The following is a 181,805-nucleotide window of genomic DNA, read 5'->3' as shown; positions in this document are numbered from 1 at the left end:
TACCGCGCCCCCGATCATTCAGAACACCCGCCACAAGAGTTATCACCGACGAACGCCCTTCGAGAGGCCATATCCAGGGACGACTTCTCTCGCCTCGCGAAGCTGGACTTCGCAAGCGGGGTCGTACTCACAGACAGACATCTCGCACCAAGGGAAACCATTGATTTCCCTCGTCTTCATCCAGAAAGGACGGAAGTGCGTTACCCCTTCAACTTACCCCCGGCGCGGCGGAGATCAACGCTGATTCGAGTCGAGATTCGCACTTAAATTGATTGACTCCAGCAAACCTCGGCAGGGCTTGGGAAAATGGCGATTTCGCCTCAATCGAGAACCAGAATCCGTAAGCGTGACTTAGGAGCAGACAGCAAGACGGCGAGGGAGCTTGCGCTTCCTCGCCGTTGAATTTCTTGCATTCTTTTACGAAACGCCCGTTACAGGCCCTCCGTAGCCGTCACATTGCGCCGTTTGACGAAGCCGTGAAGACCCGTCCGAGCGCCGTGCGAAATCAGGCGGCCGACAGCTTCTTCAGCTGGGCGGCCAGACGGCTGACCTTGCGCGAGCCGGTGTTCTTGTGAACGACGCCCTTGGACACGGCGCGCATCAGTTCCGACTGGGCGGTGATGAAGGCGGCCTTGGCGCTTTCCACGTCGCCGCCCGTGACGGCTTCCTGGAACTTGCGCAGGTAGGTACGGACGCGGGTACGGCGGGCCTTGTTCACTTCGGTCCGCGCTTCGATCTTGCGGATCGCCTTGCGGGCGCCTGCATTGTTGGCCATCGGGTAAAAACCTTCGAACGAAAACGCCGTAAACCACACGTCCACGGCGAGAAAATCTCAAGAGCGGGCGGCTATAGCGGAAAGCCCTCGGACGGTCAACGCGATCCCGCTGGAATTGAGTCGGGACCGGGGTTTGCGCCCCATATCATCCGGCCCCGACATGGATTCAGCGGCCGGTGAAGGCGGGTTTGCGCTTCTCGACGAAGGCGGCCATGCCTTCCTTCTGATCGTCGAAGGCGAACAGGGAGTGGAACAGGCGGCGCTCGAACACCACCCCTTGCGCCAGGGTCGTCTCGAAGGCGGCGTTGACCAGCTCCTTATTGGCCATGACGGCCAGGATCGACTGGCCGGCGATCTTGGCGGCGGCCGCGCGCGCCTCGTCCAGCAGGGCGTCGGCCGCCACAACGCGCGAAACCAGGCCCGAACGCTCGGCCTCGGCCGCGTCCATCATCCGGCCGGTCAGGCACATGTCCATCGCCTTGGCCTTGCCCACGGCGCGGGTCAGGCGCTGCGAGCCGCCGATGCCGGGCGCCACGCCCAGGTTGATCTCGGGTTGCCCGAACTTGGCCGTGTCCGAGGCGATGATGAAGTCGCACAGCATGGCCAGTTCGCAGCCGCCGCCCAGGGCATAGCCCGACACCGCCGCGATGATCGGCTTGCGGAAGCTCGCCACCCGGTCATGGGCGCGGGCGAAGAAGTTGCCGCGATACATGTCGGCATAGGCCTGATCCGCCATCTCCTTGATGTCGGCGCCGGCGGCGAAGGCCTTCACCGAGCCGGTCAGGACGATGCACCTGACGGAGTCATCGTCGGCCACGCTCTCCAGGAAGTCGCCCAGTTCGCCGGTCAGGGTGGTGTTCAGCGCATTCAGCGCCTCGGGCCGGTTCAGGGTGACGACCGCATAGCCGTCGGCGTGGCGTTCGATCAGCAGGGTGGAATAGGCGTCGGCCATCAGGCGCTCCTCTACATCGTTGAGCGGAGGTCTAGCGCCTCAGCCCTCCCACTGGAACACCTCGCCGATCTCGACGCCGAAGACCTGGGCGATGCGGAAGGCGGCCTCCAGGCTGGGCGAGTACTTGCCCTGCTCCATGGCCACGATGGTCTGGCGCGTCATGCCGATGCGCGCGGCCAGATCGGCCTGGGTCATCTCGTTGGCGTGAAAGCGCAGTTCGCGGATGCGGTTCTTTATAGGAGGCGGCGCCTTGCCCATCACCGCCCCCGCTTCAGCAGGGCCAGCGACAAGGCCCAGCGCGCCAGTTCCGACAGCATGATGCAGCCCAGCACCGCATTGGCCAGCACCACCAGTCCATTGCCCGGGATCATCCACCGCGCCAGCCCCTCGGGCTTCACGCTGCCCCAGAAGCCGACGCCGTAGGCGACCGCCGAGACCGTCACCAGCAGGCCGATCAGCAGCATCAGCGAGACATGGCTGGCCTGCAGCGTCGCCACGCCCTCGCGCTCGTCGCGCGCCCGGCGCTCGGCCTTGGAGGTGGTCAGCATGGCCAGGGCCGTCAGCCCGCTTTCCAGCACCACCACGGCGATCAGGCCGAGCACGAACAGCCCGCCCATGTCAGCGGCGAAGTCCGTCTGCTTCAGTCCTCCGGCCAGCATGCGCTCGCCGAATCGCCAGGCGTAGGCGCCCCAGACCACCAGGCCGGCGACAATGGCGACCCACAGGTGTTTTTCGCGAAAGGTCATGACGCGCTCCTGACTGCTGTCACGGAGAAAAGTCACATCATACTGACACGATGTCTATTATTTTTTACATTAAGTCGAAATTTTACGACAAATCACCGCTTCTGACAGACGGAGCAGAAGAAGGTCGAGCGGCCGCCCTGGACGATGCGGCCGACCACGCCGGAGCAGCCTTCAGTGCGGCACGGCTCGCCCTCGCGGCCGTAGACGTCGAAGCGATGCTGGAAATAGCCCTGACCACCCTCGACATTGGCGAAGTCCTTCAGGGTCGAGCCGCCCGCCGCGATGGCGTCGGCCAACACGTTGCGCACCTCGACCGCCAGCCGCTCCAGCCGGGGGCGGCTGACCTTGCCCGCCGCCGTCAGGGGCGAGATGCGCGCCCGGTACAGCGCCTCGCACACATAGATGTTGCCCAGCCCCGCCACGATGCTCTGATCCAGCAACGACACCTTGATGTTCTGGGCCTTCCCCGCGAAGGCCTCGACCAGATGCGCGCCCGAGAAGGCGTTGCCCAGCGGTTCCGGCCCCAGCTTGGCGAACCAGGCGTGATCCGCCACCCCTTCGGTCGGAATCAGGCCCATGAAGCCGAAACGCCGCGCATCGGCATAGCCCAGCCGCGTCAACACCCCGCTCCGGTCCGCCGTCAGGCTCATATGCTCATGCTTGCCCACGAGCGGCGCCTCGGTCTCGAACACGCCCGGCGCGACGCCTTCCAGCGTGAACCGCCCCGTCATGCCCAGATGCGTCACCCAGGTCTCGCCGGTCGACAGGGGGAACAGCAGATACTTGGCCCGTCGGTCCAGCCGCAGCACCGTCGCCCCGTCCAGGCGCTCGATAAAGCGCTCCGGGAAAGGAAAGCGCAGGTCCGCCCGATTCTGGCGCGGCGCGGTCAGACGCGCGCCTTCCAGCACAGGCTCCAGGCCGCGACGGACAGTTTCGACTTCGGGCAATTCGGGCATGGATGCAGAGGTAGCGGCTGAAAGGACGTCAGAGAAGAGGCGCGCCCCGTTGTCACGGCCCGGCTTTCAGGCTTAGCCTCCCGGCAAATTCACGAGGCTACCGCATGACGGACAAACCCGCCGGAACCGGCAAACGCATCGAACTGACGATCCGCGCCCTGATCCTGGGCTGCGTGCTGGCGGCGGTCTTCACGGCGGCCAACACCTATCTGGGCCTGAAGGTCGGCCTGACCTTCGCCTCGGCCATTCCGGCGGCGGTCATTTCGATGGCCCTGCTGCGGGCGTTCCGCGGCTCGACTATCTGGGAGAACATGACCGTCCAGACCGTCGCCTCGGTCGGCGGCTCGATGAGCGCCATCATCTTCGTCCTGCCCGGTCTGGTGATGATCGGCTGGTGGATGAACTTCCCCTTCTGGGAGTCGGTGATGATCTGCGTGCTGGGCGGGGTGCTGGGGGTGACCTTCTCCATTCCCCTGCGCCGCACCCTGGTCGTCCAGGGCGGCCTGCCCTACCCGGAGGGCGTCGCCGCCGCCGAGGTGCTGAAGGTCGGCTCGCCCGGCGCGGAGCAGACCGAGGAGGCCGTGCGCGAGAACAAGTCCGGCCTGTTCGTGGTCATGGGCGGGGCGATCACTTCAGCCTTCTTCGGCTTCCTGGCCGCCGCCCGCGTCTTCGCCCATGAAACCACCGCCTTCCTGCGCCTTCCGGCCGCGATGGGCGGCGGGGCGACCGGCGTCGGCTTCTCCATGCAGTTCGCTCTGCTGGGCGCCGGCCACCTGATCGGCCTGGCGGTCGGCCTGACCCAGCTGTTCGGCCTGATCCTGGCCTGGCTGATCTTCGTGCCCATCCTGACCTCGCCCGAATTCGTCGCCTGGGCCGCCGCCAACGGCGTGCCGTCCATCGCGGCCGGGGTTCCCGCCGAAGCCGGCGCCGAGGGCCTGGCCATGAGCGTCTGGGCCCAGGAGGTCCGCTTCATCGGCGCCGGGGTCATCGGCGTCGCCGCCCTGTGGACCCTGGCCAAGCTGGCCAAGCCCCTGGTCGCGGGCCTGGCCTCGGCCATCTCCGCCCAGGCGCGCCGCGCCCACGGCGAGACGCTGGAACTGGCCGAGCAGGACATTCCCATCAAGCTGGTCGGCCTGATCTCCGTCGCCGCCCTGGTCGGCATCGCCGTCCTGCTGGCCGTCGTGGCCCAGGGCACCAGCCTGGCCGGATCGGCCCCGCTGCTGGTGATCGGCGGCCTGGTCTATGTCGTGGTCATCGGCTTCGCCGTGGCGGCCATCTGCGGCTACATGGCCGGGCTGATCGGCTCGTCCAACAGCCCGGTGTCCGGCGTCGGCATCCTGGCCATCATCATCGCCTCCCTGCTGATGCTGGGCGTGCTGGCCATCGCCGGGGTGCCCGCCGATCCGTCGATCGTCGCCTTCGCCCTGATCGTCACCGCCGTGGTCTTCGCCGTGGCCGTGATCGCCAACGACAACCTGCAGGACCTCAAGACCGGCCAGCTGGTCGAGGCCACGCCCTGGCGTCAGCAGACAGCCCTGCTGGTCGGCGTCGTCGCCGGCGCCCTGGTTATCCCCTTCGTGCTGGACATGATGAACCAGGCCTTCGGCTTCGAAGGCGGCCCGCCCGCCATCGTCCAGGGCTCGCAGACCCTGGCTGCGCCACAGGCGACCCTGATCTCGGCCCTGGCCAAGGGCGTCATCAGCGGCGACCTGCGCTGGGACCTGATCGGCATCGGCGCCGTGGTCGGCGTTCTGGTCATCATCCTCGACGTCATCCTGCGCCGCACGACCAATGATAAGATCAAGCTGCCGCCGCTGGCTGCGGGCATCGGCGTCTATCTGCCGGCCGCCGTCACCACCATGCTGGTCATCGGCGCGGTCTGCGGCTGGCTGTACGACCGGGCGGTCAAGTCGACCCGCTACGCCGATGTGGCCCGCCGCATGGGCGTGCTGCTGGCGTCCGGCCTGATCGTGGGCGAAAGCCTGTTCGGCGTCTTCACCGCCGCCGTCATCGTCGGCACCAAGAAGGAGGCGCCCTTCGCCCTGCTGCCCGCCGACAGCGGCTGGCCCGCCATGTGGGCCGGTCTGATCGCCTTCGCCGTCCTGACCTACGCCCTTTACGCCTGGGTGCGCCGCCGCTCGGCGCAGGTCTAAGCCGAACTAGAGGGCGGCGGCGAAGGCTTCCGCCGCCCGACTGGCGCTGCGCTCGCGGTGGCGCAGCCGATAGAAGGGCCGCTCGGGCAGATCCAGCGGCAGACGAACCAGCCGCCCCGCCTCGATCAGGGGTCGGGCGGCCAGTTCCGAAATCGCTGTCACCAGCCCGCCGCCTTCTCCTGTGCTGGCCGCCACCGCCGTCAGGATCGCCTCATTGGACGGCAGCACCAGCGCCGTCTTCAGGTCCGATGCGGCCATACCGCGCGGCAGGGCCGCCTCGAACTCGCTGCGGGTGCCCGAGCCCGCCTCACGCAGGGCCCAGTCCAGCGCCTTAAGGTCCGACGCCGCCAGAGGCCCGTCCCGATCCGCCAGCGGATGACCCGGCGCCGCCACCACGATCAGCCGGTCGGCGGCGATGCGCGTCCGCTCCAGCCGGGGCGCGTCCTCGGCGCCCTCGATCAGGCCCAGTTCCGCCTCGCCCGCCAGCACCGCCTCGACCACCTGATGGGTGTTGCCGATCGACAGGCGCAGTTCGATGCCCGGATGGCTCTGGGCGAAGGCGGCCATGCGCGGCGGAAGCCAATAGGCGGCGATGGTCTGGCTGGCGAACAGCCGCACCGAACCGCGCTTCAACCCCGCCAGTTCGTCCAGCAGCCGCTCGGCCGCCTCGGCCCGCGCCAGCACGGCCCGCGCCTCGGGCAGGAACGCCGTTCCCGCCGCGTTCAGCGCCAGGCCGCGCCCGACCCGGTCGAACAACCGCGCCCCGTGCCGCGTCTCCAGCGCATTGACCGCCGCGCTGACCGCCGACTGCGTCAGGTGCAAAGCCTCGGCCGCTCGCGTCATATGCAGACGCTCGGCCACGGCGACGAAGATGCGGAGTTGTTCCAGCGTCATACGTCATTGATCGATTAAATCGATCATTAAGTCCATAACTACGCGTTGGATCGATCAGATGGCGGAGCGGATAAGAACCGCATGACCGCCGCTCTCGACCATGCCGCTTCCTCTCGCCGCCTGACGGGCCTGGCGCGCCTGCTGCCTGGCGTCGCCCTATCGGCCGTGATCGGCGCCGTCGCCTATGGGCTGCAGATCGTCGAGACCCGGCTGTTCGCGCATCCATGGGTCGAGGGCCTGGTGCTGGCCATATTGATCGGGGCGGGACTGCGCCTGGTCTGGACGCCGTCGTCGCTGTGGACGCCGGGCGTGACCTTCAGCGCCAAGACCCTGCTGGAGGTCGCCGTGGCGCTGCTGGGCGCCACCGTCTCGGGCGCGGCCGTGGCGGCGCTGGGGCCTTGGCTGCTGCTGGCGATCGTCGGCGTAGTCGCCGTGGCCATCGTCGGCGGCTATGCGCTGGGGCGGGCGTTCAGCTTGCCGCACGCCATGGCCCTGCTGGTCGCGTGCGGCAACGCCATCTGCGGCAACTCGGCCATCGCCGCCGTCGCCCCCGTCATCGAAGCGGAGGGAGAAGACGTGGCCGCCGCCATCGGCTTCACCGCCGTGCTGGGTATCGCCGTGGTGCTGCTGGTCCCGGCCGTCGGGGCCATGATGGGCTATGACGCCACGCGGGTCGGGGTGCTGGCGGGCCTGACCGTCTACGCCGTGCCCCAGGTGCTGGCCGCCGCCGCCCCCGCCGGGATGGCCGCCGTCCAGACGGGCGCCGTGGTCAAGCTGGTGCGCGTGCTGATGCTGGGGCCGGTCTGCCTGATCCTGGGCCTCATGCGTTCAAAGCAGAGCGAAGCCGGGCGCGGACCCAAGCTGCATCAGATGGCGCCCTGGTTCATCCTGGTCTTCCTGGCCCTGATGGCCGCGCGCTCGCTGGGCTGGCTGCCCGAGGCGATCCTGCCGCCGCTGCAGGTCTCCGTCTCGGCGCTGACGCTGATCGCCATGGCGGCGCTGGGGCTGATGGTCGATCCGCGCGCCGTGGTCCGCGCCGGGCCGCGCGTGGCCGCCGTCGCCGCCTTGTCGGCCCTGCTGATCGGGCTGCTGGCGCTGGCGGTGATCGCCTTCCTGCCGCTGGGCTGACCCCTGGGGTCGCCCGCCTGCTGAACGCGATTACGCACTGGACTGGCGTTTTGGCCCGCATCCCTGTAAGAGGCGCCCCGAACCCTTCCCTTCTCTGCAACCTTCTTGCAGCGGCGCGGCCCATCCGTGACCGAACACAGTCCGCCCGAGCCCGAAATGAACCTGCGCAACATCGCCATCATCGCCCACGTCGACCATGGCAAGACGACCATGGTTGACGCCCTTCTCGCCCAGTCGGGCCTGTTCCGCGCCAATGAGGCGACCACGGAACGCGCCATGGACTCCAACGACCAGGAGCGCGAGCGCGGCATCACCATTCTGGCCAAATGCACCTCGGTGCTGTGGAACGGCAAGGCGGGCGAGACCCGCATCAACATCATCGACACCCCTGGCCACGCCGACTTCGGCGGCGAGGTCGAGCGCATCCTGGGCATGGTGGACGGCTGCGTTCTGCTGGTCGACGCCGAAGAGGGCGTCATGCCCCAGACCAAGTTCGTGCTGACCAAGGCCCTGCGCATGGGCCTGCGTCCCATCCTGTGCATCAACAAGGTCGACCGCGCCCACGCCGATCCGGACCGCGTTCTGAACGAGACCTTCGACCTGTTCGCCGCCCTGGGCGCGACGGACGAGCAGTTGGACTTCCCGGTCATCTACGCCTCGGGCCGTTCGGGCTGGGCCACGCTGGACCTGAACCAGCCGAGCGAGAACCTGCACCCGCTGTACGACCTGATCGTGGACCACGTTCCGGCTCCGGTCGCCCAGGCGCGCGTCAACGAGCCGTTCCAGATCCTGAACGTGCTGATCGAAAGCGATCCCTTCCTGGGCCGTCTGCTGACCGGCCGCATCCACTCGGGCAAGGCGGTTCCCGGCATGGCCATCAAGGCCCTGTCGCGCGACGGCAAGACCATCGAGCAAGGCCGCATCACCAAGGTGCTGGCCTTCCGCGGCCTGAAGCGTCAGCCGATCGATGACGGCGTCGAGGCCGGGGACATCGTGGCCATCGCCGGCATGTCGAAAGCCACCGTGGCCGACACCCTGTGCGCCCTGGAAGTGACCGAGGCCCTGCCGTCGCTGCCGATCGACCCGCCGACCATCTCGATGACCGTGGGCGTGAACGACAGCCCGCTGGCCGGCCGCGAAGGCGACAAGGTCCAGTCGCGCGTGATCCGCGACCGCCTGCTGAAGGAAGCCGAAGCCAACGTCGCCATCCGCATCACCCAGACGCCCGACTCCGACGCCTATGAAGTCGCCGGCCGCGGCGAACTGCAACTGGGCGTGCTGATCGAGAACATGCGCCGCGAGGGCTTCGAACTGTCGATCTCGCGTCCCCGCGTGGTCTATCAAACCAACGAGAACGGCCAGAAGCTTGAGCCGATCGAAGACGTCATGATCGACGTCGACGACGAATTCTCGGGCGTGGTTATCGAGAAGCTGTCGGCCCGCAAGGCCGAACTGACCGACATGGGCCCGTCGGGCGCCGGCAAGACCCGCATCCAGCTGAAGTGCCCGTCGCGCTCGCTGATCGGCTATCAGGGCGAATTCCTGACCGACACGCGCGGCTCGGGCGTGCTGAACCGCGTGTTCTCGCACTATGAAGAGCACAAGGGTGCCATCGAAGGCCGCCTGAAGGGCGTTCTGGTGTCGAACTCGGACGGCGACACCGCCGCCTTCGCCCTGTGGAACCTCGAAGACCGGGGCGTCATGTTCGTGAACGCCGGCGAGAAGACCTATCAGGGCATGATCATCGGCGAGAACAGCCGCTGGGACGACCTGGACGTCAACCCGATCAAGGGCAAGCAGCTGACCAACGTCCGCGCCTCGGGCAAGGACGAGGCCGTGCGCCTGACCCCGCCGCGCAAGATGAGCCTGGAACAGGCCATCGCCTATATCGAGGAAGACGAACTGGTCGAGGTCACGCCCAAGTCGATCCGCCTGCGCAAGGAAATCCTGAACCCCTCCTTCCGCAAGAAGCGCGTCCGCGCCGACTGATCCCGGCGACCAGCCGAAACGAAGAAGGCGGCCCCTGCGGGCCGCCTTTTTTGTGCGCGGTCGCTACTTCTTCAGCCCCAGCAGACCCAGCCAGCCGCCGCTGGTCAGCAAGGCCACGTCCAGCAGGGCCAGCGCCAGGGGCGTGGTCGTGGGAGCGGCGATGAATTTCGGCCGCCAGGCGGGACCGAACTTGGCCTTGTAGGCGCGCAGGCCCTGGAAGCCGTAGACGGCGCCCCCCTCCTCGAACACCAGGGCGCCGACGCGCGCGAAGACCGGCGCCATGCGGCGATCCTCCAGACCCGACAGGGGCGCCATGCCCAGGTCCAGCCGGTCCATGCCCTGCTCGCGCGCCCACTGGGCCGTGCGGGTGAACAGATAGTCCATGACCCCATGCGGCCCCTCGGGATCATGACGCATCAGGTCGATCATCGCCTCGCGCCCGCCGGCCCCGACCAGAAGATTGGCGAAGGCGACGATGCGGCCGTTCTCGCGCACCACGGCCAGGGGCTGGCGATCCAGGTAGTCGATGTCGAACCGGCCCAGGGAGAAGGCCTTCTCCGAGCCGTTGTGGTGCTTGAGCCAAGCGTCGGACACGGCGCGCAACTCGGCCTCCAGCGCCCGCGCCGCGCCCGGCGGCGCCACCTCGAAGCTTGCCCCCTCACGCTCGGCCCGGTTCACGGCGGTGCGCAGGTTCTGCTTGCCCTTGCCCTCGGTCGTGAAATGGGCGGCGTCGATCACCGCCGCCTCGCCCACCTTGCGCATGGCCAGGCCCAGGGTCGCCAGGTCGGCCAGAAGCCCCTCGCTCACCGAATAGAAGACCGCCGCCCCGCCATAGCTGTCGGCCATCTCGGCGAAGGCCCATAAAAGCTCCAGCCGCTCTTCCTTCAGCCCGGCCGGTTCGCTCATGGCGATCCAGCGGCGGCCGCGCACGCGATAGGCGATGAAGCTGCGGCCCGAGGGGCTGAACAACAGGGCCTTGTCGCCCAGCAGGGCCAGGCTCGCCTCGGGCGTGGCGATCTCGGCCGTCTCCAGCGCCTGCCGGGCGCGATCGACGTCGGCGGGGGCCGCCGGGCCGTGGCTGCGGGCGCCCGGCGCCGTCAGCAGGGAGCGCACCCCGACCGCCAGGGTCAGCAGGGCCAGCACAGCCCCGGCGCGCAGGAAGCCCGAGGCCTGCTTGTCGACCAGGAAGGTCCACCACAGCTCGTCCGTATAGGCCGTGTCGCGATAGGCGAAGAGGCCCAGCCACAGCATGGCGGCCACCGCCGCCGCCAGCATCAGCAGCCAACCGGGCCGCAGCGGCTCGCCCAGACGCGAGCGCCGGTTGAAGGCCGACCGGCACGGCGTCAACAGGGCCGCCGCCAGGGTCAGCTCGATCGCCTCCTCCCAGTCCAGCCCCTTCATCAGCGAGAAGACCGCCCCGACCAGCAGGACGCCCAGCGCCGCGTAATAGGCCCCGCGCCGACGCCGCCACAGCCCCGCCGAGATCAGCAGCAGGACGAAGCCGGTCACGCTCGCCGCGAAGTGGGACAGGTCGATCAGCAGCGGCGGATAGAAACGCCCGAGCGCGCTGAGCCGATCGCTGAAGGCGGGCGTCACCGCCGACAGCAGCATCACCCCGCCCAGCAGGAAGGTGGCGACCGCGAACATCTGCGGCGTCAGCTCATAGGCCAGCCCCGCCAGTCGACGCGTGATCCGCCAAGGGTCGTGTTTTGCGCTCGGTTTGGTCAATCAACCTCCGAAGAGCAAGAATCGGTCGTTTGGGGCAAGTAGAAGGTCATTTCGGGGCAGGTGAAACCATCAGAGATCACGGGGGTTCATTTTTTCGCGAGCGCCGGGCTCGCCCTTTCAGGAGTTTCTCATGATCCGCAAGACCGCCCTGCTGACCGGCATCGCCGGCGCCTTCCTCATCGCCGCCCCTGCTTTCGCCCAGGACGCCACGACGCCGCAGACGCCCGAACCGGCTCCCGCTGAGGCGGCCGCGGCTCCCCAGAGCCTGACCCTCACGCCGGGCTCGACCGTCAAGGGCAGCGACGGCGCCGAGATCGGCAAACTGGTCGGCGTCCAGAACGGCGCCAACGGTCAGGAACTGACCGTCCGCACCGCCGATGGCCAGGTTCGCCCGGTGCCGCTGGCCGGCATCCGTCAGGACGGCGCCGACATCGTCGTCGACGCCAGCGCCTCGGACATTCAGTCGGCCGCTCCGATCGCCTCGGACACGGCTGAGCCGACCCCGGACGCCGCGGCTGACGCCCCCCCGGCCGACGCGCCGCTGGCCGATGAGCCGACCAGCGACGAACCGAACGGCGACGAACCTCACTAAATCGTCTGGTTCGACGGCAAAAGGGGCGGCCCGAGGGGCCGCCCCTTTTTTCTTGTTCGATAAGGCGCCGATCAGCTCCGCCGCTTCACCAGGCCGAGCAGGAACAACAGAACCACCGCGCCGATGGTGGCGACGATGACGCCGACGATCCAGTTACCCGCCGCGTCCACCCCCAGCAGATTGTTGGCCAGGAACCCGCCAATCAGGGCGCCGACGACGCCGACGATCAGATTGGTGAGCAGGCCGTGATCCCGCTTCATGATCTTCTCCGCCAGCCATCCGGCGACGATGCCGATGATGATCCAGGCGATAAATCCAAATCCACCCATGCTTCTCTTCCCTTCCTGAAAAGCTGACTGCCTTGGCCGTAATGCGCGGGCGGGCGTCGGGTTGCGCCTTCGCCTCAGCCTCTCGCCTTTGGGGCGAAAACGGCACGCCGCTTGCGACGCGCCTTGGCGTCCGTGCCGATCCGGCACAGGCCGAGGAAGACAGGAGAGTCGTCATGCCCGCCGAGATCGACCTTCACCTGGGTCGTCGCCTGCGCCGCCGTCGCCGCCTGCTGGGCCTGACCCAGCAGCAGTTGGGCGACCGCATCGGCATACGGTTCCAGCAGATTCAGAAGTACGAGTGCGGCGCCAACCGCATCTCGGCCGCCCGCCTGTGGGAACTGGCCGAGGCGCTGCAGACGCCGGTCAGCTATTTCTACGACGGCGCCGGCGAAAGCCCGGACAGCGGTCAGCCCCGCCCCGACGCGCCGCTGGCCGCCGCCGCCTGATCGCCTTCCCGGCTCAATGAGCCCTTGATTCAATGAATTTTGGGCCATCGCGCTCCGGGCGGTGTATGGCCGGGGCATGACCGAGCTGGAAACCTTCGCCGTCGAACTGTCGCATGAGGCCGCGCGCGTCGCCCTGCCCTTCTTTCGGGGCGACTTCCTGCAGGAAGACAAGGGCGGCCCCGGCGCCTTCGACCCTGTCACCGAGGCCGACCGCGCCGCCGAGGCGGCCATCCGCCGCCTGATCGCCGCCCGCTATCCCGACCACGGCGTCATCGGCGAGGAATACGGCGAGGACCGGCCCGACGCCGACCACGTCTGGGTGCTGGATCCGATCGACGGCACCCGCGCCTTCATCGCCGGCCTGCCCCTGTGGACCACGCTGATCGCTCTACGCCAGGACGGCGTTCCCGTGATCGGCGCTGTCGGCCAGCCCTATCTGGGCGAGGTCTTCCTCGGCGGCCCCTCGGGCGCGCGGTTGTTAAAGGACGGCGCGGAAACCCCGCTGAGAACCCGCGCCTGCCCCGATCTGGGCCAGGCCGTGATCGCCACCACCGATCCCGAGGTCTTCGTCGGCGACGACCGCGCCGCCTGGGACCGCCTGCGCGCCGCCGCCCGCCTGGCCCGATTAGGCTGCGACGGCTACGCCTACGCCATGGTCGCGGCCGGACGCATCGACCTGGTGGCCGAAAGCGAGCTGAAGGTCTGGGACTGGTCGGCGCACAAGCCTCTGGTCGAGGCGGCGGGCGGCCGCTTCACCGACTGGCGAGGCGGGTCGCCGCACGCCGCCGACGGCCGCGTCCTGGCGACCGGCGACGCGCGCCTGACGATCCAGGCCCTGCCCCTGCTCGGCGTCGTCTGAGCGATCAGGTCGGTTCGGCGGTCCGCGCGGCCGGAGAGGCCGACGGCGCGGCGGCGCCCGGCGCCACATAGTCGGCCAGGGCGTCGAACTCGTGCAGGAAGACGCCGCGCAGGTCGTCGACCTCCATGATGACCTCATGCCTGGCCGCCGGAACCTCGACGTAGCGGCCTCGGCCCATGCGCCGGGCGGCCCAGCGGTTGGTCTGCTTCCAGACCTTGTCGTCCTCAGCCGCCTGAACCACGCAGACGGGGATCTTGACCCCCTTCAGCGCGCGCGGCTTCAGCGCCCGCTCGCCCGCGTCCAGGGCGAAGGCCAGCCAGCCCCAGGTCGGGCCGCCGATGGCCAGGTGCGGGCAGGCGTAGAGCTGTTGCCGCCACAGATCGTAGCGCGCCTGGTCCGACGTCAGGCCGTCCGTCTCGAAGGTGTGGTCGAAGGGATCGTCCGGGTCGTCCAGCACATAGTCCCCGGCCTTGCCGTGGCGCAGCGCCCAGCGCACCGCCAGCTTGACCGTCCACATCGACCGCTTGCCGGTCTTGATCCGCAGCATGGGGCTGGACAGGACGGCGCCGGCGAAACGCGTTTCGTCGCCTTCCAGCGTCAACAGGTTCAGGGCGCCGCCCATCGAATGGCCGACCATGATCCACGGCTTGGGCGCGCGCGCCTCATAGGCGTCCAGCAGGCGGGCGTAGTCATCGAGGAATTCCTCGACCGCGCGGGCGTGGCCGCGCAGGCGGTCGGGCAGCAGCCGCGCCGACAGCCCCTGGCCGCGCCAGTCGTGCGCCAGAACGCAGAAGCCGCGCGCCAGGAAGTTGCCGATCAGCTCGAAATACTTCTCGATCGGCTCGGTGCGGCCGGGGCTGAGAATGACCGTCCCGCGCGGCGTCTTGGCCTGCAGGGTCGAGGGCGTCCAGAAACCGGCGCGCAGGCGCAGACCCCCGGCGCCGCGGAACCAGTCGCCCTCGCCCCCCGGCGGGCTGGCGGCGCCGGGCACCCCCATCAGGGGCGCATGGGCGGCGAAGGCGGCGGTGCGGTTCACTCGGGCTTCCTGAACTTCAGCGTCATGCGGTCGCTCTCGCCGATGGCGTCATACTTCGCCCCGTCGAACTCGGGGTCGGCCGGCTGGCCCAGCGGCGCCGTCAGGCGACGCGGCGGCAGGGTCTCGACGCCGAAGGGGTGATCCTTGGTGTCGGCCGGATTGGCGTTGATCTCGGACGCCTCGACAAAGACGAAGCCGGCCTCCTGGGCCAGCTGTTTGACGAAGGCTTCCTGCACATAGCCGTTGGCGGCGGCCGGATCCTGATCCTCGTCCGGCTGCAGGCGATGCTGCTCGATCCCCAGGATGCCGCCGGGACGCAGGGCGGCGAAGGCGTCGGCGAACGCCTTTTCCGCAATGCCCGCCGCCATCCAGGCCTGAATATAGCGCATGAACAGCACCATGTCGGCCGTCCCCGCTGGCGCCACGGGCGGCGAGCCGGGACCGAAGGCGGGGAACTGCACCGGGCCGTACAGCTTCTTGTCGGCCAGGATGCGGGCCTTCAGGGCGTTGTTGATGGCGACCTGGGCCGGATCGGCGTTCGGCCCCTCGACGAAGCCCGCCAGATAGAGGGCGCCGCCGCCCTTGTTCAGATAGGGGGCCAGAATCTCCGCATACCAACCGCTGCCGGGCCAGAAGTCGATCACCGTCATCTTCGGCTGAAGCCCGAAGAAGCGCAGGGTCTCGACCGGATGACGCCAGACGTCGCGCGCCTTGTCTTCCGCCGTGCGCCACGAACCGGCGACGGCCCACTCCAGCGAGCCTTCGGGCGGGCCCTTCGGCGCTTCGGGGGCAGCGGGCGTCGGCGCCTCTTCCTTGCGGCCGCAGGCGGCCAGGCCGAACAGCGGCGTGATCAGGGCCAGGGCGCTCGCGCCGGTCAGGACGGATCGCCGTGTCGATCGTTCTGTCATGCGCGTTTCCTCTCGCCGCCGGATGTCTTCGCTTGGGGCTTAAGGCGCTTCTGCGCCAGCGTCAAAACCACGCACTGCATTGTCATCGCGGCCGTCAATCCGCAGCGTGAGGCTTGCGGAAACGCAGGGTCATGCGATCGCTTTCGCCAATGGCGTCCAGCGCCGTCCGCTCATCCGCCGTCAAGGTCCGGCCGTCGCGTTCCGAGGTGCGCGTGGGCTTCAACGTCCACACGCCGAACGGGTGGTCGCGGTCATCCTTGGGGTTGGCGTTCAGCTCGCTGCGGGCCTCCAGCTCGAAGCCGGCGCGGCGGGCGGCGTGGATGACCCAGCTCTCGGGCACATAACCGTTCGGCGCGGTCTCCGTCACGTTCAGCCCCTCGGCCGCGCGATGCTGTTCGACCGCCAGCACGCCGCCGGGTTTCAGCGCCGTGAAGAAGGCCGCCAGATAGGGCTCGGCTCGGCCGTCGCGCGACCAGTTGTGGAAGGCGCGGGCCACCACGACCATGTCCGCCGTCCCGTCCTCGACGCCCATGCCCTCGGTCGGGCGGTTGACCGGGACGTAGCGCCCGCCGGTCGCCGCCGCATAGGGCTCCAGAATGTTGCGCCACCAGCCGGCGCGGCCCGGCTCGATCTCCACCACCGTCAGACCCGGCTGCAGCCCCCAGAAGGTCAGGGTCTCGAACGGGTGGCGCTCGCCGTCACGGGCGCGGTCGGCCTCGGGCCGGGTCGTCGCGGCCACGGCCGCCTGCAGCGCCGCATCCTCGGAGAAGCTCGGCATCTCCATCGACAGGCCCTGCCGATGCGGCAGCGGCGCGGCGTCCGGAGGCCCCGACTGCGCCAGAACCGGCGAGGCGAGAACAAGCGCGGCGACGGCGCTGAGGGCGAAGGTTCGCATGACGGGCTCCGGTCGATCCAGGACGACGAAGGTAAAACCCATACGGCGCTTCGCGGCGACGGCAAGGCGCCGATGCGGCGAGCGACGATTTCGCGCGCCCCTTGCGCCGGAAAAACGACCTCCTACCTCTTCATCCGAGAGCGCCGATCCCGGGCTCTCCAGACCCGACGGGGCCGATTTCGGACCGGCGGGACTGAAACCCTCCGTCGTCCGGGGCCAAATCGCCGGACGGCTCAACCTTGCTGAATGTCAGAAGGATGACCCATGCGTACCTATGATTTCTCGCCGCTGTACCGTTCCGCCGTCGGCTTCGACCGCCTGGCCCGCCAGCTGGAAAGCGCCGCGCGCTCCAGCCAGGAGAACGGCTGGCCTCCCTACAACATCGAGACGACCGGCGAGGACGCCTATCGCATCGAGATCGCCGTCGCCGGTTTCTCGGCCGACGAGCTGAACATCGAGGCGAAGGAGAACCTTCTGACCGTCACCGGCAAGAAGGCGGCCAACGACGACGGCGCCCCCCAGAAGACCTATCTGCATCGCGGCCTGGCCGAGCGCGACTTCGAGCGCCGCTTCCAGCTGGCTGACTATGTGGTGGTCAAGGGCGCGGCCCTGGCCAACGGCCTTTTGACCATCGAGCTGAAGCGTGAACTGCCCGAGGCCCTCAAGCCCCGCAGCATCGAGATCGCCACCAACTCGCCCCTGATGGAAGGCAAGGTCGAGACCAAGGCCAAGAAGGCGGCCTAAAGGCCTTTTGCTTGACTGAAAAGTCGAAGGGGCGGCGTTCGCGTCGCCCCTTTTTCGTGCGCTGTTCCTAGGCCGCGTGCAGATCCACCGGGTCCAGCCCGCGCGCGCCGTTCGTCTGGGCGCCGGTGAAGTCGGTCTGCTTGGTCTGGGCCCCGTGCAGGGTCGCCCGGCTCAGGTCGGCGTCGACCATCACGGCGCGGCGCAGGTCCGCGCCCGTCAGGTCCGCGCCGCGCAGGATCGCCCCCGTCAGATCGGCGGGCAGCAAGCGATCCGCCGCCAGCATCAGCGGCCCCAGTTGAGCCTCGCGCAGGTCCGACCCGTTCAGCCGCGCCCGCGTCAACCGCGCGCCGCGCAGATCAGCCCGGCGCAGATTGGCCGAGCGCAGGTCCGCGCCCTCCAGTTGCGCGCCCTGAAGCTGCACCCCCTCCATGTCCAGGCCATAGAAGACCGCCCCCTTGGCCGACAAGGCCGTCAGGTTCAGCCCGCGAATGGTCACCAGCGGCCGCAGATCGACCCCGTCGAACACCGAGGGCTGGCCCTCGGCTCCGCCCGTCTCGCACCATTGGGCGTGGTCGCGCAGCATCTCGGCGGCGGGCATCTGGCTGACCGGCTCGCCCGCCGGGCGATTGTCCACCAGGGCGCCGTCCATATTGGCCCCGTCCGTCCGCCACATGGCGGCCTTGACCCCCACCAGGATGGCGTCGCTGAGATCCGCCCCCGACAGGTCGGCGCCCGACAGGTCCGCCCCGGCCAGATCGGCGCCGCGGAAGCTGGCCTGTTTCAGATTGGCCCGGACCAGCTTGCAGTCCTTCATGATGGCGTCGGTGAAATCGGCGGCCACGGCGACGACGCCGGTCATGCGCGAGCGTTGCAGATTGGCGCCCGCCAGCACGGCGCCCTGCGCCTGGGTGTCGGCGCGCTTCCTCGCCTCGACGACGCGGAAGCCCAGCTTGGCGTCCTTGGCGGCGATGGTGCCTTCGCGCAGGTCGGCCTCGAACAGGTCGGCCCCCGACAGGTCCGCGCCGCGCAGGCAGGCCCCGCGCAGGTCCGCCCGGCGCATGCTGGCGTCGATCAGGGTCACGTCCTGCATGTCCGCGCCGAAGAAGTTGGCGTTGTCCAGCTTGGCGCCCGTCAGGTCGCAGCCGATCAGACAAGCCGCCGTGAAGTCGGCGTCCGCCAGGTTGCGGCCGCGCAAGGAGACGCCCGACAGGTCCATCCAGGCGAAGACCGCCCGCGCCCCGCCCGGCCGCGCCTGCCACAGGCGGTCGTGCTTCAGGCAAACGGCGTCGACCTCTTCCTGAGTCAGCTTTCTGCGGACGGGTTCGACGGCCTCGCTCATGGCGCCGATCATGGCTTACGTCGGATTAAGGAAGCTTTGCGGAAACAACCGTTTTCGCGTCGTTTCCGCCCGCCGGACCCTCGACCTATTCCGTCAGCAGGCCCTGCGCGCGCAGGGCCTCGGCCAGTTCGCCTTCCTGGGCCCACAGGCGGGTGTAGCCCGCCTCGCCCAGCCGGTTCAGCTCGGTCGTCAGATCGGCGCGCGGAGAGGCGGCGAACCGCCCGTCGAAGCCCGCCCCGTCAGCGCTGACGCGCACCATCGGGCGGCCCGTCTCCAGCCGGTGCAGGAAGCCCTCGCTCAGAACCGAGGCCGCTTCGCACAACAGACCCGTCTCGACCATCAGGCCCGACTGGCGCAGCCGCTCCGTGCCCCGGCCCGAGGCGAAGGGCGAGGGGTCCAGCGCGGCGATCACCACCCGCTCGATCCCGGCCTCGGCCAGGAAGTGGGCGCAGGACTTGCGTCCCGACGAGCGGGCGCCGCACGGCTCCAGCGTCACATAGGCGGTCGCGCCCTTCACGGCCTCGCCCGCCTCGGGCACGGCCTGCTCCTCGGCGTGAGGGCGTCCGCCCGGCGCCGTCGCCGCCTCGGCCAGCACGACCCCGTCCTTGACCAGGACGCAGCCGACCGCCGGATTGGGCCAGGTCTCGCCCATGCGGCTGAGGGCCAGATCGATGGCCCGCCGCATGAAGACGGCGTCGTCCGCCGCGCCGCTCACGCGATTTGCGGCAGGGGCTGCGCCCGCCCCTCATCCAGATAGCGGGCGGCGACCGGCTTCAGCGCCGCGTCCAGATCGATCTCCAGCGGGTTGCCGGTCGGGATCTCGACATCGACGATCCGGTCGTCCGGCACGGCGAACAGCAGTTTGACGATGGCGCGCAGGGAGTTGCCGTGGGCGGCGATCAGCACGTCCTCGCCCGCCTTCAGGCGCGGGGCGATCTCGGCGTCCCAATAGGGCTGCACCCGGTCCAGGGTGGTCTTCAGGCTCTCGGTGTCCGGGATTTCCTTGCCGGCGTAGCGAGGGTCGGCGTCGAAATCGAACTCGCCGCCCGGCGCCATAGGCGGCGGCGGCACGTCATAGCTGCGGCGCCAGACCTTGACCTGGTCCTCGCCGTGCTTGGCGGCCGTCTCGGCCTTGTCCAGCCCGGTCAGGCCGCCGTAATGGCGCTCGTTCAGGCGCCAGTCCTCGATCACCGGCACGTCCTTGAGGCCCGCCGTGTCCAGCGCCAAAGCGCCCGTGCGCTTGGCCCGCTTCAGCACCGAGGTGAACATGACCGCAGGCTTGAAGCCCGCCTCGGCGATCAGCTCGCCGCCGCGCCGCGCCTGAGCCTCGCCCTCCGCCGTCAGGTCGACGTCGACCCAGCCGGTGAAGCGGTTTTCAAGGTTCCATTGGCTCTGGCCGTGGCGCAGCAGGATCAGGCGGGTCATCAGGGTCTCCGGGAACATCCGTATCTGGGTTTCTCGCTAGGCCCCCGACGCAGGGGCGGTCAAGGTTTCGCCGCTCGATGAAATCATCCAATGACGCGGCGCAGCGATAACAAGGGTCGCGCGTTGTGGCCTCTCGAGCAGGGTGAGGCTATAGGCCGAGGACGCACTGCGGCCCATCTAGGAAGACTTATGCAAAAGCCCCGTCAGGACATCCGCCCCAACACCGCGGAGTATGAAACCCTGCCTCTGGTCAAGCCGACCGGCTTTCGCGAATACGACGCCCGCTGGATTCTGGAAAAAGAAATCAACCTGCTGGGCATTCAGGCTTTGGGCCTGGGCCTGGCCACCTATGTCCACGAGATCGGCCAGACGCCGAAGATCGCCGTGGGCCATGACTTCCGCGGCTATTCCCTGTCGGTGAAGCAGGCGCTGATCCTGGGCCTGCTGGAAGGCGGCATGGAGGTGCTGGATATCGGCCTGGCCCTATCGCCCATGGCCTACTACGCCCAGTTCGCGCTGGACTGCCCCTGCGTCGCCATGGTCACCGCCAGCCACAATGAGAACGGCTGGACCGGCGTGAAGATGGGCGCTCAGGCCCCCCTGACCTTCGGCCCCGACGAGATGGGCCGCCTGAAGGAGATCGTCCTGAACGGCCAGGGCGTCGCCCGCCCCGGCGGCAGGCTGGAGCGCGTCGAAGGCTTCCGCGAGACCTACATCAAGGACGTGGCGTCCAAGCTGAAGCTGTCCCGCCCGCTCAAGGTCGTGGCCGCCTGCGGCAACGGCACGGCCGGCGCCTTCGCCCCTGAGGTGCTGCGCCTGATGGGCGCCGAGGTGATCGAAATGGACACCGACCTCGACTACACCTTCCCCAAATACAATCCGAACCCCGAAGACCACGTCATGCTGGTGGCGATGGCGGAAAAGGTGAAGGAGACGGGCGCCGACCTGGCCCTGGGCTTCGACGGCGACGGCGACCGCTGCGGCGTGGTTGATGACACGGGCGAGGAGATCTTCGCCGACAAGATCGGCCTGATGCTGGCCCGCGACCTGTCGGCCATCCACCCGAACGCCACCTTCGTCGTCGATGTAAAGTCGACCGGCCTCTATAAGACCGACGCGGTGCTCAAGGCCAACGGCGCCACCACCGTCTACTGGAAGACCGGCCACTCCTACATTAAGCGCAAGACCGCCGAGCTGGGCGCCCTGGCCGGGTTCGAGAAGTCGGGCCACTTCTTCCTGTCGGGCGATCTGGGCCACGGCTATGACGACGGCCTGGTCGCCGCTGGCGCCGTGCTGGCCATGCTGGACCGCAACCCCGGCAAGTCGCTGTCGGAACTGAAGTCCGCTTTGCCCGACGCCTGGACCAGCCTGACCATGTCGCCGCACTGCGACGACGAGTTGAAGTACGACGTGCTGGCCAAGATCGTGAAGGAATACGAGGAACTGGCGGCCTCCGGCGGCTCGATCCTCGGCCGCAAGATCGTCGAGGCCATCACCGTCAACGGCGTGCGCGTCCATCTGGAAGACGGCTCCTGGGTGCTGGTCCGCGCCTCGAGCAACAAGCCTGAGCTGGTGGTCGTGGTCGAGAGCATGAGGTCCGCCGACGACATGCGCGACCTATTCCGCAAGGAAGTGAAGCCTCGCCTGGCCGCCCACCCGGAAATCGGCGCCTTCAACCAGGAAATCTGATTCCGGTTTGACCGGCGGCGGCGTCGTGGACGATGCTCGCCCCATGAACGACGCCGCCGCCTCCCTCCCCGTGGTCATCGTCGGCGGCGGGTTCTCCGGCGCCATGCTGGCCGCGCGACTGGCCGAGGCGGGCCAGGCCTCAGTCCTGATCGAGCGCGGCGAACAGGTCGGTCTCGGCGTCGCCTATTCCACGCCGCTGGACGACCACCGGCTGAACGTCCGCGCCGAGCGGATGAGCGCCCGCGCCGACCGGCCCGCCGACTTCGCCGACTGGTTAGCGGTCCACGCGCCCGCCTTCGCCGATCCGAACGGCTTCGCCCCGCGCCGCCTCTACGGCCTCTATATACTGGCCCGTCTGGCCGAGACCGACGCGGCCCATCCCGGCCTGATGCGCCGCGTGAGGGGCGAGGCTGCGCGCATCGAGGGTGAGAGCGTCATCCTCGCCGACGGCGCCCGCATCCCCGGTCGCGCCGTGGTGCTGGCCACCGGCAACCCGCCCCCGCGTCCCGCCGTTGCGGGCGAAGACCCCCGCCGCATCGCCGATCCGTGGCGTCCCGACGCCCTGACCGCCGTCGCGCCTGAGGACGACGTGCTGATCCTCGGCTCGGGCCTGACCATGGTCGACGTCGTCCTGGCGCTTCAGGCCCAGGGCTGGCGCGGTCGGGCGACGGTCGTGTCGCGGCGCGGCCTGCTGCCTCTCGCCCACGGCACCCATCACGACGCTCCGATCGACCTGCCGCCCGAGGCGCTGGAGGGCGCCCTGTCGCGCCGTCTGGCCGTCGCGAGGACGCTGGCGAATGCGCACAGCTGGCGACGGGTCATGGAAGGCTATCGCCCCATCACCACCGAACTGTGGCGCGCGGCGACGACCGCCCAGCGCGGCCGCTTCCTGCGCCATCTGCGCCCCTGGTGGGACGTGCGCCGTCATCGCATCGCCCCCGAAATCGCCGCCGTGCTGGAAGGGCTGGAAGCGGCGAACCGCCTGACCGTCGTCGCCGGCCGCGCCCAGGCGACCGCGACCGGCGATCGAAACGCGCGCCTTACCGTCCGTACACGGAATGGCGAGACTCAAGCGCTCTGCGCCGCTTGGCTGATCGACTGCACCGGCCCCGGTCACGACGCCGCCCGCGCGCCCCTGACGGCCGCCCTGATCGCCGAAGGCCGCGCTCGCATCGATGCGGTCGATCTCGGCCTCGACCTCGACGCGGAAAGCCGCGTCATCCACGCCGACGGCGCCGCCGACCCCAGCCTGTTCGTACTCGGCCCGCCCGCCCGCGCGGCCTTCTGGGAGACCATCGCCGTGCCGGACATCCGCCAGCGCATCGAGGCCCTGGCCCGCATCCTCGTCGGTTGACGCGAGCCGCTCAGACGAACGGAACTTCCAAGGCTTGGCGCCTTCCTCTCCGAGACTTAGCGTCTGGCGGGCCCTTCCTGGGTCGGCTATCACCGAGACAGGAGAGGAAACACAAAAATGAACCGTCACCGCATCCGCGTACTTGGGGATCGCACCCTCGCGCCTGAAACCCTGATGATGGGCTACGGCTATGATCCGACCCTGTCTGAGGGCGCGATCAAGGCGCCGCTGTTCCAGGCCTCGACCTTCGTCTTCAAATCGGCCGAGGACGGCAAACGCTTCTTCGAAGTCGCCTATGGCCTGCGCCAGCGCGACCCGGACGAAGCCCTGGGCCTGATCTATTCGCGCATCAACAATCCGAACCTTGAGATTCTGGAAGACCGTCTCGCCGTCTGGGACAAGGCCGACAAGGCCCTGGTCTTCTCCAGCGGCATGGCCGCCATCTCGACCGCCATGCTGGCGCTGGTGCGGCCCGGCGACGTCATCGTCTATACGGCCCCGGCCTATGGCGGCACCGAATACCTGTTCGACCGCATCCTGCCCCGCTATGGCGTCAAGGCGATCAGCGTCCCCGCCGCCGAGGGCGCCGACGCCCTGGACGCGGCCATGATCTCCGCCGCCGCCGAGGCGAAGGCGACGGGCGGGCGCCTGGCCGCCGTCTATCTGGAGACCCCCGCCAACCCGACGAACCAGCTGGTCGATATCGCCCGCGCCGTCGCCGGCGCCCAGGCCTTGGGTCAGGCCGAAGCGCCTGTCATCGCCGTCGACAACACCTTCCTCGGCCCCCTGTGGCAGAGCCCGCTGGAGCTGGGCGCCGACCTCGTCCTCTATTCCCTGACCAAATACGTCGGCGGCCATTCGGACCTGATCGCGGGCGGCTGCATGGGCGGGGCGGACATCATGGCCCGCGTCGGCGAGATGCGGACCATCTGCGGCACGACCGCCGATCCGCACACCGCCTGGCTGCTGCTGCGCAGCCTGGAGACCCTGCACATCCGCATGGAGCGGGCGCAGGACAACGCCCTGATCTTGGCCGAACGCCTGCGCGCCGATCCGCGCGTCAGCGCCGTCCTGACCGCCGGCGGGCCGGACGCCTCGCCCGAACAGCAGGCGATCTTCGAGGCCCAGTGCAAGGGCTCCGGCTCGACCTTCTCGCTAGAGCTTCCCGGCGGCGAGGCCGAAGCCTTCCGCATGCTGAACGCGCTTCGCCTGTTCAAGCTGGCGGTCAGCCTGGGCGGCGCCGAGAGCCTGGCGTCCCACCCCTCCAGCATGACCCACTCGGACTATACGCCCGAAGCCAAGGCGCGCAGCGGCATCGGCGACAATCTGGTGCGCCTGTCGGTCGGCATCGAGAACGTCGACGACCTGTGGGCAGATCTGGATCAGGCCCTGTCCGCGACCTGAGGTCCTTTGCGGCGGGCGATCAGCCCGCCGCCTTCACCGCCTCGGCGACGTCATTGACCACCCGCTTGACCAGGGCCTCGTCGTCGCCCTCGGCCATGACGCGGATCAGCTTCTCCGTGCCCGACGGGCGGACCAGCAGACGGCCCGAGCCGTTCAGCGCCGCCTCGGCCTCGGCCATGGCGGCCTTGACCTTGGCGTCCTCCAGCGGCTTGCCCGCGGTGTAGCGAACGTTCTGCAGCAGTTGCGGCACCGGCTCGAACTGACGGGCCAGCTCGCTCATCGGGGCCCCGGCCTCGACCAGGACGGCCAGCACCTGCAGCGCCGCCATCAGGCCGTCGCCGGTCGTGGCGTGGTCCTTCAGGATGATGTGGCCCGACTGTTCGCCGCCGATGTTGAAGCCGCCTTCGCGCATCCGCTCCATGACGTAGCGGTCGCCGACCTTGGTGCGCTCTAGCGTCAGGCCCTCGGCTTTCAGGCGGCGCTCCAGCCCCAGGTTGGACATGACGGTGGCGACCACGCCGCCACCGGCCAGCCGTCCCTTGCGCGCCCAGGCCAGACCAACAAGGGCCATAATCTGGTCACCGTCGACCACTTGCCCCTTTTCGTCGCAAATGATGACCCGGTCGGCGTCGCCGTCCAGCGCAATGCCGATGTCGCAGCGATAGCGCTTCACCGCCTCCGACACCGTGGCCGGATAGGTCGATCCGCACTCGGCGTTGATATTCAGACCGTTCGGCTCCACCCCGACCGGGAAGACCTCGGCGCCCAGTTCATAGAGGGTGGTCGGCGCCACGCGGTAGCCCGCGCCGTTGGCGCAGTCGATGGCGATCCGCAGGCCCTTCAGGCTCAGCCGCTTGGGGAAGGCCTGTTTGGCGATCTCGATGTAGCGCGGCGGGGCGTCGTCGATGCGCTTGACCCGGCCCAGCTTGTACGACGGCGCCAGATCCCGATCCAGGGCCCCGTCCATCATGGCCTCAATCTGAAGCTCGATCGCGTCCGACAGCTTGTAGCCGTCCGGCCCGAACAGCTTGATGCCGTTGTCGGCATAGTCGTTGTGCGAGGCCGAGATCATGATGCCCAGATCGGCGCGCATCGAGCGCGTCATCATGGCCACGCCCGGCGTCGGCAGAGGGCCGAAGGTGCGCACGTCCATGCCGACCGAGGCCAGGCCCGCCACCAGGGCCGGCTCGATCATGTAGCCGGACAGGCGCGTGTCCTTGCCGATCACCACCAGGTGGCGGCGGTCGTCGTCGGTACGAAACAGCTTGCCCGCCGCCAGCCCAACCCGCAATGCGACCTCGGCCGTCATTGGATAGGTGTTGGCCCGGCCGCGAATGCCGTCGGTGCCGAAGTATTTTCTCTCGCCCAAGAGGCCGTCCTTCGCTGGCGGCCCCGGAATTGCAAAGAAACCTTCCGAAACCCATTTTTTGATGTCGTCCCCCTCGCGATTGCCTAGATGCGATCACCAAGGGCGGAGGCTGATGCTTCCCGCTTACCCCAATTTCGCAGCCCGGCGCAAAATGCGGGCGTAACGTTCCGATCGGAGAGACCTCATGTGCGGCATTATCGGCGTCACTGGAACCGGCCCAGTCGTCCCTCGTCTGATCGACAGTCTGAAGCGGCTGGAATACCGTGGCTATGACTCAGCGGGCATCGCCGTGCAGAACGCAAACGGCGTCGAGCGACGTCGCGCCAAGGGCAAGATTCGCGAACTGGAGGTCGTTCTGGCCGCCGATCCGATCGCCGGGACGGTCGGCATCGGCCATACCCGCTGGGCTACCCACGGCGCGCCGACCACGACCAACGCCCACCCGCACAAGGCCGGACGCGTCTGCCTGGTTCATAACGGCATCATCGAAAACTTCGCCGAGCTGAAAGCCGAGATGGAGGCCGAGGGCCGCGTCTTCGAAAGCCAGACCGACACCGAGGTCGTCGCCCACCTGCTGGATCACAAGCTGGCGGCGGGCCTCTCCCCGCTAGACGCCTTCAAGGCGACGCTGGATCGCCTCACCGGCGCCTATGCCCTCGCCGTGCTGATCGAGGGCGAGGACGAGCTGATCCTGGGCGCGCGACGCGGCAGCCCCCTGGTCGTCGGCTGGGGCGAGGGCGAGATGTATCTGGGCTCGGACGCCCTGGCTGTCGGCCCCTTCACCCAGAAGATCTCCTACCTCGAGGAAGGCGATTTCGTCGCCGTGACCCGCACCGGCGCGCGCATGTTCGACGTCTCGGGCCGTCCGGCCGACCGCGCCGTGGTCCAGGTCTCCGCCTCCTCGGCCCTGGTCGAGAAGGGCGAGTACCGCCACTTCATGGAGAAGGAGATCCACGAGCAGCCCGACAGCGTCCAGCACACCCTGTCGGAATACCTCGACCTGGTCTCCGGCAAGGCCAAGGTCCAGGCCGTCGACTTCGCCGCTGTCGAGCGCATCCAGATCGTCGCCTGCGGCACCGCCTTCTACGCCGGTCAGATCGGCAAATACGCCTTCGAGCGCTATGCGGGCCTCCCCTGCGACATCGAGATCGCCTCGGAGTTCCGCTATCGCCATCCGGCCGTGACCAAGGGCACCCTGGCCGTCGCCGTCAGCCAGTCGGGCGAGACCGCCGACACCTTGGCCAGCCTGACGTGGTGCAAGGCCCAGGGGCTGAAGACAGCCGCTGTGGTCAACGTCCACACCTCCTCGATGGCGCGCGAGGCTGAAATCCTGTGGCCGACCCATGCGGGCCCCGAAATCGGCGTCGCCTCGACCAAGGCCTTCACCGCCCAGGTCGCCGCCCTGTTGTCGCTGGCCGTCGCGGCGGGCGTGGCGCGCGGCAAGATCGACGCCGCCCAGGAGGCCGAGTTGATCAAGGCCCTGTTCGAGGCCCCGCGCCTGATCTCCGAGGCCCTGCAGATGGACGCGGGCATCCACGCCCTGACCGTCGACCTGGCCAAGGCCCGCGACGTCCTGTTCCTGGGGCGCGGTCCGATGTTCCCGCTCGCCATGGAAGGCGCGCTGAAGCTGAAGGAGATCAGCTACATCCACGCCGAGGGCTATGCGGCCGGCGAGCTGAAGCACGGCCCCATCGCCCTGATCGACGAGGCGACCCCGACCGTGGCCCTGGCCCCGCTGGACGACCTGTTCGAGAAGACCGCCTCCAACCTTCAGGAAGTCGCCGCGCGAGGCGGCCCGGTCATCATGATCGCCCCGGAAAAGGCGCCCGACCCGCACGGCGCCGGCATCCGCCGCGTCCATGCGCCGGACTGCCCAGCCCTGATCGCGCCGCTGGTCTACGCCGTGCCGATGCAGTTGCTGGCCTATTACACCGCCGTCCAGAAGGGCACGGACGTCGATCAGCCCCGCAACCTGGCCAAGTCGGTGACGGTCGAATAGGGCGAACGCGATCAGCCAGGGGCGTTTGGAAGCTTCACGAATTACGCCTATGACAGGCGCCCCAAGGCTGATCAGGACGATCCATGACGACCTCCCCCGCCCGCCTGCGTAAGGCGGTCCTGCCCGTGGCCGGTCTCGGCACGCGCGTTCTGCCCGGCACCAAGACCACGCCGAAAGAGCTGCTGAACGTCGTTGACCGACCGATCCTCTCCTACATCGTGGAAGAGGCGCGCGAGGCGGGGATCGAGCACATCGTCTTCGTCACCGGCCGCGCCAAACAGGCGATCGAGGACTATTTCGACCACCAGATCGAGCTTGAGGCCCAGCTCCTGGCCAAGGGCAAGACCGAGATACTCGAGATCATGAACGCCGAGCTGGCCCAGGCCGGCGAGATGAGCTTCACGCGCCAGATGCAGCCCAAGGGGCTGGGCCACGCCGTCTGGTGCGCCCGCGACATCATCGGCGACGAGCCCTTCGCCGTCATCTTGCCGGACGTCATCGTGGATTCTCAGCCGGGCGCCCTGAAGCAGCTGGCCGAGGTCTACGCCGAGGTCGGCGGCAACGTCATCGGCGTCGAGGCCGTGCCCGAAGCCGACACCCACAAATACGGCATCATCGACCCCGCCTCCCACGACGGCCGCCGCTACGGCATGAAGGGCATGGTCGAAAAGCCCAAGCAGGGCACGGCGCCCTCGAACATGTCGATCTCGGGCCGCTACATCCTTCAGCCGGAAATCTTCGACCTGCTGGAGACGCAGGAGCGCGGCGCCGGCGGCGAGATCCAGCTGACTGACGCCATGGACCGGCTGATGAAGACGCAGGTCTTCACCGCCTATGAGTATGAGGGCGTGACCCACGACTGCGGCGACAAGATCGGCCTGCTGCGCGCCAACGTCGCCCTGGCCCTGAAACGCCCGGACCTCGGCGACGCCGCCCGCAAGGCGATCGAAAGCCTGCTTTAATTCCCTTCTCCCCTTGTGGGAGAAGGTGGGCGCCGAAGGCGCTCGGGTGAGGGGTGTGAGCGCGACCTTTAGACGACGAGGCGGGACAGTAGCGGCAGGTTTGCAAACGCGCCGTCGCCACCCCTCATCCGTCAGGCTTCGCCTGCCACCTTCTCCCACAAGGGGAGAAGGACGAACGGCGCCTGCACGTCAGGCTTTGAAAACCTCTTTTATTTCAACCTTCGGCCTTCTGCGCACCCTGTTCAGCCCGCCTTACCGCCCCATCACCGCATCATCGCCGTTTAAGCCCGATCAACCTCTCCGCATTCAGACGATTCAGACGAATTGGACTCTGTTTTTTTGCCCTGCGTCGCTTTCGCCGCAGCCAAGCGCCACGCTTTCGTCCCCTCGCGCGTTCGGCTAGGCAGGTTAGAGTGCTGAAAACGAGGTTCGACTGATGCGCGTGATGATTCTGGGCGGCGACGGCTTCTGCGGCTGGCCCACGGCCCTGCACCTCTCGGCGCGCGGCTGGGACGTACTGGTCGTCGACAACCTCAGCCGCCGCAACATCGACAATGAGCTGGAGATCCGCTCCCTGACCCCGATCCGCACCATGGGCGAGCGTATCGCCGCATGGAAGGAGGTCTCGGGCCGCACCATCGACTTCGTCAATCTGACCGTCGGCAAGGAATTCGACCGCTTGGTCGCCCTGATCAAGGACTGGGCGCCCGACAGCGTCGTCCACTTCGCCGAGCAGCGCGCCGCCCCCTATTCGATGAAGTCGGCGCGGCACAAGCTCTACACCGTCGACAACAATCTGAACGCCACCAACCACCTGCTGGCCGCCATCGTCGAGAGCGGGCGGGACGTGCACCTGGCCCATCTGGGGACCATGGGGGTCTATGGCTACACCACCGCGGGTCTGCGCATCCCCGAGGGCTATCTGAAGGTCACGGTCGACACAGATCACGGCCCGACCGAGCAGGAGATCCTGTTCCCGCCGAACCCCGGCAGCATCTATCACATGACCAAAACGCAGGACGCGCTGCTGTTCCAGTTCTACGCCAAGAACGACGGCCTGCGGATCACCGACCTGCACCAGGGCATCGTCTGGGGCGCCCAGACCGAAGAGACGAAGCAGGACGAGCGCCTGATCAACCGCTTCGACTACGACGGCGACTACGGCACGGTGCTGAACCGCTTCCTGATGCAGGCGGCGGTCGGCTATCCGCTGACCGTGCACGGCTCGGGCGGCCAGACGCGGGCCTTCATCCACATCCAGGACACGGTGCGCTGCGTCGAACTGGCGCTGAAGAACCCGCCCAAGCGCGGCGATCGGGTCAAGATCCTCAACCAGATGACCGAGAGCCGCCGTGTTCGCGACCTGGCGCAGATGGTGGCGGAGATGACGGGCGCCGAGGTCCACAACGTCGCCAATCCGCGTCAGGAGGCCGACGAGAACGAGCTGGTCGTCGCCAACGACCAGTTCCGCGAACTGGGGCTGAAGCCGATCACCCTGGCCGAGGGGCTGATGGCCGATGTGACCGAGATCGCCCGCCGCTACGCCGACCGCGCCGACCGGACCAAGATCCCTTGCGTCACCGCCTGGAACTCGGGCCGCGCCGAAGCCCTGCGCGACGAGGCGGAAACGACCGCCGCCCCGTCCCCCGTCCGCGTCCTGTCCGCCTGAAAGACCGAAGCCCGATGACCGAACCCGCCGCCGCCCCGTCCCTGCTGGTGTTCGGCGGCGGCTATCTGGGGCAGGCGGCGGCGCGCGAAGCCCTGCGGCGCGGCGGCCGCGCCTTCGCCACCTCGCGCGACCCCGAAACCCGCCAGGCGCTGGCGGGGCAGGGGATCACGCCGGTCGATCCCTCCGACGCCAAGGGTTTGAGCGAGGCTCTGGCCGCCGCCCAAGCCGTCCTCATCACCACCCCGCCGGACGCCCACGGCTGCCCCGCCCTGCGCGCCCTGACGCCGCTGGCGGGCGACGCCTGGCCCGACTGGATCGGCTATGTCTCCTCCACCGCCGTCTATGGCGACCGGGCGGGCGGCTGGGCGTTCGAAGGCGACCCGCTGAACGCCGCCACGCTGGAGGGCGCGCGTCGCGCCAGGGTCGAGCGCGACTGGCTGGACGGGGCGCAGGGCATGGGGCTGACGCTGCAGGTCTTCCGCCTGCCCGCCTTCTACGGCCCCGGCCGCAGCGTGATCGACCGCCTGCGCGCCGGAACCGCCCGACTGGTGAAAAAGCCCGGTCAGGTGTTCAACCGCATCCATGTAGACGACGTCGTTTCGGGCCTGTTCGCCTCGATGGCCCGGCCCCGGCCCGGCGGCGTCTACAATCTGACCGACGACGAGCCGACGCCTGCCGATGTCGTCACCGCCTGGGCCGCCGAGCGCCTGAAGCTGCCGCGCCCGCCCGAAGTCGACTGGACCGATCCCGAGGTCAGCGACGCCATGCGCCGCTTCTATCTGGACTCCAAGCGCGTCTCCAACGCCCGCGCCAAGGCCGAACTGGGCTGGCGCCCCGCATACCCCTCCTATCGCGAGGGGCTGGAGGCGATACTGGCGCCTGAACGCTGACGTCAGCCCGGCTTGCGCGCGATCAGGTCGATCAGGGCCGATACGCCGGAATGTCCGGGGCCTTCGCTGAGTTCTGCGTCATAGGCGTCGATCCGCTCGATATCGAAGTCGGCGAAGGCCTCGTACAGCAGGGCTTCGGTATAGAGGTTCTCCTCCACGCCCGGCCCGCCGGTGCCATAAGCCAGTTGTTCAGGCCGATAGCCTTCCAGCAGCAGCAGGCCGCCGGGTTTCAGCGCCGCCTTCATGCGAGCGAACATGCGCGCACGCGGCGCCGGTCCGACAAACTGGATGAAGACGCCCGCAACCACGTCCATCGTCCCTTCGGGCCAGGCCCAGTCGTCTAGCCCGCCGATCTGGGCGTCCAGCGTAACGCCGCGTTTCCTCGCCAGCGCCTGCGCCTTCTCGACTGCGCGCGGCGAGATGTCGAAGGTCAGAACGTCCAGCCCCTGCTGGGCCAGCCAAACGCCGTTCCGGCCCTCGCCGTCCGCCACGGAAAGGGCCTTCAGCCCCGGCTGCAGCCTATCCGTCTGCCGCGCCAGAAAGGCGTTGGGCGCCTCGCCGAAACGATAGACGTCATCCGCATAGCGCGCGTCCCAAAAGGCGCGCGTATCGGGCGTGGCGGTCATCGGCGGTCTCCCTTGAAGCTCAAGGGGATATGGCAACGCCAGCCCCATCCGCAACCGGCGGATGCTGGCTGCAGACGCGATCCTCGGGTCAAGCCCGAGGATGACGGCGTGGAAGAAACACCGCGCGCCAACAATCGACGTTAGCGCCCTTTTCGCTCAAGCCGCGAGGGTCCGCGACCCGAGCATAGCGAACTTAGAATGGCAGGATGTTGCGCTGGCGGCTGTAGCTCATGGTGCCGACGTTGGCGCCCAGGCGCACGCCGACGCCAGTGCGGATCGGGGCCAGGACGATGCCGTCCGCGCGCTGGTAGTTCACGCCCAGGCCGGCGACCAGATAGGCCGAGCCCTCGACGCCGGGATAGCGGCGATAAAGCATGTCGGGGTGGAACAGGCCGTAGACCAGGGTGAAGACCCGGCTGGCGTTGCCGCCCCAGTCCCAACCGATGGAAGCGCCCTGCCAGTACACCTCCTGCGAGGCCGACAGGTCCTTCATGTGCAGGGCGCCGCGGCCATAACGCAGGCCGGCGACGACCGCGCCCGCGCCTTCTTCGCCGGCGATATAGGCGGTCGGGCGGTCGCCCTGTTCGGCGAAGATGCGTTCGATGGCGCCGCCCACGGTCTCGGCGGCGATGCCCAACTCGCGAGAGCCGGCAGCAACCAGTTCGTCGAAGGTGTAGGCCTGGGCGTTGCTGTCCGAGGCGATCGGATAGTTGGGATCGGCGGGCGGGCGGCTGGCGCAGGCGCCGAGACCGGCGGGCAGGGCGCCGGCGGCGGCGAGACCGAGGCTGGTGCGGATCAGTTGGCGGCGGTGCATGGTCGAGGCTCCCGGCAAAGAACGGTGCGCCCGTCGTCGCGGGCTTGGCCTACCGTCCGTGCCTTTTACGGCAGCCTTGGGGCTTTAAGGTTAACCGAAGATTGCTTGGCCGTGGAAGTTCCGGCGGCCCAGGCTCTGGACCGCCGGATTTTCCTGCATTCAGGCGCGCAGGGTTCCCCCCGCCTTGGCGGCGGCGGCCTTGACTTTGGCTGTCAGGGCTTCGATCTCGGCCTCGGCAAGTGTGGCGGCGCGGGGCTGAACCTCAACCTCGATCGCCACCGACTTCTGCCCCTCGGGAACGCCCTGGCCGCGATAGACGTCGAAGACGCGGACGTCGGCGATCAGGGCCTTGTCGGCGCCCGCCACCGCGCGGGTCAGATCGCCCACCGCCTTGGCCTCGTCCATCAGGAAGGCGAAGTCGCGGGTCAGCGGCATCAGGTTCGGCAGGTCCGCCGCGCCGCGCGCCTTGCCGCCCTTGCCGCGAGGCTCGGGCACGGAATCGAGCACGATCTCGAAGGCCAGCATGGGGCCGTCGGCGTCCAGCGCCTTCAGCACGCGCGGGTGCAGGGCGCCGAACTCGACGATGACGTTCTTCGGTCCCAGCTGCAGCCGAGCCGAACGGCCGGGGTGCCACCAGTCGCGGTTCGAGCCTTGCGCCAGTTGCAGGGAGGCGACCGGGGCGCCGATCTCTTCCAGCAGCGCCAGCAGGTCGCCCTTCAGCGCGAACAGGGGGTCTTCCCCCGCCCCGCCCCAGTGGCGGTCGGCGTGCGGCGCGACGAGGCCGGCGATAACGGTGCGCTGGCCGGTCGGCTGATCGTCCAGATAGATGGGGCCGATCTCGAACAGGGCGACGTCGGCATGACCGCGCGCAGCGTTGCGCGCCGCCGCCTGGATCAGGTTCGGCAGGACCGAAGGCCGCATGCAGTCCAGATCGGCCGCGATGGGGTTCTCCAGCACCAGACGCTCATCGCCGCCGCCGAACAGGGCGGCGACCGACTGCTTGGTGAAGGACCAGGTGACGGCCTCGGCATAGCCCAGCGCCGCCAGCGCGCGCCGCGCCGTGCGCACGCGCGCCTGACGCGGGCTCAGCACCCCGCCGGGGGCCGGAGCGACGGGCGGCAGGGGCGCGTCGGGCAGGGCGGCGTAGCCCTCGATGCGGGCGACCTCCTCGACCAGATCGGCCGGGCCTTCGACATCGCGGCGCCACGACGGCGGCGTCACCGACCAGGGCGAGCCGCGCATGACGGTGAAGCCCAGGGCGAACAGGATCTCGAAGATCCGGTCCTCGCCCAGGTCCATGCCCGACAGACGCTTCACATAGGTCGGGTCGAACGCGAAGGCGGCAGGGGCGGCCGGGGCCTGGCCCGCCACCGTGATCGTAGACGGCTCGCCGCCGCACAGGTCGAGGATCAGCTGCGTCGCCAGTTCCAGCCCCGGAACGACCGAGGCCGTGTCGACGCCGCGCGCAAAACGATACTGAGCGTCCGAGTTGATCCCCAGCGCGCGGCCCGTCTGGGCGATGGCGATAGAGTCGAACCAGGCGCTCTCGACGAAGACGTCGACCGTTTCGTCCGAGCATCCCGTGGAGACGCCGCCCATGACGCCGCCCAGGCCGATGGCGCGCTGGCCCCCGGCGTCGGAGATGACGCAGTCGGCGGCGCCCGGCGCATAGGTCTTGCCGTCCAGGGCCTCAATCTGATCGGCGTCGCCGCGACCCGCGCGAACGACGATCCCGTCGCCCGAAAGGCTCGCCAGATCATAGACGTGCAGCGGCCGCGCGCGATCGTAGGAAATCAGGTTGGTGATGTCGACGAGACGGTTGATCGGACGCAGGCCGATCGCCGTCAGCCGCTGTTGCAGCCACTCCGGCGACGGGCCGTTCTTCACGCCCCGGATCACGCGACCGGCGAAGACCGGGCACAGCTCGGGCGCCTCAAGCGCCACCGAAACGGGCGAGTCGAACGCGCCGGCGACGGGAACGATCTCCGGCGTCGTCAGCTTGCCCAGGCCGGCGGCGGCCAGATCGCGGGCGATGCCCGCCACGCCCAGCCAGTCGGGACGGTTCGGCGTCACCTCGAAGTCGATGACCGGCTCGGCGCCGAAGACGCCGGCGGCGGGCTGGCCGACCTGCAGATCGTCCGACAGCTCCAGGATGCCGTCGCTCTCGTCGGGCAGTTCAAGCTCCGCGCCCGAGCACAGCATGCCGTTGGACACCACGCCGCGCACCGGCTTCTCGACCAAGGTCACGCCCAGACCGGGCACATAGGCGCCGATAGGAGCGTAGATGGTGGTCAGGCTCGCCCGCGCGTTCGGGGCGCCGCAGACGATCTCCTTCAGGCCGTCCACCGTCTCGACCTGGCAGACCTGCAGCCGGTCGGCGTTCGGATGACGCTCGGCCGAGATGATCTTGGCCACGGTGAAGGGCGCCAGGGCGGCGATGGGATCGTGGACCTCCTCGACCTCCAGCCCGGCCATGGTCATGGCCTCCGCGACCTGATCGACCTCGGCCTCAGTGTCGAGGTGGGCTTTCAGCCAGGAAAGCGTGAACTTCATTGGGTCGCACTGTCCTGAGGCTGCGCCAGGGCCTTGGCCATGTTGTCGAGGAAGGCGGACGAGCCGGTGAAGCCGACGCCCAGGAAGTTGCAGTTGATGAACTGGCAGTTCTTGAACGGGATCGGGCCGGTGACGCGCTGCGGGCCCTGCGGGCTCAGCATCAGGTTGCGCGGGTCGCCATGGGCGTCGCCCATGTTGCAGCCGTCAAAATTGCAGCCCTCCAGCGGCAGCAGGACGGCCGGACCCTCGATCAGGCAGTTCTCGAAGCGGCGGCCTTCAATGACCATGGTCCCGGCGCGCGCCGTCTCCATGAACAGCTGGGGCAGCCAGACCGTCTTGTTCGCATAGTCGGGGCCAGGGCCCAGCAGCTCCAGGACGATCGGTTCAGCGGCGGCGGTGTTGGTCGCGTCAGTCATGGGATCGCTCTTTTCAATATCAGCTGAGGCCCGACGCCGGGTTCGGCGCGGCGAAGGCGGAGAAGCCGTAGTGCGCCAGCCAGCGCATATCGGCCTCGAACATTGGGCGCAGGTCCGGCACGCCGTACTTCAGCATGGCCAAACGGTCGACGCCCATGCCGAAGGCGAAGCCCTGGTACTCGTCCGGGTCGATGCCTGCGTTGCGCAGCACATTGGGGTGCACCATCCCGCAGCCCAGAATCTCCAGCCAGTCCTCGCCCTCGTTCAGGGTCAACTTGCCGCCCGAGCGGTCGCAGCGGATGTCCATCTCGGCCGAGGGTTCGGTGAAGGGGAAGTGGTGCGGGCGGAAACGGGCGTGAACATCATCCAGCTCGAAGAAGCGGGCGATGAAGGTTTCCAGCGTCGTTTTCAGGTGCCCCATGTGGATGTCGCGATCGATCACCAGACCCTCGATCTGGTGGAACATCGGCGTGTGGGTGGCGTCGGAATCCTTACGGAAGGTGCGGCCGGGCGCGATGATGCGGATCGGCGGCTTCTGCGACATCATGGTGCGGACCTGCACCGGGCTGGTGTGGGTGCGCAGCACCTTGCGCTCGCCCGTTTCCGGGTCGGGCTTCAGGAAGAAGGTGTCGTGCATCTCCCGCGCCGGATGCTTGGGCGGGAAGTTCAGGGCGGTGAAGTTGTGGAAGTCGTCCTCGATGTCCGGCCCCTCGGCGACCGAGAAGCCCATGTCGGCGAAGACGGCGATCATCTCGTCCATGACCTGCATGGTCGGGTGCACCCCGCCCTTGCGGCGCGGGCGGCTGGGCAGGGTCAGATCGACGCGCTCGGCCAGCAGGCGGGCGTCCAGCTCGGCAGCCTCCAGCTCGGCCTTCTTGGCGGTCAGGGCCGACGACACCCGGTCGCGCAAGCCGTTGATGACGGGGCCGCGCTCGCGGCGCTCATCAGGGCTCAACGCCCCCATGCCTTTCAGCAGGCCCGAGATCGAGCCGGACTTGCCGAGGGCGGCGACGCGGATGTCCTCCAGACCCGCCACGCTCTCGGCCGAGCCGATGGCGTTGATGAGGTCCAGTTCCAGTTGAGCGAGATCGGTCATGGGCTTCGTCTAGCCGTTAGGATCGAAAGCAAAAAGCCCCCCGGCGCGAACCGGAGGGCTTTTGCTTCATCCCGGATGGGAGAAAGGCTTAGGCCAGGGCCGCGCGAACCTTGTCGGCGATGCCCTTGAAGCTGGCTTCGTCGGCGGCGATCGTCGACAGAACCTTGCGGTCCAGCTCGATGCCGGCCTTGGCCAGGCCGTGCATGAACTGCGAATAGGTGAAGCCTTCCAGGCGGGCGGCGGCGTTGATGCGCTGGATCCACAGGGCGCGGAACGAGCGCTTCTTGTTGCGACGGTCGCGGTAGGCGTACTGACCGGCGCGATCCACCGCAGCCTTGGCGGTGCGGATGGTGTTCTTGCGGCGGCCGTAGAAGCCCTTGGCCTGCTTCAGAACTTTCTTGTGCTTGGCGTGGGACGTAACGCCCCGAGTGACGCGAGCCATTTTGGTTTTCCCTTCGGGAAGCCTCTAACGTTCGCCGCGCGGCGGCTCACTGCATGAGAGGCTTTAGTTCAAATTCGATTATGCGGAGAGGATCAGAGTTGCAGCGCGCCGATCAGGCGTACGGCATGTAGGACTTGATCTTCTTGGCGTCGGCGTCGGCCATGACCGAAGTGCCGCGGTTCTGGCGGATGTACTTCGAGTTGTGGCTGATCAGGCGGTGGCGCTTGCCGGCCACGCCAGCCTTGACCTTGCCCGTCGCGGTGAATTTGAAGCGCTTCTTGGCGCCCGACTTCGTCTTCAGCTTCGGCATTTTCACTCTCTTTATTGAGGGGTCTACCGCCCTTCGGGCTACTTGAGCCCCAAGGTCAGACGACCGATTTAAGACCGCCCAGGCATGCCTGTTCGCCCGGCGGTCCGGTACGCGAAGGCGCGGCTTCTACGCCAAACGGGGACCGGAGGCAAGAAGAGTCCGCGTGAGCGAACTCAGACCTGAGCCGCCCGGCGGCGCGCAGCGCGCCCGGCGTTGATCGCCATCATCGCCGCCGGAACCGTCAGCACCGCTCCGACCAGGAAGGGCCAGTCCGGCCCAACGGCCGAATAGAGGACGCCCGCAACCATGGGGCCGACGATGCGCGCCATCGATCCGGCCGCCATGTTCAACCCCAGCATAGCCCCCTGCCGATCCGGCGGCGACGAGCGACTGATCAGGGCCGAGATGTTGGGCATGGCCAGGGACATGCCGCAGGCGCCGATCCCCATGACGATGGGAATGATCCACCCGGCCGACACCGGAATGACGAACAGCCCCAGGTCGATCTGCGTCGCGGGGAACCAGGCCGGGGGAGCCGCCACCTGCAGAATGAGCGACGTCCCGAACAACAGCATCCCCGCCGCCAGCACCCGCGCCTCGCCGAACCGCCGCGCCAGCCGACCGGCCAGCAACCCCTGGTTCACCGCCGAGACCAGGCCCACGATCATGAAGCTGAGCCCCACCTCGCGCGCGGTCCAGGCGTAGCGGTTCTCGGCCCACAGGCCGAAAGCGGCCTCCATCGCCGAAAAGCCCGCCAGATAGATCAGGCTGACCACCAGGACGCGCGACACCACCTCATCCGTGCGGGCGAACCGAATGCCCGCCAGGAAGGCCGGACGCGGCGCCGCCGGATCGGCCTTGGCCCGGCTCTCGCGCAGGAAGAACATCACCCCCAGCGCCGCCAGCACCGCCGCGCCCGAAGCGGCGAAGATCGGCAACTGATAGCCGACATGGCCCATCTGCGGCTGGGCCAGCAGACCGCCCATGCCCGGTCCGACGATGAAGCCCAGGCCGAAGGCGGCGCCGATCAACCCCATGCGCCCGGCCCGGCGCTCGGGCGGGGTGACGTCGGCGATATAGCCCTGAACGGTCGAGATATTGCCCGCGCCCAGCCCCGTGAACATCCGCACCAGGATCGCCGCCCAGATGTTGGGCGCGAAGGCCAGTAACAGATAGCCCACGGCGTTGGCGGCCAGGGTGATCAGCAGAACCGGCTTGCGCCCGATCCTGTCCGACAGCCGCCCCCAGAAGGGCTCGGCGAAGAACTGCCCCAGGGAATAGGCCGAGAACATCAGGGTGATCTGCCACGGCTCAGCCTGAAGGCTCTGCGCGAAGAAAGGCAGCAGCGGCACCACCAAGCCGAACCCGACCAGGTTGATGAAGACCACGGCGAACAGCACCGCCAGGGTCGGAGCCTGGGCCTGAGGAGAGACAGAAGCGGACATGACCACGCCTTAGCGCGGCGCCTGCCGATCGAAAAGCGCAGCGATGCTGACCCCCGCCTCAATTAGCCGGATTGTGCGCCGCCAGGAAACGTACGGTCTCACTCAGCATTTTCTGACGCGTTTCCGGAGCCGACAACCAATGGTCCTCATCGTCAAGCGGCACCAGTTCGACCGGCTTCCCAGCCCTTCGCAAGGCATTATAGAGCCGAACAGACTGATCATAAGGCACCACAGTATCGTCGCGACCGTGAATCAGCAGCATCGGCGCATCCGCCCGATCGGCCAACAGAGCAGGTGACAGGCCGTCCAGAGCCGGGTCGCCAAGCCGCTGCGCCCCCATAAATCGCATCCAGTAACGCACCACGGGACTTGAACGCCCGCTGGCTCCGCCGCCCGACCACTTGATCATTTCATTTAGGTCAGACACCCCCGCCACAGACACCGCACAACGATAAACGCCCTGGTCGATCGTTGGCCCAGCCATAGCCGCGTAGCCGCCATAGCTTGCACCTACAATGCATACGCGCTTGGGGTCGATGATCCCCTCCGAAGCCAACCATCGAACGCCATCCGACAGATCGGTCTGCATCTTGCGCCCCCACTGCCCGTATCCAGCGGTCAGATGCGCCTCGCCCAACCCGTCCGACCCACGGAAATTGGGTTGCAAAACGGCATAGCCCTGGGCCGCCAGCGCCTGAGACCACCAGTCGAACCCGAAGTGGTCGCGCGCCGCAGGTCCGCCATGAGGCAAAAGCACCAACGGCAAGCCGCGCGGCTCATGAACCCCCGGCGGCAACGTGAGATATCCGGGGATCACCATGCCATCCGCCGCAGGATATGAGATCGAGCGAATATGACCCACCTGCTCAGCAGTGATGCCCGGATAGGATTCACCAATGATTTCAGCAACGCCTCGATCAAGATCGACCAGATTATAGGTGCCAGGATCGCCGTTGCCGTCAGTCTGCACGATGAGCGACCTCATACTCGAGGTCCAGCTCTGAATCGAAGGGTGACGCCCCTTGAACGCTCCACTAACAGCTCGCCAAACCGCAGCTGCGGCGGGATCCGCAATCTCATAAACTGGCCCCTCGTCACCATCCTTGACCGTGCCGATAAGCAACTTGGTGACTGGATGATAGACTAGACTGCCTGGCTGATCCTCAAAACTCAGATCCGTCCATTCGCCAGTTTCAAGAGAGAGCTCGCGATATTTGGGCTCATCGTCGCCTTCCAGCTTGGCCTGAACAATGACCGAGCCAGCAGTGCGTCCGAAGCCGATCAGCGAAGGCTGATCCAGCAAGGCGGTCGTCGTCCAGACACGTGGCCAAGCCCCGCCACGCTTTACGTCAACGCTCCAAGAGCCGGTTTCCGCATAGTATGTGGAACGCGCAATCGGCTCCCCCGCGCTATCCAGAAGATAGTTCCCGACGTTTCGGCCACGCGCCATCCGCGTCGCCCGATTGTTCGTTGGATCAATTCGATAGAGGTCAGCCGTCCCATCACGGGCATCAAAGCCTTGCGAATAAATAGCAGGACCAGAGGGCGTATCACGGACAATAACCCCGCCGATCATGATCCGCGCCAGCTCAGGATTACGCGCAAAAACAGTCTGAACCGAGCGCGTCGCCAGAGTATAGATCAAACCTTGAGCATACTCTCCCTTCTCCACCATGAAGGGCAAGGTGGCGGCGGTAGAGGTCGAAATCAGAACATAGTCATTCCCAACCCACGACAAGCTGCGGACCTTGTTCTCGATCTCTCGCAGCCCCCCGACCACCTGAAGATTCGACAGATCGACGATCACCATCGCCTGCGAAGCCCCAACATTCACCAGATGGGCCATCTTCGTGCCATCCGGCGAGAGGCGTGGATTGGAAAAGGCAGGAAGCCGTCCATACAACTCTAACGCCGGAGACTCGACAACCGGGAGAGGCGAGGGACTGACGGCAGCAACCGGAACGCCCTGAGCCAGGGCGGGAGCCCCTCCAATCGCCAACACGCCGGCAAAGCCCCACATGATCGATCTGAAGAAAATCACAGCCCGTCCGCCCCTGAATTGAAAAACCAAGAGCGCACACTGTTATTCAAATGCAAGACGCCCGCAACCGTGTGGCGCGGGCGTCGTCATTTAGTCAGAAACGAGTAAATCCTCAGCGAGGCGCCAGGATCATGATCATCTGGCGGCCTTCCATCTTGGGCGCGAACTCGACCTTGGCCTCTTCCTCGAAATCGGCCTGGACCTTGTTCATCAGCTTCATGCCCAGTTCGGGATGGGCCATTTCACGGCCGCGGAAGCGGATGGTCACCTTGACCTTGTCACCGTCGTCGAAGAAGCGGTGCATGGCCTTGGCCTTCACGTCGTAGTCGTGCGTGTCGATGTTCGGCCGAAGCTTGATTTCCTTCAGCTCGACGACCTTCTGACGCTTACGCGCCTCAGCCTTCTTCTTCTGTTCCTGGAAACGATGCTTGCCGTAGTCCAGAATCTTGCACACCGGCGTTTCCGCATTGGCGACGATCTGAACCAGGTCCAGGCCCGCCTCTTCGGCGGCCTCCAGCGCAGCCGACAGCGGCATGACGCCCTGTTTTTCCCCGTTCTGGTCAATGAGCAGAACGCGGGCGGCGCGGATATCCTGGTTGATGGGCGGCCCGTCCTTTACGGGCGGCGCTTGCATGGGACGGCGAATGGGCGTCGTTTCCTTATGTGATCAGAAGATAGGCGAAACTGGTTGCAGGGATTCAGCGCGCAAGGCTGCGGCTGTGTTCCAAGCGGCCGGAATATGGCGACGCAAGGCCGATGTTTCAAGGGATTTCGGCCTTTCAGGCCTTTACGACGGCTTCGGCGACATAGGCGTCGTGCAGGTCCAGCACCGCCTCGAACACATGATCGACGCTCAGATCCTCGATCGGGGCGAACTGGCCGCGCGTCTCATTGGACGCCGCCGTGCGCGTCTTCGGCCCCCACGGGCCATAGAGCCACCACTCCGTCGGACCGAACAGGCCCAGCGTGGGCCGCCCCAACGCCGCCGAGACGTGCATCAGACCGGAGTCGTTGCCGACGAACAGGGTCGCCCGGTCGATGGCGGCGGCCGAGCACAGAATGTCGCCCTTGCCCACGCAGTCGATGGCGCGCGGTCCCCCCGCCTCCAGCGCCGGGGTCGCGGGCGGCCGATCGCCAGGCCCGCCGACGGGCATGAAACGCCAGCCGTCGAAGCGCGGCTCAGCCTTCAGCTTCTCGACCAGCGCGCCCCAGCGGTCGGCGGGCCATGACTTGCCCGGCTGGTGCGCGATGGGGGCGAGCGCGATGATCGACCCTTCGCCCGGCCCGGCGGCCAGTTGCGGGTCGATGATGGCGGCCGCCTCGACGCGGGCCTGATCGTCGAGGAAGATTTCCGGGTCCAGCGACGTCGGCGAGCCCATCAGGCGCGAGACCATCTCAACCTTGCGCAGACCGGTCTCCCAGCGGCGGTTGTAGACGACGCGTCGTTTGGCCGGGATCAGATAGGCCAGGGCCGAGCCGCGAATGTCCACGACCATGTCCCACTGCGTCCCGCGCACCTGCTTCCACAGATCGACCCAGTGTCCGGCGGCCTTCTTCTTGTCGAGGATGATGACGCGCTCGACGTTCGGCGCCGAACGGAAGAAGGGAGCGGGCGGACGACCGCAGGCGACGGTGATCTGAACGCCCGGCAGCTGACGCGCGATCTCGCGGATCACGCCCGAGGAGATGACGCAGTCGCCGATCCGGTTGGAGCTGACGAACAGGGCTTTGGGAGCAGACAAGCGGGCGCCTCGCGGCCTCTGTGAACACGGTCCGTCTCTGCTAAAGCCATTCCCCGAGGAATGACAGTCCGAGGAGTTTCCCATGTCCGACGTCCAGACCCTGATCCGCCCCGACGGCGAGACGCTGGCCTATAAGGCGGTCAAGGGCGACGGCCCGACGGTCGTCTGGATCGGCGGCTTCCGCTCGGACATGGAGGGGACCAAGGCCCTGGCGCTGGACGCCGCCGCCCGCGAGCGCGGCTGGAGCTATGTCCGCTACGACCACTTCGCCCACGGCGTGTCGAGCGGCGACTGGAAGCAGGCGACTATCGGCCGCTGGCGCGAGGACGCCATCGCCCTGATCGACAGTCTGGAAGGCCCGGTGATCCCGGTCGGCTCGTCGATGGGCGGCTGGGTGGCGCTGTTGGCGACGCTGGCGCGACCGGAACGGATCAAGGGGGTGGTGCTGGTCAATCCTGCGCAGGACTTCACCGAAAAACTGATGTGGCCGGGTCTGGCCGACCACGAGCGTCAGGCCATCCTGCGCGAAGGCGAGACGGTCATCACCGAGGAGGGCCTCGGCGCCTACATCCTGACCCGGCGAATGTTCGAGGAGGCGCGCGACTGGCTGCTGCTGGACGGCCGGATCGAGATCACGGCGCCGATCCATGTGCTGCAAGGCCGCGCCGACGACGTGGTGCCGTGGCGCCATCAGGTCGAACTGGCCGAGCGCCTGACCGGCGGGGACCTGCGCCTCGACCTGGTCGAAGGCGGCGACCACCGGCTGTCCAGCCCGGCTGAGCTGGAGCGGCTGGTCGCAGCGGTGGCGGCGATGCGGGGCTGATTTCCTCCCCATGCAATGGGGAGGTGGATCGACGGCGCAGCCGACGAGACGGAGGGGCCGCTTGGTTCCAACGTCGCAAACCCCTCCACCACTTCGTGGTCCCCCTCCCCACATCGTGGGGAGGAAAGGCTTCAACCGATCACAGGATGAACCGGCTCAAATCCACGTTCTTGGCCAGGTCGCCAACCTTCTCGCGCACCTTGTCCCCGTCGAAGGTCAGGGTCTGGCCGGACAGGTCCGAGGCCTTGAAGCTGGTCTCTTCCAGCACCCGCTCCATCACCGTCTGAAGACGGCGCGCGCCGATGTTCTCGACGGTGGAGTTGGCGGCCACGGCGGCGTCGGCCATGGCCTCGACCGCGTCGTCGGTAAAGACCAGCTCGACCCCTTCGGTCGCCAGCAGGGCCTGGTTCTGACGGATCAGATTGGCCTCGGGCTCGGTCAGGATGCGCTTGAAGTCGTCGCGGGTCAGGGCCTTCAGCTCGACCCGGATCGGCAGGCGGCCCTGCAGTTCCGGCAACAGGTCCGACGGCTTGGCGACGTGGAAGGCGCCCGAGGCGATGAACAGCACATGGTCGGTCTTCACCGGCCCGTACTTGGTCGAGACGGTCGTCCCCTCGATCAAGGGCAGCAGGTCGCGCTGCACGCCTTCACGCGACACGTCGGCGCCGCCGCCGCGATCCTGACGCGCGGCCACCTTGTCGATCTCGTCCAGGAAGACGATGCCCTCGTTCTCGGCCAGCAGCAGGGCTTCCTTGGTCAGGCTTTCCTGATCCAGCAGCTTGTCGCTTTCCTCGGTGACGAGGGGCGCCAGGGCGTCGCGCACGGTCAGCTTGACCGTCTTGGTGCGGCCGCCGCCCATCTTGCCCAGCATCTCCGATAGGTTCAGCAAGCCGACGTTGCCGCCGCCGCCCGGCATATCCAGCCCCTGCAGCGGCGACGCCGTATCGGCCAGGGCGATCTCGATCTCCTTGTCGTCCAGTTCGCCGGCGCGCAGCTTCTTGCGGAAGGCCTCGCGCGTGGCGGGCTGCGAACCGGGGCCCACCAGGGCGTCCAGAATGCGTTCCTCGGCCTGGCCCTCAGCGCGAGCCTTCACGCCCGAGCGGCGCTTGTCGCGCACCATGACCAGGGCGCTCTCGACCAGATCGCGCATGATCTGATCAACGTCGCGGCCGACATAGCCGACCTCGGTGAACTTGGTCGCCTCGACCTTGAGGAAGGGCGAGCCCGCCAGACGCGCCAGACGCCGGGCGATCTCCGTCTTGCCCACGCCCGTCGGGCCGATCATCAGGATGTTCTTGGGCGTGACCTCGTCGCGCAGATCGTCGGGCACGCGCTTGCGGCGCCAGCGGTTGCGCAGGGCCACGGCCACGGCGCGCTTGGCGTCGTCCTGACCGACGATGAAGCGGTCCAGCTCGGAGACGATTTCGCGGGGAGAAAGATCAGTCATGGTTCAGACGGTCCAGAAATACGCGTATCAGGCGCTCAAGCAGCAAGCCGCCGCGCGGCGAGCGATAGCGCCCTACAGACTTTCAATGGTCAGGTTGCCGTTGGTGTAGACGCAGATGTCGGCGGCGATCTTCATGGCCTTGCGGGCGATCTGTTCGGCGTCCAGTTCGGTGTGCTCGTCGATCAGGGCGCGGGCGGCGGCCAAGGCGTAGTTGCCGCCCGAGCCGACGGCGGCCACGCCGTATTCCGGCTCCAGCACGTCGCCGACGCCGGTGACGGTCAGAATGGTGTCCTTGTCGGCGACCAGCAGCATGGCCTCCAGACGACGCAGGTAGCGGTCGGTGCGCCAGTCCTTGGCCAGTTCGACGCAGGCGCGCGCCAACTGGTCCGGATACTGCTCCAGCTTGGCCTCCAGCCGCTCGATCAGGGTCAGGGCGTCGGCCGTGGCCCCGGCGAAGCCCGCCAGCACCTTGCCGTTCGCCAGAGTCCGCACCTTGCGCGCGGCGCCCTTCACGATGGTCGGCCCCATCGAGACCTGGCCGTCGCCGGCGATGACGGTGCGGCCGTTCTTGCGCACCGCCAAAATGGTGGTGCCGTGCCAGTCGGGGAAGTTGGAGGCGGTCGTGTTCATGGCCGCTGACATGGCGAAGCCCATCGCCGGTCGCAAGATTAGGCTTTGTCGCAACCGGCGCCCCGCCGCGAAAAGCTTAACCATAAGCAATTCTTAATCGCGCCATGAAAAGTGGACAGCCCTCGGTCGATCCGCCGCCTTGCCCGCTCGCGAGGAGGGGGGCGCGTCTTGTATTTTTGAGTTCCCTTGCCCCTGCACCGCGCCATCTATGTCAGCGACGCCGTCGGCGGCGCGGCGACCAGCCTTCTGATCCTGGCGGAGATCCTCGGCGAGTCCGAGCGCAACAATCGCCGCGACGGTCTGACCAGCGCCCTGATGCGTCATGACGGGCGCTTTCTTCAGATCATCGAGGGCCGCCGGGCCGACATCGACCGCCTGATGGACCGGCTGCGACTCGATCCGCGTCACGAGAACCTGCGCCTGTTGTCCGACACGCCCGTCTCCGGCCGCCAGTTCGGCGACTGGCCCATGATCCTGGCCGAGCTGACGCCCGCAGCGGCCCAGCTGCTGAACGGCGAAGCCCTGGACCAGCTCAGCCCCGCCCGCGCCGAGGCCCTGCTGACGCTCGCCGTCAGCGCCGCCCCCGTTCCGGCCTGACGCATCGGTCCGACTGCGCTAGACAGTCGGCGTGACCCAATCTTCCGCTCCTCTCGCCCCCGTGCGTTTCTCCGACGAAGAGGTCGAGCGCTACGCCCGCCAACTGGTGCTGTCCGAGATCGGCGGCCCCGGCCAGCAGGCGCTGAAACGCGCCCGCGTGCTGATCGTCGGCATGGGCGGGGTGGGCAACCCGGCGGCCCTCTATCTGGCCGCCGCCGGGGTCGGGACGCTGGGCCTGATCGACGACGACACGGTCGCCCTGTCGAACCTGCAGCGTCAGATCGCCTTCACCACCGACGACCCCGAGCGCTCCAAGGTCGAGGCGGGCGCAGAACGGCTGAACGCCCTGAATCCGCACGTCACAGTCCAGACCTTCAACCAGCGCGTCACGCCGGACAGCGCGGCGGCCCTGATGCAGGACTTCGATCTGGCGCTGGACGGCACCGACGACTTCGAGACGCGACTGGCCGTCAACGCCGCCTGCGTGGCGGCGGGCAAGCCGCTGGTGTCCGGCGCCCTGGGCCGCTGGTCGGGACAGGTGTCGGTGTTTGAGGGGCGGCCCTGCTACCAGTGCCTGGTGCCCGAGATTCCGCCCGACGCCGAGACCTGCGCCCGCGTCGGCGTGGTCGGCGCCCTGGCCGGCGTCATCGGCGCCATGGCGGCGCTGGAGGCGATCAAGCTGATCACCGGCGCGGGCGAGCCGCTGACCGGCCGCCTGATGCTCTACGACGGTCTGGCCGGAACCAGCCGGGTGGCGAAGATCGCCGCCGACCCCGCCTGTCCCGTCTGCGGCTCAGATCACGCCTAGAGCATCGCCGGGATGACGCGGTCAGGCGGGCGGTGGCCGTTCTGCCAGGTCATGATGTTGGCGATCACCCGGTCGCCCATGTCCTGACGCGCCTCAATCGTGGCCGAGCCGAGGTGTGGCAGCAGCACCACGTTCGGGCGGCCGATCAGGCCGGGGTGGACCTTCGGCTCGTTCTCGAACACGTCCAACCCCACGCCGAACAGGGCGCGGCGGTCCAACGCCTCGACCAGAGCCGCCTCGTCGATCAGCTCGCCGCGCGCGGTGTTGACCACGATGGCGTGCGGCTGAAGCCGGGCCAGGCGTTCGGCCGACAGCAGGTGGTGCGTCTCCTTCGTCGCCGGGCAGTTCAGCGAGATGACGTCCATCCGCGCCAGCATCTGGTCCAGATCATCCCACCAGGTGGCGCCCAGCTCCTCGGCGATCATGTCCGGGACGGGTTTGCGGTTGTGATAGTGGACCTGCATGCCGAAGGCCTTGGCGCGGCGGGCCAGAGCCTGGCCGATGCGGCCCATGCCGACGATGCCCAGACGCTTGCCCCACAGCTTGCGCCCGCACATCCAGGTCGGGCTCCAGCCCTCGAACTGACCTGCGGCGACGACAGCGGCGCCCTCGACGACGCGGCGGCTGACAGCCAGGATCAGGCTCATGCCCAGATCGGCGGTGTCCTCGGTCAGGACGCCCGGCGTATTGGTGACGATGATCCCGCGCCCGACGGCGGCGTCGATGTCGATGTGGTCCACGCCCGCGCCAAAGTTGGCGATCATCTTCAACTGTTCGCCCGCGCCCGCGATCAGCTCGGCGTCCAGATGATCGGTGATGGTCGGCGCCAACACGTCGGCCCTTTGCAGGGCGGCGGCCAGGTCATCGCGCGACATCGGCCGATCGGTGAGGTTCAGCTCGGCGTCGAAAAGTTCGCGCATCCGCGTTTCGACGGCGTCAGGCAGGCGTCTGGTTAATACGACCTTAAGCTTGCGAGCGGACATAGGGGACCTGGGTTTTCCACGGGCGGCGCCCGTTCGGAACGGGTCGATATTCGGTGTCTAGCAAAGCTGCGGTCAGGTTCAAAAGGGCGCCTCGCGTCGCGGCCCTCGCCGCCGTCCTCATGACCGGCGTTCTCTTGGCGGCGGGTTCGACCATGCCCGACGGCCGCCCGACCCCGACGGGGCTGGAGGTGCCGCGCTGGGTGACGCTGAAGTCGTCGCAGGTGCGGGCGCGCCAGGGACCGGGCCTCGACTACCGCATCCTATGGGAATACCGCGCCGCAGGCCTGCCCGTTCAGGTGATCGCCGAGACGCGCGAGTGGCGCAAGATCTGCGACCCGGAAGGGTCCGTCGCCTGGATCCACCACACCGTCGCCTCGGGTCGTCGCAGCGTCTTCAACCGCTCGAACGAAGCGGTGCCGATCCGCTCGGGCCGGTCCGAGACCGCCTCGGTCCGCGCCCTTCTGTCGCCGAACGCCCTGATCCCCCTGGACGAGTGCGAGGACGGCTGGTGCCGGGTGCGGGCGCGCAAGCTGCGCGGCTGGGTCGCCGAACGCGCTGTCTTCGGCACGCAGGAGCGGGCCCTGTGCAACGCCGCCCGCCCGGCCGGCGCCGGCCGGGCCTCCTGATCTCATATAGTGACGGCATGGTTGAGCGCGGCCTCCGGGTCGTGTAACCCGCCAGCAACACCTTTCGGAGCCGATTTCCCTTGAGCCAGTCGCAATATCCGTCGTCGTTCGATCACGAAGGCCTGCTGGCCTCGGGCCGGGGCGAGCTGTTCGGTCCGGGCAACGCCCAACTGCCGGCCCCGCCCATGCTGATGTTCGACCGGATCAAGACCATTAGCGCCGACGGCGGCGACTACGGCAAGGGCTATGTCGAGGCTGAACTCGACATCAACCCGGACCTCTGGTTCTTCCAGTGCCACTTCATCGGTGATCCGGTCATGCCGGGCTGCCTGGGCCTAGACGCCATGTGGCAGCTGGTCGGCTTCTACCTCGGCTGGATCGGCGGCCCCGGCAAGGGCCGGGCGCTGGGCGTCGGCGAGGTCAAGTTCACCGGCCAGGTGACGCCGGACATCAAGAAGGTGGTCTACAAGGTCCACCTGAAGCGCGTCATCAACCGCAAGCTGGTCATGGGCATCGCCGACGGCGTGCTCGAGGCCGACGGCGAGGTCATCTACACCTGCGCCGACATGCGCGTCGGCCTGTTCGGCGGTGCGGCCCCGGTGGAACCGGACGCCGCCTGACACCACTTGTTGGATAGTCGCGGCCAACGCGGCGTCCGAAGACTTTGAGGATTGGAAACACCATGCGGCGTGTCGTCGTCACCGGACTGGGCATCGTCTCTTCCATCGGCACCGGCCAGGATCAGGTCGCGGCCTCCCTGCGCGACGCCAAGTCGGGCGTCCAGCACGCCGCCGACCACGCCAAATACGGCTTCCGCTCCCAGGTCTGGGCGCCGCCGGCCCTGGGCCACACGGCCGAGGACTGGGCGCCGCTGGTCGACCGCCGCGCCGCGCGCTTCCTGGCCAACGGCACGGCCTGGGCGCACATCGCCTTTGAAGAGGCGCTGAAGGACAGCGGCCTGTCCGCCGACGAAATCAAGAACGAGCGCATCGGCCTGATCGTCGGCGAGGGCGGCCCATCGACCCAGATCATCCTGCAGGCGGCGGCCACCACGGTCGAAAAGGGCTCGCCCAAGCGCGTCGGCCCCTTCGCCGTGCCCAAGGCGATGGCGTCCGGCCCCTCGGCCGTGCTGGCCACCTGGTTCGAGCTGAAGGGCATCAACTATTCGATCAGCTCGGCCTGCGCGACCAGCGCCCACTGCATCGGCGCGGCCGCCGAGCAGATCGCCTGGGGCAAGCAGGATGTGGTCTTCGCGGGCGGCTGCGAGGACATCGACTGGTCCATGTCGAACATGTTCGACGCCATGGGCGCCATGTCCTCCAACTTCAACGACACGCCCGACAAGGCCAGCCGCGCCTATGACACGGCGCGCGACGGCTTCGTCATCGCGGGCGGCGCGGGCATCGTGGTGCTGGAAGAGTACGAACGCGCCGTGGCGCGCGGCGCGACCATCTACGCCGAAGTCACCGGCTACGGCGCCAACTCGGACGGCTACGACATGGTGGCCCCCTCGGGCGAGGGCGCCGAGCGCTGCATGAAGATCGCGCTGGAAATGGCCGGCAACCCCAAGATCGACTACCTGAACCCGCACGGCACCTCGACGCCGGTCGGCGACAGCAAGGAGATGGGCGCGGTGCGCAACGTCTTCGGCGACGCCATGCCGATGATCTCCTCAACCAAGTCGCTGACGGGCCACTCGCTCGGCGCGGCGGGCGCGCAGGAAGCCATCTACTGCCTGCTGATGATGAAGCATGGCTTCGCCGCCGAGAGCGCCCACATCGAGACCCTGGACCCCGAGTTCGAGGGCATGCCGATCCTGCGTCAGCGCCACGACGGCGAACTGAAGCACGTCATGTCCAACAGCTTCGGTTTCGGCGGCACCAACGCCACCCTGATCCTGTCCAAGGTCTAAGCTTCACCGATCGGGAAAATACGAAGCGACACGAAAACGCCCCCATTCGGTCCTTCGCCCGCCCGGAACGACGCGCACACATGCATCATCGGCCCGTCGGAGTTCGGAAAAGTCCCGGATCCTGAACAGCCCCCCCAGCCCCCTGGATTTTTCCGCGTAGGGCTTCGGCGGGTCGATGCTTCCTCCAAGCGAGACGCCCGCGCCTGCCCCTCCTCCCCCTCCCCGGCAGCGCGGGCGTTTTGCTGTCCGCTTCCTACCAGACGCATAAGACTTCGCCCGCGCGACGCCGGGTCACGCGGGCGATTCCGATAAGCCTTCAGGTACGTGGGATCAGGCCGGCAGGTCGATCTCGACCCGTTCGCTGTCGCGCAGCACGATGACCGGCACGACCGCCTCGCCCGCCGCCTGAAGCCGCTGAGCCAGATCCTTCATGTCCGCGATCTCGGCGCCGTTCGCCTGGACCACCACATCGCCAGCCTGGAAGCCCGCGGCGGCGGCGGAAGACCCCGCCTCGACCACCGCGATCTGAGCCCCGCGTCCCGAGGCCGGATTGCGCACCGTCAGGCCGCGCGCCATGGCCGCCTGAACACCGACACGCACCGGCGCCGGATCGGACGGCTCGATCGTCAGCCGGGTCGAGGCCTCGCGGCCGTCGCGCAGATAGACGACCGGCATCTGGCTGCCCGCGCGCGCGATCCCGACCGTGGCCTGGACCGAGCCGGCGTTGGCCACCGGGCGGTCCTGGATGCGCGTCAGCACGTCGCCGGGCTTCAGCCCCGCCTTCTCGCCCGCCGAGCCCGGCTCGACGTCATAGACCACGGCGCCGCGCACGATGTTCGACCCGACCTCGCGCGCCCGCTCGGCCGTCAGGGAGCCGAGGCCCAGGCCGACGCGGCCGCGCTTGACCTCGCCGGTGGCGCGCAGCTGGTCGACCACGAACATCATGATACGCGTCGGCACGGCGAAGGCGATGCCGTCGTTGCCGCCGCCGAACCCGCCCGACAGGATGGCCGTGTTGATGCCGATCAGGCGCCCCCGGCTGTCCAGCAGCGGCCCGCCCGAGTTGCCCGAGTTCACCGCCGCGTCGGTCTGGATGTAGTCCTCGATGGCGTCGCCCATGCCCGAGCGGTTCAGACCCGAGATGACGCCCATGGTCAGGGTCTGGTCCAGACCCAGAGGATAGCCGACCGCGAACGCCAGATCGCCGCTGCGCAGGGTGTCGGAATCCACCGTCGCCACCTGCGACAGGCCCGTGGCGTCGATCTTCAGCACGGCGATGTCCGTCGCCTTGTCGGCGCCGATCAGGGTGGCGTCGAACAGGCGGCCGTCGATCAGGTCGACGGTGAATTTCTGACCGTTCTCGATGACGTGGTGGTTGGTGACGATGATGCCTTCGCGCGCGTCGATGATGACGCCCGAGCCGCCCTGCGACGGCTTGGGATTGTTTTCCGAGCTGGGACCGCGCGACTGGCCCAAGGTCGTCACCTGGACCACGGCGGGCAGGCTTTCCTCCAGCCCGGCGGCGAAGGTGAAGACGCCGCGCCGGGCGTCATAGGGCATGGCCGCCACGGGGGACTGGACGGTCGTCGCCGTCGCGGCCACGGGCGCAGCCTGGGCCATGCCGCTGAAGCTGAAGATCGCCAGGGCGGCGCCGGCCAGCAGGCTGTGTTTCGTCATTCCGGTTTCCTTCACGCGCCGACCGCCTTCGGTCGACAGACGGGCGAGCATCGCCGCCCCGCAGGCGAGACAAACGCGCGACAACGGCAAAGGATCGTCGCGTCGCGCGTTTTCTGCAACGCTTGTCTCAGAAGGCGGCTTCGCCGGTGATGGCGCGGCCCAGGATCAGGGCGTGAACGTCGTGCGCGCCCTCATAGGTGTTGACCGTCTCCAGGTTCATGGCGTGGCGCATGACGTGCAGTTCGCCGGTGATGCCGGCGCCGCCGTGCATGTCGCGGGCCTCGCGCGCGACGGCCAGGGCCTTGCCGCAGTTGTTGCGCTTCATTAGGCTGATGGCCTCAGGAACCCACGCGCCGGTGTCCAGCAGACGGCCCAGGGCGTAAGCGCCCTCGAAGCCGAGGAAGATCTCGGTCTGCATGTCGGCCAGCTTTTTCTGCACCAACTGGCGCGCAGATAGCGGGCGGCCGAACAGGGTGCGCTCGGCCACATAGTCGCGGCTGGCGTGGAAGCAGAACTCGGCCGCGCCCATCGCGCCCCAGGCGATGCCAAAGCGCGCCTTGTTCAGGCACGAGAACGGTCCGCGCAGACCCTGAACGCCCGGCAGGATATTGGCTTCCGGCACGAAGACGTCGTTCAGGCCGATGTCGCCCGTCACCGAGGCGCGGAGCGACAGCTTGTCGCCGATCTTGCCCGTGGTGAAGCCGTCGAAGTCGCGCTCGACGATGAAGCCTCGGATCACGCCATCCAGCTTGGCCCAGACGATGGCCAGGTCGGCGATCGGCGAGTTGGTGATCCAGTATTTGCCGCCGTTCAGGCGATAGCCGCCCTCGACTGCGACCGCCGTGGTCTTCATCGAGGCCGGGTCCGACCCGCCGTCCGCCTCGGTCAAGCCGAAGCAGCCGACCAGCTCGCCCGCCGCCATCTTCGGCAGGAACTTCATCTTCTGCTCTTCGGAACCGAAGGCGTAGATCGGATACATGGCCAGCGACGACTGCACCGACATGGCCGAGCGATAGCCGCTGTCGATCGCCTCGACCTCGCGCGCGATCAGGCCATAGGCGACATGCGACGCTTCAGAGCCGCCGTACTGTTCCGGCAGCATGGCGCCCAGGAAGCCCATCTCGCCCATCTCGGTCATGATGGCGCGATCGAACACCTCGTCGCGGAAGGCGGCGACGACGCGCGGCAGCAGGGCCTCGCGCGCATAAGACCGCGCCGCGTCCTGCACCATCCGCTCCTCATCAGTCAGACGGCCCGTCAGGTCGAAGGGGTCGTCCCAGCGGAAGGTCTGGCCCGAAGATTTCTGGGCGGAAGTGGTGTTGCCGTCGGCCATCGGTCGTCCTTTTAGATCTTGGCAGGGGCCTCACGCGGGGTTGAAGCGGCGTGACGAAGCGCCCCCTGTTGCTTCGGCGGGTTTAGGCCAGAATGCGACCGCCGGGTAGAGGGACCGGTGCGACCACGCTAGGCTGTCTTCATGTCGAACGCTTTCAACCGCCTGTTCCGCGACCACCCGCGTGAGCTCGACGAGACCTACCTCGAGCATATGGCCGCCTCGTCGCGCTTCGGCTTCAAACTGCTGCGCCTAGCGGGCTGCGCCTTCATCCATGCGGTGACGCCCGGCCTGCACAAGACCACGGTCTCCGACGCCATTCGCGGCATGGCCCACGACATGGGCGGCCGCGCCGCAGAGGCCCGCGAATGCCGCATGCGCGACGCGGGCGTCTGGGACGTCGGCCTCTAGGTCCCCGACGCGCCTTCAGTCCGGCGTCTGGGCGCGGCTGTAGAAGCCCGAGATGTCGGAACCCATGCCGCAGAAACGACCGGCGGCCGTGCTGTCCTCGACGAAGGCCCCTTCCGGTCCCACGCGCACCGTCACGACCGGCGCGTCGGCGCCGATGTCGGCCGCCGTCAGTTCGTTCACCTCGCCCTCGAAGGGGATGAGCTTGGCGTGGATGACGTCGTCGCGGTCCTGGGCGCCGCGCGCCTGAAGCTCGCAGTCGGCCGCCGTGGCCCCGCCGTTCGGAACGCCCCCGGCGCGGATCAGCACGCGCCATTCACCGCCTTCCTCGATCAGCTTGAGGTCGGCCTGGGCCGGATCGGTGCGGCGGAAGTCGGCGCTTCTCTCGGCGGCCGCCGGGGCCGTTGCGGGCGCAGGCGTGGCGGCGTCTTCAGCCTTAGGCGCGGCGGCTGGCGCCTCGGCCGGAGCGGGTCCGCAGGCCATGAGAGCCGCCGCCAGGGTCAGGGCGCCGGACGCGGGGATCAGATTGAGACGCAAGCAAACTCTCCATCACAAGGAAACGCGCGAAGCTCCGTTATTTTCAACGCGCCCGTCAACCGCTCGCCAACGCCTCAACCCAGGGCGCCGTTCACCGAGGCCCACAGATAGGCGCCCCCGGACAGCAGCAGGATCGCCGCGATCAGCGCCAAACCCGCCCATTGCAGCGCGCTGAAACGACGCGGCATGGCCGTGCCGACAAAGCCTGCTCCGGTCGCAAAGGCGAACAGGGCCAATCCGCGCGACGCCGTGCGAACCGTCGTATCGGGTCCGTCCAGATCATCGCCCTCATCCGTCGCGAACTCGCCGGTCCCCGCACGCGCCAGCAGGTCACGCGCCCGCGCCGCCTGATCCGCCCGCCCCATCAACCGGATGCCCAGGGCGCGCTGCATCAAGGGATCGACCGTGGTCTGAAACCGCTCCGTCACCGACACCTCGATATCGTGCGACGACAAGAAGGCGGCGGCCAGATCGGCCTCATAGACGTCGTGGTAGCGGGCGATCTCGACCAGGCTCATGCCGTCAGCCTAGCACGCCTGCGGGGCGCGCAATTGAAAACGGCGGGACCCAAAGATCCCGCCGTCGTCAGTCGTTCGCGTGATGCAGACCTTACAGGTCCAGCAGAGCGCGCGCCGGATCTTCCAGCAGTTCCTTGATGCGGACCAGGAAGGTCACGGCTTCCTTGCCGTCGACGATACGGTGGTCGTAGCTGAGGGCCAGGTACATCATCGGACGGATCTTGACCTCGCCGTTGATGGCCATCGGGCGCTGCACGATGTTGTGCATGCCCAGGATGCCCGACTGCGGCGCGTTCAGGATCGGCGTCGACATCAGCGAGCCATAGGTGCCGCCGTTGGTGATGGTGAAGGTGCCGCCCTGCATCTGGTCCATGGTCAGGGCGCCGTCACGGGCGGCCTTGCCCAGGGCGCCGATGCCCTTCTCGATGCCGGCCAGCGACAGGACGTCGGCGTCGCGCAGCACCGGAACCACCAGGCCCTTGTCGGTGCCGACGGCGATGCCGATGTCGTAGTGGTTCTTGTAGATGATGTCCGTGCCGTCGATCTCGGCGTTGACCGCCGGGATTTCGTGTAGGGCCTGAACCACCGCCTTGGTGAAGAAGGACATGAAGCCCAGCTTCACGCCGTGACGCTTCTCGAAGACTTCCTTGTACTGGGCGCGCAGGGCCATGACGTTGGTCATGTCCACCTCGTTGAAGGTGGTCAGCTGGGCGGCCGTGTTCTGGGATTCCTTCAGGCGGCGTGCGATGGTCTGACGCAGGCGCGTCATCTTCACCCGCTCTTCGCGCGGCTGATCGGCGCGCGGGGCCGCCGGAGCAGCAGCGACGGGCGCAGCCGGCGCGGCGGCGCCGATGGCGGCGATGGCGTCGGCCTTGGTGATGTTGCCCTTCGGACCCGAAGCCGACAGCGAGGCCGGGTTCAGGTTGTTCTCGGCCACCACGCGCTGGACGGCGGGCGACAGGTGGGTCGAAGCCGGAACCTGGGCCGAACCGGCGTTGGCCGGAGCAGCGGCCGGAGCCGGAGCAGCAGCCGGAGCAGCCGCAGAGGCGGCGACCGAACCGATCACCTGGCCGGGCGTCACGGTGTCGCCGTCAGCGGCGATGATGGTCAGGACGCCGGCGGCCGGGGCCGAGACTTCCACGGCCACCTTGTCGGTCTCGATCTCGACCAGCAGCTCGTCCTTGGCGACGGTGTCGCCCGACTTCTTCAGCCAGGTTCCGATCGAGCCTTCGGCGACGCTCTCGCCCATGGTCGGCACGGCGATGTCGACCGCAGCGCCGCCCGAAGCGGCCGGGGCAGCGGCGGGCGCCGCAGCCGCCGGAGCCGGGGCCGAAGCGGCGGCCGCGCCGCCTTCGGTCACCGAGCCCAGCACCGTGCCGGGAACGACGGTGTCGCCGTCATTGGCGTTGATCGCCGACAGCACGCCGTCGGCGGGGGCGACGACTTCAAGCGAGACCTTGTCGGTTTCCAGCTCGACCAGGACTTCGTCCTTCTTCACGGCGTCGCCGACCTTCTTGGTCCACTTGGCGATGGAGGCTTCGGCGACGGATTCACCGAGGGCGGGGGTCAGGATATCGGCCATCTTCAGTGTCTTTTCGTGTCTGAACTTTGCTTGTCTTTTAGGTCAGGCGCGGCGGTCAGGCCATGGCCTCGGCGAGGAAGGTCTCGAGTTCCTTCAGGTGTCGGCTCATCAGGCCCGCGGCGGTCGAGGCCGAAGCTGGGCGACCGACGTAGCGCGCGCGCTTGGCCTTCACGTTCAGCTTCTCGAGCGTCAGCTCGATCCACGGATCGACGAAGGTCCAGCCGCCCATGTTCTTGGGTTCTTCCTGACACCAGACCAGATCGGCGTTGGGGAAGCGGGCCAGTTCCGCCGAGATCGACTTGATCGGCCACGGATAGAACTGTTCCAGACGCAGGATGTAGATGTCGTTGACGCCCGCCTTCTCGCGCGCGTCCAGCAGGTCGTAATAAACCTTGCCCGAGCAGACGACGACCTTGCGGATGTCCTTGTCGGCCTTGAGCGTGACGCCCGCCACGTCCGGACGCAGCTCGGCGTCGTCGCGCAGCACGCGGTGGAAGGACGAACCCTCGGCCATGTCGGCCAGGGTCGAGACCGCCTTCTTGTGACGCAGCAGCGACTTGGGCGTCATCAGGATCAGCGGCTTGCGGAACGAGCGGTGCAGCTGGCGGCGCAGGATGTGGAAGTAGTTGGCCGGCGTCGTGCAGTTGGCGACCTGCATGTTGTTCTCGGCGCACTGCTGCAGGAAGCGCTCCAGGCGAGCCGAGGAGTGCTCCGGACCCTGGCCTTCATAGCCGTGCGGCAGCAGCATGGTCAGGCCACTCATCCGCAGCCACTTGCGCTCGCCCGACGAGATGAACTGGTCGATCACCACCTGGGCGCCGTTCACGAAGTCGCCGAACTGGCCTTCCCACATGGTCAGGGTGTTCGGGTCGGCCAGGGAATAGCCGTACTCGAAGCCCAGCACCGCCTCTTCCGACAAGGCCGAGTCGATGACCTCGAAATGGGCCTGGCCGTCGCGCAGGTTGTTCAGCGGGAAGTAGCGCTGCTCGGTCGTCTGGTCGGTCACGCCAGAGTGACGCTGCGAGAAGGTGCCGCGCACCGAGTCCTGGCCCGACAGGCGGATGTTGTAGCCTTCGTCCAGCAGGCTGGCGAAAGCCAGGCTCTCGGCCGTGGCCCAGTCGATGTTCACGCCGCTCGACACCGCATCGCGACGGCCGTCGATGACGCGCTTCAGCGTCTTGTGCATGTCGACGCTGTTCGGGATCGTCGTTAGGCGGTGGCCGTAGTCGAGCAGCTTCTCGGCCGGAACCCCGGTCTTGCCGCGCTGCTGCTGATCATCGCCCGCATCAACGCCCAGACCTTGCCACTGGCCGTCCAGCCAGTCGGCCTTGTCGGCCTTGAAGGTCTTGCCGGCCTCGAACTCGGCGTCGAGGAAGGCTTCGAAACGGGTGATCTCGGCGTCGGCCTCGGCCTGGCTGAGAACGCCTTCGCCGACCAGGCGCTTGACGTAGATCTCCAGCGTGGTCGGCTGGTTCTTGATCTTCGCGTACATCAACGGCTGGGTGAAGGTGGGATCGTCGCCTTCGTTGTGGCCGAAGCGGCGGTAGCAGAACATGTCCACCACCACGTCCTTGTGGAACTTCTGACGGTACTCGGTGGCGACCTTCGAAGCGAAGACGACCGCTTCCGGATCGTCGCCGTTGACGTGGAAAATCGGCGCCTGAACCATCAGCGCGACGTCAGACGGGTAGGGCGACGAGCGCGAGTTGCGCGGCGCCGTGGTGAAGCCGATCTGGTTGTTGATGACGAAGTGCAGGGTGCCGCCGGTGCGGTAGCCCTTCAGCCCCATCAGGGCGAAGCACTCAGCCACCACGCCCTGACCGGCGAAGGCGGCGTCGCCGTGGATCAGCAGCGGCACGACCTTGGAGCGATCCAGCACCCATTCGTTGTCCGGCTTGCCGACGTTGACCTCGGCCTCGCGGATGTCGAAGGCCTGCTTGGCGCGCGCCTTGCCCAGGACGACCGGGTTGACGATCTCCAGGTGCGAAGGGTTGGCGGTCAGCGACAGGTGGACCTTGTTGCCGTCGAACTCACGGTCCGACGAAGCGCCCATGTGGTATTTGACGTCGCCCGAACCTTCGATGTCCGACGGCACGGACGAACCGCCCTGGAACTCGTGGAAGATGGTCTTGTAGGGCTTGCCCATGACGGCGGCCAAGGTGTTCAGGCGGCCGCGGTGCGCCATGCCGAAGACGATCTCGTCGACGCCCAGGGCGCCGCCGCGCTTGATCACCTGCTCCAGGGCGGGGACCATGGCCTCGCCGCCGTCCAGACCGAAGCGCTTGGTGCCGGGGAAACGCTTGTGCAGGAAGCGCTCGAAGCCTTCGGCCTCGACCAGCTTCCTGAAGATGGCCAGCTTGCCTTCCTTGGTGAAGGCGTTCTGTTCAAACTTGTCCGGACCTTCGAAGCGCTGCTGCAGCCAGGCCTTCTCGTCCGGCTCGGCGATGTGCATGAACTGCACGCCGATGTTGCCGCAGTAGGTGCGCTTGAGGATTTCCAGCACCTGGCGGACCGAGCCGGTCTCCAGGCCCAGGACGCCGTCCAGGAAGATCGGGCGATCCATGTCGGCGGCGGTGAAGCCGTAGAACTCGGGCGTCAGCTCCGGGTTCTGGATCGGCGGCTCGATGCCCAGCGGATCGAGGTTGGCCTGCAGGTGGCCGCGCACACGATAGGCGCGGATCAGCATTAGGGCGCGGATGGAATCGTGGGCGGCGGCGCGCACGTCGGCGGCCGAAACGGCGCCCGAGGCGTCAGCGACCGGAGCGGCCGGGCGCGGGCCGGGCTTGCCGGCGGTCTTGGGGTCAACCTTGGGAGCCGGCCAGCGGCCGTCGAACACGGCGGTTTCCTCGGTCGGCTCGGCAGCGCCCGAACGGCCCCAGGAGCCGGCGGCGGCCGACTGCTTCACCAGGTCGGCGTTGTCCTTCAGTTGATCGAAGAAGGCGCGCCACTCCCCCGACACCGAGCCGGGGTCCGAAGCCCATTTTTCGTGCAGGTCCTCAATGAAGGCGGCGTTCGCGCCATAGAGGAAGGAGGTCTCGGCAAAGACCTGGTTCAGCCGACCCGCATCGTCCGCCATTTTTCTCTCAATCGTCCCTTTACAACCGCCCGCGCACAGCCGCGCGGAGAGCAGCGCCGTTCATATAGGCCCTGTTTCCTTACTGGTCATGACCGAAGGGAGGCGGACCAGGTGGAATTTGGTCGAATCGGCAAGAAAAAACGCCCCCGGACGATTCCGGAGGCGTTACAAAAGGTCACACGGCGCGAAAAACACCCCCGGAACGCGGATAGATTAGACTTTGGTCCAATCCGCCGCCCCGCCTGACGCCGTGACCTCCCTCAAGAAATCACGGCGCTCAAGCAGCGAGCGACCGCGTCGCGAGCGTTAGCGCCGCGCCTCCAAAGAGGCGCTGCTGAAGGGTTTAACCCTTCAGCACTTCCACCAGAGTCGTGCCCAGACGCGCCGGCGACGGCGAGACGCGGATGCCCGCGGCCTCCATGGCGGCGATCTTGGATTCCGCATCGCCCTTGCCGCCCGAGACGACAGCGCCGGCGTGGCCCATGGTGCGGCCCTTCGGCGCCGTGCGGCCCGCGATGAAGCCGGCCATCGGCTTCTTGCGGCCCTTCTTGGCTTCGTCGATCAGGAACTGGGCGGCGTCTTCTTCGGCCGCGCCGCCAATTTCACCGATCATGATGATGGATTCCGTGGCGTCGTCGGCCAGGAACATTTCCAGCACGTCGATGAACTCGGTGCCCTTGACCGGGTCGCCGCCGATGCCGACGGCCGTGGTCTGGCCCAGGCCTTCGTTCGTGGTCTGGAACACGGCTTCATAGGTCAAGGTGCCCGAACGCGAGACGATGCCGACGTTGCCCTTCTTGAAGATGTTGCCCGGCATGATGCCGATCTTGCACTCGTCCGGGGTCAGGACGCCGGGGCAGTTCGGGCCCAGCAGGCGCGAGTTGGAACGGTCCAGGCGAGCCTTGACGCGCACCATGTCCTGCACCGGAATGCCTTCGGTGATGCAGGTGATGAAGGGGATCTCGGCCTCGATGGCCTCGATGATGGCGTCGGCCGCGCCTGCCGGCGGGACGTAGATCACCGTGGCGTCGGCGCCGGTGCGCTCCTTGCCTTCGGCGACCGAGGCGAAGATCGGCAGGCTTTCGCCGTGCGAGCCGGTCCAGGTCTGGCCGCCCTTGGTCGGGTGCACGCCACCGACCATCTGGGTGCCGTGATAGGCCAGGGCCTGTTCGGTGTGGAAGCCGCCGGTCTTGCCGGTCAGGCCCTGGACCAGGATCTTGGTGTTCTTATTGACGAGAATGGACATGTGTCTGTGCTCTGAATTCTGTGTGTCTGCTGGGCGGTAGCGGCGCTTACGCGACCGCCGCGACGATCTTCTGGGCGGCGTCGTCCAGGTCGTCGGCGGCCTGGATGGTCAGGCCCGACTCGTTCAGGATCTTCTTGCCCAGTTCGGCGTTCGTGCCTTCCAGACGCACGACCAGCGGCACCTTCAGACCCACTTCCTTCACCGCGGCCACGACGCCCTCGGCGATGACGTCGCACTTCATGATGCCGCCGAAGATGTTGACGAGGATGCCCTCGACCTTCGGGTCAGCGGTGATGATCTTGAAGGCCGCCGCGACCTTGTCCTTGCCGGCGCCGCCGCCGACGTCGCAGAAGTTGGCGGGCTCTTTGCCGTACAGCTTGATGATGTCCATCGTCGCCATGGCCAGGCCGGCGCCGTTCACCATGCAGCCGATGTTGCCGTCCAGAGCCACATAAGCGAGGTCCCACTTCGAGGCCTCGATCTCCTTGGCGTCTTCTTCGGTCTCATCGCGCAAGGCGCGGATGTCTTCGTGGCGGTACAGGGCGTTGCCGTCGAACGAGACCTTGGCGTCCAGAACGCGCAGGCGGCCGTTCTCCATGACGATCAGCGGGTTGATCTCGAGCATGTCCATGTCCTTCTCGACGAAGGCCTTGTACAGGATCGGGAACAGCGACTTGCCGTCTTCAGCGGCGTCGCCCGTCAGCTCCAGCGCCCCGTTGATGGCGGCGATGTTCTCGGCGGTGACGCCGGCTTCCGGGTTGATGGCGATGGTGTGGATCTTTTCCGGGGTGGCGTGGGCCACTTCCTCGATATCCATGCCGCCTTCGGTCGAGACGACGAAGGCCGTTTGACCGACCGAGCGGTCGACCAGCAGCGAGCAATACAGCTCACGGGCGATGTCGGCGCCGTCTTCGATGTACAGGCGGTTGACCTGCTTTCCGGCTTCGCCCGTCTGGGCGGTGACCAGGGTGTTGCCCAGCATTTCCTTGGCGTGGGCGACGGCTTCCTCGATCGAGAAGGCCAGACGCACGCCGCCCTTGGCGTCGGCGCCCAGTTCCTTGAACTTGCCCTTGCCGCGGCCGCCGGCGTGGATCTGCGACTTCACGACGTAGAGCGGGCCAGGCAGTTGCTTGGCGGCGGCTTCGGCCTGGTCGGCCGAGGTGATGGCGACGCCCGCCGCGACCGGGGCGCCAAAGCCCTTGAGGACCTGCTTGGCCTGATACTCGTGAATGTTCATGTCTGGATCCGCGCCGTTAGGGAGGTTTGTGGAAACTTTGGCCGCGCTTATAGGCGTCGCGCCTTCGCCTGCGCAACCGCCTGTCGTCTTATGGCCTCATGAGGATTTTCTTATGCCGGGCGGCGAGCCTGCTTCAGGCCGCCGCCCGGTCCATCTTCGGGGCGATTAGTCGACCCAGTCCTTCTTGAGCGTGCGCGAGGCGCCGAACAGCAGGGCCGAGGACAGAAGATAGAAGCCCATCCCCGTATAGATGGCCCAACGCAGGCTCTCCTCGCCGAAGGCCGGGCGCAGCAGGTCGCTCATCCAGCCGAAGTAGTAGATGCCGACGGCGATCCCCAGCAGGTTGTTGATCAGCAGGAACAGGGCCGAGGCCGTGGTCCGCATGGCCGGCGTAGCCAGGTGCTGCACCGCCGCCGTGACCGGACCCAGCCAGGTCAGGTTCAGACCCGTCGGGATCAGGAAGATCAGGAAGGCCATGGTCAGGGCCGCCGCGCCGTTGGGATCGGACCCCGGCATGACCGCGCCCACCACCGCGCCCGAGTTCATCGCCAGGATGAAGCAGGGCACCGAGATCAGGAAGGCGATCGCCGGCGTCAGCGGATAGGCCGCCTTGGATTTCTTGCCCAGCCGGTCGGCCATGGAGCCGCCCAGCCAGATGCCCGCCACCCCGCCGACCAGGACGATGGCCGAATAGTACCAGGCCGTCTGCGACAGGGTCAGGCCGAAGCTGCGCATGAAGAAGCTAGGCAGCCAGGCGGCCACGCCATAGCCGCAGACCGAAGACGACGCCGCCCCGAACGCCAGCAGCCAGAAGCTGGGCTTGGGCGCCAAGGTGCGCACCACTTCCTTGAAGGGCGGCGCCTTGAGCTCCTTGGCGACGGGAGCGGCCGCGACCGGCGCCGCGAGCGCCGCCGGCTCGACGTCCAGTCCGCCGCGCTTGGGATCCTTGACCGTCAGGCGCAACACCGGCGCGACCAGCACGCCCAGAACGCCGACCACGATGAAGGCCGTGCGCCAGCCATAGGTCGCCGCCAGCAGGCCGCCGACCAGGGTGCCCGCCGCCATGCCCAGCGGAATGCCGAAGGCGTAAGCCGCGAGCGCCCGCGCCCGCTGCGACTTGGGAAAATAGTCGGCGATCAGGGAATAGGCCGGCGCCACGCCGCCCGCCTCGCCGATGCCCACGCCCATGCGGCACAGGAACAGCGAACCGAACCCGCCCGCCAGACCGCACAGGGCGGTGAAGCCGGACCAGATGGTCAGGGCGCCGGTCATGATCCAGACCCGGCTGAACCGATCGGCCAGCCAGGCGATCGGAATGGCCAGGGTCGAATAGAGCAGGGCGAAGGCCAGCCCCCCCAACAGGCCGAACTGGGTGTCGCTGAGGTTGAACTCGGCCTTCAGCGGCGCGGCCAGGATGCCGATGATCTGCCGATCCAGGAAGTTCAGCATGTAGATGAGGATCAGAACCCCCAGCACATAGTAGCGATAGCTCGGCGACGCGGCGCGCGCGTCGAGCGTCCCCGCGTCGGCCTTTGCGGCCTCGATCTGGCTCATGGACGTTCCCCGACTATGTTCCTTAAGACGACGGTAGCGGCCTCGCCGCTCCGCGCCACAAAAAAGAAGGGCGGCGGCTCCCATGAACCGCCGCCCGCGATCAGATGATCAGGCGTTCAGGAGAAATGACCCGGATCAGAACTTCAGCCCGACCGTGGCCGTGACGGTGCGCGGCGCGCCGTAGTAGCCGATCAGGGAGTCGCCGAAGAGAGCGCCCGGGAAGACATAGCCGCCCACGCGATACTGCTCGTCCGACAGGTTCTTGCCGTGGACGCCGACCGTCAGGCGGTCGTTCGAAGACGTCCACACCAGACTGGCGTCGAACATCCAGAAGGCTTCCTGGTCGAGGACCGGGCTGGCCGTCTCGAACAGCTGGTAGTCGCCGCGATAGGAGGCCGACGGGATGAAGGCCAGGCTGGAGCCGTTCGCCATCCAGTGGGTGTAGGTGGCGCCGATCGAGCCGGTCCATTCCGGCGTGTTCTGGAAATCGCGCTGATCCGAGACGTCGACGAAGCAGCCCGGCAGGGTCGGACAAGTCGTGTTCAACGGGCCAGTAGGGATATAGGCGGCGAACTGATCGAACTCGGCGTCCGTATAGCTGAGCATGCCGTTCAGGGTCAGGCTGTCCGTCACGCGCAGGCGGCCTTCGAACTCCCAACCACGGATGCTGGATGAGCCGACGTTATCGACGACCGAGGCGACGGTGGAGCCAGACGGATACTGGGTGGTGATCTGCTGATCCTCATATGAGGAGTCGTAGATGGCCGTCGCGAAGTTGAGTCGGTTGTCGAACAGCGAACCCTTCAGGCCGATCTCCCAGGTCTCGACCGTTTCAGGCTCATAGCCCTTGATCGTGTCCGGATAGGCGACCGCGTCGCCGCGCATGTCGAAACCGCCGGATTTGAAGCCCTGGCCCCATGAGACATAGGTCGTCAGGTCCGGGTTCAGCTTGTAGGAGACGCTGACGCGCGGGGTGAATTTCTCAAACTCGCGGGTCGCCGAGTAATTGGTGCGTGGCGCGCCAAAGGGCACGGCTCCGCCATTGCCGAAATCGGGGCTGCGGATACCTGCATACTGCTGTCGGAAGACGGTCCCGGTCTTTTCATCGTGGGTCCAGCGAGCGCCGACCGACACCGACAGGGCGTCGGTCACATCATAGGAGAAGTCGCCAAAGACGGCGTAGCTCTTGGTGTCCACCGAACCGGAGGTCAACGTCGTCAGGCCGACGGGGAAGGTGCCCGCCGGAAGACCGAGAACCACATTGGCGTCATAGAGGCCCAGAACGGTGTCGAAGGCGCCCGACGCCGTGGCGTCCAGGTAGTAGACGCCGGCCACGCCCGACCAGCGGCCGCCGCTGAAGACGGCTTGGAATTCCTGGCTGAACTGGTCGTCGTCGTAGCGGGCCGGAATGTCGAGGATCGGCTGCGGCAGGTTGTCGAAGTCAATGTTGCCACGCGTCAGTCCGTCCCGTTGGGCGGTCACCGACTTCAGCGTCAGCCACTCATTGACGGTCCACTCGCCGGTCAGCGACAGGCCCTTGGACTCGACCCGGTTCGCATCGCCTGCGCCTGCGTTGGTGTCGTAGACGTCGGCCGGGCTCGGAGCCAGTTCGCGGTGACCGTGACGGGCGTTGGAGTCGTCCTTCACGATATCGCCGGCCAGGCGGAAGAACAGGTTGTCCGTCGGCGTCCACTCGGCGCTGAAGCGCGCCGCCGTCACGTCCTTGTTATAGTGTTCGTTGCCCGTGTTCAGGTTCGTGCCGTAGCCGTCGCGCAGATAGCGGGCGACCGCCGCCGAGACCGCGAACTTGTCGTTGAAGGGCAGTTCGGCCGAAGCGACCAGGTCGCGCTGGTTGAAGCTGCCGTAGGAGGCGCGGATCTGGCCTTCCGGCTCATCGGCGTCGATGCGCTTGGTGACGTATTTGATCGCGCCGCCGATCGTGTTGCGGCCGTAAAGCGTGCCTTGCGGGCCGCGCAAAATCTCGATGCGCTGGATGTCGAAGATGTCCAGAACGGCCGCCTGCGGACGGGCGATGTAGACGTCGTCCATATAGAGGCCGACGCCCGGCTCGAAGCCCCAGAGCGGATCCTGCTGGCCCACGCCGCGGATGAAGGAGATCAGGGTGGAGTTGGAGCCGCGGGCCGCCTGCAGCGTCAGGCTGGGCGCCGAACGGGTCAGCTCGGTGATGTCGGCCGAGCCCTTCTGTTCCAACTGCTCAGCCGAGAAGGCGGAGACCGCCACCGGCACGTCCTTCAGCGCTTCGTCGCGACGGCGCGCGCTGACGATGATGTCATCGACGGACGAGACCTGCTCGCCGACAGGCGCCGCCTCCTGAGCCTGCGCCGCAGTGGTCATCACGCCGAATGCGGCGCCCGCCAGCAAGGCGGTCTTCACGAGTCTGTTCATGTGCATCCCAATCTTGTTTCCAGCCCGATCGACGCTTTTATTCAGCGTTCAATGATTTTTTGCATTGGTGACGGTCTTTCGCCCGCCTGTCAAACGGCCAAGCCTGATTTCCGTCACGGAAAGGCCCGCCCTGTGGCGCCGTTGCACTAACCCCCAAAGCGCGACTAGCTTCCGGCCATGACGAAGAGCGACCTGCCGCCGCCCCAGATTCCACCGCTGCCCGCCGCGCCTGCACGGCGCGGGCGGCCCAAGAAGTCCAAGGCGGCCGCTGCGGGCGAGACGCGCGACGCCATTCTGAACGCGGCCGAGGACCTGTTCTCCAAGCACGGCTTCTACGGCGTCACCATCCGCGAGGTGGCGCGCGAGGCGGGCGTGGATACGGCCCTGGTCCACTATTATTTCGGGGCCAAGAAGGAGCTGTTCGACGCCGTCTTCAACCGCCGCGCCGAGGTGTGGAACGCCGAGCGCGTCGCCGCGGTCGATCGTTACGCCGAGGCTGCGGGCGACGCCATGACGCTGGAAGGACTGTTCGAAGCTTTCCTGCGTCCGCCGTTCCAGTGGTCGCTGAAGGGCGGGCCGGGGTGGAAGCACTACGCCGCCCTGGTGGCCCAGACCAACGCCAACCCCGCCTTCGGCGGCGAGACCATGGCCCGCTATTTCGACCCGGCGATCCGCCGCCTGCTGGAGCTGGTCAAGCGCATCATGCCCGAGGCGGACGAAGCCGACCTCTATTGGGCCTATCACAACCTCTCGGGCGCCCTGACGCTAACCCTGGGCGAGACAGGGCGACTGGACCGCCTGTCCGGCGGCCTGTGCCAGTCCGGCGATCTGGACAGCGCCTGCGACTACATGGTGCGGTTCGCCGCCGCCGGCTTCCGCGCCGTCTGCGGTCCGGCGCGCGCGTGACGCCGCGACTGGATTTCTCGCCGGGCTCCAAGGCGCGCGACTTCCTGCGCGGCCTGGCGGTGGCCGTCGGGGCCGGCGTCTTCCTGGCGCTCGGCGGAGCCTTCGGCTCCAACGGCGCGCCGCTGGCGCAGCGTCTGGCCTATTGGGTGCCCGTGCTCGTCGTCGGCGGCCTGTGGGGGCACCTGTGCAGCCTGCTGGTCGAGCGCTTCATCGACGTGGACGCGCGCCCCTGGCTGGGCGTCGCCGCCCTGACCCTGGTCATCACCGGGCCCTTGACCCTCATGGTCTGGGCCATGACCGGCCTGATGTTCGAAGGCCAGTTGCGTCACGCCGACGACCTGCGCCACTTCTTCTCGCCGGTGGCGCTGATCACCGCCGTACTCAGCGTCCTGAACGTCTTCCTGGGCCGCAAGCAGCCGGTCGAGACCCACGCCGCCGCGCCGGGCGCCGCGCCCGCCCGCTTCCTCGACCGCCTGCCGCCCAAGCTGCGCGGCGCGCGGCTGATCGCGGTCCAGGCCGAGGACCACTATCTGCGCCTGCACACCGACAGAGGCTCGGACCTGATCCTGATGCGGCTGTCCGACGCCCTGGGCGAACTGGAAGGGCTGGAAGGCGCCCAGACCCACCGCAGCTGGTGGGTGGCCAAGGGCGCCGTGGCCTCGGTCGCACGCGGCGACGGCCGCGCCGCCCTGACGCTGGACGGCGGCCCCGGCGGCGAGCTGATCGCCCCCGTCAGCCGCCGCTACGCCAAGGCCCTGCGCGACGCGGGCTGGTGGTGAGCCCCTACAGCCAGCGCTTCTTGCGGAAGACGAGATACGGCAGGGCGGCCGACAGGATCATCGCCCCCACCGCCGCCGGATAGCCGTACCGCCAGTGCAATTCCGGCATCACATCGAAGTTCATGCCGTAGATGGAGGCGATCAGCGTCGGCGGCAGCAGGGCCACGGCCGCGACCGAGAAGATCTTGATGATCTGGTTCTGCTCCAGATTGATCAGGCCCAGGGTCGCATCCATCAGGAAGGTCACCTTGGACGACATGGAGACGCTGAGCTCGCTCAGCGCCGCCGCATCGCGTTGCAGCAAGCGCACGGTCTGGCGCGCCTCGCGGTCCGCCTTGCCCCCGGCGCGCGCGCCCGACAGCGCCGCGTGATAGGCCAGCAAGCGCTGCAGGCTGGACAGGCTCTCGCGGATCAGGGCCAGGAAGTCGCCCGCCCGGCCGATGTCCTGGATCACCAGTTGCAGGTTGTGACTCTCCACCGCCTTGGGGTCGCGCTTGCGGAAGATCTGGCGCGAGATGGCGTCCAGCTCCAGCCCCTTCATCTCCAGGGCGTCGGCGTAGCGGTCGATGACGGCCTCGATCAGCCCCATCATGATGGCCTCGCCGCCGGCCAGCTTCTCGCCCGGCTTGTGGGTGGCGCGGGCGATGAACAACTGGAAGGAGCGCGGCTGGCCGTAGCGCACCGTCACCAGCCGCCCGCCCTTGAGGATGAAGGTCACGGGCGTCTTGACCGGATCATGCGTCTCCAGATCCGTGGCCACGGCGGCGATCATGAAGACGCCGTTGTCTTCGGCGTAGAGACGGGCCGACGGTTCGACATCGTCCATCTCGTCCCGGCTGGGGATGTCGATGCCGGTCAGGGTCTCCAACGCGGCCACCTCATCGGCGGTCGGGGAGACGAGGTCGATCCAGCAGGCGGGGCCGTGATCCACGGCCGTGTCCAGGCGCACGAGCCGATCGGCGCGCCAGTCATAGGCGTTCAGCATAAGTCGCTTCCTTTCGCGAGGACCCTCGCGCGGAAGCGGAGCGTCCTCAGAGCGTCGAAGAAGTTGAAGACTGACTTCGGTCTTCGGGGTTCATCTGAGGGTTTCCAAAAAGACGCCGCCCCAAGACAGGCATCTGGGCGGCGAAGGGGTCTTGGCCCGTTCGGCGGCGGGGGTCAACCGCACGCCGATGGGCCGCAGCGAGGCGAAGGCGCGGTGTGGCTTTCACGCCCAGTTCCCATGAAACGCCGCCGGCAGGGCCACGTCGGCGCGCCAGGTGGCGACCGGGCCGTCCTCGACGTGCATCAGGTCCAGGACGTGCAGTTCGCTGACCCCGGCCTTCAAATTGATGGTCGGGCCGACCAGCCAGGCGTCGGCCTCGTGCGCTCCGCCGGGCTTGGGGACGTAGACCATCTCGTCCGTCACATGGCCGGGGCCGAAGTCGAAGGACCGGGTGCGGCCGGACGACCAATCGGTAACGGCCACCGCCGAGGCCAGGGGCCGATCGGCGCGCTCGCCCGTGGTGTGCAGGCTGAAGCGACGCGCCAGGCCGGCGCGGCGCGGGTCGCTGCGGGGGAACTCGCCGACCACGCCCGTCCGCTCCAGCCGCCCGCGGCCGTTCGGCGACAGCACGACCATGGCCAGCTCGGCCGGTTCGCCGCCCAGCGGCACCCCGTTCAGCACCTCCTGAGCGCCGCGCGCAGCGAAGTCCATGTCCTTGTGCGCGCACAGGTCGAAGCGGATCGTGCCGTCCGCCTCGTCCCAGGCGTCGCCGACGTGGAAGAAGCCGAAGGGCGGCAGGTCGTAGAGGCGGCGCTGCGACAAGTCGGCCTTGTCCACCACCAGCACCTGCGTCCCCGCCTCGGGCGTCCAGTCGAAGCCCGCCGACATCGGCGCGACGTTGCGGACATGGACCCAGGGCTGAAGCACGATGACCAGATGGCGGGCTGTGGCGCTGAAGTCGTGGATGTAGCTGGCGCGCGGCAGGGCGATCACCTCGGCGTCCTCCAGCGTCCCGTCCGCCGCCAGGCGCCAGACCATTGCCTGCCTGCCGTTCACGCCCAGGTTCCAGATGCGGCCGTCCGGCTCGATACGCGGGTGGGCCAGGAAGGGCATGTTCTTCAGATCGGGACGCAGCGCGACGAAGTCCTCGGTCTCCAGCGTCTCGGGGTCCATGGCCAGGGGCGAGCCCGCCTCCCAAAGGGCCCACAGCTTGCCGCCGACCTTGTGCACCGAGGTGTTGGCCGGGCTGGCGTCGTCGGCCGAGCCGATGCGGGCGCGCGGGTCGCCGACGGTGCCGAAGCCGGGCATCAGCATGGCCCCGGCCTCGGTCTCCTGGCGCCGCTTGCGGGTGTCGGCGAAGCGGGCGGCAAGGCTGGCCTGACCGTCCTGCACCCGCCAGCGGCGGATCAGGCCGTCCCCGTCGAACCAGTGCTGGGATGAACCGCCCGGCCGTCGAAACTTGGCCGGACCGTTGCGATAGAGGCTGCCCGACAGCCCCTGCGGCGCCCGGCCGTGCACGAGGCGCAAGGCGCGCGGGGCGATGTCGCTCTCGACGTCGGCGGTGGCCAAAGACCAGTCGGCGGTCGCCGCCAAGGCTTGTAGAGCATAGGCCCGATCAGGGGCTAGGACGCGGGCGGCGGCCAAGGCGGCGGCGCCCATGAACAGGGTGCGGCGGGTCGGGGTCATGGCGATCTCTTCAGACAACGGGGCTTAACGGATGCGGATGGTCTGGGCCGTGACGCCCGAGACGTCGAAACGGGCGCGCTCCCACTTGGCCGGACCCATGTTGCCGACGGCGTTGTTGGAGAAGGCGAAAGGCTCGGTCGGCATGCCGAACGGGTTCACGTCCATCTTTCCGTTGCCGTTGACATCATGGAACGCCTTCATGCCGTAGGCGCCGGCGGGCAGGTTCTCGAACACGGCGGCGCGCTCACCCGTCCCCACATCAACCTGGGCCACACGGCTCGGCGCGCCGCGCTCATAGGCGGCCTCATCGGCATAGAGGGCGACCATGACGGCGCCGGTCTGCGCGCCTGTCTCGAAGGTGAAGGTCAGACGGTTGTCGGCGGTTTGGGCGACGGCCGGAACGGCGAAAGCCAGAGCGGCGGCGATAACAATATGGCGGATCATGACGGGCGTCCTTGTAGGCGGGGTGAAGAAGTCGCCGCCTTCCTCCCGCGCCGCGCCGAACCCCGCCAGCGACCTTGCGCCTGCGACCGCCGCGCCTTCGCCAACGACCACCGCTCGCCGTTCACGAAGCGCCAATGACCGGCTTGGTCGCGGCCTGCGGCAGCAGCCCGGCTTGCTCCTCGCGCCGAGGGGCCCTAAGTCGCAGAACCATGACCCAGACGTCCGCGACCGCCGCCCCGCTGATCTGCCCCTCCATCCTGGCCAGCGACTTCTCCAAACTGGGCGAGGAAATCCGCGCCCTGGAAACCGCCGGCGCCGACTGGATCCACGTCGACGTCATGGATGGCCACTTCGTGCCCAACCTGACCATCGGCCCGGACGTGGTGAAGGCCCTGCGTCCGCACACCGCCCTGCCGTTCGACGTGCACCTGATGGTCGCCCCGGTCGACAACTGGCTGGAGGCCTTCCGCGCGGCGGGCGCCAACGTCATGAGCGTCCACCCCGAAAGCGGCCCCCACGTCCACCGCACGCTCGGCCAGATCCGCCAGTTGGGCGCCAAGGCGGGCCTCGTCTTCAACCCGGCCACGCCGCTGAGCGTGCTGGATGAGGCCGTCGAACTGGTCGATCTGGTGCTGATCATGTCGGTCAATCCCGGCTTCGGCGGTCAGAAATTCATCGAGACCTCGCTGAGAAAGATCGAGCGCGCCCGCGCCATCCTCGACCGCGCCGGGTCCAAGGCGCACCTTCAGGTCGACGGCGGGGTGGTCGCCGCCAACGCCAGGGCCTGCGTCGCCGCCGGGGCCGACGCCCTGGTCGCCGGCTCCTTCGTCTTCAAGGGCGGGCCGGACGCCTACGCCGCCAACATCCAGGCCCTGAAGGCCGCCGCCGCGTGAGCCCCCTCGGCCCCTTCGCCCCGCGCGACAGCGACGTCCCCCTGGCCGAGGGGCACATCCCCGGCCTGAAGGGCGCGCCCATACGCACGCCCGTGCGCAGCGCCTCGGGCGCCCGGCCCGACCCCCGTCTGTGGGCCTCGGTCGCCAAGGGACTGGCCGCGCGCCAGCTGTGGATCGAACTCTACGGCCTGCCCGGCTACGGCCTGACCCTGGGCGGACCCACGGCCGAGGGCTTCGCCGTCAGCCCGCGCGATTTCCGCCCCCTGCCCGAAGAGGCCCCGCGCCCCCTGCTGTCGGGCAAGCTGACGCTGGCGGGTCTCAGCCTTGACGCCGACACCCCGCTGGCGTTGTGGAACAGTCCCACCCCCAGCCGCGCCTTCGCGGTCGAACTGCACAGTTTCAACTGGCTGCCCGCCATGATGGCCCAGGGCGATCGCGGCGCGCGCGAGGCCCTGGCCATGACCCTGGCCTGGCGCGAGGTGTTCAGCCGCTGGTCGCCCTTCTCCTGGGATCCCGACATTCTGGCGCGCCGCGTCTATCATCTGGCCTGCGCCGGGCGGCGGCTGGCGGGCGTGGCGACCGAGGTCGAACGCCTGCAACTGACCGACATCCTGGCCCATCAGGCGCGCCAGCTGCTGCGCCCGCCCGGCGGCGTCATGGGCCGCGCCGAGCGCCTGACCGCCGCCGCCGTCGCGGGCTGCGCCCTGAGCGGCAAGGCCGGCGCCGCCATCCGCAACAAGGCGCTGAAACGTCTGCCCGGCGCCCTGGCCGTCACGGTCGCGCCGGACGGCGCCCACGCCACGCGCGCGCCGGAAATGGGGCTGGAGCTGCTGCTCGACCTGCTGACGCTGGACGACGCCCTGGCCCAGCTGTCGGAGGTGACGCCCGAGCCGGTAGCCGAGGCCATCTCGCGTCTGACCCTGGCCCTGCGCGTCCAGACCCTGCCCGACCGGCGCCTGGCCGTGTTCCAGGGCGGCGGTCCTTCGACGCCCGAACGCATCGCCGCCGCCCGCGCCCATGACGACACGCCCGCCGCCCCGGCCAGCGGCGCCGTCGGCGGCGTCCTGCGCGTCTCCAGCCCGCTGCTGACCGTCATGGTCGATGTCGAGGCTCCGGCCCGCAACGCCTGGTCGGCCGCCGCCTGCGGCCAGCCCGCCGCGCTGGAGGTCGTCTGCGGCCGCGACCGCCTGTTCACCTCGGCCGGATGGACGCCGCGCGCCCTGGATCGCCAGGCCCTGCGCCTGACGCCGGGCGCCTCGACCCTGACGCTGGGCGAACAGCCGCTAGGCGAACCCCTGTCCGGCTGGAAGAGCGATCTTCTGGGCCCGCGCCTGGTCGGCCCCGCCCTGCACGTCACGCGCCAGCATCAGGACAGCGACGACGCCGTCTGGCTGGAAGTCGAGCACGACGGCTGGATGCCGGGCTACGGCCTGATGCATCAACGTCGCCTCTACATCGACCAGCGCCTGGACGAACTGCGCGCCGAAGAGCGGCTGCATCCGCCCGAAGGCCGCCCCGAAGCGACCCGCGCCATCGCCGCCCCCTACGCCCTGCGCTTCCAGCTCGAGCCCGGCGTCCAGGCGTCGCTGGCCCGCGACCGCCGCTCCATCCTGCTGCGCGGCCCGTCCGGGCGCGGCTGGTGGTTCCGCAGCGACGGCCCCGACGTGGCCATCGAGCCCGCCGTCCACATCGACGAGGGCCTGACCCGCCGCAGCCTGCAGATCGTGGTCCGCGGCTCGGCCCGCACCGACGCCGAGACCAAGGTCCGCTGGAAGCTGAGCCCGGCGGGCGCGAGCGGCGACCCGCACTGATGCTTCGCATGATCTGTCAGCGATGGATCTACAGGGTCGGCAATTCGACAGTCTGCGTGGACAACGCCTTCAGCTGGGTCGGTTGGGCGCAGGAACGCCTCAGGGTCAATGACGAGACGGTGCAGGACAGTCGCGGCATGTTCCGTACGCGCCAGTCCTACGCGGAACCGTGGCTGACCATGATCGGCGAGGGTGAGCTGTCGGTGCGCATGTCCGCCCGCCTCCTGAGCATCCAGTGCGAGCTTCTGCTGAACGGCGAGCCGCTGGAGCCCGAGGCCTATATGGCGACACGCTGGGCAGGCCCAAAGAACACCTGGCCCGCCGAAGAGGATTGGCGGCCTGCTCGGCGTGGAGACTTCATCGCCATGCCGAAGGCCGAGGCCGCCAAGGGCTGACGCCGCGCCCTGTTGGTGCTAGAGGCCCCGCCATCTCCCCGCCCCAGCCGTAAACGGACGCCGCCCATGCCCGCCGCTCCTGACTTTCCGCCCGCCCCGGACGCGATCAAACCCGTCCGCGCCCTGATCTCCCTGTCGGACAAGGCGGGGCTGGAAGAGGCCGCGCGCACCCTGGCGGGTCTGGGCGTCGAACTGGTCACGACCGGCGGCACCAAGGCGGCGATCGCGGGCTTCGGCCTGCCGGTCAAGGATGTGGCCGATCTGACCGGCTTCCCGGAAATGATGGACGGCCGGGTCAAGACCCTGCATCCCGTGGTGCACGGCGGCCTGCTGGGCGTGCGCAACGCCCCGGCCCACGCCGCCGCCATGACCGAGCACAATATCGGCGCCATCGATATCGTCTGGATCGACCTCTATCCCTTCGAGAAGACGGTGGAATCCGGCGGCGGTTTTGAAGCGGCCATCGAAAACATCGACATCGGCGGCCCGGCCATGATCCGTTCGGGCAGCAAGAACCACGGCCACGTCGCCGTCGCCGTCGACGCCGAGAGCATCGGCCTGATCGTCGAAGCGCTGAAGGCCGACGGCTCGACCTCGCTCAACCTGCGCAAGCAACTGGCCGCCCGCGCCTTCGCCCGCACCGCCGCCTATGACGCCGCCGTTTCCGGCTGGTTCGCGGGTCAGTTGGAAGACGCCGCCCCGGCCCGCAAGTCGATCGCCGGCTCGCTGGCGCAAACCCTGCGCTATGGCGAGAACCCGCACCAGACCGGCGCCTTCTACCGCACCGGCGAGAAGCGTCCGGGCGTGGCCTACGCCACCCAGGTCCAGGGCAAGGAGCTAGGCTACAACAACATCGCCGACGCCGACGCCGCCTATGAGCTGGTCGCCGAGTTCGAGGCTCCGGCCTGCGTCATCGTCAAGCACGCCAACCCCTGCGGCGTGGCCGTCGGCAAGGATTTGTCGGAAGCCTACGCCCGCGCGCTGGAATGCGACGCCGTGTCGGCCTTCGGCGGCGTCATCGCCGTCAACCGCCCGCTGAACGGCGAAGACGCGCGCGCCATCACGGGCATCTTCACCGAAGTCGTCATCGCGCCGGGCGCCGACGAAGAGGCCAAGGCTGTCTTCGCCGCCAAGAAGAACCTGCGCCTGCTGATCACCGACGGCTTGCCCGACCCGCACGGCGCGGGCGAGGTGTTCCGCTCGGTCGCCGGCGGCTTCCTGGTCCAGTCGCGCGACCGCTCGCTGATCAAGCCGTCCGACCTGAAGATCGTCACGCGCCGCCAGCCGACGCCGACCGAGATCCAGGACATGCTGTTCGCCTTCACCGTGGCCAAGCACGTCAAGTCCAACGCCATCGTCTACGCCAAGGACGGCCAGACGGCGGGCATCGGCGCCGGCCAGATGAACCGTCGCGACAGCGCCCGCATCGCCGCCATCCGCGCCAAGGAAGCGGGCGAGGCCAAGGGTCTTGCCCATTCGCTGGCCGAGGGTTCGGCCTGTGCGTCCGAAGCCTTCTTCCCCTTCGCCGACGGCCTGCTGGAAGCCGTCGCCGCCGGGGCCACGGCGGTGATCCAGCCGGGCGGTTCGATCCGCGACGAGGAAGTCATCGCCGCCGCCGACGAACGCGGCATCGCCATGGCCTTCACCGGCGTGCGCGTGTTCCGGCACTAGGCCGAAAGGGCGCTAACGCGGGCGACGCGGTCGCCCGCTGCTTGAGCGCAAGCAAAAGGGCGCTGCCGGTCGTCGGCAGCGCCCTTTTCTTTGGCCTAGACCCGGTCGGGCCTCAGTCCTCAATCACCTCGTGCGATCCGGCGCGGCCCAGGCGCCAGTAGCCGGCGACCTTCATCCATTTCTGGTTGAATGGCCGGGCGGCCAGCAGGGCCGCGCGCATCGACCGGGCGACCGAGGACTCGCAGGCGACCCAGACATAGGCGTCGGCCGGGTCGATCCGCTTCGCCGCCGCGACCGCCGCCGCCGTCAGGGCTTCAGGGCGGCCGCGCGGGCCGCCGTTGCGGTGCACCCAGACGACCTCAACGTTCGCCGGACTGGACAGGTCCAGCTCTCCGCCTACGTCGTTCACCTCGATGCAGACGATGGCGCGCGCGGTCGCTGGCAGTTCCTCCAGCCGCCGAGCGATGGCGGGGATGGCCGCCTCATCGCCGATCAGCAGGTGCTCGGCGAAACTGGTCGGAATCAGGAAAGAGCCCCGCGGGCCGCCCAGGCCCAGTTCGTCGCCCGGTCGCGCATCCTCAGCCCAGGCCGTGGCCGGACCGCCGTGACCGACGGCGAAGTCGATGGTCAGCCGCCGGTTCGCGGCGTCAAAGGCGCGCGGCGTATAGTCCCGCGCCACCGGCTTGGGCTCGGCATAGACCGGCCCGTCCGGTCCGAGCGTCGGCAGGACCAGACGCTCGCCGCGCGGCGCGGGGAATATCTTCACATGGTCGTCGAAGCCGGGACTGAAGAAGCCCTCCAGTTCGTCGCCCGTCAGGACGATCCGCTTCAGCACCGGCGTCAGTTGCTCCACCGCTTCGACACGGGCGCGGCGGAATTTCAGCTCGTGCCGCACGCGGCGCGGTTGTCTGAGGAGGGCGTCGGTCATGCCTGTCTCACCTTTTCGGCTGCGGCTTCGATCAGATCGGCGATGGCCTCGACCTGAGCCTCGCTGAGCGGCGGCTCCTGGGTCAGGCGCTCATGGGTCGCAGCGCGGAAGGCCTCGATGGCCTGGGCGATGCGCGCCGGGCGGTCGGCGCGGCCGCGCAGGGCCTTCATCTTGCGCTCGGCGTGAGCCAGGGCCTCGGCGTTCTCGACCAGCAGGCGGCGGCCCTCGTCGGTGATCGCGTAGCGTTTCTTGCCGCCCTCGGCGACGGCGCTGAGCGCGCCCATGTCTTCCAGCAGGGTCAGACTGGGGTAGATGACGCCGGGGCTGGGCGTATAGGCGCCGCCCATGCGCGCCTCGATGGCCTTGATCAGTTCATAGCCATGGGCGGGCTTGTCCGCGATCAGCGACAGCAGCACCCAGCGCAGGGCGCCGTGCTCGAACATGCGGCCGCCGCCGCGCCGGCCGTGGCCCTCGCCGCGCATCCGGCCCTCGCCCATGCGCCGTCCCTCCGGCCGCATCGACCGAAAGGGGCCGCCGTGGCCGCGCGCGAAGCCGTGGCCCATGTCGCTTCTGGCACCGCCGCTCATGCCGCAGCCGCGCTTTCCGATCCCCTTGGATCCTCTCATTTGCGTCTCTTCTTTCTCAATTCGATATATCTAACTCGCAAACAGATATATCGATATGCTGAAAGCGCAAGACCCCTTTCCTCGGCGATGGGACGGATTAAGCTGTGCCGATGGACACCGTCGCCGCCCGCTGGGCCCAGCTAGAGCCCCATGTTCACGTCGTCGGACCGGACGACGATCACCCGCGTCCGGCGGCGTTGCTGTTTCACGGCTGCGGCGGTCTGCGGGCCCATCTCCCGCGCTACGCCGAGGCGGCGAAGGCGGCGGGCTGGCGCGCCTTCATCATCGATTCCTATGCGCCGCGCGGCTGGGGCCGGGCCTTCACCCTGGCCGCCGTCTGCACCGGTCTGGCCTTTCGCGGCTATGAGCGCGCGGGCGACGTGCTGGCGGCCATCCACGGGATTTCGCAGCGGCCCGACGTGGACGCCTCGCAGCTGATGCTGGGCGGGTGGAGTCACGGCGGCTGGGCCATCATGGAGATGATGAGCGAGACGCCCGAGCCGGGCCGTATGGGGGTGACCGATCCCGCAACCGTCGATCTGTCGGGGGTGAAGGCCGTCTGGCTAGCCTATTCCTATATCGGCCCCTGGGCCTTCAACCGAATGAAGCCGTGGCGGCATTGCCCACGCGTCCTGGCGCTGACGGCCAAGCGCGACCACCTGACCACCGTCCGCAACGCCGAGCGGGTCAACGCCATGATCCGTGACTGCGGCTCAGAGGTCGAAAGCTGGGTCGCCGACGGCACGCACGCCTTTGACGAACCGACCAACAACGGCCCCATGCGCCATAACCCCGAACTGACCGAAGAAGCGCTGCGCCGGTTCGGCGCCTTCCTGAAAGACGCAGCGCCTCACGCCTGAAAATAGTCTGCTGAAAATAATCTCTGGACCGCGCCTTGACGTGCGAGCCATCACGTAACAATTGAAGTTACATGAAAAGGGACTCCCGCCTCTCCAACATCCTGCACGCCCTGCTGCACATGGCCGAGCATGAACAGCGCTGCGGCCGACCGATGACCTCGGACATGCTGGCGACCTGCCTGTCAACCAATCCGGTCGTGGTCCGGCGGACCATGGCGGGCCTGCGCGAACAGGGGCTGGTCATATCCGAGAAAGGCCACGGCGGCGGCTGGCGGCTGGCGCGCCCGCTGGAGGCCGTCACCCTGGGCCAGGTCCACGCCGCCCTGGGCGAGCCCGGCCTGCTGCCCGAAACGCCCCCGGTCGAGGCGGAGAGCTGCCTGATCGAGGCCGCCGTCAACGACGCCCTGTCCGACACCTACGCCGCCGCGCGCGCCCTGCTGGCCGCGCGGCTGAACTCCATCACCCTGGCCGATCTGGCGGCGGACTTCTCGCGCCGGCTGGCCACCGATCCCAAGCGAGACCTGCTCCATGCGCACCAGCGAAAATCCGATGCCCCATGACGCCGTCGTCATCGGCGGCTCCTACGCGGGCCTGTCCGCCGCCCTGCAGTTGGTGCGGGCGCGCCGCCGCGTCCTGGTCATCGACGACGGCCGCCCCCGGAACCGCTTCGCCGCCCGCGCGCACGGGGTGCTGAGCAACGACGGCCGTCCGGGGTCTGAGATCGCCGCCGCCGCCCGCACCCAGGTCGCGGCCTATCCCACCGCCGCCTTCCGCATGGCCGAGGCGGTGGACGCGACGCGCATCGACGGCGGCTTCTCGGTCGCCTTCGCCGACGGCAGCCGCACCATGGGCCGTCGTCTGATCCTGGCCCACGGGGTCGAGGACGTCCTGCCCGACCTGCCCGGCGTGAAGGAGCGTTGGGGCCGCACCGCCCTGCACTGCCCGTGGTGTCACGGCTACGAGGTCGGCGGCGGGCCGATCGGCGTCCTGGGGCGCGGCGACCATGCGGTCCAGTATGCGAGCGTCGTCGCCGAATGGGGCCAGGCCGTGCTGTTCATCGACCCGGCGCGCCTGAGCGAAGACGACGCGCGCGTGCTGGCGCGGCGCGGCGTGACCATCGAGCCGACGCCCGTCGAACGCCTGGGAGGCGAGGCGCCGACCCTGACCGGGGCGCGTCTGACGGACGGCCGCTTCATCCCGCTGAAGGCCGTCTTCGTCGGCGCCCATGTGCGGCAGTCCGGCGGCTTCGCCGAACGCCTGGGCTGCGAGATGACCGACACCCCCATGGGCCGCATCGTCAAGGTCGACGCTCAGCAACAGACCAGCCAGCCGGGCGTCTTCGCCGCCGGCGACCTGGCGCGGCCCGCAGGCAACATCACCCTGGCGACGACGGACGGCATGACCGCCGCCCACGCCGCCTTCCGCTCCCTGATCGAAGAGGAGACGGCCTGAAGATTTCAGCGCGGCTCGACCTTCACCTCGGCGCGGACCGAGTTGGCGATGTAGCAGACGTCATGGGCGCGGTGATGCAGGTCGGCGACAGCCGCCGCGTCCGGCTGCTTGTCCCCCGACCAGGTCACGGCAGGGCGCAGCACCACTTCGGTGATCGACATCTTGCCGCGCTCATCCTTGCCGAGGGTTCCCTCCGCCTCATCGCGATAGGAATCGACCACGAAGCCGTCCTTGCGGGCGAAGGCCAGGAAGAACAGCATGTGGCAGCTCGACAGGGCGGCGACCAGGGCCTCTTCCGGGTCCACCGCCGCCTCTTCGGACAGGGGCGGCGGGATCATGGGCGAGGGCGCGGACGAACCGCGCACCACCGCGCCGCCGTCGAAGCGCCAGTCATGGCCGCGTCCGTATTTGTTGTCACTGAAGGGCTGATCGCCCCGGTTCCATTCGACGACGGCGACGTGCTGGCTCATGACGGGCTCCGAAACAAGGGGTCGAAGCTTAAGCTAGGCGCCCGGTTCGGCTTTCGCCAGATCGCCTTGGGTCAGATCACCTGGGGCCAGATCGCCTTGGGTCAGCATCCGCATCTGCATCTCGGCGCGAATGGTGAAACCCAGCGCATGATAAAGGGCGATAGCCCCGGCGTTATCCGCATAGGAATGCAGGAAGGCCGTCTCACCGCGCGCCAGGATGCGCTCGATCACCGCCCGCATCAGCGCCCCGGCGTAGCCCCGCCCGCGCGCGTCGGGATGGGCGCAGACGCCAGAGACCTCGGTGAAGCCGTCCGGCTTCAACCGTTCGCCCGCCATGGCCAGCAGCCGCCCGTCCTGCTTGACCCCGAAGAAGTCGCCCAGCCGATGCGTCCGGTCGAAGAAGGGGCCCGGCTCGGTCAGGGTCGCCAGGGCCAGCATGGCCGGGGCGTCGGCCTCGGTCAGAGGTTCGATGACGATGTCGCGCGCCTTGGCCGGAGCCAGATCGACCAGCACCATCTGCGCCAGCACCGCCTCCTTCAGCACCGTCAGGCCGGGCGGGACGGAGGTGCGCTCCGCCTCAACCGTGGCCAGCATCCCCTCGGGCTGCTCCAGCGCCGAAATGGCCGCCAGACTTTCCGGCGACTGATCGACGCCGGCGACGAAAACGCCGTAGCCCGGCGCCAGCCGCAGCGCCCCGCCCGTCCCCACGGCCAGGGACGCCTGACGCGCGGACGTCAGGGCGTTCCAGATCGGACGGTCGAGCGGGTGCGCCATTCGGTTCAGCCCTGCCAGAAACCGACGATCTTCTTGACCTCGGCGATGGTCGGCTCGGCGATCTCGCGGGCCTTTTCGGCGCCCGCAGCCAGGGCGCGGTCGATCTCGGCCGGGTCGTTCATCAGGCGGCGCATCTCGGCCGTGACATCAGCCATGGACGACACCGCCAGTTCAGCCAGCTTGGGCTTGAAGGCGCCGAAGCCCTGGCCCGCGAACTCGGCCAGCACGGCCTCGCGCGTGGTGTCGGCCAGGGCGGCGTAGATGGCGACCAGGTTCTTGGCCTCGGCGCGGCCCTCCAGCCCCTCAACCGTTTCCGGCAGCGGCTCCATGTCGGTCTTGGCCTTGCGGATCTTGTTGGCGATGGCGTCGGCGTCGTCGGTCAGATTGATACGCGACAGGTCCGACGGATCGGACTTGGACATCTTGGCCGCGCCGTCGCGCAGGGACATGACCCGCGTCGCCGGACCCTGGATCAGCGGGTCAGGCAGGGGGAAGTAGCCCGGCGCGCCGAAGTCGTTGTTGAACTTCTGGGCGATGTCGCGGGTCAGCTCCAGATGCTGCTTCTGGTCCTCGCCGACCGGCACTTCGGTCGCCTTGTAGAGCAGGATGTCCGCCGCCTGCAGCACCGGATAGGTGTAGAGGCCGACGCTGGAGCGTTCCTTGTGCTTGCCCGACTTCTCCTTGAACTGGGTCATCCGGTCCAACCAGCCCAGGCGGCCGACGCAGTTGAAGATCCAGGCCAGCTCGGCGTGGGCGGGCACGGCCGACTGCGGGAAGATGACGGCCTTGGCGGGGTCGAGGCCCGAGGCCAGATAGGCCGCCGCGATCTCGCGCGTCTGGGCGGCCAGCTTCTCGGGCTCCTGCCAGACGGTGATGGCGTGCATGTCAGCGACGAAGACGAACAGCGGCGCGCCCGTCTCCTGCAGTTCGGTGAAGCGCTTCAGCGCGCCCAGGTAGTTGCCCAGGTGCAGGGCGCCGGAGGCCTGGATGCCGGACAGGATGCGGCGCGGACCGGTGTATTGGGCCGGAGTCTGGTCAGTCATGATGATGGATCTCGGAAATCGAAAGGCGAATGTCGGCGCGCGTCATCCCGCGCGAAAGGCAGGCGTGCGGAGGCACGAGGCGGCAGGTCAGCCGCGCCATCGTCCGTGAGCGAGTTTTCGTCCCGAAAGCGCCATGTCCTCGCGCTTATCGGTTCGGGGCGCGAAGGGCAACACTCCTGCGGCGGTTCGCACGTCGCCGCGATCATGGAACGGTGTTAGCTTCACTTTCCTTAGGTACGGAGGGAAGGACATGGATGAATTCGAAGTCGCCCCGCCCGAGAGCTTCGACTCTCGCCAGGCGCTGACGCGGATGCTGGCGCTGCTGCGTCATCTGATCAACATGATCGCCGAGTTCAGGGAGACGCTGATCCTGACCAGCGGCGGCGACCCCGCCGATCCGGTGCTGGACGAGGCCTTCCTGGCCGCCCGCAGCCTGGCGCTGGAAGACATCGACGCCTTGACCGCCCTCGTCGGCGATGCGGACTTCGCCGCCCCGCCCATGGTCGAGCATCGCCTTCAGGGCGAGGCGCTGCGCTTCAAGATGCTGGCGATCCTGGCGACCTATCGCCTGGTCGTCTCCGCCCAGCCCAGCCGGAATCCGGGGATGAGCCGGGGCTGGTCCCTCTATCGTCGCGCCCTGCGCGGGACGCTGGCGGCCATCGACGGGCCGCTGGAATCCCTGACGGCGGCCCTCGGCGCCAGGCAGGGCCTGGTGGAGTTCAAGAAGGCGCTGGAGGTTCTGCTGGACCTATGACCGGGCCGAGCGCCGGACCAGTCCCTTAACCTCGGCGACCGTCACGGCGCGCGTCAGGAAGGCCAGGACGACATAGGCCAGACCGCCCGCCGCCACGACCAGCAGCAAGGTGATCTCCTTGGCGCCGTGGGTCGAACCCAGCATGGTCAGCAGGTCCGCGACCGGCGCCTGCAGCATGGGCCGCGCCCATGAGGCGGCGCCGACCACCGCCGCCAGGCCCGCGCTGGCCAGGGCGATGCGCCCCAGACGCCAAACCGCGCGCGGACTGGGCCGGTAATGGCCGCGCCGCCACAGGGTCGCCGCCAGCAGGATGACATTGGTCCAGGCCGAGGCGCTAACCGCCGCCGCAATGCCCGACACCCCCATGCCGAGATAGAACAGCCCGATCGCCAGCGCCGCGTTCACCGCCACCGAAACAAGGGCGAAGACCATGGGCCGTCGCGTATCGCCGCGCGCGAAGAAGGCCGGGGCCAGGATGCGGATCAGGACGAAGGCGGGCACGCCCCAGCCGAAGTGCAGCAGGGCGTGGGCCGTGTTGACGGCGTCCACCTGAAGGAAGGCGCCGCGCGTGAACAGGGCGTCGATGAGGAAGTAGGGCATGGCCATCAGGGCCGCCGCTGCCGGCAGGGTCAGCGCCATCGACAGGATCAGCGCCTCATCCATCGAGGCCTGCTGCTGCCCCTTGTCCTCGGACGCCACCGCCGACGACAGCTTGGGCAGCAGGGCGATGCCGATGGCCACCCCGACCAGGCCCAGCGGCAACTGATACAGCCGGTCCGCCGTCGCCAGCCAGGTGCGCCCGCCGTCGACGAAGCTGGACAGGTTACCGGAGATGAAGACGTTGATCTGGGTCGCGCTGTTGCCGATGGCGGCGGGAACGGCGGTGATGATGATGGCCTTCACCGCCGGGGTCATCTTCGGCAGGCTGAGGCGGATGTTCGCCCCGGCCCGGCGCGCCGCCCACCAGCACAGACCCGCCTGCGCCACGCCCGCGACCAGCACGGCCCAGGAGGCGGCGTAGGCGGCCTCGATCTGATCGCCCTTCACCGGCCAGACGGCAGCCAGCATGATGACGTTCAACAGGATCGGATAGGCGCCCGAGACGATGAAGCGCCCGCGCGCGTTCAGCACGCCGCTGAGCAGGGCGGCGATCGCCATACAGGGCAGGTAGGGCATGGTGATCTGAGTCAGGATCACCGCCAGTTTGAAGCGCGCCGGATCGTCCAGGAAGCCGATGTTGATGACGGTCATCAGCCACGGCATGGCCAGCTGGGCGACGATGGTCAGGGCCACGGTGACGGCGGCCACGGCGGCCAGGGCGTCGGTCGCCACCTTGTCGGCCGCCGCCTCGCCTTCGCTCTTCAGCGTCTTGGCGTAGGCGGGCACGAAGGCGGCGGCGAAGGCGCCCTCGGCGAAGATGCGCCGGAACAGATTGGGGAAGTTCAGCGCCGTATAATAGGCGTCGGCCGCCGGTCCCGCCGAGGCGCCCAGCGCCGCCGTGATGACCAGATCGCGCGCAAACCCGGCCAGACGGCTGAGCAGGGTCATGGCGCTGAAAATGGCCGAGGACCGCGCCACGCCGCCCGATTTCGCCTTGCCCGTCGCGACGGAGGCGGGGGGCTGGACCACCGGCTCGACCGTGGCGTTTGCCGCAGAAATCGGCGCGGCCGGTTCGATGGGATCGGTCTTGTCGTTCACGGCTGTTCCTGCGCTCGGTCCCGAAACGCCTTAGCGCGCCTGCGGGCCGCTGGATACGGGTGAGCGGCCCAGCGCGCCTTCCAGATCCGAAACGTCGCGCACGCTGGCGCGTACAGGGACGATGCGCCGCCCCGCCGGTCCCTGGGGCGCGCGGTCCAGCACCTCCAGAAGATCGGCCTTCAAGGCTTCAAGCTTCGACTTGCTCTTGGGTTTCCGGCCGTCCGCGTCGGTGATGTAGAAGCCGTCCACCGCCCGCTCGCCGAAGCTGGCGACATGGGCCGAGCGGGTCGAATAGCCGTGCGCCGAAATCGTCCGCGCCAGGTCCGCCAGCAGACCGGGGCGGTCGGCGCCCGAGACCTCGATCACCACGGCGCTGGTCCCCGTATCGGCGTCGATCCGCACCACCGGGCGCACCTCGAACACGGCGCGGCGGGCGCTGACGCGCGGCGTCTCCAGGGTCGAGGTCCGCGCGCCCTTCAGCACCGCCCGCTCCATCGCCTTGACCAGAATGGCCAGCCGTCGCGGCTCGCGTCGGCCATAGGGCTCGCCCGCCCCGTCCTGAATCTCGAACACGTCCAGCGCCATGCCGTCGTCGGCCGTGGCCAGCCGCGCCCCCACCACATCGGCGCCCGCCATCGACAGCGTCGCCGCCAGATCGGCGAACAGGCCCGGCCGGTCGCGCGCCGCCACGGCCACGCGAGCGGTGGATTCCAGCGGCCCTTCGGCAGGCTGGGCCTCGACCGCCGCCCCTTCGCGTCGCGCCCGTTCGACCAGCGCCGGGTGGTCGGCCAGAGGGTCTTCGCGCGTCACGGCGTCGCCCCGGAACAGAGCCTCGGTCGCCTCGAACAGGGCGCGCATCAGTTGCCCCTTCCAGCCGTTCCACACCCCCGGCCCCACGGCGCGGATATCGGCCACGGTCAGCACCATCAGCATCCGCAGCCGTTCCGGGTCGCCCACCGCTTCGGCGAAGGCGCGCACGGTCGAGGGGTCGGACACGTCGCGCTTTTGGGCGTAGTCGCTCATCAGCAGGTGGTGGCGCACCAGCCAGACGACCAGCTCGATCCGGCGCGGGTCAACGCCCAGCCGCTCGCAGGCCCGGCGCGCGGCGATGGCGCCGTCCTCCAACTGGCCTCGATCGCCGCCCTTGCCCACGTCATGCAGCAGCATGGCCAGCATCAGGGCCTCGATATCGGCGATGCGCGGGATGATGGCGGTCGAGGCCGGGTGGTCCGCCTTCAGTTTGCCACGCGCGATGTCGTTGATGACGCCGACCGCCTGCAGGGTATGCTCATCCACAGTATAGGCGTGGTACATGTTGAACTGGGTCTGGCCGACGATCCGCCCCCACTCGGGCAGGAAACGACCCAGGAAACCCGTCTCATTCATGATCGACAGGACGCGATAGGGCCGCTGACCGTGCGCCAGCACCGTCAGAAAAGCTTCGGCCGCGCGCGGATCGCGGCGCAGGGCGGGCGTCACAAGGGTCAGCGAGCGGATCACGGCCGCGAAGGCGTCGGGGTGCAGATCCAGGTCCAGCCGGTCCGCCTCGACGAACAGCAGCAGCAGGCGCACCGGATCGCGCGCGAAGACATTGGCCCCCGTGACGGTCAGCCGCCCCTCCTCCACCGCCAGACCGTCGAAGGCCAGCTTGATCCGGCGCCGCCGCATCAGCCGCGACAGGCCGCGCGCCAAGCCTTCCGCCTTCTTCTGCTGACGGGCCTCCAACTGGGCCGAGACGGCGCGTGTCAGGGCGCCGACCTCGCGCGCGACCTGGAAATAGCGGCGCATGAAGCGCTCGACCGCCGGTTCGTCGCCCCGCCCGCGCCAGCCCATGCGCCGGGCGATCTCGGGCTGAACGTCGAAGGTCAGCTTCTCCTCGGGCCGCCCCGTGACCAGATGCAGCAGGATGCGCACCCGCCACAGGAAGCCGATGGCCTCGCGGAAGCTGCGCAATTCGCGCGCGGTCAGCAGGCCTTCCAGCGCCGCCTGTCCCCGCTCGCTGTCCGGGGCCAGGGAGCGGGCGATCCAGAATAGGGTGTTGAGGTCGCGAAGCCCGCCCTTGCCGTCCTTGATGTTGGGCTCGACGCGATACCGGACGGCGCCGGTCTTCTGCAGGCGCACATCGCGCTCGGCCATCTTGGCGGCGATGAAGGGGCGAGGGTCGGCGCGGGCGACGGCGGTGCGGAACCGCTTCAGCAGGCTATCGCCCAGGGCCGTATCGCCCGCCAGCACCCGCGCCTCCAACAAGGTCGTGCGCACCGTCATGTCGTCGCGCGCCAGCGTCAGGGTCTCGCCAATGGAACGGAAGGCCGAGCCGACCTTCAGGCCCAGATCCCATAGGACGTAGTGGACGAACTCCACCACCGCTTGCGCACGCGGACTGATCGCCCGCCCCGGCCGCAGGAACAGCAGGTCGAGGTCCGAAAACGGCGCCAATACCCCGCGCCCATAGCCGCCGACAGCCAGCAAGGTCAGCCGCTCGTCCGGAGCCGGATGGACCTGTTCGGTCGCGAACCGCCACAGGGTCGACAGCAGGGCGTCGGCGGCCTCGGCGTAAAGATGTGCGGCCTCGGCTCCGTCGGTGGCGCTCTCGGCCCGACGTGCGGCGCGGGCGCGGTCGGCGTCAAAGCTTTCACGCAGGAGCGCAGTGACGGCGGCGCGCGGGTCCGGCGCCGAGGCGGCCTCAAGAACGGCGGGCGGGAGCGGAGGCGATGCGGTCACGGCGACGACCATAGCACGCCCTTTTCTTCCCGCTCATCCCGGCGGACGCCGGGATCCAGTGAGAGCTTCGCCCTCCATCGGTAAGGCTGGAGCTGCCAATGTCTAAGCGCGCGCCTAAAGCCAAAGGACTGGGTCCCGGCGTCCGCCGGGATGAGCGGGGGTTAGGTCTTCGCCAAACCCTTCAGCCGATACAGCGCCTCCAGCGCCTCGCGCGGGGTCAGTTCGTCAGGGTCGATGGCGGCGACGGCCTCGTCCAGCATGGACTTCATCGGCGGCGGAGGCGGCTCGGCGGCGGCGAACAGGGGCAGGTCGTCCAGACGGGCGGTCGCCGCCTTCTCATTCTCCAGTCGCTCCAGCACCTCGCGGGCGCGGCCGACGACGGCGGTCGGCACACCGGCCAGACGCGCCACCTGCACGCCGTAGGAGCGGTCCGCCGCACCGGGCGCCGCCTCATGCAGGAAGACCAGTTCGCCGTTCCACTCCCTCGCCTTCATCGACAGGTTGCAGACGTGGTCCAGCCGTTCCTCCAGTTGGGCCAGCTCATGATAGTGGGTGGCGAACAGGGTGCGCGCGCGGTTGGTTTCGTGCAGGGCTTCGGCCGTGGCCCAGGCGATGGCCAGGCCGTCGTAGGTGGCGGTGCCGCGCCCGATCTCATCCAGCACGACGAAGCTGCGCCCCGTCGCCTGCGTCAGGATGGCGGCCGTCTCGACCATCTCCATCATGAAGGTGGAGCGGCCGCGCGCCAGATCGTCGCCCGCGCCCACGCGGCTGAACAACCGGTCCACCACGCCCAGCGTCATCGACCGGGCCGGCACGAAGGCCCCGGCCTGAGCCAGCACCACCAAAAGCGCGTTTTGGCGCAGGAAGGTCGACTTACCCGCCATGTTCGGGCCGGTGACGATGGACAGGCGCGAGGCGCCCACGCCGTCGCCCGCCAACTGGCAGTTGTTGGGCGTATAGGGCTGGCCCTGCGCCTTGACCGCCGCCTCGACCACCGGGTGACGGCCCGCCTCGACGGCGAAACTCAAGGAATCGTCGACGCTGGGGCGCACGGCCCCGACCTCTTCGGCCCATTCGGCCAGGGCGGCGTGGGCGTCCAGTTCGGCCAGCGCCTCGGCTACGCCCTGCAGCGGCCCGGCCAGACGCGCCACTTCGCGCCGCCAACCCTCGAAGGTCTCAGCCTCGATGGCGAGGGCGCGGTGCCCCGCCTGGCTGATTTTCGCGTCCAGCTCCGACAGTTCGACGGTGGTGAAACGCACCTGATTGGCCAGGGTCTGGCGGTGAATGAAGGGGCTGTCCGGTCCGGCGCGCAGCAGGGGTTCGGCCGCCTTGGCGCTGGTCTCGAGGAAGTAGCCGAGGACGGCGTTGTGGCGCACCTTGAAGGCGACGCCGCTGTCGGCGACGGCCTTGGCCTCCAGCTCGGCGATGACCTTGCGGCTGTCGTCGCGCAGGGTGCGGGCGGCGTCCAGCTCGGGCTGGTGGCCGGGGTTCACATAGCCGCCGTCGCGCGCCAGATGCGGCGGCTCGTCCATCAGGCCGTCGGTCAGTTCGGCCAGCAGGTGCGACAGGTCGCCCTCAAGCGCCAGCCGGTCGAGGCAGGCCGTCACCCGCGCAGGCGGCCCGGCCAGCGGGTCGTTGGCCGAGGCCGCGAACAGGGCGCTGAGACCTTGCGCCGTCTTCAACCCCGAACGGATGGCCGCCAGATCGCGCGGTCCGCCGCGTCCCAGCGCCAGCCGCGAGGTCGCCCGCGCCACATCGGCCGAGGCGCGTAAAGACTCGCGCAGGTCGCGTCGCAGATCACGCCGCTCCAACAGCCACTCGACCGCGTCCAGCCCGGCGTTGATCGCTGCCGGATCACGCAATGGTCGCGAGATACGCTCGGCCAGCGCCCGCGCCCCGCCCGAGGTCACGGTGCGGTCGATGGCGTGCAGCAGGCTGCCGTCGCGCTCGCCCCGCTGGGTGCGGTCGATCTCGAGGCTGAGACGGGTCGCCGGATCGATGGCCAGGAAGCCGCTCTCGCCCGAGCGGCGCGGCGGGGTCAGGGCGGGGATCTTGCCCGCCTGCGTCGTCTCCAGATAGGCGGCGATCAGGCCCAGGGCCGAAATCTCGGCCTCTTCAAAGGCGCCGAAACCGTCCAGCGCCGAGACGCCGTAAAGCCGCTGGACCCTATCCTTCGCCCCGACCGGCTCGGCCAGGGCCTGGGGCATGGCCTGAACCACCCCGCCCGAGCCGTCCAGCGCGCCCTTCATCGTCTCATCCGAGAACAGGCGGTCGGGGACCAGCACCTCGGACGGACGGAACGCCGCCAGCGCTGCGCCCAGATCGGACAGGTCGCAGGCGACCGAATCCACCACGCCCGCCGACAGTTCGACCACCGCCACGGCGGCCCTTCCTTTACGGATCGCCACCGCCGCCAGACGGTTGGCGCCGCGCGCGTCCAGCAGGGTGTCCTCGGTCAGGGTGCCGGGCGTCACCACCCGCACGATGTCGCGATGGACCACGGCCTTGGAGCCGCGCTTCTTGGCCTCGGCGGGGTCTTCCAGCTGTTCGCAGACGGCGACCTTGAAGCCCTGACGGATCAGCCGCGCCAGGTAGCCGTCCATGGCGTGGACCGGCACCCCGGCCATGGGGATGTCCTCCCCCTGATGTTTGCCGCGTTTGGTCAGGGCGATGCCCAGCGCCGCCGCCGCCTTCTGGGCGTCCTCGAAGAACAGCTCGTAAAAGTCGCCCATGCGGAAGAACAGCATGGCTTCCGGCTGGGTGGCCTTGACCGACAGATACTGCGCCATGACCGGCGTGGTTCCGGTGTCGGGCTTGGCGTCCGGCTTGAGTTCGGTTTTCGGGGGATGGGAAAGCGGCGCGTTCATATGGCGCGCAGGGTGGCGGATCAGGGCGGCCGCCTCAAGCGCGGGCGGCGCCCCTCATGCACAGGCGCAAGGCGACCTGTGGACAGCTCTGTGGATCAGGCCGCGCTGACCAGGCGCAGACGCGGGCGCGAGGCCAGGGCGGCGGGCGTCTCGTCCAACGCCAGGGCGTCCCAGTCGATGTCGGGGCGCGGGGCGTGGGAGGCGGCGATGATGGCCCGCAGCTCGGCTGATGACGCCACGCTGGCGACGACCGAGGCCACGCCGGGCAGGGTCAGGGCGTAGGCCAGCGCCGCCTGCATCGGATCGACGCGCGCCTCGGCCAGACGGCGGCGCGTGCGCGACAGGGCCATGCCGTGGGCGGCCAGTTCGGGCGGCAGGCTGTCGCGGTTGGCGAACAGCAGGCCCTGGGCGAAGACCGAAGCCAGATGCACCTCGACGCCCTGGCTCGCCAGCTCGGCGATGACGCCGCACCGCGCCGCGCGCTGGTCCAGGATGTTGCAGGTCAGTTGCACCACTTCCGGTTGGAAGCGACGGGCCAACAGGGCGGGGCCGTCCTCGACCGTGGCGATGAAGCCGACCTTGCGGAAGACGCCGCGCGCCTTCAGCGCCTGAAGGCGGTCCCACAGCGCGCGACCTTCGGCGCCCGCCAGATCGGCGGCGTTCTGCACCAGGACGGCGTCGCCGCGCGGCAGGCCCATCCGCTCCAGCGAGCGGCGGGCGCGGGCCTCGACCCGGTCCAGTCCGTCGGCCAGCGGCACGGTGCGGACGGTGACGCGGAAGGGCGAAGGGAAGGGCCAGGCCTGACCCAGCATCCGTTCGACGTCGCCCTCTGGCCGGGTGGCGACCAGGCCGATCCCGGCGTCGCCCGCGGTCTGCAGCAGGTGGCGCGTCGCCTCCTCCCGCTGGCCGGGCGGCAGCGGGCGGGACCGATCAGGCTCGACCACCAGTGCGATGGCGAGTTTGTCGGCCGGAGAGGGCGGAACGGCGAATCTCACACCGCCACTTTCGCCGTCAAAGCTTAAGGGAGATTGACCGAAATCAAGGTCGTTGGTGAATGAAGACGCTTAATCCGCGTCCGGCTGGTTTTCCGGTTGGGCGGCGATGAAGGCCGGGTGGACCTCGGCCCGCGCCTCGATCTCCAGCAGGCGCGGAAAGGCCGCCAGATCGACGTTGAACCGCCGCGCCGAATAGAGCTGCGGCATCAGGTAGCAGTCCGCCAGGGTCGGCGTCGCGCCGAAGCACCAGCCCTCGCCGTGACGCACGACCAACGCCTCCAGCGCCGTAAAGCCGTCGATGATCCATTGACCGGCCCAGGCGTCCACGCCCGCCTGATCGGCGCCCAGACCGCGCACGGCCTTCAGCACCCGCAGATTGTTGAGCGGATGGATGTCGCAGCCGATCACCGCCGCCATGGCCCGCACCTGCGCCCGGCCCGCCGCATCACGCGGCAGCAGGGGCGGCTCGGGATGGGTCTCCTCCAGCCACTCCAGAATGGCCGGGCTCTGGGTCAGCACCAGGCCGTCGTCCGTCTCCAGCGCCGGGACCAGGCCTTGCGGATTGAGCCGGAGGTAGGCGTCGGACTTCTGCGCGCCCGTGCGCAGATCCAGCGCCGCCTGTTGATACTCCAACCCCTTCAGATTGAGGGCGATGCGGGTGCGATAGCTGGTGCCCGAGCGCCAGTAGCCGTGCAGGATCATGATTTCACCGTGAAGTTGAGCGGGGGCAGGCCGCTGATGATCGCCTCGACCCGATCGCCGCGCTGGATGGGGCCGACCCCTTCGGGCGTGCCGGTGAAGATCAGGTCGCCGGGTTGCAGCGCCCACAGTTCGGACGCCTTGGACAGGACGCCGTCCACGTTCCAGATCATATCGGACAGGCGGCTGGACTGACGGACCTCGCCGTTGACCTTCAGTTCAATGACCGCGTCAGGCGCGGGCGGCCTCAAGCTCAACGCGCCGCAGGGCGCCGACTGATCGAAGGCCTTGCCCGCCTCCCACGGCCGCCCCTTGGCCTTCGCCTCGGTCTGAAGATCGCGCCGCGTCAGATCGACGCCGACCGCCCAGCCGACCGGCCGGGCGTCCGCGCCCAGGGCCACGACCAGCTCGACTTCATAATGCAGGTTCTGCGTCGCCGACGGATAGGTCGGATCAGCCCCATCCACGGCCAGGGCGTCGCCCGGCTTGGCGAAGAAGAAGGGCGCGGGCTTGTCGGGATCGGCCCCCATTTCGCGGGCGTGGGCGGCGTAGTTCTGACCCACGCACAGGATGCGCCGCACGGGCAGGCGGCGCGCCTCCCCCTCAATCGGCAGGGACGGCGTCGGCGCGGGCGGGAACAACCACTGGGTCATGAGACCTGTTCTAGAAGCGCGGCGCGCGTCGCGCCAGATGGCCTCCGCCGCGACCGTCGCCCATGCTGCATTGCAGGAACCTTGATCGTCGGTGTGGCGTTCCGGGCAGGGCTTCTCTATTTAATCGTCAAGCTTACACAAGGAGCGGAGCGCGCATCATGGCCACGTCCAAGGCTCGTGAAGACATCAAGAACGACCTCAAGACCCTCAAGGAGGACCTCAAGACGGGCGCCCGCGAGGAAACCCAGCGTCTGAAGGAAAAGGCCTCAGAGGCCGAAGCCCGCCTGCGCGAGCAGGGCGAGGAGCTGCGCGAAAAAGCGCGCGGCTATTATGACGACGCCAAGGTGCGCGGCCGCGAATATTACGACGACGCCGCCGAGAAGTTCGACGAAGCCCAGCGCTATGTCGTCGAGCGCGTGCAGGAGCGTCCGATCCAGTCGACCGCCATCGCCCTGGGCGTCGGCGTCGTCCTGGGCCTGCTGCTGGCCGGGCGTCGGCGCTGATGATCGGGCGGGGGCTCATCAACCGCGCGGTGGCGACCTTCGTCGCCGCCGGCGCGGCCTTCGTGGCCATGGTCGCCCTGGGGGCCACGGTCTATTATCTGCTGCTGCTGGTCGTGCCGCCTCTCATCGGCGCCGCCCTGACCGCCCTGCTGTTCGCCCTGATCGCGGCCATCGTCGCCCTGGTGTTCGTGCGACGGGCGCATGGTGATGACGAGGACGAAGAATACGACGAGCCCGAGGGCCTGGGCGTACGGGCCTTCCGGCTGTTCCAGCAGCGCCCGATCCTGGGCGCCGCGGCGGCTCTGGCGGGCGGCTTCATCTTCCTGCGCAACCCGGCGCTGGCCACCATGGTGGCGGCGGCCTTCACCGAGAAGAGCCGCAGCACAAGCCGCACAGGGCGTCGTCGTTAAAGGGAACAGCCAAATCTCCGAGGCGTTGTTTCAGGCAAGCGGCGCTATCGACGGGAGAGGTCGAAAGCTCGCTCCCGTCAACACTTCTCGGAGGGTTCGCCTATGCTTCGCTGGGCTATTATTTTCTTCATCATCGCCTTAGTCGCGGCTGTTCTCGGCTTCGGCGGCATCTCGGGCATGTCGTTCGAGATCGCCAAATTCATCGCCATCATCGCCGTTATCCTGTTCGTCGTCTCCCTGCTGGTCGGCGGCCTGAGGGGGCGCGGCGGACCACGCATCTAGCCGAACGGCCAGACATTGAAATCAGGGCCGCGACGATATCGTCGCGGCCCTTTTTCATGATTGAAACCGTCAGGCGCGGCGGCGCGGAAGCCGCCAGGTCTGGTGATCCGCGAAACCCCGACCGTCCCAGGCCACGGCTGAGACGGTCACCGTCTCGGCGTCCCATTCGATGCGGTTGAAGCTGGGCGGCGCCCCGCGCTCACGATGCGACAGCGTCCCGCAGCCGACCGCGTAGGAGCAGCGATCCCCAACCCCGATCGGCAGGGCGAAAGGCACATGGACGTGGCCGGTGACGATCAGATCAACGCCCGCCTCGGCGAAGATGAGGGCGGCCCGTTCGCCGCGCTTGACCTCGCCGGTCATGGGGGCGCCGATCATCTCGATGAGCGGATGATGACAGGCCAGCACGCGCAAGGCCCCGGCCGGCGCCTGACGCAGGGCCTCGGCCGCGCGGCGCGTCTGATCCAGATCGATGACGCCCTTCGACCAGTTGGGCCGAGCCTGCCAGCCGCGCGCCGTCGTCACGCCCCGCACCATCAGCCGGTCCGTGCGGAACTCATGGTCATGGGCCGGATGGCCGGTCGCCCGCTCGAACGCCCGCCAGGGCCAGAACAGCCGCGCCATCACATCCCAATAGGGCACGTCATGATTGCCGACGGTGACGAAGACCGGCTCGGGCAGAGCGCGGATCCAGTCGCCCGCCGCCGCAAACTCGCGCGGATAGCCCCTCTGGGTGATGTCGCCGGTGATCAGGATCAGGTCAGCCCCGGCGGCGTGGGCGTAGTCGGCCGCCGCCGCCACCGCATGTTCATGCTCGCATCCGAAATGAACGTCCGAGAACTGGAGGACCAGACCCACTAGACGCTGTCCTCGCCCGCCGGAGGCTTGGGCGCCAGGGCCATGAAGGCGCGCGGCACGAACTTCACCGCCGTTGCGCGGCCCAGCAGCATCGGCTCGCCGTCGATCACGGCGGGAATGCGCGAACGGGCCTCCACCTCGATCTTGCGCGCGCCGCGGGTGGTGACGGTCGGATCCTGGCGCCAGTCGTCGAACAGGGCGTGGGCGGCCAGACGGAAGGCCTGGGCCGCATCGGCGGTGTTCATGGCCGCCGCCTCCAACCCGTCGCACTTGACCATGGCCTTGGAGATCAGCGGGCTGATCAGCACCAGAGCCTCGGCCTTTTCCCGCTCGCCGCCGTCCAGCGCATAGCGCACCCGGCCCGAGAAGGCCTTTTTCAGCGCCCGGCGGCCATAGGTCCAGGCCATCTTCAGCTTGCCTTCGCGAATGGCCTCGCGCGCCGGGGCCCACAGGGCGGGCGAGCCCAGGATGGCGGCGCAATAGAAGGCCTCGCCCTCGACCTCGCCGCCGGACACGCACTGGGGCGCGCCCTCCTCAAGCGCCAGCCGAAGCGCCGCCTTCCAGTCCGCCGTGCCGTACAGGGCCTTGGGCAGCATGTTCATGGTGCCGCCGGGCAAGGGAGCGATCAGCGGCCCTTCCGGCCCGGCGCGAGCAGCGACCGCGCGCGCCGTCCCGTCGCCCGCCAGGATGAACAGGGCGTCCGGCCGCGCCGCCAGAGCCTCGCCGATCTGATCCGGGATGCGCGCCCCCTCCAGCACCACCACCTCGGCCTGCAGCGGATAGACGGCCAGCAGGGCGGCGGCTTCGTCGGCCGCCTGTGGGCCGACGCCGCCCGACAAGGGGTTGACCAGGATGATGACCCGCTCCAGTCGGACCTCGCCGGTCAGGGGGCGAAGCTCCTCGGCGGCGTCATGCGACGAAGGGGCGGCGGCCAGGGCGCTCAGGAAATTCGGGGCGTCGATCATGGGCGGCGAACGCCTGCGCGACCGGCCAGTTCCGCCCCTGCGACAACCGGCGAAAAATAAAGTGAAGCTTGCGGCGTTTTGCCTCGGAACCGCCCCGTTCCGACTGCGTTATCGAAGCTTCAGGGGTGCCCCCTAAGGGATGAAGGACAGAACCATGAACAAGGCGATTCTCGCCATCGCCGGCGCCGGTCTTCTGGTGACCGCCTGCGCCAGCGACCCGTATTACGGCGGCGGCGCCGGCTCGAGCCAGGCCGTCCGTCAGGGCGCCGTCGGCGCGGGTCTGGGCGCCGTGGCCGGCGCGATCATCGGCAACAACGTCGGCGGCGGCAACGCAGCCACGGGCGCCGCCATCGGCGCGCTGGCAGGCGGCGCGGCCGGGGCCATCCGCGGCTCGAACCAGGACCGCAACAACCAGCAGCGCTACCGCGACAACCAAGGTCGCTACTACTACTGCTACGACAACCGTCAGAGCGAGTGCTACTGGGAGAACGGCCAACGCCGTTATTGATCTAGGCTTCTAGCCTCTGGCGCCCGAAGCGTTTTCGGGACAATCTGAAAGGGCGATCCGCATGGCGCGGGTCGCCCTTTTTGCTGGAGGGCGCGCACGCCGCACGGCGCGCGCGAGGGGCCTGACATGAAGCTTGTTTCCGTCGTCGTTCTGCTGACCGCCGGCCTGGTCGTGGCCGGGTGCGCCGCCACGAGCGGATATAAGAAGCGCAGCGATCTGGTCAGCGACCCGTCCGCCTGCGCCGACAAGCGGTTCGAGGTCTATTTCGTGCCCGACCGCGCCACCCTGACCGACGCCGCGCGCCAGGCCATCGGCATGACCGCGACCCAGCTTCAGGGCTGCCAGATCAAGCACGTCAAGGTGACGGGCCTGGCCGACGCCCGCAGCGGCACGGCCGCCGCCAACCAGTCCATTTCCGAGCAGCGCGCCCGCGCCGTGGCCGAGGCCCTGGCCGGCGCCGGCCTGCCCGCTCCGGCCTTCGACATCGAAGCCGCCGGCGCCCAAGGCGCCGTGGTCGGCGGCGTCAACGATCCCCTGCGGCGCCGCACCGAGGTGCTGATCGAGGTCGTCGCCCCGCGCTGACGGCCCCAGGCGGCTGAACTGCGGCCCGCCGTCGCGGGCCGTGGATAGGCGAGGCTTGAGGGTCTAAAGTCGCGCCTTTCCCTGACCCTGTACCCGGCGTCGCCCTTGCGCATCCTGCTTCTTCTACTGACCTGGTTCGCCCTCGCCCTTCCGGCGACGGCGTTCGCCTCTGCGCCCTCGACCGAGGCCGCCCTGCGCGAGGCTCTGGCCGCCGGAGCCGCCCCCGCCGCCAAGGGCGCCGCCGCGCCGGGCCCCCAACGCACCGAACGCATCGAGGCCGAACTGGTCGCCATGGGCGCCTGGGCCACGCCCGGCTCCACCGCCGTCGTCGCCATCCGCCAGAAGATCCAGCCCGGCTGGCACACCTATTGGCGCAACCAGGGCGACTCCGGCGGCCCGACGACCCTGACCTGGTCCTTGCCGGGCGACGTAACGCCCGGCGACATCCTGTGGCCCCTGCCCGAGCGTCAACGGCTGCAAAGCCTGATGAACTACGGCTATTCGGACACGGTCTTCCTGCCCGTGCCGATCGAGATTCCGGCCGACGCGCCGCCGGGGCGCAGCCTGCCCCTGCGCGTCACCGCCCACTTCTACGTCTGCAGCGACGAGATGTGCGTGCCCGAAGACCTCGATCTGGCGCTGGACCTGCCTGTGCGCGACGGCGCCGCGCCGCTGGACGCCCGCTTCGGCCAGGCGGTGCAGGCGGTGGTCGCCGGCGCCCCCCGTCCCGCCGGGATCGACGCCCGCGCCGCCCTCGTTGACGGCAAGCTGACCCTGACGGCCAGCGGCGGACCGTTGGCCGGGGCCGCGCCGAAATGGGCCTATTTCTATCCGTTCGAGGGCGGGGTGATCGACCACGCCGCCGCCCAGTCGGGCGAGCGCGGCCCGCAGGGGCTGACCGTAAGCGCCGCCGCCGGACGCGGCCTGACGACCAAGGGGCTGCTGGGACCGATCAGCGGCGTCCTGTCCACCGATCTGGGCGCCTGGGAGATCATCGCCGAACCGGGCGCGGCTCTGACCGGGGTCGCGGGCGAGGGCGCGATCGGCGACGGCGAGGGTGCTCAGACCACGGCCGCCGCCACTGGGCTGTCCGACTTCGCCAAGGCGGCGCTGTTCGCCCTGCTGGGCGGGCTGATCCTGAACCTGATGCCCTGCGTCTTCCCCATCCTGGCGATGAAGGCCGCTTCGCTCAGCCGCGCCGCCCATGAACCGGCCGAGGCGCGCCGCGACGGCCTGGCCTTCCTGGCCGGAGTGCTGGCGACCTTCCTGCTGCTGGCGGGCGCGCTTCTGGCCCTGCGCGCAGGCGGTCAGATTCTGGGCTGGGGCTTCCAGCTGCAGTCGCCGGGCGTGGTCGCCGCCCTGGCCCTGCTGATGCTGGCGGTGGCGCTGAACCTGTCGGGCGTCTTCCATGTCGGCGCAGGCCTGCAAGGCGCCGGACACGGTCCGCTGTCGCGTCTGCCCGGCGCGGCGGGCGCCTTCTTCACCGGGGTGCTGGCGGTGATCGTCGCCGCGCCCTGCACCGCTCCCTTCATGGCCTTTGCACTGGGCGCCGCCCTGTTCATGCCCTGGCCGATGGCCCTGGCGGTCTTCCTGATGCTGGGGTTGGGCCTGGCCCTGCCCTATGTGCTGATCAGCCTCAATCCGCGCCTGCTGGCCCGCCTGCCCAAGCCCGGCCCGTGGATGGAGAGCTTACGCAATCTGCTGGCCTTCCCCATGTACGGCGCCGCCCTGTGGCTGGCCTGGGTCTATGGTCGCCAGACCGCCGACGCCCTGGCGCTGTTGTTCGGGGCCGGGCTGATGTTGGCCCTGGCGCTGTGGCTCTACGGTCGGTCTCAGGCCGCCGCGCCCGGAAAAGGCCGGGTCGCGGGCGCCGCCGCCCTGCTGGCCCTGATCGCGGCGCTGGGCTTCGGCGTCCTGGCGGGGCGCGCCGCGCCCGCCGCCTCGAACGGCGCTGGCGCTTCGACCCATTTGCCGTCCCAGCCCTGGTCCGAACAGGCGGTGAAGGCCGCCCTGGCCGAGGGACGTCCGGTCCTGGTCAACTTCACCGCCGACTGGTGCGTGACCTGCAAGGTGAACGAAAGCACGGCCCTGTCGTCGGCTCGCACGGCTGAGGCGCTGGAACAGGCGAACGCCGTCTATCTGGTCGGCGACTGGACGCGACGCGACGACGCCATCACCGCCGAACTGCAACGCCACGGCCGCTCGGGCGTGCCCCTCTACCTCGTCTATACGCCCGGCCAGTCCCAACCGCGCATCCTGCCTCAACTCTTGACCGAAGGCGTCGTCATCGGCGCCCTGAAGGACGCCGCCGCCCGCTGATCCATCACCCCAAGGAGACCGCCATGTTCCGCCTGTTGACCGCCGCCTCCGCCTCGCTTCTGCTGCTCGCCGCCTGCCAGCAACAACCCGCCGCATCGCCCGAACGGTCCGAAACCGCCGCCGTCGCGCCCGAAGCGACCGAAGCGCCCGCCCCCGGCGAAACCGCCCCGGCCTTCACCCTGGTCGACGCCGAGGGACAGCAGCGATCCCTGGCCGATTTCCGCGGCAAGACGGTCGTGCTGGAGTGGACCAACGAAGGCTGTCCCTTCGTGAAGAAGCACTACACCGGCGCCATGCAGGCCCTGCAGCGCGAGGCGACCGCCGACGGCGTGGTCTGGCTGACCATCATCTCCTCAGCGCCGGGAACCCAAGGCTTTGTCGAGGGCGACGAGGCGCAAGCCTGGAAGGCCAAGCACCAGGCCGCCTTCACCCACCTGCTGCTCGACCCGACCGGCGAGGTCGGCAAGCGCTACGACGCCAAGACCACGCCCGACATGCGCATCATAGATCCGGAGGGGCGGCTGATCTTCGTCGGCGGCATCGACGACCGGCCGACCAACAAGGTGGAAGACCTGGACGGGGCCAACAACTTCGTTCGCGCCGCCCTGGCCGACGCCAAGGCCGGCCGCGCGGTGCAGACCGCCTATGCCGCGCCCTACGGCTGCGCCATCAAATACCCCGAGACCGTCGAGGGCTGAGGACGGCCTTTCCGGCCGCCCTGCAGTCGGGCCTCAAGTCGCACGAAGCGCGGCAGGCCCCAGCAACCAAGCCTCAAGTCGAGGCTAGGCCTCGGGTTGCGGCGGCGAGGTGATGACCTCGACGTTGTCGTTCAACAGATAGGACAGCTCGTCGAGGGCCAGCTTGCGTGCGGCCGTGTCGGAGGCGCTTTCCAGCGCTGCGACCTTGACCGGAATGTCCTCCGAAATGCCGCGCAGGATGCACTTCAGATCGTTGTCCGTGCCGCGTTCCTTGAGGATCAGATGGCCCTGCATGTCGCGCTGGGCCAGATCCGTCGCCTGGGTCTTGAACGCCGCATAGGCCGCGCCGGAGAAGAAGCCGGCCTTGTCCGCCTCGCCCGAAGTCATCCAGCCGTCGACGATCGTCTTCAGGGCGCCCGAGCGGGCCACCAGATCGGCGAACAGGGGCTCCTGGGCCACAGAGACCGGAGCGGCGGGCGCGACCGGCGGCAAGGCGGCGGCTTCGGCGACGGCGGGATCAGCCAGCATCAGGGCGACAGCGAGCGCTATTCCGCAGGACATGGCGTGCCTTTCACAGGGGACCGGAACGGCGGACTTCCACCAGGAAATCCTTGTTGACCCAGTCTTGGATTGAACTCTTCACGGCCTGAGCCGTAAACCAGAGCTTGCAAGCGCCGGGCCAAAAGCCGGGACCGCCATGGGGAGACGACGATGCCGCACGCCGCCTGGGCCGAACTCGAGGCCGCCGCCCGCCGGGACGCGGACGCCCGAATCCAGGATCAATTCACGGCCGACCCCCACCGGCTGGCGCGGCTGACCCTAGATGCGGCGGGCCTGCACATCGACCTGTCCAAGCAGAGCTGGACCCAGGCGGGCCTGGATGCGGCGCTGGCTCTGGCCCGCGTCCGCGACGTCGAAGGCCGTCGCGCGGCCCTGTTCAACGGCGAGGCGGTCAACCTGACCGAAGATCGTGCTGTGCTGCACCCGGCCCTGCGTGCGCCAAACGGCGCCGACTTCCGCGCCCTGGGCGAGCCCGTCTCGGCCGAAGTCGAGGCCGTGCGCGCCGAAATGAAGGCCTATGCCGAAGCTTTGCGGTCCGGGAATGAAACAGGCGCCAGCGGACGCCCCTTCAAGACGGTGCTCCATATCGGCATCGGCGGTTCCGATCTGGGACCGCGCCTGATCTGGGACGCCCTGCGCCCGCTCGATCCGGCTATCGACCTGCGGTTCGTCGCCAACATCGATCCGCGCGACATGGCCGAGGCCTTGATCGGGCTGGATCCTGAAACCACCCTGGTGATCGTCGTCTCCAAGAGCTTCACCACCCAGGAGACCCTGCTGAACGCCCAGGCCGCCAAGGCCTGGCTGGCCGCCGCCCTTCCGGCTGAAGGAATGACGAAACACTTCATCGGCGTCACCGCCGCTCCGGACAAGGCGGCGGCCTTCGGCTGCGGCCGCGCCTTTGCATTCCGGGACTGGGTCGGCGGACGCTATTCCCTGTGGTCAGCGGTCAGCCTGTCCTGCGTCATCGGCCTGGGCTGGGACGCGTTCCAGGGCTTCCTCGACGGCGCCGCCGCCCTGGACCGCCACTTCCTCGGGGCCCCGCTGGAGAGGAACGCGCCGGTGATGCTGGCCCTGGCCGAAATCTACAACGTCAACGGCCTGCACCGCCCAGCGCGCACCGTCGCTCCCTACGCCCACGACCTGCGCCGCCTGCCCGCCTTCCTGCAGCAGCTCGAAATGGAATCGAACGGCAAGCAGGTGCGCCGCGACGGATCGCCCGTCGGCCGCCAGACCTGCCCTGTCATCTTCGGCGAGCCCGGCGCCAACGGTCAGCACGCCTTCTTCCAGCAGTTGCACCAGGGGCCGCAGGTCGTTCCGGTCGAGTTCATCATCGTGGGCCGCACCTGCGATAAAACGCCCTCGACCTATCTGTGGGCCAACGCCCTGGCTCAGGGGCAAGCCTTAATGCTGGGCAAGACAGAGACCCAAGCTCGCGCTGAACTCATCGCTTCGGGCGCCTCAGAAGCGGAAGCCGACCGCCTGGCGCCGCATAAGGCCTTCCCCGGCAACCGGCCGTCGACCGCCATTCTGATGGAGCGGCTGACGCCTCAGACCCTCGGCGCCCTGATCGCCCTCTATGAGCACAAGACCTTCGTCGAGGGCGTGCTGTGGGACATCAACAGCTTCGACCAGTGGGGCGTTGAGCTGGGCAAGGTTCTGGCCAAGGCCTTGCTGAAGGACGCCGCCACGGGAACGCCTTCAGAGGATCTCGACCCCTCCACGGCGGATCTTCTGCGGCGACTGACGACGTGATCGTCGTCGCCCCGGCCTGGCAGCGGCTGGAGGGTCTGGCCTTGCTCGCCCTCGCCGCCCTGGCCTATGCCCGCCTTGGCCAGGGCTGGGCGATGTTCGCCGTTCTCTTCCTGGCCCCCGACCTCTCATTCGCCGGCTACCTGGCCGGTCCGCGCGTGGGCGCATGGACCTATAATCTGGCGCACAGTCTGATCGGGCCGTTGGCGCTGGCGGGGGCGAGCCTGCTCGTCGCCGCGCCCTTGGCGACCGCTCTCAGCCTGATCTGGCTGGCGCACATCGGATTCGATCGCGCGCTCGGCTATGGGCTCAAGTCGCCGGACGCCTTCGGCCTCACCCACCTGGGCCTGATCGGCCCCGCCAGGCGCGCGGCGCAAGCTGATCGCTAGGATCGATGCTGCGCAGCCGCCCGGCCGGAGGTTCCTCGCCACAGGGGGTCGGTGCTAAGGCATGGCGGCACAACAGACGGCGAGGCGGCCATGGACATGTTGCTGGAGTTGACGGTCGCCACCGCCATGGTGCTGCTGACCGTGGGAGCACACGCGATCGGGTTGCTCTGTCTGGGTCGCGTGCTGGCGGCCCTGGAATCGCGGGAAAGTCCGCCCCCCACGGCGATCCGCCTCAACCCCCTGTCCACGCGCGGCGCCCTCTATACGGTGACGCTGGTGCTGGGCCTCTTCTTCATTCACGGGCTGGAGATCTGGAGCTACGCCGCCCTCTTCTACCTGCTGGGCGCCGTGCCAGACCTGCGCGAGGCAGTCTATTTCTCGTCCATCAGCTACAGCTCCATCGGCTACGGCGACGCCTCCATCGACCCGGAGTGGAAGCTGCTGGGCGCGATCGAAGGCATCAACGGCGCCATCCTGCTGGGCTGGACGGTGGCCTTCTTCGTCGCCGTCATGGGACGGCTGCTGCCGAGCGCCGAGCGAAACAGCGGCTTCGAGTAGGCCCGCCCATGAAAAAAGGCCCAGCCATGCAGCCGAGCCTTTCTCATCTTACCCTCCGCCTACCAGCGGCGGTCGTATCGATAGTCGCGATCACGATCACGACCACGATCGCGACGGTTCTGATGGCTGCGCCATTCGCCATGGTTCCGCCAATAGCGGCCGTCCCGATAATAGCGGTCGTCGCCCCGCTCGTAACGGCCGTTGTAATAGCCGTCGCGGCTGTTGATGCCGTGCTCGCGTTCCCAGTGGCCCTGGTTCCGATAGCAGCGGCCGCCACGGCGATAGCCGCAGTCGTCGTTGTTCGAGGACGACGCCGCGCCCAAGGCTGCGCCCGCCAGGGCGCCGCCCGCGACATAGCGTCCGTCGCCTTGACCGATCAAAGCCCCGGCGACGCCGCCGACCACGGCGCCCAGGACCGCGTCACGACCGGTGTTGTCGCGATCGCGGTCGCGATAGTGCTGAGCGGCGGCCGGGGTCGAAGCCAGCATCGTCAAGGCGATAGCGCCCACGCCGATCTTGGTCAGGGTCTTCATGGCGGGCTCCTTTCGAAAGCCGGTTGATCCGTTGTCCCCCTTTTAGCGGCGCCTGTCTGAACGACCTCGGCGGCGGGCGTTCATTTTCGCTTCATCTTGAGACCGGATTTCGGGCGCCGTCGCCCTTGACGCCCCCCCTCCCCCTGCCTAACTCCCCGGTCGTTAGCACTCGGGGAGGGCGACTGCCAAAGTCGCGGGCTCCGAGGGCTGGAACCAACATCCTAACGGGAGTTACTCAGATGGCGTTTCGTCCGCTCGGCGACCGCGTGCTGGTCAAGCGCGTTGAAGAAGAATCCAAGACCAAGGGCGGGATCATCATCCCCGACACGGCCAAGGAAAAGCCCCAGGAAGGCGAAGTCGTCGCCGTGGGCCCCGGCGTCCGTGACGAAGACGGCAAGTTCGTCGCCCTGGAACTGAAGGCCGGCGACCGCGTCCTGTTCGGCAAGTGGTCGGGCAGCGAAGTGAAGATCGACGGTGAAGACCTGATCATCATGAAGGAATCCGACGTCCTGGGCGTGCTGTCCTAAGCGAAATCGGTCCGGCCGCTTCGCGGACGGGCTCAGATATTCGCGGCACTGACAGCCGCCTCTGGTTTCCGGTTTCTGATTTAAAATCTTATAGATAGGAGCTGCCCGCATGGCCGCTAAAATCGTAAAATTCAACACCGACGCCCGCGACAAGATGCTGAAGGGCGTCAACGTCCTGGCTGACGCCGTCAAGGTGACCCTGGGTCCGAAGGGCCGCAACGTCGTGATCCAGAAGTCGTTCGGCGCCCCGCGCTCGACCAAGGACGGCGTCTCGGTCGCCAAAGAGATCGAGCTGGAAGACGCCTTCGAGAACATGGGCGCCCAGATGATCCGCGAAGTCGCCTCCAAGGCGAACGACAACGCGGGCGACGGCACCACCACCGCCACCGTTCTGGCTCAGGCCATCGTGCAAGAGGGCCTGAAGGCCGTCGCCGCCGGCATGAACCCGATGGACCTGAAGCGCGGCATCGATCAGGCCGTCGCCGTGGCCCTGGACGAAGTGAAGACCATCTCCAAGCCGGTCTCCAACAACTCGGAAATCGCCCAGGTCGGCACCATCTCGGCCAACGGCGACGCTGAAATCGGCGAGCTGATCGCCCTGGCCATGGCCAAGGTCGGCAACGAAGGCGTCATCACGGTCGAAGAAGCCAAGACGGCCGAAACCACGGTCGACATCGTCGAAGGCATGCAGTTCGACCGCGGCTACCTGTCGCCCTACTTCATCACCAACCCGGACAAGATGGAGGTCTCCCTCGAAGAGCCGCTCATCCTGCTCCACGAGAAGAAGCTGACCTCGCTGCAGCCGATGCTGCCGGTGCTGGAAGCCGTGGTTCAGTCGGGCCGTCCCCTGCTGATCATCGCCGAGGACATCGAAGGCGAAGCCCTGGCCACCCTGGTGGTCAACAAACTGCGCGGCGGCCTGCGCGTCGCCGCCGTCAAGGCTCCGGGCTTCGGCGACCGCCGCAAGGCCATGCTGGAAGACATCGCCATCCTGACGGGCGGCCAGGTCATCTCGGAAGACCTGGGCATCAAGCTTGAAACGGTCACGCTCGACATGCTGGGCAAGGCCAAGAAGGTCCAGATCACCAAGGACGACACCACCATCGTCGAAGGTTCGGGCGAGAAGGACGGCATCGAAGCCCGCGTGGCCCAGATCAAGCGTCAGATCGAGGACACCACCTCGGACTACGACAAGGAAAAGCTGCAAGAGCGTCTGGCCAAGCTGGCCGGCGGCGTCGCCGTCCTGCGCGTCGGCGGCTCGACCGAAGTCGAAGTGAAGGAAAAGAAGGACCGCGTCGACGACGCCCTGAACGCAACCCGCGCCGCTGCCGATGAAGGCATCGTCCCGGGCGGCGGCGTGGCCCTGCTGCAAGCCTCCAAGAAGCTGATCGATCTGAAGGGCGTCAACGCCGATCAGAACGCCGGCATCAACATCGTGCGCCGCGCCCTGCAGGCTCCGATCCGTCAGATCTCGGAAAACTCGGGCGTCGAAGGCTCGATCGTGGTCGGCAAGGTCATGGAATCGACCGACGCCTCGTTCGGCTTCAACGCCCAGACCGAAGAGTACGGCGACCTCGTCCAGATGGGCGTGATCGATCCGGCCAAGGTTGTCCGTTCAGCTCTGAAGTCGGCCGCCTCGGTCGCCGGCATCATGATCACCACGGAAGCCGCCATCGCTGACGCGCCCAAGAAGGGCGGCGCCGGCGGCGCCCCCGACATGGGCGGCATGGGCGGCATGGGCGGCATGGACTTCTAAGTCCAAGCTGACCAACCTTAAGACTGCGGAACCCCCGATCGGAAACGGTCGGGGGTTTTGCTATGCGAAGGCATGGCACACTACGTCCGCATTGATCCTCGCATCCAAACTATCGCTCAATTGGAAGTCTGCGCCGCAGCCCTCGAACGAGCAAAGCACGATGCGGGTGAGTTGGTGCAGGCCGTTCGTGCTTGCCACCTGGCGCTCTATTCTGCTCTCGTCGCGTCGCTTGCTGGCCCCGTCGCTATTGGCGCGTTTGGGCAGAAACTGGCAGCCAAACATCTGATGTGGATGACTTCAAACGATGCAGCCAAAGGCGATTACCCCGGCGATCGGGTCCAAGAAATGGATGCACTGCTTCAAAGCGCACAAGGCACCGGCCTTGTTAAGAATTTCGGCGGTGATCCACTCCTACTCGCATCGAAGGATGCCGACTTGATCACTCGATTGCAGACGGCCCGACATACGATTGAACATCCTAAACCCGGAACTCACAGCCTCGAGATAGTCTGGCTAATCGAACCATTGACGGTAGCGTCTTCAGTCTCGCTTTGGCTACTCGAGCATCCCTCAATTCGCCACCATACGAATGAAGAGGAATTGGGCCAAGCGCGTATCGCCGTTGCGGAAATTGGACGCCTGGCCGCCGAAACAATGCTGCGCCTAAAGGCCTAACCCATCTCTCCCACCTCACGCCCCGCCAAGCGCGCGCCTTCGACCACTGCCGGGTCGGTCCGGGCCGTGTCCAGCACCCAGTCGCGGAAGCGGGCGATCTTGGGAGTCAGGCGGCGGCCGGGCGGATAGCAGAGCCAATAGCCCTCGGCCAAGGCAACGGTCTCGTTGAACGGCCGCACCAGCAGGCCGCGCTCGATCTCGCGGCCGTAGAGGATGGGCGAGCCGAGGGCCACGCCCTGATCGCCCAGCGCCGCCGCCACCTCCATCGCCTGATTGTCGGCGGTCAGGCGCGGCGGCGGGGCGGCGTCGGCGGGCACCACACCGGCGGCGGCGAACCAGGCGGCCCACTCCTCCGGCTCTCCGACCAGATGAGCGCGCTTCAAGTCCGCAGGCGTCTTCAGCTCCAGCCGGTCGCGCATGGCCGGCGTGCAGACGGGCGTGAAGACGGCGGGCATCAGAAAACGGCTTTCCAGCCCCGGCCAGCGGCCCGAACCGAAGCGCAGCGCCACGTCCAGCCCATCCGCGCCCAGGCTAGACAGGCCGGGGCTGGTGTCCACCCGCACGGCCAGGTCGGGATTGGCCAATTGAAACGTCCCCAGACGCGTCGCCAGCCACTGGGTCGCCAGGGTCTGGAGCGTGGTGACGGCCAACACGCCCTGGTCGGTCTCGATCACCTCGGCCACCGCCCGACGCAGCAGGGTCATCGCCTCGGTCGCCGCCGTGGCCAGACGCTCGCCCTCGGGGGTCAGGCTCACCTGCCGCGTGCCCCGTGTGAACAAGGGCCGCTCCAACCGTTGCTCCAGGTCGCGAATACGCCAGCTGACCGCCGCCTGGCTCATGCCCAGAACCTCGGCCGCGCGCGTGAAGCTGAGCAGGCGCGCCGCCGTCTCGAACACGCGAAGGGCGTCGACCGGGATGCGGGAAAGAGGATCGGACATAAGCCAACCTTATGGATGAACGCCGTCGTCTCGTTTGTGACGCGCGCCACCATGCGCCATCCTGCACCTCTCAGAAAGGAGGACGAAGTCATGGAGCACATCTACCGCACTCATAAGGAACCCGCGTGGGGTTGGATCGGCGCCCTGTTCGACGCCCGCCGACTTTCTCGCCGCGAAACCGGCGATGTCCGCCGCAGGGCCCGACCCTGCCCGACGCCCCCGCGCCGGGCGGCCTGCTGACGGCTGCCGCTGCGCCGGGCGCGGCTCCAAAGCGCGCGCCAAGCGCGACAAGGCGTCGCGCCCGGCGTTCTTCCCTCAGCGGAGCAGTTGCCCCCGCGTCACGCCCCCGCCCATAAAGGCGCCTTCATCGTCACAGAGGGGGCCCTGATCGATGCGCCGCACCACCCGTATTCCGTCCTTCGCCGCAGCCGCGCTGATCGCCGCCGCCGGTCTGAGCGTCGCTGTTCCGGCCGAGGCGCAATCGCGCCGCGCCGCGCCTGCCGCAGAGCGTTCCGACTGGCCCGCTCGCCCCGCCCCCGCACAGACGCGCGCCGTGACCTTCGCCGCCTCGGCCGCACCATCGGGCGCCCTGGTTCTACCGCTAGCGTCGGAGGCTGAATTGGCCGCGCGCAGCGCCGCCCTGGACGCCGCGACGCGCCAGGCGATCGCCTCAGCCCTGACCGCCGCCCGCTTCGACTACAAGGCGCGCCAGACCCTGAGCCTGCACGGCGTCGGCGGCTGGGACCGCATCCTGGTCGTCGGCCTGGGCGAGGCGCCCAAGGCCGCCGACGTGCAGACGGCGGGCATCGTCGCGGGCCGCGCGCTGAACAGCCAGCCCGGCGCCCTGACGGCACTGACCTCGGGCCTGTCGGCGGATCTGGCCTCGGAACTGGCGACAGGTCTGGGCATCGGCCACTATCGCTCGGATCTCTACCTCACCACCGGCCGTGACCGCCCAGCGCCCGGCGCCCTGACCGTGGTGGCCGATGACGCGGCCGGCGCCCAGGCGCATCACCGTCGCGGCGCCGCCCTGATCGAGGCCATGGCCTGGACCCGCGACGTGTCCAACGAACCGGCCAACGTCATCTATCCGGAAAGCTTCGTCGAGCGCGCCCGCGCCGCCTTCGCCGGCGCGCCGGGGGTCGAGATCACCGAGCTGGACGTACCCGCCATGCAACGCCTGGGCATGGGCGCCCTGCTGGGCGTCGGCCAGGGCTCCAGCCGCCCGCCGCGCCTGCTGGCCGTGCGCTATCGCGGCCAGGGCGCGCCCAGCGACGGCCCGATCGCCCTGTTGGGCAAGGGCATCACCTTCGATTCCGGCGGCATCTCGATCAAGCCGGGCGCCAACATGGGCAATATGAAGATGGACATGTCCGGCGCCGCCAGCGTCGTCGGCGCGGTCCTGGCCCTGGCCAAGTCCGGCGCGCCCGTGGATGTGGTCGCCGTCGCTGCCCTGGCTGAAAACATGCCCGACGGGAACGCCATCCGCCCGGCCGATGTGCTGACCGCCATGAACGGCAAGACCATCGAAATCATCTCGACCGACGCGGAAGGCCGCCTGGTGCTGGCCGACGCCGTGGTCTGGGCCGACACGACGCTGAACCCCGCCGCCATCGTCGACGTGGCCACCCTGACCGGCTCGGTCGGCGGCGCGCTGGGCAATGACTATGCGGGCCTGTTCAGCCGTCACGACGCCCTGGCTGATCAGTTGAAAACCGCAGGCGACGCCACGGGCGAGACGCTGTGGCGCCTGCCGCTGCACCCCTCCTATGTGCGGGCCACCGCCTCGACCATCGCCGACATCAAGAACTCGGGCGACGGCGGCGCGGGCGCAGGCACGGGCGCCCATTTCATCGGTTATTTCGCTCGCCCGGAGACGCCCTGGGCGCATCTGGACATCGCCAACATGGCCTTTGGCGCAGCCAACGACGTAAAACCGGCCGGGTCGGCGGGCTACAGCGTGCGCCTGCTGGAACGCTTCGTGCGCGACTTCCAGCCGGTGGCCAAGGAAAAGGGCACGGGCGGCTATTGAGGCCGTCCCCTCTCAGCCTTCCTTGATGGCGACGATCTCGACCGACTGGCCCGCGACCGTCGCCTCATCCCCTTTGCGTTTGCCCATCAGGGCGCGGGCCAGGGGCGAGACGTGGCTGACGCTGCCCTTGGTCGGGTCGGCCTCGTCCTCGCCGACGATGCGCCAGGACTGGGTGCGCCCGTCCTCGCGCTCGATCGTCACCGTGTCGCCGAAACGCACCTTGCCGTCCGGCGGCGCCTCGACCAGCTGGGCCGTGCCACGGCGCGCGGACCAGTAGCGCAGGTCGCGCGTCGCCCGCGCCATGGCCGTGCGGTCAGCCTCGATCGAACCTGCCGCCTGCGCCGCCGTATAGGCCGCGCGCGCGGCCGCCAGCTCAGCCTCGATCTGGGCCAGCCCCTGCGGCGTGACGAGGTTGGGATGGGGCGAGATCGGCCGGTCCGGCAGGTCCGCCGCCGTGGCTTCCAGATCTTCTTCCCGTGTAAAGGCGACGCTCATGTCCGCCAGCATAGGCCGCGGCGGTCATTCCGGCTAGGAAGGCGTCGATGACGCGCTCCCCCTCCACAGTCGCCGTAATCGGCGCCGGCCCTGCCGGGCTGATGGCCGCCGAACGTCTGGCCCAGGCGGGCCTGCGCGTCGTCGTGCATGAGCGGATGCCCTCGGTTGCACGCAAATTCCTGATGGCCGGGCGCGGCGGGCTGAACCTGACCCATTCGGAGCCGCCAGAGCCGTTCCTGAACCGCTATGACGCCGCCGCGCAAGGGCGCATCAAAAGCTGGCTGGACGCCTTTTCTCCCGCCGATCTGATCGAATGGATCGAGGGACTGGGCCAGCCGACCTTCACCGGTTCGTCCGGCCGGGTGTTTCCGAAGGCGATGAAGGCCTCGCCGCTGCTGCGCGCCTGGCTGGCGCGGCTGGAGGGGCTGGGCGTCGAGATCCGCACCCGCTCGCGCTGGACCGGCTGGCAGGGCGAAGCCCTGACTTTCGACACGCCAGACGGCGAGCGGATTGAACGGCCCGACGCCGTGATCCTGGCCCTCGGCGGCGCCAGTTGGGCCAAGCTGGGATCGGACGCCGCATGGGTTCCGGCGTTAGAAGAGGCCGGCGCCGCCGTGGCTCCCTTCCGACCCGCCAACGTCGGCTTTGACGTGGACTGGTCGCCGTTGTTCCGCGACCGCTTCGCCGGGACGCCGTTGAAAGGCGTCGCCCTGACGCATGAAGGCCGCACCGTGCGCGGCGAGGCCATGATCGCCGCCTATGGGATCGAGGGCGGCGGCGTCTACGCCCTGTCCGCCGGTCTGCGCGAGGCGGTGGAGCGCGACGGATCGACCGTGCTGACGCTCGACCTGCGGCCCGATCTGAGCATCGAGGCGCTGACGCAACGCCTGTCGAAACCGCGCGGCAAGGACAGCCTGTCGAACTGGCTGCGCAAGGCCGCGCGGCTGGACTCAACGGCCGTCGCCCTGCTGCGCGAAGCCGGAACCCTGCCCGCAGAACCCGCCGAACTGGCCGCGCGGATCAAGGGCGTCGCCCTGACCTTGACCGGGGTGCAGGGTCTGAGCCGCGCCATCTCCTCGGCCGGTGGCGTCGCTCTGGACGCCGTGGACGAGCGGTTGATGCTGAAGGCGCGGCCCGGCGCCTTTGCGGCGGGCGAAATGCTGGACTGGGAGGCGCCGACCGGCGGCTATCTGCTCCAGGCCTCGTTCGCCTCGGGCGTTGTCGCAGCGGAGGGCGTGCGCGTCTGGCTGGACGGGCGCTGAAGTCTTTCGGGGTCGACAGCGGCGGCCTCAGGGGGCAGCGTGGCGCAAACATTTCAGATGTCGAGCCTGCCCATGTCCCTGCCCCGTTCCGCCGCCGTCGGCCTGATCGCTGTCCTGATGTGTTCGACCTCCGCGCTCGCTCAAGCCGGCCGCGTCGACCCGGCCCGGCTGAACGAGGCGACCCGCGTTCTGGCGTCTGATGAGTTCGAAGGTCGTGCGCCCGTCACGCCCGGCGAAGACCGCACCATCGAGTGGCTGTCGCAGCAGTTCCAGGCGCTCGGCCTCGAACCCGGCGGCCCGAACGGATCATGGGTCCAGGTGGCCCAGGTCAGCCGCACCAGCCAGGACGGCCCCGCCGCCATCAGCGTTTCTTCCAACGGCCGCACGACCGAACTGCAACGGGCCAAGGACGTCATCGTCTCCTCCGACCGGCCGGTGCAGCGCATCACCCTGACCGATGCGCCGCTGGTCTTCGTCGGCTATGGCGTGGACGCGCCCGAGCGCGGCTGGGACGACTACAAGGGCGTCGACCTGACCGGCAAGATCATGCTGGTGCTGGTCAACGACCCCGACTTCGGCGCGCCCGAAGGCCATCCGATCAATGGCAAGTTCGACGGCCAGGCCATGACCTTCTATGGCCGCTGGACCTACAAGTTCCAGGTGGCGGCGGCGCACGGCGCGGCGGGCGTTCTGGTCATCCATGACACGCCGGGCGCGGGTTATCCGTGGTCGACGCTGGAGAATTCCTCGACCGCGCCCAAGTTCGACATCGTCCGCGCCGACCCGGACAAGGAGCGCGTGGCGGCGCAAGGCTGGATTCAGGGCGCTGTGGCCGAACAGCTGTTCCGGGACGCCGGGCTGGACTTCGCCGCCCTGAAGGATCAGGCGCGCACCCCCGACTTCCGCCCCGTGGCGCTGGACGGCGTGAGCATGTCCATCGACTTCGGCCAGAAGGCCGACCGGGTCGAGACGCGCAACGTCATCGGCCGCCTGCCCGGAACCCAATATCCGGACGAGACGGTGATGTTCGGCGCCCACTGGGACGCCTATGGCCGCGCCACGCCCAAGAACGGCGACGACATCTATAACGGCGCCATCGACAATGCGACGGGCGTCGCGGGCGTCATGGAGATCGCCCGCCTGTTCGCGGAGGGGCCGCGCCCCGAACGCTCGACCGTCTTCATCAGCTGGGCGGCCGAGGAAACGGGCCTGCTGGGCGCTGAATACTATGCCGCCAATCCGGTCTGGCCGCTGGAGACGACCGTCGCCAACATCAATATGGACAGCCTGCTGCCGGGGACCGAGATCGACCCCAACATCGTCGTCATCGGCGCGGGCAAGAACGATCTGGACCACCGGCTGGCGGTTCTGGCCGCGCGCGAGGGACGCCGCCTGATCCCCGATCCTGCGCCGCACGCGGGGGCCTTCTACCGCTCGGACCACTTCCCGCTGGCGCGCAAGGGCGTGCCCGCCCTGTTCGCCGCTGCGGGCTTCACCGGCCACAACGAAGCCAGCCGCGATTACGTCGCCAACCGCTATCATCAGCCTTCGGACGAATGGACGCCGCAGTGGAAAATGGACGCCGCCGCCGCCGATGTTCAGCTGCTGTATGAAGTCGGCCGCGACCTGGCCAACTCGCGCGACTGGCCCGCGTGGAAGCCGGGCGACGAGTTCGAAGGCGCCCGCAACGCCTCGGCGTCCGCTCGCAAGTGACGTGAAGCCGCCAAGGCGCTAGACCGCATCCATGACCAGCCTCACCGAACTCCACGGCGTCTGCCCGCCGCGTTTCAACGCGGTGAAGGACGCCTTCGCCGCCAACTTCACCGACGCGCCCGAGGGGCTGAACGAACTGGCCGCGCGTTTCAGCGTGACCATCGACGGCGAGGTGGCGGTGGACCTGTGGGCCGGGTCGGCCGATCTGGCAGGGACCAAGCCCTTCGCCGAGGACACGCTGGTCCCGGTCTTCTCGACCGGCAAGGCGGTGATGGCCCTGATGATCGCGCGGTGCGTGGACAAGGGGCTGCTGTCCTATGAGGACCGGGTCGCCGACCACTGGCCCGCCTTCGGCGCGGCGGGCAAGGACCAGCTGACCGTCGGTCAGTTGATGAGCCACCAGTCCGGCCTGCCGGGCTTCTCCGACGGCGTCGAACCGGCCATCTGGTTCGACCGTCAGGCGGTGTTGGATAAGCTGGCGGCCCAGACGCCGCTATGGGCGCCGGGGACGGCGTCCGGCTATCACCCCATCACCATCGGCTATCTGGCGGGCGAGCTGTTCCGCATCGTCGACGGGCGAACCATGGGGACGGCGTTGCGCGAAGACTTCGCCCAGCCGTTCGATCTGGATCTGTGGATCGGCCTGCCTGAGGCCGAGCACGGCCGCGTCGCGCAACTTCGCAAACCCGCCGCCGCACCGGACCTCGGCCCCATCGACGCGATCAAGAAGGCCGCCTTCCTGGATCGCGGCTCGGCGCCCGGCGGACGCGGCTCGACCGAGTGGCGCATGGCGGAGATTCCCTCCGCCAACCTGCACGGCACGGCGCGCGATCTGGCGCGGATGATGTCCATCGTCGCCACCGGCGGCTCGCTGGATCATCTGGCCGTGTTGTCGGAAGAGACCCTGACCCAGGCGACGCGCGAACGCATCCACGGGCCGGATAAGGTCGTGCCGTTCCATATGAACTGGGCGGCCGGGTTCATGCGCAACGAAGGCTTGAACATCTTCGGCCCCAACCCGACAACGGTCGGCCATACCGGTTGGGGCGGATCGATGGCGTTGGCGGATCAGGCGGCGGGGGTCTCGGCCGCCTATGTCATGACGCGCCAATCGCCCCACCTGCTCGGCGATCCGCGTGCCCTGCGGCTGGTCGAAGCGCTCTACACGGCCTTGTAGGGCGGCGTCTTAGGCTTCCGGCCCCCAGGCCAGCTGGTCGTGGACGATCAGCCAGCCGTCGACCGTGCGGCGCAGGATGCGAGTGAACAGGCCGCGATGGGTCTTGCCGTCGCGCGTCATCACCGCACGCCCCGAGACCACCGCCGTGTTGACGTCGAACTGCATGGTCTCGAACCACTCATAGGACAGCGCTCCCAGCCCGCCCGGCGCCGCCGCGCGGGCGTCCAGGGCGGCGCGCACGCTATCAGGCCCCTTCAGCGGGGTGTCGCCCAGAAAGACCAGCAACGGCTCGTCGTGAACATAGGTGGCCATGACCGCGTCCACCTGACCCGAGGTCCAGGCGGCGGCGGCGGCGTCCAGGGCGTCGCTGACCGCGTCGAAGGTCTCGGCCGTGGTCGGCGGGGCGGCCACGGCGACGGGCGCGCCCGGCGCGGCGGTAGGCGCGGCCTCGCGGCTAACCCCGACGCGAGCGGTGCGGATCACTTCATCGCCGCCGGTCTGGACCACGCCATGGGCGCAGGCCGAAGTCCCCCCGGCGAGCAGAACGGATGCGGCGGCGGCGGCGAGGAAGCGGGAACAGATCATCATCGCCTTCTTCTTTAGGCCGGGACGGCGTCCGACCTCAACGCGCAGGCGGCGGATTCTCGCCAAGAGCGTCCATGCGATCCTCGGCCGGGTCGTCCAGCAGGCCCGGTTCGGGCGCCACGATGGTCTCGGCGGTGTCCGACGCGCGACGCACCTTGAGCACGGCGCCCAGGGCGAAGACGGCGGCTCCGACCCAGATGAAGGCGAAGGAGGCGATCCGCAGACTCCCCAGGGCCTCGCCCTGCAAGGCGCCGATGAAGAAGACGATGGTCGGCGCCAGGAACTGCAGGAACCCCATGCTGGACAAGGGCATCCGCCGCGCCGCCCAGGCGAACAGGGCCAGAGGGATGACCGTCGCCGGTCCGGCGAACAGCAGCCAGGCGGTGGCGGCGGGCGAGGCGGTGAAATGGCCCTGGCCCGTCGCCTCGATGAAGACGACCCAGGCCAGGCCGGGCAGGGCCAGCAGCAGGCATTCCATGAACAGGCCGGTCTGAGCGTCGACCGAGACCCGTTTGCGGATGATGCCGTAGCCGGCGAAGCTGAAGGCCAGCAGCAGCGACACCCAAGGCATATGGCCCAGGGCGACGGCCTGAAGCACCACGCCCACCGCCGCCAGGCCGATGGCGGCGGCGCCGAAGCGGTCGATCCGCTCACGGAACAACCAGGCGCCGGCGGCCATGTTCAGCAGCGGATTGAGATAATAGCCGAGCGAGGCGTCCAGCGTCCGGCCGTTGTTCACCGCCATGACGTAGGTGGTCCAGTTGGCGGCGATCAGCACCGCCGACAGGGCCAGCCAGCCCAGCACCTTGGGCTGTCGGAAGACGGCGACCACCTGGGTCCACTGCCGCGACAGCATGACCAGGATCAGGGCCCAGACCAGGCCCCAGACGGCGCGGTGGCCCATGATCTCCCAGGCGTCGGCCCCCTGGTGCGCCATCTGCTGGAACACGAGGGGAATGAAACCCCACAGCAGGTAGCAGAGCACCCCCGCCGCCAGGGCGGCGCGGGCTTCGGACGCAGGAGGAGCAGAAGACGCGCTCACGCTGAAACCTTTCGATCCCCGCCGCATCGCCGACGCGGCGGGATCATGGAGTGCTCAAACCGCCCTCAAGCAGCCTCGCACCGCGTGCGAGGCGTTAGGGCCTCTTAGACTGTCAAAGTGCGGTAGCCGCTCTTGGGCGAGATGACGCCGGTCTCGTCCAGCAGTTGGGCGATCTGCACGGCGTTCAGGGCCGCGCCCTTGCGCAGGTTGTCCGACACCACCCAGAACGACAGGCCGTGCTCGACCGTCGGATCCTTGCGGATGCGCGACACATAGACAGCGTGATCGCCCGCAGCGTCGACCGGGGTGATGTAGCCGTCGTGTTCCTGCTTATCGACGACCAGGATCCCCGGCGCCTCGCGCAGGATCTCGCGCGCCTCGTCCGGTTCGATCGGGCGGTCGAACTCGACCGTCACGGCTTCCGAATGGCCGACGAAGACCGGCACGCGGACGCAGGTCACGGTCAGCTTGATCGACGGGTCGAGCATCTTGTGCGTCTCGTCCCACATCTTGGCTTCCTCGTCGGTATAGCCGTCGTCGCGGAACGAACCGATGTAGGGAATGACGTTAAAGGCGATCTGCTTGGGGAATTTCTTCGGCGTGGCGTCGCCCAGGCCGTAGATGGCCTTGGTCTGGTTCCACAGCTCGTCCATGCCTTCCTTCCCGGCGCCCGAGACGGACTGATAGGTCGAGACGACGACGCGCTTGATCTTGGCCGCGTCATGCAGCGGCTTCAGCGCCACCACCAGCTGAGCGGTCGAACAGTTGGGGTTGGCGACGATGTTCTTCTTGGTCGCCAGTTTGGCGTCGTCCGGGTTCACTTCCGGCACGATCAGCGGCACGTCCGGATCCTGACGGAAGGCCGAGGAATTGTCGATGACGATGGGGCCGGCCTTGCCGATCTTCTCGGACCAGGCGCGCGAGACGTCGCCGCCGGCGCTCATCAGCACCAGGTCGACGCTCGAGAAGTCGAACTGCTCGATGTCCTGACATTTGATGGTCTTGTCGCCGAAGGAGACCTCGACGCCTTTGGATTTTCGGGAGGCGATCGCGTGCATCTGTTCAACGGGGAAGTTCTCTTCCTCGAGAATGGTCAGGATTTCCCGACCGACATTGCCGGTGGCGCCTACGACGGCGACGCGATAGCCCATGATGAAATCATCCTTTGTTCGGGGGCGTTTGGGAGAAACGCTTCTGCATTTGGGTCCTTCGCAGTCGCGAAGCAACCAGAATCCTCCAATTCGCCGCCGGAATCCGCGACCGCCTTCCCCCGGCCCCATCCGAGGGCTATCTGCTGGCCATGACCTCCCGTATCCGCAACGCTTACGACATCCGCGTGGAAGAGGGCGTGATCACGCCCGAACCGGCCCAGGCCGCCCTGATCGGCGCGCTTGAACGGCTGGAGACCGACCTGTCGAAGAAGGGGCTGTTCGGCGCCCTGCCCGAGGTCAGGGGCATCTACATCTGGGGCCCGCCCGGACGCGGCAAGTCCATGCTGATGGACCTCTTCTATTCCTCGACGCCCGAGCAGAAGAAGGTCCGCGCCCACTTCCACGCCTTCATGGCGCGCATCCATGATCTGGTGAAACAGTGGCGCGAAGGCACGCCGCGCAGCCGCAAGGACGTCTTCGGGACCAGCAAGGGGGACGACCCCATTCCGCCGATCGCCGCCCTGATCGCCTCAGAGGCGCGGCTGCTGTGCTTCGACGAGCTTCAGGTCACCGACATCGCCGACGCCATGATCCTGGGCCGTCTGTTCGAGGCCCTATTCGAGAAGAAGGTGGTGCTGGCCGTCACCTCGAACCGCGCGCCCGAAGACCTCTATAAGAACGGCATCAACCGCCAGCTCTTCCTGCCCTTCATCGACATTCTCCGCCAGCGCTGCGACGTGGTCGAGACGGCGGGCGCGCGCGACTTCCGCCTGGACCGCATGGCCGGAGCCAAGGTCTGGTTCTCGCCCCTGGACGCCGAGGCGCGGCAAGGCTTCGAGACCCTGTGGTCCGACCTCAAGGGCGGCGAGCCGGAAGAGCCCATCGCCCTGCCGGTGCTGGGCCGCGAGGTGAAGCTGGAACGCACGGTCGGCGGCATGGCGCGCGCCACCTTCAGCGAGCTGTGCGGCCGCCCGCTGGGGCCGCAGGACTATCTGGCCGTCGCCCGGCGCTTCCACACCCTGTTCCTGGCCGACGTGCCCTTGCTCAGCCCCGCGAACCATCATGAGGCCCGTCGCCTGGTGACGCTGGTCGATGCGCTCTACGAGGCCAAGACCCGCCTGGTCGTCTTGGCGCAGGCCGCGCCCGAAGCGCTCTATACCGAGGGCGTCGGCGCCTTCGAGTTCGAGCGGACGGTATCGCGCTTCAACGAGATGCAGAGCGAGGCCTGGCTGGAGCAACGGGAAGAAGCCGAAGCGGCATAGCGCCCCTTCCGCTCATCCCGGCATCCGCTTGGATGAGCGGTTTCTAGGGATGGCGCACGAAAAAGGGCCGCGCCTTTCAGCACGACCCCTTTCCAATTCAGACGCCTAGACGCTCAAGCAGCGCGGCTCCGCGAGCCGCGCGTTAGCGCCCGCTGGCCTTAGGCCAGCGAGGGTTCAATGTCCTTGCAGGCCTGGATCAGGCCCTGGACCGAGGCGACCGACTTGGCGAACATCGCCTTTTCGTCGTCGTTGGTGGTGAACTCGATGACCTTCTCGACGCCGGCGGCGCCGATCAGGGCCGGGACGCCGACGTAGAGGTCCGACAGGCCGTATTCGCCCGACAGCCACACGGCGCACGGCAGGACGCGCTTCTGGTCCAGCAGGTAGGACTTGGCCATGGCGATGGCGGATTCAGCCGGGGCGTAGAAGGCCGAGCCGGTCTTCAGCAGGGCCACGATCTCGCCGCCGCCCTTGCGGGTGCGCTCGACGATGGCGTCCAGGTCGGCTTGCGACAGGAAGCCCGCGGCGACCGCGTCCGGCAGCGGCAGGCCGCCGACCGTCGAGTGGCGCACCATCGGCACCATGTCGTCGCCGTGACCGCCCAGGGTCCAGGCGTGGATGTCCTGCACCGAGACGCCGGTCTTTTCAGCCAGGAAGTAGGCGAAGCGAGCCGAGTCCAGCACGCCGGCCATGCCGATGACCTTTTCCTTCGGGAGCCCTGAGAACTTCTGCAGGGCCCAGACCATGGCGTCGAGCGGGTTGGTGATGCAGATGACGAAGGCGTTGGGGGCGTGCTGCTTGATGCCCTCGCCGACGGCCTTCATGACTTTCAGGTTGATGCCGATCAGGTCGTCGCGGCTCATGCCCGGCTTGCGCGGCACGCCGGCGGTGACGATGCAGACGTCGGCGCCCGCGATGTCGGCGTAGTCGTTGGCGCCCTTCAGGGCCACGTCCTGACCGAAGACGGCCGAGGCTTCGGCGATGTCCAGAGCCTTGCCCTGGGGGGTGCCTTCGGCGATGTCGAACAGGATGACGTCGCCCAGCGCTTCACGCGCAGCCACGTGGGCCAGGGTTCCGCCGATCATTCCGGCGCCGATAAGGGCGATCTTCGCGCGAGCCATTCAGGTCTCTCCAGTCGATATTGCGTGTGCGAAACGGTAGTCGCTGGAACGGCGGTCTAGACCTGTCGGCGGGTCGCGGCAAGCGTTCCGCGTTGCGCCTTTCGTCGGGGCCTGCGAGGCTGCGGCCATGGCGAAACCCACGGACGCTCCCCCGATGACGGACGCCGCCTATGAGGCGCGCGCCCTGGCCGAGGCCCTGGCCTGGCGCGACCGCCAGCTGAAACGACCCGGCCTGTGGGACAAGACCACCCGCGCGATCCAGGACCGCATCAACCGCGTCATTCCCGAGCGCGTGCACGAGATCGTGACCGGCGCCGTCCAGCAGATGACGCGCGGCCTGCTGGCCGGATCGGAATGGACCACCGCCCGCCCCCTGGCCGAAGGCGCCCTGCAGGAGCGCGAAGCCAGGGTCCGCACGCGCATCGAGCTGTATCGCACCACCGCCAGCGTCGAGGGCGGGGTGGCGGGGGCCGGGGGCTTCCTGATGGCGGCGGCGGACTTTCCGGCCTTGATGGCCATCAAGGTCAAGATGCTGTTCGAGATCGCCGCCCTGTACGGCTACTCCAGCCGCGACCTGAAGGAGCGGATGATCGTCCTGCGCATCTTCCAGCTGGCCTTCTCTAGCGCCCGGCATCGACCCGAAGCCCTGGCCGCGCTGGAGGCCGCCATGCACGCCTCGCATGACCCAGACGCCCTGAAGATCTTCGACTGGCGCAAGTTCCAGCTGGAGTATCGCGACTACATCGACGTGGCCAAGCTGGCCCAAATGCTGCCCCTGGTCGGCGCGCCGATCGGGGCCGTGGTCAACTGGCGCCTGACCCAGCGCCTGGCCGAAACGGCGATGAACGCCTATCGCCTGCGCCTTCTCGCCGATCAGGACGCCGCATGAACTTCACCGCCGACCCCGCCTTCGAGGCCGCCTCTGTCTTCGCCGTCGACTGGCCCCTGTGCCAGGTGCGGTTTCAGGACGACGCCCGCTTTCCCTGGGTGATCCTGCTGCCCCGCGTGGCCGGCGCGGTCGAGCTGGAAGACCTGACGCCCGAACAGCGCGCCCTTCTGAGCGAGGAGATCGTTCGCGCCGGCGCCCTGGTGCGTGCACTGGGCGCTCTGCGCGATGCTCCGGTCGACAAGCTGAACGTCGCCGCCCTGGGCAATGTCACAGCCCAGCTTCACGTCCATGTCGTCGGCCGCCGCCGCGACGACCCCCTGTGGCCCGACCCGGTCTGGGGTCGGCCAGGGGCGGTTCCTTGCACAACCGAAACGCGCGATGCGGCCCTGACGCACGTCGCATCCTTCTGATCCAAGACTTAGGGACCGACTTTCGTTCGGAATCGCCCCCCTTCGTTGACACCCCCCCTTCTGCGTCACTAAAGCCTGTTGCACTGCAATCCGGCCCTGAATTTCCACGGGTTTTTTGAGAATCATTCGCATGTCGAACACTCCCCCGGCTGCGGGCGAAACTGGCGACCGGACGGGCCGCTACGTCCGTCACCCCAATGGGCACGTCGCACCGATGTCGCCCTTCACCGATATCTGGCGCTGGCACATGACCATGGTCGCGTCGATCCTGTTCCGCGTCACCATCGGCGCGGCCAGCGTGGGCGTCGTCCTGCTGCTGGGCTGGGTCGCGGTCGTCGCCTGCGGCCCGGACGCCTTCGCCTCGCTCGCCGCCTTCTCGGGTTCGCCGTTCGGCCTGTTCATCTGGTTCGGCCTGACGTGGGTGCTGTTCTCCTTCCTGCTGAACGGCGCGCGCCACCTGATCAACGACGCGGGCAAGGGGCTGGACCTCAAGTCCGCCAACCTGATGGCCCAGATCGCCGTCTGGGGTCCGATCGTCCTGGCCGTCCTGTTCTGGGTCGTGCTGTTCGCCACCGGAAAGGTTTCGCTGTGAGCGCCGCGCCCAAGTTCAAGAACAATGTGAAAATCTCCGAGCGTCACGGCGCCGGGGAATGGAAACTCGAGAAGCTGGCGCTTCTGGCGCTGATGCCGCTGGGCCTGTGGGTCCTGTCGACCGGCTTCACCCTGGCCGGCGCCGACTACGGCGCGATCATCGCCTGGTTCGGCAGCACGCTGAACGCCGGGCTTCTGGCCGTGACGGCGGTGGTCTTCTGCCTGTTCGCCAGCCTGGCCTGGAAGGTGATCCTCGAGGACTACGTTCCCGGCCCCTCCCGCTCGTCGCTGATCCTGGTCTCGAACCTGGTCTTCCTCGTGCTGGCCGCCGCCAGCATCTTCTTCATCGTGCGTCTGGCGCTGGGCTCGGCCCCGCTGCCGGCCGGAGTCTGATCCCGCCATGGCTGCATACGAGCTTATCGATCACGAATACGACGTCGTCGTCGTCGGCGCCGGCGGTTCGGGCCTGCGCGCCGCCCTCGGCGCCGCCCAGCAGGGCCTGAAGGTCGCCTGCGTCACCAAGGTCTTCCCGACCCGCTCCCACACTGTGGCGGCCCAGGGCGGCATCTCCGCCTCGCTCGGCAACATGGGCGAGGACAGCTGGCAGTGGCACATGTACGACACCGTCAAGGGGTCGGACTGGCTGGGCGACCAGGACGCCATCGAATACCTGGTCCGCAACGCGCCCCAGGCCGTCTATGAGCTTGAGCACTGGGGCGTGCCCTTCAGCCGCACCGACGAAGGCAAGATCTACCAGCGCGCCTTCGGCGGCATGACCCGCAACTTCGGCGAAGGCCCGGTGCAGCGCACCTGCGCCGCCGCCGACCGCACCGGCCACGCCATCCTGCACACCCTGTACGGCCAGTCGGTCCGTCGCGAGGTGAAGTTCTTCATCGAATACTTCGCCCTGGACCTGATCATGCAGGACGGCGCCTGCACCGGCGTCACCGCGCTTCAGCTCGACACCGGCCAACTTCACCAGTTCCGCGCCAAGATGGTGGTGCTGGCGACCGGCGGCTACGGCCGCGCCTACTTCTCGGCCACCTCGGCCCACACCTGCACCGGCGACGGCAACGCCATGGTGCTGCGCGCCGGCCTGCCGCTGCAGGACATGGAGTTCGTGCAGTTCCACCCGACCGGCATCTACGGCGCCGGCTGCCTCATCACCGAGGGTGCCCGCGGCGAAGGCGGCTATCTGACCAACTCGGAAGGCGAACGCTTCATGGAGCGCTATGCGCCGACCGTGAAGGACCTGGCCCCGCGCGACATGGTCAGCCGCTCCATGACCATCGAAATCCGCGAAGGCCGCGGCGTGGGTCCGAACAAGGACCACATCTTCCTGCACCTGGATCACCTGGATCCCAAGATCCTGCACGCGCGCCTGCCGGGCATCTCGGAATCGGCCAAGATCTTCGCCGGCGTCGATGTGACCAAGGAGCCGATCCCGGTCCTGCCGACCGTCCACTACAACATGGGCGGCATCCCGACGAACTATCACGGCGAGGTGCTGACGCTGCGCGACGGCAACCCCGACAGCGTGGTTCCGGGCCTGATGGCCGTGGGCGAGGCCGCCTGCGTCTCGGTGCACGGCGCCAACCGCCTGGGCTCCAACTCCCTGACCGACCTGGTGGTGTTCGGCCGCGCCGTCGGCCTGCGCTGCGGCGAGGTCGTGGACAAGAACTCGGCCGTGCCCTCGGCCTCCAAGGCCCAGACGGACGCGCACCTGGCCCGCCTCGACCGCTTCCGCAACGCCTCGGGCTCGACTCCCACGGCGCACCTGCGTCTTGAGATGCAGCGCGCCATGCAGGCCGACGCCGCCGTCTTCCGCACCGGCAAGACCCTGGACGAAGGCGTCCAGAAGCTGCGCTCGATCGACGCCGCCGGTTCGGACATCAAGACCACGGACCGCGGCCTGATCTGGAACACGGACCTGGTGGAGACGCTGGAGTACGACAACCTGATCGCCCAGGCCGTCGTCACCATCGAAGGCGCGGCCAACCGCACGGAATCGCGCGGCGCCCACGCCCGCGAGGACTATCCGGACCGCGACGACGTCAACTGGATGAAGCACACCCTGGCGTGGAAACGTCCGGGCGAAGGCGTCCAGATCGACTACCGTCCGGTGCACAAATACACGATGACCGACGAGGTCTCGTACATCGAGCCCAAGGCTCGGGTTTACTAAGGGGGATCGCAGATGGTTCAGCTCAACCTCCCGCGCGGCTCCAAGCCCACGACCGGCAAGGTCCACAAGGCTCCGGCCGGCGCCAAGAACGTCAAGACCTACAAGGTCTATCGCTACGACCCGGAGACGGACGCCGATCCGCGCTGGGACTCGTACGAGGTCTCGACCGACGATCACGGCCCCATGCTTCTGGACGCCCTGATCCACATCAAGAATGAGATCGACCCCACCCTGTCGTTCCGTCGCTCGTGCCGTGAAGGCATCTGCGGCTCGTGCTCGATGAACATCGACGGCAGCAACACCCTGGCCTGCACCAAGGGCTGGGACGAGTGCTCGTCGCACAACATCACCATCGCCCCCCTGCCGCACCAGCCGGTGGTCAAGGACCTGGTGACGGACCTGTCGCTGTTCTACGCCCAGTACGACTCCATCCAGCCCTACCTCCAGTCGGACACGCCCGACCCGGAAAAGGAACGCCTGCAGTCGCCCGAAGACCGCGAAAAGCTGGACGGCCTGTACGAGTGCATCCTGTGCGCCTGCTGCTCGACCTCGTGCCCGAGCTACTGGTGGAACCAGGAAGAATACCTCGGCCCGGCGGCCCTGCTGCAGTCTTACCGCTGGATCTCGGACAGCCGCGACGACGCGACCCAGAAGCGCCTCGACGACCTGGAAGACCCGTTCAAGCTGTATCGCTGCCACACGATCATGAACTGCGCCCAGGTCTGCCCCAAGGGGCTGAACCCGGCCAAGGCGATCGCCGAGACCAAGAAGCTGATGGTTTCGCCGTCCCGCAAGAAGACGGCCGCCTGATCCAGCCGGTCGGAACGAAAAGAAAAGCCCCCGGCGCCGCCTGGTTCCGGGGGTTTTCCTTGGCCGCCGCGTAGCAAGGCTTGCCAACCCTGCATCCAGAGTTAAGACCGCTTCCATGCCCAAGATCACCTACATTGAACACGATGGAACCGAGCACACGGTCGAGGTCAAAAAAGGCCTGTCCGTGATGGAGGGCGCGATCCGCAACAATGTGCCGGGCATCGACGCCGATTGCGGCGGCGCCTGCGCCTGCGCCACCTGCCACGTCTATGTCGACGAGAACTTCGCCGCCGAGACGGGCCGCCCCTCGGCCATGGAGGAGTCCATGCTGGACTTCGCCGAGAACGTCGAACCGAACAGCCGCCTGTCCTGCCAGATCCGCGTCACCGACGACCTGGACGGCCTGATCGTGCGCCTGCCGGAAAGCCAGCACTGAGATGATCGACGCCCGGCTGCTGGATGCGGTCGGGTCTCTGGCCGCGCGCCACGCCCGGCCGGACCACATTCCCCTGATCGGCGTCGCCGGAGCGCAGGGTTCGGGCAAAACCACCCTGGCCCGCATCGCGGCCGAACGGCTGAGCGCCGCGCATCTGTCGCTGGACGACGTCTATCTGACCAAGGCTGAGCGCCAGACCCTGGCCCGCGACGTCCATCCCCTGTTCGCCGTGCGCGGCCCGCCGGGGACGCACGACCTGAGCCTGCTGGAGCGCACTCTAACCGCCCTGCGCGCCGCTGAAGCCGACAGCCGCACGCCGCTGCCCGCCTTCGACAAGCTGGCCGATGATCGCGCGCCCAGAACGGACTGGCCTGTGTTTGCGGGTCGCCCGTCGGCGGTGCTGATCGACGGCTGGTGCCTGGGCGCGACGCCGCAGGCCGAGGCCGACCTCGCCGCGCCGATCAATGCTCTGGAGGCCGAACGGGACAGGGAGGGGAGCTGGCGGCGCGCGGCCAACGCCGCCCTGGCCGGTTCCTACGCCCAGACCTTCGCCCGCTTCGACGCGGTGCTGTTCCTCAAGGCGCCGTCCTTCGACGCTGTGCTGGACTGGCGCTGCGAGCAGGAGGCGGGGCTGATGAACCTGCCGCCCGCCGATCTACCCTCCGCCAGACGCGCCGAACTGGCCGTCTTCATCCAGCATTTCGAGCGGATCACCCGCCATATGCTGGCGGGCGGGGTAAAGGCGGACATCGCCATAACGCTGGACCGCCAGCGACGCCCCTTCTCCCCTTGAGGGAGAAGGGGGGCGCCGGAGGCGCTCGGATGAGGGGTGTCGGCGCCTAGATGAGTTGTTGAGGCTCGGCAGAAGATCAAATTTTCAGGCCTGAGCGCTTACACCCCTCATCCGTCAGGCTCCGCCTGCCACCTTCTCCCACAAGGGGAGAAGGATGAAGGTCAGTCCGCCGGCATCCGGCCGTAGTTGACGGCGATGCGGCCGATCAGGCCCTTGACGATCAGATCGACGGGCGAGCCCTCGCGATAGTCCCCCGCCGCGACGAAGTTGACCCGGTCCTCCGAGATCAGGCGGTGGATCTTGTCGTGGTCGCGCGGGGTGCTGTCGGGGTCGTAGACGGCGATGGAGAAGCCGCCCTTGGTGTGCATCATCTTCATGGTCGGCACATCGGTGTCGCCGTCGCCCAGGAAGATCATGCGGTCGAAGGGGATGGGGCGCTCCTCATCCGGGATGAAGCGGTTGATACGCTCATCCTCCCAGTGGTTGTGCACCCCCTTGTTGATGCGGAACAGATACTGGGTCTTGGTCGTGTAGTTGACGCCCACGGCGGGCCAGACGGCCACGTCCTCGTCGTCATAGGCGTATTTCGAGGCGAAGACGTGGGTGAAGGCCTCGGCGATGGGGCAGCCCTCGATCATCTCGGTCAGGCCCGCCGAGATGATGTAGTGCTCGATCTCCAGCCCGAACTGGGCGCCGAAGGCGTTCATCCGGTCGAACCAGGAGCGATCGCGCAGGCCCTCGAACAGGGCCACGTCGCGGCCGTGGTCGCGCAGCGTCTGGCGCGTCACCGGGGCGCCCTGTTCGCGCGCGGCCAGCAGCATCATCTGCATGTACATCAGGATGCCGTCGCCGTCCGAGGCGATGGTCCGGGGGCGGACAGTCTCGTTCCAGAACTGGGCCGGCGTCATCCCGATCGAGGGGATGAAGCTGACCTCCTGCATATTGCCTCGCGCCAGGGTGCCGTCGAAATCATAGATGACGGCGGTCTTGAGCAGGGGGCGGGTCGTGTCGGCCATGAGGACGTCCTGGAAGGCTTGGACACGCCCTCTAGCACGACTGGACGGCCAAGATCAGCCCAGCAGCAATTCCGGCGCGGCGGTCGGCGCCGTCGCCTCGACCGGCAGGTGCAGGATGAAGGCCGCGCCCTTGCCCGGTTCCGACTGAACCTCGGCCCAGCCGCCGTGCAGTTCGACCAGGGCCTTGACCAGCGCCAGGGCCACGCCCGGCCCGCCGCGCTCCCGCCGCACGAAGCGATCGAAGACGTGGGCCTGCAGATGGTAGGGGATGCCCCGGCCGGTGTCCTCGACGCGGATGCGGACCTCGCCCGGCCCGGCTTCGGCGGTCAGGCTGACGGCGCCGCCTTCGGACACGGCGCGGCAGGCGTTCTCCAGCAGGTGGTCGACCGCCTGGGCGATGCGGCGGGCGTCGGCGCGGATCGGCTTCAACCCTGCCGGGCAGGCCAGGTTCAGCGTGGCGCCCCGGCCCTCGACCTTGGCCCTGATCTTTTCCGCCGCCTCGTCCAGCAGGTCGCAGACCCGCACGTCGCCCAGCGTCAGCTCCATCTCGCCCGCGTCGATCTGGGCCATGTCGAGCACGTCGTCGATGGAGCGGGCCAGATGGCTAGCCGCCACGCGGATGGCGCCCGCGTGCTGACGGCTGCGCTCGGGCAGGTCGCCCATCGCCTCCAGCAGTTCCGAATAGCCGACGATGGTCGTCAGCGGCGTCCTAAGCTCATAGGAGACGCTGCCGACGAACTCGCGCTTCAGCGCCTGGCTCTCGGCCAAGGCGGCCTCCTTGGCGGCCAGGGCTTGCTCCAGCTCGCGCCGGGCCGTCACGTCGAAGAAGGCGACCAGGGTGGCGCCGTCGGGCAGGGGGCGGGTCTGCCAGGCGGCGATGCGGCCGTCCTCGGTGCGCCCTTCGCCGGAGATGGCCACGCGGCTTTCCGGGTCCGGATCGGCCACACGCGCCTTCAGCCCCAGCCACAGGGCGGCGTCGGGCAGGACCGGCCGGCACAGGGCGGCCACGGCGTCGAAGTCGCCCGCCTCCATCAACCGCTCGCCGGCCACGTTCCAGAAGCTTTCGAAGGCTTCGTTGTGAAGCCGCAGCCGTCCGTCCGAACCGAACACGGCGACGGCGTCGTTCAGCTTGTCCAGCGTCGCGCGTTGGACCTGGATCTGGGCGTTGTAGCGGCTGCGCAACTGCAACTCGCCGGTGATGTCCGAGAAGATCAGCAGGATGCCGCCCAGCGGGTGCGGCTGGCGCACCACCCGCAGCGTCCGCCCGTCGGGCAGAGACCAGCTGTCGTCCGGCGAGGCCTGGGCGGCGCCGTAGAAGTCCAGCTCCTCGGCCTTCCAGGCGGCGTAGTCGACGACCTCGGGCAGCAGGCGCTTCTGGCGCAGTCGGTCCAGCAGTTCGGCATGGGTCGGGCGCTCGTCCAGCCAGGCCGGATCGACCCCGAACAGCGACTGGAAGGCGGTGTTGTGGAAGGCCAGACGCTTGGACGGGCCGAAGATGGCCACGGCGTCGGCCAGGTGGTTCAGCGTCTCGTCATGGGCCTCGACGTGACGGCGCAGGGTGTCGCGCGTCTCTTCGGCCTCGGTCATCTCGATGGCGAAGGCGATGACGGCGCCGCGCCCGCCCGCCAGCGGCTCGGCCAGGATCTTCCACGCCCGGCGTCGGCCGCCCGCCGTGGTCCAGCGGAAGCCTTCCTGACGCGCGTTGAGGCGCAGGGCCTCGGCCACCACGGCGTCGGCGCCCCGGTCGAAGCTGAGGGTCCGGCTGCGCGCCTCGTCCAGCGTCTCGGCGCCCGTCTCCAGCAGCCAGGCGCTGTTCGCCCAGATCAGATGGCCCGCCCCGTCGACCACCCAGGTCGGCGCGGGGGATTGCTCGGCCAGAGCGCCCGGCCCGGCCTCGCCGCCCGTATCAGGGCCGCCCAGGCGCGACAGCCGCAGCCAGGCCCCGCCGCCGTGCGCCCGCCCTTCGACCGCCCAGGTTCCGTCAGTGGTCTCCAGCAGGGTCTCGAACGCTTCTCCGGCGCCGATCAGGGCCTCCATACGGCCGGTGTGCGATTGTCTCAGGGCCGACAGGATGGCGTCGGCCGCCCCCGCCGCGTCCTGGCCCGGCGCGAGAGCCGCCAGCACGTCCGCGGCGCCGAAGACGCTCTCGATCTCGCCATCGGGGCGCAGGCCCAGGCGCACGTCGTCGAACGCCATCAGGGCCGTAGCCCCCGCCTCCGCCTGGATGCGAGCGCCGGCGAGGCCGTCCTCGACCTCGGCCTCGCGCGCGACCAGCCGGGCGCGCAGGCGCCAGGCCCAGACGCTGACCGCCAGCGCCAGCCCCGCCGCGCCCGCCGTGGCCGCAAAGGCGATGTCGGCCGCGAGATCCGCCTCGGCCATGCCTTCCCCAGAAAATCCGATCCAAGCGTCGGCCGCCCGTCAGGTCAGGCCGATTCGGCGTTTACCATACTCTGATTGGGCGAATTGCGATGCGGCCCATGCACGCGCGGCCGCCTCTGCGATTGCGGCCCAGCCCGACGCGGGCGATATCCCCGACATGACCACGCCCTGGACCGACCAGATCGCCCCCTCGCTCGACGATTTCGCCCGCCTGGCCGAAGAGGCCTTTGCCGGCTTGCCCGACCTGTTCCGCCAGGCGGCGGGAGACGTCGTCATCCGCGTTGACGACTTCGCCGACGAGGAGATCCTGCGCGATCTGGAAATCGAAGACCCGTTCGAGCTGACCGGCCTCTATTCCGGCGTCCACATCGGCGAACGCGACGCCATGGGTCCGGCGCCAGAGCCGTCGCGCGTCTTCCTGTATCGCCGGCCCATCCTCGACGAATGGTGCGAGCGCGGCGATGTCGGCCTGGCCGAGATCATCGCCCACGTCCTGATCCACGAGATCGGCCACCACCTGGGCCTGGACGACGACCAGATCCACGCCATCGAGGACGACGAGGACTGACATGCTGTATGTCTTTCCGCCTGAAACCTACGTCCGGGCCGTCGCGGACTATGATCGGCCCTATGAGGATCCGATCGACGTGCGGGCAGGCGACGCCGTGGTTCCGGTCTCGGACGGCTCCATGCCGACGGACTTCATGGGGTGGACCTGGTGCGTCGGCGCGGATGGGCGCGCAGGCTGGACGCCCGACGGCTGGTGCGAGCCCGCGACCTCCGGCTGGCGCCTGATCCGAGATTTCAACGCGCTCGAACTGACCGTCCGCGCAGGAGACCGCCTCCGGCTGATCCACAGCGAAAGCGGCTTCCTGTTCTGCGAGACGGCAGCTGGAGAGCGCGCCTGGCTCCCCGACGCCGTCGTCGTCCTTGAACGAAACGACTAGTCCGCGATCCGCTCCAGCTTGGCGGCGAAGAAGCCGTCCAGTCCGCCCTTTTCCGCCCATTGCGACGGCAGGATGCGCAGCCAGCCTTCGGGGGTCAGGGCCTCGTCCGGGGCGCCGATCTCAGCCGGGATCGCCGCGACCGTGCGGAAGGCCGGGTTGCGGCGCAGGAAGGCGATGACCTGCGTCTCGCCCTCCTCGCGCTCCAGCGAGCAGACGCAGTAGACCAAGCGCCCGCCCGGCTTCACCTTCTCAGCAGCGGCGTCCAGCAGGCGATGCTGCACGTCGGCCAGCTTGGCCACGTCGGCGGGGCGGGTGGCGCGCAGCACTTCGGGGTTGCGACGATAGGTGCCGGTGGCCGTGCAGGGCGCGTCCAGCAGGACCGCGTCGAACGTGCGGTCGTCTTCCCAGTCTTCAGCCGGAACGGCGACGACCTCGGCCTTGAGGTTCATGCGCTCGAAATTCTGACGCAGTCGCTTCAGCCGCGCCTCGGAGCGATCCAGGGCGACGACCTCGGCCCCGGCTGCGGCCAGTTGCAGCGTCTTGCCGCCCGGCGCGGCGCACAGGTCCAGCGCCGTCTCGCCCGCCTTGACCGCCAGCAGGCGCGCGGGGACGGCGGCGGCCGCATCCTGCACCCACCAGTCGCCGGCCTCGAAACCGGGCCAGGCGGCGACGTCGCCGCGCTTGCCGGTGCGGACCGTGCCGCCGGGCAGGGCCTCGCCTTCGACCGACGCCGCCAGTTCGGCCGGATCGACGCCGGGCTTGGCCGTCAGGTCTGTCGCGGGTTCTTCGCGCGTGGCCAGGGCCAGGCCGATCAGGGCCCCCTCGCCATAGGTCGCCTTCCAGCGCTGGGCCAGCCAGTCGGGCAGGTTGGACTCGGCGGTCGTCAGGCCGGGGCCGTCGCGGCCGACGCCGCGCAGCACGGCGTTGACCAGATTCTTGTAGGGCCGGGTCTTGGCGTCGCGCTCGGCCAGCTTGACCGCCGTCGACACCGCCGCAAACGCCGGGGTGTCCAGCACCAGGGTCTGGGCCAGGGCGACGCGCAGGATCGTCAGCACCGCCAGCGGCGGCGCCTTCTGCAGACGGCGCTCCAGAATCTGATCGATCTCGCCCAGACGGCGCAGGGCCGCCATGGCCACGGCGCGGGCGAAGGCCCGGTCCTGCGGCGGCAGATCGCGCGCGGGCGACTGCGACAGGGCCTCGTCCAGGCCGGTGCGCTTCTCCAGCGCCGCGTTCAGCAGGACGCCCGCCACCAGGCGCGCCTCGACGCCGATGTCGGCGTGCGGGTCGTCCGCGATCGGGCGCGGGGCCGCTTCACGACGCGGGCCGCGCGCCTTTTCGGCGATGCGGCGGCCGCGCGCGGCGGAGCTTTTGCCCTTGGGCGTTCCCCCGCTCACACCGACACCTGGGTGCCGAGTTCGACCACGCGGCCGGGCGGAATGCGGAAGAAGTCGGTCGGATTGGCGGCGTTACGCATCAGGAAGATAAACAGCTTGTCCTGCCACAGAGGCATGCCCTGGCGGGCGGAAGGAACGACCGAACGACGGCCGAGGAAGAAGCTGGTCGACATGATGTCGAACTTCAGCCCCTGCTTGCGACACAGGCCGAGCGCGCGCGGCACGTTCGGCGTCTCCATATAGCCGAACGTCAGGGTCAGTCGCTTGAAATCATCGCTGATCGGCTCGACCGCCACCCTTTGCAGGTCCGGCACGCGCGGCCGGTCCGAGGTGTGAACCGTCAGGATGATGTTCTTCTCGTGCAGCACCTTGTTGTGCTTGAGATTGTGCATCAGGGCCACTGGCGCCACGTCCGGGTCGGAAGTCAGGAAGATGGCCGTGCCCGGCGCCCGGTGCGGCGGGCGGGCGCGCAGCATCTCGATCAGATCGGTCAGCGGCAGGCTGTCCTTGCGCGTCTTGTCGGCCAGGATCTGCGAGCCGCGCACCCAAGTCCACATCAGCATGACCAAGCCGCCGCCCAGCACCAGCGGCATCCACGCCCCGGCCGGAATCTTCAGCAGGTTGGAGGTCAGGAAGACCGCGTCGATGAAGCCGAACGGCACCAGGGTCAGCAGGATGGCCCACCAAGACCACTTCCACTTGTGACGCACGACGGTGAAGGCCATCAGGGTGTTGACCATCATGGTCCCCGTCACCGCCACGCCATAGGCCGCCGTCAGATTGTGCGACGACTGGAAGCTGACCAGGACGAACAGCACCCCGACCAGCAGCAGGCTGTTGATCGCGGGAACGTAGATCTGACCAGCCTGGGTCTCGGAAGTGTTGCGGATGTCGATACGCGGCAGCAGGCCCAGCTGGACCGCCTGCTGCGTGACCGAGAAGGCGCCCGTGATCATCGCCTGGCTGGCGATCACCGTCGCCGCCGTGGCCAGGATCAGCATGGGCCAGTAGGCCAGCTGCGGCACCATGTTCCAGAAAGGGTTGCTCGCCGCGCCGGGGTGCGACAGCAGGAAGGCGCCCTGACCTAGATAGCAGAGCGTCAGACACGGCAGGACGATGAACAGCCAGCTCTGGCGGATCGGCGCCTTGCCGAAATGGCCCATGTCCGCATACAGCGCCTCGGCCCCGGTCACGGCCAGGAAGACGCTGCCCAGGATGACGAAGCCCAGGAAGCCGTCGGCGATCAGCAGCTTGATCCCGTAATAGGGCGACAGGGCCTTCAGGATCGACAGGTCGTCGAAGATATGGACCACGCCCAAAACGCCCAACGACAGGAACCAGATCAGGGTGATGGGGCCGAAGAATTTGGCCAGCCCCGCCGTGCCGCGCGACTGGACCAGGAAGAGGGCGATCAGGATGCCCGCCGCCAGCGGCAGGATGAAGGGGTCCAGCCGCCCGTTCAGGCCGGGCGCCTCCTGCAGGCCTTCGACGGCCGACAGGACCGAGATGGCGGGCGTGATGACGCCGTCGCTGTAGAACAGGGCCGCGCCGCAGACGCCCAGGACGAACAGCCAGGCGCTGCGCCGTCCGATGGCGTGCTGGGCCAGGGCCATCAGCGACAGGGTGCCGCCCTCGCCCTTGTTGTCGGCCCGCATCAAGAACATGACGTATTTGAACGTCACGACGACCATCAGCGCCCAGAAGGCCAGAGACACCACGCCGATGATCGCCAGATCGCCGCCGACGCCCTTCTGGGCGTGGGCCGTCGCCTCGCGCAGGGCGTAGATGGGGCTGGTGCCGATATCGCCGAACACCACGCCGATGGCGCCCAGGATCAGGGCGCGGTGGCTGGCTTTGCCCCCGCCATGACCGTCCGTCCCGCCGGAAGGCGGAGTCTGGGCGTTTACAGGAGAGGAGGCGTTGGCGGTTGGCGCGGCGTCGCCGCGGGGCGTATCCCCGACCATGCAATGTTCTCCGGGTCGCGCGAGGAGGCGCGCGCCCATCAAGAGCGGCGGGCCTTTAGACCTTTTCCGTCAGCGGTTCAATCGCGCCCCGTTTCCGGACGCGCGGCGGACGACAGGATGCGGCGGTCGTCCTTGGCCTGCAACAGCACCACCACCCCTTCGTCGACCCCTGCATCCTGGGGCAGGGGGAACAGCACGGGCCGCCCATTCCAGTCGCCCAGGCGGCGCACTTCGCGCACCACATTGACGTGGGTCACCGCCCGGCCGCGGTTGTCGCCGCCCTTGACCTCGACCGTCTGCTGGCCCGGCCGATAGACGACGGCGACGACTTCGGCCCCGCCGCGCGGCGGACGGCCCGAGCCGATGCCGACGCGGTCGCCGGTCTCGCGGAACTCGATCTCAGGGGGCCAGCCCCGACCCTGCGCCTCGGCCTCGACCGCCGCCTTCAACTCCGGCGAACGGGCGCCCGAGACATGGCGACGCCCATCGATCACCACCTGCGGCGTCGAGACGTTCCGCAGCCTCAGGGCCTGGCGATAGGCGCGCTGACGCTCGGCGAATTCCGGGCGGGCGAAGGTGTCGGACCAACCCAGATAGTCCCAGTAGTCGACGCCGTAGGTCAGAACGATCACGCCCGGATCCTCGGCCACCGTCTCGACCGTGCGATTGGCGTCGGGACATCCGGCGCAGCCCTGGGCGGTGAACAGCTCGACCACCACCGGCTGGACCGGGGCGTCGCGCTCGCGCGGGCGCGAAGGCGCGGCGGCGACAGCCAGCAGGCCCGCGCCCACGACCGCCGCCGTCATCCCATACCTGAACAGGCCCCGTGCCATCATGGCGGCGATCCTATCCTTTCGGCCCGATAACGCCGCTCATAAATGCGTGAGCGGCGTTATACGCAGCCTATCGGCCTTCGCGCTCAAGCAGACCGAAGGCCGATAGCGCGCCAAAGAACGCCCTCAGTCCATCAGTTGTTGGCTGAGATAGACGTAGTGACGCGCCCAGCGGCGGGCGTTGGCCACCGGATCCGCGTCGTTGGAGTGGCCGCCCGCCGTGTCCTCGAAATAGAGATGGTCGTGGCCCTGATCGCCCAGGCGCGCCGCGAACTTGCGGGCGTGGCCGGGGTGCACCCGGTCGTCGCGCGTGTTGGTGGTGATATAGACGCGCGGATATTTCACCTCGGGCCGCAGCTGCTGATAGGCCGAGTAGCGGGCGATGAACTCGGCGTCGCCCGGAATGCGCGGATCGCCGTATTCGCCCATCCACGAGGCGCCCGCCGGCAGCTCCTGATAGCGCAGCATGTCGATCAACGGGCTTTCGATAACCGCCGCGTTGAACAAATCCGGATGCTGGGTGATGGACACCGAGGTCAGCACCCCGCCGTTCGACCGGCCGTAGATGCCCAGATGGCGCGGGCTGGTGATGCGGCGCTGCTCCAGATCGCGGGCCACGGCCGCGAAGTCGTCGAAGGCGCGCTGGCGGTTCTCGCGCAAGGCCGCCTGGTGCCATTGCGGCCCGAACTCGCCGCCGCCACGGATGTTGGCCTGAACGAAGACGCCGCCGTTCTCGAGCCACAACTTGCCCATCTCGGGCTTGTAGGCGGGCGGGAAGCTGGCCTGGAAGCCGCCGTAGCCGAACAGGATGGTCGGGCCGGCCCCGTCCATCGCCAGGTTTTTCGGCCGGGTGACGAAGTAGGGGATTTTCGTCCCGTCGGTCGAGGTCGCCTCGAACTGCTCGACCACATGGGTCGAGGCGTCGAACTTGGCTGGGGCCGATTTCAGCTCGGTCAGGGCGCCGGTGGAGACGTCGGCGAGGCTGAGGGTCGGCGGCGTCAGGAAGCCCTGGGTCGAGACGAAGACCTGGCCCTTGCCCTTTGAGCTGTCGCCCAGGCTCACCGCGCTGTTGGCGGGGACCGCGATATCGGTCGCCCCCCAAAGTCGATATTCGCCCTCACCTGTCGCATCATACTTGACCAGTCGGCCAACGACATTGTCGGCCAGAGCGACGATCAGCGAGTCCCCGACGATCGACACGTTCTGCACGGATTGGCGTTCTGATGGAGCGAAAACTCGACGAGAATCCCCCCCTCCCGTCATAGGCTTCGGCGGTAAGGCTACGGGGGGCGAAGCTAGCTCAGCCAGCCCCACAATCAACAACGAACCCGGTGCGTACTCCGGTTGACGCCAGCGCCAAGCCTCATCGTTGGAGAAGACCAGTTCGCCTCCTCTTGTACCGAAAATCGACACCCGCGACGGCAGATTCAATTGAACCGGGCGTCCATCCTTCAGCCACCAGATTTCTGACCGGAAAGTGTCCAGCGGGCGGCTGAACAGCACGGCCTCGACCGCGCCCGCCTTGTCACGGAAGACCATGGGCGAGACGCCGTAGCCGCCGTCGCCTTGCTGGCCGCGATAGACTTCGGTCGCGTGCGCCAACGGATGGCCGCGCGTCAGGGATTTGACGATGTAGGGATAGCCCGACTCCGTCAGGCTGCCGGGGCCGAAGTCGGTGGCGATCAGCAGGGTGTCGCGATCCAGCCAGCTGATGCGGTGCTTGCCTTCGGGGATGACGAAGCCGCTGTCGACGAAGGTTTTCGTCGTCAGGTCGAACTCGCGCACCGTCACAGCGTCCTTGCCGCCGTCCGACAGGTTGATCAGGCAGCGCGTCTCGTCCGGCGCCAGGCAGTTGGCGCCCTTGAACACCCAGTCCTTGCCCTCAGCCTTGGCCAGGGCGTCGATGTCCAGCAGCGTCTCCCACTGCGGCTGGGCCGCGCGATAGGAGGCCAGCGTCGTGCGGCGCCAGACGCCCTTCGGATTGGCCGCGTCCTGCCAGAAGTTGCCGAGACCTTCGCCCAGGAAGCTGACGCCGGGGATGCGGTCGGTCGCCGTCAGAATGGCCTCGGCCTGCTGACGGAAGGGCTCGTAGCGGCGGTCGCCGGTCAGGGCGGCCAGGGCCTTTTCGTTCGAGGCGGCGACGAAGGCGCGGGCCTCGGCGCCGTCCACCTCTTCCAGCGCCAGATGGTCGTCAGCGGCCTTGACCCCTTCAGGCGACAGGTCGCGCGGGAAGTGCGGCGGCGGGGTCGTCGCGGAGGCGGCCGCCGGGTCGGCGAGCGCGCCTTGAGCCAGCACCGGACCAGCAGCAAGGATCAGGACGGGCAGGGCAGCTGACAGGAACAGGGTTTTCACAATCTTCTCCGTTCATCCCCGCGGAGGCGGGGACCCAGTGCTTTGGCCCCAAGAGCCGCTGCCGAACTATGATGCTCCAGCCGCAGGTCGAGCGCGGGGCTCAAACCTGGGTCCCCGCCTCCGCGGGGATGAGCGGGTGTGATTTATCGCTGCGCCGGCTGATCCATCAGCCGACGGGTCAGATAGGTGTATTCCAGCGCGATGCGGCGCGCCGTCTCGCGCAGGTTGGCGCCCGCCGCGTGGCCGCCGTCGGTGTTTTCATAGAAGAGCACCGGATAGCCCAGCGCCTCCATCCGCGCCGCCGCCTTGCGGGCGTGGCCGGGGTGGACGCGATCGTCCTTGGTCGAGGTGTGGATGAAGACCTCGGGATAGGGCTGGCCCGCCGCCAGACGCTGATAGGGCGAATATTCCTCGATCCAGGCGCGCTGTTCGGGGATGTCCGGGTTGCCGTATTCACCGATCCACGAGGCGCCGGCCAGCAGCTTGTGGAAGCGCAGCATGTCGAACAGGGGCACCTGGATGACGGCCGCGTTGATCAGGTCCGGGCGCTGGGTCAGCATGGCGCCCATGAACAGACCGCCCTGCGAACCGCCCATGATCCCGAGGTGCGGCTGAGAGGTGATCCCGCGCGTGATCAGATCCTGGGCCACGGCCTGGAAGTCCTCGTGCGCGCGCTGGCGGTTCTCCTGCTGGGCCGCCTGGTGCCATTTGGGGCCGAACTCGCCGCCGCCGCGCGTGTTGGCGATGACATAGACGCCGCCGCGCTCCAGCCACAGCTTGCCGACCGTCGGCGAATAGCCGGGCAGCAGCGACGACTGGAAGCCGCCGTAGCCGTAGAGCAGCGTCGGGTTCGAGCCGTCCATCGCCATGGCGTCCTTGTGGACGACGAAATAGGGGATCATCGTTCCGTCGGCCGAACGGGCCTCGAACTGATCGACGCGCATGCCGCTGGCGTCGAACTTGTCCGGCAGGGCCTTGGTCAGGGCGACCGCGCCGGTCGCCGCATCGGCCAGATAGAGGCTGGACGGATTCAGATAGCCGGTGACGCTGACGAAGATCTTGTCGTCGCGCTCAGACGCCGAGCCGACGCCGACCGAGACGTTCTGCGGCAAGTCCAGACGCGTGCGGCTCCAGTCGGCCGGGTCGTAGACATAGACCGAACCGCGCACGTTCTCGTAAAGGGCCACGACCAGCTTGTTGCGGGTGGCGTTGATCCCCTCGACCGCCTCGCGCTCGCCCGGACGCAGGACCAGGCGGGCGGGCGTCTTCGGATCGGCCAGCCAGGCCTGAAGCGGCCAGGCGATGACATCGCCGGTCTTGAATTCCTGACCCGACGGCGCGGTCCAGTCCTGATCCGTCGTCACCACCAACTGGCCGGCGACCAGGGCGTTGATGTTGGACTTGAGCGGCAGCTCCAGCTTCGTCGTCTCGCCGCGGTCATTCAGCAGCCAGGTCTCGCTTTCGTAGAAGTTGATCCCACGATTCAGCAGCACCGCCTGCAGCACGCCGTCGGCGTCGCGCAGGGTGTAGCTGGAGACGGAGACGTCGGTCTTCTCGCCCGCGAAGACCTCGGCCTGATCGGCCGACGGTCCACGCTTCAACAGGCGCACGGTGCGCGGATAGCCCGAGTCCGTCAGCGAGCCCTCGCCGAAGTCGCGCGACACCAGGACCGTATCATGGTCGACCCAGGTCACATCGCCCTTGGATTCCGGTAAATTGAAGCCGTCGGCGACAAAGGTCTTCGTCACCGTATCGAACTCGCGGATCGTCACCGCATCCTTGCCCCCGTCCGACAGGGAGATCAGGCAGTAACGCTCGTCCGGCGACAGGCAGGTCGCGCCCTTGTAGACCCAATTGGCGCCCTCGGCCGCCGACAGGGCGTCGATGTCCAGGATCGTCTCCCACTGCGGCGCGTCGGTGCGATAGGAGTCCAGCGTCGTACGGCGCCAGATGCCGCGCACATGCTCGGCGTCCTGCCAGAAGTTGTCCACGTGGCCATCGTGGGTGAAGCCGGGCGACGGGATGCGGTCGCGCGACTGCACCAGGTCCAGCGCCTGCTGGTGCAGGGCCTCATAGCGCGGATCGCCCTGCAACGTGCCCAGCGAGGTCTCGTTGTGCGCCTTGACCCACTCCATGGCGCGGGCGCCCTCGACCTCTTCCAGCCACAGATAGGGGTCGGTCGCCTCGCTGGCGGCGAAACCCGGAGCCGTCGAAGCGGCGCTTGCGGATACGGTGGCTTGGGCCATGGCGACGGGTGCGGCTCCGGCGGCGAGAAGAAGGGCGGCGACAGACGCCAGCGAGCGGATGGTCATGAGTGTCCCCCAACGGACGAATGTTTCGCGCGGCACCTTGGCGAGGGCCGAGGCGGGGGGCAAGCGTCTGTAATCTTACAGGCTTGTAATCTTTCGCCGCAGGGCGAGGCTCAATCGCCGTCGTCGGGGATGCACAGGATCTGGCCGCAGGCCTTGCAGTGGACGGCGTCGGGATCGTGCTTCTGAAGACCGCAGGTGGGGCAGGGGAACTTGACCTTGTGCGGCCGGATCAGCGTCTGCGCCAGGCGGATGAACAGGGTGATGCCCACCAGCATGACGACGATGGAGATGACCCGCCCCCAGTTGCCGGGCAAGGTGATGTCGCCGAAGCCCGTCGTCGTCAGGGTGGCGACGGTGAAATAGAGGGCGTCCAGATAGCCGTTGATGTGCTCGGCCTTGCCCCGGAAATAGGCGTAGACGAAGCCGGTCGTCACGAAGACGAAGGTGACCAGGGCGGTCAGGGCGCGCGTGACCTCCTCGACCCGCGTGTCGTCGAAACGGCGGCCGATGGTGCGCCAGAACAGGTCGCTGTTCAGCAGGCTCCAGAACCGCAGCAGCCGCAGGAAGCCCAGATTGGCCAGCCAGGCCGGGAACAGCAGGGTCGCCAGGACAAACAGATCGACCCAGACGATCGGCCGCTTCAGCCAGGACCGGATGTCGGAATAGGCGTAGGCCCGCGCCGCCAGGTCCAGCCCCAACACGGCGGCGATCAGATAGTCCATCACATAGAAGACCCAGCCCGCCTCCTTCAGGATCGGCGTCGCCAGGAAGAAGCCGATGATGGCCAGGTCGATGACGATGACCATCAGGCGGAACTTCACCGCCGCCGGCTGTGAGCCGTGATAGAGGTAGCGCAAACGCGCCCTCAGCCGCAGTCCGTCAGGCTTGGCGGTTTGGCTCTGGTCAGACGTCATCGCCGACACCGATACATGAACCGGCGAAAAATCCTATATGAAGACGATCATGAGCCAGCCCGCCCGCCCCTACATCCGCATGAACGGCGCCGGAAACGCCTTCATCGTCGTCCAGGCCTTCGAAGCGCCCTTCCACCCGACCGAGGACCAGGTGCGCGCCCTGGCCGACCCGGCGGCGAGCCTGGGCGGTTTCGACCAGTTGATCGGCGTCGAGCCGTCCGAGACGGCGGACGCCTTCATGCGGGTGTGGAACGCCGACGGCTCCATGGTCGAGACTTGCGGCAACGCCCTGCGCTGCGTCGGCTGGCTGCTGCTGGAGGCGACCGACAAGGAAGAGGTGGTCATCGACACCCTGGGCGGGCCGACGACAGCCCGCAGGGCCTCAGGCCGCGTCGGGTCAGGAGCTTCCGAAGGGCCGACGACCGCGGCCATCCACGAAGTGACGGTGGATATGGGCGCGCCGCGCCTCGATTGGTCCGAAGTGCCGCTGTCGGAAGACATGGACACGCGCGGGATCGAGCTTCAGGTCGGGCCGATCGACGCCCCCGTGCTGCATACGCCCGGCGCGGTTTCGATGGGCAATCCCCACGTCGTCTTCTTCACCGACCAACAGGACGACGCCTTCGTGCGCGGCTCCGGCTCCCTGGTCGAGCATCACCCGCTGTTTCCCGAGGGGGTCAATGTCGGCTTCGCCAACGTCCTAGATCGCAATCACATTCGGTTGCGGGTGTGGGAACGCGGGGCGGGCCTGACCCTGGCCTGCGGCACGGGCGCCTGCGCCGCCCTGGTGGCGACCGCGCGGCGCGGCCTGACCGACCGCAGGGCAAACGTGATCGTCGATGGCGGGACGCTTGTCATCGACTGGGACGAGGCGTCCGGCCACGTTTTCATGACCGGCCCGGTCGAGATCGAAGGGACGGGCTTCCTGCCCGCCGCGTGACGGAGAAACCACGCAATCGGCCTTGACCCAGCGTCAGCGGTTGTCCCCGTCCATCCCACGATCTAGGAACGAAATGCGCCTGCCCCTTCCCGAGATCGAAATGCCCGAATTGACCGATAAACAGACCTTCTCCGACGACGACGCTCTGGAGTTCCACAGCGATCCGACGCCGGGCAAGATCTCCATGGCCCCGACCAAGCCGATGGCGACCCAGCGCGACCTGTCGCTGGCCTATTCGCCGGGCGTGGCCGTGCCGGTCCTGGCCATCGCCAAGGACGTGGACAAGGCCTACGACTACACCGCCAAGGGCAACCTGGTCGCCGTCATCTCGAACGGCACCGCCATCCTCGGCCTGGGCAACCTCGGGCACATGGCGTCCAAGCCGGTGATGGAAGGCAAATCGGTCCTGTTCAAGCGCTTCGCCGACGTCGACAGCTTCGACGTCGAGGTGAAGACCACCGACCCGGACGAGTTCGTCACCGTGGTCAAGAACATCGGCGACACCTGGGGCGGCATCAACCTGGAGGACATCAAGTCCCCGGAATGCTTCGAGATCGAGGCCCAGCTGCAGGACCTGCTGGACATCCCAGTCTTCCATGACGACCAGCACGGCACGGCCATCATCTCGACCGCGGGCCTGATCAATGCGGCCCATATCGTCGGCAAGAAGCTGGAAGACCTCAAGGTCGTCCTGTCGGGCGCCGGCGCGGCGGGCCTGTCGTCCATCGCCCTGATGAAGGCCGCCGGCGTCAAGGCCGAGAACACCGTCATCTGCGACCGCCAGGGCGTCATCTACAAGGGCCGCGACAACGTCTCGCAGTGGCAGGCGGCGCACGCCACCGACACGCCCCTGCGCACCCTGGCCGAGGCCATGGTCGGCGCCGACGTGGTGCTGGGCCTGTCCGCCAAGGGCGCGATCTCCAAGGAAATGGTCGCCTCCATGGCGCCCAATCCGATCATCTTCGCCATGGCCAACCCAGACCCGGAAATCACACCGGAGGACGTCAAGTCGGTGCGCTCGGACGCCATCATCGCCACCGGCCGCTCGGACTATGTGAACCAGGTCAACAACGTCCTGGCCTTCCCCTATCTGTTCCGCGGCGCGCTGGACGTGCGCGCGCGCCAGATCAACCACGAGATGAAGATCGCCTGCGCCCACGCCCTGGCGGCGCTGGCCCGCGAAGACGTGCCGGACGAAGTCGCCGCCGCCTATCGCGGCCGCAAGCTGAAGTTCGGCCCGGAATACATCATCCCGACCCCGTTCGACCCGCGCCTGATCTGGTACATCCCGCCCTTCATCGCCCAGACGGCGATGGACACCGGCGTGGCGCGCAAGCCGATCGAGGACATGGACGCCTATCGTATCGCCCTGCGTCAGCGGGTCGATCCGTCCGCCGCCCTGATGCAGAAGATCCAGGCCAGCGTGCGCTCGGGTCCGAAGCAGCGCGTCGTCTTCGCCGAGGGCGAGGAGCAGGTCGTCATCCGCGCCGCCTGGGCTTTCAAGCAGGCGGATCTCGGCACGCCGATCCTAGTCGGCCGCGAGGAGCTGATCCGCCAGAACGCCGCCGAGGCCGGTCTGAACTTCGATGATCTGGGCATTCAGATCATGAACGCCCGCGTGTCGGACCGGAACGCCGAATACGTCGACTGGCTGTACGCCCGCCTGCAGCGCCGCGGCTATCTGCGCCGCGACGTCCAGCGCATGATCAACCAGGACCGCAACTACTTCGCCGCCGCCATGGTCGCGCGCGGCGAGGCGGACTGCATGGTCACCGGCGTCACCCGCAACTTCAACATGGCCCTGAAAGAGGTCCGTCGCGTCCTGGACGTCACGGACCGGATGATCGGTCTGTCGATCCTGCTGGCCAAGGGCCGCACCCTGTTCGTGGCCGACACCTCGATCCACGAACTGCCCAACGCCGCCGAACTGGCCGAGATCGCGGTCAAGGCCGCCGCCACGGTCAAGAAGCTGGGCCGCAAGGCGCGCGTGGCCTTCCTCAGCTACTCGACCTTCGGCGACCCGCCGGGCGATCGCGGTGAGAAGGTGCGCGAAGCCATCCGCATCCTGGACTCCATGGACGTGGACTTCGAATACGAAGGCGAGATGCCGCCGGCCCTGGCGCTGAACTCCGAAGCCCGCGCCAACTATCCCTTCATGCGCCTGACCGGCGACGCCAACGTCCTGGTGATGCCCGCCATCCATTCGGCGGCCATCTCGACGCGTCTGGTGCAGTCGCTGGGCGGCGCCACGGTGATCGGCCCCCTGCTGGTCGGCTTGGAGAAGTCGGTGCAGATCGTGCCCCTGGGGGCCTCGGTCGGCGAGATCATCACCGCCGCCACCTTCGCCGCCTATGCCGAAGGCGTGGAAGTCGAGGGTTGATCGCCCGCTCGATCGCGACGACGTCGAGAGGCGGCCTCCGGGCCGCCTCTTTGCGTTCCAACTCAGGGCGTTTCAGCCTCTAGACGTCGAGGTTGAGACGGCGGCGCTCCATCGTCTGGCGCACCCACTCCATCGCACAGAAGATCACCGCCACCACGCCCAGCCAGGCCGCGATGACGAACATGGCCGCATAGCCCTGACGCTCGATCAGTTCGCCCAGGGCCCCGCGCCCCAGCGTGCCGATCAACAGGGCCAGTGAGGTGAAGACGGCGAACTGCACCGCCCCGAACATCTTGTTCGACAGGGCTGACAGATAGGCCACGAAGGCCGCGCCCGCGAAGCCGCCGGCGATATTCTCGCCCGCGATGGCCAGCATCAGCCGCGCCAAGGGCTCGCCCACCCCGAAGGCGCCGAACAGCTTGTAGAGGCCGGTCACGCTCATGAAGCCCCCGATCACCGGCGCGCCCATAGCCAGGTCCATCATCAACAGATTGGTCGCCGCCGACAGGGCTGCGCCCAGCAGCAGACTGGCCATTCGCCCGATGACCAGCAGCGCCCACCCGCCCAGGGCGATGCCGACGATGGTCATGACCACGCCGAAGGTCTTGGACGCCAGGGCGATCTCGGTCTTGGTGTGGCCCAGCGCCCCGCCCGTGTCCCCCATGTAGAAGGGGAAGGCGAACGGGCCCCAGACGCCGTCGGTGATGCGATAGGTCAGGATCAGCCCCAGAACGATCACCGCGCCCCAGCCCAGACGGCCCATCAACTCGACCAGCGGAGCCAGGATGGCGTCATACAGGGTGTTTGCGAGCGCCGGTCCCTGATCGACCGCAGGCACGGCCTTCGCCTTGCCTCCGCGCCAGACGATGATCCCCGCCAGGACAGCGGGCAGGATCACCGCCATGCCGACGATCCACGGTCCCCAGACGGCGGTGAACTCTCCGGCGCTAGGCGCGGGCTTGACGGTCAGGGCCGTAACCATGAAGCGCACCAGCATGAAGGCCGCCCAGGCCCAGGCGGCCAGGGTGACGGCCAGGGCGGTCATCCGCAGGCGCGGCGAGCCGATGCGTTCGCGCGCAATGGCGGCGCGCGGGGCGGCCTTGGGCTCGGGCGCGATCAGCGTGCCCAAAACACCCAGCCCCATCAGCCCGGCTCCGATGACGAAGGTCGCCGACCAGCCCAGTTGATCGGCGAGCACCAGGGCGCCCGCCCCGCCGACCAGGGCCGCCGTACGGAAACCCAGTTGATAGACGGTCGACAGCAGGTCCACCGGCGTCCGCTCGTCGGCCACCTCGATCCGCCAGGTGTCGATGACGATGTCCTGGGTGGCCGAGGCGAAGGCGCCCAGGGCGGCGGCGCCCGCCAGCACCACAATGGCGCCCGTACCTGGATGCGACAGGGAGATGGCCAGAAGCGCGCCAGCCAGCACGATCTGGCACAGGATCAGCCATGACCGGCGCCGGCCCATCCGCCCGATCACCGGCGGCGTCAGCCCGACTGCGGGCGACCACAGGAACTTGAAGGCGCCGAACAGCCCGACCCACGACAGCACGCCGATCGTCGCCACCGACACGCCCGCATCCGACAGCCAGGCGTTCAATGTGCCGAACAGCATGGCGAAGGGCAGACCCGCCGAGAAGCCGAGCAGCAGCATGGCCAGGGTCCGCCGCTCGCGAAACGCCGCCTTGAGCACGCCCAGCCCCTTGGGAGACGGCTGCAGCGCCGCGACCTCGGAAGCGGGCGTCTTGGAATCGGTCATACATGGCTCCGGCGGGGCGCCGCCGGGCGATACGGACGACGGACTACTGGCAGATCAGGAAACGGCGACCTTGGCGCGGTTGGCGGCGTTCGTCCAGCGGGCCAGGGCGACGCGTAGAGCGTCCGCCTCCAGCGGCTTGGCCAGATGATCGTCCATTCCCGCCTCGAGACAGACCGCGCGATCCTCAGTGAAGGCGTTGGCGGTCAGGGCGATGATCGGCGTCTGGTCTCCCCGTGCGCGCAGCGCCCGTGCCGCCCCCGGCCCGTCCAGGCGCGGCATCCGCATGTCCATGAAGACCAGATCGAACCGCGCCGCCTTCAGGGCGTCCAGCGCCTCCTGGCCGTCGGCGGCGGTCTGGACCACGCAGCCTTCGCGCCGCAGCAGGGTCTTGGCCAAAAGGGCGCCGACCGGGTTGTCTTCGACCAGCAGCACCCGCACGCCCTTGAAGGCCACATGCGCCACGCGATCGTCATCGCCGGGCCGCACCGGCGGCGCAGGCAGGCCCCGACGCGGCGCGGCCGCCGCCAGAACCCGCTCAGCCAGAGACTCGCGGCGCAGGGGCTTGATCAGATAGCCGCAGAAGCCCGCCGCCCGATAGCGGCTGATCAGGTCGCGTTCGGAGGGGCGCAGAAGGATGATGGCCTGGCCCTGGCTGGGCCGAGCCGCCAAGGCTGCACCTTCGGCGCCCGCATGGTCGATCAGGGTCACCCCGGCCTGACGTGCGAGCCGGCCGCCCGAGGCCTCGATCTGATCGGTCGCCGCCCGGCGCACGAAGGGGTCCGGCGTGCGGATCGCCACGGCCAGCCCGTCCATGGGGCGCGTGCGCGCCTCGGCGTCGACCAACACCGGAAACTCGGCTTCAAAGCGAAAGCGGGCGCCGGGACCGTCCGGTCGGTCCTCGACCACGGCGTCGCCGCCCATGGCGCGGGCCAGCCGCTGCACCACCGCCAGGCCCAGCCCCGCCCCGTCGAACCGGGCGGCGTCCGAGACGTCGGCGTGGCCGAATTCTTCAAAGATGCGCCTGCGCGCCGCTTCAGGCACGCCAGGGCCGGTGTCGTCGACGATGAAGGCCAGACGCGCAGGCGCCCCTTCCATGCGTTCGCCGACCGCCTCAACCGCCAGGCGCACCCCGCCCCGGTCGGTGAATTTCACGGCGTTTCCCGCCAGGTTGAACAGGATCTGCCGAAGGCGGCCCTCGTCCGCGATGACGTCCGGCGCGTCAGCGGCCACCGACCAGACGATCTCCAACCCCTTGTCGTGCGCGCGCGGGCTGAGCAGTTCGGCCACGCCCCGCACCAGGCCTTCCAGGTCGACCGGCGCCGGATCGAACTCCAGCGCCTCGGCCTCCAGCCGGGCGTAGTCGAGCAGATCGTTGACCAGGCCCAGAAGATGCTCGGCCGATTTCTGCGCCGCCTCGGCATAGGCGCGCTGGGCGCCGTCCAAACGGGTGCGCGACAGCAGGCCCAGCATGCCGATCACCCCGTTCAAAGGCGTGCGCATCTCATGGCTCATCAGCCGCAGGAACTGCTGCTCGGGCGAGGTTCCGTCTGTGGGCGCCCCCATCGGCGTCGAAGTCGCCGTCGCAGCCTGCTCGTCTTCAGGCGCGGCAGGAAAAAGATCGCTCTGCGGCGACGGCTTGCGACGGGTCTGTCCCATAAGGCCACGCTAGGGCCCAGGTGTTAATTCCAGACGAACGGCGCTTGCCCCGTTCCGCTCTCCTGAACCGGGAACAGAGACCGGCGGCTGGCCTGGCGATCAAAGTCCTCATGGGCGCCGACCGTGCTGCGTCGATACATCAGCGCCTCGGCCACATGGCGGCGCAACACCCCGTCGGCGCCGTCCAGATCGGCGATGGTGCGCGCCAGACGCAGGGTGCGCGTCCAGCCGCGCGCGGTCAGCCCTCCGGCCTCTCCCGCTTTCATCAACAGGGCGCGCCCCGCCTGATCCGGCGCGGCGAATCGCTCCAGCGCCTCACCCGAGGCCCGGGCGTTGAGGGCCTGCATTCCTGTCAGCCCCGCCTCGGCCATGCGGGCCTCCTGCATCTGCATGGCGGCGGCGACGCGGGCGGCGGCCTCGGCCGTGCCCTCGGCCGGGGCAGGCAGGATCATGTCGGCCGCCGTCACAGCCGGGGTCTCCACCGTCAAATCAATGCGGTCGAACATCGGGCCGGAAATGCGGTTTTGGTAATCCTTCTGACAACGCGGGGCCTTGCCGCAAGCGCCCCGCCCAGGCCCGCCCAGACCGCAACGACAGGGGTTCATCGCCGCCACCAGCTGGAACCGCGCCGGATAACGCACATGGGCATTGGCGCGCGCCACGACGATCTCGCCCGTCTCCAGCGGTTGGCGCAGGCTGTCCAGCGCCTGGGGCGAGTATTCCGCTGTTATGGCGCAAACACACCTAGGTCATGGCAGCTTGCTGGCAGAGACTTTGTAAGTGCCATCAACCAGATGGATTCTACGAGTTTTTCGGAAATCCGCATCCTTCTTTGCAACCGCTTGAAGGCGGTCCCATGCGTTTCCGATCTTGCCGACATCGATCAGGACATAGTGACCGAGAGACGTATCTTCGGCGTCCATATACGCTTTCAATTGCTTCTCATAACCCTTCACGACACTGCTGTTGGTAGACAACTTGATCTCCACAACGACCTTGTCGGCACCATCGGAGAACTTGAAATCAACTGGCCCTGCTCCAGCATCTGACTCAGGCGAGATATCGAGGTCGTTGGCTGCACAATAGGCAGTGGCTATCGCCTGGAAGAGAAGCTGAGCGAATCGCTCTGGCCGAGGCTTCTGATCGACATAGAAGACCCGCCACATTCGCTGGGTTTCGACAGCGAGGGTGAACTGTTTGATGATAGCCTCGCATACCGCGTCGATGCGTTCGACGCGGGAAAGCTTGGGATTATCCTCAATCTTGAGTTTGTTGATGGCGGTGTAGTTTGAAGCGAGCGATCTCCACGCCACCAACCCTTGTGGGTCTTGATATAGGTTGTAGGGAGCCTTCTCGGCCAGCTTAAGGAGATCAAGGAAGGCTTGGAAAGCTTGTGCAGTTTCCAGGGCCTGAGCGGAAATGCGCTCTTTGTCCTTTTTGTGCCGAATCTTGAAGACTTCCCCGATATGCGCATTCACCCGGTCCCGAAGGTCTGAGTTATGCTCTGCCATGCCCGCAAGACCCAAGGGGTCGCTCATTAGCGGAAGGTGTTTGAGGATGTCGTCGGCCAACAAGATAATTGGCGATCCAGGAGCGTGAGGGTTTTCAGGAAGAACAGCCGTTTCGCCTTTGAGCGTGAACTTCCTCGTTGGCACTTTGATCCCAAGTTCTTTTTCGATCAGCGCCAGAACACGTTCATTGAATTTCAGGATGCAAGGCAAAGTGATGTTTGTGATCATGTCACTGATCAAATCGGGGCCGACGCCGTCTTCAAAAAGCGGCAATGAAGAGAACATTTCAGGGTCTTTTACCCCAAGTCTAACTACCCCCTGAGCCCAGCTAAGTGAGCGAAGGGATTTAGTTTTTCCAAACGCTTTCCCGTGATTTGTTGAGTTCGCGCTGTATCCAAGGCAGGTTCCACCCATCCCTTTTGCTTCACTAAATTTAAATTTATTTAGCGCCGCTACCCACGCCTTGTCACCAACATTTTCAGATATGAGAAGTAGTCTTAAAATTTCAGAGAAATGTGCCTCATATGCTTCAAAAGCACACTCTGAGAATTCCTTGTGATTGCTATGAGGCAATAAGAATGGGTCGATAAATAGAGGCGAATCTACATCGAGCGTTGGATTGAAGATGCCCTTACTCTGTAGCCAAACTTCATCGACACCGAATTTATCCGAAAATGTCAGGCCAAATGCTTTTGCCATTGCGCACCATGGGTAGACGCTTGCGCGTCGCAAGCTTTGCAGCAGCTTAGTCGACCCGTCGCGAATTGGCGAATCGGCGTTCTATATGAATTTCATTCGCGAATGGCGACGCGAACCCGGTTCGCGTCGCCAAGCAGGGAGGAAGGACTAAGGACGGACGCTGATGCGCGTCTCCTCATGAGGTGTGGCAAGCGCGGGAGCACCAGTAACAGCCGTTAGCGCGACGATAATAGCGCCGAGCCTCGGTGACGGCAGGGCCGCAGCTAGTGAAATCGCCCAAGTAGCGCCTGTTGAATTCGCTAGGAAGATAGCTGCACGACGAGGTGTGGACCTCATTGTCGCCGTTCGGTTGAGCGTTGGTGTTAACGTAGTAGCGCATTGATTTTCCTTGGCGGAATCATTCCGCCGAATGAATTGGAAGTCGACGGCCTGCTCACGCAGGCCGTCGATGAGTTCGTTACCGGCGGGCTGGGGAAGTGGGTCGCCCTGGGAAACTGGGCGGCCCGATAGGCCGAGTTGGAATGGACGGACCCGCCGGCCGGTTCGGGACGGACGGAATGATCGGACGTTGAGGAATCTCCACCATCATCGCCTCCCTTTAGCGGTCGCTATTGGGCGTGCGGTGGGTCGGCTTCCACGTCGATCCTGGCGTGGTCGTCGGAGGCAGGCGATGGTTGTCCGGCACGGTCGTGTAGTTAGGCCGGGTGCCGCCGCGCGGGCCGATTTCTTGGAAGATGCCGCCATTACGGCCAGTGTTCGATCCAGGCTTGTACGTTTGGATGAGATCACTGAAGCTCTAATGCAGGAGGTCATCAGAAAACACTACCTCCAGCGCAACCAGCCGACCGCTACAACCGTCTGGACGGAGCATATGCTTCCCGCCTTCAAGGACGCGCGAATTGCACCGCCCGGTCGTGCGACCTTCTTCCGTCGTATCGAGGGCATGGACCCGTTGGTGGTGACTGAGGGTCGCCACGGAAAGCGAGCAGCCCGTGAGGCCAAGAAGCGGCTGATGGGTGCCTATCCGTTCGCAGAAACACCGCTCAGTTCGGTTCAGATCGACTACTGGCAATATGACATCGAGATCGTCGATGAGGTGACGCGTCAACCGATCGGCCGCCCCTGGCTGGCCATGTGCATCGACACATTCAGCTTCATGCCGACTGGCTACTATCTGTCACTGGATCCGCCCGGTGCATCAAGCGCCGGCATGGCGATATTCCACTCCATCAGCCGCAAGGAGAAGTGGCTCGCGAAGTTGGGCGTGGACATGAACTGGCCCGTCTGGGGCGTCATGAAGATGATCCATGCGGACAACGCCAAGGAGTTTCGCGGCCAGATGATGCAGAGGTTCGTCCGGTACGCCCAGACGAAGCTCGTGAACCGCAAGGTCAAGACTCCGCGCTACGGCCCCCACATCGAGCGGTACTTCGGCAAGCTCGCCCACAGCGTGAAGCACCTTCCCGGCGCGACGGGATCAAACATCACGGAACGGGCGAAGAAGCTCGACCCTCGCAAGACGGCGAGCCTGACGCTCAACGAACTTGAGCTCTACCTCCTGAGCGTCATCAAGGAGCACATCAACACGCCCCGCAAAGAGCTAGGTATGTCTCCGCTGGAGAAGTGGAAATCCTTCTTCTTCGACCGGGAAACCGGCCGTCAAATCCAGAAGCTCCCTGCCGAAGGGGATGACCTCGCCAGGATGCGTAAAGAGCTTTTGCCGATCACGACGCGCAAGCTCCAGCATTATGGCATCCAGTGGGACAGCCTCCACTATGATTCCGAGGCGCTGGTCGTGATCCGTCAGCGTCACGCCAAGACACCGGAAAAGGACTTCATCGTTCGCCGTGATCCTCGCGATCTGTCGGAGGTTTATGTCTGGGACGAGGACGGCAAGGTCTATCTCACCGTCCCGCTACGCAATCCTAGGGGCGTAGCTATGAACATCTGGGAGCACCGGGCGGCGAAAAAAGAGGCTCAGGAGAAGGGCACCCCCCGGCCGGATGAGAACGACATCTTCGACGCTCACAGGGAGCGAACCGAACGCAACGCTCGCGTCACGGCGGCAAGGAAAGAAACGCTCCGTGTCCGCCGCGCCAATCAACAGAAGAAGGAGCACGCCGTCAGCAAACAGCGGCAGAAGGCTGTTATTGAGGCCGCTCAGCCCAATCCGAAGCGTTCGCCCGCGGTAATCTCCAGCATTCCGCCTCGGTCGATGCCGCCTGTCGCGCAGGCGACGAACGACGATGATGTTTTTGATGATCTCGATAGCTGATGACTGACGTGCAACACGACGAAGGCACCCATCTGACGGAGAGGACGAGGACGTACCTCGCCACGCCCGGCGAGGGTCGCATCCTCGATAACTGGGAGGCGATCTGGATTGGCCACCATGACGCCAAGCTGGTTCATGGCCGGCTAGACCGGATGCTCAAAACGCCCCCGTCAGACCGCCCAAAGAACCTGCTGGTGTTCGGAGAATCCAACGTCGGTAAATCGACCATCCTCAAGCGATGGGCCAAGGCCACGAACGAGAGGGCCGCCGCTACCGCCGAGGCCCAGGATCCTGAAACGATGGGAGAGTGGGCCGTCGTGCCGGTAGTAAGGGTTCAGACCCCTCCCAAGGGTGACGAAGGTCGCCTGTATGACAACATTCTTCGGGCGATGGGCTTCCCCTTGCCGATCAGCTACTCGCCGTCGGCCAAATGCCAAACCGTGCTCAAGCTTCTGGCGAACAATCAGGCCAAGATCCTGATGCTCGACGAGTTTCATAATGCGCTGTCGGGCCGGTTCGATCAGCGGCTCCATTTCAACGTCGTCATCAAGAACCTGACGAATGAGGCGGGCATTCCTCTCGTCGTCGCCGGGATCGAAACCGTCGAGCTGGTGTTCCGCAAGGAGGACCAGCTTCATCGTCGATTCACACGGATCAAGCTGGAGGCGTGGCGCGATAACGAGGATTGGCGCAAGCTGCTTCGCAGCTTCGAGCGCCTGATCCCTCTCAAGCACCCGTCATTCCTGGCTCAGCCCGAAATGGCGACAACGCTGTATGAGGTGTCCAGTGGTCGAATAGGCGATCTTTCCGACGTGCTGAGAGAGGCCGCGATCCAAGCCATCCTCTCAGGCGAAGAACGGATCACTCCAGACATGATCCAGGCCCTCTAGACTGATGTCAGCGGCATCGTCATGACCGACGACGTCGCATTCCAGCCTTATACGCCTTGGCCGTTTCGTGGGCGACCTCGACCTGACGAGCTGTTCTCGTCTTGGTTCCTGCGCGCGGCGCACGCCATGACGATAAAGCCCTATGCCCTGGGCCATATATCTTGGCGGTCAACCCCTCCGCCGCTCACGCGCGACATCGATGGGTGCGCAGACGACAATGTCATCGCCACGATGGCCAGGGCCACTGTCACACCTCTGGAGCAAGCTCGTCGAACCCTTCTATCGGCCTATGAGGGGTACCTTTTTGAGAAGTGCCAGCCCCTCGGCCGCACGACCTGGATACTGCCGATAGGCGTGCGCGCGCGGCGGCGACACCACCCTGGCCTCCAGTTTTGTCCGGCCTGTATGGAAGCGCGTCCCTACTTCCGCCGCCTATGGCGGGTTGCCTGGGCCACCGTATGCGTCGAGCATCGACTAAGGTTGCTGGATCGATGTTCCCAATGCTCAACGGTCCTGGCACCATTTCAGGCTTCCAACCCATTCGTTTGTCATCACTGCAGCGGACCCTTCTCTGCCAATGAGAGACGCACCGCCAACGACTTGTCCGTCACGTTCCAGATCCAGCAGGAAAAGTTCCTGGCCGATGGATGGGCTCAGCTCGGAGATAGCTCTTTCCCCTACTCGGTGCAGTATTTTCAGACCGTGCGCCATGTCGCACGCGCGCTGGCAATGGGCCCTCGTTCGGCAGCCTTTCGCGCCGCGATCACGGCGCGATGGGGCGGCGATGATGCGCCGTTCCAGCCCTCACACCTTCGCGAAATTGAGGGCTTGGGAGTCGATGATCGCTACCGCCTTTTCGATCTCGTGGCTCGGACAATGCACGATTGGCCGCACAGGTTCGTTGAAGCCGCACAGGCGGCCAAGCTGTGGAAATCATGGGCCATCCGTGACGACCCTTGCCCTCCCTTCGCCTATGCCGATCTCGTATCATTGCAGTTGGGTCGGTCCAGCTACAGTCCATCCGTCGAGGAGGTGCAAAGCGCCGCCGACTATCTGCGACGCCGGGATCCGACCTTCACCCGCAAAGACCTCATCCAGCTATTAGGCGACAGCGAAAACATCGCAGTTGTATTCAGGCAGGAGCGCCGCAGGCGGCGCGGCCTCTTCATGGCCGCAATCAGACGCTCCCTGACCTAGTCATCGGCATCGACTAGGCGGGCGCCGCTGCTGAGCGCAGTGATCGCGCCCACCAAATGCACCCCGTAGGCTGAGATATCCCTGAACCACACGCCTTTGCGCTCCAACTTGATCATTGGATACTCGCCGGTCGCCTGTCGCCAGACCCCGCGCTCCGCAGCGTTCGCCGCTAGAATGGATTCGATGGCGACATAAGGTAGTTCAGACCGCAAAGGCCTCATCAACAGGCCCAGAGCATGGCCCTCCTTCCGCTGACGCTCCGCGTCAATGACGTAGATGCGCCCGGTCGGCGTGGTCACGCTCATGACCAAGGCACGGCGCAGGCGGCCACCGTTGCCAATGACCGACCAGGTGAGTGGTCGGCCGCGGGCCTCCGGTGGGTAGCGATGCAATCCATCGATAGGGTCAGCGCCGCAACCGAACGGCGGCGAGACGATCTCACACGGCCAGTCTCGTTTTGCCGCTATTCGTTCAAGGGCGTTGCGCGTGGCGGTTAGCAGAGCATCCGCCGCGCGGGGCTCGTCGTCGAAATCGACGACCGAGCTCTGGAAGGATACCCCTACGGTGCCTCTTTTCCCTGCGGGCCAGTAGGTCGAGCCCATCTCGACGGGCTCGTCATCCTCAGCCTCGATCGGCACCGTGGATTGCCGGCCAGTCGCATCCGCCACGATGTGTTCCAGATCGAATCCGGACTCATAGCTGGTGTGCCCGCCGTTCAGCGCAGTTGAACTCAAATTCGAGGCTGGCGCGTGCTCGGAGTCTATCCTGAGGTGCTTATGGACCGTGTCTGGAGACTTGACTGAGATGGGCCGCCTCGTCTCGCCCGGTTCCAGTTCTCCCGCCGCGCCCGGAACCTCGACGATGATCTTTCTAAACGCCAGGGGAGGAGGTTTGATTGAGCGGATGCGTGTGATCATCCGTCGCCGGCTCGGCTCGCGAGCCGGGTTCTCGCTCGTGACTCGTGTCCATGCCGTCTCGACCGTCCAGCGTGTCGGCTGATCGAACGGGAAGATGGTCGTGGGGAACAGCGGGCGCCGGTCCGTCAATGAATTCTGCTTTGATGCGAAGACCTGCATGAATGCTGTCCGCATTCTGCCATTGGTCAGGATCCGGGCGATGATCTCGGCCTCCCGGCGATGTAGAGCGCGGTGCGCCTTGATCCGGACGGTTTCCGGGTCGGAAGGGTCACGACCGCTGGCGTTGATGTCGAAGATGGCCCGGCGCTCGGTTGGCCAGAGATCGACACCGCCCTCAATGGTCAGTCGCAAGAAGTCTGTTGTGGGGCCGAAGACGGCGCGGATCAGCTCAATCGCCGGCACAAAATAGGTTTGGTCCCCGGTCCGGATGCGCCAGGTCGGCGCGGCTTGAACGCCGGTGGCTGGATAGACCGGCCGCTCGCCGGCTTCCCAAACCATTTCTCCGAGCCTGTTCGTCGGCCAACCATCGAGAGCAGGTACGTCGATAACGACAGTCTCGAGCCGGTCATCAACAGCGGCAGAGGCACCATTGATCCAGCGGCTTCCGATAGGCAGGCCGGCGATATCCCCAAGCGGACGATACAGCTCTCGGGTCTTCGGCGGTTCGGAGCCCCGTCGCCAATCTGCCTCGGCCAAAAGCAGGTTGACGCCCTGCCCCGCCTGAGAATTTTTAAGCTCGCCATACATGATGATTTCCCAAGGCCTGTTGTCTTTTGGGAAGGCTGCGAAGCTGTGATTAATGGAGATTGTACTGCGCATGGACAATTCGGAAATAGATCAAACAATCATTTCGAGAAATATTCTCTGACGAACGCGAGACCTTTCGGAGTAATCTTGAATCCACCGCGAACGTCATCGGCGTATCCTTGGAATATGAAGTTGTTCTTCGTGTTCTTATGAGATTTGAGATTGCGGACGATCTGGGAGAACTTCGAATCCTTGCGGCTGGCGTTTGACGCCATGTGGTCATCAGAGAGGCGGATATACTCTGGCACACGGTCGATCAGCGCCGAGGTGCTGATCGCTCCGCCTGGTTCGACCGACATGATGAGAAGGGCGTACTTCCACAGATCGCGGCGCAGATCGATTTCGACCGGGTCCGTTTGCTTGGGGCCGGCCAATGGCTCGGCAATGCGCTGTGCAGTCGGGATAGCGCGAACGCGCTGGAGCTTGCGTTCCTGAGCAGCGATTTTCTTCACGTCGTCGGCGACGGGAAGATCCTCAGGCATGATGCCGCTGAGTTCCTTTATTGTCTGACGGACTTTGCGACCCACTTCGTAGTGAGCTTCACACGCGGCCTCTTTGCCAACTACGGCGCCGCTGCGCAGCTTCTCTTCAGTCTGAGTGATCCGGAAGAGGTTGGCTGCAAGTTCGGTACTGCCCATGTGATCGAGAATCTGGGCGCTCGCATGCAAGCGCTTGTGGACCCTGATCTCTTTGGTTCCACGGCCGCCATAGAGACCCTGATAGCCTCTGTTGTGGAACCTGCCGAAATCGCGCCCTTCAACTCCCACGGCTTGGGCCGCCCTGGCCAGACGGGTGTTTTCTGCGACAACCTGGTTGCGTAGGTACAAACGCTTCTGGTTTTCCGACAGTTCGTCGAAGTTGACGCCATCGCGGTCGTTCAGTTCCTGGCGGCGCGTCTGTATGGCGAAATAGGTCTGGGCAAACGCAACCTGCTTTAGCCGAGCCGAAGCGTTCTGGGCTGCGAGGTAGCAGGCGTACCGGTCCAGCATGACATCGCCGATGTCTCGAGCAGCACCTGATCCGAGCGACACCATTTTTCCAACTCGGGCAAAATGGTCGTCAGGATCGTGGTCCGCCTGCTGACAAGCTGTCTTGGCTCGCTCGATGACCTCTTCAAAACGATCCCATCGCCTGTAACCGAGCAATGCCTGTAGGTCGCGCGCGTACCACCACTTGTCGCCTCGACCGTTATCGTGGCCAGCGTTTTCAAACTGATCGATCAGCGCCTCGATGCTGTCGATGCTCGACTCTGAGCTAGGATCGGCCTGAGCCTGAATCTCGTCAGGATTAGTCTGCGCAATGCGCGCCAGCGCCTCATCGAATCCGATATCGAGATGCAGGGCGTCGTTGATCGGCGAGCTCATGCAAACACTTCTCCGGTTTGGTGCGGGCCGGAACGCGAAGGAGTGAAAACGGCGGGGGAAGGAGGGGGCTCCTGGCTTTTCCTGGGGGCGGGGAGTACCTCGGGCGGCTGCGAGAAGACCATTGTCGCCCCGTCACACGGCGCGCCCCAGCTCGACGGGACCATTTCTCCCGCTGAGGAAATATGGTCAAGCGGGACGTCACCGGTTCCCAAAATCATACCACTCCTCCAGTCAGCCGGGCGTTGCGGGCCGACGCAGGCGCAAACATTTCCGCTACGCGGCGAAAATGATCCCCTTCACCATGGTCCGACTGACCCCCAATCACACCTGTTGCTTCCAGCGGTCGATTGAACGACGGCGTCTCGGCGGCCTTGCGAAGGCGCTGCAGCATATGAGCGGCGGTCTTCTGGGAAACTCCGACAACCTGGGCCAGCTCCGGTGCCGTCACGCCACGCGAGCTTTCCGTAACCATCTGGAGCGCTGCCAACCAAGCCGCGAGGCCGAGCCTGCTGTCCTCGAAGATCGTGCCAACCTTGACCGAAAAGCGTTGTCGACAGGCCCCGCATTTGTGGGTGCGGTTGTCGGCGAAATGATAAATCTGCGACGAGCCACAGCGGGGGCAAAAGGCACCATGCTTCCATCGTATCGCTCGGAATCGTGCCACCGCCGATTCTTCAGAGAGCGCTGGTTTGGATGCGGATTGCGCTCTCACATCTGCCCGGATCAAGGAATCAGACTTTGCCATACCTCTATGTTGCGCACAAATCAGATTGGGTCAAATTGCTTCCAGCCGGGCGCGCCTATCTGGCCCTGCTAGGCTGAATTACAGCTCGAGATTCGAACCGATCGCACCACTCTCTTGTAACGACCAAGCTCGCTGTCCCGCGCTCTGATTTTGGGTAGCGCTCGCAAATTGCGACTAGCGATCGGTGTGCAATGCAGCCGACTGAATATTGCCCGAAAGGCAGCTCCTGCTGGGCGACAAGACGAGCCAAACACGAACGCCACAGTTCCGCACCAGGTACCGCGCAAGCGGAAACCTTGACAAATGCTTTATCAACTGCTAAGCTGTGAAAGTCTGCGACTTTTATTGGCGCAAGCAGACTTGCCCTGGCATTTCGCCTTGGCAAAATCGTAGCCAACCTTTGCAACGAACAAGCCCAAAAGGGCGCACTGCGAAGTCGGGAGTTTGGGTCTTCTGTAGCTGGATTGACCCTAGTTGCCCGTCCGGACCGGTGTCAAGGACAATCTGCTCAATGAATAGCCTGGAAGAATGGGGGCTCTTTTGGTCCCCGGATGCGGTCGATGACCGAGACAACATGACGAAGTATTACGCTATCGCTAGCTCTGCGGCCGCGATCAGCCTCAACGAAGACCTCGAAGAAGCGGGGGGTATGCTGCAATCCCACCCCCATTCCGGGCGTCCGGGTCGCACCCCGAACACCCGAGAAAAGGTTATCCGAAACGGGAAGGTGATTGTCATCTACCGCACGGATGATATCGCTCAAGAGATTGAGATCATGAACGTCGTCAGTTCGTCTCAGCAGTTCCCCAAGTAGGGACTGATAGCGGTGGGGGCGCTAGTCGCCCCCACCATTCCTCATCACTTACGTTTCCACTGAGCAAAACGAGCTTCTACCTCGGCCGAGGTCAATCGCTGACCAGCATCCAACGACTTAGCAGAGCGCTCGACCTTAGCTGCCAGCCACTCATCGTAGCCCTCTTCCGGGATTTGCTCTTGGACAAAATCTCTCATGTGCATCCTCAAAATCTGAGAGGCGTTTAGGTCACGCGACTTGGCTATGCGCACAAAATCGTCTTTTAGCGCTTGGTCCACCCGAAACGTGAAAGACACATCACCCATCGCAGCAACACCTCTCCATCTGTATTTTGCACATACAGCGTGTGTGCAGGGCACATTATATAGGCCTTTGCACCTCGAATGTCGAGGGGTGCATTTCCCTCATATGCCTGATGGCAGACAGCGCCAAACCAACTTGGCGCCCCACCAAATTCATCGAAAATTGCGGCAAAGCCAAACAGGTCTCAGCTTTCCAGGCGAATGGCCGCGGAGCTAGCGAACGCTATCCATGAACACGCGACGCTTTCCGCCGGAACCAAACAGCTGAACGCGGTTGTGCGCGAAGGCCAAGCGCGACGATCTAAACGGTAATGAGGCCGCTGAAGAAGCGGCACGGCAAGCGCCAGCTATAAGCTCATCGAGGCGTGGAGCGGAGCGGAGCGGAATATGGAATTTGCTTTATTGCACCAGACACCCTGCCTACGTCATCGCACCATAGCCTACTGGAACGATGATTGATCGCGCAGTGAGGGTCTTTACGGCATGTATTAGAACAAAGACCTGATGCGTCTGGGTGAACGCTTCGGCAATGCACTCATGGACGTCACCGTTTCGGTCTACGAGCGTAATTTCCCGCTTTCCAGACATCTTACGTCCGCCGATTGGCACCATCCCGCCAATCGGAGTGTCGGGTGTGAAATAATCTGGCCACTGGATCTCGCCGAAAATTTCGGTGAACCGCGAAGACGCGCAATGCCTACGAAGGCTTGCGCGGAATCCATCGCCAGCGAGAAGCTCCGGCGGATTCAGCACGACGACGGCACACGCCCGCCAGTTCTGCGTAACGTAACGCCGCACAGACGCGTAGATCGAAGCGCCATAAGTCTTGCTAAGATTAACCGGCACGAGAATCCCGAACTCCTTCTGCTCCGCCTCGACCGTAAAACCGTCGAGCTGAAACAGGACTTCGGAAGCAAATACATTCGCTTCTCGGTCGAACTGGTCTGCGAGCTGCGGATGAATTGTCTGCTCGCAGTCCTCGACGACGAGGTACAGATCGCGTTGCCAAGGCAGGAATGCGTGGCCGGTCTCGTGTAGTCGGATAAAGGTCTGCTGCACCACATGAAGCGTACGGTCGATAAAAACGAGACGTGACCGAGCGTCAAACAGACCCATGACTTTGCTCAGCGCTGATTTCAGCGCTTCGGGAATCGCTGAGACTTCACGGCGAATTTTGGCGATGAAGCTTTCGTTGAGGACGTCCTCTTTGACCTCCTCAACCTTCGCGACAGCCATGATGTCGTCGATGGGGGTGGGAAAGCGACCGAGAGCGCCCGCCTCACGAAGGGCACGCTCGGCTGCAGAGCGGACCTCAGCATACTGACCAGGCGTCAGACTACTATCGTCCGGCTTTCTCACATCTTCGCTTTCTGCATGCGTAAAAACGACAAGTACTTTAGAAGTTCTAATTCTTCGGCATCAGTCAGATTTTCAATAGCGAAAGTCGCTGCTCGTCCATGTTTTACACCATCTTCCCGCGAGGTAGTTGGCGAAATGTATCCTGCCCGCTCCATCAACGTCGAATAAGGCACTTCATACACCCTCGCCAAATGATGCAGCACATTCGGAGAAGGCTTCGCGATCTTGCCATTCTCAAGTTGGCTTAAATAGGCATTCGACACTTCTCGGGCGGTAGCCTCTTCGACATCGCGAAGACTCATGCCTGATCCGGCACGTAGGGCCTTTAGATAGACACCAAGATGCTCGCCCGGTTTTCGAGTCTCATTTTCATCACTCATCGGTCCTCCTGCCAAAGGCTTCGACCGCCGAGCCATTAGGCTCGATGGTGAACCGATTATATCCACCATGCTAAGAACATCAAGCTTGCAAAGTCAGCGCTTGACATTCTTAGCGCGCCCACCATTCTAAGCGACAGGGCATTCCGCCCTGGCGAAGGAGGGCTAGATGGCCGACCGCGACAACAATAAGTTCCGTTTCGTCGTGAACGGGACTGACTACGAAACCCGTGACAAGGTCGAAGACGGCCGGGGCCTACTGCAGACGGCCGGTTTCGACCCGGCGAGTGACCACGTGCTGATCCAGCTGATGCGGCCGGGCTCCAAGTCGATCGGCCTGGACGAGGACGTCGATTTGGGCGAACCGGGGCGCGAGGAGTTCCGAGCATTCCATTCCGACCGCGCCTACAACTTCGTCGGCGACGAGCGTGGATACGAGTGGGGCGCGGCGTCGATCAGCGAAGCTGACCTGCGCGACATCATGGGCGCGCAGCCCAACAAAATCCTGATACTGGAACGGGAGAAAGATTCCGATCTCGAGATCGAGCCCGGCACGAGCGTCGAGCTGAGCGCCGGCGGCACCGAGCGCATCCGCTCGGAGCGTCGCCGCTACCGCATCATCGTCAATGCTCGCGAAGAGACGGTCAACGCGGACACGGTGAACTACGCGCAGCTAGTGGCGCTCGCCTTCCAACCGGTACCCACCGGCCCGGACGTGCTCTTCACCATCACCTACAGCAAAGGCCCGAAGGAGAACCCCAAGGGCACTCTGCCGGAAAGCGGCTCGGTCAACATCAAGAACGGGATGATTTTCGTTGTCACGCAGACCAATCGCTCGTAGCGCCGATCTATCTCGCCTGCTGGCGGACGGTTACCACGTAACCGTCCGCCACGCGCACCTCGTCGTCAGCAACATTCCGTACGTGAATGAGAGGCGGGAGGTGCAACGCGGCACGCTCGTCATGCCGCTGACCCTAGCGAATGACATGACGGTGAACCCGGTCGAACACACGACCCACTTCATCGGTGACTACCCGTGCGACCAACACGGCAAAAACCTGACGGCGATCGTCAACAGTTCGGGCACGTTCGATCTCGCGTCCGGGCTCGTCGCCCAGCACTACTTCTCGGCCAAGCCGCCCAAGCAGAAGTACGACGACTACTACGAGAAGGTTGTGACCTACGGAGCGATCCTGAGCGGACCGGCTTCGGTACTAGAACCCGGAGCGGTTCCCAACCCGGGCGGCTTCGTGCCCTCGTCGGAGGACGGGGATTCGGTGTTTCATTACCTGGACACCGCTTCGCCCCGGGCCGAGATCACGGCGATCACCGCCAAGCTGGAACGACGCAAGGTCGTCATCATTGGGCTGGGCGGCACGGGCGGTTACGTACTGGATCAGCTGGCGAAGACCCCCGTCGAAGAAATCCATCTCTACGATGGCGACGTCTTCCATCAGCACAACGCGTTCCGTGCGCCGGGCGCAGCCTCGGGCGAAGATCTCGATGCGCAGCCCTTCAAGGTGCACTACTTCGCCGGCATCTACGCCAAGATGCGCCGGGGGATTAAAGCGCACCCTGAGTACCTGGACGCCTCAAACATTGATGCGCTGAGGGACGCGGACTTCGTCTTCCTGTGCATTGACGACGGCGAAGCGAAGGCGTTGATCGTCGAGCGGCTGGAGCAGTTCGGACTGCCCTTCATTGATGTCGGGATGGGCATCTATGCCCGGGACGGCATGTTGGGCGGGGTGGTGCGCGTCACCACCAGTACGCCCACAAAGCGGGAGCATATCCGCCAGCGCGGGTTGATTTCGTTTGCCAACCCCGAGGGCGAAGACGACTACAATCGCAACATCCAAGTGGCCGACCTGAACGCGCTCAACGCGATCCTAGCGGTCGTGACCTGGAAGAAGATGTGGGGCTTCTACGTCGATTTCGGGCGTGAGCGGCACAGCACCTACACGATCGACACCAACGAACTGACGAACGACGAGAGCGAATGAGGACGAACCGGAAGATCAGTCGCGAGTTCGTCGACTTCATCCCGAGGGAGATGGAGGCGGACACGCTCTATATCGCGATGGAGTTCGCGACTGCCTCGCACCGCTGCTTCTGCGGCTGCGGTACAGAGGTCGTTACCCCGCTAAGCCCGGTGGGATGGCAGCTCTATTTTGACGGAGAGGTGGTATCTCTGACACCGTCGGTCGGTAGCTGGAGCTTGCCGTGCCAGTCGCACTACTGGATTCGCCGGGACGGGGTCGAATGGGCCGGTGAAATGTCGCCCGAACAGATTGCACGTGTCAGGGACCACGACCGACGAGACGTCCAGCGCCACTACGGTACGGCACCCGCCCCGCCCGCCCCGTCGTCCGCGCCGGAACCGGCACCTATGCTGCCCGCCAAAAAGGGTCTGTGGGCTTGGTTCGGAAGCATCTTCCGCTAGTGGTTACGTTTCCAGAACTCCGGGCGCACGCGCGAGGGAGCCGCGCGTCTCCACTTTGCATATCTTGTGAGATTTCGCGTTCTCAGTGAGATTTTACACCCCCGCCCGTCAGGGCCGCCATCGACGCGGAATGGTGCGGCGCTCTGAACGGTCGCTCGCGCGTCAGTCCTCCGCGCTCGATCAATCCCGCCACCGACCAGACCATGGAGGTCTCCAGCCGCTCCATCGGCGTCAGCGGCGGCAGCAGGCCCGGCAGACGCGCCGCCATCATCGACTTGCCCGAACCCGGCGGGCCGACGAACAACAGATTGTGGCCCCCGGCGGCGGCGATCTCCAGCGCCCGCTTGGCCCCCTCCTGTCCCTTGACCTCGCGCAGGTCGGGAACGGCGCGCCCTTCCAGCACCGGCCCCGGCTGGGGCGGGCGCAACACCTGAGTTCCGCGAAAATGATTGATCAGGCCGATCAGGGAGCGCGGCGCCAGCAGCCGCGCCTCGCCCGCCCAGGCCGCCTCCGGCCCGTTGGCCTCAGGGCAGATCAGACCCAGCCCCATGGCGTTCACCGCCATGGCGGCGGGCAGGGTTCCGCCGACCGCCGCGACCTGGCCGTCCAGGCCCAGTTCGCCCACCGCCGCCCAGCCGTCCAGAGCATCCGGCCCGATGACCCCCATGGAGGCCAACAGGGCCAGGGCGATCGGCAGGTCGAAATGGCTGCCTTCCTTGGGCAGGTCGGCGGGGGCCAGATTGGCGATCACCTTCTTGGCCGGAAGCGCCAGGCCGATGCCCGCAAAGGCGCCGCGCACTCGCTCGCGACTCTCGGCCACCGCCTTGTCCGGCAGGCCGACGATGGCGAAAGCCCCGGCGGGCGAGCCGACCTGCTGCACCTCGACATCGACTCGGCGCGCATCGACGCCGTCGAAAGCCACCGTCACCACCCGCGCGACCATGCCGTTCCCTCCCGCAGTCGAGAGAACAAATCACGAACTTACAAAAGCTGCAAGAGCGTTGTTCGGTCAGCTCGCCGGCAAATCGGCCTCCGGCGCGATCGTATGGACCACCTGGCCCTCGGCGTTCAGGAACTGGATGGCGCCGAAGCCCTCCTCGGTCACCGTCAGACGCAGGCGCGGCTGGTCGTTCCTGTCCGAGAGCTCAACCGCAGGCGCGCCGTCAGCGGCCAGCGACAGGCGCATCCGCGTCGGCGTTTGCACGCCGGGGACCAGGGCTCCGCCCAGGCCCGGCTCACGCACCAGCGGCGGCGCCTGGTTGAAGACGAAGCTGACCGAGCCGTCGGGCGACACGCGCCAGCCGACCGCGTCCATCGCCGGGTGGTCCAGCGCCAGCACGGCCATGCCGCCCTCGACGTCGGCCGTGCCGAAGCCGCCACGCTCGCTGCCCTTGTCGTCATAGAGGATCAGGCCGGCGACGTTGAAAGCCCGCTTGTACTGGACGCCGTCGATGATCGGCGGCGGCGTCGCCCCCGACAGGGTCATGCGGATCGTCCCGTCAGCGTCGACGATATCGATGCGCCGCGCGCTGATGCGATCATGATCCGGCGTCTCGATCCGGGTCTGCGGCGTGCGAGTCTCAATGATCCGCTCCAGCACCTCCAGGGACGGGCGCTTCGGCTCAACGTTCGGCGACGCCTCCTGAGCCATCGCCGGGCCGGCGATCGCCAGCGCCAGAACGGCTGACGCCCCGGCCTTGTTCAGTACGGTCATAAAAGTCCCCTCCCGTCTGACGCGGCCTCAGGCGGCCGCGCGTTTCCTCTGCTCGATGACTTCCCACATGCGCTCGGTCGCATCGATCCCCGCAAAGTTCAGCAACTGCTGGGCGCCGGTGGGGGAGGTCACATTGATCTCGGTCAGATAGTCGCCGATCACGTCGATGCCGACGAAGATCAGGCCGCGTTCCTTCAGATAGGGGCCGATGGCGGCGCAGATCTCCCGATCGCGCGGGGTCAGCTCGACCGGCGCCGCCGTGCCGCCGACGCGCAGGTTGGAGCGCACCTGATCCTTGGCCGGAATGCGGTTGATGGCGCCGACCGGCTCGCCGTCGATCAGGATGATGCGCTTGTCGCCCGCCGAAACGGCCGGGATGAATTTCTGGATCACCAGCGGATCGCGCGACCCGGCGGCGTGGATCTCGATCAGAGCCTCCAGGTTCGGATCGTCCGCCTTCAGTCGCACCACGCCCGAACCCGCCGCGCCGTGCAGGGGCTTGAGCACCACATCGCCGTGGCGGCGGTGGAAGTCGACCAGGGCCTCTGGATCGGACGACACCAGGGTCGGCGGCTGCAGGCCGGGGAAGAGGGTGGCGATCAGCTTCTCGGGCGCCGAGCGCACCTCGGCCGGATCATTGACCACCAGGGTCTTGGGATGCACCCGCTCCAGCAGATAGGTGGCGGTGACATAGGCCATGTCGAAGGGCGGGTCCTGACGCATCAGGATGACGTCCACGTCCTCGGCCAGGTCCAGCCACTCTTCCAGGCCGAAGTCGGCGTGGTTCCCCTGTTCGCGCTGCACCGTCACCGGACGGGCGCGGCAAAACAGGCGACCGTCCTCCAGCGCCAGGGTGCGAAAATCATAGACCCACAGCTTGTGGCCGCGCGCCTGCCCGGTCAGCGCCATCAGGAAGGTGGTGTCCGACTCGACGTTGACCGCCTCGAGCGGGTCCATCTGGATGGCGACCTTGAGCATGGGGTGTCCTTCTTGGTGGCGCTATCGCTCGCGCCGCGGGCGCGCGCTGCTTGAGCTGGTTTTTAGTCGCTATCGCTCGCGCCGCAGGCGCGCGCTGCTTCAGCGCCGAAGCGCCGTCAGTGCCTACTTGAGGCGCGAGGCTGCGCGCCGCAAGGCCGCGCTTCAGTTCAGCCGCATCCGCACCCGATCCAACCGGGCGTCGCAGACGGCGATCGGCTCGCCCAGGCTGCGGGCGCGCGATAGGGCCTGCATGGCGCCGGTCAGAGCGCCCTGCTTCTCGCGGGCGGCGGCCACGTCCAGCCAGGGGCGGTGATCCTCGGGGTCCAGCAGGGCGCGGCGCAGGGCCGAGCGCTCCGCGCCTTCGTAGTCGCGGGCCTGAAGGGCGCGGGTGAACAGGATGTTCTGCAGACGGATCAAAGTCTGACGCTCGCTGACCGGCGCCATCAGCAGGTCCAGCCGGTCAGCCACATGCGGCGTCAACCCCGCCAGCAGAGCGCGGCGCGTCAGTTCCGACGGCAAGACCAGCCGCCCCTGGCTGAACGGGTCCAGCGCCACCGGCCCCTCGGGCGTCTCGACCCGCAGCAGGACGTGGCCGGGAAAATCGACCGGAGCCGCCGTCAGTCCGGCCCGGCGCGCGGCGTCCAGATAGAAGATGACCAGCACCGCCGACAGGCCGCGCCGCCGCTCGGCCACATCAATCACGTCGGTGTTGGCCGGATGGTCGTAGTTCAGCAGGTCGCCGTTCAACCGCAGGTCGCCGGCCAGGGCCTCAGTCAGGGCGTCGTCGGGGCTTTCATTGGCGGCCCGCTCCTTGAGCCGCTGGGCCGCGTGATCGGCCAGAATCCTCACGCAATCGGCGTCGCGGAACGGATAGTCGTGGATCGCGCAGGCGATAGCGCAATCCAGCAAGGGAAAGGCCTCATCGGGCCCTTGTCCCGCCTGGGCCAGCACCGCCTCTGCTTCCTCGCGCGTCAACGCCGGTCCGCTCCCGTGGAGATCACGCCGCGAAGATGACGCGGAAAGCGTCCGGGGGCCAGCGCCACCATGTCGATTCTCAGGTTCAGCCCCGCCAGGGCCGGTCGCCCGCGCGCCGCCGCCTCGGCCGCGCGGATCAGGCGCTGGTGCTGGTCCGGTCCCAGGGCCAGCGTCGCGGCCTCCAGCGTCGCGCGGCGCTTCACCTCGACGGCGGCCAGAGTGCGCCCGCGCCGGGCCAGGATGTCGATCTCGCCGCCTCGCCCCTTCAGGCGGAAAGCCAGCACCTGATAACCCTTGAGCATCAGCCACAGGGCGGCGATCCATTCGGCGTCGTGCCCCTGGCGATGCGACCGACCGCCCAGCCTTCGGCGCCAGCCCGCCTTGGGCGTCTTCGGCGGCGGATGCGATCGCAGAGCCCGGCTCACCGTCCCTTCAACTCCAGCGCGCGCTTGTAGAGCGGCTTGCGCGGCAGGCTCAGCGCCCTGGACACCTCGGCCGCCGCCTCTCCGGGCGGCAGGCGGGTCAGGGCCTCGGCCAGGGCGGCGTCGGCGTCGGCGGCGCTGGCCGTCTCGGCCTCGCCGGGACCAACCACCACCACGATCTCGCCCTTGGGCGCGTCCAGCCGCGGATCGACGGCCAGATCGGCCAGATCGCCGCGCACGCATTCCTCATAGAGTTTGGTCAGTTCGCGGGCGACGGCGGCCGGGCGCGCGCCCAGAACCTCGGCCATGTCGGCCAGACTGTCGCGCAGGCGCGGCCCGCTCTCGAAGAAGACCAGGGTCTGGCGGCCGGGCCGTAGCTCCTCCAGCGCCGTGCGGCGCGCCGCCGACTTGGGCGGCAGAAAACCCGCGAACAGCACCCGGTCGGCGGGCAGGCCGGCGATGCACAAGGCGGCCAGCAGGCTGGACGGACCGGGCACGGGGTGCACCGGCAGGCCCTCGGCCGCCGCCGCGCGCGCCACCACATAGCCGGGGTCGGACACCAGGGGCGTGCCCGCATCGGACACCAGGGCCACCACCTCGCCCGCCTTCAACCGCTCGACGGCGATCTCGGCCGCGCGTTTCGAAGCATGGTCGTCGCAGCGCTCCAGCTTGGCCTTCAGCCCATAGGCGGTCAGCAGCTTGGCCGTCACACGCGTGTCTTCCGCCAGCACCAGATCCGCCGCCGCCAGCACGTCCAGCGCCCTGAGCGTCATGTCGCGCAAGTTCCCGATCGGCGTCGCCACCAGATAGAGACCCGGCGAAACGGGGCGCGCGGGCGGGGCGGTCGGCGGGAACAGGGAGGCGTCGGACATGACGCCATCCTAGTCACCGTCACGGTATCGTGAAAGCGGCGACCATCAGGGAACGCGAGCGACCTAGACACATTTCGGACACACGCGGCGTCAGAGCCGCCAAACTCCAAGGAAAACCGACTGATGTCCAAATCCGCCTCTATCGTCCTCGTTCACGGTTTCTGGGGCGGCGCCGCCCATTGGGGCAAGGTCATCACCGAACTGGCCCGGCGCGGCTACACCTCCCTGCACGCGGTCGAGATGCCGCTGACCTCCCTGGCCGACGACGCCGAGCGCGTGCGCAAGATGGTGCGCCAGCAGGAAGGCCCGGTCATCCTGGTCGGCCATTCCTACGGCGGGGCGGTGCTGTCCGAGGCGGGCGACCTGCCGAACGTGGCGGCCCTGGTCTTCGTCGCCGCCTTCGCGCCCGACGCGGGCGAAAGCCCCGGCGCCATCACCCAGCAGGACCCCCCGGTCGCCGCCCCCAACCTGGCCCCCGACAGCGACGGCTATCTGTGGGTCAAGGGCGACAAGTTCCACGAGAGCTTCTGCCAGGATCTGACGGCGGACGAGGCCCTGATCATGGCGGTGACGCAGAAGGCGCCGCTGGCCACCACCTTCGGCGACGCGGTCACGGCGCCTGCCTGGCGCAGCAAGCCGAGCTGGTATCAGGTCTCGAGCCAGGACCACATGATCGCCCCGACCAATCAGCAGCGGATGTCGGCGCGAATGAACGCCCGCAAGGTCATCACCCTGGACGCCAGCCACGCCTCTCTGGCGTCGCACCCGTCCGAAATCTGCGACCTGATCGAAGAGGCGGCGGCGACGGTCTGATCGTCTAGACCAGCAGGCTCTTCAGCACGGCGTCCAGCAAGGGACGGCCCGTCGCCGTGGCGGCGACGCGGCCGTCCTTCAGACTCAGGAAGCCGTCCGTCAGAAGGTCGGCCAGGCGGCCCTCGTCCGCCGACAGCCCCAGCCGCTGCAGCAGGGTCAGAGGCACGCCCTCGACGGTGCGCAGGCCCAGCAGCACGCGCTCCTCGTCAGCGTCGCGGGGGTCGAGAACCTCGCGCTCGGCCCAGGGCGATCCGGCGGCGACGCCCGCGACATAGTCGCCGATGCGGCGCTCGGCCACGGTCGCGACGCGCCCCTCTGCCAGGGTCATCCGCCCGTGCGCCCCCGGCCCCAGGCCCAGATAGTCCCCGCCGCGCCAGACGTGCAGGTTGTGGCTGGAACAGGCGGCGACGTCGCGCGCGTGGTTGGACACCTCATAGGCCTCGAACCCCGCGCGCTCGAGCGTCCCTTGCGTCGCCTCATAAAGGGCGGCGGCCAGATCCTCGTCCGGCGGCGACCAGGCGCCGCGCGCCACGGCCCGGCCGAAGGCCGTCGTCCCCTCGATGGTCAGTTGATAGGGCGAGATGTGCTCGAACCCCAGATCAAGCGCCGTCGTCAGCTCAGCGGTCCAGTCGGCGACGCCCTGACCCGGCCGGGCGTAGATCAGGTCGATCGACAGGCGCGGGAAGGCCCGCGCGGCCAAAGCGATGGCGCGGCGCGCCTCAGCGGCCGAATGATCGCGGCCCAGGAACTTCAGGGCCGCGTCGTCGAACGACTGCACCCCCATCGACAGGCGATTGATCCCGGCCTGGGCCAGGGCCGCGTAGCGCCCGGCCTCGGCGTCCGTGGGGTTGGCTTCCAGGCTGACCTCGATGTCCCCCGCCGAGGGAAACAAGGCTCGGGCCCGTGCGATCACCGCCGCCACGGCGTCGGGCGGCATCAAGGACGGCGTGCCCCCGCCGAAGAAGATCGAGGCCAGGGCGCGCGGCCCGACCAAGGCGGCCTGCGCCTCAAGGTCGTTCAGAATCGCCTGCGCCAGCCCCGCCTGCTCCTGCGTCCGCCCCCGGTCGCGCACCACGTTGAAGTCGCAATAGGGACAGATGCGCGCGCAGTAGGGCCAATGCACATAAAGGGCGATGGAGTCGCCCAATCCTCCCTTCTCCCCTCGGGGGAGAAGGTGGGCGGCGGAGCCGCTCGGATGAGGGGGCGGGTTGGGCATCTCGGGCCTTCATAGCAGAGGGAGCCGACGTCCCCCTCATCCGTCTGCCTGCGGCAGCTGCCTTCTCCCCGGCCGGAGAGAAGGGCCGTGTTTAGTCGATCAGCGCCGCCTTGAGACGGGCGAAGGCGCGCGCCCGGTGGCTCAGGGCGTCCTTCTCGACCGGATCCATCTCGCCGAAGGTCAGGGCGGAGCCTTCGGGACGGAAGATCGGATCATAGCCGAAACCGCGATCGCCGCGCGGCGGGAAGACCAGTTCGCCGTCGATCCGCCCCTCGACCACTACACAGGGGCCGTCGGGCCAGGCCACGGCCAGCGCCGAGGTGAACCAGGCCCGGCGGTCGGTCGAGGCGATCTCCTCCAGCCGCTGCTCGACCTTCTTCATGGCCAGATCAAAATCCTTGGTCGGCCCGGCCCAGCGCGCAGAATAGATGCCCGGCGCCCCATCCAGGGCCGCGACCGACAGGCCGGAATCATCGGCCAGGGCGACCTCGCCCGAGGCCTGGGCCGCGTGGCGCGCCTTCAGCATGGCGTTGCCGACGAAGGTGCTCTCCGTCTCGTCCGGCTCAGGCAGATTCAGCTCTCCGGCGGTGACGATCGTGTAATGTCCGTCGAGCAGCGCTTCGATCTCGCGCGCCTTGCCCGGATTGTGGGTGGCGGCGACGAGCCGCATCCCCTTGATCAGCTTGAGATTCATGGCGCGACCTTAGTCCCGTCCGATCCATTGCGAAATGGTAACATCGTTAAACGATATGTAAGTTGGCTTTCGTCGGCGCACGACCTATCTTCATTTTCAAGGACGGAAGGTCGCACCGTTCAGCCGAGAGAAACATCTCGCAACAATGATCCAGCGACACAACATATACGCACAAAAAACGTGCATTGATGGAGAGACCGATATGCAAGCCATGCACAAGACCAATCTGATGGACCGTCTGGCGCACAGCCTGGGCAACGCCTTCCTGCTGGCCTCCCTGCCGGCCGCCGCGATCGCCCTGATCATCCAAAGCTTCTGACCGCTCCTGCGAGCGAGGGGGCTTTGACGATCGCCATGAACGCCGTGAAGAATAGAGCCGTGCGCGGGTCGGCCGGACCCGCCGCGGCGACGGCGCCTCGACCCCCGGCCTGAGACGCCCGATGACGCGCTTGCGGAAACCGAACCGGCTCGCCGCCGCCCAGACCCCGCTTCGCGCCGCCCAACTGCGGACGCCGAACCTCAGGACCATCGGTCCCGGCTCCGTCGCCAGCTTGCTGAAGATCGCGCTGGACGTGGCCTATGTGGTGATGATCCTCGTCACCGGCCTGCTGCTGCTTCTGTGGGTCGCCTCGATCTTCATTCCGATCGACAATCTGAACGTAACCGTCTCGGACGGCGCGGACGGCCGCGAGATGCCGCTGACGCGTCCGCTACTGCTGTTCGCCCTGGGCGCTCTCAGCGCCTATTTCGGGGGCTTCCTCATCATCCTGCGCCATCTGCGCAAGATTTTCCGCACCCTGACCCTGGGCGATCCATTCCAGCCGGACAATGTGCGCCGCCTGCGCCATGTGGGCCTGATCCTGGCCGTCGTCACCGGCGGGGTGTGGATCGTGCAGGGGCTGGTGGCCTCGCGCCTCGCCCCCGGCGTGATGGAGCCGCAAGGCGTCAGCGACCTGCTCACCCCCGTCTTTTCCGTCCTGGTCGTCTTCGTCCTGGCCGAGGTGTTCCGCGAGGGCGCGCGCCTTCGTCGCGAATCCGAACTGACGATCTGATCGAGAAACGCTAAAGCTCACCCCATGGCCATCCGCGTCCAACTCGACCGCATCCTCGCCCAGCGCCGCATGTCGCTGACGGAACTCGCCGACCGCGTCGGCGTGACCGTCGCCAATCTGTCCATCCTCAAGACGGGCAAGGCGCGGGCCGTGCGTTTCTCCACCCTGGACGCCCTGTGTCGCGAGCTGGACTGCCAGCCCGGCGACCTGCTGGCCCATGAGCCCGGTCCGCCGGACGCCTTCGACGACGAGGGCTGAGCGTGGCCCGCCCCCCTTCGGGCAAGGGACCGCCGAAAGCCGCCTCCGCGACCGAGGATGACGACAAACGCATCTGGAACCGGGTGACGTCCACAGTGACGCCGCCTGTCCGGCGCAAGGCCGCGCGCGTGACGCCCGGCGCCGTCCTTCCGATATTCGATGAGCCGTCGCCTTTGGCCGGGCCGCCCCCACGCGGCGTTGCGGGCAAGAAGCGGGATGCGGCCCTGACGCCCGCTTCAGCAGGTCGTGCGGCTACGCCTCCGCCGAAGGTCGCTGCGCCACGGCCTCGCTCGGCGCCGGAAGAGCTTGAGCCGCGCCGCCAGCGCCGCCTGTCACGCGAGCGCGATCCGATCGAGGCGCGCATCGACCTGCACGGTTTCGGCCGCTTCGAGGCTGAGGATCAGCTGCGCAACTTCCTGATCGGCTGCCAGATGCGCGGCCTGCGTTCGGTGTTGGTCATCACGGGGCAGGGCAGGCGAGGCGGCGGGATCATCCGCGCCTCTGTGCACGAATGGCTGACCGGGCCGCACCTGCGCGGAGTGGTGTCCGGCTTCGCCTCCGCTCACCAGCGCCACGGCGGCGATGGCGCGCTCTATGTGACGCTGAAGCCGCGCTAGCCCTGTGCGTTCCTGACCGCCGCCGCGCCCGCGATCGGCGCGATCACCAAAGCGAACAGGACATAGGCGGCCAGCAGCGCCAGGGCCGAACCGGGGCTCTGACCGTTGGCCGCGCGGGTCAGAGCGCCCGCCCCGAACACCACCGGCGGAATGAACAGCGGCAGCACCACCACGGCGATCAGCAGTCCGCCGCGCCGCGCGCCCAGCGCCAGCGCCGCGCCCAGCGCGCCGGTAAAGGCGAAGCCCAGCCCACCCAACGCCGCCGATGCGCCCGTCAGCGCGATCAGTTTCGGCGGCTGGCCCAGCGCCAGGGCCGCGACCGGCGCCGCCAGCGCCAACGGCAGGCCCGTCGCCAGCCATTGCGCCACCGCCTTGATCCCCACCGTCGCCTCCAGCGGCAGAGGTCCGGTCGCCAGCAGGTCCAGCGCCCCATCCTCCAGGTCGCGCTCGAACATCCGCTCCAGCGACAGCAGGGACGCCAGGGCCAGCGCCATCCAGCTGGCCCCCGAGGCCGCCGGGGCCAGAACGCGCGGATCGCCGCCCGCCGCCAGCGGCAGGATGGCGGTCAGGCACAACAGGAAGCCGCACGCCAACAGCGGCCCACCGCCGCCGCCCCAGGCCAGCGATAGCTCGCGCGCGAACAGGGCGCGGACGGCCTTCATCGCACGCCTCCTAAATCCAATGACCGCGCTGCAACCGGCAGGGGGTCGTGCACGGCGGCCAGGATCATGCCGCCACCGGCCAGATGATCGGCCATCAGTTCGGCGGCGACGCCGCGCCACGCCTCGTCCAGCGGCGCCAGCGGCTCGTCCAGCAGCCACAGCGCGCGCGGGGCCGCGACCAGACGGGCCAGCGACAGACGCCGCCTCTGTCCTGCCGACAGCTTGCGCGTCTCCAGATCCAGCAGGGGCGCCAGCTTCAGTCGCGCGACGGCCGCGTCCACGGCGGCGGCCGAACCGCCCAGCCATTCGACCTGAAAGCCCAACTCCTGCCGCGCCGTGCGCTGAGGCTTCAGACCCTCGTGGTGACCCAACAGATGAAGCGCCGAACGCTGCGTCGTCTCGGCCTCCATCTCGCCGTCGGCGCCATGAAAGGCGATCGCCCCCGCATCGGGCCGGATGAAGCCCGCCACAGCCCGCAAAAGGCTGGTCTTGCCCGCTCCGTTGGCCCCGGTCAGGGCCGCCGCCTCGCCCGCCGACAGGGCGAAGGACAGGCCGCTGAACAGCCGCCGCTCGCCGCGCGAAAGGCCCAGGGCCTCTATCTCCAGACGGGTCAGCACTTGCGAGTCTCTCTCAATGTCCACGTCAAGGGTGTGGATACATGGACGGCCCTCGCGCGCGGGACTATATGCGCAGGCGCCGCAGCAGGCTTTCGCCGCGCGCGCCGGGGACCTGTGCGCCCCGACGTCCAGCGCGCGAAGGCGCAACCGAATTGTCGGGCGGCGTTTGTCAGAGGACTACTCTCCATGCCGTCGATTGACAGCCTCAAGACCCGCCAGGACCTCGCGGTCGGGCGCAAGAAATACGCCTATTACAGCCTTCCCGCCGCCGAGGAAGCCGGTCTGGCCGGGATTTCCCGCCTGCCGCGCTCGATGAAGGTGCTGCTGGAGAACCTGCTGCGCAACGAAGACGGCGTCTCCGTTACGGAAGCCGACCTGAAGGCCGTCGCCGCCTGGATCGAGAACAAGGGCGCCGTCGAGCACGAGATCGCCTTCCGTCCGGCCCGCGTGCTGATGCAGGACTTCACCGGCGTTCCGGCGGTCGTCGACCTGGCCGCCATGCGCGATGCGATGGACAAGCTCGGCGCCGACGCCAAGAAGATCAACCCGCTGGTCCCGGTCGACCTGGTCATCGACCACTCGGTCATGGTCGACCACTTCGGCAACGCCCAGGCCTTCGGTCAGAACGTCGAGCGCGAGTATGAGCGCAACATCGAGCGCTACAACTTCCTGCGCTGGGGCTCGTCGGCCTTCAACAACTTCCGCGTCGTGCCGCCCGGCACCGGCATCTGCCACCAGGTGAACCTGGAGAACCTGGCCCAGACCGTCTGGACTCTGGACGAAGGCAAGAAGACCGTCGCCTATCCCGACACCGTCGTCGGCACCGACAGCCACACCACCATGATCAACGGCCTGGCCGTCCTGGGCTGGGGCGTCGGCGGCATCGAGGCCGAGGCCGCCATGCTGGGCCAGCCGATCCCCATGCTGATCCCCGAAGTCATCGGCTTCAAGCTGACCGGCAAGCTGCCGGAAGGCGCGACGGCCACCGACCTGGTGCTGACCGTCACCCAGATGCTGCGCAAGAAGGGCGTGGTCGGCAAGTTCGTGGAATTCTTCGGTCCCGCCATCGCCGGCATGACCATCGAAGACCAGGCCACCATCGCCAACATGGCCCCGGAATACGGCGCCACCTGCGGCTTCTTCCCCGTCTCGCAGGCCACCATCGACTACCTGACGGCCACCGGCCGCGAGAAGGCGCGCGTCGCCCTGGTCGAGGCCTACGCCAAGGCCCAAGGCCTGTGGATCGACGAGACCTCGGAAGACCCGATCTTCACCGACGTGCTGGAGCTGGACATCTCGACGGTCGTGCCGTCGCTGGCCGGTCCGAAGCGTCCGCAGGACCGTGTTGAACTGACCGTCGCCGCGCCGTCGTTCGAAGAAGCCCTGACCGGCGTCTTCGCCCGTCCGGCCGACGCCCCGCGCGCCGCCGTCGAAGGCGAGAGCTTCGACATCGGCGACGGCGATGTGGTGATCGCCGCCATCACTTCGTGCACCAACACCTCCAACCCCTCGGTCCTGATCGCCGCCGGTCTGGTGGCGCGCAAGGCCCATGCGCTCGGCCTGAAGCCCAAGCCCTGGGTCAAGACCTCGCTGGCCCCCGGTTCGCAGGTCGTCACCGACTATCTGACAGACGCCGGTCTGCAGAAGGACCTGGACGCCCTGGGCTTCAACCTGGTCGGCTATGGCTGCACCACCTGCATCGGCAACTCGGGTCCGCTGGATCCGGCCGTGTCCAAGGCCATCAACGACAACGGCCTGGTCGCCACCTCGGTCCTGTCGGGCAACCGCAACTTCGAAGGCCGGGTGAACCCGGACGTCCAGGCCAACTACCTGGCCTCGCCGCCGCTGGTCGTCGCCTACGCCCTGGCCGGTTCGATGCGCATCGACATCACCAAGGAGCCGATCGGCAAGGACAAGAAGGGCAATGACGTCTTCCTGAAGGACGTGTGGCCGACCTCGGAAGAGATCGCCGCCATCCAGAAGAAGTCGGTCACGCCCAAGATGTTCGCCAAGCGCTACGCCGACGTCTTCAAGGGCGACGAGCACTGGCAGGCGATCGCCGTCACCGGCGGTCAGACCTATGAGTGGGAAGACACCTCGACCTACGTCCAGAACCCGCCCTACTTCGAGGGCCTGACCATGGAGCCCGCTCCGGTCACGGACATCGTCGAAGCGCGCGTGCTGGGCATCTTCGGCGACTCGATCACCACCGACCACATCTCGCCGGCCGGTTCGATCAAGAAAGCTTCGCCCGCCGGTCAGTACCTGACCAACCACGGCGTCGACGCCCTGGACTTCAACAGCTACGGCGCCCGCCGCGGCAACCACGAAGTCATGATGCGCGGCACCTTCGCCAACATCCGCATCCGCAACAAGATCACCCCGGACATCGAGGGCGGCGTCACCAAGCACTTCCCCTCGGAAGACACGATGTCGATCTACGACGCGGCCATGCGCTACCAGGCCGAAGGCCGTCCGCTGGTCGTCTTCGCCGGCAAGGAATACGGCACCGGCTCGTCGCGCGACTGGGCGGCCAAGGGCACCCGCCTGCTGGGCGTCCGCGCCGTCATCGCCGAAAGCTATGAGCGCATCCACCGCTCGAACCTGGTCGGCATGGGCGTCGTCCCGCTGCAGTTCAAGGAAGACGGCTGGCAGAAGCTGGGCCTGACCGGCGAAGAGATCGTCACGATCCGCGGCCTGACCGACGCCAACGTCGGCAAGCTGAAGCCCCGCCAGGATCTGTGGGTCGAGATGTTCCGTCCGTCGGACGGCAAGATGGCCCGCTTCCCGGTCCGCTGCCGCATCGATAACCAGACGGAGCTGGACTACTTCAAGGCTGGCGGCGTCATGCCCTACGTCCTGCGCAACCTGGCGCGCGGCGACGAGAAGTAAGAGGTCTCAAGCAGCGCGAAAGCGCGTTAGACCAACCAGAATGAAGGCCGGCGGAGCGATCCGCCGGCCTTTTTTCTTGGACGCCAGTCTACACATTCCGCTCATCCCTTGCCGCATCGCCGTTTGACGCCCATATTGACGTCAGATGACGAAAGCCGCCGCCATGACCGCCCTCGACCTCTACGCCTCGCCCGAGACCCTGCCGGCCAGCGACGCCGCGCGGATCGGCAAGCTGCTGGGCCTGAACGACAATGAGACGATGGACGACGTGGCCCTGGCCGAGCGGGTGTCGCAAGGGCTGAAGCCCGCCGCCGCCGCCGCCCTGGGCCAGGTCATCGGCATGCCGCGCGTGGTCGGCCAGATCATCCCCGAGGCGACGCTGCGGCGCGCCCGCACCAGCCGCAAGCCCCTGTCGCGCGAGATGAGCGAGCGCCTGTACGAGGTCGGCCGTGTGGTCGACGCCGTGGGCCGCGCCTACCGCGGCGACAGCGCCGCCGTGGTCCGCTTCCTGAACCGCCCGCATCAACTGCTGAACGGCCGCACTCCCCTGGCCATGGCCCAGTCCAGCTCGGCGGGAGCCGACGCTGTGATCAACCTGGTGCGCCGCGCTGACGCCGGCTTCGCGGTCTAGGTCCGGGATGCACCGTCGGCTGGACGACGCGCTCAAGGGATTCCGCATCGGCGATCCGCGCGGCGAATATCCCATCTGGAGCGACGGCGGCTCGCGCCGGGCCTCAGGCCGCTGGCACGAGGCGGGCCAGAGGGTGATCTACGCCGCCGAGCACTATTCCACGGCCATGCTGGAAAAGCTGGTCCACTTCGGCGGCGAACTGCCGCTGGGCCAGCACCATGTGGAGATCCACATCCCGGCGGGCGTCTCCTATGAAGTGGTCAACCCGGACCTAGTGCCCGGCTGGGCCGAGCCGGGCGGGGCGGCCGCCCGCGCCTTCGGCCGCGCCTGGCACGCAGAAGGCCGCTCGGCCCTGCTGATCACGCCCTCGGTCGTGGCCCGGATGGAGCGCAACTTCGTCTTCAACACCGCCCATCCCGACTTCGCCCGCATCAAGCCGGGCTTGGAGACTCCCGTCTGGTGGGACAGCCGCCTGTTCGGCTGACGCGGCTCAGTCCAGCTTCAGCGCCTCGGCCAGCAGGCGGGCCTCGGCGGCGCGGCTGGAGCCTGCACGCCAGGCGACGACGATCTCGCGGTGCGGCGCATCGACCGAGATCGGGCGGATCACCACGCCGGGATTGTCGGCCAGACCCGCCTGAACCGCCATCTGCGGCAGGAAGCTGACCCCCAGCCCCGAGGACACCATCTGCACCAGGGTGTGCAGGGAGGTGGCGGCGAAGACGTCCTCGCCGCGCGGCGCCTCGATGTTGACGGCCGCCAGCGCCTGATCGCGCAGACAATGGCCGTCCTCCAGCAGGATCAGATCTTCCGCCTTCAACATGCCGTCGGGAATTGGCCCCGCGCCCGCCAGCGGGTGCCCCACCGGAGCGGCGGCCATGATCTCATCATCGCCGATGCGGGCATGGTCGATGCCCGAGGCCTCATAGGGCAGGGCGATGACGGCGGCGTCCAGCTGGCCCGCCTTGAGCCCGGCGATCAGGCGCGGCGTCAGGTCTTCGCGCAGGAACAGGCGCAGGCCCGGATAAAGCGTCTTCAGTCCCGGCAGGGCGCGCGGCAACAGGAAGGGCGCAACCGTCGGAATGACGCCCAGACGAAACCGACCCGACAGAGGCTTGCCCGCATTCTGGGCCGCCTCGACCAGATCCTCGGCGCGAGCCAGCACATCTTCGGCCCGGCGCACCGCTTCGGCGCCCACGGCCGTCAGGATCACCGCCCCGCGCGTGCGCTCCACCACCGCCGCGCCCAGCACCCGCTCCAGTTCCTGCACCCCCGACGAGAGGGCGGGCTGGCTGACGTGGGCGGCCTCGGCGGCGCGGCTGAACGAGCCATGCTCGGCCAGGAGCTTCAGATATTGCAGCTGACGCAGGGTAGGCAGGACGGACATGACTTCACACGACTAGGCGGCCAGAACCGATATAGGAGATGCCTATCATCAGACCCAAACCAATCGAGCCGACTTATATCACTTCCCGCGTTCGACCATAATATAAATCTATTCCATCAAGCAAAATGATCGATTTGACTTAAGCTTCGCCAGGGCCCATCTCATGGCCTCGACGGATCGCACTCCCCGCGGTCCGGCGGTCCTTTTTTCTGCATCTAGGAGAAGCGCGATGCTCGGCGTCGGTCAAAAACTGCCTGATTTCAAAATTATCGGCGTCAAGCCGGGCTTCAATGCTCACGAAGAGAACGGCGTCTCGGCGTTCGAAGCCGTCACGCAAGACAGCTTCGAGGGCAAGTGGAAGGTCATCTTCTTCTACCCGAAGGACTTCACCTTCGTCTGCCCGACCGAAATCGCCGCCTTCGCCAAGCTGGGCAAGGACTTCGAGGACCGCGACACCGTGGTTCTGGGCGGTTCGACCGACAACGAGTTCACCAAGCTGGCCTGGCGTCGTGACCACGCCGACCTGAGCAAGCTGCCGATCTGGCAGTTCGCCGACAACGGCGGCAAGCTGGCCCGCGCCCTGGGCGTGCTGGACGAAGAAGAAGGCGTGGCCCTGCGCGCGACCTTCGTCGTCGATCCGCACAACGTCATCCAGCACGTCTACGTCACCAATCTGAACGTCGGCCGTTCGCCGGAAGACACCCTGCGCGTCGTCGACGCTCTGCAGACCGACGAGCTGTGCGCCTGCAACCGCCCGGTCGGCGGCGACACCCTGGCCGCGTAAGTACTGGCCCAAAGGTCGCAACGACCAGGCCCGGACCGCGTGAGTAGGGTCCGGGCCGCCCCTCGAAAGAGGCGGCGGCGGGCGACTGTCGCCGCCTTTTTCATGCCTGCTTCACTGTTGGGGGCGCTATGCTCGGCTCACGGAGCCTCACGGCTTGAGCGCTCATCCAAACCATGCGGCTCAAGTCGTGAGCGATCGCGTCGTGAGCGATAGCCGCTTCCTGAAAGGAACACGAAAATGTCCATCGACGCCCTGCGTGACCTGATCCCGGCCTATGGCAAGGACATCTCGCTGAACCTGTCCTCGCTGGCCAATGAGACCGTTCTGAACGACCAGCAGAAGTGGGGCAGCTTCCTGGCCTCGGCTCACGCCATCGGCGTCGGCCCCGTGGTCAAACTGATCGAGGCCCAGGCCGCAACGGTCCTGTCACCTGAAGCGATGAACGCCGCCAAGGCCGCCGCCGCCATCATGGGCATGAACAACATCTACTATCGTTCGCTGCACCTGATGAAGAACCAGGAGTACACGACGCTGCCGGCCAAGCTGCGGATGAACATCATCGCCAATCCGGGCGTCGACAAGCTGGACTTCGAGCTGTGGTCGACCGCTGTCTCGGCCATCAACGGCTGCGGCGCCTGCCTGGACGCCCACGAGGGTGAACTGCGCAAGCACGCCGTGCCGAACGTCCAGATTCAGGCCGCCCTGCGCATCGGCGCCGTGGTCCACGCCGCCAGCCGCATCATCGCCTCGGAGACGGCGCTGAACGCCTGATCTCGAGCGGCCTCCAAGACAGGAAAAGGCGCGGATCGCTCCGCGCCTTTTTCTTTGTCCGTTAGATCGCGGCGCCCTCAGCCGTCGTTATCGGCGCCCTCATCGACCAACTCGCGCATCAGATCGACCACCAGCTTCTGTTGGCGCGACGACAGGCGCGGCGCCAGACGGCCGATCTCTATGGTTTGTCGGGTGGCGGGAAAGTCATGCACGAAAGGCTCGGCGTCGCCCTCGGCCATACCCGGCTGCACCGCGCCGGTCAGCCCATCGAAGAAGTAGCCGATGTCGACGCGAAAGAAGCGGGCGATGTCCCACAGTTTGGACGCCGAAATCCGGTTGGCGCCCTTCTCATACTTCTGCACCTGCTGAAAGGTCACCCCCAGCGCCTGGCCCAGATCGGTCTGATTGTAGCCTAGGGCGATGCGCTTCTCGCAGACGCGCCGCCCCACATGCCGATCCACCAGATGGGGACCATCAGTCCCGGAACCCCTGACCATGTCCTGCCCTCTTCCCTGTTTTTCTTTTCGACATGCCGCCGCCCTCGGCTTCTGTCATGCGTTTTCGCGTCACAGGGGCGCCGCCCCTCTCGATAGGGTTAACGCGTCAGCCGCCTGTTTCCGGCGCGGCGACGGCCCGCAGCCAGCATTATAATCAGCAAGACGGCGAACCCCATATCGCCCCAGCGACCATAGAGCGTCGGCGACGCGGCCTGCGGCAGGCGCACGTCGATGATCCCGGCCTGACCGGGGTCCAGCCGCTTGCCCTCGACGATGCGGCCCCACGGATCGATCATGGCCGAAACGCCCGTCGGCGTGGCCCGCGCCACCGGCAGACCGGTCTCCAGCGCGCGATAGGAGGCCAGGTTCAGATGCTGGCGCGGCCCCGAGGTCTTGCCGAACCAGGCGTCGTTGGAGACGTTGACGATCCAAGCCGGACGCGTCGCCGCCGCCGCGGGCGTGAAGCCCGGATAGAGGCTCTCGTAACAGATCAGCGGCTGCACCGGCGGCGCGTTGACCAGGCTGATCGGCGCGGGCGGCGGACCGGCGCTAAAGTCGGCCGGCACGTGCACCAAGCTGCGCACCCCGATCTTGCTCATCAGCTCGCCCATCGGCAGGTATTCGCCGAACGGCACCAGCCGGTGCTTGTCGTAGATCGGCCCGATGCGCAGACCCGCCACCCCTTCGTCATGCAGGGCGAACAGGCTGTTGTAATAGCGAGCCCCGGTCTCGGCGCTGGGATCGGGCTCGCCCCGGCTCAGGCCCGCCAGCAGAGTCTGACCCGTCTGCAAGGCCGCCGCCACCGCCTGGGCGTCCGGCGAGGCGAACAGGTCGTTGGCCGTGGTCGGCAGGGCGCCCTCGGGCCAGATCACCACGTCGGGCAGGGCGGCGGCGGGCTGGGCGGTCAGCTCCAGATAGCGGCCCAGAATGGCGTGATAGGCCTCGGGGCTCCACTTGTAGTCCTGGGCGATATCGGCCTGGACCAGGCGCACCAGGGTCGGCGTCTCCACCACCCGCGCCGATGACAGACGCACGGCGCCGAAGGCGAACAGGCCGGCCAGGGTCAACACGCCCAGCCCCGCCGCGATTAGGCGCGGCCGTCGCGGCCCGGCGTCAGCCAAGGGCGCAAAGGCGCTGACCGCCGCCACCGTGATCAGGCCCAGCCCATAGACTCCGCCGATCGAGGCGAACTGCGACATGGCCGATCCCGCCGCCCAGCCCGCGCCCGCCGGATTCCACGGAAAGCCCGTCAGCACATGACCGCGCGTCCATTCCAGCAGGGCGAACAGGGCGGCGAACAGCAGGACACGCCGCATCCCGCCAGGACTGAAGCGACGATAGGCCAGCGTCGCCAGCCCCCAGAACAGCCCCATGCCCGCCGGCAGCAGGCTGGCGGCGAAGGGCGCCATCCAGGCCTGGGCCGGATTGACCAGGAAAGCCTCGGCCACCCACCAGCAGCCGATGAAGAAATAGGCGAACCCCGCCAGCCAACCGACCCAGAAGCCGCCCTTCATGCCGCTGGCCCGATCCGCCAACAGCAGCAACAGCGGGTAGCCCAGCAGGCCCGGCAGGAAACCGAACGGCGGATGCGCCAGGGCGGCGCCCGCCCCGGCCAGCAGCGCCAGGGCGATGCGGCTCCAGCGATTGTTCAGCAAACCCGCGAACCGGGCGGCGATCGCCCCGCTCACGCGGCGCCCTCATGCTCGATCGCACCATTCTCGGCGGCATAGGGGTCAGCGACGCCCAGCTCGGCCAGAATCTCGCGCTCTTCGGCCTCCATCTCGTCGGCTTCGGCGTCGTCCTCGTGATCGCGGCCCAGCAGGTGCAGCACGCCGTGGATGACCAGATGGCTCAGATGGTCCGACAGGCTCTTGCCCTGCGCCTCGGCCTCCGCCGCGCAATAGGCATAGCCCAGCACCACGTCCCCCAGATGCGGAAAGGCGCTTTCCGCAGCCGGGAAGGACAGCACGTTCGTCGGCCGGTCCTTGTCGCGGAAACGTTTGTTCAAATCCTGCACCGCGGCGTCGTCGGCCAGCAGCACCACCACATCGCCCTCGACTGTTCCCAGGGCCGCGCGGGCCGCGCGCTCGGCGACCGTCGCCGCCTCGGGCAGAGCCACGGTCCAGGCCTCGCTCTCGATTTCGACCTCGATCATCAGGCGTCGTCCTCAAGGTCGGGGAAGGGGCGGCTGCGCGCCGCATCGGAGTCATAGGCCCGCACGATGCGCTCGACCATGGCGTGGCGCACCACGTCTTCGGACTTGAACTGCTGCACGCCGACGCCCTCGACGTCCTTGAGAATCCGCAGGGCGTGGGCCAGACCGGAATCGCGCGGGTTCAGCAGGTCGACCTGCGACGGGTCGCCCGTCACCACCATGCGCGCGCCCTCGCCCAGGCGGGTCAGCACCATCTTCATCTGCA

171 protein-coding genes and 4 pseudogenes (1 of these 175 running past the window's edge) are annotated in these 181,805 nt (G+C 67.6%); 78 read left to right on the top strand and 97 right to left on the bottom strand.

Annotated features, from left to right (window positions below; genetic code table 11):
* Positions 1 to 505: 505 nt before the first annotated feature.
* From rpsT to mutM, 5 genes are all read right to left on the bottom strand, one after another.
* The gene (rpsT, locus tag AC3IPP_RS17455; protein ID WP_025978008.1) at positions 506 to 775 is read right to left on the bottom strand and encodes a 30S ribosomal protein S20; all 270 of its coding nucleotides are present in this window, start codon (positions 773 to 775) and stop codon (positions 506 to 508) included.
* Positions 776 to 941: 166 nt separating this feature from the next.
* Positions 942 to 1,727 carry an enoyl-CoA hydratase gene (locus AC3IPP_RS17450; protein ID WP_087141775.1) on the bottom strand — a complete coding sequence of 262 codons (786 nt, stop codon included), beginning with the start codon at positions 1,725 to 1,727 and terminating at the stop codon, positions 942 to 944.
* Between the two features lie 39 nt (positions 1,728 to 1,766).
* Positions 1,767 to 1,985 carry a helix-turn-helix transcriptional regulator gene (locus tag AC3IPP_RS17445; RefSeq protein WP_400541486.1) on the bottom strand — a complete coding sequence of 73 codons (219 nt, stop codon included), beginning with the start codon at positions 1,983 to 1,985 and terminating at the stop codon, positions 1,767 to 1,769.
* Positions 1,985 to 2,473: a hypothetical protein gene (locus tag AC3IPP_RS17440; protein ID WP_489149862.1), complete on the bottom strand. Its 489-nt coding sequence runs from the start codon at positions 2,471 to 2,473 to the stop codon at positions 1,985 to 1,987. The genes AC3IPP_RS17445 and AC3IPP_RS17440 overlap by 1 nt, the downstream gene beginning before the upstream one ends.
* A 92-nt stretch (positions 2,474 to 2,565) precedes the next feature.
* A complete protein-coding gene (mutM, locus tag AC3IPP_RS17435) occupies positions 2,566 to 3,429 on the bottom strand; it encodes a bifunctional DNA-formamidopyrimidine glycosylase/DNA-(apurinic or apyrimidinic site) lyase (RefSeq protein WP_489149861.1) in 864 nt (287 codons plus the stop codon).
* 104 nt (positions 3,430 to 3,533) lie between these two features.
* Here mutM and AC3IPP_RS17430 point away from each other — a divergent pair, with 104 nt between their 5' ends.
* The gene (locus AC3IPP_RS17430) at positions 3,534 to 5,582 is read left to right on the top strand and encodes an OPT family oligopeptide transporter (RefSeq protein WP_489149860.1); all 2,049 of its coding nucleotides are present in this window, start codon (positions 3,534 to 3,536) and stop codon (positions 5,580 to 5,582) included.
* Positions 5,583 to 5,588: 6 nt separating this feature from the next.
* On the opposite strand, the gene AC3IPP_RS17425 is transcribed toward AC3IPP_RS17430, so the two are convergent.
* Positions 5,589 to 6,476 carry a LysR substrate-binding domain-containing protein gene (locus tag AC3IPP_RS17425; RefSeq protein ID WP_489149859.1) on the bottom strand — a complete coding sequence of 296 codons (888 nt, stop codon included), beginning with the start codon at positions 6,474 to 6,476 and terminating at the stop codon, positions 5,589 to 5,591.
* Between the two features lie 81 nt (positions 6,477 to 6,557).
* Between AC3IPP_RS17425 and AC3IPP_RS17420 the strand changes: the two genes are divergently transcribed.
* Positions 6,558 to 7,604 (top strand): YeiH family protein, encoded by a 1,047-nt coding sequence (locus AC3IPP_RS17420; RefSeq protein ID WP_489149858.1) that lies wholly within the window; start codon positions 6,558 to 6,560, stop codon positions 7,602 to 7,604.
* 156 nt (positions 7,605 to 7,760) lie between these two features.
* The gene (gene typA / locus AC3IPP_RS17415; RefSeq protein WP_087141782.1) at positions 7,761 to 9,593 is read left to right on the top strand and encodes a translational GTPase TypA; all 1,833 of its coding nucleotides are present in this window, start codon (positions 7,761 to 7,763) and stop codon (positions 9,591 to 9,593) included.
* 63 nt (positions 9,594 to 9,656) lie between these two features.
* On the opposite strand, the gene AC3IPP_RS17410 is transcribed toward typA, so the two are convergent.
* Positions 9,657 to 11,321, bottom strand: a complete 1,665-nt coding sequence (locus AC3IPP_RS17410) for a GNAT family N-acetyltransferase (RefSeq protein ID WP_489149857.1) — start codon at positions 11,319 to 11,321, stop codon at positions 9,657 to 9,659.
* A gap of 130 nt (positions 11,322 to 11,451) precedes the next feature.
* On the opposite strand from AC3IPP_RS17410, the gene AC3IPP_RS17405 reads away from it, so the two are divergent.
* Entirely contained in the window at positions 11,452 to 11,913 is a 462-nt protein-coding gene (locus tag AC3IPP_RS17405) for a superoxide dismutase (protein WP_489149856.1), read from the top strand.
* 71 nt (positions 11,914 to 11,984) lie between these two features.
* On the opposite strand, the gene AC3IPP_RS17400 is transcribed toward AC3IPP_RS17405, so the two are convergent.
* Positions 11,985 to 12,242: a GlsB/YeaQ/YmgE family stress response membrane protein gene (locus AC3IPP_RS17400; protein WP_087141785.1), complete on the bottom strand. Its 258-nt coding sequence runs from the start codon at positions 12,240 to 12,242 to the stop codon at positions 11,985 to 11,987.
* 173 nt (positions 12,243 to 12,415) lie between these two features.
* On the opposite strand from AC3IPP_RS17400, the pseudogene AC3IPP_RS17395 reads away from it, so the two are divergent.
* A pseudogene (locus AC3IPP_RS17395) lies at positions 12,416 to 12,637 on the top strand (helix-turn-helix domain-containing protein); the annotation flags it as partial.
* Between the two features lie 127 nt (positions 12,638 to 12,764).
* On the top strand, positions 12,765 to 13,547 hold the full coding sequence (gene hisN / locus AC3IPP_RS17390) for a histidinol-phosphatase (protein WP_489149855.1): 783 nt from the start codon (positions 12,765 to 12,767) through the stop codon (positions 13,545 to 13,547).
* Positions 13,548 to 13,551: 4 nt separating this feature from the next.
* On the opposite strand, the gene AC3IPP_RS17385 is transcribed toward hisN, so the two are convergent.
* The 3 genes from AC3IPP_RS17385 to AC3IPP_RS17375 all read right to left on the bottom strand — a co-directional run bounded on the left by AC3IPP_RS17385 (position 13,552) and on the right by AC3IPP_RS17375 (position 16,386).
* Positions 13,552 to 14,583, bottom strand: a complete 1,032-nt coding sequence (locus AC3IPP_RS17385) for an alpha/beta fold hydrolase (protein ID WP_489149854.1) — start codon at positions 14,581 to 14,583, stop codon at positions 13,552 to 13,554.
* Positions 14,580 to 15,491, bottom strand: coding sequence for a class I SAM-dependent methyltransferase (locus tag AC3IPP_RS17380; RefSeq protein WP_489149853.1), 912 nt, complete (start codon positions 15,489 to 15,491; stop codon positions 14,580 to 14,582). Before AC3IPP_RS17380 ends, AC3IPP_RS17385 begins: the two co-directional genes overlap by 4 nt.
* Positions 15,492 to 15,585: 94 nt before the next feature.
* Positions 15,586 to 16,386: a class I SAM-dependent methyltransferase gene (locus AC3IPP_RS17375; protein ID WP_489149852.1), complete on the bottom strand. Its 801-nt coding sequence runs from the start codon at positions 16,384 to 16,386 to the stop codon at positions 15,586 to 15,588.
* A 264-nt stretch (positions 16,387 to 16,650) separates the two neighbouring features.
* On the opposite strand from AC3IPP_RS17375, the gene AC3IPP_RS17370 reads away from it, so the two are divergent.
* Positions 16,651 to 17,130: an Hsp20 family protein gene (locus tag AC3IPP_RS17370; RefSeq protein ID WP_489149851.1), complete on the top strand. Its 480-nt coding sequence runs from the start codon at positions 16,651 to 16,653 to the stop codon at positions 17,128 to 17,130.
* A 67-nt stretch (positions 17,131 to 17,197) separates the two neighbouring features.
* Here AC3IPP_RS17370 and AC3IPP_RS17365 read toward each other — a convergent pair whose 3' ends face one another.
* From AC3IPP_RS17365 to gpmA, 3 genes are all read right to left on the bottom strand, one after another.
* Entirely contained in the window at positions 17,198 to 18,469 is a 1,272-nt protein-coding gene (locus AC3IPP_RS17365; protein WP_489149850.1) for a pentapeptide repeat-containing protein, read from the bottom strand.
* An 85-nt stretch (positions 18,470 to 18,554) separates the two neighbouring features.
* On the bottom strand, positions 18,555 to 19,184 hold the full coding sequence (locus tag AC3IPP_RS17360; RefSeq protein WP_489149849.1) for a bifunctional diaminohydroxyphosphoribosylaminopyrimidine deaminase/5-amino-6-(5-phosphoribosylamino)uracil reductase RibD: 630 nt from the start codon (positions 19,182 to 19,184) through the stop codon (positions 18,555 to 18,557).
* Positions 19,181 to 19,894, bottom strand: a complete 714-nt coding sequence (gene gpmA, locus AC3IPP_RS17355) for a 2,3-diphosphoglycerate-dependent phosphoglycerate mutase (RefSeq protein ID WP_489149848.1) — start codon at positions 19,892 to 19,894, stop codon at positions 19,181 to 19,183. The genes AC3IPP_RS17360 and gpmA overlap by 4 nt, the downstream gene beginning before the upstream one ends.
* Positions 19,895 to 20,083: 189 nt before the next feature.
* Between gpmA and AC3IPP_RS17350 the strand changes: the two genes are divergently transcribed.
* The 3 genes from AC3IPP_RS17350 to AC3IPP_RS17340 all read left to right on the top strand — a co-directional run bounded on the left by AC3IPP_RS17350 (position 20,084) and on the right by AC3IPP_RS17340 (position 24,341).
* Positions 20,084 to 21,583, top strand: coding sequence for a phosphomannomutase/phosphoglucomutase (locus AC3IPP_RS17350; RefSeq protein WP_489149847.1), 1,500 nt, complete (start codon positions 20,084 to 20,086; stop codon positions 21,581 to 21,583).
* A gap of 43 nt (positions 21,584 to 21,626) precedes the next feature.
* The gene (locus tag AC3IPP_RS17345; RefSeq protein WP_489149846.1) at positions 21,627 to 22,937 is read left to right on the top strand and encodes an FAD/NAD(P)-binding protein; all 1,311 of its coding nucleotides are present in this window, start codon (positions 21,627 to 21,629) and stop codon (positions 22,935 to 22,937) included.
* Positions 22,938 to 23,054: 117 nt separating this feature from the next.
* Positions 23,055 to 24,341: a cystathionine gamma-synthase family protein gene (locus AC3IPP_RS17340; protein WP_489149845.1), complete on the top strand. Its 1,287-nt coding sequence runs from the start codon at positions 23,055 to 23,057 to the stop codon at positions 24,339 to 24,341.
* 19 nt (positions 24,342 to 24,360) lie between these two features.
* On the opposite strand, the gene glmM is transcribed toward AC3IPP_RS17340, so the two are convergent.
* On the bottom strand, positions 24,361 to 25,710 hold the full coding sequence (gene glmM, locus AC3IPP_RS17335; protein ID WP_489149844.1) for a phosphoglucosamine mutase: 1,350 nt from the start codon (positions 25,708 to 25,710) through the stop codon (positions 24,361 to 24,363).
* 184 nt (positions 25,711 to 25,894) lie between these two features.
* Between glmM and glmS the strand changes: the two genes are divergently transcribed.
* The 4 genes from glmS (at position 25,895) to AC3IPP_RS17315 (ending at position 31,230) form a co-directional block, all read left to right on the top strand.
* On the top strand, positions 25,895 to 27,709 hold the full coding sequence (gene glmS / locus AC3IPP_RS17330) for a glutamine--fructose-6-phosphate transaminase (isomerizing) (RefSeq protein WP_489149843.1): 1,815 nt from the start codon (positions 25,895 to 25,897) through the stop codon (positions 27,707 to 27,709).
* An 83-nt stretch (positions 27,710 to 27,792) separates the two neighbouring features.
* Complete coding sequence (gene galU / locus AC3IPP_RS17325; protein ID WP_128114813.1) at positions 27,793 to 28,671, top strand: UTP--glucose-1-phosphate uridylyltransferase GalU; 879 nt, start codon at positions 27,793 to 27,795, stop codon at positions 28,669 to 28,671.
* A 436-nt stretch (positions 28,672 to 29,107) separates the two neighbouring features.
* Positions 29,108 to 30,340, top strand: a complete 1,233-nt coding sequence (locus tag AC3IPP_RS17320; protein ID WP_489149842.1) for an NAD-dependent epimerase/dehydratase family protein — start codon at positions 29,108 to 29,110, stop codon at positions 30,338 to 30,340.
* A 14-nt stretch (positions 30,341 to 30,354) separates the two neighbouring features.
* Positions 30,355 to 31,230, top strand: coding sequence for a Rossmann-fold NAD(P)-binding domain-containing protein (locus tag AC3IPP_RS17315; protein ID WP_489149841.1), 876 nt, complete (start codon positions 30,355 to 30,357; stop codon positions 31,228 to 31,230).
* 2 nt (positions 31,231 to 31,232) lie between these two features.
* Here AC3IPP_RS17315 and AC3IPP_RS17310 read toward each other — a convergent pair whose 3' ends face one another.
* From AC3IPP_RS17310 to AC3IPP_RS17260, 11 genes are all read right to left on the bottom strand, one after another.
* Entirely contained in the window at positions 31,233 to 31,856 is a 624-nt protein-coding gene (locus AC3IPP_RS17310) for an SAM-dependent methyltransferase (protein WP_128114810.1), read from the bottom strand.
* A 193-nt stretch (positions 31,857 to 32,049) separates the two neighbouring features.
* The gene (locus AC3IPP_RS17305) at positions 32,050 to 32,670 is read right to left on the bottom strand and encodes a DUF1134 domain-containing protein (RefSeq protein ID WP_087141799.1); all 621 of its coding nucleotides are present in this window, start codon (positions 32,668 to 32,670) and stop codon (positions 32,050 to 32,052) included.
* 159 nt (positions 32,671 to 32,829) lie between these two features.
* On the bottom strand, positions 32,830 to 35,223 hold the full coding sequence (pheT, locus tag AC3IPP_RS17300) for a phenylalanine--tRNA ligase subunit beta (protein ID WP_489149840.1): 2,394 nt from the start codon (positions 35,221 to 35,223) through the stop codon (positions 32,830 to 32,832).
* Positions 35,220 to 35,639 (bottom strand): hypothetical protein, encoded by a 420-nt coding sequence (locus tag AC3IPP_RS17295; protein ID WP_489149839.1) that lies wholly within the window; start codon positions 35,637 to 35,639, stop codon positions 35,220 to 35,222. Before AC3IPP_RS17295 ends, pheT begins: the two co-directional genes overlap by 4 nt.
* Positions 35,640 to 35,658: 19 nt before the next feature.
* A complete protein-coding gene (gene pheS / locus AC3IPP_RS17290) occupies positions 35,659 to 36,735 on the bottom strand; it encodes a phenylalanine--tRNA ligase subunit alpha (protein WP_489149838.1) in 1,077 nt (358 codons plus the stop codon).
* An 88-nt stretch (positions 36,736 to 36,823) separates the two neighbouring features.
* Positions 36,824 to 37,177: a 50S ribosomal protein L20 gene (gene rplT / locus AC3IPP_RS17285; protein ID WP_087141803.1), complete on the bottom strand. Its 354-nt coding sequence runs from the start codon at positions 37,175 to 37,177 to the stop codon at positions 36,824 to 36,826.
* A 112-nt stretch (positions 37,178 to 37,289) separates the two neighbouring features.
* On the bottom strand, positions 37,290 to 37,487 hold the full coding sequence (rpmI, locus tag AC3IPP_RS17280; RefSeq protein WP_003166435.1) for a 50S ribosomal protein L35: 198 nt from the start codon (positions 37,485 to 37,487) through the stop codon (positions 37,290 to 37,292).
* A 173-nt stretch (positions 37,488 to 37,660) separates the two neighbouring features.
* On the bottom strand, positions 37,661 to 38,932 hold the full coding sequence (locus tag AC3IPP_RS17275; RefSeq protein ID WP_489149837.1) for an MFS transporter: 1,272 nt from the start codon (positions 38,930 to 38,932) through the stop codon (positions 37,661 to 37,663).
* Between the two features lie 58 nt (positions 38,933 to 38,990).
* Positions 38,991 to 40,778, bottom strand: a complete 1,788-nt coding sequence (locus AC3IPP_RS17270; RefSeq protein ID WP_489149836.1) for an alpha/beta hydrolase family protein — start codon at positions 40,776 to 40,778, stop codon at positions 38,991 to 38,993.
* 307 nt (positions 40,779 to 41,085) lie between these two features.
* Positions 41,086 to 41,607 (bottom strand): translation initiation factor IF-3, encoded by a 522-nt coding sequence (infC, locus tag AC3IPP_RS17265; RefSeq protein WP_003166438.1) that lies wholly within the window; start codon positions 41,605 to 41,607, stop codon positions 41,086 to 41,088.
* A gap of 145 nt (positions 41,608 to 41,752) precedes the next feature.
* Positions 41,753 to 42,715 carry a glycosyltransferase family 9 protein gene (locus AC3IPP_RS17260; protein ID WP_489149835.1) on the bottom strand — a complete coding sequence of 321 codons (963 nt, stop codon included), beginning with the start codon at positions 42,713 to 42,715 and terminating at the stop codon, positions 41,753 to 41,755.
* Positions 42,716 to 42,797: 82 nt separating this feature from the next.
* Between AC3IPP_RS17260 and AC3IPP_RS17255 the strand changes: the two genes are divergently transcribed.
* Entirely contained in the window at positions 42,798 to 43,538 is a 741-nt protein-coding gene (locus tag AC3IPP_RS17255; protein WP_489149834.1) for an alpha/beta fold hydrolase, read from the top strand.
* 139 nt (positions 43,539 to 43,677) lie between these two features.
* Here the strand turns inward: AC3IPP_RS17255 and hslU are convergent, their stop codons facing one another.
* Positions 43,678 to 44,985: an ATP-dependent protease ATPase subunit HslU gene (gene hslU, locus AC3IPP_RS17250; protein ID WP_269296552.1), complete on the bottom strand. Its 1,308-nt coding sequence runs from the start codon at positions 44,983 to 44,985 to the stop codon at positions 43,678 to 43,680.
* 72 nt (positions 44,986 to 45,057) lie between these two features.
* The gene (gene hslV, locus AC3IPP_RS17245; RefSeq protein ID WP_489149833.1) at positions 45,058 to 45,699 is read right to left on the bottom strand and encodes an ATP-dependent protease subunit HslV; all 642 of its coding nucleotides are present in this window, start codon (positions 45,697 to 45,699) and stop codon (positions 45,058 to 45,060) included.
* Positions 45,700 to 45,801: 102 nt separating this feature from the next.
* Here hslV and AC3IPP_RS17240 point away from each other — a divergent pair, with 102 nt between their 5' ends.
* Both AC3IPP_RS17240 and AC3IPP_RS17235 read left to right on the top strand, forming a co-directional pair.
* Complete coding sequence (locus tag AC3IPP_RS17240; protein WP_489149832.1) at positions 45,802 to 46,212, top strand: BLUF domain-containing protein; 411 nt, start codon at positions 45,802 to 45,804, stop codon at positions 46,210 to 46,212.
* Between the two features lie 61 nt (positions 46,213 to 46,273).
* On the top strand, positions 46,274 to 47,020 hold the full coding sequence (locus tag AC3IPP_RS17235; RefSeq protein ID WP_087141809.1) for a HesA/MoeB/ThiF family protein: 747 nt from the start codon (positions 46,274 to 46,276) through the stop codon (positions 47,018 to 47,020).
* Here the strand turns inward: AC3IPP_RS17235 and AC3IPP_RS17230 are convergent.
* The gene (locus AC3IPP_RS17230; protein WP_489149831.1) at positions 47,017 to 48,003 is read right to left on the bottom strand and encodes a 2-hydroxyacid dehydrogenase; all 987 of its coding nucleotides are present in this window, start codon (positions 48,001 to 48,003) and stop codon (positions 47,017 to 47,019) included. The genes AC3IPP_RS17235 and AC3IPP_RS17230 overlap by 4 nt on opposite strands.
* 119 nt (positions 48,004 to 48,122) lie before the next feature.
* On the opposite strand from AC3IPP_RS17230, the gene AC3IPP_RS17225 reads away from it, so the two are divergent.
* From AC3IPP_RS17225 to fabB, 3 genes are all read left to right on the top strand, one after another.
* Complete coding sequence (locus AC3IPP_RS17225; protein ID WP_489149830.1) at positions 48,123 to 48,629, top strand: SH3 domain-containing protein; 507 nt, start codon at positions 48,123 to 48,125, stop codon at positions 48,627 to 48,629.
* Positions 48,630 to 48,709: 80 nt separating this feature from the next.
* Complete coding sequence (fabA, locus tag AC3IPP_RS17220) at positions 48,710 to 49,249, top strand: 3-hydroxyacyl-[acyl-carrier-protein] dehydratase FabA (protein WP_087141812.1); 540 nt, start codon at positions 48,710 to 48,712, stop codon at positions 49,247 to 49,249.
* Between the two features lie 62 nt (positions 49,250 to 49,311).
* On the top strand, positions 49,312 to 50,541 hold the full coding sequence (fabB, locus tag AC3IPP_RS17215) for a beta-ketoacyl-ACP synthase I (protein ID WP_489149829.1): 1,230 nt from the start codon (positions 49,312 to 49,314) through the stop codon (positions 50,539 to 50,541).
* Positions 50,542 to 50,871: 330 nt separating this feature from the next.
* Here fabB and AC3IPP_RS17210 read toward each other — a convergent pair whose 3' ends face one another.
* Entirely contained in the window at positions 50,872 to 52,218 is a 1,347-nt protein-coding gene (locus AC3IPP_RS17210; protein ID WP_489149828.1) for a S1C family serine protease, read from the bottom strand.
* Between the two features lie 127 nt (positions 52,219 to 52,345).
* The gene (locus AC3IPP_RS17205) at positions 52,346 to 53,551 is read right to left on the bottom strand and encodes an acyl-CoA dehydrogenase (protein WP_489149827.1); all 1,206 of its coding nucleotides are present in this window, start codon (positions 53,549 to 53,551) and stop codon (positions 52,346 to 52,348) included.
* 141 nt (positions 53,552 to 53,692) lie between these two features.
* Here AC3IPP_RS17205 and AC3IPP_RS17200 point away from each other — a divergent pair, with 141 nt between their 5' ends.
* Positions 53,693 to 53,959, top strand: a complete 267-nt coding sequence (locus tag AC3IPP_RS17200) for a DUF6356 family protein (RefSeq protein ID WP_489149826.1) — start codon at positions 53,693 to 53,695, stop codon at positions 53,957 to 53,959.
* 15 nt (positions 53,960 to 53,974) lie between these two features.
* On the opposite strand, the gene AC3IPP_RS17195 is transcribed toward AC3IPP_RS17200, so the two are convergent.
* The 9 genes from AC3IPP_RS17195 to AC3IPP_RS17155 form a co-directional block, all read right to left on the bottom strand.
* On the bottom strand, positions 53,975 to 54,493 hold the full coding sequence (locus AC3IPP_RS17195) for a hypothetical protein (protein ID WP_489149825.1): 519 nt from the start codon (positions 54,491 to 54,493) through the stop codon (positions 53,975 to 53,977).
* 74 nt (positions 54,494 to 54,567) lie between these two features.
* Positions 54,568 to 55,011, bottom strand: a complete 444-nt coding sequence (locus AC3IPP_RS17190) for a putative signal transducing protein (RefSeq protein WP_489149824.1) — start codon at positions 55,009 to 55,011, stop codon at positions 54,568 to 54,570.
* 91 nt (positions 55,012 to 55,102) lie between these two features.
* Positions 55,103 to 56,593 carry a 2-oxoglutarate dehydrogenase complex dihydrolipoyllysine-residue succinyltransferase gene (gene odhB, locus AC3IPP_RS17185; protein ID WP_489149823.1) on the bottom strand — a complete coding sequence of 497 codons (1,491 nt, stop codon included), beginning with the start codon at positions 56,591 to 56,593 and terminating at the stop codon, positions 55,103 to 55,105.
* Between the two features lie 55 nt (positions 56,594 to 56,648).
* A complete protein-coding gene (locus AC3IPP_RS17180; protein ID WP_489149822.1) occupies positions 56,649 to 59,669 on the bottom strand; it encodes a 2-oxoglutarate dehydrogenase E1 component in 3,021 nt (1,006 codons plus the stop codon).
* A gap of 213 nt (positions 59,670 to 59,882) precedes the next feature.
* Entirely contained in the window at positions 59,883 to 59,933 is a 51-nt protein-coding gene (locus AC3IPP_RS17175) for a hypothetical protein (protein ID WP_489177470.1), read from the bottom strand.
* A gap of 79 nt (positions 59,934 to 60,012) precedes the next feature.
* Complete coding sequence (gene sucD, locus AC3IPP_RS17170) at positions 60,013 to 60,915, bottom strand: succinate--CoA ligase subunit alpha (RefSeq protein WP_087141820.1); 903 nt, start codon at positions 60,913 to 60,915, stop codon at positions 60,013 to 60,015.
* A gap of 46 nt (positions 60,916 to 60,961) precedes the next feature.
* Entirely contained in the window at positions 60,962 to 62,152 is a 1,191-nt protein-coding gene (gene sucC, locus AC3IPP_RS17165) for an ADP-forming succinate--CoA ligase subunit beta (RefSeq protein ID WP_489149821.1), read from the bottom strand.
* A gap of 165 nt (positions 62,153 to 62,317) precedes the next feature.
* Positions 62,318 to 63,706 carry a spinster family MFS transporter gene (locus AC3IPP_RS17160; protein ID WP_489149820.1) on the bottom strand — a complete coding sequence of 463 codons (1,389 nt, stop codon included), beginning with the start codon at positions 63,704 to 63,706 and terminating at the stop codon, positions 62,318 to 62,320.
* Between the two features lie 135 nt (positions 63,707 to 63,841).
* A complete protein-coding gene (locus tag AC3IPP_RS17155; RefSeq protein ID WP_489149819.1) occupies positions 63,842 to 66,112 on the bottom strand; it encodes a TonB-dependent receptor in 2,271 nt (756 codons plus the stop codon).
* A gap of 177 nt (positions 66,113 to 66,289) precedes the next feature.
* Between AC3IPP_RS17155 and AC3IPP_RS17150 the strand changes: the two genes are divergently transcribed.
* Together AC3IPP_RS17150 and AC3IPP_RS17145 are read left to right on the top strand one after the other, a co-directional pair.
* Positions 66,290 to 67,018: a TetR/AcrR family transcriptional regulator gene (locus AC3IPP_RS17150; RefSeq protein WP_489149818.1), complete on the top strand. Its 729-nt coding sequence runs from the start codon at positions 66,290 to 66,292 to the stop codon at positions 67,016 to 67,018.
* Positions 67,015 to 67,797, top strand: coding sequence for a LytTR family DNA-binding domain-containing protein (locus AC3IPP_RS17145; protein WP_489149817.1), 783 nt, complete (start codon positions 67,015 to 67,017; stop codon positions 67,795 to 67,797). The genes AC3IPP_RS17150 and AC3IPP_RS17145 overlap by 4 nt, the downstream gene beginning before the upstream one ends.
* Positions 67,798 to 67,801: 4 nt before the next feature.
* On the opposite strand, the gene AC3IPP_RS17140 is transcribed toward AC3IPP_RS17145, so the two are convergent.
* From AC3IPP_RS17140 to AC3IPP_RS17130, 3 genes are all read right to left on the bottom strand, one after another.
* Positions 67,802 to 68,782, bottom strand: coding sequence for a magnesium transporter CorA family protein (locus tag AC3IPP_RS17140; protein WP_489149816.1), 981 nt, complete (start codon positions 68,780 to 68,782; stop codon positions 67,802 to 67,804).
* Between the two features lie 222 nt (positions 68,783 to 69,004).
* Complete coding sequence (locus tag AC3IPP_RS17135; RefSeq protein WP_489149815.1) at positions 69,005 to 70,468, bottom strand: carotenoid oxygenase family protein; 1,464 nt, start codon at positions 70,466 to 70,468, stop codon at positions 69,005 to 69,007.
* 24 nt (positions 70,469 to 70,492) lie between these two features.
* Entirely contained in the window at positions 70,493 to 70,912 is a 420-nt protein-coding gene (locus AC3IPP_RS17130) for a DUF2141 domain-containing protein (RefSeq protein WP_489149814.1), read from the bottom strand.
* 209 nt (positions 70,913 to 71,121) lie between these two features.
* Here AC3IPP_RS17130 and rpe point away from each other — a divergent pair, with 209 nt between their 5' ends.
* The 4 genes from rpe to purH all read left to right on the top strand — a co-directional run bounded on the left by rpe (position 71,122) and on the right by purH (position 75,682).
* Complete coding sequence (gene rpe, locus AC3IPP_RS17125) at positions 71,122 to 71,805, top strand: ribulose-phosphate 3-epimerase (protein ID WP_489149813.1); 684 nt, start codon at positions 71,122 to 71,124, stop codon at positions 71,803 to 71,805.
* Positions 71,802 to 73,616 (top strand): heparinase II/III family protein, encoded by a 1,815-nt coding sequence (locus tag AC3IPP_RS17120; protein WP_489149812.1) that lies wholly within the window; start codon positions 71,802 to 71,804, stop codon positions 73,614 to 73,616. The genes rpe and AC3IPP_RS17120 overlap by 4 nt, the downstream gene beginning before the upstream one ends.
* 56 nt (positions 73,617 to 73,672) lie before the next feature.
* Complete coding sequence (locus AC3IPP_RS17115; RefSeq protein WP_489149811.1) at positions 73,673 to 74,011, top strand: hypothetical protein; 339 nt, start codon at positions 73,673 to 73,675, stop codon at positions 74,009 to 74,011.
* Between the two features lie 66 nt (positions 74,012 to 74,077).
* Positions 74,078 to 75,682: a bifunctional phosphoribosylaminoimidazolecarboxamide formyltransferase/IMP cyclohydrolase gene (purH, locus tag AC3IPP_RS17110; protein ID WP_489149810.1), complete on the top strand. Its 1,605-nt coding sequence runs from the start codon at positions 74,078 to 74,080 to the stop codon at positions 75,680 to 75,682.
* 112 nt (positions 75,683 to 75,794) lie between these two features.
* Here purH and AC3IPP_RS17105 read toward each other — a convergent pair whose 3' ends face one another.
* Together AC3IPP_RS17105 and AC3IPP_RS17100 are read right to left on the bottom strand one after the other, a co-directional pair.
* The gene (locus AC3IPP_RS17105) at positions 75,795 to 76,610 is read right to left on the bottom strand and encodes a siderophore-interacting protein (RefSeq protein WP_489149809.1); all 816 of its coding nucleotides are present in this window, start codon (positions 76,608 to 76,610) and stop codon (positions 75,795 to 75,797) included.
* Positions 76,607 to 77,236 carry a PadR family transcriptional regulator gene (locus AC3IPP_RS17100; RefSeq protein ID WP_489149808.1) on the bottom strand — a complete coding sequence of 210 codons (630 nt, stop codon included), beginning with the start codon at positions 77,234 to 77,236 and terminating at the stop codon, positions 76,607 to 76,609. The genes AC3IPP_RS17105 and AC3IPP_RS17100 overlap by 4 nt, the downstream gene beginning before the upstream one ends.
* 110 nt (positions 77,237 to 77,346) lie before the next feature.
* On the opposite strand from AC3IPP_RS17100, the gene AC3IPP_RS17095 reads away from it, so the two are divergent.
* The 3 genes from AC3IPP_RS17095 to AC3IPP_RS17085 all read left to right on the top strand — a co-directional run bounded on the left by AC3IPP_RS17095 (position 77,347) and on the right by AC3IPP_RS17085 (position 79,548).
* Positions 77,347 to 78,096, top strand: a complete 750-nt coding sequence (locus AC3IPP_RS17095) for a dienelactone hydrolase family protein (protein ID WP_087141832.1) — start codon at positions 77,347 to 77,349, stop codon at positions 78,094 to 78,096.
* 71 nt (positions 78,097 to 78,167) lie between these two features.
* The gene (locus AC3IPP_RS17090; RefSeq protein ID WP_489149807.1) at positions 78,168 to 78,656 is read left to right on the top strand and encodes an Rrf2 family transcriptional regulator; all 489 of its coding nucleotides are present in this window, start codon (positions 78,168 to 78,170) and stop codon (positions 78,654 to 78,656) included.
* Positions 78,625 to 79,548 carry an NAD(P)/FAD-dependent oxidoreductase gene (locus AC3IPP_RS17085; RefSeq protein WP_489149806.1) on the top strand — a complete coding sequence of 308 codons (924 nt, stop codon included), beginning with the start codon at positions 78,625 to 78,627 and terminating at the stop codon, positions 79,546 to 79,548. The genes AC3IPP_RS17090 and AC3IPP_RS17085 overlap by 32 nt, the downstream gene beginning before the upstream one ends.
* Before the next feature lie 5 nt (positions 79,549 to 79,553).
* Here the strand turns inward: AC3IPP_RS17085 and AC3IPP_RS17080 are convergent, their stop codons facing one another.
* From AC3IPP_RS17080 to trpS, 3 genes are read right to left on the bottom strand one after another with little or no spacing between them, the layout of a single operon-like run.
* Positions 79,554 to 80,018: an OsmC family protein gene (locus AC3IPP_RS17080; protein ID WP_489149805.1), complete on the bottom strand. Its 465-nt coding sequence runs from the start codon at positions 80,016 to 80,018 to the stop codon at positions 79,554 to 79,556.
* A gap of 33 nt (positions 80,019 to 80,051) precedes the next feature.
* Entirely contained in the window at positions 80,052 to 80,792 is a 741-nt protein-coding gene (locus AC3IPP_RS17075) for a GNAT family N-acetyltransferase (RefSeq protein ID WP_489149804.1), read from the bottom strand.
* 5 nt (positions 80,793 to 80,797) lie between these two features.
* Positions 80,798 to 81,835, bottom strand: a complete 1,038-nt coding sequence (gene trpS, locus AC3IPP_RS17070; RefSeq protein WP_087141837.1) for a tryptophan--tRNA ligase — start codon at positions 81,833 to 81,835, stop codon at positions 80,798 to 80,800.
* A gap of 250 nt (positions 81,836 to 82,085) precedes the next feature.
* Here trpS and AC3IPP_RS17065 point away from each other — a divergent pair, with 250 nt between their 5' ends.
* Complete coding sequence (locus AC3IPP_RS17065; protein ID WP_489149803.1) at positions 82,086 to 82,589, top strand: hypothetical protein; 504 nt, start codon at positions 82,086 to 82,088, stop codon at positions 82,587 to 82,589.
* On the opposite strand, the gene murJ is transcribed toward AC3IPP_RS17065, so the two are convergent.
* The 6 genes from murJ to AC3IPP_RS17035 all read right to left on the bottom strand — a co-directional run bounded on the left by murJ (position 82,584) and on the right by AC3IPP_RS17035 (position 92,222).
* Positions 82,584 to 84,287, bottom strand: a complete 1,704-nt coding sequence (gene murJ, locus AC3IPP_RS17060) for a murein biosynthesis integral membrane protein MurJ (protein WP_489149802.1) — start codon at positions 84,285 to 84,287, stop codon at positions 82,584 to 82,586. The genes AC3IPP_RS17065 and murJ overlap by 6 nt on opposite strands.
* Positions 84,288 to 84,317: 30 nt before the next feature.
* On the bottom strand, positions 84,318 to 87,020 hold the full coding sequence (gene glnD, locus AC3IPP_RS17055) for a [protein-PII] uridylyltransferase (protein ID WP_489177424.1): 2,703 nt from the start codon (positions 87,018 to 87,020) through the stop codon (positions 84,318 to 84,320).
* A gap of 149 nt (positions 87,021 to 87,169) precedes the next feature.
* Positions 87,170 to 89,875, bottom strand: a complete 2,706-nt coding sequence (gene mutS / locus AC3IPP_RS17050; RefSeq protein WP_489149800.1) for a DNA mismatch repair protein MutS — start codon at positions 89,873 to 89,875, stop codon at positions 87,170 to 87,172.
* A 95-nt stretch (positions 89,876 to 89,970) separates the two neighbouring features.
* Positions 89,971 to 90,870, bottom strand: coding sequence for an aldo/keto reductase (locus AC3IPP_RS17045; protein ID WP_489149799.1), 900 nt, complete (start codon positions 90,868 to 90,870; stop codon positions 89,971 to 89,973).
* Between the two features lie 69 nt (positions 90,871 to 90,939).
* On the bottom strand, positions 90,940 to 91,572 hold the full coding sequence (maiA, locus tag AC3IPP_RS17040; RefSeq protein ID WP_489149798.1) for a maleylacetoacetate isomerase: 633 nt from the start codon (positions 91,570 to 91,572) through the stop codon (positions 90,940 to 90,942).
* The gene (locus tag AC3IPP_RS17035) at positions 91,569 to 92,222 is read right to left on the bottom strand and encodes a fumarylacetoacetate hydrolase family protein (RefSeq protein WP_489149797.1); all 654 of its coding nucleotides are present in this window, start codon (positions 92,220 to 92,222) and stop codon (positions 91,569 to 91,571) included. The genes maiA and AC3IPP_RS17035 overlap by 4 nt, the downstream gene beginning before the upstream one ends.
* A gap of 158 nt (positions 92,223 to 92,380) precedes the next feature.
* Here AC3IPP_RS17035 and AC3IPP_RS17030 point away from each other — a divergent pair, with 158 nt between their 5' ends.
* The 3 genes from AC3IPP_RS17030 (at position 92,381) to AC3IPP_RS17020 (ending at position 93,417) form a co-directional block, all read left to right on the top strand.
* Positions 92,381 to 92,725: a glycine zipper domain-containing protein gene (locus AC3IPP_RS17030; protein ID WP_087141844.1), complete on the top strand. Its 345-nt coding sequence runs from the start codon at positions 92,381 to 92,383 to the stop codon at positions 92,723 to 92,725.
* Positions 92,725 to 93,135, top strand: a complete 411-nt coding sequence (locus AC3IPP_RS17025; protein ID WP_087141845.1) for a hypothetical protein — start codon at positions 92,725 to 92,727, stop codon at positions 93,133 to 93,135. Before AC3IPP_RS17030 ends, AC3IPP_RS17025 begins: the two co-directional genes overlap by 1 nt.
* A gap of 102 nt (positions 93,136 to 93,237) precedes the next feature.
* Positions 93,238 to 93,417 carry a DUF1328 domain-containing protein gene (locus tag AC3IPP_RS17020; protein ID WP_003166483.1) on the top strand — a complete coding sequence of 60 codons (180 nt, stop codon included), beginning with the start codon at positions 93,238 to 93,240 and terminating at the stop codon, positions 93,415 to 93,417.
* Positions 93,418 to 93,486: 69 nt separating this feature from the next.
* On the opposite strand, the gene AC3IPP_RS17015 is transcribed toward AC3IPP_RS17020, so the two are convergent.
* Both AC3IPP_RS17015 and AC3IPP_RS17010 read right to left on the bottom strand, forming a co-directional pair.
* The gene (locus AC3IPP_RS17015) at positions 93,487 to 94,275 is read right to left on the bottom strand and encodes a metallophosphoesterase family protein (RefSeq protein ID WP_489149796.1); all 789 of its coding nucleotides are present in this window, start codon (positions 94,273 to 94,275) and stop codon (positions 93,487 to 93,489) included.
* Complete coding sequence (locus AC3IPP_RS17010) at positions 94,275 to 95,240, bottom strand: diacylglycerol/lipid kinase family protein (protein WP_087141847.1); 966 nt, start codon at positions 95,238 to 95,240, stop codon at positions 94,275 to 94,277. Before AC3IPP_RS17010 ends, AC3IPP_RS17015 begins: the two co-directional genes overlap by 1 nt.
* 154 nt (positions 95,241 to 95,394) lie before the next feature.
* Here AC3IPP_RS17010 and AC3IPP_RS17005 point away from each other — a divergent pair, with 154 nt between their 5' ends.
* The 4 genes from AC3IPP_RS17005 to AC3IPP_RS16990 all read left to right on the top strand — a co-directional run bounded on the left by AC3IPP_RS17005 (position 95,395) and on the right by AC3IPP_RS16990 (position 99,347).
* Positions 95,395 to 95,748 carry a YMGG-like glycine zipper-containing protein gene (locus tag AC3IPP_RS17005; RefSeq protein WP_087141870.1) on the top strand — a complete coding sequence of 118 codons (354 nt, stop codon included), beginning with the start codon at positions 95,395 to 95,397 and terminating at the stop codon, positions 95,746 to 95,748.
* Between the two features lie 126 nt (positions 95,749 to 95,874).
* The gene (locus AC3IPP_RS17000; RefSeq protein ID WP_087141848.1) at positions 95,875 to 96,330 is read left to right on the top strand and encodes an OmpA family protein; all 456 of its coding nucleotides are present in this window, start codon (positions 95,875 to 95,877) and stop codon (positions 96,328 to 96,330) included.
* 105 nt (positions 96,331 to 96,435) lie between these two features.
* On the top strand, positions 96,436 to 98,649 hold the full coding sequence (locus tag AC3IPP_RS16995) for a protein-disulfide reductase DsbD family protein (RefSeq protein WP_489149795.1): 2,214 nt from the start codon (positions 96,436 to 96,438) through the stop codon (positions 98,647 to 98,649).
* Positions 98,650 to 98,672: 23 nt separating this feature from the next.
* Complete coding sequence (locus AC3IPP_RS16990; protein ID WP_087141849.1) at positions 98,673 to 99,347, top strand: thioredoxin family protein; 675 nt, start codon at positions 98,673 to 98,675, stop codon at positions 99,345 to 99,347.
* 84 nt (positions 99,348 to 99,431) lie between these two features.
* Here AC3IPP_RS16990 and AC3IPP_RS16985 read toward each other — a convergent pair whose 3' ends face one another.
* Positions 99,432 to 99,908, bottom strand: a complete 477-nt coding sequence (locus AC3IPP_RS16985; RefSeq protein WP_087141850.1) for a hypothetical protein — start codon at positions 99,906 to 99,908, stop codon at positions 99,432 to 99,434.
* A 150-nt stretch (positions 99,909 to 100,058) separates the two neighbouring features.
* On the opposite strand from AC3IPP_RS16985, the gene pgi reads away from it, so the two are divergent.
* The 3 genes from pgi to AC3IPP_RS16970 all read left to right on the top strand — a co-directional run bounded on the left by pgi (position 100,059) and on the right by AC3IPP_RS16970 (position 102,607).
* Positions 100,059 to 101,663 (top strand): glucose-6-phosphate isomerase, encoded by a 1,605-nt coding sequence (gene pgi / locus AC3IPP_RS16980; RefSeq protein ID WP_489149794.1) that lies wholly within the window; start codon positions 100,059 to 100,061, stop codon positions 101,661 to 101,663.
* Positions 101,660 to 102,049, top strand: a complete 390-nt coding sequence (locus tag AC3IPP_RS16975) for a DUF4260 domain-containing protein (protein ID WP_489149793.1) — start codon at positions 101,660 to 101,662, stop codon at positions 102,047 to 102,049. The genes pgi and AC3IPP_RS16975 overlap by 4 nt, the downstream gene beginning before the upstream one ends.
* Positions 102,050 to 102,139: 90 nt before the next feature.
* On the top strand, positions 102,140 to 102,607 hold the full coding sequence (locus tag AC3IPP_RS16970; RefSeq protein WP_489149792.1) for an ion channel: 468 nt from the start codon (positions 102,140 to 102,142) through the stop codon (positions 102,605 to 102,607).
* 59 nt (positions 102,608 to 102,666) lie between these two features.
* On the opposite strand, the gene AC3IPP_RS16965 is transcribed toward AC3IPP_RS16970, so the two are convergent.
* Positions 102,667 to 103,140, bottom strand: a complete 474-nt coding sequence (locus tag AC3IPP_RS16965; protein ID WP_087141853.1) for a YMGG-like glycine zipper-containing protein — start codon at positions 103,138 to 103,140, stop codon at positions 102,667 to 102,669.
* Positions 103,141 to 103,379: 239 nt separating this feature from the next.
* On the opposite strand from AC3IPP_RS16965, the gene groES reads away from it, so the two are divergent.
* The 3 genes from groES to AC3IPP_RS16950 all read left to right on the top strand — a co-directional run bounded on the left by groES (position 103,380) and on the right by AC3IPP_RS16950 (position 106,098).
* Complete coding sequence (groES, locus tag AC3IPP_RS16960) at positions 103,380 to 103,667, top strand: co-chaperone GroES (RefSeq protein ID WP_003166488.1); 288 nt, start codon at positions 103,380 to 103,382, stop codon at positions 103,665 to 103,667.
* Positions 103,668 to 103,776: 109 nt separating this feature from the next.
* Complete coding sequence (gene groL / locus AC3IPP_RS16955; RefSeq protein WP_087141854.1) at positions 103,777 to 105,423, top strand: chaperonin GroEL; 1,647 nt, start codon at positions 103,777 to 103,779, stop codon at positions 105,421 to 105,423.
* 72 nt (positions 105,424 to 105,495) lie between these two features.
* Positions 105,496 to 106,098, top strand: coding sequence for a hypothetical protein (locus tag AC3IPP_RS16950; protein WP_489149791.1), 603 nt, complete (start codon positions 105,496 to 105,498; stop codon positions 106,096 to 106,098).
* Here AC3IPP_RS16950 and AC3IPP_RS16945 read toward each other — a convergent pair.
* Positions 106,095 to 107,036, bottom strand: coding sequence for a LysR substrate-binding domain-containing protein (locus AC3IPP_RS16945; protein WP_489149790.1), 942 nt, complete (start codon positions 107,034 to 107,036; stop codon positions 106,095 to 106,097). The two genes, AC3IPP_RS16950 and AC3IPP_RS16945, sit on opposite strands and share 4 nt — an antisense overlap.
* A 391-nt stretch (positions 107,037 to 107,427) precedes the next feature.
* Here AC3IPP_RS16945 and AC3IPP_RS16940 point away from each other — a divergent pair, with 391 nt between their 5' ends.
* Entirely contained in the window at positions 107,428 to 109,068 is a 1,641-nt protein-coding gene (locus AC3IPP_RS16940) for a leucyl aminopeptidase (protein WP_489149789.1), read from the top strand.
* A gap of 12 nt (positions 109,069 to 109,080) precedes the next feature.
* Here the strand turns inward: AC3IPP_RS16940 and greA are convergent, their stop codons facing one another.
* Positions 109,081 to 109,563, bottom strand: coding sequence for a transcription elongation factor GreA (gene greA, locus AC3IPP_RS16935; RefSeq protein WP_489149788.1), 483 nt, complete (start codon positions 109,561 to 109,563; stop codon positions 109,081 to 109,083).
* A gap of 47 nt (positions 109,564 to 109,610) precedes the next feature.
* Between greA and AC3IPP_RS16930 the strand changes: the two genes are divergently transcribed.
* The 3 genes from AC3IPP_RS16930 (at position 109,611) to AC3IPP_RS16920 (ending at position 113,715) form a co-directional block, all read left to right on the top strand.
* A complete protein-coding gene (locus tag AC3IPP_RS16930; protein WP_489149787.1) occupies positions 109,611 to 110,825 on the top strand; it encodes a BaiN/RdsA family NAD(P)/FAD-dependent oxidoreductase in 1,215 nt (404 codons plus the stop codon).
* A gap of 72 nt (positions 110,826 to 110,897) precedes the next feature.
* Positions 110,898 to 112,538 (top strand): M28 family metallopeptidase, encoded by a 1,641-nt coding sequence (locus AC3IPP_RS16925; protein ID WP_489149786.1) that lies wholly within the window; start codon positions 110,898 to 110,900, stop codon positions 112,536 to 112,538.
* Between the two features lie 31 nt (positions 112,539 to 112,569).
* On the top strand, positions 112,570 to 113,715 hold the full coding sequence (locus AC3IPP_RS16920) for a serine hydrolase domain-containing protein (RefSeq protein ID WP_489149785.1): 1,146 nt from the start codon (positions 112,570 to 112,572) through the stop codon (positions 113,713 to 113,715).
* Positions 113,716 to 113,724: 9 nt separating this feature from the next.
* On the opposite strand, the gene AC3IPP_RS16915 is transcribed toward AC3IPP_RS16920, so the two are convergent.
* From AC3IPP_RS16915 to AC3IPP_RS16905, 3 genes are all read right to left on the bottom strand, one after another.
* Positions 113,725 to 114,303, bottom strand: coding sequence for a Cif family virulence factor (locus AC3IPP_RS16915; RefSeq protein WP_087141330.1), 579 nt, complete (start codon positions 114,301 to 114,303; stop codon positions 113,725 to 113,727).
* A gap of 34 nt (positions 114,304 to 114,337) precedes the next feature.
* Positions 114,338 to 115,342, bottom strand: a complete 1,005-nt coding sequence (gene rarD, locus AC3IPP_RS16910) for an EamA family transporter RarD (RefSeq protein ID WP_489149784.1) — start codon at positions 115,340 to 115,342, stop codon at positions 114,338 to 114,340.
* Positions 115,343 to 115,446: 104 nt separating this feature from the next.
* Entirely contained in the window at positions 115,447 to 116,493 is a 1,047-nt protein-coding gene (locus tag AC3IPP_RS16905) for an aspartate-semialdehyde dehydrogenase (RefSeq protein ID WP_313575467.1), read from the bottom strand.
* A 149-nt stretch (positions 116,494 to 116,642) separates the two neighbouring features.
* Between AC3IPP_RS16905 and zapE the strand changes: the two genes are divergently transcribed.
* Positions 116,643 to 117,755: a cell division protein ZapE gene (zapE, locus tag AC3IPP_RS16900; RefSeq protein ID WP_489149783.1), complete on the top strand. Its 1,113-nt coding sequence runs from the start codon at positions 116,643 to 116,645 to the stop codon at positions 117,753 to 117,755.
* A 158-nt stretch (positions 117,756 to 117,913) separates the two neighbouring features.
* Here the strand turns inward: zapE and mdh are convergent, their stop codons facing one another.
* Positions 117,914 to 118,876 carry a malate dehydrogenase gene (mdh, locus tag AC3IPP_RS16895; protein WP_087141327.1) on the bottom strand — a complete coding sequence of 321 codons (963 nt, stop codon included), beginning with the start codon at positions 118,874 to 118,876 and terminating at the stop codon, positions 117,914 to 117,916.
* 127 nt (positions 118,877 to 119,003) lie between these two features.
* Between mdh and AC3IPP_RS16890 the strand changes: the two genes are divergently transcribed.
* The 8 genes from AC3IPP_RS16890 (at position 119,004) to AC3IPP_RS16855 (ending at position 124,990) form a co-directional block, all read left to right on the top strand.
* Entirely contained in the window at positions 119,004 to 119,765 is a 762-nt protein-coding gene (locus AC3IPP_RS16890; protein WP_489149782.1) for an EcsC family protein, read from the top strand.
* Positions 119,762 to 120,175, top strand: a complete 414-nt coding sequence (locus tag AC3IPP_RS16885; protein ID WP_489149781.1) for an HIT domain-containing protein — start codon at positions 119,762 to 119,764, stop codon at positions 120,173 to 120,175. The genes AC3IPP_RS16890 and AC3IPP_RS16885 overlap by 4 nt, the downstream gene beginning before the upstream one ends.
* Before the next feature lie 130 nt (positions 120,176 to 120,305).
* Entirely contained in the window at positions 120,306 to 120,767 is a 462-nt protein-coding gene (gene sdhC, locus AC3IPP_RS16880) for a succinate dehydrogenase, cytochrome b556 subunit (protein WP_489149780.1), read from the top strand.
* Complete coding sequence (locus tag AC3IPP_RS16875) at positions 120,764 to 121,159, top strand: succinate dehydrogenase, hydrophobic membrane anchor protein (RefSeq protein WP_087141323.1); 396 nt, start codon at positions 120,764 to 120,766, stop codon at positions 121,157 to 121,159. Before sdhC ends, AC3IPP_RS16875 begins: the two co-directional genes overlap by 4 nt.
* A gap of 7 nt (positions 121,160 to 121,166) precedes the next feature.
* A complete protein-coding gene (gene sdhA, locus AC3IPP_RS16870; protein WP_087141322.1) occupies positions 121,167 to 122,951 on the top strand; it encodes a succinate dehydrogenase flavoprotein subunit in 1,785 nt (594 codons plus the stop codon).
* A gap of 12 nt (positions 122,952 to 122,963) precedes the next feature.
* Positions 122,964 to 123,761: a succinate dehydrogenase iron-sulfur subunit gene (locus tag AC3IPP_RS16865; protein WP_087141321.1), complete on the top strand. Its 798-nt coding sequence runs from the start codon at positions 122,964 to 122,966 to the stop codon at positions 123,759 to 123,761.
* 115 nt (positions 123,762 to 123,876) lie between these two features.
* Positions 123,877 to 124,197: a 2Fe-2S iron-sulfur cluster-binding protein gene (locus AC3IPP_RS16860; RefSeq protein ID WP_003166502.1), complete on the top strand. Its 321-nt coding sequence runs from the start codon at positions 123,877 to 123,879 to the stop codon at positions 124,195 to 124,197.
* 1 nt (position 124,198) lies between these two features.
* A complete protein-coding gene (locus AC3IPP_RS16855) occupies positions 124,199 to 124,990 on the top strand; it encodes a kinase (RefSeq protein ID WP_489149779.1) in 792 nt (263 codons plus the stop codon).
* Positions 124,991 to 125,151: 161 nt separating this feature from the next.
* Here AC3IPP_RS16855 and AC3IPP_RS16850 read toward each other — a convergent pair whose 3' ends face one another.
* The gene (locus AC3IPP_RS16850) at positions 125,152 to 126,006 is read right to left on the bottom strand and encodes an HAD family hydrolase (protein WP_087141411.1); all 855 of its coding nucleotides are present in this window, start codon (positions 126,004 to 126,006) and stop codon (positions 125,152 to 125,154) included.
* A gap of 54 nt (positions 126,007 to 126,060) precedes the next feature.
* Positions 126,061 to 128,385: a sensor histidine kinase gene (locus AC3IPP_RS16845; protein ID WP_489149778.1), complete on the bottom strand. Its 2,325-nt coding sequence runs from the start codon at positions 128,383 to 128,385 to the stop codon at positions 126,061 to 126,063.
* A 157-nt stretch (positions 128,386 to 128,542) separates the two neighbouring features.
* Here AC3IPP_RS16845 and AC3IPP_RS16840 point away from each other — a divergent pair, with 157 nt between their 5' ends.
* Positions 128,543 to 128,953, top strand: a complete 411-nt coding sequence (locus AC3IPP_RS16840; protein WP_087141409.1) for a metallopeptidase family protein — start codon at positions 128,543 to 128,545, stop codon at positions 128,951 to 128,953.
* 1 nt (position 128,954) lies between these two features.
* Positions 128,955 to 129,332 carry an SH3 domain-containing protein gene (locus tag AC3IPP_RS16835; protein WP_489149777.1) on the top strand — a complete coding sequence of 126 codons (378 nt, stop codon included), beginning with the start codon at positions 128,955 to 128,957 and terminating at the stop codon, positions 129,330 to 129,332.
* Here AC3IPP_RS16835 and AC3IPP_RS16830 read toward each other — a convergent pair.
* The 6 genes from AC3IPP_RS16830 to AC3IPP_RS16805 form a co-directional block, all read right to left on the bottom strand.
* Positions 129,329 to 130,726, bottom strand: coding sequence for an RsmB/NOP family class I SAM-dependent RNA methyltransferase (locus AC3IPP_RS16830; RefSeq protein ID WP_489149776.1), 1,398 nt, complete (start codon positions 130,724 to 130,726; stop codon positions 129,329 to 129,331). The genes AC3IPP_RS16835 and AC3IPP_RS16830 overlap by 4 nt on opposite strands.
* On the bottom strand, positions 130,723 to 132,690 hold the full coding sequence (locus tag AC3IPP_RS16825) for a potassium transporter Kup (RefSeq protein ID WP_489149775.1): 1,968 nt from the start codon (positions 132,688 to 132,690) through the stop codon (positions 130,723 to 130,725). The genes AC3IPP_RS16830 and AC3IPP_RS16825 overlap by 4 nt, the downstream gene beginning before the upstream one ends.
* Positions 132,691 to 132,767: 77 nt before the next feature.
* The gene (locus tag AC3IPP_RS16820) at positions 132,768 to 133,526 is read right to left on the bottom strand and encodes a DUF1223 domain-containing protein (RefSeq protein ID WP_087141405.1); all 759 of its coding nucleotides are present in this window, start codon (positions 133,524 to 133,526) and stop codon (positions 132,768 to 132,770) included.
* Between the two features lie 123 nt (positions 133,527 to 133,649).
* Positions 133,650 to 135,878, bottom strand: a complete 2,229-nt coding sequence (locus AC3IPP_RS16815) for a prolyl oligopeptidase family serine peptidase (protein WP_489151075.1) — start codon at positions 135,876 to 135,878, stop codon at positions 133,650 to 133,652.
* Positions 135,879 to 136,018: 140 nt separating this feature from the next.
* Positions 136,019 to 138,187, bottom strand: a complete 2,169-nt coding sequence (locus tag AC3IPP_RS16810; protein ID WP_489149774.1) for a prolyl oligopeptidase family serine peptidase — start codon at positions 138,185 to 138,187, stop codon at positions 136,019 to 136,021.
* A 110-nt stretch (positions 138,188 to 138,297) separates the two neighbouring features.
* A complete protein-coding gene (locus AC3IPP_RS16805; protein WP_087141488.1) occupies positions 138,298 to 139,101 on the bottom strand; it encodes a potassium channel family protein in 804 nt (267 codons plus the stop codon).
* 49 nt (positions 139,102 to 139,150) lie between these two features.
* Between AC3IPP_RS16805 and dapF the strand changes: the two genes are divergently transcribed.
* Both dapF and AC3IPP_RS16795 read left to right on the top strand, forming a co-directional pair.
* Positions 139,151 to 140,041 (top strand): diaminopimelate epimerase, encoded by an 891-nt coding sequence (gene dapF / locus AC3IPP_RS16800; RefSeq protein WP_489149773.1) that lies wholly within the window; start codon positions 139,151 to 139,153, stop codon positions 140,039 to 140,041.
* Positions 140,042 to 140,141: 100 nt separating this feature from the next.
* Positions 140,142 to 142,421, top strand: a complete 2,280-nt coding sequence (locus tag AC3IPP_RS16795) for an NADP-dependent malic enzyme (RefSeq protein WP_087141489.1) — start codon at positions 140,142 to 140,144, stop codon at positions 142,419 to 142,421.
* A gap of 79 nt (positions 142,422 to 142,500) precedes the next feature.
* Here the strand turns inward: AC3IPP_RS16795 and AC3IPP_RS16790 are convergent, their stop codons facing one another.
* The 4 genes and pseudogenes from AC3IPP_RS16790 to AC3IPP_RS16775 form a co-directional block, all read right to left on the bottom strand.
* Positions 142,501 to 144,180 carry an AmpG family muropeptide MFS transporter gene (locus tag AC3IPP_RS16790; protein WP_489149772.1) on the bottom strand — a complete coding sequence of 560 codons (1,680 nt, stop codon included), beginning with the start codon at positions 144,178 to 144,180 and terminating at the stop codon, positions 142,501 to 142,503.
* Between the two features lie 54 nt (positions 144,181 to 144,234).
* Positions 144,235 to 145,743: a response regulator gene (locus AC3IPP_RS16785; RefSeq protein ID WP_489151074.1), complete on the bottom strand. Its 1,509-nt coding sequence runs from the start codon at positions 145,741 to 145,743 to the stop codon at positions 144,235 to 144,237.
* A gap of 116 nt (positions 145,744 to 145,859) precedes the next feature.
* Positions 145,860 to 146,558 (bottom strand): annotated as a pseudogene (locus tag AC3IPP_RS16780) (ATP-binding protein); the annotation flags it as partial.
* A gap of 27 nt (positions 146,559 to 146,585) precedes the next feature.
* Positions 146,586 to 148,046: a hypothetical protein gene (locus tag AC3IPP_RS16775; RefSeq protein WP_489149771.1), complete on the bottom strand. Its 1,461-nt coding sequence runs from the start codon at positions 148,044 to 148,046 to the stop codon at positions 146,586 to 146,588.
* A gap of 775 nt (positions 148,047 to 148,821) precedes the next feature.
* On the opposite strand from AC3IPP_RS16775, the gene AC3IPP_RS16770 reads away from it, so the two are divergent.
* The 4 genes and pseudogenes from AC3IPP_RS16770 (at position 148,822) to AC3IPP_RS16755 (ending at position 152,408) form a co-directional block, all read left to right on the top strand.
* The gene (locus tag AC3IPP_RS16770; protein WP_489149770.1) at positions 148,822 to 150,321 is read left to right on the top strand and encodes a Mu transposase C-terminal domain-containing protein; all 1,500 of its coding nucleotides are present in this window, start codon (positions 148,822 to 148,824) and stop codon (positions 150,319 to 150,321) included.
* Complete coding sequence (locus AC3IPP_RS16765; protein WP_489149769.1) at positions 150,321 to 151,211, top strand: TniB family NTP-binding protein; 891 nt, start codon at positions 150,321 to 150,323, stop codon at positions 151,209 to 151,211. Before AC3IPP_RS16770 ends, AC3IPP_RS16765 begins: the two co-directional genes overlap by 1 nt.
* 21 nt (positions 151,212 to 151,232) lie before the next feature.
* Positions 151,233 to 151,634, top strand: a pseudogene (locus tag AC3IPP_RS16760) (TniQ family protein); the annotation flags it as partial.
* Positions 151,635 to 151,811: 177 nt separating this feature from the next.
* Complete coding sequence (locus AC3IPP_RS16755) at positions 151,812 to 152,408, top strand: hypothetical protein (protein WP_489151084.1); 597 nt, start codon at positions 151,812 to 151,814, stop codon at positions 152,406 to 152,408.
* On the opposite strand, the gene AC3IPP_RS16750 is transcribed toward AC3IPP_RS16755, so the two are convergent.
* The 3 genes from AC3IPP_RS16750 to AC3IPP_RS16740 all read right to left on the bottom strand — a co-directional run bounded on the left by AC3IPP_RS16750 (position 152,405) and on the right by AC3IPP_RS16740 (position 156,241).
* Positions 152,405 to 154,144, bottom strand: a complete 1,740-nt coding sequence (locus AC3IPP_RS16750; protein ID WP_489149768.1) for a hypothetical protein — start codon at positions 154,142 to 154,144, stop codon at positions 152,405 to 152,407. The genes AC3IPP_RS16755 and AC3IPP_RS16750 overlap by 4 nt on opposite strands.
* A 26-nt stretch (positions 154,145 to 154,170) precedes the next feature.
* Positions 154,171 to 155,496 (bottom strand): DNA damage-inducible protein D, encoded by a 1,326-nt coding sequence (dinD, locus tag AC3IPP_RS16745; RefSeq protein WP_489149767.1) that lies wholly within the window; start codon positions 155,494 to 155,496, stop codon positions 154,171 to 154,173.
* A 214-nt stretch (positions 155,497 to 155,710) separates the two neighbouring features.
* Positions 155,711 to 156,241 carry a transposase gene (locus AC3IPP_RS16740; RefSeq protein ID WP_489149766.1) on the bottom strand — a complete coding sequence of 177 codons (531 nt, stop codon included), beginning with the start codon at positions 156,239 to 156,241 and terminating at the stop codon, positions 155,711 to 155,713.
* 511 nt (positions 156,242 to 156,752) lie between these two features.
* Here AC3IPP_RS16740 and AC3IPP_RS16735 point away from each other — a divergent pair.
* Complete coding sequence (locus AC3IPP_RS16735; protein WP_489149765.1) at positions 156,753 to 157,055, top strand: type II toxin-antitoxin system RelE/ParE family toxin; 303 nt, start codon at positions 156,753 to 156,755, stop codon at positions 157,053 to 157,055.
* Between the two features lie 44 nt (positions 157,056 to 157,099).
* Here AC3IPP_RS16735 and AC3IPP_RS16730 read toward each other — a convergent pair whose 3' ends face one another.
* From AC3IPP_RS16730 to AC3IPP_RS16720, 3 genes are all read right to left on the bottom strand, one after another.
* Entirely contained in the window at positions 157,100 to 157,360 is a 261-nt protein-coding gene (locus AC3IPP_RS16730; protein WP_489149764.1) for a hypothetical protein, read from the bottom strand.
* A 417-nt stretch (positions 157,361 to 157,777) separates the two neighbouring features.
* Positions 157,778 to 158,716 (bottom strand): ImmA/IrrE family metallo-endopeptidase, encoded by a 939-nt coding sequence (locus tag AC3IPP_RS16725; protein WP_489149763.1) that lies wholly within the window; start codon positions 158,714 to 158,716, stop codon positions 157,778 to 157,780.
* Positions 158,713 to 159,096 (bottom strand): helix-turn-helix domain-containing protein, encoded by a 384-nt coding sequence (locus AC3IPP_RS16720; RefSeq protein ID WP_489149762.1) that lies wholly within the window; start codon positions 159,094 to 159,096, stop codon positions 158,713 to 158,715. The genes AC3IPP_RS16725 and AC3IPP_RS16720 overlap by 4 nt, the downstream gene beginning before the upstream one ends.
* 166 nt (positions 159,097 to 159,262) lie before the next feature.
* Here AC3IPP_RS16720 and AC3IPP_RS16715 point away from each other — a divergent pair, with 166 nt between their 5' ends.
* The 3 genes from AC3IPP_RS16715 to AC3IPP_RS16705 are packed head-to-tail and all read left to right on the top strand — an operon-like array spanning position 159,263 to position 161,536.
* Positions 159,263 to 159,934 carry a multiubiquitin domain-containing protein gene (locus tag AC3IPP_RS16715; protein ID WP_489149761.1) on the top strand — a complete coding sequence of 224 codons (672 nt, stop codon included), beginning with the start codon at positions 159,263 to 159,265 and terminating at the stop codon, positions 159,932 to 159,934.
* Positions 159,909 to 161,096, top strand: coding sequence for a ThiF family adenylyltransferase (locus AC3IPP_RS16710; RefSeq protein ID WP_489149760.1), 1,188 nt, complete (start codon positions 159,909 to 159,911; stop codon positions 161,094 to 161,096). Before AC3IPP_RS16715 ends, AC3IPP_RS16710 begins: the two co-directional genes overlap by 26 nt.
* Entirely contained in the window at positions 161,093 to 161,536 is a 444-nt protein-coding gene (locus AC3IPP_RS16705) for a ubiquitination-like system serine protease family protein (RefSeq protein ID WP_489149759.1), read from the top strand. The genes AC3IPP_RS16710 and AC3IPP_RS16705 overlap by 4 nt, the downstream gene beginning before the upstream one ends.
* Positions 161,537 to 161,633: 97 nt before the next feature.
* Here AC3IPP_RS16705 and AC3IPP_RS16700 read toward each other — a convergent pair.
* The 6 genes and pseudogenes from AC3IPP_RS16700 to rsmI all read right to left on the bottom strand — a co-directional run.
* Positions 161,634 to 162,479, bottom strand: a pseudogene (locus AC3IPP_RS16700) (ATP-binding protein); the annotation flags it as partial.
* 66 nt (positions 162,480 to 162,545) lie between these two features.
* The gene (locus tag AC3IPP_RS16695) at positions 162,546 to 163,250 is read right to left on the bottom strand and encodes a hypothetical protein (RefSeq protein WP_489149758.1); all 705 of its coding nucleotides are present in this window, start codon (positions 163,248 to 163,250) and stop codon (positions 162,546 to 162,548) included.
* A 27-nt stretch (positions 163,251 to 163,277) separates the two neighbouring features.
* The gene (gene gshB, locus AC3IPP_RS16690) at positions 163,278 to 164,228 is read right to left on the bottom strand and encodes a glutathione synthase (RefSeq protein WP_489149757.1); all 951 of its coding nucleotides are present in this window, start codon (positions 164,226 to 164,228) and stop codon (positions 163,278 to 163,280) included.
* Positions 164,229 to 164,390: 162 nt separating this feature from the next.
* A complete protein-coding gene (locus AC3IPP_RS16685; RefSeq protein WP_087141220.1) occupies positions 164,391 to 165,203 on the bottom strand; it encodes a SirB1 family protein in 813 nt (270 codons plus the stop codon).
* A complete protein-coding gene (locus AC3IPP_RS16680) occupies positions 165,200 to 165,628 on the bottom strand; it encodes a YraN family protein (protein ID WP_087141219.1) in 429 nt (142 codons plus the stop codon). The genes AC3IPP_RS16685 and AC3IPP_RS16680 overlap by 4 nt, the downstream gene beginning before the upstream one ends.
* Entirely contained in the window at positions 165,625 to 166,497 is an 873-nt protein-coding gene (gene rsmI, locus AC3IPP_RS16675) for a 16S rRNA (cytidine(1402)-2'-O)-methyltransferase (protein ID WP_489149756.1), read from the bottom strand. The genes AC3IPP_RS16680 and rsmI overlap by 4 nt, the downstream gene beginning before the upstream one ends.
* A gap of 123 nt (positions 166,498 to 166,620) precedes the next feature.
* Between rsmI and AC3IPP_RS16670 the strand changes: the two genes are divergently transcribed.
* Complete coding sequence (locus AC3IPP_RS16670) at positions 166,621 to 167,310, top strand: alpha/beta hydrolase (protein ID WP_489149755.1); 690 nt, start codon at positions 166,621 to 166,623, stop codon at positions 167,308 to 167,310.
* 4 nt (positions 167,311 to 167,314) lie between these two features.
* Here the strand turns inward: AC3IPP_RS16670 and hemW are convergent, their stop codons facing one another.
* Together hemW and rdgB are read right to left on the bottom strand one after the other, a co-directional pair.
* Entirely contained in the window at positions 167,315 to 168,382 is a 1,068-nt protein-coding gene (gene hemW / locus AC3IPP_RS16665) for a radical SAM family heme chaperone HemW (RefSeq protein WP_489177469.1), read from the bottom strand.
* 235 nt (positions 168,383 to 168,617) lie between these two features.
* The gene (gene rdgB, locus AC3IPP_RS16660; RefSeq protein ID WP_489149753.1) at positions 168,618 to 169,220 is read right to left on the bottom strand and encodes an RdgB/HAM1 family non-canonical purine NTP pyrophosphatase; all 603 of its coding nucleotides are present in this window, start codon (positions 169,218 to 169,220) and stop codon (positions 168,618 to 168,620) included.
* A 440-nt stretch (positions 169,221 to 169,660) separates the two neighbouring features.
* On the opposite strand from rdgB, the gene AC3IPP_RS16655 reads away from it, so the two are divergent.
* The 3 genes from AC3IPP_RS16655 to AC3IPP_RS16645 are packed head-to-tail and all read left to right on the top strand — an operon-like array spanning position 169,661 to position 171,147.
* The gene (locus AC3IPP_RS16655; RefSeq protein ID WP_087141216.1) at positions 169,661 to 170,272 is read left to right on the top strand and encodes a DUF2975 domain-containing protein; all 612 of its coding nucleotides are present in this window, start codon (positions 169,661 to 169,663) and stop codon (positions 170,270 to 170,272) included.
* Between the two features lie 24 nt (positions 170,273 to 170,296).
* Entirely contained in the window at positions 170,297 to 170,530 is a 234-nt protein-coding gene (locus tag AC3IPP_RS16650) for a helix-turn-helix domain-containing protein (protein WP_003166522.1), read from the top strand.
* Between the two features lie 2 nt (positions 170,531 to 170,532).
* Positions 170,533 to 171,147 carry a Smr/MutS family protein gene (locus tag AC3IPP_RS16645; RefSeq protein ID WP_489149752.1) on the top strand — a complete coding sequence of 205 codons (615 nt, stop codon included), beginning with the start codon at positions 170,533 to 170,535 and terminating at the stop codon, positions 171,145 to 171,147.
* On the opposite strand, the gene ccmB is transcribed toward AC3IPP_RS16645, so the two are convergent.
* Both ccmB and ccmA read right to left on the bottom strand, forming a co-directional pair.
* Positions 171,144 to 171,809, bottom strand: coding sequence for a heme exporter protein CcmB (gene ccmB / locus AC3IPP_RS16640; RefSeq protein WP_489149751.1), 666 nt, complete (start codon positions 171,807 to 171,809; stop codon positions 171,144 to 171,146). The genes AC3IPP_RS16645 and ccmB overlap by 4 nt on opposite strands.
* Positions 171,806 to 172,426 (bottom strand): heme ABC exporter ATP-binding protein CcmA, encoded by a 621-nt coding sequence (ccmA, locus tag AC3IPP_RS16635; RefSeq protein WP_489149750.1) that lies wholly within the window; start codon positions 172,424 to 172,426, stop codon positions 171,806 to 171,808. The genes ccmB and ccmA overlap by 4 nt, the downstream gene beginning before the upstream one ends.
* Before the next feature lie 186 nt (positions 172,427 to 172,612).
* Here ccmA and acnA point away from each other — a divergent pair, with 186 nt between their 5' ends.
* From acnA to AC3IPP_RS16620, 3 genes are all read left to right on the top strand, one after another.
* Positions 172,613 to 175,318 carry an aconitate hydratase AcnA gene (gene acnA, locus AC3IPP_RS16630; RefSeq protein WP_489149749.1) on the top strand — a complete coding sequence of 902 codons (2,706 nt, stop codon included), beginning with the start codon at positions 172,613 to 172,615 and terminating at the stop codon, positions 175,316 to 175,318.
* Between the two features lie 145 nt (positions 175,319 to 175,463).
* Positions 175,464 to 175,949 (top strand): antitoxin Xre/MbcA/ParS toxin-binding domain-containing protein, encoded by a 486-nt coding sequence (locus tag AC3IPP_RS16625; RefSeq protein ID WP_087140095.1) that lies wholly within the window; start codon positions 175,464 to 175,466, stop codon positions 175,947 to 175,949.
* Positions 175,950 to 175,956: 7 nt separating this feature from the next.
* Positions 175,957 to 176,433 (top strand): RES family NAD+ phosphorylase, encoded by a 477-nt coding sequence (locus tag AC3IPP_RS16620; protein WP_125900741.1) that lies wholly within the window; start codon positions 175,957 to 175,959, stop codon positions 176,431 to 176,433.
* 6 nt (positions 176,434 to 176,439) lie between these two features.
* On the opposite strand, the gene AC3IPP_RS16615 is transcribed toward AC3IPP_RS16620, so the two are convergent.
* Positions 176,440 to 177,333: a hydrogen peroxide-inducible genes activator gene (locus AC3IPP_RS16615; RefSeq protein WP_087140099.1), complete on the bottom strand. Its 894-nt coding sequence runs from the start codon at positions 177,331 to 177,333 to the stop codon at positions 176,440 to 176,442.
* Positions 177,334 to 177,562: 229 nt separating this feature from the next.
* Between AC3IPP_RS16615 and AC3IPP_RS16610 the strand changes: the two genes are divergently transcribed.
* Positions 177,563 to 178,117 (top strand): peroxiredoxin, encoded by a 555-nt coding sequence (locus tag AC3IPP_RS16610; protein WP_087140101.1) that lies wholly within the window; start codon positions 177,563 to 177,565, stop codon positions 178,115 to 178,117.
* A 237-nt stretch (positions 178,118 to 178,354) separates the two neighbouring features.
* A complete protein-coding gene (ahpD, locus tag AC3IPP_RS16605) occupies positions 178,355 to 178,888 on the top strand; it encodes an alkylhydroperoxidase, AhpD family (RefSeq protein WP_087140103.1) in 534 nt (177 codons plus the stop codon).
* 77 nt (positions 178,889 to 178,965) lie between these two features.
* Here the strand turns inward: ahpD and AC3IPP_RS16600 are convergent, their stop codons facing one another.
* From AC3IPP_RS16600 to AC3IPP_RS16585, 4 genes are all read right to left on the bottom strand, one after another.
* The gene (locus tag AC3IPP_RS16600; RefSeq protein WP_087140105.1) at positions 178,966 to 179,385 is read right to left on the bottom strand and encodes a helix-turn-helix domain-containing protein; all 420 of its coding nucleotides are present in this window, start codon (positions 179,383 to 179,385) and stop codon (positions 178,966 to 178,968) included.
* Positions 179,386 to 179,483: 98 nt separating this feature from the next.
* The gene (lnt, locus tag AC3IPP_RS16595; RefSeq protein ID WP_489149748.1) at positions 179,484 to 181,073 is read right to left on the bottom strand and encodes an apolipoprotein N-acyltransferase; all 1,590 of its coding nucleotides are present in this window, start codon (positions 181,071 to 181,073) and stop codon (positions 179,484 to 179,486) included.
* Entirely contained in the window at positions 181,070 to 181,540 is a 471-nt protein-coding gene (ybeY, locus tag AC3IPP_RS16590) for an rRNA maturation RNase YbeY (protein WP_489149747.1), read from the bottom strand. The genes lnt and ybeY overlap by 4 nt, the downstream gene beginning before the upstream one ends.
* On the bottom strand, positions 181,540 to 181,805 hold the 3' end of the coding sequence (locus AC3IPP_RS16585; protein ID WP_489149746.1) for a PhoH family protein. It continues 742 nt past the right edge of the window; the window shows 266 of its 1,008 coding nt (coding positions 743–1,008); its start codon lies beyond the right edge, outside the window; it ends in the stop codon at positions 181,540 to 181,542. Before AC3IPP_RS16585 ends, ybeY begins: the two co-directional genes overlap by 1 nt.

Source organism: Brevundimonas sp. KH_060, from assembly GCF_057838275.1.
This window is presented reverse-complemented; position numbering and strand designations above follow the sequence as displayed.

Excerpts from the sequence above, each read along its gene's own strand:
- rpsT (WP_025978008.1), bottom strand. The coding sequence starts at position 775 with ATGGCCAACAATGCAGGCGCCCGCAAGGCGATCCGCAAGATCGAAGCG.
- AC3IPP_RS17450 (WP_087141775.1), bottom strand. The coding sequence starts at position 1,727 with ATGGCCGACGCCTATTCCACCCTGCTGATCGAACGCCACGCCGACGGC.
- AC3IPP_RS17445 (WP_400541486.1), bottom strand. The coding sequence starts at position 1,985 with ATGGGCAAGGCGCCGCCTCCTATAAAGAACCGCATCCGCGAACTGCGC.
- AC3IPP_RS17440 (WP_489149862.1), bottom strand. The coding sequence starts at position 2,473 with ATGACCTTTCGCGAAAAACACCTGTGGGTCGCCATTGTCGCCGGCCTG.
- mutM (WP_489149861.1), bottom strand. The coding sequence starts at position 3,429 with ATGCCCGAATTGCCCGAAGTCGAAACTGTCCGTCGCGGCCTGGAGCCT.
- AC3IPP_RS17430 (WP_489149860.1), top strand. The coding sequence starts at position 3,534 with ATGACGGACAAACCCGCCGGAACCGGCAAACGCATCGAACTGACGATC.
- AC3IPP_RS17425 (WP_489149859.1), bottom strand. The coding sequence starts at position 6,476 with ATGACGCTGGAACAACTCCGCATCTTCGTCGCCGTGGCCGAGCGTCTG.
- AC3IPP_RS17420 (WP_489149858.1), top strand. The coding sequence starts at position 6,558 with ATGACCGCCGCTCTCGACCATGCCGCTTCCTCTCGCCGCCTGACGGGC.
- typA (WP_087141782.1), top strand. The coding sequence starts at position 7,761 with ATGAACCTGCGCAACATCGCCATCATCGCCCACGTCGACCATGGCAAG.
- AC3IPP_RS17405 (WP_489149856.1), top strand. The coding sequence starts at position 11,452 with ATGATCCGCAAGACCGCCCTGCTGACCGGCATCGCCGGCGCCTTCCTC.
- AC3IPP_RS17400 (WP_087141785.1), bottom strand. The coding sequence starts at position 12,242 with ATGGGTGGATTTGGATTTATCGCCTGGATCATCATCGGCATCGTCGCC.
- hisN (WP_489149855.1), top strand. The coding sequence starts at position 12,765 with ATGACCGAGCTGGAAACCTTCGCCGTCGAACTGTCGCATGAGGCCGCG.
- AC3IPP_RS17380 (WP_489149853.1), bottom strand. The coding sequence starts at position 15,491 with ATGACAGAACGATCGACACGGCGATCCGTCCTGACCGGCGCGAGCGCC.
- AC3IPP_RS17375 (WP_489149852.1), bottom strand. The coding sequence starts at position 16,386 with ATGCGAACCTTCGCCCTCAGCGCCGTCGCCGCGCTTGTTCTCGCCTCG.
- AC3IPP_RS17370 (WP_489149851.1), top strand. The coding sequence starts at position 16,651 with ATGCGTACCTATGATTTCTCGCCGCTGTACCGTTCCGCCGTCGGCTTC.
- AC3IPP_RS17365 (WP_489149850.1), bottom strand. The coding sequence starts at position 18,469 with ATGAGCGAGGCCGTCGAACCCGTCCGCAGAAAGCTGACTCAGGAAGAG.
- gpmA (WP_489149848.1), bottom strand. The coding sequence starts at position 19,894 with ATGACCCGCCTGATCCTGCTGCGCCACGGCCAGAGCCAATGGAACCTT.
- AC3IPP_RS17350 (WP_489149847.1), top strand. The coding sequence starts at position 20,084 with ATGCAAAAGCCCCGTCAGGACATCCGCCCCAACACCGCGGAGTATGAA.
- AC3IPP_RS17345 (WP_489149846.1), top strand. The coding sequence starts at position 21,627 with ATGAACGACGCCGCCGCCTCCCTCCCCGTGGTCATCGTCGGCGGCGGG.
- AC3IPP_RS17340 (WP_489149845.1), top strand. The coding sequence starts at position 23,055 with ATGAACCGTCACCGCATCCGCGTACTTGGGGATCGCACCCTCGCGCCT.
- glmS (WP_489149843.1), top strand. The coding sequence starts at position 25,895 with ATGTGCGGCATTATCGGCGTCACTGGAACCGGCCCAGTCGTCCCTCGT.
- galU (WP_128114813.1), top strand. The coding sequence starts at position 27,793 with ATGACGACCTCCCCCGCCCGCCTGCGTAAGGCGGTCCTGCCCGTGGCC.
- AC3IPP_RS17320 (WP_489149842.1), top strand. The coding sequence starts at position 29,108 with ATGCGCGTGATGATTCTGGGCGGCGACGGCTTCTGCGGCTGGCCCACG.
- AC3IPP_RS17315 (WP_489149841.1), top strand. The coding sequence starts at position 30,355 with ATGACCGAACCCGCCGCCGCCCCGTCCCTGCTGGTGTTCGGCGGCGGC.
- AC3IPP_RS17310 (WP_128114810.1), bottom strand. The coding sequence starts at position 31,856 with ATGACCGCCACGCCCGATACGCGCGCCTTTTGGGACGCGCGCTATGCG.
- AC3IPP_RS17305 (WP_087141799.1), bottom strand. The coding sequence starts at position 32,670 with ATGCACCGCCGCCAACTGATCCGCACCAGCCTCGGTCTCGCCGCCGCC.
- pheT (WP_489149840.1), bottom strand. The coding sequence starts at position 35,223 with ATGAAGTTCACGCTTTCCTGGCTGAAAGCCCACCTCGACACTGAGGCC.
- AC3IPP_RS17295 (WP_489149839.1), bottom strand. The coding sequence starts at position 35,639 with ATGACTGACGCGACCAACACCGCCGCCGCTGAACCGATCGTCCTGGAG.
- pheS (WP_489149838.1), bottom strand. The coding sequence starts at position 36,735 with ATGACCGATCTCGCTCAACTGGAACTGGACCTCATCAACGCCATCGGC.
- rplT (WP_087141803.1), bottom strand. The coding sequence starts at position 37,177 with ATGGCTCGCGTCACTCGGGGCGTTACGTCCCACGCCAAGCACAAGAAA.
- rpmI (WP_003166435.1), bottom strand. The coding sequence starts at position 37,487 with ATGCCGAAGCTGAAGACGAAGTCGGGCGCCAAGAAGCGCTTCAAATTC.
- AC3IPP_RS17275 (WP_489149837.1), bottom strand. The coding sequence starts at position 38,932 with ATGTCCGCTTCTGTCTCTCCTCAGGCCCAGGCTCCGACCCTGGCGGTG.
- AC3IPP_RS17270 (WP_489149836.1), bottom strand. The coding sequence starts at position 40,778 with ATGGCCCATCTGGTGAATGTTGGGGCTTCGCAGGCGATGGTGATCGTC.
- infC (WP_003166438.1), bottom strand. The coding sequence starts at position 41,607 with ATGCAAGCGCCGCCCGTAAAGGACGGGCCGCCCATCAACCAGGATATC.
- AC3IPP_RS17255 (WP_489149834.1), top strand. The coding sequence starts at position 42,798 with ATGTCCGACGTCCAGACCCTGATCCGCCCCGACGGCGAGACGCTGGCC.
- hslU (WP_269296552.1), bottom strand. The coding sequence starts at position 44,985 with ATGACTGATCTTTCTCCCCGCGAAATCGTCTCCGAGCTGGACCGCTTC.
- hslV (WP_489149833.1), bottom strand. The coding sequence starts at position 45,699 with ATGGTTAAGCTTTTCGCGGCGGGGCGCCGGTTGCGACAAAGCCTAATC.
- AC3IPP_RS17230 (WP_489149831.1), bottom strand. The coding sequence starts at position 48,003 with ATGTCCGCTCGCAAGCTTAAGGTCGTATTAACCAGACGCCTGCCTGAC.
- AC3IPP_RS17225 (WP_489149830.1), top strand. The coding sequence starts at position 48,123 with ATGACCGGCGTTCTCTTGGCGGCGGGTTCGACCATGCCCGACGGCCGC.
- fabB (WP_489149829.1), top strand. The coding sequence starts at position 49,312 with ATGCGGCGTGTCGTCGTCACCGGACTGGGCATCGTCTCTTCCATCGGC.
- AC3IPP_RS17210 (WP_489149828.1), bottom strand. The coding sequence starts at position 52,218 with ATGACGAAACACAGCCTGCTGGCCGGCGCCGCCCTGGCGATCTTCAGC.
- AC3IPP_RS17205 (WP_489149827.1), bottom strand. The coding sequence starts at position 53,551 with ATGGCCGACGGCAACACCACTTCCGCCCAGAAATCTTCGGGCCAGACC.
- AC3IPP_RS17200 (WP_489149826.1), top strand. The coding sequence starts at position 53,693 with ATGTCGAACGCTTTCAACCGCCTGTTCCGCGACCACCCGCGTGAGCTC.
- AC3IPP_RS17190 (WP_489149824.1), bottom strand. The coding sequence starts at position 55,011 with ATGAGCCTGGTCGAGATCGCCCGCTACCACGACGTCTATGAGGCCGAT.
- odhB (WP_489149823.1), bottom strand. The coding sequence starts at position 56,593 with ATGGCCGATATCCTGACCCCCGCCCTCGGTGAATCCGTCGCCGAAGCC.
- AC3IPP_RS17180 (WP_489149822.1), bottom strand. The coding sequence starts at position 59,669 with ATGGCGGACGATGCGGGTCGGCTGAACCAGGTCTTTGCCGAGACCTCC.
- sucD (WP_087141820.1), bottom strand. The coding sequence starts at position 60,915 with ATGTCCATTCTCGTCAATAAGAACACCAAGATCCTGGTCCAGGGCCTG.
- sucC (WP_489149821.1), bottom strand. The coding sequence starts at position 62,152 with ATGAACATTCACGAGTATCAGGCCAAGCAGGTCCTCAAGGGCTTTGGC.
- AC3IPP_RS17160 (WP_489149820.1), bottom strand. The coding sequence starts at position 63,706 with ATGAGCCAGATCGAGGCCGCAAAGGCCGACGCGGGGACGCTCGACGCG.
- AC3IPP_RS17155 (WP_489149819.1), bottom strand. The coding sequence starts at position 66,112 with ATGAACAGACTCGTGAAGACCGCCTTGCTGGCGGGCGCCGCATTCGGC.
- AC3IPP_RS17150 (WP_489149818.1), top strand. The coding sequence starts at position 66,290 with ATGACGAAGAGCGACCTGCCGCCGCCCCAGATTCCACCGCTGCCCGCC.
- AC3IPP_RS17140 (WP_489149816.1), bottom strand. The coding sequence starts at position 68,782 with ATGCTGAACGCCTATGACTGGCGCGCCGATCGGCTCGTGCGCCTGGAC.
- AC3IPP_RS17135 (WP_489149815.1), bottom strand. The coding sequence starts at position 70,468 with ATGACCCCGACCCGCCGCACCCTGTTCATGGGCGCCGCCGCCTTGGCC.
- AC3IPP_RS17130 (WP_489149814.1), bottom strand. The coding sequence starts at position 70,912 with ATGATCCGCCATATTGTTATCGCCGCCGCTCTGGCTTTCGCCGTTCCG.
- rpe (WP_489149813.1), top strand. The coding sequence starts at position 71,122 with ATGACCCAGACGTCCGCGACCGCCGCCCCGCTGATCTGCCCCTCCATC.
- purH (WP_489149810.1), top strand. The coding sequence starts at position 74,078 with ATGCCCGCCGCTCCTGACTTTCCGCCCGCCCCGGACGCGATCAAACCC.
- AC3IPP_RS17105 (WP_489149809.1), bottom strand. The coding sequence starts at position 76,610 with ATGACCGACGCCCTCCTCAGACAACCGCGCCGCGTGCGGCACGAGCTG.
- AC3IPP_RS17100 (WP_489149808.1), bottom strand. The coding sequence starts at position 77,236 with ATGAGAGGATCCAAGGGGATCGGAAAGCGCGGCTGCGGCATGAGCGGC.
- AC3IPP_RS17095 (WP_087141832.1), top strand. The coding sequence starts at position 77,347 with ATGGACACCGTCGCCGCCCGCTGGGCCCAGCTAGAGCCCCATGTTCAC.
- AC3IPP_RS17090 (WP_489149807.1), top strand. The coding sequence starts at position 78,168 with ATGAAAAGGGACTCCCGCCTCTCCAACATCCTGCACGCCCTGCTGCAC.
- AC3IPP_RS17085 (WP_489149806.1), top strand. The coding sequence starts at position 78,625 with ATGCGCACCAGCGAAAATCCGATGCCCCATGACGCCGTCGTCATCGGC.
- AC3IPP_RS17080 (WP_489149805.1), bottom strand. The coding sequence starts at position 80,018 with ATGAGCCAGCACGTCGCCGTCGTCGAATGGAACCGGGGCGATCAGCCC.
- AC3IPP_RS17075 (WP_489149804.1), bottom strand. The coding sequence starts at position 80,792 with ATGGCGCACCCGCTCGACCGTCCGATCTGGAACGCCCTGACGTCCGCG.
- trpS (WP_087141837.1), bottom strand. The coding sequence starts at position 81,835 with ATGACTGACCAGACTCCGGCCCAATACACCGGTCCGCGCCGCATCCTG.
- AC3IPP_RS17065 (WP_489149803.1), top strand. The coding sequence starts at position 82,086 with ATGGATGAATTCGAAGTCGCCCCGCCCGAGAGCTTCGACTCTCGCCAG.
- glnD (WP_489177424.1), bottom strand. The coding sequence starts at position 87,020 with ATGGTCGTCGCCGTGACCGCATCGCCTCCGCTCCCGCCCGCCGTTCTT.
- mutS (WP_489149800.1), bottom strand. The coding sequence starts at position 89,875 with ATGAACGCGCCGCTTTCCCATCCCCCGAAAACCGAACTCAAGCCGGAC.
- maiA (WP_489149798.1), bottom strand. The coding sequence starts at position 91,572 with ATGATCCTGCACGGCTACTGGCGCTCGGGCACCAGCTATCGCACCCGC.
- AC3IPP_RS17035 (WP_489149797.1), bottom strand. The coding sequence starts at position 92,222 with ATGACCCAGTGGTTGTTCCCGCCCGCGCCGACGCCGTCCCTGCCGATT.
- AC3IPP_RS17030 (WP_087141844.1), top strand. The coding sequence starts at position 92,381 with ATGGCCACGTCCAAGGCTCGTGAAGACATCAAGAACGACCTCAAGACC.
- AC3IPP_RS17025 (WP_087141845.1), top strand. The coding sequence starts at position 92,725 with ATGATCGGGCGGGGGCTCATCAACCGCGCGGTGGCGACCTTCGTCGCC.
- AC3IPP_RS17020 (WP_003166483.1), top strand. The coding sequence starts at position 93,238 with ATGCTTCGCTGGGCTATTATTTTCTTCATCATCGCCTTAGTCGCGGCT.
- AC3IPP_RS17010 (WP_087141847.1), bottom strand. The coding sequence starts at position 95,240 with ATGATCGACGCCCCGAATTTCCTGAGCGCCCTGGCCGCCGCCCCTTCG.
- AC3IPP_RS17005 (WP_087141870.1), top strand. The coding sequence starts at position 95,395 with ATGAACAAGGCGATTCTCGCCATCGCCGGCGCCGGTCTTCTGGTGACC.
- AC3IPP_RS17000 (WP_087141848.1), top strand. The coding sequence starts at position 95,875 with ATGAAGCTTGTTTCCGTCGTCGTTCTGCTGACCGCCGGCCTGGTCGTG.
- AC3IPP_RS16990 (WP_087141849.1), top strand. The coding sequence starts at position 98,673 with ATGTTCCGCCTGTTGACCGCCGCCTCCGCCTCGCTTCTGCTGCTCGCC.
- AC3IPP_RS16985 (WP_087141850.1), bottom strand. The coding sequence starts at position 99,908 with ATGTCCTGCGGAATAGCGCTCGCTGTCGCCCTGATGCTGGCTGATCCC.
- pgi (WP_489149794.1), top strand. The coding sequence starts at position 100,059 with ATGCCGCACGCCGCCTGGGCCGAACTCGAGGCCGCCGCCCGCCGGGAC.
- AC3IPP_RS16970 (WP_489149792.1), top strand. The coding sequence starts at position 102,140 with ATGGACATGTTGCTGGAGTTGACGGTCGCCACCGCCATGGTGCTGCTG.
- AC3IPP_RS16965 (WP_087141853.1), bottom strand. The coding sequence starts at position 103,140 with ATGAAGACCCTGACCAAGATCGGCGTGGGCGCTATCGCCTTGACGATG.
- groES (WP_003166488.1), top strand. The coding sequence starts at position 103,380 with ATGGCGTTTCGTCCGCTCGGCGACCGCGTGCTGGTCAAGCGCGTTGAA.
- groL (WP_087141854.1), top strand. The coding sequence starts at position 103,777 with ATGGCCGCTAAAATCGTAAAATTCAACACCGACGCCCGCGACAAGATG.
- AC3IPP_RS16950 (WP_489149791.1), top strand. The coding sequence starts at position 105,496 with ATGGCACACTACGTCCGCATTGATCCTCGCATCCAAACTATCGCTCAA.
- AC3IPP_RS16945 (WP_489149790.1), bottom strand. The coding sequence starts at position 107,036 with ATGTCCGATCCTCTTTCCCGCATCCCGGTCGACGCCCTTCGCGTGTTC.
- AC3IPP_RS16940 (WP_489149789.1), top strand. The coding sequence starts at position 107,428 with ATGCGCCGCACCACCCGTATTCCGTCCTTCGCCGCAGCCGCGCTGATC.
- greA (WP_489149788.1), bottom strand. The coding sequence starts at position 109,563 with ATGAGCGTCGCCTTTACACGGGAAGAAGATCTGGAAGCCACGGCGGCG.
- AC3IPP_RS16930 (WP_489149787.1), top strand. The coding sequence starts at position 109,611 with ATGACGCGCTCCCCCTCCACAGTCGCCGTAATCGGCGCCGGCCCTGCC.
- AC3IPP_RS16925 (WP_489149786.1), top strand. The coding sequence starts at position 110,898 with ATGTCCCTGCCCCGTTCCGCCGCCGTCGGCCTGATCGCTGTCCTGATG.
- AC3IPP_RS16920 (WP_489149785.1), top strand. The coding sequence starts at position 112,570 with ATGACCAGCCTCACCGAACTCCACGGCGTCTGCCCGCCGCGTTTCAAC.
- AC3IPP_RS16915 (WP_087141330.1), bottom strand. The coding sequence starts at position 114,303 with ATGATGATCTGTTCCCGCTTCCTCGCCGCCGCCGCCGCATCCGTTCTG.
- AC3IPP_RS16905 (WP_313575467.1), bottom strand. The coding sequence starts at position 116,493 with ATGGGCTATCGCGTCGCCGTCGTAGGCGCCACCGGCAATGTCGGTCGG.
- zapE (WP_489149783.1), top strand. The coding sequence starts at position 116,643 with ATGACCTCCCGTATCCGCAACGCTTACGACATCCGCGTGGAAGAGGGC.
- mdh (WP_087141327.1), bottom strand. The coding sequence starts at position 118,876 with ATGGCTCGCGCGAAGATCGCCCTTATCGGCGCCGGAATGATCGGCGGA.
- AC3IPP_RS16890 (WP_489149782.1), top strand. The coding sequence starts at position 119,004 with ATGGCGAAACCCACGGACGCTCCCCCGATGACGGACGCCGCCTATGAG.
- AC3IPP_RS16885 (WP_489149781.1), top strand. The coding sequence starts at position 119,762 with ATGAACTTCACCGCCGACCCCGCCTTCGAGGCCGCCTCTGTCTTCGCC.
- sdhC (WP_489149780.1), top strand. The coding sequence starts at position 120,306 with ATGTCGAACACTCCCCCGGCTGCGGGCGAAACTGGCGACCGGACGGGC.
- sdhA (WP_087141322.1), top strand. The coding sequence starts at position 121,167 with ATGGCTGCATACGAGCTTATCGATCACGAATACGACGTCGTCGTCGTC.
- AC3IPP_RS16865 (WP_087141321.1), top strand. The coding sequence starts at position 122,964 with ATGGTTCAGCTCAACCTCCCGCGCGGCTCCAAGCCCACGACCGGCAAG.
- AC3IPP_RS16860 (WP_003166502.1), top strand. The coding sequence starts at position 123,877 with ATGCCCAAGATCACCTACATTGAACACGATGGAACCGAGCACACGGTC.
- AC3IPP_RS16855 (WP_489149779.1), top strand. The coding sequence starts at position 124,199 with ATGATCGACGCCCGGCTGCTGGATGCGGTCGGGTCTCTGGCCGCGCGC.
- AC3IPP_RS16850 (WP_087141411.1), bottom strand. The coding sequence starts at position 126,006 with ATGGCCGACACGACCCGCCCCCTGCTCAAGACCGCCGTCATCTATGAT.
- AC3IPP_RS16845 (WP_489149778.1), bottom strand. The coding sequence starts at position 128,385 with ATGGCCGAGGCGGATCTCGCGGCCGACATCGCCTTTGCGGCCACGGCG.
- AC3IPP_RS16840 (WP_087141409.1), top strand. The coding sequence starts at position 128,543 with ATGACCACGCCCTGGACCGACCAGATCGCCCCCTCGCTCGACGATTTC.
- AC3IPP_RS16835 (WP_489149777.1), top strand. The coding sequence starts at position 128,955 with ATGCTGTATGTCTTTCCGCCTGAAACCTACGTCCGGGCCGTCGCGGAC.
- AC3IPP_RS16825 (WP_489149775.1), bottom strand. The coding sequence starts at position 132,690 with ATGGTCGGGGATACGCCCCGCGGCGACGCCGCGCCAACCGCCAACGCC.
- AC3IPP_RS16820 (WP_087141405.1), bottom strand. The coding sequence starts at position 133,526 with ATGATGGCACGGGGCCTGTTCAGGTATGGGATGACGGCGGCGGTCGTG.
- AC3IPP_RS16810 (WP_489149774.1), bottom strand. The coding sequence starts at position 138,187 with ATGACCATCCGCTCGCTGGCGTCTGTCGCCGCCCTTCTTCTCGCCGCC.
- AC3IPP_RS16805 (WP_087141488.1), bottom strand. The coding sequence starts at position 139,101 with ATGACGTCTGACCAGAGCCAAACCGCCAAGCCTGACGGACTGCGGCTG.
- dapF (WP_489149773.1), top strand. The coding sequence starts at position 139,151 with ATGAGCCAGCCCGCCCGCCCCTACATCCGCATGAACGGCGCCGGAAAC.
- AC3IPP_RS16795 (WP_087141489.1), top strand. The coding sequence starts at position 140,142 with ATGCCCGAATTGACCGATAAACAGACCTTCTCCGACGACGACGCTCTG.
- AC3IPP_RS16790 (WP_489149772.1), bottom strand. The coding sequence starts at position 144,180 with ATGACCGATTCCAAGACGCCCGCTTCCGAGGTCGCGGCGCTGCAGCCG.
- AC3IPP_RS16785 (WP_489151074.1), bottom strand. The coding sequence starts at position 145,743 with ATGGGGGCGCCCACAGACGGAACCTCGCCCGAGCAGCAGTTCCTGCGG.
- AC3IPP_RS16775 (WP_489149771.1), bottom strand. The coding sequence starts at position 148,046 with ATGGCAAAAGCATTTGGCCTGACATTTTCGGATAAATTCGGTGTCGAT.
- AC3IPP_RS16765 (WP_489149769.1), top strand. The coding sequence starts at position 150,321 with ATGACTGACGTGCAACACGACGAAGGCACCCATCTGACGGAGAGGACG.
- AC3IPP_RS16750 (WP_489149768.1), bottom strand. The coding sequence starts at position 154,144 with ATGCGCAGTACAATCTCCATTAATCACAGCTTCGCAGCCTTCCCAAAA.
- dinD (WP_489149767.1), bottom strand. The coding sequence starts at position 155,496 with ATGAGCTCGCCGATCAACGACGCCCTGCATCTCGATATCGGATTCGAT.
- AC3IPP_RS16740 (WP_489149766.1), bottom strand. The coding sequence starts at position 156,241 with ATGGCAAAGTCTGATTCCTTGATCCGGGCAGATGTGAGAGCGCAATCC.
- AC3IPP_RS16735 (WP_489149765.1), top strand. The coding sequence starts at position 156,753 with ATGAATAGCCTGGAAGAATGGGGGCTCTTTTGGTCCCCGGATGCGGTC.
- AC3IPP_RS16730 (WP_489149764.1), bottom strand. The coding sequence starts at position 157,360 with ATGGGTGATGTGTCTTTCACGTTTCGGGTGGACCAAGCGCTAAAAGAC.
- AC3IPP_RS16720 (WP_489149762.1), bottom strand. The coding sequence starts at position 159,096 with ATGAGTGATGAAAATGAGACTCGAAAACCGGGCGAGCATCTTGGTGTC.
- AC3IPP_RS16715 (WP_489149761.1), top strand. The coding sequence starts at position 159,263 with ATGGCCGACCGCGACAACAATAAGTTCCGTTTCGTCGTGAACGGGACT.
- AC3IPP_RS16705 (WP_489149759.1), top strand. The coding sequence starts at position 161,093 with ATGAGGACGAACCGGAAGATCAGTCGCGAGTTCGTCGACTTCATCCCG.
- AC3IPP_RS16695 (WP_489149758.1), bottom strand. The coding sequence starts at position 163,250 with ATGACCGTACTGAACAAGGCCGGGGCGTCAGCCGTTCTGGCGCTGGCG.
- gshB (WP_489149757.1), bottom strand. The coding sequence starts at position 164,228 with ATGCTCAAGGTCGCCATCCAGATGGACCCGCTCGAGGCGGTCAACGTC.
- rsmI (WP_489149756.1), bottom strand. The coding sequence starts at position 166,497 with ATGTCCGACGCCTCCCTGTTCCCGCCGACCGCCCCGCCCGCGCGCCCC.
- AC3IPP_RS16670 (WP_489149755.1), top strand. The coding sequence starts at position 166,621 with ATGTCCAAATCCGCCTCTATCGTCCTCGTTCACGGTTTCTGGGGCGGC.
- rdgB (WP_489149753.1), bottom strand. The coding sequence starts at position 169,220 with ATGAATCTCAAGCTGATCAAGGGGATGCGGCTCGTCGCCGCCACCCAC.
- AC3IPP_RS16655 (WP_087141216.1), top strand. The coding sequence starts at position 169,661 with ATGACGCGCTTGCGGAAACCGAACCGGCTCGCCGCCGCCCAGACCCCG.
- AC3IPP_RS16650 (WP_003166522.1), top strand. The coding sequence starts at position 170,297 with ATGGCCATCCGCGTCCAACTCGACCGCATCCTCGCCCAGCGCCGCATG.
- ccmB (WP_489149751.1), bottom strand. The coding sequence starts at position 171,809 with ATGAAGGCCGTCCGCGCCCTGTTCGCGCGCGAGCTATCGCTGGCCTGG.
- acnA (WP_489149749.1), top strand. The coding sequence starts at position 172,613 with ATGCCGTCGATTGACAGCCTCAAGACCCGCCAGGACCTCGCGGTCGGG.
- AC3IPP_RS16625 (WP_087140095.1), top strand. The coding sequence starts at position 175,464 with ATGACGAAAGCCGCCGCCATGACCGCCCTCGACCTCTACGCCTCGCCC.
- AC3IPP_RS16620 (WP_125900741.1), top strand. The coding sequence starts at position 175,957 with ATGCACCGTCGGCTGGACGACGCGCTCAAGGGATTCCGCATCGGCGAT.
- AC3IPP_RS16615 (WP_087140099.1), bottom strand. The coding sequence starts at position 177,333 with ATGTCCGTCCTGCCTACCCTGCGTCAGCTGCAATATCTGAAGCTCCTG.
- AC3IPP_RS16610 (WP_087140101.1), top strand. The coding sequence starts at position 177,563 with ATGCTCGGCGTCGGTCAAAAACTGCCTGATTTCAAAATTATCGGCGTC.
- ahpD (WP_087140103.1), top strand. The coding sequence starts at position 178,355 with ATGTCCATCGACGCCCTGCGTGACCTGATCCCGGCCTATGGCAAGGAC.
- AC3IPP_RS16600 (WP_087140105.1), bottom strand. The coding sequence starts at position 179,385 with ATGGTCAGGGGTTCCGGGACTGATGGTCCCCATCTGGTGGATCGGCAT.
- ybeY (WP_489149747.1), bottom strand. The coding sequence starts at position 181,540 with ATGATCGAGGTCGAAATCGAGAGCGAGGCCTGGACCGTGGCTCTGCCC.